At 70.7% G+C, this 225638-nt stretch carries 210 protein-coding genes, 5 tRNA genes and 2 pseudogenes (2 of these 217 only partly in view); 142 read left to right on the top strand and 75 right to left on the bottom strand.

The features are described 5' to 3' along the window. From ACGFZW_RS10955 to ACGFZW_RS10945, 3 genes are all read left to right on the top strand, one after another. Positions 1-693, top strand: partial view of an NADH-quinone oxidoreductase subunit N gene (locus ACGFZW_RS10955; protein ID WP_393892732.1) — the 3' portion only. It extends 858 nt beyond the left edge of the window; the window shows 693 of its 1551 coding nt (coding positions 859-1551); the start codon falls outside the window, past its left edge; the stop codon is at positions 691-693. A 362-nt stretch (positions 694-1055) separates the two neighbouring features. Further along, the gene (gene htpX / locus ACGFZW_RS10950; RefSeq protein ID WP_393892731.1) at positions 1056-1916 is read left to right on the top strand and encodes a zinc metalloprotease HtpX; all 861 of its coding nucleotides are present in this window, start codon (positions 1056-1058) and stop codon (positions 1914-1916) included. A 133-nt stretch (positions 1917-2049) separates the two neighbouring features. Next, positions 2050-2442, top strand: a complete 393-nt coding sequence (locus ACGFZW_RS10945; protein ID WP_393892730.1) for a YccF domain-containing protein — start codon at positions 2050-2052, stop codon at positions 2440-2442. A 19-nt stretch (positions 2443-2461) separates the two neighbouring features. Here the strand turns inward: ACGFZW_RS10945 and ACGFZW_RS10940 are convergent, their stop codons facing one another. Together ACGFZW_RS10940 and ACGFZW_RS10935 are read right to left on the bottom strand one after the other, a co-directional pair. Further along, on the bottom strand, positions 2462-3196 hold the full coding sequence (locus ACGFZW_RS10940; protein ID WP_393892729.1) for an antibiotic biosynthesis monooxygenase: 735 nt from the start codon (positions 3194-3196) through the stop codon (positions 2462-2464). Positions 3197-3343: 147 nt separating this feature from the next. Further along, entirely contained in the window at positions 3344-3832 is a 489-nt protein-coding gene (locus ACGFZW_RS10935) for a YajQ family cyclic di-GMP-binding protein (protein ID WP_393892728.1), read from the bottom strand. Between the two features lie 188 nt (positions 3833-4020). Between ACGFZW_RS10935 and ACGFZW_RS10930 the strand changes: the two genes are divergently transcribed. Next, positions 4021-4102: transfer RNA gene (locus tag ACGFZW_RS10930), tRNA-Tyr, on the top strand. Positions 4103-4189: 87 nt separating this feature from the next. On the opposite strand, the gene ACGFZW_RS10925 is transcribed toward ACGFZW_RS10930, so the two are convergent. Together ACGFZW_RS10925 and ACGFZW_RS10920 are read right to left on the bottom strand one after the other, a co-directional pair. Next, the gene (locus ACGFZW_RS10925) at positions 4190-4852 is read right to left on the bottom strand and encodes an SDR family oxidoreductase (protein ID WP_393892727.1); all 663 of its coding nucleotides are present in this window, start codon (positions 4850-4852) and stop codon (positions 4190-4192) included. Between the two features lie 100 nt (positions 4853-4952). Beyond that, positions 4953-6227 (bottom strand): amidohydrolase family protein, encoded by a 1275-nt coding sequence (locus ACGFZW_RS10920; protein WP_393892726.1) that lies wholly within the window; start codon positions 6225-6227, stop codon positions 4953-4955. 182 nt (positions 6228-6409) lie between these two features. Here ACGFZW_RS10920 and ACGFZW_RS10915 point away from each other — a divergent pair. From ACGFZW_RS10915 to ACGFZW_RS10890, 6 genes are all read left to right on the top strand, one after another. Continuing rightward, positions 6410-6482, top strand: a tRNA-Thr gene (locus tag ACGFZW_RS10915). 44 nt (positions 6483-6526) lie between these two features. Further along, a tRNA-Met gene (locus tag ACGFZW_RS10910) sits at positions 6527-6599 on the top strand. 88 nt (positions 6600-6687) lie between these two features. Continuing rightward, positions 6688-6852, top strand: coding sequence for a 50S ribosomal protein L33 (gene rpmG / locus ACGFZW_RS10905; RefSeq protein WP_006604855.1), 165 nt, complete (start codon positions 6688-6690; stop codon positions 6850-6852). An 87-nt stretch (positions 6853-6939) separates the two neighbouring features. Next, positions 6940-7392 (top strand): MaoC family dehydratase N-terminal domain-containing protein, encoded by a 453-nt coding sequence (locus ACGFZW_RS10900; protein ID WP_393892725.1) that lies wholly within the window; start codon positions 6940-6942, stop codon positions 7390-7392. 1 nt (position 7393) lies between these two features. After that, on the top strand, positions 7394-7828 hold the full coding sequence (locus ACGFZW_RS10895) for a MaoC family dehydratase (RefSeq protein ID WP_393892724.1): 435 nt from the start codon (positions 7394-7396) through the stop codon (positions 7826-7828). Between the two features lie 71 nt (positions 7829-7899). Then, positions 7900-8955 (top strand): UDP-N-acetylmuramate dehydrogenase, encoded by a 1056-nt coding sequence (locus ACGFZW_RS10890; RefSeq protein WP_393892723.1) that lies wholly within the window; start codon positions 7900-7902, stop codon positions 8953-8955. Here the strand turns inward: ACGFZW_RS10890 and ACGFZW_RS10885 are convergent. Together ACGFZW_RS10885 and ACGFZW_RS10880 are read right to left on the bottom strand one after the other, a co-directional pair. Continuing rightward, positions 8945-9985 carry an adenosine deaminase gene (locus ACGFZW_RS10885; protein WP_393892722.1) on the bottom strand — a complete coding sequence of 347 codons (1041 nt, stop codon included), beginning with the start codon at positions 9983-9985 and terminating at the stop codon, positions 8945-8947. The two genes, ACGFZW_RS10890 and ACGFZW_RS10885, sit on opposite strands and share 11 nt — an antisense overlap. 151 nt (positions 9986-10136) lie before the next feature. After that, the gene (locus ACGFZW_RS10880; RefSeq protein ID WP_393892721.1) at positions 10137-11399 is read right to left on the bottom strand and encodes a pyridoxal phosphate-dependent aminotransferase; all 1263 of its coding nucleotides are present in this window, start codon (positions 11397-11399) and stop codon (positions 10137-10139) included. Between the two features lie 183 nt (positions 11400-11582). On the opposite strand from ACGFZW_RS10880, the gene ACGFZW_RS10875 reads away from it, so the two are divergent. The 48 genes from ACGFZW_RS10875 to truA all read left to right on the top strand — a co-directional run bounded on the left by ACGFZW_RS10875 (position 11583) and on the right by truA (position 49610). Then, positions 11583-11655 (top strand) — tRNA-Trp (locus ACGFZW_RS10875). A 110-nt stretch (positions 11656-11765) separates the two neighbouring features. Next, positions 11766-12062: a preprotein translocase subunit SecE gene (gene secE, locus ACGFZW_RS10870; protein ID WP_393892720.1), complete on the top strand. Its 297-nt coding sequence runs from the start codon at positions 11766-11768 to the stop codon at positions 12060-12062. Positions 12063-12134: 72 nt separating this feature from the next. Continuing rightward, positions 12135-13016, top strand: coding sequence for a transcription termination/antitermination protein NusG (gene nusG / locus ACGFZW_RS10865; protein ID WP_393892719.1), 882 nt, complete (start codon positions 12135-12137; stop codon positions 13014-13016). A gap of 169 nt (positions 13017-13185) precedes the next feature. Continuing rightward, on the top strand, positions 13186-13620 hold the full coding sequence (rplK, locus tag ACGFZW_RS10860) for a 50S ribosomal protein L11 (protein WP_393892718.1): 435 nt from the start codon (positions 13186-13188) through the stop codon (positions 13618-13620). 80 nt (positions 13621-13700) lie between these two features. Continuing rightward, the gene (gene rplA, locus ACGFZW_RS10855) at positions 13701-14417 is read left to right on the top strand and encodes a 50S ribosomal protein L1 (protein ID WP_393892717.1); all 717 of its coding nucleotides are present in this window, start codon (positions 13701-13703) and stop codon (positions 14415-14417) included. A gap of 144 nt (positions 14418-14561) precedes the next feature. Further along, on the top strand, positions 14562-15416 hold the full coding sequence (locus ACGFZW_RS10850) for a hypothetical protein (protein WP_393892716.1): 855 nt from the start codon (positions 14562-14564) through the stop codon (positions 15414-15416). A gap of 292 nt (positions 15417-15708) precedes the next feature. After that, positions 15709-16260 carry a 50S ribosomal protein L10 gene (gene rplJ, locus ACGFZW_RS10845; protein WP_393892715.1) on the top strand — a complete coding sequence of 184 codons (552 nt, stop codon included), beginning with the start codon at positions 15709-15711 and terminating at the stop codon, positions 16258-16260. A gap of 81 nt (positions 16261-16341) precedes the next feature. Then, a complete protein-coding gene (gene rplL, locus ACGFZW_RS10840) occupies positions 16342-16725 on the top strand; it encodes a 50S ribosomal protein L7/L12 (RefSeq protein WP_393892714.1) in 384 nt (127 codons plus the stop codon). A 626-nt stretch (positions 16726-17351) separates the two neighbouring features. Continuing rightward, positions 17352-20837, top strand: a complete 3486-nt coding sequence (gene rpoB, locus ACGFZW_RS10835; RefSeq protein ID WP_393892713.1) for a DNA-directed RNA polymerase subunit beta — start codon at positions 17352-17354, stop codon at positions 20835-20837. Positions 20838-20968: 131 nt separating this feature from the next. Further along, entirely contained in the window at positions 20969-24868 is a 3900-nt protein-coding gene (locus ACGFZW_RS10830) for a DNA-directed RNA polymerase subunit beta' (RefSeq protein WP_393892845.1), read from the top strand. A gap of 337 nt (positions 24869-25205) precedes the next feature. Further along, positions 25206-25685, top strand: coding sequence for a DUF1707 and DUF4190 domain-containing protein (locus ACGFZW_RS10825; protein ID WP_393892712.1), 480 nt, complete (start codon positions 25206-25208; stop codon positions 25683-25685). Between the two features lie 393 nt (positions 25686-26078). Then, a complete protein-coding gene (gene rpsL, locus ACGFZW_RS10820; RefSeq protein ID WP_003948652.1) occupies positions 26079-26450 on the top strand; it encodes a 30S ribosomal protein S12 in 372 nt (123 codons plus the stop codon). A 2-nt stretch (positions 26451-26452) separates the two neighbouring features. Continuing rightward, a complete protein-coding gene (rpsG, locus tag ACGFZW_RS10815) occupies positions 26453-26923 on the top strand; it encodes a 30S ribosomal protein S7 (protein WP_085925683.1) in 471 nt (156 codons plus the stop codon). Between the two features lie 39 nt (positions 26924-26962). Further along, complete coding sequence (fusA, locus tag ACGFZW_RS10810; protein WP_393892711.1) at positions 26963-29086, top strand: elongation factor G; 2124 nt, start codon at positions 26963-26965, stop codon at positions 29084-29086. 155 nt (positions 29087-29241) lie between these two features. Beyond that, complete coding sequence (gene tuf, locus ACGFZW_RS10805; RefSeq protein WP_393892710.1) at positions 29242-30435, top strand: elongation factor Tu; 1194 nt, start codon at positions 29242-29244, stop codon at positions 30433-30435. 199 nt (positions 30436-30634) lie between these two features. Next, positions 30635-31057 (top strand): aspartate 1-decarboxylase, encoded by a 423-nt coding sequence (panD, locus tag ACGFZW_RS10800; RefSeq protein ID WP_393892709.1) that lies wholly within the window; start codon positions 30635-30637, stop codon positions 31055-31057. A gap of 528 nt (positions 31058-31585) precedes the next feature. Then, on the top strand, positions 31586-31894 hold the full coding sequence (rpsJ, locus tag ACGFZW_RS10795; RefSeq protein ID WP_014054162.1) for a 30S ribosomal protein S10: 309 nt from the start codon (positions 31586-31588) through the stop codon (positions 31892-31894). Positions 31895-31908: 14 nt separating this feature from the next. Further along, positions 31909-32553 (top strand): 50S ribosomal protein L3, encoded by a 645-nt coding sequence (gene rplC / locus ACGFZW_RS10790; RefSeq protein ID WP_393892708.1) that lies wholly within the window; start codon positions 31909-31911, stop codon positions 32551-32553. Positions 32554-32560: 7 nt separating this feature from the next. Next, positions 32561-33220, top strand: coding sequence for a 50S ribosomal protein L4 (gene rplD, locus ACGFZW_RS10785; protein WP_393892707.1), 660 nt, complete (start codon positions 32561-32563; stop codon positions 33218-33220). After that, positions 33220-33543 carry a 50S ribosomal protein L23 gene (gene rplW / locus ACGFZW_RS10780; protein WP_393892706.1) on the top strand — a complete coding sequence of 108 codons (324 nt, stop codon included), beginning with the start codon at positions 33220-33222 and terminating at the stop codon, positions 33541-33543. The genes rplD and rplW overlap by 1 nt, the downstream gene beginning before the upstream one ends. 39 nt (positions 33544-33582) lie before the next feature. After that, entirely contained in the window at positions 33583-34419 is an 837-nt protein-coding gene (gene rplB, locus ACGFZW_RS10775; protein WP_393892705.1) for a 50S ribosomal protein L2, read from the top strand. 12 nt (positions 34420-34431) lie between these two features. Continuing rightward, positions 34432-34713 carry a 30S ribosomal protein S19 gene (rpsS, locus tag ACGFZW_RS10770; RefSeq protein ID WP_052859621.1) on the top strand — a complete coding sequence of 94 codons (282 nt, stop codon included), beginning with the start codon at positions 34432-34434 and terminating at the stop codon, positions 34711-34713. A gap of 43 nt (positions 34714-34756) precedes the next feature. After that, positions 34757-35104: a 50S ribosomal protein L22 gene (rplV, locus tag ACGFZW_RS10765; protein WP_006604878.1), complete on the top strand. Its 348-nt coding sequence runs from the start codon at positions 34757-34759 to the stop codon at positions 35102-35104. Then, positions 35104-35943, top strand: coding sequence for a 30S ribosomal protein S3 (rpsC, locus tag ACGFZW_RS10760; protein WP_393892704.1), 840 nt, complete (start codon positions 35104-35106; stop codon positions 35941-35943). The genes rplV and rpsC overlap by 1 nt, the downstream gene beginning before the upstream one ends. A 5-nt stretch (positions 35944-35948) precedes the next feature. Continuing rightward, positions 35949-36368, top strand: coding sequence for a 50S ribosomal protein L16 (gene rplP, locus ACGFZW_RS10755; protein WP_006604880.1), 420 nt, complete (start codon positions 35949-35951; stop codon positions 36366-36368). Further along, the gene (gene rpmC / locus ACGFZW_RS10750) at positions 36368-36592 is read left to right on the top strand and encodes a 50S ribosomal protein L29 (protein WP_030074787.1); all 225 of its coding nucleotides are present in this window, start codon (positions 36368-36370) and stop codon (positions 36590-36592) included. The genes rplP and rpmC overlap by 1 nt, the downstream gene beginning before the upstream one ends. Next, positions 36592-36873: a 30S ribosomal protein S17 gene (gene rpsQ / locus ACGFZW_RS10745; RefSeq protein ID WP_393892703.1), complete on the top strand. Its 282-nt coding sequence runs from the start codon at positions 36592-36594 to the stop codon at positions 36871-36873. The genes rpmC and rpsQ overlap by 1 nt, the downstream gene beginning before the upstream one ends. 127 nt (positions 36874-37000) lie before the next feature. Continuing rightward, a complete protein-coding gene (gene rplN, locus ACGFZW_RS10740; RefSeq protein ID WP_003974257.1) occupies positions 37001-37369 on the top strand; it encodes a 50S ribosomal protein L14 in 369 nt (122 codons plus the stop codon). A 3-nt stretch (positions 37370-37372) separates the two neighbouring features. Continuing rightward, positions 37373-37696, top strand: a complete 324-nt coding sequence (rplX, locus tag ACGFZW_RS10735; RefSeq protein WP_393892702.1) for a 50S ribosomal protein L24 — start codon at positions 37373-37375, stop codon at positions 37694-37696. Then, positions 37696-38256 carry a 50S ribosomal protein L5 gene (rplE, locus tag ACGFZW_RS10730; protein WP_393892701.1) on the top strand — a complete coding sequence of 187 codons (561 nt, stop codon included), beginning with the start codon at positions 37696-37698 and terminating at the stop codon, positions 38254-38256. The genes rplX and rplE overlap by 1 nt, the downstream gene beginning before the upstream one ends. 2 nt (positions 38257-38258) lie before the next feature. Next, positions 38259-38444: a type Z 30S ribosomal protein S14 gene (locus ACGFZW_RS10725; protein WP_004571834.1), complete on the top strand. Its 186-nt coding sequence runs from the start codon at positions 38259-38261 to the stop codon at positions 38442-38444. A gap of 236 nt (positions 38445-38680) precedes the next feature. Next, complete coding sequence (gene rpsH, locus ACGFZW_RS10720) at positions 38681-39079, top strand: 30S ribosomal protein S8 (protein WP_393892700.1); 399 nt, start codon at positions 38681-38683, stop codon at positions 39077-39079. Positions 39080-39101: 22 nt separating this feature from the next. Beyond that, positions 39102-39641, top strand: a complete 540-nt coding sequence (rplF, locus tag ACGFZW_RS10715) for a 50S ribosomal protein L6 (protein ID WP_393892699.1) — start codon at positions 39102-39104, stop codon at positions 39639-39641. Between the two features lie 3 nt (positions 39642-39644). Further along, on the top strand, positions 39645-40028 hold the full coding sequence (rplR, locus tag ACGFZW_RS10710; protein ID WP_393892698.1) for a 50S ribosomal protein L18: 384 nt from the start codon (positions 39645-39647) through the stop codon (positions 40026-40028). A gap of 46 nt (positions 40029-40074) precedes the next feature. Continuing rightward, on the top strand, positions 40075-40677 hold the full coding sequence (rpsE, locus tag ACGFZW_RS10705) for a 30S ribosomal protein S5 (RefSeq protein ID WP_381679244.1): 603 nt from the start codon (positions 40075-40077) through the stop codon (positions 40675-40677). After that, entirely contained in the window at positions 40677-40859 is a 183-nt protein-coding gene (rpmD, locus tag ACGFZW_RS10700) for a 50S ribosomal protein L30 (RefSeq protein WP_393683606.1), read from the top strand. The genes rpsE and rpmD overlap by 1 nt, the downstream gene beginning before the upstream one ends. A 1-nt stretch (position 40860) precedes the next feature. Beyond that, on the top strand, positions 40861-41316 hold the full coding sequence (gene rplO, locus ACGFZW_RS10695) for a 50S ribosomal protein L15 (protein WP_393892697.1): 456 nt from the start codon (positions 40861-40863) through the stop codon (positions 41314-41316). Positions 41317-41543: 227 nt separating this feature from the next. Further along, on the top strand, positions 41544-42857 hold the full coding sequence (gene secY / locus ACGFZW_RS10690; protein WP_393892696.1) for a preprotein translocase subunit SecY: 1314 nt from the start codon (positions 41544-41546) through the stop codon (positions 42855-42857). Beyond that, positions 42857-43510, top strand: coding sequence for an adenylate kinase (locus ACGFZW_RS10685; RefSeq protein ID WP_393892695.1), 654 nt, complete (start codon positions 42857-42859; stop codon positions 43508-43510). Before secY ends, ACGFZW_RS10685 begins: the two co-directional genes overlap by 1 nt. Before the next feature lie 152 nt (positions 43511-43662). After that, the gene (gene map / locus ACGFZW_RS10680; protein ID WP_393892694.1) at positions 43663-44505 is read left to right on the top strand and encodes a type I methionyl aminopeptidase; all 843 of its coding nucleotides are present in this window, start codon (positions 43663-43665) and stop codon (positions 44503-44505) included. Between the two features lie 178 nt (positions 44506-44683). After that, a complete protein-coding gene (infA, locus tag ACGFZW_RS10675; protein ID WP_003956442.1) occupies positions 44684-44905 on the top strand; it encodes a translation initiation factor IF-1 in 222 nt (73 codons plus the stop codon). A 60-nt stretch (positions 44906-44965) separates the two neighbouring features. Further along, positions 44966-45079, top strand: coding sequence for a 50S ribosomal protein L36 (gene rpmJ, locus ACGFZW_RS10670; RefSeq protein ID WP_003956441.1), 114 nt, complete (start codon positions 44966-44968; stop codon positions 45077-45079). A gap of 199 nt (positions 45080-45278) precedes the next feature. Further along, positions 45279-45659: a 30S ribosomal protein S13 gene (rpsM, locus tag ACGFZW_RS10665; RefSeq protein WP_393892693.1), complete on the top strand. Its 381-nt coding sequence runs from the start codon at positions 45279-45281 to the stop codon at positions 45657-45659. Positions 45660-45761: 102 nt separating this feature from the next. After that, positions 45762-46166 carry a 30S ribosomal protein S11 gene (rpsK, locus tag ACGFZW_RS10660; RefSeq protein WP_004571845.1) on the top strand — a complete coding sequence of 135 codons (405 nt, stop codon included), beginning with the start codon at positions 45762-45764 and terminating at the stop codon, positions 46164-46166. Between the two features lie 26 nt (positions 46167-46192). Continuing rightward, complete coding sequence (gene rpsD, locus ACGFZW_RS10655; RefSeq protein WP_393892692.1) at positions 46193-46819, top strand: 30S ribosomal protein S4; 627 nt, start codon at positions 46193-46195, stop codon at positions 46817-46819. Positions 46820-46928: 109 nt separating this feature from the next. Then, entirely contained in the window at positions 46929-47951 is a 1023-nt protein-coding gene (locus tag ACGFZW_RS10650) for a DNA-directed RNA polymerase subunit alpha (RefSeq protein ID WP_003956430.1), read from the top strand. Between the two features lie 186 nt (positions 47952-48137). Next, complete coding sequence (gene rplQ / locus ACGFZW_RS10645) at positions 48138-48629, top strand: 50S ribosomal protein L17 (RefSeq protein WP_393892691.1); 492 nt, start codon at positions 48138-48140, stop codon at positions 48627-48629. Between the two features lie 105 nt (positions 48630-48734). Continuing rightward, complete coding sequence (gene truA / locus ACGFZW_RS10640; protein WP_393892690.1) at positions 48735-49610, top strand: tRNA pseudouridine(38-40) synthase TruA; 876 nt, start codon at positions 48735-48737, stop codon at positions 49608-49610. A gap of 88 nt (positions 49611-49698) precedes the next feature. Here the strand turns inward: truA and ACGFZW_RS10635 are convergent, their stop codons facing one another. Continuing rightward, complete coding sequence (locus ACGFZW_RS10635) at positions 49699-50565, bottom strand: hypothetical protein (RefSeq protein WP_393892689.1); 867 nt, start codon at positions 50563-50565, stop codon at positions 49699-49701. 56 nt (positions 50566-50621) lie between these two features. Between ACGFZW_RS10635 and ACGFZW_RS10630 the strand changes: the two genes are divergently transcribed. From ACGFZW_RS10630 to glmM, 5 genes are all read left to right on the top strand, one after another. Next, positions 50622-52250, top strand: coding sequence for an ABC-F family ATP-binding cassette domain-containing protein (locus ACGFZW_RS10630; protein WP_393892688.1), 1629 nt, complete (start codon positions 50622-50624; stop codon positions 52248-52250). A gap of 24 nt (positions 52251-52274) precedes the next feature. Continuing rightward, positions 52275-53546, top strand: coding sequence for a glycosyltransferase family 87 protein (locus ACGFZW_RS10625; protein WP_393892687.1), 1272 nt, complete (start codon positions 52275-52277; stop codon positions 53544-53546). A 241-nt stretch (positions 53547-53787) separates the two neighbouring features. Beyond that, positions 53788-54231 carry a 50S ribosomal protein L13 gene (rplM, locus tag ACGFZW_RS10620; protein ID WP_393892686.1) on the top strand — a complete coding sequence of 148 codons (444 nt, stop codon included), beginning with the start codon at positions 53788-53790 and terminating at the stop codon, positions 54229-54231. A 43-nt stretch (positions 54232-54274) separates the two neighbouring features. Then, a complete protein-coding gene (gene rpsI, locus ACGFZW_RS10615) occupies positions 54275-54793 on the top strand; it encodes a 30S ribosomal protein S9 (protein WP_393892685.1) in 519 nt (172 codons plus the stop codon). A gap of 141 nt (positions 54794-54934) precedes the next feature. Continuing rightward, entirely contained in the window at positions 54935-56341 is a 1407-nt protein-coding gene (gene glmM / locus ACGFZW_RS10610; RefSeq protein WP_393892684.1) for a phosphoglucosamine mutase, read from the top strand. Between the two features lie 388 nt (positions 56342-56729). Here glmM and ACGFZW_RS10605 read toward each other — a convergent pair whose 3' ends face one another. The 3 genes from ACGFZW_RS10605 to coaA form a co-directional block, all read right to left on the bottom strand. Then, on the bottom strand, positions 56730-57455 hold the full coding sequence (locus ACGFZW_RS10605) for a hypothetical protein (RefSeq protein ID WP_393892683.1): 726 nt from the start codon (positions 57453-57455) through the stop codon (positions 56730-56732). A 95-nt stretch (positions 57456-57550) separates the two neighbouring features. Then, positions 57551-58489: a DUF389 domain-containing protein gene (locus ACGFZW_RS10600; protein WP_393892682.1), complete on the bottom strand. Its 939-nt coding sequence runs from the start codon at positions 58487-58489 to the stop codon at positions 57551-57553. A gap of 54 nt (positions 58490-58543) precedes the next feature. Continuing rightward, positions 58544-59533: a type I pantothenate kinase gene (coaA, locus tag ACGFZW_RS10595; protein ID WP_393892681.1), complete on the bottom strand. Its 990-nt coding sequence runs from the start codon at positions 59531-59533 to the stop codon at positions 58544-58546. Between the two features lie 307 nt (positions 59534-59840). Between coaA and ACGFZW_RS10590 the strand changes: the two genes are divergently transcribed. From ACGFZW_RS10590 to ACGFZW_RS10550, 9 genes are all read left to right on the top strand, one after another. Next, the gene (locus ACGFZW_RS10590) at positions 59841-60059 is read left to right on the top strand and encodes a hypothetical protein (protein WP_393892680.1); all 219 of its coding nucleotides are present in this window, start codon (positions 59841-59843) and stop codon (positions 60057-60059) included. 108 nt (positions 60060-60167) lie between these two features. After that, complete coding sequence (gene glmS / locus ACGFZW_RS10585; protein WP_393892679.1) at positions 60168-62015, top strand: glutamine--fructose-6-phosphate transaminase (isomerizing); 1848 nt, start codon at positions 60168-60170, stop codon at positions 62013-62015. A gap of 4 nt (positions 62016-62019) precedes the next feature. Beyond that, on the top strand, positions 62020-62388 hold the full coding sequence (locus ACGFZW_RS10580) for a holo-ACP synthase (RefSeq protein WP_393892678.1): 369 nt from the start codon (positions 62020-62022) through the stop codon (positions 62386-62388). Between the two features lie 134 nt (positions 62389-62522). Next, a complete protein-coding gene (locus tag ACGFZW_RS10575; protein WP_393892677.1) occupies positions 62523-63947 on the top strand; it encodes an NAD(P)H-hydrate dehydratase in 1425 nt (474 codons plus the stop codon). A 221-nt stretch (positions 63948-64168) separates the two neighbouring features. Beyond that, on the top strand, positions 64169-64936 hold the full coding sequence (locus ACGFZW_RS10570) for a L,D-transpeptidase (protein WP_393892676.1): 768 nt from the start codon (positions 64169-64171) through the stop codon (positions 64934-64936). A 94-nt stretch (positions 64937-65030) separates the two neighbouring features. Further along, entirely contained in the window at positions 65031-66206 is a 1176-nt protein-coding gene (gene alr / locus ACGFZW_RS10565; RefSeq protein ID WP_393892675.1) for an alanine racemase, read from the top strand. Then, complete coding sequence (locus ACGFZW_RS10560; RefSeq protein ID WP_393892674.1) at positions 66203-67585, top strand: alpha/beta fold hydrolase; 1383 nt, start codon at positions 66203-66205, stop codon at positions 67583-67585. Before alr ends, ACGFZW_RS10560 begins: the two co-directional genes overlap by 4 nt. A 105-nt stretch (positions 67586-67690) precedes the next feature. Continuing rightward, positions 67691-68227 carry a tRNA (adenosine(37)-N6)-threonylcarbamoyltransferase complex ATPase subunit type 1 TsaE gene (tsaE, locus tag ACGFZW_RS10555; RefSeq protein ID WP_393892673.1) on the top strand — a complete coding sequence of 179 codons (537 nt, stop codon included), beginning with the start codon at positions 67691-67693 and terminating at the stop codon, positions 68225-68227. Between the two features lie 227 nt (positions 68228-68454). Next, positions 68455-68730 carry a hypothetical protein gene (locus tag ACGFZW_RS10550; RefSeq protein WP_393892672.1) on the top strand — a complete coding sequence of 92 codons (276 nt, stop codon included), beginning with the start codon at positions 68455-68457 and terminating at the stop codon, positions 68728-68730. 47 nt (positions 68731-68777) lie between these two features. Here the strand turns inward: ACGFZW_RS10550 and ACGFZW_RS10545 are convergent, their stop codons facing one another. Beyond that, a complete protein-coding gene (locus ACGFZW_RS10545) occupies positions 68778-69350 on the bottom strand; it encodes a hypothetical protein (protein WP_393892671.1) in 573 nt (190 codons plus the stop codon). A gap of 145 nt (positions 69351-69495) precedes the next feature. On the opposite strand from ACGFZW_RS10545, the gene tsaB reads away from it, so the two are divergent. The 4 genes from tsaB (at position 69496) to ACGFZW_RS10525 (ending at position 72408) form a co-directional block, all read left to right on the top strand. Beyond that, the gene (tsaB, locus tag ACGFZW_RS10540; RefSeq protein ID WP_393892670.1) at positions 69496-70194 is read left to right on the top strand and encodes a tRNA (adenosine(37)-N6)-threonylcarbamoyltransferase complex dimerization subunit type 1 TsaB; all 699 of its coding nucleotides are present in this window, start codon (positions 69496-69498) and stop codon (positions 70192-70194) included. A 77-nt stretch (positions 70195-70271) separates the two neighbouring features. Beyond that, entirely contained in the window at positions 70272-70784 is a 513-nt protein-coding gene (gene rimI, locus ACGFZW_RS10535) for a ribosomal protein S18-alanine N-acetyltransferase (protein ID WP_393892844.1), read from the top strand. A 5-nt stretch (positions 70785-70789) separates the two neighbouring features. After that, a complete protein-coding gene (tsaD, locus tag ACGFZW_RS10530) occupies positions 70790-71914 on the top strand; it encodes a tRNA (adenosine(37)-N6)-threonylcarbamoyltransferase complex transferase subunit TsaD (RefSeq protein ID WP_393892669.1) in 1125 nt (374 codons plus the stop codon). A 128-nt stretch (positions 71915-72042) separates the two neighbouring features. Beyond that, on the top strand, positions 72043-72408 hold the full coding sequence (locus ACGFZW_RS10525) for a hypothetical protein (RefSeq protein WP_393892668.1): 366 nt from the start codon (positions 72043-72045) through the stop codon (positions 72406-72408). On the opposite strand, the gene ACGFZW_RS10520 is transcribed toward ACGFZW_RS10525, so the two are convergent. Further along, positions 72378-73616, bottom strand: coding sequence for a methyltransferase domain-containing protein (locus ACGFZW_RS10520; RefSeq protein ID WP_393892843.1), 1239 nt, complete (start codon positions 73614-73616; stop codon positions 72378-72380). The two genes, ACGFZW_RS10525 and ACGFZW_RS10520, sit on opposite strands and share 31 nt — an antisense overlap. An 82-nt stretch (positions 73617-73698) precedes the next feature. Between ACGFZW_RS10520 and ACGFZW_RS10515 the strand changes: the two genes are divergently transcribed. Continuing rightward, positions 73699-74598, top strand: coding sequence for a polysaccharide deacetylase family protein (locus ACGFZW_RS10515; protein WP_393892667.1), 900 nt, complete (start codon positions 73699-73701; stop codon positions 74596-74598). Between the two features lie 11 nt (positions 74599-74609). On the opposite strand, the gene ACGFZW_RS10510 is transcribed toward ACGFZW_RS10515, so the two are convergent. Continuing rightward, on the bottom strand, positions 74610-76004 hold the full coding sequence (locus ACGFZW_RS10510; protein WP_393892842.1) for an FtsW/RodA/SpoVE family cell cycle protein: 1395 nt from the start codon (positions 76002-76004) through the stop codon (positions 74610-74612). 491 nt (positions 76005-76495) lie between these two features. On the opposite strand from ACGFZW_RS10510, the gene groES reads away from it, so the two are divergent. Both groES and groL read left to right on the top strand, forming a co-directional pair. Continuing rightward, positions 76496-76804 (top strand): co-chaperone GroES, encoded by a 309-nt coding sequence (groES, locus tag ACGFZW_RS10505; RefSeq protein ID WP_251419252.1) that lies wholly within the window; start codon positions 76496-76498, stop codon positions 76802-76804. A 134-nt stretch (positions 76805-76938) separates the two neighbouring features. Beyond that, positions 76939-78564, top strand: a complete 1626-nt coding sequence (gene groL / locus ACGFZW_RS10500) for a chaperonin GroEL (protein ID WP_393892666.1) — start codon at positions 76939-76941, stop codon at positions 78562-78564. A 159-nt stretch (positions 78565-78723) separates the two neighbouring features. Here groL and ACGFZW_RS10495 read toward each other — a convergent pair whose 3' ends face one another. The 6 genes from ACGFZW_RS10495 to ACGFZW_RS10470 all read right to left on the bottom strand — a co-directional run bounded on the left by ACGFZW_RS10495 (position 78724) and on the right by ACGFZW_RS10470 (position 85192). After that, positions 78724-79410 (bottom strand): ester cyclase, encoded by a 687-nt coding sequence (locus tag ACGFZW_RS10495; protein ID WP_393892665.1) that lies wholly within the window; start codon positions 79408-79410, stop codon positions 78724-78726. 148 nt (positions 79411-79558) lie between these two features. After that, positions 79559-80617, bottom strand: a complete 1059-nt coding sequence (locus ACGFZW_RS10490; RefSeq protein ID WP_393892664.1) for a hydroxyacid dehydrogenase — start codon at positions 80615-80617, stop codon at positions 79559-79561. Positions 80618-80658: 41 nt separating this feature from the next. After that, positions 80659-81618 carry a carbohydrate ABC transporter permease gene (locus ACGFZW_RS10485; protein ID WP_393892663.1) on the bottom strand — a complete coding sequence of 320 codons (960 nt, stop codon included), beginning with the start codon at positions 81616-81618 and terminating at the stop codon, positions 80659-80661. After that, positions 81615-82523 (bottom strand): carbohydrate ABC transporter permease, encoded by a 909-nt coding sequence (locus ACGFZW_RS10480; RefSeq protein WP_393892662.1) that lies wholly within the window; start codon positions 82521-82523, stop codon positions 81615-81617. The genes ACGFZW_RS10485 and ACGFZW_RS10480 overlap by 4 nt, the downstream gene beginning before the upstream one ends. Next, the gene (locus ACGFZW_RS10475; RefSeq protein ID WP_393892661.1) at positions 82520-83851 is read right to left on the bottom strand and encodes an ABC transporter substrate-binding protein; all 1332 of its coding nucleotides are present in this window, start codon (positions 83849-83851) and stop codon (positions 82520-82522) included. Before ACGFZW_RS10475 ends, ACGFZW_RS10480 begins: the two co-directional genes overlap by 4 nt. A 192-nt stretch (positions 83852-84043) precedes the next feature. After that, entirely contained in the window at positions 84044-85192 is a 1149-nt protein-coding gene (locus ACGFZW_RS10470; protein WP_393892660.1) for a LacI family DNA-binding transcriptional regulator, read from the bottom strand. 175 nt (positions 85193-85367) lie between these two features. On the opposite strand from ACGFZW_RS10470, the gene ACGFZW_RS10465 reads away from it, so the two are divergent. After that, complete coding sequence (locus ACGFZW_RS10465; RefSeq protein ID WP_393892659.1) at positions 85368-87374, top strand: DUF2264 domain-containing protein; 2007 nt, start codon at positions 85368-85370, stop codon at positions 87372-87374. Between the two features lie 93 nt (positions 87375-87467). Here the strand turns inward: ACGFZW_RS10465 and ACGFZW_RS10460 are convergent, their stop codons facing one another. Both ACGFZW_RS10460 and ACGFZW_RS10455 read right to left on the bottom strand, forming a co-directional pair. Further along, the gene (locus tag ACGFZW_RS10460; RefSeq protein ID WP_393892658.1) at positions 87468-88241 is read right to left on the bottom strand and encodes an SDR family NAD(P)-dependent oxidoreductase; all 774 of its coding nucleotides are present in this window, start codon (positions 88239-88241) and stop codon (positions 87468-87470) included. Positions 88242-88562: 321 nt separating this feature from the next. Continuing rightward, a complete protein-coding gene (locus ACGFZW_RS10455; RefSeq protein ID WP_393892657.1) occupies positions 88563-89231 on the bottom strand; it encodes an MOSC domain-containing protein in 669 nt (222 codons plus the stop codon). An 80-nt stretch (positions 89232-89311) separates the two neighbouring features. On the opposite strand from ACGFZW_RS10455, the gene ACGFZW_RS10450 reads away from it, so the two are divergent. Further along, positions 89312-90223, top strand: coding sequence for a LysR family transcriptional regulator (locus ACGFZW_RS10450; RefSeq protein WP_393892656.1), 912 nt, complete (start codon positions 89312-89314; stop codon positions 90221-90223). A gap of 175 nt (positions 90224-90398) precedes the next feature. On the opposite strand, the gene ACGFZW_RS10445 is transcribed toward ACGFZW_RS10450, so the two are convergent. Then, positions 90399-90731, bottom strand: a complete 333-nt coding sequence (locus ACGFZW_RS10445) for a WhiB family transcriptional regulator (RefSeq protein WP_393892655.1) — start codon at positions 90729-90731, stop codon at positions 90399-90401. 380 nt (positions 90732-91111) lie between these two features. On the opposite strand from ACGFZW_RS10445, the gene ACGFZW_RS10440 reads away from it, so the two are divergent. The 4 genes from ACGFZW_RS10440 (at position 91112) to ACGFZW_RS10425 (ending at position 95538) form a co-directional block, all read left to right on the top strand. Continuing rightward, a complete protein-coding gene (locus ACGFZW_RS10440; protein ID WP_003948568.1) occupies positions 91112-91723 on the top strand; it encodes a response regulator transcription factor in 612 nt (203 codons plus the stop codon). Positions 91724-92003: 280 nt separating this feature from the next. Beyond that, positions 92004-92579, top strand: coding sequence for a sigma-70 family RNA polymerase sigma factor (locus tag ACGFZW_RS10435; RefSeq protein WP_393892654.1), 576 nt, complete (start codon positions 92004-92006; stop codon positions 92577-92579). Between the two features lie 204 nt (positions 92580-92783). Beyond that, the gene (guaB, locus tag ACGFZW_RS10430; RefSeq protein WP_393892653.1) at positions 92784-94289 is read left to right on the top strand and encodes an IMP dehydrogenase; all 1506 of its coding nucleotides are present in this window, start codon (positions 92784-92786) and stop codon (positions 94287-94289) included. 121 nt (positions 94290-94410) lie between these two features. Further along, the gene (locus ACGFZW_RS10425) at positions 94411-95538 is read left to right on the top strand and encodes a GuaB3 family IMP dehydrogenase-related protein (RefSeq protein WP_393892652.1); all 1128 of its coding nucleotides are present in this window, start codon (positions 94411-94413) and stop codon (positions 95536-95538) included. A 105-nt stretch (positions 95539-95643) separates the two neighbouring features. On the opposite strand, the gene ACGFZW_RS10420 is transcribed toward ACGFZW_RS10425, so the two are convergent. Next, on the bottom strand, positions 95644-96891 hold the full coding sequence (locus ACGFZW_RS10420; protein ID WP_393892651.1) for a nucleotide sugar dehydrogenase: 1248 nt from the start codon (positions 96889-96891) through the stop codon (positions 95644-95646). 192 nt (positions 96892-97083) lie between these two features. Here ACGFZW_RS10420 and ACGFZW_RS10415 point away from each other — a divergent pair, with 192 nt between their 5' ends. Next, complete coding sequence (locus ACGFZW_RS10415) at positions 97084-98790, top strand: glycerol-3-phosphate dehydrogenase/oxidase (protein WP_393892650.1); 1707 nt, start codon at positions 97084-97086, stop codon at positions 98788-98790. A 126-nt stretch (positions 98791-98916) separates the two neighbouring features. Here ACGFZW_RS10415 and ACGFZW_RS10410 read toward each other — a convergent pair whose 3' ends face one another. Next, the gene (locus ACGFZW_RS10410) at positions 98917-100203 is read right to left on the bottom strand and encodes a serine hydrolase domain-containing protein (RefSeq protein WP_393892649.1); all 1287 of its coding nucleotides are present in this window, start codon (positions 100201-100203) and stop codon (positions 98917-98919) included. 192 nt (positions 100204-100395) lie between these two features. Between ACGFZW_RS10410 and ACGFZW_RS10405 the strand changes: the two genes are divergently transcribed. Together ACGFZW_RS10405 and ACGFZW_RS10400 are read left to right on the top strand one after the other, a co-directional pair. Beyond that, positions 100396-102438 carry a serine/threonine-protein kinase gene (locus ACGFZW_RS10405; protein WP_393892648.1) on the top strand — a complete coding sequence of 681 codons (2043 nt, stop codon included), beginning with the start codon at positions 100396-100398 and terminating at the stop codon, positions 102436-102438. Positions 102439-102621: 183 nt separating this feature from the next. Further along, entirely contained in the window at positions 102622-105927 is a 3306-nt protein-coding gene (locus ACGFZW_RS10400; protein ID WP_393892647.1) for a protein kinase, read from the top strand. A gap of 43 nt (positions 105928-105970) precedes the next feature. On the opposite strand, the gene ACGFZW_RS10395 is transcribed toward ACGFZW_RS10400, so the two are convergent. Continuing rightward, positions 105971-107158: a winged helix DNA-binding domain-containing protein gene (locus ACGFZW_RS10395; protein WP_393892646.1), complete on the bottom strand. Its 1188-nt coding sequence runs from the start codon at positions 107156-107158 to the stop codon at positions 105971-105973. Between the two features lie 41 nt (positions 107159-107199). After that, entirely contained in the window at positions 107200-108738 is a 1539-nt protein-coding gene (locus ACGFZW_RS10390; protein WP_393892645.1) for a class I adenylate-forming enzyme family protein, read from the bottom strand. 230 nt (positions 108739-108968) lie between these two features. On the opposite strand from ACGFZW_RS10390, the gene ACGFZW_RS10385 reads away from it, so the two are divergent. The 3 genes from ACGFZW_RS10385 (at position 108969) to ACGFZW_RS10375 (ending at position 112035) form a co-directional block, all read left to right on the top strand. Beyond that, complete coding sequence (locus tag ACGFZW_RS10385; protein ID WP_393892644.1) at positions 108969-110123, top strand: acyl-CoA dehydrogenase family protein; 1155 nt, start codon at positions 108969-108971, stop codon at positions 110121-110123. 8 nt (positions 110124-110131) lie between these two features. Beyond that, on the top strand, positions 110132-111091 hold the full coding sequence (locus ACGFZW_RS10380; protein ID WP_393892841.1) for an acyl-CoA dehydrogenase family protein: 960 nt from the start codon (positions 110132-110134) through the stop codon (positions 111089-111091). A gap of 470 nt (positions 111092-111561) precedes the next feature. Continuing rightward, the gene (locus ACGFZW_RS10375) at positions 111562-112035 is read left to right on the top strand and encodes an ATP-binding protein (RefSeq protein ID WP_393892643.1); all 474 of its coding nucleotides are present in this window, start codon (positions 111562-111564) and stop codon (positions 112033-112035) included. 48 nt (positions 112036-112083) lie between these two features. On the opposite strand, the gene ACGFZW_RS10370 is transcribed toward ACGFZW_RS10375, so the two are convergent. Next, positions 112084-113010, bottom strand: a complete 927-nt coding sequence (locus ACGFZW_RS10370; RefSeq protein ID WP_393892642.1) for a cyclase family protein — start codon at positions 113008-113010, stop codon at positions 112084-112086. 97 nt (positions 113011-113107) lie between these two features. Between ACGFZW_RS10370 and ACGFZW_RS10365 the strand changes: the two genes are divergently transcribed. The 3 genes from ACGFZW_RS10365 (at position 113108) to ACGFZW_RS10355 (ending at position 116389) form a co-directional block, all read left to right on the top strand. Continuing rightward, positions 113108-114022, top strand: a complete 915-nt coding sequence (locus ACGFZW_RS10365; RefSeq protein ID WP_393892641.1) for an SDR family oxidoreductase — start codon at positions 113108-113110, stop codon at positions 114020-114022. A 109-nt stretch (positions 114023-114131) separates the two neighbouring features. Continuing rightward, positions 114132-115319, top strand: a complete 1188-nt coding sequence (locus ACGFZW_RS10360; protein ID WP_393892640.1) for an acyl-CoA dehydrogenase family protein — start codon at positions 114132-114134, stop codon at positions 115317-115319. Next, positions 115319-116389, top strand: coding sequence for a Zn-dependent alcohol dehydrogenase (locus ACGFZW_RS10355; protein ID WP_393892639.1), 1071 nt, complete (start codon positions 115319-115321; stop codon positions 116387-116389). The genes ACGFZW_RS10360 and ACGFZW_RS10355 overlap by 1 nt, the downstream gene beginning before the upstream one ends. Positions 116390-116447: 58 nt before the next feature. On the opposite strand, the gene tsaA is transcribed toward ACGFZW_RS10355, so the two are convergent. Then, a complete protein-coding gene (gene tsaA / locus ACGFZW_RS10350; protein WP_393892638.1) occupies positions 116448-116864 on the bottom strand; it encodes a tRNA (N6-threonylcarbamoyladenosine(37)-N6)-methyltransferase TrmO in 417 nt (138 codons plus the stop codon). Positions 116865-117136: 272 nt separating this feature from the next. Here tsaA and ACGFZW_RS10345 point away from each other — a divergent pair, with 272 nt between their 5' ends. Beyond that, the gene (locus ACGFZW_RS10345; protein ID WP_393892840.1) at positions 117137-118450 is read left to right on the top strand and encodes an MFS transporter; all 1314 of its coding nucleotides are present in this window, start codon (positions 117137-117139) and stop codon (positions 118448-118450) included. Positions 118451-118509: 59 nt separating this feature from the next. Here the strand turns inward: ACGFZW_RS10345 and ACGFZW_RS10340 are convergent, their stop codons facing one another. Next, a complete protein-coding gene (locus tag ACGFZW_RS10340) occupies positions 118510-119124 on the bottom strand; it encodes a flavin reductase family protein (RefSeq protein WP_393892839.1) in 615 nt (204 codons plus the stop codon). 267 nt (positions 119125-119391) lie between these two features. On the opposite strand from ACGFZW_RS10340, the gene ACGFZW_RS10335 reads away from it, so the two are divergent. The 3 genes from ACGFZW_RS10335 to ACGFZW_RS10325 all read left to right on the top strand — a co-directional run bounded on the left by ACGFZW_RS10335 (position 119392) and on the right by ACGFZW_RS10325 (position 121181). After that, the gene (locus ACGFZW_RS10335) at positions 119392-119976 is read left to right on the top strand and encodes an RNA polymerase sigma factor (protein WP_393892637.1); all 585 of its coding nucleotides are present in this window, start codon (positions 119392-119394) and stop codon (positions 119974-119976) included. Further along, the gene (locus tag ACGFZW_RS10330) at positions 119973-120704 is read left to right on the top strand and encodes a hypothetical protein (RefSeq protein ID WP_393892636.1); all 732 of its coding nucleotides are present in this window, start codon (positions 119973-119975) and stop codon (positions 120702-120704) included. Before ACGFZW_RS10335 ends, ACGFZW_RS10330 begins: the two co-directional genes overlap by 4 nt. 192 nt (positions 120705-120896) lie before the next feature. Then, a complete protein-coding gene (locus ACGFZW_RS10325) occupies positions 120897-121181 on the top strand; it encodes a hypothetical protein (protein ID WP_393892635.1) in 285 nt (94 codons plus the stop codon). Between the two features lie 83 nt (positions 121182-121264). Here ACGFZW_RS10325 and ACGFZW_RS10320 read toward each other — a convergent pair whose 3' ends face one another. Together ACGFZW_RS10320 and ACGFZW_RS10315 are read right to left on the bottom strand one after the other, a co-directional pair. Then, complete coding sequence (locus ACGFZW_RS10320) at positions 121265-122092, bottom strand: enoyl-CoA hydratase/isomerase family protein (RefSeq protein WP_393892634.1); 828 nt, start codon at positions 122090-122092, stop codon at positions 121265-121267. A 168-nt stretch (positions 122093-122260) separates the two neighbouring features. Then, on the bottom strand, positions 122261-124516 hold the full coding sequence (locus tag ACGFZW_RS10315; RefSeq protein ID WP_393892633.1) for an acetate--CoA ligase family protein: 2256 nt from the start codon (positions 124514-124516) through the stop codon (positions 122261-122263). 419 nt (positions 124517-124935) lie between these two features. Between ACGFZW_RS10315 and ACGFZW_RS10310 the strand changes: the two genes are divergently transcribed. From ACGFZW_RS10310 to ACGFZW_RS10300, 3 genes are all read left to right on the top strand, one after another. Continuing rightward, a complete protein-coding gene (locus tag ACGFZW_RS10310) occupies positions 124936-125385 on the top strand; it encodes a DoxX family membrane protein (RefSeq protein ID WP_393892632.1) in 450 nt (149 codons plus the stop codon). Continuing rightward, positions 125382-125861 carry a Zn-ribbon domain-containing OB-fold protein gene (locus ACGFZW_RS10305; protein ID WP_393892631.1) on the top strand — a complete coding sequence of 160 codons (480 nt, stop codon included), beginning with the start codon at positions 125382-125384 and terminating at the stop codon, positions 125859-125861. Before ACGFZW_RS10310 ends, ACGFZW_RS10305 begins: the two co-directional genes overlap by 4 nt. A gap of 143 nt (positions 125862-126004) precedes the next feature. Further along, positions 126005-126493 (top strand): GNAT family N-acetyltransferase, encoded by a 489-nt coding sequence (locus ACGFZW_RS10300; protein WP_393892630.1) that lies wholly within the window; start codon positions 126005-126007, stop codon positions 126491-126493. A gap of 15 nt (positions 126494-126508) precedes the next feature. Here ACGFZW_RS10300 and ACGFZW_RS10295 read toward each other — a convergent pair whose 3' ends face one another. Together ACGFZW_RS10295 and ACGFZW_RS10290 are read right to left on the bottom strand one after the other, a co-directional pair. Next, complete coding sequence (locus ACGFZW_RS10295) at positions 126509-127246, bottom strand: pyridoxal 5'-phosphate synthase (RefSeq protein ID WP_393892629.1); 738 nt, start codon at positions 127244-127246, stop codon at positions 126509-126511. Position 127247: 1 nt separating this feature from the next. Beyond that, positions 127248-128606, bottom strand: a complete 1359-nt coding sequence (locus ACGFZW_RS10290) for an FAD-dependent monooxygenase (protein WP_393892628.1) — start codon at positions 128604-128606, stop codon at positions 127248-127250. A 324-nt stretch (positions 128607-128930) separates the two neighbouring features. Here ACGFZW_RS10290 and ACGFZW_RS10285 point away from each other — a divergent pair, with 324 nt between their 5' ends. Further along, positions 128931-129725 (top strand): VOC family protein, encoded by a 795-nt coding sequence (locus ACGFZW_RS10285; RefSeq protein ID WP_393892627.1) that lies wholly within the window; start codon positions 128931-128933, stop codon positions 129723-129725. 516 nt (positions 129726-130241) lie between these two features. Continuing rightward, positions 130242-131402, top strand: a complete 1161-nt coding sequence (locus ACGFZW_RS10280; RefSeq protein ID WP_393892838.1) for a macrolide family glycosyltransferase — start codon at positions 130242-130244, stop codon at positions 131400-131402. 51 nt (positions 131403-131453) lie between these two features. Here the strand turns inward: ACGFZW_RS10280 and ACGFZW_RS10275 are convergent, their stop codons facing one another. Both ACGFZW_RS10275 and ACGFZW_RS10270 read right to left on the bottom strand, forming a co-directional pair. Beyond that, positions 131454-131753, bottom strand: a complete 300-nt coding sequence (locus ACGFZW_RS10275; RefSeq protein ID WP_393892626.1) for a DUF6506 family protein — start codon at positions 131751-131753, stop codon at positions 131454-131456. A gap of 128 nt (positions 131754-131881) precedes the next feature. Then, complete coding sequence (locus ACGFZW_RS10270) at positions 131882-133066, bottom strand: acetyl-CoA acetyltransferase (protein ID WP_393892625.1); 1185 nt, start codon at positions 133064-133066, stop codon at positions 131882-131884. A 233-nt stretch (positions 133067-133299) separates the two neighbouring features. Between ACGFZW_RS10270 and ACGFZW_RS10265 the strand changes: the two genes are divergently transcribed. Further along, on the top strand, positions 133300-134577 hold the full coding sequence (locus tag ACGFZW_RS10265; protein WP_393892624.1) for an acyl-CoA dehydrogenase family protein: 1278 nt from the start codon (positions 133300-133302) through the stop codon (positions 134575-134577). Beyond that, positions 134577-135047, top strand: a complete 471-nt coding sequence (locus ACGFZW_RS10260; RefSeq protein ID WP_393892623.1) for a nitroreductase family deazaflavin-dependent oxidoreductase — start codon at positions 134577-134579, stop codon at positions 135045-135047. The genes ACGFZW_RS10265 and ACGFZW_RS10260 overlap by 1 nt, the downstream gene beginning before the upstream one ends. Positions 135048-135286: 239 nt before the next feature. On the opposite strand, the gene ACGFZW_RS10255 is transcribed toward ACGFZW_RS10260, so the two are convergent. Next, the gene (locus tag ACGFZW_RS10255) at positions 135287-135934 is read right to left on the bottom strand and encodes a TetR family transcriptional regulator (protein ID WP_393892622.1); all 648 of its coding nucleotides are present in this window, start codon (positions 135932-135934) and stop codon (positions 135287-135289) included. Between the two features lie 1244 nt (positions 135935-137178). Here ACGFZW_RS10255 and ACGFZW_RS10250 point away from each other — a divergent pair. Beyond that, a complete protein-coding gene (locus ACGFZW_RS10250) occupies positions 137179-139797 on the top strand; it encodes a PQQ-binding-like beta-propeller repeat protein (protein ID WP_393892621.1) in 2619 nt (872 codons plus the stop codon). An 81-nt stretch (positions 139798-139878) separates the two neighbouring features. Here the strand turns inward: ACGFZW_RS10250 and ACGFZW_RS10245 are convergent, their stop codons facing one another. Next, positions 139879-140754 (bottom strand): NADH-quinone oxidoreductase subunit J, encoded by an 876-nt coding sequence (locus ACGFZW_RS10245; protein ID WP_393892620.1) that lies wholly within the window; start codon positions 140752-140754, stop codon positions 139879-139881. Between the two features lie 319 nt (positions 140755-141073). Between ACGFZW_RS10245 and ACGFZW_RS10240 the strand changes: the two genes are divergently transcribed. Continuing rightward, positions 141074-141640: a hypothetical protein gene (locus tag ACGFZW_RS10240; protein ID WP_393892619.1), complete on the top strand. Its 567-nt coding sequence runs from the start codon at positions 141074-141076 to the stop codon at positions 141638-141640. 36 nt (positions 141641-141676) lie between these two features. On the opposite strand, the gene ACGFZW_RS10235 is transcribed toward ACGFZW_RS10240, so the two are convergent. Genes ACGFZW_RS10235 through ACGFZW_RS10225 form a run of 3 tightly spaced genes read right to left on the bottom strand, consistent with a single transcriptional unit; the run spans position 141677 to position 144150 of the window. Continuing rightward, on the bottom strand, positions 141677-142459 hold the full coding sequence (locus tag ACGFZW_RS10235) for an enoyl-CoA hydratase/isomerase family protein (RefSeq protein ID WP_393892618.1): 783 nt from the start codon (positions 142457-142459) through the stop codon (positions 141677-141679). Then, positions 142456-142992 carry a Zn-ribbon domain-containing OB-fold protein gene (locus ACGFZW_RS10230; protein WP_393892617.1) on the bottom strand — a complete coding sequence of 179 codons (537 nt, stop codon included), beginning with the start codon at positions 142990-142992 and terminating at the stop codon, positions 142456-142458. The genes ACGFZW_RS10235 and ACGFZW_RS10230 overlap by 4 nt, the downstream gene beginning before the upstream one ends. 6 nt (positions 142993-142998) lie before the next feature. Further along, positions 142999-144150, bottom strand: coding sequence for a lipid-transfer protein (locus ACGFZW_RS10225; RefSeq protein ID WP_393892616.1), 1152 nt, complete (start codon positions 144148-144150; stop codon positions 142999-143001). A 91-nt stretch (positions 144151-144241) separates the two neighbouring features. Between ACGFZW_RS10225 and ACGFZW_RS10220 the strand changes: the two genes are divergently transcribed. Next, on the top strand, positions 144242-145885 hold the full coding sequence (locus tag ACGFZW_RS10220) for a FadD3 family acyl-CoA ligase (RefSeq protein WP_393892615.1): 1644 nt from the start codon (positions 144242-144244) through the stop codon (positions 145883-145885). 21 nt (positions 145886-145906) lie between these two features. Here the strand turns inward: ACGFZW_RS10220 and ACGFZW_RS10215 are convergent, their stop codons facing one another. From ACGFZW_RS10215 to ACGFZW_RS10200, 4 genes are all read right to left on the bottom strand, one after another. Next, positions 145907-146494, bottom strand: a complete 588-nt coding sequence (locus tag ACGFZW_RS10215) for a TIGR03086 family metal-binding protein (RefSeq protein WP_393892614.1) — start codon at positions 146492-146494, stop codon at positions 145907-145909. Between the two features lie 232 nt (positions 146495-146726). After that, positions 146727-148319 carry a class I adenylate-forming enzyme family protein gene (locus ACGFZW_RS10210; protein ID WP_393892613.1) on the bottom strand — a complete coding sequence of 531 codons (1593 nt, stop codon included), beginning with the start codon at positions 148317-148319 and terminating at the stop codon, positions 146727-146729. 290 nt (positions 148320-148609) lie between these two features. Beyond that, entirely contained in the window at positions 148610-148792 is a 183-nt protein-coding gene (locus tag ACGFZW_RS10205; RefSeq protein ID WP_393892612.1) for a hypothetical protein, read from the bottom strand. A 222-nt stretch (positions 148793-149014) separates the two neighbouring features. Continuing rightward, positions 149015-151957, bottom strand: a complete 2943-nt coding sequence (locus tag ACGFZW_RS10200) for a BTAD domain-containing putative transcriptional regulator (protein WP_393892611.1) — start codon at positions 151955-151957, stop codon at positions 149015-149017. 316 nt (positions 151958-152273) lie between these two features. On the opposite strand from ACGFZW_RS10200, the gene ACGFZW_RS10195 reads away from it, so the two are divergent. After that, positions 152274-153503 carry an amidohydrolase family protein gene (locus ACGFZW_RS10195; protein ID WP_393892610.1) on the top strand — a complete coding sequence of 410 codons (1230 nt, stop codon included), beginning with the start codon at positions 152274-152276 and terminating at the stop codon, positions 153501-153503. Positions 153504-153547: 44 nt separating this feature from the next. On the opposite strand, the pseudogene ACGFZW_RS10190 reads toward ACGFZW_RS10195, so the two are convergent. Further along, positions 153548-154316 (bottom strand): annotated as a pseudogene (locus tag ACGFZW_RS10190) (GntR family transcriptional regulator); the annotation flags it as partial. Continuing rightward, positions 154313-154855, bottom strand: a complete 543-nt coding sequence (locus ACGFZW_RS10185) for a GntR family transcriptional regulator (protein WP_393892609.1) — start codon at positions 154853-154855, stop codon at positions 154313-154315. The gene ACGFZW_RS10185 and the pseudogene ACGFZW_RS10190, both read right to left, overlap by 4 nt. 196 nt (positions 154856-155051) lie before the next feature. Here ACGFZW_RS10185 and ACGFZW_RS10180 point away from each other — a divergent pair, with 196 nt between their 5' ends. The 8 genes from ACGFZW_RS10180 to ACGFZW_RS10145 all read left to right on the top strand — a co-directional run bounded on the left by ACGFZW_RS10180 (position 155052) and on the right by ACGFZW_RS10145 (position 165440). Beyond that, complete coding sequence (locus ACGFZW_RS10180; protein ID WP_393892837.1) at positions 155052-156302, top strand: helix-turn-helix domain-containing protein; 1251 nt, start codon at positions 155052-155054, stop codon at positions 156300-156302. 365 nt (positions 156303-156667) lie between these two features. Beyond that, positions 156668-156964 carry a hypothetical protein gene (locus tag ACGFZW_RS10175; protein WP_393892608.1) on the top strand — a complete coding sequence of 99 codons (297 nt, stop codon included), beginning with the start codon at positions 156668-156670 and terminating at the stop codon, positions 156962-156964. Positions 156965-157062: 98 nt separating this feature from the next. Then, positions 157063-158010 (top strand): LLM class F420-dependent oxidoreductase, encoded by a 948-nt coding sequence (locus ACGFZW_RS10170; RefSeq protein WP_393892607.1) that lies wholly within the window; start codon positions 157063-157065, stop codon positions 158008-158010. A 95-nt stretch (positions 158011-158105) separates the two neighbouring features. Next, positions 158106-158903: an SDR family NAD(P)-dependent oxidoreductase gene (locus ACGFZW_RS10165; RefSeq protein WP_393892606.1), complete on the top strand. Its 798-nt coding sequence runs from the start codon at positions 158106-158108 to the stop codon at positions 158901-158903. 255 nt (positions 158904-159158) lie between these two features. Further along, the gene (locus ACGFZW_RS10160) at positions 159159-160286 is read left to right on the top strand and encodes an LLM class flavin-dependent oxidoreductase (RefSeq protein ID WP_393892605.1); all 1128 of its coding nucleotides are present in this window, start codon (positions 159159-159161) and stop codon (positions 160284-160286) included. 88 nt (positions 160287-160374) lie between these two features. After that, entirely contained in the window at positions 160375-162114 is a 1740-nt protein-coding gene (locus ACGFZW_RS10155; RefSeq protein ID WP_393892604.1) for an amidohydrolase family protein, read from the top strand. Next, positions 162111-163589, top strand: coding sequence for an aldehyde dehydrogenase family protein (locus tag ACGFZW_RS10150; RefSeq protein ID WP_393892603.1), 1479 nt, complete (start codon positions 162111-162113; stop codon positions 163587-163589). Before ACGFZW_RS10155 ends, ACGFZW_RS10150 begins: the two co-directional genes overlap by 4 nt. Positions 163590-163877: 288 nt before the next feature. Next, positions 163878-165440 (top strand): APC family permease, encoded by a 1563-nt coding sequence (locus tag ACGFZW_RS10145; protein ID WP_393892602.1) that lies wholly within the window; start codon positions 163878-163880, stop codon positions 165438-165440. Positions 165441-166064: 624 nt separating this feature from the next. Here ACGFZW_RS10145 and ACGFZW_RS10140 read toward each other — a convergent pair. Continuing rightward, the gene (locus tag ACGFZW_RS10140) at positions 166065-167591 is read right to left on the bottom strand and encodes a CehA/McbA family metallohydrolase (RefSeq protein ID WP_393892601.1); all 1527 of its coding nucleotides are present in this window, start codon (positions 167589-167591) and stop codon (positions 166065-166067) included. Between the two features lie 456 nt (positions 167592-168047). Between ACGFZW_RS10140 and ACGFZW_RS10135 the strand changes: the two genes are divergently transcribed. The 4 genes from ACGFZW_RS10135 to ACGFZW_RS10120 all read left to right on the top strand — a co-directional run bounded on the left by ACGFZW_RS10135 (position 168048) and on the right by ACGFZW_RS10120 (position 172755). Beyond that, positions 168048-168872, top strand: a complete 825-nt coding sequence (locus ACGFZW_RS10135) for a TIGR03619 family F420-dependent LLM class oxidoreductase (RefSeq protein ID WP_393892600.1) — start codon at positions 168048-168050, stop codon at positions 168870-168872. Positions 168873-169142: 270 nt separating this feature from the next. After that, entirely contained in the window at positions 169143-169544 is a 402-nt protein-coding gene (locus ACGFZW_RS10130) for a VOC family protein (RefSeq protein WP_393892599.1), read from the top strand. Between the two features lie 131 nt (positions 169545-169675). Next, complete coding sequence (locus ACGFZW_RS10125; protein ID WP_393892598.1) at positions 169676-172324, top strand: bifunctional FO biosynthesis protein CofGH; 2649 nt, start codon at positions 169676-169678, stop codon at positions 172322-172324. Positions 172325-172500: 176 nt separating this feature from the next. Beyond that, a complete protein-coding gene (locus ACGFZW_RS10120) occupies positions 172501-172755 on the top strand; it encodes a hypothetical protein (protein WP_393892597.1) in 255 nt (84 codons plus the stop codon). 77 nt (positions 172756-172832) lie between these two features. Here the strand turns inward: ACGFZW_RS10120 and ACGFZW_RS10115 are convergent, their stop codons facing one another. Together ACGFZW_RS10115 and ACGFZW_RS10110 are read right to left on the bottom strand one after the other, a co-directional pair. Next, a complete protein-coding gene (locus tag ACGFZW_RS10115; protein ID WP_393892596.1) occupies positions 172833-173087 on the bottom strand; it encodes a hypothetical protein in 255 nt (84 codons plus the stop codon). A gap of 81 nt (positions 173088-173168) precedes the next feature. Further along, entirely contained in the window at positions 173169-174128 is a 960-nt protein-coding gene (locus ACGFZW_RS10110) for a D-2-hydroxyacid dehydrogenase family protein (RefSeq protein ID WP_393892595.1), read from the bottom strand. Positions 174129-174370: 242 nt separating this feature from the next. Between ACGFZW_RS10110 and ACGFZW_RS10105 the strand changes: the two genes are divergently transcribed. Further along, entirely contained in the window at positions 174371-175492 is a 1122-nt protein-coding gene (locus ACGFZW_RS10105) for an ADP-ribosylglycohydrolase family protein (protein ID WP_393892594.1), read from the top strand. Between the two features lie 76 nt (positions 175493-175568). On the opposite strand, the gene ACGFZW_RS10100 is transcribed toward ACGFZW_RS10105, so the two are convergent. From ACGFZW_RS10100 to ACGFZW_RS10090, 3 genes are all read right to left on the bottom strand, one after another. Further along, positions 175569-177173 (bottom strand): sodium:solute symporter family protein, encoded by a 1605-nt coding sequence (locus tag ACGFZW_RS10100; protein ID WP_393892593.1) that lies wholly within the window; start codon positions 177171-177173, stop codon positions 175569-175571. Positions 177174-177658: 485 nt separating this feature from the next. Further along, complete coding sequence (locus ACGFZW_RS10095) at positions 177659-178444, bottom strand: SDR family oxidoreductase (protein ID WP_393892592.1); 786 nt, start codon at positions 178442-178444, stop codon at positions 177659-177661. Between the two features lie 258 nt (positions 178445-178702). Continuing rightward, positions 178703-179938: a PLP-dependent aminotransferase family protein gene (locus ACGFZW_RS10090; protein WP_393892591.1), complete on the bottom strand. Its 1236-nt coding sequence runs from the start codon at positions 179936-179938 to the stop codon at positions 178703-178705. A 355-nt stretch (positions 179939-180293) separates the two neighbouring features. Between ACGFZW_RS10090 and ACGFZW_RS10085 the strand changes: the two genes are divergently transcribed. Next, positions 180294-181157, top strand: coding sequence for a hypothetical protein (locus tag ACGFZW_RS10085; protein ID WP_393892836.1), 864 nt, complete (start codon positions 180294-180296; stop codon positions 181155-181157). Between the two features lie 251 nt (positions 181158-181408). Here the strand turns inward: ACGFZW_RS10085 and ACGFZW_RS10080 are convergent, their stop codons facing one another. The 3 genes from ACGFZW_RS10080 to ACGFZW_RS10070 form a co-directional block, all read right to left on the bottom strand. After that, a complete protein-coding gene (locus ACGFZW_RS10080) occupies positions 181409-181618 on the bottom strand; it encodes a DUF397 domain-containing protein (protein WP_393892590.1) in 210 nt (69 codons plus the stop codon). Between the two features lie 280 nt (positions 181619-181898). After that, the gene (locus ACGFZW_RS10075) at positions 181899-182765 is read right to left on the bottom strand and encodes a helix-turn-helix domain-containing protein (protein ID WP_393892589.1); all 867 of its coding nucleotides are present in this window, start codon (positions 182763-182765) and stop codon (positions 181899-181901) included. 405 nt (positions 182766-183170) lie between these two features. Continuing rightward, positions 183171-183950, bottom strand: coding sequence for a GPP34 family phosphoprotein (locus ACGFZW_RS10070; protein ID WP_393892588.1), 780 nt, complete (start codon positions 183948-183950; stop codon positions 183171-183173). 239 nt (positions 183951-184189) lie between these two features. On the opposite strand from ACGFZW_RS10070, the gene ACGFZW_RS10065 reads away from it, so the two are divergent. Beyond that, on the top strand, positions 184190-187279 hold the full coding sequence (locus ACGFZW_RS10065) for a D-alanyl-D-alanine carboxypeptidase (protein ID WP_393892587.1): 3090 nt from the start codon (positions 184190-184192) through the stop codon (positions 187277-187279). A 477-nt stretch (positions 187280-187756) separates the two neighbouring features. After that, positions 187757-189229 (top strand): glycosyltransferase family 39 protein, encoded by a 1473-nt coding sequence (locus tag ACGFZW_RS10060; RefSeq protein ID WP_393892586.1) that lies wholly within the window; start codon positions 187757-187759, stop codon positions 189227-189229. Between the two features lie 7 nt (positions 189230-189236). Here ACGFZW_RS10060 and ACGFZW_RS10055 read toward each other — a convergent pair whose 3' ends face one another. Then, on the bottom strand, positions 189237-189956 hold the full coding sequence (locus ACGFZW_RS10055; RefSeq protein ID WP_393892585.1) for an ArsR/SmtB family transcription factor: 720 nt from the start codon (positions 189954-189956) through the stop codon (positions 189237-189239). Between the two features lie 63 nt (positions 189957-190019). Between ACGFZW_RS10055 and ACGFZW_RS10050 the strand changes: the two genes are divergently transcribed. After that, positions 190020-191093 (top strand): isocitrate lyase/phosphoenolpyruvate mutase family protein, encoded by a 1074-nt coding sequence (locus ACGFZW_RS10050; protein ID WP_393892584.1) that lies wholly within the window; start codon positions 190020-190022, stop codon positions 191091-191093. Here the strand turns inward: ACGFZW_RS10050 and ACGFZW_RS10045 are convergent. Continuing rightward, a complete protein-coding gene (locus ACGFZW_RS10045; protein ID WP_393892583.1) occupies positions 191081-191401 on the bottom strand; it encodes a hypothetical protein in 321 nt (106 codons plus the stop codon). The two genes, ACGFZW_RS10050 and ACGFZW_RS10045, sit on opposite strands and share 13 nt — an antisense overlap. 362 nt (positions 191402-191763) lie before the next feature. Between ACGFZW_RS10045 and ACGFZW_RS10040 the strand changes: the two genes are divergently transcribed. Together ACGFZW_RS10040 and ACGFZW_RS10035 are read left to right on the top strand one after the other, a co-directional pair. Further along, positions 191764-192561, top strand: a complete 798-nt coding sequence (locus ACGFZW_RS10040) for a hypothetical protein (protein ID WP_393892582.1) — start codon at positions 191764-191766, stop codon at positions 192559-192561. Further along, positions 192558-193865 carry a sensor histidine kinase gene (locus ACGFZW_RS10035; protein WP_393892581.1) on the top strand — a complete coding sequence of 436 codons (1308 nt, stop codon included), beginning with the start codon at positions 192558-192560 and terminating at the stop codon, positions 193863-193865. The genes ACGFZW_RS10040 and ACGFZW_RS10035 overlap by 4 nt, the downstream gene beginning before the upstream one ends. Positions 193866-194255: 390 nt before the next feature. Here the strand turns inward: ACGFZW_RS10035 and recQ are convergent, their stop codons facing one another. Next, positions 194256-196307 (bottom strand): DNA helicase RecQ, encoded by a 2052-nt coding sequence (recQ, locus tag ACGFZW_RS10030; RefSeq protein WP_393892580.1) that lies wholly within the window; start codon positions 196305-196307, stop codon positions 194256-194258. A gap of 513 nt (positions 196308-196820) precedes the next feature. Between recQ and ACGFZW_RS10025 the strand changes: the two genes are divergently transcribed. The 3 genes from ACGFZW_RS10025 to ACGFZW_RS10015 are packed head-to-tail and all read left to right on the top strand — an operon-like array spanning position 196821 to position 200628. Then, on the top strand, positions 196821-198452 hold the full coding sequence (locus ACGFZW_RS10025) for a PP2C family protein-serine/threonine phosphatase (RefSeq protein ID WP_393892579.1): 1632 nt from the start codon (positions 196821-196823) through the stop codon (positions 198450-198452). Then, a complete protein-coding gene (locus tag ACGFZW_RS10020; protein WP_393892578.1) occupies positions 198449-199495 on the top strand; it encodes a B12-binding domain-containing protein in 1047 nt (348 codons plus the stop codon). The genes ACGFZW_RS10025 and ACGFZW_RS10020 overlap by 4 nt, the downstream gene beginning before the upstream one ends. Continuing rightward, on the top strand, positions 199474-200628 hold the full coding sequence (locus ACGFZW_RS10015; protein ID WP_393892577.1) for a hypothetical protein: 1155 nt from the start codon (positions 199474-199476) through the stop codon (positions 200626-200628). The genes ACGFZW_RS10020 and ACGFZW_RS10015 overlap by 22 nt, the downstream gene beginning before the upstream one ends. Positions 200629-200652: 24 nt before the next feature. On the opposite strand, the gene ACGFZW_RS10010 is transcribed toward ACGFZW_RS10015, so the two are convergent. Both ACGFZW_RS10010 and ACGFZW_RS10005 read right to left on the bottom strand, forming a co-directional pair. Continuing rightward, positions 200653-200883: a hypothetical protein gene (locus ACGFZW_RS10010; protein WP_393892576.1), complete on the bottom strand. Its 231-nt coding sequence runs from the start codon at positions 200881-200883 to the stop codon at positions 200653-200655. Positions 200884-200939: 56 nt separating this feature from the next. Next, on the bottom strand, positions 200940-201593 hold the full coding sequence (locus ACGFZW_RS10005) for an HNH endonuclease family protein (protein ID WP_393892575.1): 654 nt from the start codon (positions 201591-201593) through the stop codon (positions 200940-200942). 157 nt (positions 201594-201750) lie between these two features. On the opposite strand from ACGFZW_RS10005, the gene ACGFZW_RS10000 reads away from it, so the two are divergent. Beyond that, positions 201751-201954, top strand: a complete 204-nt coding sequence (locus tag ACGFZW_RS10000; protein WP_393892574.1) for a hypothetical protein — start codon at positions 201751-201753, stop codon at positions 201952-201954. Between the two features lie 346 nt (positions 201955-202300). Further along, positions 202301-203461: a ribosome small subunit-dependent GTPase A gene (gene rsgA, locus ACGFZW_RS09995; protein ID WP_393892573.1), complete on the top strand. Its 1161-nt coding sequence runs from the start codon at positions 202301-202303 to the stop codon at positions 203459-203461. Between the two features lie 135 nt (positions 203462-203596). On the opposite strand, the gene ACGFZW_RS09990 is transcribed toward rsgA, so the two are convergent. The 7 genes from ACGFZW_RS09990 to ACGFZW_RS09960 form a co-directional block, all read right to left on the bottom strand. After that, positions 203597-203731: a hypothetical protein gene (locus tag ACGFZW_RS09990; RefSeq protein ID WP_393892859.1), complete on the bottom strand. Its 135-nt coding sequence runs from the start codon at positions 203729-203731 to the stop codon at positions 203597-203599. Positions 203732-204009: 278 nt separating this feature from the next. Beyond that, positions 204010-204082, bottom strand: a tRNA-Arg gene (locus ACGFZW_RS09985). Between the two features lie 448 nt (positions 204083-204530). Beyond that, positions 204531-204944: an Imm50 family immunity protein gene (locus ACGFZW_RS09980; protein ID WP_393892572.1), complete on the bottom strand. Its 414-nt coding sequence runs from the start codon at positions 204942-204944 to the stop codon at positions 204531-204533. Then, positions 204931-205434, bottom strand: a complete 504-nt coding sequence (locus ACGFZW_RS09975) for an Imm50 family immunity protein (RefSeq protein ID WP_393892571.1) — start codon at positions 205432-205434, stop codon at positions 204931-204933. The genes ACGFZW_RS09980 and ACGFZW_RS09975 overlap by 14 nt, the downstream gene beginning before the upstream one ends. Further along, positions 205394-210094 carry an RHS repeat-associated core domain-containing protein gene (locus ACGFZW_RS09970; protein ID WP_393892570.1) on the bottom strand — a complete coding sequence of 1567 codons (4701 nt, stop codon included), beginning with the start codon at positions 210092-210094 and terminating at the stop codon, positions 205394-205396. The genes ACGFZW_RS09975 and ACGFZW_RS09970 overlap by 41 nt, the downstream gene beginning before the upstream one ends. 626 nt (positions 210095-210720) lie before the next feature. Further along, complete coding sequence (locus tag ACGFZW_RS09965) at positions 210721-211179, bottom strand: hypothetical protein (protein ID WP_393892569.1); 459 nt, start codon at positions 211177-211179, stop codon at positions 210721-210723. Continuing rightward, positions 211176-211355, bottom strand: a complete 180-nt coding sequence (locus tag ACGFZW_RS09960; RefSeq protein WP_393892858.1) for a hypothetical protein — start codon at positions 211353-211355, stop codon at positions 211176-211178. The genes ACGFZW_RS09965 and ACGFZW_RS09960 overlap by 4 nt, the downstream gene beginning before the upstream one ends. An 86-nt stretch (positions 211356-211441) precedes the next feature. On the opposite strand from ACGFZW_RS09960, the gene ACGFZW_RS09955 reads away from it, so the two are divergent. Continuing rightward, entirely contained in the window at positions 211442-212221 is a 780-nt protein-coding gene (locus ACGFZW_RS09955; protein ID WP_393892568.1) for a TetR family transcriptional regulator, read from the top strand. A 9-nt stretch (positions 212222-212230) separates the two neighbouring features. On the opposite strand, the gene ACGFZW_RS09950 is transcribed toward ACGFZW_RS09955, so the two are convergent. Next, complete coding sequence (locus ACGFZW_RS09950; protein ID WP_393892567.1) at positions 212231-213478, bottom strand: M6 family metalloprotease domain-containing protein; 1248 nt, start codon at positions 213476-213478, stop codon at positions 212231-212233. A 78-nt stretch (positions 213479-213556) separates the two neighbouring features. Beyond that, complete coding sequence (locus tag ACGFZW_RS09945; protein ID WP_393892566.1) at positions 213557-214354, bottom strand: rhomboid-like protein; 798 nt, start codon at positions 214352-214354, stop codon at positions 213557-213559. Between the two features lie 472 nt (positions 214355-214826). Between ACGFZW_RS09945 and ACGFZW_RS09940 the strand changes: the two genes are divergently transcribed. Then, on the top strand, positions 214827-215477 hold the full coding sequence (locus ACGFZW_RS09940; protein ID WP_393892565.1) for a TetR/AcrR family transcriptional regulator: 651 nt from the start codon (positions 214827-214829) through the stop codon (positions 215475-215477). Between the two features lie 188 nt (positions 215478-215665). Continuing rightward, positions 215666-217189, top strand: a complete 1524-nt coding sequence (locus tag ACGFZW_RS09935; RefSeq protein ID WP_393892564.1) for an MFS transporter — start codon at positions 215666-215668, stop codon at positions 217187-217189. A gap of 122 nt (positions 217190-217311) precedes the next feature. Here the strand turns inward: ACGFZW_RS09935 and ACGFZW_RS09930 are convergent, their stop codons facing one another. After that, positions 217312-217809, bottom strand: coding sequence for a MarR family winged helix-turn-helix transcriptional regulator (locus ACGFZW_RS09930; protein WP_393892563.1), 498 nt, complete (start codon positions 217807-217809; stop codon positions 217312-217314). A 154-nt stretch (positions 217810-217963) separates the two neighbouring features. On the opposite strand from ACGFZW_RS09930, the gene ACGFZW_RS09925 reads away from it, so the two are divergent. Further along, a complete protein-coding gene (locus tag ACGFZW_RS09925; protein ID WP_393892835.1) occupies positions 217964-218731 on the top strand; it encodes a dioxygenase in 768 nt (255 codons plus the stop codon). Positions 218732-218805: 74 nt separating this feature from the next. Here the strand turns inward: ACGFZW_RS09925 and ACGFZW_RS09920 are convergent, their stop codons facing one another. Then, complete coding sequence (locus ACGFZW_RS09920) at positions 218806-219855, bottom strand: questin oxidase family protein (protein WP_393892562.1); 1050 nt, start codon at positions 219853-219855, stop codon at positions 218806-218808. A 248-nt stretch (positions 219856-220103) separates the two neighbouring features. Here ACGFZW_RS09920 and ACGFZW_RS09915 point away from each other — a divergent pair, with 248 nt between their 5' ends. Further along, positions 220104-220529 (top strand): pyridoxamine 5'-phosphate oxidase family protein, encoded by a 426-nt coding sequence (locus ACGFZW_RS09915; RefSeq protein ID WP_393892561.1) that lies wholly within the window; start codon positions 220104-220106, stop codon positions 220527-220529. 52 nt (positions 220530-220581) lie between these two features. After that, positions 220582-220935: pseudogene (locus ACGFZW_RS09910) on the top strand (pyridoxamine 5'-phosphate oxidase family protein); the annotation flags it as partial. A 114-nt stretch (positions 220936-221049) separates the two neighbouring features. On the opposite strand, the gene ACGFZW_RS09905 reads toward ACGFZW_RS09910, so the two are convergent. From ACGFZW_RS09905 to ACGFZW_RS09890, 4 genes are all read right to left on the bottom strand, one after another. Beyond that, positions 221050-221421 (bottom strand): DUF1275 family protein, encoded by a 372-nt coding sequence (locus tag ACGFZW_RS09905; RefSeq protein ID WP_393892834.1) that lies wholly within the window; start codon positions 221419-221421, stop codon positions 221050-221052. Positions 221422-221459: 38 nt separating this feature from the next. Continuing rightward, positions 221460-221900 carry a DUF1275 family protein gene (locus tag ACGFZW_RS09900; protein WP_393892833.1) on the bottom strand — a complete coding sequence of 147 codons (441 nt, stop codon included), beginning with the start codon at positions 221898-221900 and terminating at the stop codon, positions 221460-221462. A 192-nt stretch (positions 221901-222092) separates the two neighbouring features. Continuing rightward, positions 222093-222614 (bottom strand): hypothetical protein, encoded by a 522-nt coding sequence (locus ACGFZW_RS09895; protein WP_393892560.1) that lies wholly within the window; start codon positions 222612-222614, stop codon positions 222093-222095. Positions 222615-222679: 65 nt separating this feature from the next. Continuing rightward, positions 222680-223267 carry a GNAT family N-acetyltransferase gene (locus ACGFZW_RS09890; RefSeq protein WP_393892559.1) on the bottom strand — a complete coding sequence of 196 codons (588 nt, stop codon included), beginning with the start codon at positions 223265-223267 and terminating at the stop codon, positions 222680-222682. Positions 223268-223439: 172 nt separating this feature from the next. On the opposite strand from ACGFZW_RS09890, the gene ACGFZW_RS09885 reads away from it, so the two are divergent. The 3 genes from ACGFZW_RS09885 to pfkB form a co-directional block, all read left to right on the top strand. Continuing rightward, positions 223440-224441 carry an RNA polymerase sigma factor RpoD/SigA gene (locus ACGFZW_RS09885; RefSeq protein WP_393892558.1) on the top strand — a complete coding sequence of 334 codons (1002 nt, stop codon included), beginning with the start codon at positions 223440-223442 and terminating at the stop codon, positions 224439-224441. Positions 224442-224750: 309 nt separating this feature from the next. Next, positions 224751-225593 (top strand): DeoR/GlpR family DNA-binding transcription regulator, encoded by an 843-nt coding sequence (locus ACGFZW_RS09880; RefSeq protein WP_393892557.1) that lies wholly within the window; start codon positions 224751-224753, stop codon positions 225591-225593. Continuing rightward, on the top strand, positions 225590-225638 hold the 5' end (the start) of the coding sequence (gene pfkB, locus ACGFZW_RS09875) for a 1-phosphofructokinase (protein ID WP_393892556.1). 899 nt of this gene lie beyond the right edge of the window; the window shows 49 of its 948 coding nt (coding positions 1-49); its start codon is at positions 225590-225592; its stop codon lies beyond the right edge, outside the window. Before ACGFZW_RS09880 ends, pfkB begins: the two co-directional genes overlap by 4 nt.

Here is a 225638-nt window from a genome sequence, read left to right as displayed (position 1 = left end):
CCGGCGCTGGCCGTCGTCGCCGCGCTCACCATGACCGTGGGCAACGTCGCCGCGCTCCGCCAGAACCCGGACCGGGCGCACAGCGCCGTGCGGCTGCTCGCGTGGTCCTCGGTCGGTCAGGCCGGCTACCTCCTGGTCCCCATCGGGGCCGCCGGGTACGCCGACGACCCGGCGCGGGCCATCGGCTCCACGGTCGCCTACGCGCTGATGTACGCGGCGGTGAACCTCGGCGCCTTCGCGGTCGCCGCGCTGGTGGCCCGTACGAGCCCGGCCAACCGCATCAGCGACTACCGCGGCCTGTACGCCCGGCGCCCGCTGGCCGCCCTCGCCCTCGGCTTCTTCCTGCTCTGCCTCGCCGGACTACCGCCGGGCATCATCGGCCTGTTCGCCAAGGTCACGGTCTTCTCCGTGGCCGTCGACGCCGGCCTGGGCTGGCTCGCGGTGATCATGGCCGTCAACGTCGTGATCGCGCTCTACTACTACCTCCAGTGGACCGCGGTCCTCTTCCGGGGCCCCGCGACCGCCAAGGACGGTACCGCGCAGGCGGCGGACGGAGCACCGGCCCCGCAAGCGGCCCGCCCCCGGATCCCGGCCGCCCTCACCGCTGCCATCGCGCTCGCCACGGTCCTCGGCATCGCGCTCTCCGGCGCCCCGCAGCTCGTCCTGCGATTCGCCTCCGGGGCCCTGCTCTAGCCGACGCGGACGGCTTCAGCTGAAGCCGTCCTGCTCAAACCGGAGCGAACCTGCCGGACCGGGGGGCGCACCCGCCCCTCACCCGCCCCGAGCGACCCCCGCAGCCCGCGGCTCGCGCGGGCCCCGGCCGTACGCTCACGCGTCTCCGCACGCAGGCCAAGGGCCGTGAAGTGCCTGCCGCTCACCCGTACGGCGGTACACCGCCATGCGCCGCGACGCGGCCCCGGTGCCCCACCTGGACCCGTCCCGCGTGCACAAGGGAACCAGCCCTCCTCATCTGGCGTTGACCGGTGAGTAAGGGTCCACTGGAGAGTGGAGTTCGAAGCAAGGGTTCCCCTGCCGCACCGCTTGGAGGGCGTACCGTGCACCGCCGGCACAACGGGCTCAGGACCGCCGTACTCCTCGGGGGACTGTCCGCCCTCATCATCGTCATCGGCAGCCTCTTCGGCCGTACCGGCCTCATCGTCGCCGTCGTCGTCGCCCTCGGCACCAACGCCTACGCGTACTGGAACAGCGACAAACTCGCCCTCAAGGCCATGCGGGCCCGCCCCGTCAGCGAGTTCGAGGCGCCCCGGCTCTACCGCATGGTCCGCGAACTCTCGACGGCCGCCCGCCAGCCCATGCCGCGCCTGTACATCTCCCCGACCCAGGCGCCCAACGCCTTCGCCACCGGCCGCAACCCCCGCAACGCCGCCGTCTGCTGCACCGACGGCATCCTGCAGCTGCTCGACGAACGCGAGTTGCGCGGCGTCATCGGCCATGAGCTGAGCCATGTCTACAACCGCGACATCCTGATCTCGTCCGTCGCCGGAGCTCTGGCCTCCGTCGTGATGTTCCTCGTCAACTTCGCCTGGCTGATCCCGATAGGCCGCTCCGACGACGACGAGGGCCCCGGCCTCCTGGGCATGCTGCTGATCATGATCCTGGGGCCGGTGGCGGCGTCCCTGATCCAGCTCGCCGTCAGCCGCTCCCGCGAGTACGCAGCGGACGCCTCGGGAGCCCAGCTCACCGGCGACCCGCTGGCCCTCGCCTCCGCCCTGCGCAAGCTGGAGGCCGGCACCAAGCAGCTCCCGCTGCCGCCGGAGCCGCGCATCGAGACGGCCAGCCACATGATGATCGCCAACCCGTTCCGCGCGGAGGGCATGTCGAAGCTCTTCGCCACCCACCCCCCGATGCGCGAGCGCATCGCCCGCCTCGAAGAGATGGCGGGCCACCGCCCATGACGCCCGGCAGCCGCCGTCCACCGCGGCCCCGCGCCCGGTGCACCAGGCCCCCGCCGGTGCAACGCCGCAGGGCACTCCGGGCGTCTGTCACCCCAGACACATTCTTCGCCGTGCCCGTGGAAGGCTGACGATCATGAAGTTCCTCCTCAACATCCTCTGGCTGATCCTGAGCGGCCTGTGGCTGGCGATCGGCTACGTCGTCGCGGGTCTCATCTGCTGCATCCTGATCATCACGATCCCCTTCGGCATCGCGTCCTTCCGGATCGCCGGCTACGCCCTGTGGCCGTTCGGCCGGACCACCGTCGAACGCCACGACGCCGGCGCCGGCTCCGCGATCGCCAATGTCATCTGGATCGTCTTCGCGGGCTGGTGGCTCGCCCTGGGCCACATCGTCACGGGCCTGGCCCTGTGCGTGACGATCATCGGCATCCCCTTCGGCATTGCCAACTTCAAGATGATCCCCATCTCCCTGCTGCCGCTGGGCCGCGACATCGTGCCCACCGACCGGCCGTTCACCGTCCGCTGACGGGCGGCCTCCGGCCGGATCAGGCCCGCACGAGCCCCCGGGGCGCCGTATACCGCCGGAAGCCGAGCGGTTCGACGCCCGGGAGGCTCGCGAGCAGTCGCATCACCTGCCCGCCGCTCCCCAGCTCGGCGACGACCATCCGCTCGTGCGCCTCCGCGTCCGTCCACTCGCTGTAGTTGACGACCCGGGTGCCGTCCTCGGAGAGATGGAAGTGCGAGGCGATGCCGCCCGCCCCGCTCTGCCGGCCGTCGAACATGTCCATCAGCCCGTCGACGAGCCGCCGCGCCGCCTCTTCCCCCGCCGTCCGGAAGGCGACGCGCACCACGCACCCCGGTGCGGGCGCCGCGCCCTCCGGCAGCAGGCTGCGGTACAGCCGGAAGCGGCCGGGCCCCGCGTCGCCATCACCCCCGACACCGACCGGTGCCGCCGCGATCCCCTCAAGCGGCCCGGTCTCCTCCCGTGCCACGAACTCCCGGTGAGCCGCGCCGCTCGTCCACTGGGCGTAATCGAGCACGCTGCGCCCGTCGGTCCCGGCGAACAGCACCCGCGACAGGAAACCCGCGGGCAGCGGCGTCTCCTCCCAGGCGTGCGCCACCCCGTTCTGGGCCGCCCGCTGCCCCTCGGGGCTGCCCGCGTCCCACTCGCTGATCAGTACCAGGCCACTGTCCGGCCGCCGGATCTCGGGAAACACGTCCGTGCGAAAGGCGTCACCGGAGCCGGAGTACACCCCATCCGGTGAATGCGTCGATGTCATGGCAGCACCCTCCGGCCTCAACCGGACTTGAGGTCAACCCCCGCCACCGCCCCGTACAACGCCGGTGGGGCGGCGCGCCCCTGGCACGCCGCCCCACCTGATCCGACCCCGGCGGCAGCACTGCGAGCCGCCGCCGGCCGCCGGCACCTACCGGTAGTTCACGAACTGGATCGCGAAATCCAGGTCCTTCCCCTTGAGCAGCTGCTGCACCGACTGCAGGTCGTCCCGGCTCTTGGAGCTGACCCGCAGCTCATCGCCCTGCACCTGCGCCTTCACGCCCTTGGGGCCCTCGTCGCGGATGATCTTGGCGACCTTCTTCGCGTTGTCCTGCGAGATCCCCTCCTCGATCGAGGCGGAGATCCGGTACTCCTTGCCCGAGGCCTGCGGTTCGCCGGCGTCCAGCGCCTTCAGCGAGATCCCGCGCTTGATCAGCTTGGACTGGAAGATGTCGAGAACGGCCTTCACCCGCTCCTCGGCGTTGGCCTTCATCTCGATCTTCTCGCCCGACCACTCGATCGACGCACCCACGCCCTTGAAGTCGTAGCGCTGCGAGATCTCCTTGGCGGCCTGGTTGAGGGCGTTGTCGACCTCCTGCCGCTCGACCTTCGAGACGATGTCGAAACTGGAGTCGGCCATGTTGAGTTGGCTCCTCGTACGTAGATCCGTCAGGGCTACGGCCCGTGCCGGACCGCCCCGCCAGCCTAGCCACCCTCCGGTGATCCGGCGCCGCAGAATCGAGTGGCGAACCACCCCCGGCCATCAGGTATGGTTTACGTCGTTGCCACAGAGCGCCGCCCACAGCGGATCTCCCGGCAGCAAACCCTGGCGGTGTGCCCGAGCGGCCAAAGGGAGCAGACTGTAAATCTGCCGGCTTCGCCTTCCCAGGTTCGAATCCTGGCGCCGCCACAGGTGTGAAGGGGCCCCTGGATCGTAGAAATACGGTCCAGGGGCCCTTTTCGTATGGTCGCGGTGCGGCGGTCGTCCGGTCCGGACTCAGTGCGCGGCCACCGCGCGGACCGCCTCGGCGACCGGGACGTCGCCGTTGATCAGTTCCAGCGTCCGGCCGATCATGCCCGGCTCGGCGAGCAGCTCCGCGAGGGTGGCCGCGACGTCGTCCCGCGTCACCTCCCCGCGCCCGGTCGCGTCGGCCAGCGTCACCAGCCCCGTGCCGGGGGCGTCGGTCAGCCGGCCCGGCCGCAGGATGGTCCAGTCGAGGCCGGCCCGGGCCCGTACGTCCGCGTCCGCCGCGCCCTTCGCCCGCAGGTACGCCGCGAAGACCGGGTCGGTGCCCTCCGGCGGTTCACGGTCCGCGCCCATGGACGAGACCACGAGGAAGCGCCGTACGCCCGCGGCCTCGGCCGCGTCGGCGAAGAGGGAGGCGGCGCCGCGGTCCACGCTGTCCTTCCGCTCGATGCCGCTGCCCGGCCCCGCGCCCGCCGCGAAGACGGCGGCGTCCGCATCCTGGAGGTGCCGTGCGACCTCCTCCACCGACGCTGACTCCAGATCGCAGACCACCGGCTCGGCGCCCGCGGCCAGCAAGTCCCCGGCTTGCTCCGGCCGGCGGATCATGCCCGCGACCTCATCCCCGCGCCCGGCGAGCAACCGCTCCAGCCGAAGCGCGATCTGACCATGTCCACCTGCGATGACAATGCGCATGGTGCCGACCGTACGCCGAAGTGGGCCGCACTTTCGAAGGACCGGGCCGGGCTCACGGGCTGTCAGAGGCCGCGCGCCGCAACGCTGTCGGGGCCACGGCTCAGCGCTGTGACTGCCGGGGCAGATCCAGCGCCACCTCCGCCGCCGAGTCGCAGTACTCACGCACCGCGCTGGTGCGCGCGACAACGCGCCCCCGGTGCACCACGATCCGGCTGTAGGCGAGGGAGAGCACACCGGCGATCCGTTCGCCGCGTACCGCCAGCAGCTCGGCGGGGAAGCCCGCCTCGACGCGCACCTCCGGCAGGCCCAGCGTCGCCCGTGCCGCGCCGCTCACCGCCTCGTAGGCCGCCTCCGGCGTGGCCTCGCCCAAGGAGGCCAGCAGGTATGCCGCCTCGAGCGGGTCGCCGCGGCCCACCGGGTTCGCCACGTCGCGCAGCGCCCCGCTGCCCGCAGCGACCCGCACCCCGGCCGCGCGCAACAGCCGCACCGGGGCCGGGCGGGACACCCGGGAGCCGTAGCGCTCCAGGGCGGTGCAGTCGCCCTGCGGGAGGCAGACGACGGCGACGTCGGCGGCGGCAAGCTGTTCGGCCACCCGGGACGCGACACTGCGCGGCATCCGCGCCATCCCGGCGCACGGCCCCAAGGCCACCCCGGACCGAAGCCCGCCGGCCATCGCGGCGAAACGCGCCAGCCGCGCCGGGTCGTCGCCGTCCGTGTGCAGGTCCACCGGGCAGCCGTGCTCCCCGGCCATCTCCAGGACCGTCTCCATGTACCCGGCCGGGTCGGGGTCGAGATCGGGGCAGCCGCCGATGACCGAGGCTCCCATCTTCACGGCGTCCCGCAGCATCGCCAGTCCGTCCGCGCCGGCCACCCCGGTCAGCACCCGTGGGACCGCGACCGCCGCCAGCTCCGCGAGGCCGCGCAGCGACCTGCGGGCCGCGAGTACCGCCTCCAGCGACCGCAGGCCCTGGACGTCGCCGATCCGTACGTGGCTGCGCGAGGCGGTGGCGCCGTGCCCGAGTTGCAGCAGCGCGGCCTCCGTCGTGCGCCGTTGTACGTCCTCGGGCGAGTCGGAGGCGGGCCCGTCGGAGTCCGCGGTCAGGGCCGTGTCGCAGTGCGCGTGGGGTTCGGCTGGGGCGGGCAGCAGGAGGTAGCCGGCGAGGTCCACGCGGGAACTCTGCGCCGGGAGGCTGCCGGTCGTCCCGACGGCCTCGATGTGCCCGCCACCGAGCCGTACGTCCACCGTGCGGCCGTCGGCGAGGCGGGCGCCGCACAGCAGCAGCGCGCCGGTGTCCGACCTGGCACGCCGACCGGAGCGATCGGGCTCCCCGGGCTGTCCCGGCTGTGGTTGCGGCTGCGGCGAACCGTCGGACATCGCGCTCCTCGAAGGCACGGGCGTGCAAGATCACGCAGCGTTGCGCCGAGCCTAGGGGGCCGCCGGGAGAGCTTCGAGCAGGCGCGAAAAAGTCGTACCGGTGTGGTGCGCGAGGCGGCTGGGGGACGGCCCGGATACGGATTTCACCTTTGGCTGCGGGCCGTGTAATGTCTTCATCGCTCGCCCCAATAGCTCAGTCGGCAGAGCGTCTCCATGGTAAGGAGAAGGTCTACGGTTCGATTCCGTATTGGGGCTCTGGTGTGAGGTTCCTCGCCTTCGGGCGGGGTCTCCCACATCGCAGCGGTGTAGCTCAGTCGGTAGAGCAAGCGGCTCATAATCGCTGTGTCACCGGTTCAAGTCCGGTCACCGCTACTGACAGTAGCCGATTGTGGGCTCGGTCCTCCGATCGGCTACTCTTTTATGCGTTCACCCGTCCATCCGTCCGTCAAGGAGCACTCACGTGGCTGCCACAGACGTCCGCCCGAAGATCACGCTGGCCTGCGTGGAGTGCAAGGAGCGGAACTACATCACCAAGAAGAACCGGCGCAACGACCCGGACCGTCTTGAGATGAAGAAGCACTGCCCCCGTTGCAACTCGCACACTGCGCACCGCGAGACGCGATAACTCAGGCTCGTTCGTGAGGCCGTCCCCATTTTCTGGGGGCGGCCTCACGGCGTTGTCACCACTTCTGTACAGGGAGGTTGCGAGCCCATGGCGCTCGACCCGTCTTTTGTCGGACGCACGTACCCGCCCACCGACCCGTACGAGGTCGGCCGGGAAAAGATCCGCGAATTCGCCGAGGCCATCGGTGACAGCAATCCCGCATACACGGACACCGAGACGGCCAAGGCCCTCGGCTACCCCGATGTGATCGCACCGCCGACCTTTGTGTTCGCGATCAGTTTCAAGGCCGCGGGACAGGTCATCGAGGACCCGCAACTGGGCCTGGACTACAGCCGGGTGGTGCACGGCGACCAGAAGTTCGCCTACAGCCGTCCGGTGCGCAGCGGCGACCGGCTGGCCGTCACCTCCACCATCGAGGCGATCAAGACCATGGCGGGCAACGACATCATCGACATCCGCGGTGAGGTGCACGACGAGGCCGGCGAACACGTCGTGACCGCTTTCACCAAGCTGGTGGCCCGCGCCGCCGAGGGGGCCTGAGATGACCGCGAAGATCTCCTACGACGACGTCGAGGTCGGCACCGAACTCCCGGCGCAGTCCTTCCCCGTGAGCCGCGCCACCCTCGTCCGGTACGCGGGCGCCTCCGGTGACTTCAACCCGATTCACTGGAACGAGAAGTTCGCCAAGGAGGTCGGACTGCCGGACGTCATCGCGCACGGCATGTTCACCATGGCCGAGGCGATCCGTGTGGTCACCGACTGGGTGGGCGATCCGGGCGCCGTCGCCGAGTACGGCGTGCGCTTCACCAAGCCCGTCATAGTCCCCAACGACGAGACCGGCGCGCTGATCGAGGTCAGCGCCAAGGTGGCGGCCAAGCTCGACGACAGCGACCGCACGGTCCGCGTCGACCTCACCGCGACCAGCGCGGGCCAGAAGGTGCTGGGCATGTCCCGCGCCGTGGTCCGGCTCGCCTAGGGCTGATCCCGAAGGACACGCCCGGGGCGGCCGGCCGACGGCTGCCGGACCGCCCCCGTACCCTTGGGCGCGTGCAGGAACTCCACGACGCCCCCCTCGCCCCGCTGACCACCTTCCGGCTCGGTGGCCCCGCGACCCGTCTCGTCACGGCCACCACGGACGACGAGGTGATCGCGGCCGTCCGCGCGGCCGACGACGCCGGCACCCCCCTGCTGCTCATCGGCGGTGGCAGCAACCTCGTCATCGGCGACAAGGGCTTCGAGGGCACGGCGCTGCGCATCGCGACCCGGGGCTTCGCGCTCGACGGCACGACGCTGACGCTGGCCGCGGGCGAGAACTGGTCGGACGCGGTGGCCCGCACGGTCGAGGCCGGACTGGCCGGGATCGAGTGCCTGGCGGGCATCCCGGGGTCCGCGGGCGCCACGCCGATCCAGAACGTCGGCGCGTACGGCCAGGAAGTCTCCGCGACCATCACCGAGGTCGTCGCCTACGACCGCCGTGCCGGTGAGACCGTCACGATCCCCAACGCCGACTGCGGCTTCTCCTACCGACACAGCCGCTTCAAGCAGGACCCCGACCGGTTCGTCGTGCTGCGGGTGCGCTTCGCCCTGGAGGACGCCGGCGGGCTCTCCGCGCCCCTGAAGTACGCCGAGACCGCCCGCGTCCTCGGCGTGGAGCCGGGCGACCGGGTGCCGGCCGCCACCGCCAGGGAAACCGTCCTGGCCCTGCGCGCGGGCAAGGGCATGGTGCTGGACGCCGCGGACCACGACACCTGGTCGGCCGGCTCCTTCTTCACCAACCCGATCCTCACCGAGGACGAGCACGCCGCCTTCGTGCAGCGCGTCCACGACCGCCTCGGACCCGACACCGCACCGCCGGCCTTCCCGGCGGGCGACGGCCGGGTGAAGACCTCCGCCGCCTGGCTCATCGACCGCGCCGGCTTCACCAAGGGCTACGGCAGCGGCCCCGCCCGCATCTCCACCAAGCACACCCTCGCCCTCACCAACCGCGGTGAGGCCACCACCGAGGACCTCCTCGCCCTGGCCCGCGAGGTGCGCGACGGGGTGCACGCGGCGTTCGGCGTCGTGCTCGTCAACGAGCCCGTGACGGTCGGCGTCAGCCTGTAGCCGACGCCGGGCCGTCCGCCAGCCAGGCGTCGATGCCCGCCAGCAGGCGCCGCTGCTCGTCCTCCGGCGCCCGCGAGCCGCGGACCGACTGCCGGGCCAGCTCTGCCAGCTCGGCGTCGGTGAAGTGGTGTGCGGAGCGCGCGATCTCGTACTGAGCGGCCAGCCGCGCGCCGAACAGCAGCGGGTCGTCCGCCCCCAGAGCCATGGGCACCCCGGCCTCGAAGAGCGTCCGCAGCGGCACGTCCTCGGGCTTCTCGTAGACGCCCAGCGCCACATTCGACGCCGGGCACACCTCGCAGGTCACGCCCCGGGAGGCCAGGCGGCGCAGCAGTGCGGGGTCCTCCGCCGCCCGTACGCCGTGGCCCACCCGCCCGGCGTGCAGATCGTCCAGACAGTCCCGCACGCTCGCCGGGCCCGACAGCTCGCCGCCGTGCGGCGCGGCGAGCAGACCGCCCTCCCGGGCGATGGCGAACGCGCGGTCGAAGTCCCGGGCGAAGCCCCGGCGTTCGTCGTTGGACAGGCCGAAGCCGATGACGCCCCGATCGGCGTAGCGCACCGCGAGGCGCGCCAGTGTCCGGGCGTCCAGGGGGTGCTTCATCCGGTTCGCGGCGACCAGCACGCGGATGCCGAGGCCGGTGTCCCGGGAGGCGCTCGCGACAGCGTCCAGGATGATCTCCAGTGCCGGGATCAGACCGCCGAGCCGCGGCGCGTACGACGTCGGGTCGACCTGGATCTCCAGCCACCCCGACCCGTCCCGGACGTCCTCCTCGGCCGCCTCGCGCACCAGCCTCTGGATGTCCTCGGGGGACCGCAGACAGGACCGTGCGATGTCGTAGAGCCGCTGGAAGCGGAACCAGCCGCGCTCGTCGGTGGCGCGCAGCTGGGGCGGCTCTCCGCCGCGGAGGGCCTCGGGCAGATGTACGCCGTACTTGTCGGCGAGCTCCAGCAGCGTCGTGGCCCGCATCGAACCGGTGAAATGCAGGTGCAGATGGGCCTTCGGCAACCGGCGGACCTCACGAAAGCTCTCCATCCGGAGATCTTGCCGCATGCACCCGGCACGCCGGTAGGGCCTTTCCCGAAGGGGTGTCCGGGGGAACGCGCGAGCGGGCGCCCGGAACCCTCCGGACGCCCGCTCGCACGGTCGGCTCCCCGCCCGCCCCAGGGCGGCCGGGAGCCGTACGTCAGTCCTTCGCCTCGGCCAGCAGCTTCTGCAGCCGGGAGACGCCCTCGACGAGGTCCTCGTCGCCGAGCGCGTAGGAAAGCCGCAGGTAGCCGGGGGTGCCGAAGGCCTCGCCCGGAACGACGGCGACCTCCGCCTCCTCCAGGATCAGACCGGCCAGCTCGACGCTGGTCTGCGGGCGCTTGCCGCGGATCTCCTTGCCGAGCAGCTCCTTGACCGACGGGTAGGCGTAGAACGCGCCCTCCGGCTCCGGGCACAGCACGCCGTCGATCTCGTTGAGCATCCGCACGATCGTGCGACGCCGACGGTCGAAGGCGACCTTCATCTCGTCCACGGCGGCGAGGTCACCGGAGACCGCCGCGATCGCCGCGGCCTGCGCGACGTTGGAGACGTTGGAGGTGGCGTGCGACTGGAGGTTCGCGGCGGCCTTGATGACGTCCTTGGGGGCGATCGCCCAGCCCACGCGCCAGCCGGTCATCGCGTACGTCTTCGCCACGCCGTTGACGATGATGCACTTGTCGCGCAGCTCCGGCACGACGACCGGCAGCGAGCTGAACTCGGCGTCGCCGTAGACCAGGTGCTCGTAGATCTCGTCGGTCATGACCCACAGGCCGTGCTCCGCGGCCCAGCGGCCGATGGCCTCGACCTGCTCGCGGCTGTAGACCGCACCGGTCGGGTTCGACGGCGAGACGAACAGCACCACCTTGGTGCGGTCCGTGCGGGCCGACTCCAGCTGCTCGACACTCACGCGGTACCCGGTGGTCTCGTCGGCGATCACGTCGACCGGCACGCCGCCCGCGAGGCGGATCGACTCGGGGTACGTCGTCCAGTACGGCGCCGGGACGATGACCTCGTCGCCCGGGTCGAGGACGGCCGCGAACGCCTCGTAGATGGCCTGCTTGCCGCCGTTGGTCACCAGGACGTTGGCGGCCTCGATCTCGTAGCCGGAGTCACGCAGCGTCTTCGCGACGATCGCGGACTTCAGCTCGGGGAGGCCGCCGGCCGGGGTGTAGCGGTGGAACTTGGGGTTGCGGCAGGCCTCGACGGCCGCCTCGACGATGTAGTCGGGCGTGGGGAAGTCGGGCTCACCGGCGCCGAAGCCGATCACCGGACGCCCGGCGGCCTTGAGGGCCTTCGCCTTGGCGTCGACGGCCAGGGTCGCGGACTCGGAGATCGAGCCGACGCGAGCGGACACCCGGCGGTCGGTGGGCGATCCCTGGGGAGGGGTGGCGGGGGACGATGCAGAAGGAGTAGCAGCGCTCATATATGCATCGTCGCAGACCGCCGACCGGCCGGGCACATGGGTTTGGCGGCACCACCCGGGACGTTTCTGTTCGACGCCCGGCCCGGAAGCACGTACACTCGCTGACCGTTGGCTCCCAACAGGCCGCCGCGACTCACGCACTTAGTGCAGTCGGCCGCATGCGGTAGGTTGGGGGAACCACAAAGGGTCGTAGCTCAATTGGTAGAGCACTGGTCTCCAAAACCAGCGGTTGGGGGTTCAAGTCCCTCCGGCCCTGCTACACGCACTTGATCACTGAAAGTGCGTGCACGCGTACGTACTGAAATGCACCGCCGTGCGGCTCAACCGGGCGCGGCACGGCCACGACCCGGATTCAGGTGAGGACGAGTGACGGACGCCCTGGGCTCCATCGACATGCCTGAGCGCGGTCGTTCCGACGATGCATCCGAAGAATCCGAGAAGAAGCCCCGTCGCGGTGGTAAGCGCGGCAAGAAGGGCCCCTTCGCGAGGCTCGCGCTCTTCTACCGCCAGGTCGTGGCGGAACTCCGCAAGGTCGTCTGGCCGACGCGCAGCCAGCTGTCGACGTACACCAGCGTGGTGATCGTCTTCGTTGTCATCATCATCGGTCTCGTAACCGTGATTGACTTGGGTATCAACCGAGTCGTCGGGTACGTCTTCGGCTGACCCCCGCGGAGGGCGCCTCAGCGGGCGCCTTTTCGCATGTTCAACCCCTTGAAGCAAGGAAGAAGCAGCCACGTGTCTGACCCGAACCTGAACGACGCCGCCGAGCCCGTCGCGGCTGCAGAGGCCGACGTTGACGAGGCCGTCTCGGCCGAGGTCGAGGGCGACGACACCGCTCTGGAGATCGTCGAGAACGCCGACGGCGTCGACGAGCTCGACGCCGAGGACGCTGCTGCCGGCGAGCCCGCCGAAGAGGCCGCGGTGCACGTCGAGAACGACGCGGCCGACGAGGACGAGGACGAGGACGAGTCCGCGGAGCCGGCGGAGGAGCAGGAGCCGGTCGACCCGGTGGCCGCCCTCCGTGACGAGCTGCGCACCCTCCCCGGCGAGTGGTACGTCATCCACACCTACGCGGGTTACGAGAACCGTGTGAAGACCAACCTCGAGCAGCGCGCCGTCTCGCTCAACGTCGAGGACTTCATCTTCCAGGCCGAGGTGCCGCAGGAAGAGGTCGCCCAGATCAAGAACGGCGAGCGCAAGACCGTCCGGCAGAACAAGCTCCCCGGGTACGTCCTGGTGCGCATGGACCTGACGAACGAGTCCTGGGGCGTCGTCCGCAACACCCCGGGTGTCACGGGCTTCGTCGGCAACGCCTACGACCCCTACCCGCTGACGCTGGACGAGATCGTCAAGATGCTCGCCCCGGAGGCCGAGGAGAAGGCCGCCAAGGAGGCCGCCGCGGCCGAGGGCAAGCCGGCGCCGTCCCGCAAGGTCGAGGTCCAGGTGCTGGACTTCGAGGTGGGCGACTCCGTCACCGTCACCGACGGCCCGTTCGCGACGCTGCAGGCGACGATCAACGAGATCAACGCCGACTCGAAGAAGGTCAAGGGCCTCGTGGAGATCTTCGGCCGCGAGACCCCGGTCGAGCTCAGCTTCGACCAGATCCAGAAGAACTAGTTTCTTCCGGACCACCAGCCATACCGAGCAGGTCAGACGGGCTTCGCAGCCCTTCTGACCTGCTCGGTTTTTGGCCGCGCGACTATACCCGTTATCGTTGTGCGGTATGCCTCCATCCGGATGACCGGATTGCGGGGCGAAACAACTCTCACTAGGACCCGGAGAGAGCATGCCTCCCAAGAAGAAGAAGGTCACGGGGCTTATCAAGCTCCAGATCCAGGCCGGTGCCGCGAACCCGGCTCCGCCGGTCGGCCCCGCGCTGGGCCAGCACGGCGTCAACATCATGGAGTTCTGCAAGGCCTACAACGCCGCGACCGAGTCGCAGCGTGGCATGGTCGTGCCGGTGGAGATCACGGTCTACGAAGACCGCTCCTTCACCTTCATCACGAAGACCCCGCCGGCCGCGAAGCTGATCCTCAAGGCCGCGGGTGTGGAGAAGGGCTCCGGCGAGCCGCACACCAAGAAGGTCGCGAAGATCACGGACGCGCAGATCCGCGAGATCGCCACGACCAAGATGCCCGACCTGAACGCGAACGACCTGGACGCCGCGGCGAAGATCATCGCCGGCACCGCGCGTTCCATGGGCATCACGGTCGAGGGCTGACCGCCACCTCGTAGGCACCCCGTGGCAGGGCCAGGCGCTGGCCCGCACCACGACTCCATCTCCATCACTCAGGAGCAGCAGTGAAGCGCAGCAAGACTCTTCGCACCGCGGACGCGAAGATCGACCGGGAGCGTCTGTACGCCCCGCTCGAGGCCGTCCGTCTCGCCAAGGACACCTCGTCCGCCAAGTTCGACGCGACCGTCGAGGTCGCCATGCGTCTGGGCGTTGACCCGCGCAAGGCCGACCAGATGGTCCGTGGCACCGTGAACCTTCCGCACGGCACCGGTAAGACCGCCCGGGTCCTGGTCTTCGCGACCGGTGACCGTGCTGCGGCCGCGGAAGCCGCCGGCGCCGACATCGTCGGCTCCGACGAACTGATCGACGAGGTCTCCAAGGGCCGTCTGGACTTCGACGCCGTCGTCGCCACCCCGGACCTCATGGGCAAGGTCGGCCGCCTCGGCCGCGTGCTCGGTCCGCGTGGTCTGATGCCGAACCCGAAGACCGGCACCGTCACCCCGGATGTCGCCAAGGCTGTCACCGACATCAAGGGCGGCAAGATCGAGTTCCGCGTGGACAAGCACGCGAACCTCCACTTCATCATCGGCAAGGTCTCCTTCGACGAGGCCAAGCTGGTGGAGAACTACGCCGCGGCGCTCGAGGAGATCAACCGCCTCAAGCCGTCCGCCGCCAAGGGCCGCTACATCAAGAAGGCGACCATCACCACCACGATGGGCCCCGGCATCCCGCTGGACTCCAACCGCACCCGCAACCTCCTCGTCGAGGACGAGGCCGTCTGATCTCCTGATCGACGCCTCGTAGCGCGTACGTCCCTCAGGCCCCGTTCTCCCCAGGGAGGACGGGGCCTGAGGCGTTCTGTGTCGGCGCCCTGCACTACAGTCACCCCCGAGGTCCATAAAGGAGATCTAAAGGGGGAGCCTCAAGTGCGTAGCACTCGTATGACCGCCGTTGTGGCGGGAGTTGTCATGATGGCCGGTCTCACCGCCTGTAACGGTGGCAGCGGCGGCAGCGGTGGCGGGAGCGACGCGGCGGGGGAGAAGCAGTCTCCGTTGCAGGCCGCGCTGGCCTCGCTGCGGACGGCCTCGCAGCAGACGGGCGGCGAGAAGTCCGCCAAGGTCGAGGGCACGGTCAAGAACGGACCGTCGAACCAGGCCATGAAGGGCGCTCTGGACTGGTCCCAGGGCATGCGGATGAATGTCGACATCACCCAGTCCGGCGCGCAGTCCCCGCTGGCGGGCAAGCCCATCAAGGCGCTCTACACGCCGCAGGCGATGTTCATGAACATGGGCGCCGCCGGAATGCCGATGGGCGGCAAGTCCTGGGTGAAGTACGACTACGACGCCCTGGCCAAGAAGATGGGTCCGGCCGGCGCGCTGCTCAAGGACCAGATGCAGAACAACAACCCGACCCGTGCGATGGAGCTGCTGATCGCCTCGGGCAAGGTCAAGGAAGTCGGCAAGGAAGACGTCCGCGGCGTCCAGGCGACCCACTTCACCGGCACGCTCTCGGTGGCCGAGCTGACCCGTATGCAGTCCAAGAACATCAGCGAGGCGGACATCAACGCCCTCCAGCAGCAGCTGGAGCAGTCGGGCACGAAGAACGAGACCATCGATCTGTGGATCAACGCGGACAACCTGCTGGTCAAGAAGCGCGAGCTGACCGACAGCAAGACCGCCGTCTTCGACTCGACGGTGTTCTACTCCGACTACGGCACCGAGGTCACGGTCGAGGAGCCGCCGGCGGGCGACACCGTGGACTTCGACAAGATCTCCCAGTAGCCGGACAGAGGGGGCGCCGTTGGCGCCCCCTCTTTGCCGATTTGCCTGAGCGCAGGCCGTCCCGTACCGTATCCGAGAAGCCAAAGACCGCTGGTTGTCTCTGCGCGTCCGATCTCGGGCGTGTGGTGGCCGAAGGATCCGCTAGCTATTGCGGACGGCCTGCGCAGGTATGTGTGGATGAACTCCCGGACGTATGCCCGGTCGAGTCACGCCCCGTGCGCCTGCGCCGGGGCGTTTGTTTTGCCCAGCCCCTTCTGCGCGGTCCTCATCACCCGGAAGGAGGCCGAGGCTCATGGCGAGGCCCGACAAGGTCGCAGCCGTCGAGGAGATTACGAACAAGTTCCGTAACTCCAACGCTGCTGTAGTGACCGCGTACACCGGTCTTACCGTTGCGCAGCTCAAGGAGCTGCGCCGTTCGCTCGGTGAGAACGCTCAGTACCGTGTGGTGAAGAACACGCTGACCAAGATCGCGGCCAATGAGGCCGGGATTCAGCTGGACGAGCACCTCAAGGGCTCGACCGCTGTTGCCTTCGTTACCGGTGACCCGGTCACGGCGGCGAAGGGTCTTCGTGACTTCGCCAAGGAGAACCCCGCTCTCGTCATCCAGGGCGGTGTCCTTGACGGCAAGGCGCTGTCCGCCGACGAGATCAAGAAGCTTGCGGACCTCGAGTCCCGCGAGGTTCTGCTCGCCAAGCTGGCGGGTGGCATGAAGGCGTCCATGGCCAAGGCCGCGGCGACCTTCCAGGCCCCGCTCACGAAGTTCGCCCGCACCGCGGACGCGCTTCGCAGCAAGGTCGAGCAGGGCGGTGCCGGTACGCCGGCTCCCGCCGAGGCTGCCGAGTAACCACTCGTCCGCCCAGCGGGCCCGTACGCCCGCCATTCATGTACATCCGGCACCAGCCGAATTAGTGGAAGGACCGCCACCATGGCGAAGCTCAGCCAGGAAGACCTGCTCGCGCAGTTCGAAGAGATGACCCTCATCGAGCTCTCCGAGTTCGTGAAGCTGTTCGAGGAGAAGTTCGACGTCGAGGCTGCCGCCCCGGTCGCCGTTGCCGCCGCCGGTGCCCCGGGCGCCCCGGCCGAGGCCGCCGAGGAGCAGGACGAGTTCGACGTCATCCTCACCGGCGCCGGCGACAAGAAGATCCAGGTCATCAAGGTCGTGCGTGAGCTGACCTCCCTGGGCCTGAAGGAGGCCAAGGACCTCGTCGACGGCACCCCGAAGCCCGTCCTCGAGAAGGTCGACAAGGCCGCCGCGGACAAGGCCGCCGAGTCCCTCAAGGGCGCCGGCGCCTCCGTCGAGGTCAAGTGACTTCACCGAGTCCTCGGACTCACGTCCTGAGCGCCTGAGGCGCTCAGGGCACAGCGAAGGGCGATCACCCATGCGGGTGGTCGCCCTTCGGCGCTCTCGGCCACGGCTGCGTTGCCCCGCCCCGACGTGCGAGTATGGTGATCTTCGTCGTCCGGACAGGCCCTATGTGACGATCTCCCTGAGGTGGGGGGCCTTGACGAACCGGACGCGGCGCGCAATTCTCGGGACGCGACGCAGAAGCGATCCAGGGTCCGAGGCATGGATCGCGGACGAAGAGGGAAGCATCGGTGTGCGCCACTGGCGCAGGGCTTTCGGCAGGCGCAGGGCATTGGGCGTAGAGAAGAACAACGAGGAGCTCCTCCGGTTCGGAGGGCGAGACCTCCCGGAGGGAGAAGATCGGTATCACGGTGCTGAGCCGGTCTCCGGAACCTCGCTCTGGACATCAGTGTGCCAAGTGGCTACACTGACCCTTTGCGCTGCCTGTTAGCTGCTCCCTGCCCGTCACCAGGGGCATACCTGAATCCGAGTTCAGCTGGATGACCGCCCTGACCAGGGCTTTCCTTCCGACTGCTCGATCCGGGACCGGTACGCGCGTAGTGAGTCCGAGCCCTCGGAAGGACCCCCTCTTGGCCGCCTCGCGCAACGCCTCGACTGCCAATACGAACAACGGCGACAGCACCGCCCCGCTGCGCATCTCTTTTGCGAAGATCAAGGAGCCCCTCGGGGTTCCGAACCTCCTTGCGCTGCAGACCGAAAGCTTCGACTGGCTGCTCGGCAATGCCGCATGGAAGGGTCGCGTCGAGGCTGCGCTGGAGAGTGGGCAGGAAGTTCCCACCAAGTCCGGTCTCGAAGAGATCTTTGAAGAGATCTCCCCGATCGAAGACTTCTCCGGGTCGATGTCGCTGACGTTCCGCGACCACCGCTTCGAGCCCCCGAAGAACTCCATCGACGAGTGCAAGGAGCGCGACTTCACGTACGCGGCTCCGCTCTTCGTCACCGCCGAGTTCACCAACAACGAGACCGGCGAGATCAAGTCCCAGACGGTCTTCATGGGCGACTTCCCGCTCATGACGAACAAGGGCACCTTCTGCATCAACGGCACCGAGCGTGTCGTCGTCTCGCAGCTGGTCCGCTCGCCGGGCGTCTACTTCGACAGCTCCATCGACAAGACGTCCGACAAGGACATCTTCTCGGCCAAGGTCATCCCGTCCCGCGGTGCCTGGCTGGAGCTGGAGATCGACAAGCGCGACATGGTCGGTGTGCGCATCGACCGCAAGCGCAAGCAGTCCGTGACCGTCCTGCTCAAGGCTCTCGGTTGGACGACCGAGCAGATCCTGGAGGAGTTCGGCGAGTACGAGTCCATGCGCGCCACCCTGGAGAAGGACCACACCCAGGGCCAGGACGACGCGCTGCTCGACATCTACCGCAAGCTGCGTCCGGGCGAGCCGCCCACCCGTGAGGCCGCGCAGACGCTGCTCGAGAACCTCTACTTCAACCCCAAGCGCTACGACCTCGCCAAGGTCGGCCGCTACAAGGTCAACAAGAAGCTCGGTGGCGACGAGCCGCTCGACGCGGGTGTGCTGACCACCGACGACGTCATCGCGACGATCAAGTACCTGGTCAAGCTGCACGCCGGCGAGACCGAGACGACCGGCGAGTCCGGCCGGACGATCGTCGTCGAGACCGACGACATCGACCACTTCGGCAACCGTCGTCTGCGCAACGTCGGCGAGCTCATCCAGAACCAGGTCCGCACGGGTCTGGCTCGTATGGAGCGCGTCGTGCGTGAGCGCATGACCACCCAGGACGTCGAGGCGATCACGCCGCAGACCCTGATCAACATCCGGCCGGTCGTCGCCTCCATCAAGGAGTTCTTCGGCACCAGCCAGCTGTCGCAGTTCATGGACCAGACCAACCCGCTGTCGGGTCTGACCCACAAGCGTCGTCTGTCGGCGCTTGGCCCGGGTGGTCTGTCCCGTGAGCGGGCCGGCCTTGACGTCCGTGACGTGCACCCGTCGCACTACGGCCGCATGTGCCCGATTGAGACCCCTGAAGGTCCCAACATCGGTCTGATCGGTTCGCTGGCTTCGTACGGCCGGGTCAACGTCTTCGGCTTCATCGAGACGCCCTACCGCAAGGTCGTCGACGGCCAGGTCACCGAGGAGGTGGACTACCTCACCGCCGATGAGGAGGACCGCTTCCTGATCGCGCAGGCCAACGCGCCGCTGACCGAGGACATGCACTTCGCCGAGCAGCGTGTGCTGGTCCGCCGTCGTGGCGGCGAGGTCGACCTCGTCACCGTCGACGAGGTGGACTTCATGGACGTCTCGCCGCGCCAGATGGTGTCGGCCGCGACCGCCATGATCCCGTTCCTCGAGCACGACGACGCCAACCGCGCGCTCATGGGATCGAACATGATGCGCCAGGCCGTTCCGCTGATCAAGGCGGAGGCCCCGCTGGTCGGCACCGGCATGGAGTACCGCTGTGCGGTCGACGCCGGTGACGTCATCAAGGCGGACAAGGACGGTGTGGTCCAGGAGGTCTCCGCGGACTACGTCACCGTCGCCAACGACGACGGCACGTACACCACGTACCGCGTCGCCAAGTTCACCCGCTCCAACCAGGGCACCTCCTTCAACCAGAAGGTCGTCGTGGACGAGGGCGCGCGGGTCATCGAGGGCCAGGTCCTCGCCGACGGTCCGTCCACGGACGAAGGCGAGATGGCGCTCGGCAAGAACCTGCTCGTGGCGTTCATGCCCTGGGAGGGTCACAACTACGAGGACGCGATCATCCTGTCGCAGCGCCTCGTGCAGGACGACGTCCTCTCCTCGATCCACATCGAGGAGCACGAGGTCGACGCCCGTGACACCAAGCTGGGCCCCGAGGAGATCACCCGGGACATCCCGAACGTCTCCGAAGAGGTCCTCTCCGACCTCGACGAGCGCGGCATCATCCGTATCGGTGCCGAGGTCGTCGCCGGCGACATCCTCGTCGGCAAGGTCACGCCCAAGGGTGAGACCGAGCTGACCCCCGAGGAGCGCCTGCTCCGCGCGATCTTCGGTGAGAAGGCGCGCGAGGTGCGCGACACCTCGCTGAAGGTGCCGCACGGTGAGATCGGCAAGGTCATCGGCGTCCGCGTCTTCGACCGCGAAGAGGGCGACGAGCTGCCCCCGGGCGTGAACCAGCTGGTCCGCGTCTACGTCGCGCAGAAGCGCAAGATCACCGATGGTGACAAGCTCGCCGGCCGTCACGGCAACAAGGGCGTCATCTCGAAGATCCTGCCGGTCGAGGACATGCCGTTCCTGGAGGACGGCACCCCGGTCGACATCATCCTCAACCCGCTGGGTGTCCCGTCCCGAATGAACCCGGGCCAGGTCCTGGAGATCCACCTCGGCTGGCTCGCCAGCCAGGGCTGGAAGGTCGAGGGTGTCGAGGAGGAGTGGAAGAAGCGTCTCCACGCCATCTCCGCCGACGAGGTCGCCCCCGGCTCCAACGTCGCCACCCCGGTGTTCGACGGTGCGCGCGAGGACGAGATCTCCGGTCTCTTCGAGTCCACGATCCCGAACCGCGACGGCGAGCGCATGGTCAAGGGTTCCGGCAAGGCGCGGCTGTTCGACGGCCGCTCCGGTGAGCCGTTCCCCGAGCCGATCTCGATCGGCTACATGTACATCCTCAAGCTCCACCACCTGGTCGACGACAAGCTGCACGCGCGCTCGACCGGTCCGTACTCGATGATCACCCAGCAGCCGCTCGGTGGTAAGGCCCAGTTCGGTGGCCAGCGCTTCGGTGAGATGGAGGTGTGGGCGCTGGAGGCATACGGCGCCGCGTACGCCCTCCAGGAGCTGCTGACGATCAAGTCCGATGACGTGACCGGCCGCGTGAAGGTCTACGAGGCCATCGTCAAGGGCGAGAACATCCCCGAGCCCGGCATCCCCGAGTCCTTCAAGGTGCTCATCAAGGAGATGCAGTCCCTGTGCCTCAACGTGGAGGTGCTGTCCTCGGACGGCATGTCCATCGAGATGCGGGACACCGACGAGGACGTCTTCCGTGCAGCGGAAGAGCTCGGTATCGACCTGTCCCGGCGCGAGCCGAGCAGCGTCGAAGAGGTCTGACGGTCTGGTCGGGGCTCCCACAAGGAGCCCCGGCCTCCCCCAGGGCCTGAAAACGGCCCCGGGGGGACCCCCATCCGGACCCCCAGTCAGACCATGATTGAGACTCGACCCTGAAAGAGGGATTGACGACAGTGCTCGACGTCAACTTCTTCGACGAGCTGCGGATCGGCCTCGCTACCGCTGACGACATCCGTCAGTGGTCGCACGGCGAGGTCAAGAAGCCGGAGACCATCAACTACCGCACCCTCAAGCCCGAAAAGGACGGACTCTTCTGCGAGAAGATCTTCGGTCCGACCCGGGACTGGGAGTGCTACTGCGGTAAGTACAAGCGCGTCCGCTTCAAGGGCATCATCTGCGAGCGCTGCGGCGTCGAGGTCACTCGCGCCAAGGTGCGTCGTGAGCGGATGGGCCACATCGAGCTTGCCGCTCCCGTTACCCACATCTGGTACTTCAAGGGCGTGCCGAGCCGGCTGGGCTACCTGCTGGACCTCGCGCCCAAGGACCTCGAGAAGGTCATCTACTTCGCCGCCTACATGATCACGTGGGTGGACGACGAGCGCCGTACGCGCGACCTGCCCTCGCTGGAGGCGCACGTCTCCGTCGAGCGTCAGCAGATCGAGCAGCGTCGCGACTCCGACCTTGAGGCCCGCGCCAAGAAGCTCGAGACCGACCTGGCCGAGCTGGAGGCCGAGGGCGCCAAGGCAGACGTGCGCCGCAAGGTGCGCGAGGGTGCCGAGCGTGAGATGAAGCAGCTGCGCGACCGTGCGCAGCGCGAGATCGACCGCCTCGACGAGGTCTGGAACCGCTTCAAGAACCTCAAGGTCCAGGACCTGGAGGGCGACGAGCTCCTCTACCGCGAGCTGCGTGACCGCTTCGGCACGTACTTCGACGGCTCCATGGGTGCGGCTGCTCTGCAGAAGCGCCTGGAGACCTTCGACCTGGAGGAGGAGGCCGAGCGCCTCCGCGAGATCATCCGGACCGGCAAAGGCCAGAAGAAGACCCGTGCGCTCAAGCGCCTCAAGGTCGTCTCCGCCTTCCTGCAGACCCGCAACAGCCCCAAGGGCATGGTGCTGGACTGCATCCCGGTGATCCCGCCGGACCTGCGTCCGATGGTGCAGCTGGACGGTGGCCGCTTCGCGACCTCCGACCTGAACGACCTGTACCGCCGTGTGATCAACCGCAACAACCGCCTCAAGCGTCTCCTTGACCTCGGTGCCCCCGAGATCATCGTGAACAACGAGAAGCGGATGCTGCAGGAGGCCGTCGACGCGCTGTTCGACAACGGCCGCCGTGGTCGCCCGGTCACCGGTCCCGGTAACCGCCCGCTGAAGTCCCTGAGCGACATGCTCAAGGGCAAGCAGGGTCGTTTCCGTCAGAACCTGCTCGGTAAGCGAGTCGACTACTCGGCGCGTTCCGTCATCGTCGTCGGCCCACAGCTCAAGCTGCACCAGTGTGGTCTGCCCAAGGCCATGGCGCTGGAGCTCTTCAAGCCGTTCGTGATGAAGCGCCTGGTCGACCTGAACCACGCGCAGAACATCAAGAGCGCGAAGCGCATGGTCGAGCGCGGCCGCACGGTCGTCTACGACGTGCTCGAAGAGGTCATCGCCGAGCACCCGGTGCTGCTGAACCGTGCACCGACCCTGCACCGCCTGGGCATCCAGGCCTTCGAGCCGCAGCTGGTCGAGGGCAAGGCCATTCAGATTCACCCGCTCGTCTGCACCGCGTTCAACGCGGACTTCGACGGTGACCAGATGGCCGTCCACCTCCCGCTGTCCGCGGAGGCCCAGGCCGAGGCCCGCATCCTGATGCTGTCCTCGAACAACATTCTCAAGCCGGCCGACGGCCGTCCGGTCACCATGCCCACCCAGGACATGGTGCTCGGCCTCTTCTTCCTCACCACGGATGAAGAGGAGCGCAAGGTCATCGGCGAGGGCCGGGCATTCGGCTCGACCGCCGAGGCGATCATGGCGTTCGACGCCAAGGAGCTCTCGCTCCAGGCGAAGGTCGACATCCGCTTCCCGATCGGCACCGTCCCGCCCCGTGGCTGGACCCCGCCGGTTCCGGAAGAGGGCGAGCCCGAGTGGCAGCAGGGTGACAGCTTCCGGCTGCGTACGACCCTGGGCCGCGCGCTCTTCAACGAGCTGCTGCCCGAGGACTACCCGTTCGTCGACTACTCGGTGGGCAAGAAGCAGCTCTCCGCGATCGTCAACGACCTGGCCGAGCGCTACCCCAAGGTCATCGTGGCGGCGACGCTCGACAACCTGAAGGCGGCCGGCTTCCACTGGGCCACCCGTTCCGGCGTCACCGTCGCCGTTTCGGACATCGTCGTCCCCGAGGCCAAGAAGGCCATCGTCAAGGGCTACGAGGACCAGGACGAGAAGGTCCAGAAGCAGTACGAGCGCGGTCTGATCACCAAGGACGAGCGCACGCAGGAGCTCATCAACATCTGGACCAAGGCGACCAACGAGGTTGCCGAGGCGATGAATGAGAACTTCCCGAAGACCAACCCCATCTTCATGATGGTGGACTCCGGTGCTCGCGGAAACATGATGCAGATGCGTCAGATCGCGGGTATGCGTGGTCTGGTGTCCAACGCCAAGAACGAGACCATCCCGCGACCCATCAAGGCGTCGTTCCGTGAGGGTCTCTCCGTGCTGGAGTACTTCATCTCCACGCACGGTGCCCGTAAGGGTCTGGCGGACACCGCCCTGCGTACCGCCGACTCCGGCTACCTCACCCGTCGTCTGGTCGACGTCTCCCAGGACGTCATCATTCGCGAGGAGGACTGCGGCACGGAGCGTGGCCTCAAGCTGCGGATCGCCACGAAGGGCGCCGACGGTGTCCTGCGCAAGGCGGACGACGTCGAGTCCAGCGTGTACGCGCGGATGCTGTCCGAGGATGTCGTCATCGACGGCAAGGTCGTCGGCCCGGCCAACGTCGACCTCGGCGACGTGCTCATCGACCAGCTGGTCGCGCACGGCGTCGAGGAGGTCAAGACCCGCTCGGTCCTGACCTGTGAGTCCGCGGTCGGCACCTGTGCCTTCTGCTACGGCCGCTCGCTGGCCACCGGCAAGCTGGTCGACATCGGTGAGGCGGTCGGCATCATCGCCGCCCAGTCCATCGGTGAGCCCGGCACCCAGCTGACGATGCGTACCTTCCACACCGGTGGTGTGGCGGGTGACGACATCACCCTGGGTCTGCCGCGTGTCGTCGAGCTCTTCGAGGCCCGTACGCCCAAGGGCGTCGCCCCGATCTCGGAGGCGGCCGGCCGCGTCCGGATCGAGGAGACCGAGAAGACCAAGAAGGTTGTCGTCACCCCGGACGACGGCAGCGACGAGACCGCCTACGGCGTCTCCAAGCGTGCCCGTCTGCTGGTGGGCGAGGGCGACCACGTCCAGGTCGGCCAGCCGCTGACCGTGGGTGCCATCAACCCGCACGACGTGCTGCGGATCCTCGGCCAGCGTGCCGTCCAGGTCCACCTGGTCGGCGAGGTCCAGAAGGTCTACAACAGCCAGGGCGTGGCGATCCACGACAAGCACATCGAGATCATCATCCGGCAGATGCTGCGCCGTGTGACGATCATCGAGTCCGGCGACGCGGAGCTGCTGCCGGGCGAGCTGGTGGAGCGCACGAAGTTCGAGGGCGAGAACCGTCGCGTCGTGGCGGAAGGCGGCCACCCGGCCTCCGGCCGTCCGCAGCTGATGGGTATCACCAAGGCTTCGCTGGCCACCGAGTCCTGGCTGTCGGCGGCGTCCTTCCAGGAGACGACGAGGGTTCTGACCGACGCGGCGATCAACGCCAAGTCGGACAGCCTCATCGGCCTCAAGGAGAACGTCATCATCGGTAAGCTCATCCCGGCCGGTACGGGCCTGTCCCGCTACCGCAACATCCGGGTCGAGCCCACCGAGGAAGCCAAGGCTGCGATGTACTCGGCCGTCGGTTACGACGACATCGACTACTCGCCCTTCGGCACCGGCTCCGGCCAGGCGGTCCCGCTGGAGGACTACGACTACGGTCCGTACAACCAGTAAGCCCGGACCGGGACACATCCCGGAACGCGCTGTACGCAGGGCGGTCACCCCGATGGGGTGGCCGCCCTGCGGCGTTCGAGGAGGGCAAGGGGCTTCGCGCGTTCCCCGTACGGGTGGTGTGGCGCGAGTGTCCCGCGCGGGCCGCCCACGGGCCGTCACCGCCCGGCGGTGGCGCAGGCTCACCGCGCCGCCCGTCGTCCGCGGGAACTTGTCCTCCCATTGCTGCGTCTCTGATGAGAAGATGGGGAGAACTGTCGAGCGGGGGGAGGTTCGCGAAGTGGCATTCCAGCCGTGGCAGGGTGGGCAGCCCGTCCAGCCGTCGAATCAGGTGCCGGCCATGCGTGCCTCGCATGCCGATCGTGAACGTGCGGTCGATGTGCTGAAGGCGGGCTTCGCCGAGGGCCGGCTCGGGCAGTCGGAGTACGAGCAGCGGATCACCCGCGCCTATCAGGCGCAGACCCACTCCGAGCTGCAGATGCTGGTCGCGGATCTGCCGCAGGGGCCGGTGCCGCAGGCGCAGTTCCAGCCGCGGCCGTTGCCGGCGACGTTCATGCCGATGCCCATGCAGATGCCGATGCCGGTGCAGACGAACGGCTCTGCCACGGGCGCGCTGGTCTGCGGGATCATGACGCCGGTGACCTGGGGCCTGACGTCGATCCCGGCCGTGATCCTGGGGCACAAGGCGCGCGCCGAGATCCGCAGGACCGGGGAGCGCGGGGACGGTCAGGCGATCGCAGGGCTGGTGCTCGGCTGGCTGGGGATCGGCGCCTGGGCGCTGTTCTTCCTGGTGTTCATCCTGCTCGCCGCTGTCAACTGACGGCGGGCGCGGGGCGTGGGGCGCCCGGTGGCCGGGGGATGTTGCGGGAGTGTGGCGCCTTCTTCCGTACCGCCGTTCATCCCACTACGGTGGCCGCAACGCCGTGAGGAGTCCGGCGTGTCCTTCGCGTGTGCATTTGTTTTGACCGCAGCCCATGCGGTAGGTACGCTCTGACCTTGTGCCTGGGGTGTCCCTGGGCTGCCGTGCGCGCATTCTTCCCCAGCTACGGCCGGGAGCGCACTGAGCACGGCAGCCGGGTTTTGACACCGCAATCTGTCGCCTCCCTCGTTCCAGCGGGGGGTTGGTCTGCAGTGTTCGACACACCCGACCGCGTGGGTCGGGAATGTTCCAGGTTAGCTTTACCGAGACTGGCACACAGAAACCGGAGAAACGGTGCCTACGATCCAGCAGCTGGTCCGAAAGGGCCGGCAGGACAAGGTCGAGAAGAACAAGACGCCCGCGCTCGAGGGTTCCCCCCAGCGCCGTGGCGTCTGCACGCGTGTTTTCACGACCACCCCGAAGAAGCCGAACTCGGCCCTGCGTAAGGTCGCGCGTGTGCGTCTGACCAGCGGGATCGAGGTCACCGCTTACATTCCGGGTGAGGGCCACAACCTCCAGGAGCACTCGATCGTGCTCGTGCGTGGCGGCCGTGTGAAGGACCTGCCGGGTGTTCGGTACAAGATCATCCGCGGCTCCCTCGACACGCAGGGCGTCAAGAACCGCAAGCAGGCTCGCAGCCGCTACGGCGCCAAGAAGGAGAAGTAAGAATGCCTCGTAAGGGCCCCGCCCCGAAGCGCCCGGTCATCATCGACCCGGTCTACGGCTCTCCTCTGGTGACCTCCCTCATCAACAAGGTTCTGCTGAACGGCAAGCGCTCCACCGCTGAGCGCATCGTTTACGGCGCCATGGAGGGTCTGCGCGAGAAGACCGGTAACGACCCGGTCATCACGCTCAAGCGCGCGCTCGAGAACATCAAGCCGACCCTTGAGGTCAAGTCCCGCCGTGTCGGTGGCGCGACCTACCAGGTCCCGGTCGAGGTCAAGCCCGGCCGTGCCGGCACGCTCTCGCTCCGCTGGCTCGTGGGCTACTCCCGCGCCCGTCGCGAGAAGACCATGACCGAGCGCCTCATGAACGAGCTCCTCGACGCCTCCAACGGCCTCGGTGCTTCGGTCAAGAAGCGCGAGGACACGCACAAGATGGCCGAGTCCAACAAGGCCTTCGCGCACTACCGCTGGTAGTCGCACCCCACATCGAGACCGAGAGAAGATTGAGCCGATATGGCCACCACTTCGCTTGACCTGGCCACGGTCCGCAACATTGGGATCATGGCCCACATCGACGCGGGCAAGACGACCACCACCGAGCGGATCCTGTTCTACACCGGTGTCTCTTACAAGATCGGTGAAGTCCACGACGGCGCTGCCACGATGGACTGGATGGAGCAGGAGCAGGAGCGCGGCATCACGATCACGTCTGCCGCGACGACCTGCCACTGGCCGCTGAACGACGTCGACAACACCATCAACATCATCGACACCCCGGGCCACGTCGACTTCACGGTCGAGGTGGAGCGCTCGCTGCGCGTCCTGGACGGTGCGGTGACGGTGTTCGACGGTGTTGCCGGTGTCGAGCCCCAGTCCGAGACCGTTTGGCGTCAGGCGGACCGCTACGGCGTGCCGCGCATCTGCTTCGTCAACAAGCTCGACCGTACGGGTGCCGAGTTCCACCGCTGCGTGGACATGATCGTGGACCGCCTCGGTGCGGTGCCGCTGGTCATGCAGATCCCGATCGGCACCGAGATGGACTTCAAGGGTGTCGTCGACCTCGTCCGCATGAAGGCCCTGGTCTGGTCGGCCGAGGCTGCCAAGGGCGAGATGTACGACACCGTCGACATCCCGGCCTCGCACGCCGAGGCGGCCGACGAGTGGCGCGGCAAGCTGCTCGAGGCCGTCGCCGAGAACGACGAGGAGATGATGGAGCTGTACCTGGAGGGCAAGGAGCCCTCCGAGGAGCAGCTGTACGCGGCGATCCGTCGCATCACCATCGCCTCCACCGGCGCCGAGGGTTCCGTCACCGTCACCCCGGTGTTCTGCGGTACGGCCTTCAAGAACAAGGGCGTTCAGCCCCTGCTCGACGCGGTCGTGCGCTACCTCCCGTCGCCGCTGGACATCGGCGCCGTCGAGGGCCACTCCGTGAAGGACTCCGACGAGGTGCTCAAGCGCGAGCCCTCCGACGACGCCCCCTTCTCCGGCCTGGCCTTCAAGATCGCGAGCGACCCGCACCTCGGCAAGCTCACGTTCATCCGTGTGTACTCCGGCCGCATGGAGGCAGGCACCCAGGTGCTGAACTCCGTGAAGGGCAAGAAGGAGCGCATCGGCAAGATCTACCGGATGCACGCGAACAAGCGTGAGGAGATCGAGTCGGTGGGTGCCGGTGACATCGTCGCCGTCATGGGTCTGAAGCAGACCACCACCGGTGAGACCCTGTCCGACTCGGGCAACCCGGTGATCCTTGAGTCGATGGAGTTCCCGGCCCCGGTCATCCAGGTCGCCATTGAGCCCAAGTCCAAGGGCGACCAGGAGAAGCTGGGTGTCGCCATCCAGCGTCTCGCCGAAGAGGACCCGTCGTTCCAGGTCCACACCGACGACGAGACCGGCCAGACCATCATCGCGGGTATGGGCGAGCTGCACCTCGACGTGCTGGTCGACCGTATGCGCCGTGAGTTCCGGGTCGAGGCCAACGTCGGCAAGCCGCAGGTCGCGTACCGCGAGACCCTGCGCAAGCCCGTCGAGCGTCTCGACTACACGCACAAGAAGCAGACTGGTGGTTCCGGCCAGTTCGCCAAGGTGCAGATCGCGATCGCGCCGCTCGAGGGCGACGGGTACGAGTTCGAGAACAAGGTCACCGGTGGCCGTATCCCGCGGGAGTACATCCCGTCCGTGGACGCGGGCTGCCAGGAGGCCATGGAGTTCGGTGTTCTCGCCGGCTACCCGCTGACCGGCGTCAAGGTCACGCTCCTCGACGGTGCGTACCACGAGGTCGACTCCTCCGAGATGGCGTTCAAGATCGCCGGTTCGATGGCCTTCAAGGAGGCCGCGCGCAAGGCCTCCCCGGCCCTGCTCGAGCCGATGATGAAGGTCGAGGTCACCACGCCCGAGGACTACATGGGCGACGTGATCGGCGACATCAACTCCCGCCGTGGACAGATTCAGTCCATGGAGGAGCGCAGCGGCGCCAAGCTCGTCACGGGCCTGGTTCCCCTCTCGGAGATGTTCGGCTACGTCGGCGACCTCCGCAGCAAGACGTCGGGTCGCGCAAGCTACTCGATGCAGTTCGACTCCTACGCCGAGGTTCCCCGGAACGTCGCCGAGGAGATCATCGCGAAGGCCAAGGGCGAATAGCTCCGTCTCCCGATAGTCGGAACACGCTTTAGGCTTGACACCGTCTGCCGGGGTAGCCCCCGCAATCCGTGAGGAATACCCCGGCAGCCGGCATCCCAGCAAAGATCACCTGGCGCCGATGAGTAAGGCGTACAGAACCACTCCAGGAGGAACCAGTGGCGAAGGCGAAGTTCGAGCGGACTAAGCCGCACGTCAACATCGGCACCATCGGTCACATTGACCACGGTAAGACGACCCTCACGGCCGCCATTACCAAGGTGCTGCACGACGCGTACCCGGACCTGAACGAGGCCTCGGCCTTCGACCAGATCGACAAGGCTCCTGAGGAGCGCCAGCGCGGTATCACGATTTCGATCGCGCACGTCGAGTACCAGACGGAGAACCGTCACTACGCCCACGTTGACTGCCCCGGTCACGCGGACTACATCAAGAACATGATCACGGGTGCGGCGCAGATGGACGGCGCCATCCTCGTGGTTGCCGCCACCGACGGCCCGATGCCGCAGACCAAGGAGCACGTGCTCCTGGCCCGCCAGGTCGGCGTTCCGTACATCGTCGTCGCCCTGAACAAGGCCGACATGGTGGACGACGAGGAGATCCTGGAGCTCGTCGAGCTCGAGGTCCGTGAGCTCCTCTCCGAGTACGAGTTCCCCGGCGACGACGTTCCGGTCGTCAAGGTCTCGGCGCTCAAGGCGCTCGAGGGCGACGCCACGTGGGGCCAGTCGGTGCTCGACCTCATGAACGCGGTCGACGAGTCGATCCCGCAGCCCGAGCGCGACGTCGACAAGCCGTTCCTGATGCCGATCGAGGACGTCTTCACGATCACCGGCCGTGGCACCGTTGTCACCGGTCGTATCGAGCGTGGTGTCCTCAAGGTCAACGAGACCGTCGACATCATCGGCATCAAGACCGAGAAGACCACCACCACGGTCACCGGCATCGAGATGTTCCGGAAGCTCCTCGACGAGGGCCAGGCCGGTGAGAACGTCGGTCTGCTGCTTCGCGGTATCAAGCGCGAGGACGTCGAGCGCGGCCAGGTCATCATCAAGCCGGGTTCGGTTACGCCCCACACCTCCTTCGAGGCCCAGGCGTACATCCTGTCGAAGGACGAGGGTGGCCGTCACACCCCCTTCTTCAACAACTACCGCCCGCAGTTCTACTTCCGTACCACGGACGTGACCGGCGTCGTGACCCTCCCCGAGGGCACCGAGATGGTCATGCCGGGCGACAACACCGAGATGAGCGTCGAGCTCATCCAGCCCGTCGCCATGGAAGAGGGCCTGAAGTTCGCCATCCGTGAGGGTGGCCGGACCGTCGGCGCCGGCCAGGTCACCAAGATCAACAAGTAATTGTTGATCGGGGTAACCCGGTAGCTCCCCGGAGCGTATGAGCCTCGGCTCAGGAAAGCGCCCGTACGACTTCTGTCGTGCGGGCGCTTTCCGATGTCCGCGGCCGGGCCTTGTCAGCGGGGCCGGGGTCGCCGATCATGGGCGGGTCGGCGCGTACTCCCTCGCGGAGGCGCGACCCTTTTTCCCCAGGAGTGACGCCGTGCTGCGCACCATGTTCAAGTCCAAGATCCACCGTGCCACCGTGACCCAGGCCGACCTGCACTACGTCGGCTCGGTCACCGTCGACGCCGACCTGCTGGACGCCGCCGATCTGCTGCCCGGCGAGCTGGTCCACATCGTCGACATCACCAATGGCGCGCGCCTGGAGACCTACATCATCGAGGGCGAGCGCGGCTCGGGAGTCCTGGGCATCAACGGTGCCGCGGCCCATCTGGTCCACCCCGGCGACCTCGTCATCCTCATCAGCTACGCGCAGGTGGACGACGCGGAGGCGCGGACATTGCAGCCGCGCGTCGTGCACGTCGACGCAGCGAACCGCATCGTGGGGCTCGGAGCCGACCCCTCGGAGCCCGCGCCGGGGAGCGGGGCGGTACGGGGGCCGGGGGCGGTGGCGCGCGCGTAGCGGGGGAGACGCGGCGCCGGGTTGGTTCGAGAGCGGCTGCCGTGGTAGTAGCGAAAGCAGCGGCCGTGTCGATCTGGTCGAAGCCCCCGACTCCGTCCAGGGGCCGGCATTTCACCGCGCGGATCCGGTGATCTTTCCTGGCTCGGCGTGCGCGCGGGGGTTGACCGCTGTCGGACTCGGGTACTGTGTTCGGCCCGATTGGCGGGTGTGGTAGCCCGTATGGCACACTAGCCAGGTTGCTCGGTTGAGTGCCGATGCTGCGCGCCTCCCGCCGGGAGGACCGGAAGCGAGTCCCAGGTATTCGTCGTCCCTTATCAGGGGCGGAAATACGGGAATCTTCCGGGAAGTGTCAGCGGGGTACCAGCCAGGCGCCCGGTGGGTGTTTCACCCCCTCTTCTCCTTCTCGAAGGATCTCCCTTGTGGAGAAACGCGGGAAGGGATGCGACACGCCCGACCGCGTGGGTCGGAGGTGGAACGGAAACGTACCGGGTCCCAGAGCGTTACGAGAGACAGGACTACTGAGTAGCCATGGCGGGACAGAAGATCCGCATCCGGCTCAAGGCCTACGACCACGAGGTCATCGACTCCTCGGCGAAGAAGATCGTCGAGACGGTGACCCGCACTGGTGCGTCGGTCGCAGGCCCGGTGCCGCTGCCCACTGAAAAGAACGTGTACTGCGTCATCAAGTCGCCGCACAAGTACAAGGACGCGCGCGAGCACTTCGAGATGCGCACGCACAAGCGCTTGATCGACATCCTCGACCCGACGCCCAAGACCGTTGACTCGCTGATGCGCCTGGACCTTCCGGCCGGCGTTGACATCGAGATCAAGCTCTGAGAGGCGCGGAACAGATGGCTAAGCAGATCAAGGGCATCCTGGGCGAGAAGCTCGGCATGACCCAGGTCTGGGACGAGAACAACCGTGTCGTCCCGGTGACCGTGGTGAAGGCCGGCCCCTGCGTCGTTACCCAGGTGCGCACCAATGACCAGGACGGCTACGACTCCGTCCAGATCGCCTTCGGCGAGATCGACCCGCGCAAGGTGAACAAGCCCCTCAAGGGCCACTTCGCCAAGGCCGACGTCACTCCCCGCCGCCACCTCGTCGAGGTCCGTACCACCGATGCCGGTGAGTACACCCTCGGCCAGGAAGTGAACGCCGAGACCTTCGAGTCCGGCGTCAAGGTGGACGTGACCGGCAAGAGCAAGGGCAAGGGCTTCGCCGGTGTCATGAAGCGTCACGGCTTCGCCGGCGGTAAGGCCTCCCACGGTGCCCACCGCGTGCACCGTAAGCCTGGCTCCATCGGTGGCTGTGCCACCCCGGGCCGCGTGTTCAAGGGCATGCGGATGGCCGGCCGTATGGGCAATGAGCGGGTCACCACCCAGAACCTGACCGTCCATGCCGTTGACGCGGAGAAGGGTCTGCTGCTCATCAAGGGCGCAGTTCCTGGTCCGAACGGCGGCCTCGTCCTGGTCCGTACCGCGGCCAAGGGGGCCTGAGGTAACGATGAGCACCATTGACATCCTTTCGCCGGTAGGCGACAAGGCCGGGACCGTCGAGCTCCCCACGGAGATCTTCGACGCCAAGGTCAGCATTCCGCTGATCCACCAGGTCGTTGTCGCCCAGCTGGCCGCTGCCCGTCAGGGCACGCACAAGACCAAGACTCGCGCCGAGGTCCGCGGCGGTGGGCGCAAGCCGTACCGCCAGAAGGGCACCGGCCGTGCGCGCCAGGGCTCGACCCGTGCGCCGCAGTTCGCCGGCGGTGGCGTCGTCCACGGCCCCGTGCCGCGTGACTACTCGCAGCGGACGCCCAAGAAGATGAAGGTTGCCGCCCTGCGCGGTGCCCTCACCGACCGGGCCCGCAACAGCCGCATCCACGTCGTTTCCGGCGTGGTCGAGGGCGCGATCTCCACCAAGTCCGCCAAGGACCTCCTCGGCAAGGTCAGCGAGCGCAAGAACGTGCTCCTGGTCGTCGAGCGCAGCGACGAGGCCGCGTGGCTGTCCGCCCGCAACCTGCCCCAGGTTCACATCCTGGAGCCGGGCCAGCTGAACACGTACGACGTGCTCGTCTCCGACGACGTGGTCTTCACCAAGGCCGCCTTCGAGTCCTTCGTGTCCGGCGCGCCTGCTGGACAGAACGATGAGACCGAAGGGAGCGACGCCTGATGAGTGAGGCCGTCGTCACCAGCAAGACCTTCTCGGACCCGCGCGACATTCTCGTCAAGCCGGTTGTCTCGGAGAAGAGCTACGCCCTGCTGGACGAGAACAAGTACACGTTCATCGTCGCACCGGGCTCGAACAAGACCCAGATCAAGCAGGCCGTCGAGGCGGTCTTCTCGGTCAAGGTCACCGGGGTCAACACGATCAACCGTCAGGGTAAGCGCAAGCGCACCAAGACCGGTTTCGGCAAGCGCGCGGACACCAAGCGCGCCATCGTGACCCTCGCCGAGGGCGACCGTATCGACATCTTCGGCGGCCCGACCTCCTGACGGAGGTCGAGTCGTCCGGAATCGGACGAGGACTGAGAAATGGGTATCCGCAAGTACAAGCCGACGACCCCGGGCCGTCGTGGCTCCAGCGTCGCCGACTTTGTCGAGATCACGCGGTCCACGCCGGAGAAGTCGCTGGTCCGCCCTCTGCACAGCAAGGGCGGCCGTAACAACGCCGGTCGTGTGACCGTTCGCCACCAGGGCGGTGGCCACAAGCGCGCCTACCGCGTGATCGACTTCCGTCGTCACGACAAGGACGGCGTGCCGGCCAAGGTCGCGCACATCGAGTACGACCCGAACCGCACCGCGCGCATCGCGCTGCTGCACTACGCAGACGGCGAGAAGCGCTACATCATCGCGCCCCGTGGCCTGGCCCAGGGTGCCCGGATTGAAAACGGCCCTGGTGCCGACATCAAGCCGGGTAACAACCTGTCGCTGCGCAACATCCCCGTGGGTACGACCATCCACGCCATCGAGCTGCGGCCCGGTGGCGGCGCGAAGTTCGCCCGCTCCGCGGGTGCCTCCGTGCAGCTGCTGGCGAAGGAGGGCACCATGGCCCACCTTCGTATGCCCTCCGGCGAGATCCGTCTGGTCGACGTCCGCTGCCGCGCCACTGTTGGCGAGGTCGGCAACGCCGAGCAGTCGAACATCAACTGGGGCAAGGCCGGCCGTATGCGCTGGAAGGGCGTCCGCCCGACCGTGCGTGGTGTCGTGATGAACCCGGTCGACCACCCGCACGGTGGTGGTGAGGGCAAGACCTCCGGTGGTCGCCACCCGGTCTCGCCCTGGGGCAAGAAGGAGGGTCGTACTCGCTCGCCGAAGAAGGCCAGCAACAAGTACATCGTCCGCCGCCGCAAGACGAACAAGAAGCGCTAGGAGCGGGTTTAGATGCCGCGCAGTCTCAAGAAGGGGCCCTTCGTCGACGGACACCTCACCAAGAAGGTGGATGTCCAGAACGAAGCCGGCACCAAGAACGTCATCAAGACCTGGTCCCGCCGCTCCATGATCGTCCCGGCCATGCTCGGCCACACGATCGCGGTGCACGACGGCCGCAAGCACGTCCCGGTGTTCGTCACCGAGTCGATGGTCGGCCACAAGCTCGGCGAGTTTGCGCCGACCCGCACCTTCCGCGGCCACGAGAAGGACGACCGCAAGTCGCGGCGTCGTTGATCGGCGGAGTGCGAAGACTATGACTGACACCGAAGGGACAACCATGGAAGCCAGGGCCCAGGCGCGGTACATCCGCGTCACGCCCATGAAGGCCCGCCGCGTGGTGGACCTTATCCGTGGCATGGATGCCACGGAGGCTCAGGCGGTCCTGCGTTTCGCCCCGCAGGCCGCGAGCGTGCCCGTTGGCAAGGTGCTGGACAGCGCCATTGCCAACGCTGCGCACAACTACGACCACACCGACGCCGGCAGCCTCGTCATTTCCGAGGCGTACGTCGACGAGGGCCCGACCCTGAAGCGGTTCCGTCCGCGTGCCCAGGGCCGTGCCTACCGGATCCGCAAGCGGACCAGCCACATCACCGTGGTCGTCAGCAGCAAGGAAGGAACCCGGTAATGGGCCAGAAGGTTAACCCGCACGGGTTCCGGCTCGGCATCACCACCGACTTCAAGTCGCGCTGGTACGCCGACAAGCTGTACAAGGACTACGTCAAGGAAGACGTCGCCATTCGTCGCATGATGACGAAGGGCATGGAGCGCGCCGGTATCTCCAAGGTGGAGATCGAGCGCACCCGTGAGCGCGTCCGCGTTGACATCCACACCGCTCGTCCGGGCATCGTCATCGGCCGCCGTGGCGCCGAGGCCGACCGCATCCGCGGCGAACTGGAGAAGCTGACCGGCAAGCAGGTCCAGCTGAACATCCTCGAGGTCAAGAACCCCGAGACCGATGCTCAGCTCGTGGCCCAGGCCGTCGCCGAGCAGCTCTCCTCCCGCGTCTCCTTCCGTCGCGCCATGCGTAAGAGCATGCAGTCGACGATGAAGGCCGGCGCCAAGGGCATCAAGATCCAGTGCGGTGGCCGTCTCGGCGGCGCCGAGATGTCCCGCTCGGAGTTCTACCGCGAGGGCCGCGTGCCCCTGCACACGCTCCGTGCGAACGTCGACTACGGCTTCTTCGAGGCCAAGACGACCTTCGGCCGTATCGGTGTGAAGGTCTGGATCTACAAGGGCGACGTCAAGAACATCGCCGAGGTTCGCGCCGAGAACGCTGCCGCCCGTGCGGGTAACCGCCCGGCCCGCGGTGGCGGTGGCGGCAGCGACCGTCCCCGTCGTGGCGGTGGCGGCGAGCGTGGCGGCCGCGGTGGCCGCAAGCCGCAGCAGCAGAACGCCGCAGCCGAGGCCCCCAAGGCCGAGGCCGCAGCCGCTGCTCCGGCGGAGACCCCCGGAACGGAGGCCTGACCGACATGCTGATCCCTCGCAGGGTCAAGCACCGCAAGCAGCACCACCCGAAGCGCAGTGGCATGGCCAAGGGTGGCACCGAGCTGGCCTTCGGTGAGTACGGCATCCAGGCCGTGACCCCGGCTTACGTGACGAACCGTCAGATCGAGTCCGCTCGTATCGCGATGACCCGTCACATCAAGCGTGGCGGCAAGGTCTGGATCAACATTTACCCGGACCGCCCGCTCACGAAGAAGCCGGCCGAAACCCGCATGGGTTCCGGTAAGGGTTCTCCCGAGTGGTGGGTCGCGAACGTCAAGCCCGGTCGGGTGATGTTCGAGCTGTCCTTCCCGAACGAAAAGGTTGCCAAGGAGGCGCTGACCCGCGCCGCCCACAAGCTTCCGATGAAGTGCCGCATCGTGCGGCGCGAGGCAGGTGAGTCGTGATGGCGGCCGGTATCAAGGCGACCGAGCTGCGCGAGCTGAATGACGAGGACCTCGTCGGCAAGCTTCGTGAGGCCAAGGAGGAGCTGTTCAACCTCCGCTTCCAGGCGGCGACCGGACAGCTCGAGAACCACGGTCGGCTCAAGTCCGTCCGTAAGGACATCGCCCGGATCTACACCCTGATGCGCGAGCGCGAGCTGGGCATCGAGACGGTGGAGAGCGCCTGATGAGCGAGAAGAATGTGACTGAGACCAACGACCGCGGCTTCCGCAAGACCCGTGAGGGTCTCGTCGTCAGCGACAAGATGGACAAGACCGTCGTCGTCGCCGTCGAGGACCGTGTCAAGCACGCGCTGTACGGCAAGGTCATCCGCCGTACGAACAAGCTCAAGGCGCACGACGAGCAGAACGCTGCCGGTGTCGGCGACCGTGTCCTCCTCATGGAGACCCGGCCGCTGTCCTCCACCAAGCGCTGGCGCATCGTCGAGATCCTCGAGAAGGCCAAGTAGGCAGTTCCCGCAAGGGAATTTCCGTTAGTTCAGCCTGAGCGTTTCCGCTCAGGTCAGTTCCGCCAGGCTCGGCAGGGACTTCGTTCGAAGTCCCTGCCGGGAACCGGCAGACGATCAGGAGATAGACGTGATCCAGCAGGAGTCGCGACTTCGGGTCGCCGACAACACGGGTGCGAAGGAAATTCTCACCATCCGTGTTCTCGGTGGCTCGGGTCGCCGCTACGCGGGCATCGGTGACGTCATTGTCGCCACCGTGAAGGACGCGATCCCCGGTGGCAACGTGAAGAAGGGTGACGTCGTCAAGGCCGTCATCGTTCGCACCGTCAAGGAGCGCCGCCGTCCCGACGGCTCGTACATCCGCTTCGACGAGAACGCGGCCGTCATCCTCAAGAACGATGGCGACCCCCGCGGCACCCGTATCTTCGGCCCGGTGGGCCGTGAGCTGCGCGAGAAGAAGTTCATGAAGATCATCTCGCTCGCGCCGGAGGTGCTGTAACCGATGAAGATCAAGAAGGGCGACCTGGTCCAGGTCATCACCGGTAAGGACAAGGGTAAGCAGGGCAAGGTCATTCAGGCCTTCCCCCGCGAGGACCGTGTCCTGGTCGAGGGTGTCAACCGGGTCAAGAAGCACACCAAGGCCGGCCAGACCGCCCGCGGTTCGCAGACCGGCGGCATCGTCACCACCGAGGCCCCGATCCACGTCAGCAACGTTCAGCTGGTTGTGGAGAAGGACGGCAACAAGGTTGTCACCCGCGTCGGGTTCCGGTTCGACGATGACGGCAACAAGATCCGCGTTGCCAAGCGGACCGGTGAGGACATCTGATGACTGCCACCACCAACGCGCCGCGCCTCAAGCAGCGCTACCGCGAAGAAATCGCCGGGAAGCTGAAGGACGAGTTCTCGTACGAGAACGTCATGCAGATCCCCGGCCTGACCAAGATCGTGGTCAACATGGGTGTGGGCGACGCCGCCCGCGACTCCAAGCTGATCGACGGTGCCATCAAGGACCTCACCACGATCACCGGCCAGAAGCCGGCCGTCACCAAGGCCCGTAAGTCCATCGCGCAGTTCAAGCTGCGCGAGGGCCAGCCGATCGGTGCCCACGTCACCCTCCGCGGTGACCGCATGTGGGAGTTCCTGGACCGCCTGCTGTCGCTCGCGCTGCCGCGCATCCGCGACTTCCGTGGTCTGTCCCCGAAGCAGTTCGACGGTCGGGGCAACTACACCTTCGGTCTCACGGAGCAGGTCATGTTCCACGAGATCGACCAGGACAAGATCGACCGGACGCGGGGCATGGACATCACCGTGGTCACCACGGCGTCCAACGACGATGAGGGCCGTGCCCTGCTTCGTCACCTCGGCTTCCCGTTCAAGGAGAACTGACCGTGGCGAAGAAGGCTCTGATCGCTAAGGCGGCTCGTAAGCCGAAGTTTGCTGTCCGCGCGTACACGCGTTGCCAGCGCTGCGGCCGGCCGCACTCCGTCTACCGCAAGTTCGGCCTGTGCCGCGTGTGCCTTCGTGAGATGGCTCACCGTGGCGAGCTGCCGGGCGTGACCAAGAGCTCCTGGTAAACCCTAGTTGGGTTTACCCGGAGGCTCTCGGTAAGCATCGGTCGGCAGGTGCCCCGCCCTTTATCCCGTAGGGTAGAAGGGTTGGGCGCCCCGCCGCCCGAGACCGACCGCGGGCACCGCCCGCATAACGTCGCTTACTACGCCGTAGGTCCCCGCGCCGCACCCGTCCCGACTCTGATCGGGGAGAGGGATGGCGCACATAGGAAACCCCGGCGAGAGAGGCCGAAGGCCAATTCATGACCATGACTGATCCCATCGCAGACATGCTGACCCGTCTGCGTAACGCGAACTCGGCGTACCACGACACCGTCGTGATGCCGCACAGCAAGATCAAGTCGCACATCGCGGAGATCCTCCAGCAGGAGGGTTACATCACCGGCTGGAAGGTCGAGGACGCCGAGGTTGGCAAGAACCTCACCCTCGACCTGAAGTTCGGCCCGAACCGCGAGCGCTCGATCGCCGGCATCAAGCGGATTTCGAAGCCGGGCCTGCGGGTCTACGCAAAGTCCACCAACCTGCCGAAGGTCCTCGGCGGCCTGGGCGTGGCGATCATCTCCACGTCCCACGGTCTCCTGACCGGTCAGCAGGCCAGCAAGAAGGGCGTGGGTGGGGAAGTCCTCGCCTACGTCTGGTAACCAGGGAACGGAGGAATAGCTAATGTCGCGTATTGGCAAGCTGCCCATCCAGGTTCCCGCTGGTGTGGACGTCACCATTGATGGCCGCAAGGTGTCGGTCAAGGGCCCCAAGGGTTCCCTTGAGCACACCGTCGCCGCGCCCATCGAGGTCGCCAAGGGTGAAGACGGCGTCATCGCCGTCACCCGCCCGAACGACGAGCGTCAGAACAAGGCCCTGCACGGCCTGTCCCGCACGCTGGTGGCGAACATGATCACCGGCGTGACCACGGGCTACAGCAAGGCACTTGAGATCAGCGGTGTCGGCTACCGAGTTCAGGCGAAGGGCTCCAACCTGGAGTTCGCGCTGGGCTACAGCCACCCCATCGTCGTCGAGGCACCCGAAGGCATCTCCTTCAAGGTCGAGTCCCCGACCAAGCTCAGCGTCGAGGGCATCGACAAGCAGAAGGTGGGCGAGGTTGCGGCCAACATCCGCAAGCTCCGCAAGCCCGACCCGTACAAGGCCAAGGGCGTCAAGTACGCCGGCGAGGTCATCCGCCGCAAGGTCGGAAAGGCTGGTAAGTAAGCCATGGCATACGGTGTGAAGATCGCCAAGGGCAACGCCCGTAAGGGTGCCGCCCTCAAGCGGCGCCACATCCGCATCCGTAAGCGGATCGCGGGTACCCCGGCGCGTCCGCGCCTCGTCGTGACGCGTTCCAACCGCGGCATCACCGCCCAGGTCATCGACGACATCGCGGGCCACACGCTCGCGTCGGCGTCGCACCTGGACGCGTCGATCCGTGGTGGCGAAGGCAGCAAGGGCGACCAGGCCAAGCAGGTCGGTTCCCTGGTCGCCGAGCGCGCCAAGGCCGCGGGTGTCGAGACCGTCGTGTTCGACCGCGGTGGCAACCAGTACGCCGGGCGCATTGCCGCTCTGGCGGACGCCGCCCGCGAAGCCGGGCTGAAGTTCTAAGCCCCGGTTCCGGAGCTAGCGGACGTAACAGAGAGAGGTAAATCCAATGGCTGGACCCCAGCGCCGCGGGAGCGGTGCCGGTGGCGGCGAGCGGCGGGACCGGAAGGGTCGCGACGGTGGCGCTGCCGCCGAGAAGACCGCATACGTTGAGCGCGTTGTCGCGATCAACCGTGTCGCCAAGGTTGTCAAGGGTGGTCGCCGTTTCAGCTTCACCGCGCTGGTCGTGGTGGGCGACGGTGACGGCACCGTAGGTGTCGGATACGGCAAGGCCAAGGAAGTTCCCGCGGCCATCGCCAAGGGCGTCGAAGAGGCCAAGAAGAGCTTCTTCAAGGTCCCGCGTATCCAGGGCACCATCCCTCACCCGATCCAGGGCGAGAAGGCTGCGGGCGTTGTCCTGCTCAAGCCTGCTTCCCCCGGTACCGGTGTGATCGCCGGTGGTCCCGTGCGCGCCGTTCTGGAGTGCGCGGGCATCCACGACGTCCTGAGCAAGTCGCTCGGCTCGTCGAACCCGATCAACATCGTGCACGCCACGGTGACCGCGCTTCAGGGCCTTCAGCGCCCCGAGGAGATCGCGGCCCGTCGTGGCCTGCCGCTGGAGGACGTCGCTCCCGCCGCTCTGCTGCGGGCGCGTGCAGGGGTGACCGCGTAATGGCGCACCTCAAGATCACGCAGACGAAGTCCTACATCGGTAGCAAGCAGAACCACCGCGACACCCTGCGTTCGCTCGGGCTCAAGCGCCTGAACGACTCGGTTGTCAAGGAGGACCGCCCCGAGTTCCGCGGCATGGTGCACACCGTCCGCCACCTCGTGACGGTTGAGGAGGTCGACTGACATGGCGGAGAACAACCCGCTGAAGGTCCACAACCTCCGTCCTGCCCCGGGCGCCAAGACCGCCAAGACCCGTGTGGGTCGTGGTGAGGCGTCCAAGGGTAAGACCGCTGGTCGTGGTACCAAGGGCACGAAGGCCCGTTACCAGGTTCCGGAGCGCTTCGAGGGTGGGCAGATGCCCCTCCACATGCGTCTCCCGAAGCTCAAGGGCTTCAAGAACCCCGCCCACAAGCAGTTCCAGGTCGTGAACCTGGAGAAGCTGACCGCGCTCTACCCCCAGGGTGGCGAGGTTACGGTGGCCGATCTGGTCGCCAAGGGTGCTGTTCGCAAGAACGAGCTCGTCAAGGTGCTCGGCGCCGGCGAGGTCTCCGTGGCGCTGCAGGTGACGGTTGACGCCGTCTCCGGCTCCGCCAAGGAGAAGATCGCCGCTGCCGGCGGCACCGTCACCGAACTCATCTGAGTTCGTTGGTTCAACTGACCGGGGATGCCCATTGATTGGGGCATCCCCGGTTGGTCGTTCCACGGGGGTACGGACGCCGGTAAGGTGGCGTGCACTGTTGTTTTTTCCGGGCTTGCCCCGGAACACCGCCGCACGGGCCGTGCCTGTGCGGTAATTGGCCGCTAAGTATTCGTCGATCCTCAAGACCGTCACCTCTCGCTCACGAGGCGGGAGGCGCAGGAGGCACCGTGCTCACCGCGTTCGCCCGAGCGTTCAAGACGCCCGACCTGCGCAAGAAGCTGCTGTTCACATTGGGCATCATCGTGCTCTACCGGATCGGAGCGCACGTCCCGGTCCCCGGGGTGAACTACGCGAACGTCGAGACCTGCATGAAGCAGGCCGGCGGCAACAGCGGGTTGTTCGCCCTGGTGAACATGTTCAGCGGTGGTGCGCTGCTTCAGATCACGATCTTCGCGCTGGGGATCATGCCGTACATCACGGCGAGCATCATCCTCCAGCTGCTGACCGTCGTGATCCCCCGTCTGGAGGCCCTCAAGAAGGAGGGGCAGACCGGCCAGGCAAAGATCACCCAGTACACGCGCTATCTGACGGTGGCGCTCGCGATCCTGCAGGGCACCGGTCTGGTGGCCACCGCCCGCAGCGGAGCGCTCTTCCAGAACTGCCCGGTCGCCAGCGAGATCGTTCCCAACGACTCGATCTTCACCACCATCACGATGGTCATCACGATGACCGCCGGTACGGCCCTGATCATGTGGCTCGGCGAGATGGTGACCGACCGCGGCATCGGCAACGGCATGTCGATCCTGATGTTCATCTCGATCGCCGCCGGTTTCCCGGGCGCGCTGTGGCAGATCAAGCTCCAGGGCAAGCTGGCCGACGGTTGGATCGAGTTCTTCGCGGTCATCGCGGTGGGTCTGGCGATGGTCGCCCTGGTGGTCTTCGTCGAGCAGGCCCAGCGGCGGATTCCGGTGCAGTACGCGAAGCGGATGATCGGCCGCCGGTCCTACGGCGGTACGTCCACTTACATCCCGCTCAAGGTGAATCAGGCGGGTGTGATTCCCGTCATCTTCGCGTCATCGCTGCTCTACATTCCAGCCCTCGTTGCACAGTTCAGCGGGTCGAAGGCGGCATGGGCGACCTGGGTCGCCACCAACTTCACCAAGGGAAATCACCCGGTTTACATCGTTACGTACTTCCTGCTGATCGTCTTCTTCGCCTTTTTCTACGTCGCCATCTCCTTCAACCCCGAAGAAGTTGCCGACAACATGAAGAAGTATGGTGGCTTCATCCCGGGCATCCGGGCTGGTCGCCCGACGGCCGAGTACCTCAGCTACGTGCTCAACCGGATCACGTGGCCGGGCTCGCTGTACCTGGGGCTGATCGCGCTCGTACCAACAGTGGCGTTGGTGCTTTTCAACGCGAACCAGAACTTCCCGTTCGGCGGGACGAGCATCCTGATCATCGTGGGTGTGGGTCTGGAGACCGTGAAGCAGATCGAGAGCCAGCTCCAGCAGCGCAACTACGAAGGGTTCCTCCGCTGATGCGAATCGTCCTCGTCGGACCTCCGGGGGCCGGCAAGGGTACGCAGGCTGCGTACCTTGCCAAGAACCTCGAGATCCCGCACATCTCCACGGGCGACCTTTTCCGCGCCAACATCAGCCAGGGCACGCCCCTGGGGCTCAAGGCGAAGTCGTTCATGGACTCCGGAAACCTGGTACCGGACGAGGTCACGATCGGCATGGCCGAGGACCGCCTGGAGCAGCCGGACGCTGCCAAGGGGTTCCTGCTGGACGGGTTCCCGCGCAACCTCAAGCAGGCCGAGGCGCTCGACGTCTACCTCAAGGGCAACGGCATCAAGCTGGATGCCGTGCTCGATCTCGAGGTGCCCGAGGAAGAGGTCGTGAAGCGGATCGCCGGACGGCGCATCTGCCGCAGCAACTCCGCGCACGTCTTCCACGTCGAGTACAAGAAGCCGGCCGCCGAGGGTGTCTGCGACGAGTGCGGTGGCGAGCTGTACCAGCGTGACGACGACCACGAGGACACGGTCCGCAAGCGCCTCGAGGTCTACCACTCGGAGACCGAGCCGATCATCGACTACTACAAGGCCCAGGGCCTCGTGGTCACGATCCCGGCCCTCGGCAAGGTCGAAGAGGTCACCCAGCGCTCGATGAAGGCGCTGGGCCGCGGCGAATAAGCACGCCGCACAGGCTCCGTATACGGCCGCGATGCCCGGCAAGGGCGTCGCGGCCGTATCGTATGGAGGGGGCGGGCGCGCCCGCGTGGTGCCGGTCGGCACGCGCGAGACGCAGTTGTCGTAATCGTCGGTTCAGGAAGGCGTCAGGCGCCATGGTGGAGATCAAGACCCCGGAGCAGATCGCGAAGATGCGTGAGGCGGGGCTGGTGGTCGCCGCCATTCACGCGGCGACGCGGGAGGTCGCGGTGCCCGGCGCCTCGACCAAGGACCTGGACGACGCGGCCCGCAAGGTGCTCGCCGATCACGGCGCGAAGTCGAACTTCCTCGGCTACGGCGGCTTCCCCGCCACGATCTGTACCTCGGTGAACGACGTGGTGGTCCATGGCATCCCCGACGCGGAGACGGTGCTGAAGGACGGCGACATCATCTCCATCGACTGCGGCGCGATCATCGACGGCTGGCACGGCGACGCCGCGTACACCGCGTTCGTGGGATCCGGTCACTCCGCGGAGCTGGTCGAGCTCAGCCGGGTGACCGAGGAGTCGATGTGGGCCGGTATCGCGGCCGTCGCCAAGGGCAACCGGCTGGTGGACATCTCCAAGGCGATCGAGGGCTACATCCGGCGCCAGCCGCGGCCCGCGAGTGGTAAGTACGGCATCGTGGAGGACTACGGCGGCCACGGCATCGGCTCGCAGATGCACATGGACCCGCACCTGCTGAACTACGTCGACCGAAAGCGCGGCCGCGGCCCGAAGCTGGTGCCCGGTTTCTGCATCGCGATCGAGCCGATGGTCAACCTCGGCACGGCCAAGACGCACGTCCTCGAGGACGACTGGACGGTCAAGACGAACGACGGCAGCTGGTCCTCGCACTGGGAGCACTCCGTCGCGCTGACCGAGAACGGCCCGCTGGTGCTGACCGCCGTGGACGGCGGCAAGGCGAAGCTCGCGGAGCTCGGAATCACCGTCGCTCCGGACCCCGCGGCCAAGGCATAAGGGTCCCGAGCAGGGCCGCTGCGCTTAAGGATCACGGCTGGTGGGCAATAATCGTGGATTCGTCTTTTCGAGAGCGCTGACGTAGACTGACGCGTCGGCTCTCGTGCATCCGTGTGTCTGCTTCTCGAAGCGGTCCCGCAGGAGAGTCGATCAAGGTAGCCGATTCGAAAGGCGAAGCGTGGCCAAGAAGCAAGGTGCCATCGAGATCGAGGGCACCGTGATCGAGTCTCTGCCGAACGCGATGTTCAAGGTAGAACTCCAGAACGGTCACAAGGTCCTCGCGCACATCAGCGGCAAGATGCGGATGCACTACATCCGTATTCTTCCTGATGACCGGGTTGTGGTGGAGCTTTCTCCCTACGACCTCACGCGTGGCCGGATCGTCTACCGCTACAAGTAGATCTTGTCGGCGCCCCGCTCCCGTGGGGTGACGGCACTGACCCGGAGAACCTCACATCCCATGAAGGTCAAGCCGAGCGTCAAGAAGATCTGCGACAAGTGCAAGGTGATCCGCCGTCACGGTCGGGTCATGGTCATCTGCGACAACCTGCGCCACAAGCAGCGCCAGGGCTGACGCACGCCGACCAACCTGCATTTCGCAGTACTTCGCGCGACGCAAGCACATACGTACATACGCAGTCACCCGACCCCGCATCTGTTGCGTGGGGACGACACCCCCGGCTCGGAGGCCGGGGACCCGGCTCGTAATTCTTCAGAGTCTTACGGGAACGGTGCTGCGGAAGACCTCCGAATAGCCATCAGGAGCCACATCAATGGCACGCCTCGCAGGCGTTGATCTCCCGCGCGAAAAGCGTGTGGAGGTCGCCCTCACCTACGTCTTCGGTATCGGGCGCACGCTGTCGCAGCAGACCCTCGCCGCCACCGGCGTGAACCCGGACACCCGGGTCCGCGACCTGGCCGAGGAAGACCTGGTCAAGATCCGCGAGTACGTGGACAACAACCTCCAAACCGAGGGTGACCTCCGTCGCGAGATTCAGGCCGACATCCGCCGCAAGGTTGAGATCGGCTGCTACCAGGGTCTGCGTCACCGTCGCGGTCTGCCGGTGCACGGTCAGCGCACCAGCACGAACGCCCGTACCCGCAAGGGTCCGCGTCGCGCGATCGCCGGCAAGAAGAAGCCGGGCAAGAAGTAGTCCTCACCGGACGCACTGCGGTGTTCCGGGGGTCCACCCCCAGGCCGCCGCAGGCCATCGCGGTCCGAGTAGTAGGACCGACCACCTCCACGGGAGTAATGAATGCCTCCGAAGGGCCGTACGGCCGGCGCCAAGAAGGTGCGCCGCAAGGAGAAGAAGAACGTCGCCCACGGGCACGCTCACATCAAGAGCACGTTCAACAACACCATCGTTTCGATCACGGACCCCACGGGCAACGTGATCTCCTGGGCCTCTGCCGGCCACGTCGGCTTCAAGGGCTCGCGCAAGTCCACCCCCTTCGCCGCGCAGATGGCCGCCGAGTCGGCCGCCCGCCGCGCGCAGGAGCACGGCATGCGCAAGGTCGACGTCTTCGTCAAGGGTCCCGGCTCCGGCCGTGAGACCGCGATCCGCTCCCTCCAGGCCACCGGCCTCGAGGTGGGTTCGATCCAGGACGTCACCCCCACTCCGCACAACGGATGCCGCCCGCCCAAGCGTCGCCGCGTCTGACCAGCTGAAGTAGGAGACAAAATAATATGGCGCGTTACACCGGGGCCGACTGCAAGCGTTGCCGTCGGGAGAAGCAGAAGCTGTTCCTCAAGGGCAGCAAGTGTGAGAGCGCAAAGTGCCCGATCGAGATTCGTCCTTACCCCCCGGGTGAGCACGGACGCGGGCGCACCAAGGACAGCGAGTACCTGCTCCAGCTTCGTGAGAAGCAGAAGTGCAGCCGTATCTACGGTGTCCTTGAGAAGCAGTTCGTGAACTACTACAAGGAAGCGAACCAGAAGACCGGCAAGACCGGTGAGAACCTTCTGCGCATCCTTGAGACTCGTCTCGACAACGTGGTCTACCGGGCCGGCTTTGCCAAGTCCCGCGACCACGCGCGTCAGCTGGTCCGTCACGGACACATCAACGTGAACGGCCGCAAGACCGACATTCCGTCGGCTCGTGTGGCGGCGAACGACATCATCGAGGTCCGCGAGGGCTCTCGGAACCTGACCCCGTTCGCGGTGGCGCAGGCCGAGGCCGGCGACAGGACGGTTCCGGCCTGGCTGGAAGCGATCCCGTCGAACCTCCGGGTTCTCGTGCACAGCATGCCCGAGCGCCAGGTGATCGACACCCAGGTGCAGGAGCAGCTGATCGTTGAGCTCTACTCGAAGTAGTAGCGCAATGGTCCGGGCGGTACGGAGCCATTGGCGCCGTACCGCCCGTACCCTTTGAAGTACAGCGGACGTCAAATAGCGGGCGTCCACGACTGAAGGATCGAACACCATGCTGATTGCTCAGCGTCCCTCGTTGACCGAAGAGGTCGTCGACGAATACCGCTCCCGGTTCGTGATCGAGCCGCTGGAGCCGGGCTTCGGCTACACCCTCGGAAACTCCCTGCGTCGTACGCTCCTCTCCTCGATCCCGGGTGCGGCGGTCACGTCCATCCGCATCGACGGTGTCCTGCACGAGTTCACCACCGTGCCGGGCGTCAAGGAGGACGTCACCGACCTCATCCTCAACATCAAGCAGCTGGTCGTCTCCTCGGAGCACGACGAGCCGGTCGTGATGTACCTGCGCAAGCAGGGTCCCGGCCTGGTCACCGCTGCTGACATCGCGCCCCCGGCCGGTGTCGAGGTGCACAACCCGGACCTGGTCCTCGCCACGCTCAACGGCAAGGGCAAGCTGGAGATGGAGCTGACCGTCGAGCGCGGTCGCGGCTACGTCTCCGCCGTCCAGAACAAGCAGGTGGGCCAGGAGATCGGCCGTATCCCGGTCGACTCCATCTACTCGCCGGTGCTCAAGGTCACGTACAAGGTCGAGGCGACCCGTGTCGAGCAGCGCACCGACTTCGACAAGCTGATCGTCGACGTCGAGACCAAGCAGGCCATGCGTCCGCGTGACGCCATGGCGTCGGCCGGTAAGACCCTGGTCGAGCTGTTCGGTCTGGCGCGCGAGCTCAACATCGACGCCGAGGGCATCGACATGGGCCCCTCGCCCACGGACGCCGCCCTGGCCGCCGACCTGGCGCTGCCGATCGAGGAGCTGGAGCTCACGGTCCGCTCGTACAACTGCCTCAAGCGCGAGGGCATCCACTCGGTGGGCGAGCTCGTCGCCCGCTCCGAGGCGGACCTGCTCGACATCCGCAACTTCGGTGCGAAGTCGATCGACGAGGTCAAGGCGAAGCTGGCCGGCATGGGCCTGGCGCTCAAGGACAGCCCGCCCGGATTCGACCCGACCGCCGCTGCCGACGCCTTCGGCGCCGACGACGATGCGGACGCCGGGTTCGTGGAGACCGAGCAGTACTGACCGTGTACGGCTGGGGTCCGGGAGAGTTTCCCGGGCCCCAGCCGTGCTGACCACCGGCCTGGGTTTCCGGCTGGGGGTCCGGGGGTCATTCCCCGGGGAATGCAGCAATCTTCCGCGGGGCGGCCGCCTCGTGGGAACTGACACCGGTACCTGATACGGCCGGTGCAGCAATGAAGGAGAAACACCATGCCGAAGCCCGCCAAGGGTGCCCGTCTGGGCGGCAGCGCCGCGCACGAGCGTCTGATGCTGCGGAACCTGGCCACCGCTCTCTTCGAGCACGGTCGCATCACGACGACCGAGGCCAAGGCCCGTCGTCTGCGCCCGTACGCCGAGCGTCTGGTGACCAAGGCGAAGAAGGGCGACCTTCACAACCGCCGTCAGGTCATGCAGCTGATCTCCGACAAGAGCGTCGTCCACACGCTCTTCACCGAGGTCGGTCCGCGGTTCGAGAACCGCCCGGGTGGCTACACCCGTATCACCAAGATCGGTAACCGTCGTGGCGACAACGCTCCCATGGCCGTCATCGAGCTGGTGGAGGCGCTGACCGTGGCCCAGCAGGCCACCGGTGAGGCCGAGGCCGCCACCAAGCGTGCGGTCAAGGAAGACGCGCTGAAGAAGGACGAGGCCGCCGAGGCCAAGGCCGACGAGGCGCCGGCCGAGGAGTCCAAGGACGCCTGAGGCTGTCTGTGTGCGCGGACGGGTCCGTTCCCTCTGGGGAGCGGGCCCGTTCCGTATGTCCGGGGGCAGGTCTTTCGAGGGTGTGGGTTTTGAGAGGATCGCGGCGTGAGCGATGAGGTGGAGCCCGGGTACGTACGGGTGCGGTTGGACCTTTCCTATGACGGGAAGGACTTCTCGGGCTGGGCGAAACAGCGCGAGCGGCGCACCGTGCAGGGCGAGGTGGAGAGCGCGCTGCGGACGGTGACGCGGTCGGACGAGACGTATGAGCTCACGGTCGCCGGACGGACGGACGCGGGGGTGCACGCGCGCGGGCAAGTGGCGCACGTGGATCTGCCGGAGTCGGTGTGGGCCGAGCACGGGGACCGGCTGCTGCGCCGGCTGGCCGGGCGGCTGCCCAAGGACGTCCGGGTGTGGCGGGCCGTGGAGGCGCCGTACGGCTTCAACGCGCGGTTCTCGGCGATCTGGCGCCGCTATGCCTACCGGGTGACCGATCACCCGGGCGGTGTGGACCCGCTGCTGCGCGGCCACGTGCTCTGGCACGACTGGGAGCTGGACGTCGATGCGATGAACGCGGCGTCGCAGGCGCTGCTGGGGGAGCACGACTTCGCGGCGTACTGCAAGCGCCGGGAGGGCGCGACCACGATCCGGACGCTGCAGACGCTGAGCTGGGAGCGCGGTGCGGACGGGATCGTCACGGCGACGGTGCGGGCCGACGCGTTCTGCCACAACATGGTGCGGTCGCTGGTCGGCGCGCTGCTCTTCGTCGGGGACGGGCACCGGCCGGTGGAGTGGGCGGGCAAGGTGCTGGCCGCGGGGGTGCGGGACTCGGCGGTGCATGTGGTGCGGCCGCACGGGCTGACGCTGGAGGAGGTCGGCTATCCGGCCGACGAGCTGCTGATGGCCCGCAATCTGGAGGCGCGCAACAAGCGGACCCTGCCCGGTGCGGCGGGGAGCGCCCCGGGGACGGGCGGCTGCTGCTGAGGCGGGCGGGGGGCGTCGCGCCCGCGGGCGCCACCGGGAGGGTGGCGCCCGCGTCGGGGGTGGCTCGGACGGCGGCGCCCGGCCCGGTTCAGGACTGCTTCTGAGCCCGTTCCTGGGCTTCCCTCGCCTGCTCCCGGGCGGCCTGGGTCGCCTGGTCCTTGCCGCGCTGGGTGATCTGGTTGAAGGCGTACCCGGCGGCGTCCCCGCCGATCCGGCGGGCCTGGGCCTCCGAGCCGGTGACACTCTTGCCGTTGGTGAAGCCGGAGATGGTGAAGTAGGCGTAGCGACCGGTGGCGTTCGCGGTCATCAGGCACTTCGTGCCCTGGCAGAACGACGCGGGGACGCCGTCACCGGCGAGCGGGGCGAGATTGGGCTTGCTCTGGTTCTTGACCCGCTCCGCCTTCGCCGGGGAGTCGAAGACCGCGATGCCGACGGTGACCGCCATGCCGCCCTTGGAGTAGGTGGCGCGCAGCAGCTGCGAGCAGCCGTTGTGGGACAGCAGGGAGCCGAGGGCGCCCTGGGCGGCGGCGGTGCAGTCCTTGGTGGAGGAGGTCTTCGCGCGCGCGTAGGTGTTCTCGCCCACGACCATCTTCTTCTGCGGGAAGAGAGTGGCGGGAGTGAGGGGGGCCTTGTCCTTCGCCGGGTCGGAGATGTAGTCGCGAGGGTTCGGCGGGGGCGGGACGGAGACATCCGGGAAGGACGGTTTGTCGTCCGGTTCCTCGGTCAGGCCGGACGCCGAGGGCGGCGCCGACGCGCTGCCGCCTTTCGGGTCGCTTCCGCTGGTCATGACGGCGGCGGCCACGATGCCGGCCACCGCGACCGTCGCGAGCGCACCACCGCCGATGTACATCCAGCGCTTGCGGCGGGCGCGTGCTTCGCTCTCTTCGGCGAGTGCGTCCCAGTCCGGGGTCGTGCCCCCGGGGCCGTCGAACGGCCCCCCTTGCCCAAAGCTCATGCCGCGCATCCTAAACCGATTGGTGGAATGCGCGACGGGCCGTGAGAATCCAGCCCATGGGACATCTTGAAGCCGGGCATCTGGAGTACTACCTGCCGGACGGGAGGGTCCTGCTGGGGGACGTGTCCTTCCGGGTGGGGGAGGGCGCCTCGGTGGCGTTGGTGGGGGCCAACGGCGCGGGCAAGACGACGCTGCTGCGGCTGATCGCGGGGGAGCTGCGGCCGCACGGCGGGGCGGTGACGGTCAGCGGTGGCCTGGGGGTGATGCCGCAGTTCGTCGGGTCGGTGCGGGACGAGCGGACGGTGCGCGATCTGCTGGTGTCCGTCGCGCAGCCGCGGATCCGGGAGGCGGCCGCGGCGGTGGACGCCGCCGAGCTGGCAATCATGACCTCGGACGACGAGGACGCGCAGATGGCATACGCGCAGGCGCTCAGCGACTGGGCGGAGGCCCGTGGCTACGAGGCCGAGACGGTCTGGGACATCTGCACCACGGCCGCGCTCGGCATGCCGTACGAGAAGGCGCAGTGGCGGCAGGTCCGGACGCTGTCCGGGGGCGAGCAGAAGCGGCTGGTGCTGGAGTCGCTGCTGCGGGGCACCGACGAGGTGCTGCTGCTGGACGAGCCGGACAACTATCTGGACGTGCCCGGCAAGCGGTGGCTCGAGGAGCAGCTGCGCGAGACCCGTAAGACGGTGCTGTTCGTCTCGCACGACCGGGAGCTGCTGGCCCGCTCCGCGGAGAAGATCGTCAGCGTCGAGCCGGGGCCCGCGGGCTCCGATGTGTGGGTGCACGGCGGCGGCTTCGCGACCTACCACGCGGCACGCAAGGAGCGCTTCGCGCGCTTCGAGGAGCTGCGGCGGCGGTGGGACGAGAAACACGCCCAGCTCAAGAAGCTGGTGCTGTCCCTGCGGCAGGCGGCCTCGGTCAGCCATGAGCTGGCGTCGCGCTACGCGGCGGCCCAGACCCGGCTGCGGAAGTTCGAGGAGGCCGGCCCGCCGCCGGAGCCCCCGCGCGAGCAGGACATCACGATGCGGCTGCACGGCGGCCGTACCGGCGTCCGGGCGATCACCTGCGAGGGGCTGGAGCTGACCGGCCTGATGAAGCCCTTCGACCTGGAGATCTTCTACGGCGAGCGGGTCGCTGTGCTGGGGTCGAACGGCTCGGGCAAGTCGCACTTCCTGCGGCTGCTGGCCGGTGACCAGGAGAACCCAGTGGCGCACTCCGGGAAGTGGAAGCTGGGCGCCCGCGTCGTCCCGGGGCACTTCGCGCAGACGCACGCGCATCCGGAGCTGATGGGCCGCACGCTGCTGGACATCCTCTGGACCGAACACGCCAAGAACAAGGGCCAGGCGATGTCGGCGCTGCGCCGCTACGAGCTGGAGAAGCAGGCGGAGCAGCGCTTCGAGAAGCTCTCGGGGGGCCAGCAGGCCCGCTTCCAGATCCTGTTGCTCGAACTGTCGGGTACGACGGCGCTGCTGCTGGACGAGCCGACCGACAACCTGGACCTGGAGTCGGCGGAGGCGTTGCAGGAGGGGCTGGAGGCGTACGACGGGACGGTGGTCGCGGTGACGCACGACCGGTGGTTCGCACGGTCCTTCGACCGGTTCCTGGTCTTCGGGCAGGACGGCCTGGTGAGGGAGACCCCCGAGCCGGTGTGGGACGAACGCCGTGTCGAGCGGAAGCGCTGAGCGGGCGGCTCATAGCCTGACCACATGACTGCGGACGAAGCGGGCATTTCCGGCGTCAAGGGAATCGCGACACCGGCCACGGAGGGCGGGGCGGGGCGCGTCGCGGGAGACGAGCCGCCGCCGGTCGGGTGGCTGCTCGCCCCGGCTTCGTGGGTGCTGCGCGCGGTGGCGCTCGGCCTGCTTGCGGTGCTGGGCGCGCAGATGTACCGCACCAGCCCGAACGTCGGGATGGACAACGACTTCGTGGTGCGGGCCGCCCGGACGTTTCTGGACGGCGGCGCCCCGTACACCGACAGGCGGTTCCTGTACCTGCCCAGCGCGGTCCTGGCCGCGGTGCCGGAGGCGCTGCTCTCCCGGGGGCAGCTTCGGATGCTGGTCCTCGGCGTGGGGCAGGCGGCGGTGCTTGCGGGGTGGTGGGCGTCGCTGCGGATCTTCAAGGTGGCGGCGGGCAGCCGGCTCGCGGCGCTCGGCGTCGTCGGGCTGGTGTTCTTCGAGCCCTTTCGCAATGTGGTGAACATCGGGAACTGGACGCTGGCGTCCGTGGTCGCGCTGCCGTTCGCCCTGCTGTGTGCCCGGCGCGCGAGGTGGGTGGCGGCCGGGCTGGTGGTCGGGCTGGCGCTGGCGGTCAAGCCGATGCTGGTGCCGCTGTTGCTGCTGTTCGTCTTCGCGCGGCGGTGGCGGGCGCTGGCGACGGCGCTCGTGGTGCCGGTGGTGGCGTCGGTGCTCGCGGCGCTGATGATGCCGCGGCCGGAGATGTTCTTCACCCGGACGCTGCCGTTCCTGCTCGACGGGCAGGACGCCTTCGCCCGGCCCTTCGACGCCTCTCTCGGCATGATCCTCACGCGCTTCGGAGTGCCCGGGACGCTCGCGTACGGGGCGGCCGCGGCGGTGGCAGCGGCGGGCGTGGGCTGCGCCTGGCTGCGGTGGCGGCGGGGGGAGCGCGGGCCGCGGCGGCTGGTGGAGGCCGCGGCCATGCTGATGCTGTCGGCGTTCCTGGTCTCCCGGCCGTCCTTCGACCACTACCTGCTCGTGGTGCTGCTGCCGCTGCTGGCGTCGGTGGCGGTGGCCGGCTCGGTGCCGCGTACGGTGTGGTTCTGGGTGGCGCTGGTGCCGCAGGTCTCCGGCTTCGCCTGGCCGCATCTGGAGGCGATCCAGCGGCGGGCCTTCCGGGACGCCGCGACGCTGTGGCTGCTCGCCGCGGTGACCGCCCGGGGCTGTGTGCGGCGGCCTGTGGTGCGGACGGTGACCCTGGCGGAGACGGGGCAAGATCGCACGCCGGTTCGGGACGCGTTTTGACCCGTACGGGGTCGGGTCGGTATTCTGCGAGTTCGTTATGCGTATTGGCTTGCTCTATCTCACGTGAGGGGGCCTTACGCCGGTCCACCGGGCCGATTCCCAGAGGCGGACGATCGGGTTGCGTCACCCGTAGTGCCGCCAATGCTGGTGTGATCGACCGTGGGGACCAGTACAGGACCCTTTCCCCGAGGTCTTCGGACCGCGGGGAGACCCCACCTCTGAAGAAGCGAAGGCTACGACCGTGCGTACGTTCAGCCCCAAGCCCGGCGATGTTCAGCGCCAGTGGCACATCATTGACGCGCAGGACGTTGTCCTGGGCCGTCTGGCCACCCAGGCCGCGTCCCTCCTGAGGGGCAAGCACAAGCCGGTGTACGCGCCGCACGTTGACACCGGTGACTTCGTCATCATCGTCAACGCCGACAAGGTGCACCTCTCCGGCAACAAGCGGAGCCAGAAGATGGCCTACCGCCACTCCGGCTTCCCGGGTGGTCTGCGCTCCGTCCGCTACGACGAGCTGCTCGAGAAGAACCCCGAGAAGGCCGTCGAGAAGGCCATCAAGGGCATGCTCCCCAAGAACACCCTCGGCCGCCAGATGCTCTCGAAGCTGAAGGTCTACGCGGGCGCCGAGCACCCGCACGCTGCGCAGCAGCCGGTCCCGTTCGAGATCACCCAGGTCGCGCAGTAAGTCCGGCCACACCCCCTAAGACGAAAAGAATCTGAGGAGCATCGTGGCCGAGACCACTCCCGAGACCCCCGTCGTCGAGAACGAAGACGTGGCCGTCGAGGAATACACCACCGAGACCGAGGTCGTGGAGTCGGAGTACACCTCCGAGTCGCTCGCCTCCCGTTTCGGCGACCCGCAGCCGGCTGCCGGCCTGGGCCGTCGCAAGAACGCCATCGCCCGCGTCCGGATCGTTCCGGGCACCGGTCAGTGGAAGATCAACGGTCGCACCCTTGAGGGCTACTTCCCCAACAAGGTGCACCAGCAGGAAGTCAACGAGCCCTTCAAGGTGCTCGAGCTCGACAACCGCTACGACGTCGTCGCCCGCATCTCCGGCGGCGGCATCTCCGGCCAGGCCGGTGCGCTGCGTCTGGGCGTCGCCCGTGCGCTGAACGAGGCGGACGTGGACAACAACCGCGCCCCGCTGAAGAAGGCCGGCTTCCTCAAGCGCGACGACCGTGCGGTCGAGCGCAAGAAGGCCGGTCTCAAGAAGGCCCGCAAGGCGCCGCAGTACAGCAAGCGCTAACCGCGCTCGCTGCAGCTTGCAGCTCTTGGCGAACGCCCCGGTGGCACACTCCGTGCAGCCGGGGCGTTCGGCTTTCCAAGACCAGGGGCGTATACCTGGACTTCAGTCTCTGGTCCAAGCTCATCTACTCGGAGGACACCAGTGGGACGACTCTTCGGCACGGACGGTGTGCGCGGTGTCGCCAATGCCGATCTGACGGCGGAGCTCGCGCTCGGCCTGTCGGTCGCTGCGGCGCATGTACTCGCCGAGGAGGCACCAGGGCGAAGCCCGGTTGGCCAAGGGGGACGGGCGAGCGACGGTTCGGCGCTCGAAAGGCACCGGCCGGTGGCCGTCGTCGGGCGCGATCCCCGCGCGTCCGGGGAGTTCCTGGAGGCCGCAGTCGTCGCGGGCCTGGCCAGCGCCGGTGTCGACGTCCTGCGGGTGGGTGTGCTGCCGACCCCGGCGGTCGCGTATCTGACCGGCGCCCTCGGCGCCGACCTCGGTGTGATGCTCTCCGCAAGCCACAACCCGATGCCCGACAACGGCATCAAGTTCTTCGCCCGCGGCGGCCACAAGCTCGCCGACGAGCTGGAGGACCGCATCGAGGAGACCTACCGCGGCCACAGCACGGGTGAGCCGTGGAACCGGCCGACGGGCGAAGGCGTGGGGCGGGTCACCGTCTACGACGAGGGCTTCGACAACTACGTCGCGCACCTCGTCGGGGTCCTGCCCAACCGCCTGGACGGGCTGAAGATCGTCATCGACGGTGCGCACGGCGCCGCCTCGCGCGTCTCGCCCGAGGCGTTCGCCCGGGCCGGGGCCGACGTCATCACCATCGGTACCGACCCCGACGGCCTCAACATCAACGACGGCTGCGGCTCCACCCACCTCCAGCTGCTGCGCGAGGCCGTCGTCGAGCACGGCGCCGACCTGGGTGTCGCGCACGACGGCGACGCGGACCGCTGCCTTGCCGTCGACCAGGACGGCAACGAGATCGACGGCGACCAGATCCTGGCCGTCCTCGCCCTCGGCATGCGCGAGTCCGGCGCGCTGCGCAAGAACACCGTCGTCGCCACGGTCATGTCCAACCTGGGCTTCAAGCTGGCCATGGAGCGCGAGGGCATCGAGTTCCTCCGGACGGCGGTCGGCGACCGCTACGTCCTGGAGGAGATGAAGGCGGGCGGCTACGCGCTGGGCGGCGAGCAGTCCGGTCACGTCATCGTGCTCGACCACGCCACGACCGGCGACGGCACCCTGACCGGTCTGATGCTGGCGGCCCGGGTCGCCGCGACCGGCCGGTCCCTGGCCGACCTGGCGGGCGTCATGGAGCGGCTGCCGCAGATCCTCATCAACGTCCCCGACGTCGACAAGTCGCGGGTGACCACCTCGCCCGAGCTGACCACCGCGGTCACCGAGGCGGAGCGGGAGCTGGGCGCGACCGGCCGGGTGCTGCTGCGCTCCTCCGGCACCGAGCCGCTGGTCCGGGTCATGGTCGAGGCCGCCGACATCGAGCAGGCACGATCGGTCGCCGAGCGGCTCGCGGATGTCGTGAAGTCGGCGCTGGGATAGCGCCTGCCGGAATGGCCGCAGCGGGCCCGCTCTCCTTGTCCGGGGGAGCGGGCCCGCTGTCGTATCTGCGGGGTCAGGCGTAGGAACGGCGAGATCGTCGACGAGCCTGTTGCTGATGCGGGCATGGTGGGGCATGGGGTTGCACCGCGCATTCACCGTCCTGGTGCGGGCAAGCCGGTTTCACCGGCGGCGTGTTGGAGGCGGGGTGCCAACGTTGTGCCCAGAGGTTCTACGGCCCAGTACGGCTGGTGGGCTGAGGTGCGCGTTGGTGCGAAGCCGACGGATTCGGCCAGGTGGCTTCGTCGCTGTTCCGGAGGCGGAGAAACTGCGGTCGGGGCTTCGGCTCTGACGCGGTGCAAGTCTTGCGGCTCACTGCGAGCGCGGTCCTTCAGGCGGGGTGATGCGCCTGCGCCGGCTGGCGGTCCAGGACGTCGCACAGATAGTTCAGCTTCTGCTCGATCTGTTCCGCCCGGAGCCGCCCCCGATGCCAGGTGATCAGATCGTTTCCCTGGAATCGGAGAGGCTCTTCCTTGGCGCGGGGGTCGGAGGTGAGGAACTGTGCCAAGGGGCCGGTCAGGACGTTGCGCGCGGATTCTTCGTCGTTGGCGATCAGGCGAAATGCCTCGTCGAATTCGGGGTCGCCCAGCTCAATCACCTTGCCGCCGCCGAACAAGGCGTCCGTGCGCGCGTTCACCTTGTCCAGTGCCCGCGGCCGTTTGATGACCAACCGAGGTACGGAGGTCGTCGACGTCACGGCGAATACCGTGGAGTGCTGCACCGTGCTCGGACCGTCCGCGTCCATTCCGCGCGAGTGGTACTCGAAGCAGCAGATGGCGCGACCCCGGAATTCGCCGACAATTTGGTCCACAACGGGGATATTGGTGCCCTTCATGGGCAGTGGGCCCCCGCCGCAGTAGCGGTCTCCTCCGCCGGGGACCCAGGCGGTGTGGATCCAGCCCCGGCTTGCCGCCAACTGGAGTAGTTCTTCGCGCTGTTGGGGGCTTTGGTTGTCCCTTTTGTTCACGTACCGCGCGACCCAGATGAACAGTCCGAAGAAACCGGCGATGAAAAGGAACAAGCCGACAATGATGAGTGTTTCCCATGGCTCGCTCATGCGGCATGAGTATGTCGGACGGCCCTCCGAACGCAGGTGCCGGGGGCGGCCGGTGGGTGGGTCGACCCCGTTTGCCCTGCTCCGCAGATGACCTCTCAGGCCGTGCCGCCGCGTCGCCGCTGTCCGGCCCACAGGGCCTTCTGTGCCAGCAGGGTGGCCACCCCGGCCAGCACGATCCCCCCGAGGTTGAGCAGCAGCTGTTCCGACGAGCCGCGGGCCTGGGCGAACTGCCCGTAGCTGAGGGCGACCGCGGCGTTGGCGGCGGCCGGGACGGTGGTCACCGAGATGGCCACGCCGACCAGGGCGCCGGACTTGGAGGAGGTCAGCGAGAGCACACCGGCGATGCCGGCGAGGACGGCGACGACGAAGGAGAACCAGTCGGGCCGGTAGATGAAGTTGGTGTTGGGCCTGGTCGCCTTCAGGGCCTCGGCCTCGAAGAGCCCCACCGCGTCCATGAAGAACGCGAACCCGACCGTCACCACCATCGCCACCGCGAAGCCGACGACCAGCGCCACCACGGAGCGCCAGGCCAGCCGCGGGGCGCGCTGCACCAGCGCCGTACAGATGCCGGCCACCGGGCCGAACTCCGGGCCGACGGCCATCGCGCCGACGATCAGGATCGCGTTGTCCAGGACCACGCCGCAGGCCGCGATCATCGTGGCGAGCGTCAGGAACGCCAGGTAGGTGACGGAGAGGGTGGACTCCTCGTGGGTGGCGTCGGTGAGCGACTCCCACAGGACGGCGTCGGCGCCCTCGCCCGGTGCGTCGTCCTCGGCACGGTCGGCGCGCCGGGAGAGCGACAGGTCGATGTTCTCGACCGCGATCGAACCGGCCCGGTCCAGGCCCAGCTTGCGCAGCCGGTCCAGCAGCTCGTCGCCGGCCTCCCGGGCCACGTCGCACATCACCACGTCGCCCAGCGGATCGCGGGCGGCGCCGGTCAGGACGACCAGGTGGGCGGTGCCGACAGTGCTCTCCAGCAGCCGCACCACCTCATCCGTAAGGTCCGTCGGGACGATCAGACGCAGATGCAGCACGGGACAGGCTCCCAGGGGTCGAAGTGGGGGAAGGGCTCCGGGCGGCGCCGGGGGTCAGAGCTTGCGCAGGGACAGTCGCTGCACCTTGTGGTCGGGGCCCTTGCGCAGCACGAGGTTCGCGCGGCCGCGGGTGGGAGCGACATTCTGCTGGAGGTTGGGCTTGTTGACGGTGCGCCACATCTTCCGGGCGTAGTCCAGGGCCTCGTCCTCGGAGACCTGGGTGTACTTGCGGAAGTACGAGAACGGGTTCTGGAACGCGGTCTCGCGGAGCTTGCGGAAGCGGCCGAGATACCACTTCTCGATGTCCTCGGTGCGGGCGTCGACGTAGACGGAGAAGTCGAAGAAGTCGGCCAGTCCCAGGCGGGTGCGGCCGTCCTTGCCGGGGAGCGCGGGCTGCAGGACGTTCAGGCCCTCGACGATGAGGATGTCCGGGCGGCGTACGGTCAGCCGCTCGCCGGGCACGATGTCGTAGATCAGGTGGGAGTAGACCGGGGCGCCGACCTCGGCCTTGCCGGACTTCACATCGGCGACGAAGCGGGTCAGCGCCCGGCGGTCGTAGGACTCGGGAAACCCTTTGCGGGACATCAGGCCGCGCCGGTGCAGTTCGGCGTTGGGGAAGAGGAATCCGTCGGTGGTCACCAGCTCGACACGCGGATGCTCGGGCCATCGCGCGAGCAGGGCCTGGAGGAGCCGGGCGGTGGTGGACTTGCCGACCGCCACACTGCCCGCGACCCCGATGACGAACGGGGTGCCGGGCTGGGAGCCGTGGCCGCCGCCGGCGTCGCCGAGGAAGGTGTTCAGCGCCCCGCGCAGATTGCTGCTGGCGCCGACGTAGAGATTGAGCAGGCGGGACAGCGGCAGATAGACGTCGCGTACCTCGTCGAGGTCGATGACATCGCCCAGACCACGCAGCCGTTCGACCTCCTCCGCGGTCAGCGGCAGGGGGGTCTTCTCGCGCAGGGCGCTCCACTGCTCGCGGGTCAGATCGACGTACGGCGAGCTGTCGGCGCGGCGGCGCTGCTGCGGATCGGTCGTCAGGGGCACGCGCCCATTGTGCGCAGCCGCGGCGCACGGTTCATCCCGGGGTGGCCCCCCGGGGGCCGGGGGTGTGGCGACACGCCGCCAGGAGTGGCTTGTACGTGTCGCGGCCGGGTTGTGGACGTGGGGGTGTGGTTGGGGTGTCTCGACCGGCATGTCTGTACCGGGCAGGTATTCGCCGGTACGGTCTGCGGCGGGACACGGCGCCGATCGCGCGCCGGGGCGAAAGATGGGGGTGGGCGTGCGAGCGCGCCTTTTAGGTCTGCTGCGTCTGCGGGCCCGTGAGGAGAGCCGGGGCCGGGGGCGGACGGCCGTGTCGGACGGGTACGCGGAGCGGGTGCACGCCGAGCTGGCCGAGGAGCTGCCGGACGACGATCTGGGTGAGGATCTCGCCGACTTCCTGGACAGCTACGAGCGGGGCAGCAGGCCGGGTCCTGACGAGGAGGAGTTCTTGGCGACGGTGCGGGAGGCGCTGGAGCGGATAGAGCGCGGGCGAGGGGGCCGGCCGGGGATCGGGCCGGGAAGGCGATGACGCGGGGAGCGTGACCGGATCGGTGCGCGGCCACACGTCGGCCGGGGCCGGTGGCGGGCGTGGCACGTGGTGCGGCGCGCTTGAGGGCCCCCGTCGTAGGGTGCCTTCATGTGCGGAATCGTGGGTTACGTGGGCGGGCAGTCCGCTCTTGACGTCGTTCTCGCCGGGTTGAAGCGGCTGGAGTACCGCGGCTACGACTCGGCCGGGGTCGCCGTGCTGGCCGACGGCGGGCTGGCGGCGGCCAAGAAGGCGGGCAAACTCGCCAACCTGGAGAAGGAACTGTCGGCCCGTCCGTTGCCGGCCGGGTCGACGGGGATCGGCCATACCCGGTGGGCCACGCACGGCGGGCCGACCGACGCCAACGCGCATCCGCATCTGGACAACGCCGGCCGGGTGTCCGTCGTGCACAACGGCATCATCGAGAACTTCGCCGGGCTGCGCGCCGAACTCGCCGACCGTGGACATGAGTTGGCGTCCCAGACGGACACCGAGGTCGTCGCGCACCTGCTCGCCGAGTGCTACTCCTCCTGCGGGGACCTTCCGGAGGCGATGCGGCAGGTGTGCCGCCGTCTGGAGGGCGCGTTCACGCTGGTCGCGGTGCACGCCGACGCGCCGGACGTGGTCGTCGGGGCGCGCCGCAACTCCCCGCTGGTGGTGGGGATCGGTGAGGACGAGGCGTTCCTGGCCTCGGACGTGGCGGCGTTCATCGCGCACACGAGGGAAGCCGTCGAGCTGGGGCAGGACCAGGTCGTGGAGCTGCGCCGGGACGGGGTGACGGTCACCGACTTCGACGGGGCGCCGGCGGAGGTCCGTGAGTACCACGTCGACTGGGACGCGTCGGCCGCCGAGAAGGACGGCTACGACTACTTCATGCTCAAGGAGATCGCCGAGCAGCCGAAGGCCGTCGCCGACACGCTGCTGGGCCGGATCGACGCCTCGGGTGTGCTCTCCCTCGACGAGGTGCGGATCCCGCCTGAGGTGCTGCGGGAGGTCGACAAGGTCGTGATCGTGGCCTGTGGGACGGCGTACCACGCGGGCATGATCGCCAAGTACGCGATCGAGCACTGGACGCGGATCCCGTGCGAGACGGAACTGGCCAGCGAGTTCCGCTACCGCGACCCGATCCTGGACCGGCACACGATGGTGATCGCCATCAGCCAGTCCGGCGAGACCATGGACACCCTGATGGCGCTGCGGCACGCCCGTGAGCAGGGCGCGAAGGTGCTGGCCATCTGCAACACCAACGGCTCGACCATCCCGCGGGAGTCGGACGCCGTGCTCTACACGCACGCAGGTCCCGAGGTCGCGGTCGCCTCCACCAAGGCGTTCCTGACGCAGCTGGTGGCCTGCTATCTCGTCGCGCTGTACCTCGCCCAGGTGCGGGGCACCAAGTGGGGTGACGAGATCCGGGCGGTGGTGCGCGAGCTGGCGGCCATCGGCACCCAGGTGACGCAGGTGCTGGCCACGATGGAGCCGGTGCGGGAGCTGGCGCGTGGGCTCGCCGACAAGGAGACCGTGCTGTTCCTCGGGCGGCATGTCGGCTATCCGGTGGCGCTGGAGGGCGCGCTGAAGCTGAAGGAACTCGCGTACATGCACGCGGAGGGCTTCGCGGCCGGTGAGCTCAAGCACGGGCCGATCGCCCTGATCGAGGAGGACCTGCCGGTGGTCGTGGTGGTGCCGTCGCCGCGAGGCCGCTCGGTGCTGCACGACAAGATCGTCTCGAATATCCAGGAGATCCGGGCCCGCGGGGCGCGCACCATCGTCATCGCCGAGGAGGGCGACGAGACGGTCGTGCCGTACGCCGACCACCTGGTGCGGATCCCGCAGACGCCGGTGCTGCTCCAGCCCCTGGTGTCGGCGGTGCCGCTGCAGGTCTTCGCCTGCGAGCTGGCCACCGCCCGCGGCAACGAGGTCGACCAGCCGCGCAACCTCGCCAAGTCCGTGACGGTGGAGTGAGCGCGTGATCATCGGAGTGGGGATCGACGTCGCGGAGATCGAACGCTTCGCCGCGGCGCTGGAGCGGACGCCCGAGCTGGCACAGCGGCTGTTCATCGAGGAGGAACTGCTGCTGGAGAGCGGCGAGCGCCGCGGGGTGGCCTCGCTGGCGGCGCGCTTCGCCGCCAAGGAAGCCGTCGCCAAGGCGCTCGGCGCGCCCGGCGGGCTGCACTGGACCGATGCCGAGGTGTACGTGGAGGACAGCGGGCAGCCGCGGCTGCGGGTCCGCGGCACGGTCGCGGCGCGGGCGGCGGAGCTGGGCGTACGGTCCTGGCATGTATCGCTCAGCCACGATGCCGGGATCGCCTCCGCCGTGGTGATCGCCGAAGGCTGAGGCCGGCGGGCGGGCGTCGCGCCTTCCGGGCCCGCCGGTCCAGGCTCGACGGGCCGGCCCGTCGACACGTCCGGCGCCGCGTGGGCCTCGCGTGTGGCGGAGGCCGTGCGGCGCCGGGGTGTGAGACTGGCCGCATGAGGACTGCCTACAGCGTGGAGACCGTGCGGGCCGCCGAGCGGGAGCTGATGGCCCGGCTGCCGGAGGGGGCCTTGATGGGGCGGGCCGCGGCCGGACTGGCCGTCGCCTGCGGGGAGTTGCTGGGGCGGGTGTACGGCACCCGGGTGACGCTGCTGGTCGGCAGCGGTGACAACGGCGGGGACGCGCTGTACGCGGGCGCCCGGCTGGCGCGCCGCGGCGCGGGAGTCGTCGCAGTGTTGCTGTCCCCCGAGCGGGCGCACCCGGGCGGACTCGCCGCGCTGCGGGCGGCCGGCGGGCGGGTGTCGGCCGACGCGGCGCGGGACATCGCCTGGGCCGATCTGGTCGTGGACGGCATCGTGGGCATCGGCGGCCGTGGCGGGCTGCGCCCGCAGGCGGCCGAACTCCTCGGCGCGGTACGGGAGTCGGCGTTGGTGGTCGCGGTCGACCTGCCGAGCGGGGTGGACGCGGACACCGGCGAGGTGGCGGGGGACGCCGTACGGGCCGACGCGACGGTGACGTTCGGGGCGTACAAGCCGGGGCTGCTGATCGATCCGGCGCGGGGGCGGGCCGGAGCGCTGCGGCTCGTCGACATCGGTCTGACGCTGCCCGAGGACGCCGAGGCGGAGGCGTTGCAACACGCGGACGTGGCGGATCTGCTGCCGCGCCCCGCGGCCGAGAGCGACAAGTACCGGCGTGGCGTGGTGGGCGTGGTGGCCGGATCGGCGCGCTACCCGGGCGCCGCGGTGCTGGCGGTCGCGGGGGCGCTGCGCGGCGGCGCGGGGGCCGTGCGGTACGTCGGCCCGGCCGCCGACGCGGTGCTCGCGAAGTTCCCCGAGACCCTGGTGCACGCCGGGCCGCCGCACAAGGCGGGCCGGGTGCAGTCCTGGGTGATCGGCCCCGGCCTGGGGGACGAGTCGGACGCGCTGGAGGACGTGCTGGCGGCGGAGGTGCCGGTGCTCGTGGACGCCGACGGGCTGCGCTTCCTGACGCCGCAGCGGGTCCGCGACCGGGCCGCGGCCACGCTGCTCACCCCGCACGCCGGCGAGGCAGCGGCGCTGCTCGGCAGCGGCCGGGAGGAGGTCGAGGCGGCCCGCCTGCACGCGGTACGTGAGCTGGCCGGGCGGTTCGGCGCCACGGTGCTGCTCAAGGGCTCGACGACGCTGGTCGCGGACGCCACCGGGCCCGTACGGGTCAATTCCACAGGGACCGGCTGGCTGGCAACGGCCGGCAGCGGCGATGTGCTCTCCGGGCTGACCGGATCGCTGCTCGCCGCCGGACTGCCGGCCCGCGACGCGGCGTCGGTGGGCGCGTATCTGCACGGCCTCGCGGCCCGCCGCGCGGCAGGCCCGCGGGGCGCCCCGATCGTGGCCACGGAGGTCGCCGACCAACTCGGCGCGGCCTGGCGGGACGTCCTGGACTGACGGCGGCCGGGCCGGACCCGGGGCGCGGGCGGCGAAGCTGCGCGCGCGGCTCGGTGTGCCGGGCCACCCCGCCCGGCCGCGCCCCGCTTCCGGGCGCCGAGGACCTTGAGCCCCTTGCTCCGCCCCGCCGTTACGCCCGGTGGGCGAACGCCGCGCGGCACCAGGGCGAAACTGCCGCTGGCCGGGACGTGCGGGCGTCCCGCCACGGCATGAGTGAGTCCATGAAACGCACCCTGCCGGCGCTGTTGGTCGGCGCCCTGCTGCTCACCCTCGACGGTGCGCCCCGGGCCGCCATCGCGGTGCCGCCCGTCCCGGGCGCGGCGGCGGAGACGGCTGCGGCTCCCCGCAGCCCGCAGCGGCCGCACCAGAAGCGGCAGCGCGGGGTCCCCGGCGCGGCGTCGGCGCGGTGCAGCAGGTCCACCGGGCCCTACCAGCAGCAGGCCGAGCGCCACCTGCGCCGCGTGGTGGACGGCCGGCAGTCGGCCGCCGACTGCAAGGCCATCCGCGGCTTCCAGCGGGCACACCACATCACGCCGGCGAACGGTTTCGCGGGCCGGGTCACCGGCGCCGTGGTGCGGCTGCTGCGGGCCCAGCGGAACCCGAACCAGGCCGGTCACTGCCCGGTCCGCGCCCGGCGGGTCGCCTGCATCGACCTGTCGCGGCAGCTCATGTGGGTGCAGCGCGGCCGGAAGGTGATCTTCCGGCCGGTGGCGATCCGCTCCGGCCGGCCGGCCTCCAGGACCCGCACCGGCACGTACCGGGTCTACCTGCGGGTGCGGAACCACACCTCGACGCTCTACAACACGCCGATGCCCTTCTCCCAGTTCTTCGACCGCGGGGAGGCGCTGCACGGCGTCTACGGCGACATCTACGAGTCCCCCGGCTCGCACGGCTGCGTCAACCTGAAATGGATGGACGCGGAGAGGTTGTGGGATGTGCTGAAGAAAGGCGACACGGTCCACGTATGGGGTCGCAGGACCGGAGTGTGATCCCCGCCGGGGTCGGGGCCGGGGCCGGGGGGCGGGGGGCGCGCCACCACCGGTCCCCCGGGGCCCCGCGGCGCCGCCTGAGACACTGAGGGCGATGAACGAGACAGCGAAGCGCGCCCGCGCCACCGTCGACCTCGCCGCCGTGCGGTCGAATGTGCGTGCCCTGCGGGCCCGTGCACCCCGGGCAGAGCTGATGGCCGTGGTCAAGTCCGACGGCTACGGGCACGGCGCGGTGCCCTGCGCCAGCGCCGCCCGTGAGGCCGGAGCGGCCTGGCTGGGCACGGCGCTTCCCGAAGAGGCGTTCGCGCTGCGCGCCGCGGGCGACACCGGCCGGCTGATGTGCTGGCTGTGGACCCCCGGCGGCCCGTGGCGCGAGGCTGTCGAGCAGGACATCGACGTCTCGGCGAGCGGGCTGTGGGCGCTGCGCGAGGTGACCGAGGCCGCCCGCGCGTGCGGCCGTACCGCCCGCGTCCAGCTGAAGATCGACACCGGCCTGGGCCGCAACGGCTGCCCGCCCGCCGACTGGCCGGAGCTGACCGCGGCCGCCCGCGCCGCCGAGATCGAGGGCGTGCTCACCGTCACCGGTGTCTGGTCGCACTTCGCCTGCGCGGACGAGCCGGGCCACCCCTCGATCGCACTGCAGCTGACCGCCTTCGACGAGGCCCTCGCGGTCGCGGCGGCGGCCGGGCTGCGGCCGGAAGTGCGGCACATCGCCAACACCCCGGCGCTGCTGACCCTGCCCGAGGCCCACTTCGACGTGGTACGCGCCGGCATCGGCGTCTACGGCATCTCGCCCAGCCCCGAGGTCGGCACCCCGCAGGACTTCGGGCTGCGGCCCGCGATGACCCTGGAGGCGTCGCTGGCGTCGGTCAAACGCGTCCCCGGCGGCCACGGCGTCTCCTACGGCCACCACTACACGACGCCCGGTGAGACCACCCTCGCGCTGGTCCCGCTCGGCTACGCCGACGGCGTCCCGCGGCACGCCTCCGGCAGCGGTCCGGTGCTGGTCGCAGGCAAGTGGCGGACGGTCGCCGGCCGCATCGCGATGGACCAGTTCGTCGTCGATCTGGGCGGGGACCGGGCGCAGCCGGGCGACCCGGCGCTGCTGTTCGGGCCCGGGGACCGCGGTGAGCCGACCGCGGAGGACTGGGCCGTGGCGGCCGGGACCATCGGCTACGAAATCGTCACGCGGATCGGAACCAGGGTCCCGCGCGTCTATGTGGACAGCGATGTCGAAGGGGACACGACGGTCACGGGGAGTACGGCATGACGGACGGCACGGGCGCGGCCAAGGCGGTCGAGGCAGCGGTGGAGACGGCCGTGGAGACGGCGGCCGACGCGGCCGGCAACTGGGCGCGGGCGGGGCGCAACGCCGGCATCGCCGGTGCCGCGATCGGTGTGGTCGCGGCCGGGGCGGCGGCCGGTGTGGCGATAGAGCGGCTGACCGTCGGTCGGGGGATACGGCGCAAGGCGCGGCTGGCCCTGGACGCGGCCGGCCCGTTCGGCACGCTGCGCGGCACCCCCGGCACGGCGATCGCCGAGGACGGCACCGCGCTGTACTACGAGGTCGACGAGCCGGGGGAGACCGCGTCGGGAGCCGAGGGCGACGGTCCGGGCGGCGCACCGGGCAAGGGCGGCAGCGCCGCCGCGGCGGGGAAAGCGGACAAGAACGCCGGGGCGCCCCGGGGCGGCAGGAACGCCCGCTCCGGCCAGGACGCCCAGGGCGGCGCCCAGGGCGGCTTCCGCAAGCGGCTGCTCTCGGCCCTGGGGCGGCGCTCCGCGGCCCCCACCGTGGTCTTCTGTCACGGCTACTGCCTCAGCCAGGACTCCTGGCACTTCCAGCGTGGCGCGCTGCGCGGCACGGTGCGCACGGTCCACTGGGACCAGCGCAGCCACGGCCGCTCGGCTCGCGGCCATGCCCAGATGGACGGCACCGAGCCGGTCACCATCGACCTGCTCGGCCGTGACCTCAAGGCGGTGCTGGACGCCGCGGTGCCCGAGGGCCCGATCGTGCTGGTCGGGCACTCCATGGGCGGGATGACGGTGATGGCGCTGGCCGATCAGTTTCCCCGGTTCGTGACGGAGCGGGTCGTCGGGGTGGCGCTCATCGGCACGTCGGCGGGCCGGCTCAGCGAGGTCGCCTTCGGGCTGCCGTCGCTGGGGGTCAAGGCATTCCACCGCTTCGCGCCGGGTGTGCTCAAGGCGCTGGGCGCCCAGAGCGAGATCGTCGAGCGCGGCCGGCGGGCCACCGCGGACCTGTTCGCCGGGCTCGTCAAGCGCTACTCCTTCGGCACGCCCAAGGACGTCGACCCGGGGGTCGCGCGGTTCGCCGAGCGGCTGATCGAGGCGACCCCCATCGATGTGGTCGCCGAGTTCTTCCCGGCGTTCGCGGTGCACGACAAGACCGAGGCGCTGGTGGCGTACGACACCCTGCCCGCGCTGGTGCTCGCCGGTGACCGGGACCTGATCACCCCCGCCGACCACAGTCAGACCATCGGCGAGCTGCTGCCCGCCGCCGAGCTGGTGTGCGTCGCCGGGGCCGGGCATCTGGTGATGCTGGAGCGTCCCGAGCTGGTCAACGACCATCTGGTGACGCTGGTGGAGCGGGCGAGCGCCGGGAGCCGCAGTTCGCGGTCGGCCCGGGCCTGAAGCCCCCGGCCATCGGGGCGCCGGATGCCCTGCCGGGACGGGTCGGCCCCGGACGGTCCCGGCAGGCCGGGACCGGCATGCCGGGCGGGCCGTACCATTTGCGGCATGAGCACCACCGACGCGACTGCCCGTGTAACCGTCAAGTCACCCGACCAGATGCAGGAGTTGGGTCGCCGGCTCGCCACCCTGCTGCGCCCCGGCGACCTGGTACTCCTCACCGGCGAGCTGGGTGCGGGCAAGACGACGCTGACCAGGGGGCTCGGCGAGGGGCTGGGCGTGCGCGGCGCGGTCACCTCCCCGACCTTCGTCATCGCCCGAGTGCACCCCTCCCTGACCGGCGGACCCGCGCTGGTGCACGTCGACGCCTACCGGCTCGGCGGTGGTCTGGACGAGATGGAGGACCTGGACCTCGACGTCTCGCTGCCGGAGTCGGTGGTGGTCGTGGAGTGGGGCGACGGCAAGGTCGAGGAGCTGTCCGACGACCGGTTGCACGTCGTCATCGGCCGGGCGGTGGGTGCGGACGCCCCAGGGGGCCCGGAGGGTGCGCCGGAGGACGACGTGGACGACGTCCGCGAGGTGACGGTCACCGGCCTCGGTCCTCGCTGGGCCGGCACCGACCTGCCCGCGCTCGAAACCTGCTGACCGGGCCCTGCGCGCCGTACGCCGCCCCGGCATCGCGGCGGCCGCCCCGGGCGCGGGTGAGCGGCTCTCCCCGGGAGGCTCCCGGTCGGGTGCGAACGTCCGGTAGTTTCCGACAAGCCGTCGGTAAGATGTTGCGCGCGCGGGTCCGGGCGTGGTCACATGGGTGCAGAGCACCGGTTAGGGCAGCCTAACTTCTGCCGCTTGCCCCAGGAGCCCCGGAGGCGTCCATGTCGGCCCACCAGTCCTCCCCCACATCCGAAGGGCGCGGGGGGTCCCCCTTCGCGGCGGCCCGGCGCGCCGCTCACGAGGCGCCCGAGCAGTCGCCCACGATGCATGAGCTGCTCGCGGCCTGCGCCGCGGCCAGCGCCGTCTCCACGCCCCCGGACGTCGCCTCCGAAGCCGCGCAGGACAGGCCCGCGCGGCGCGCGGACGGATCTGCGGACGAGGCCGGAACGGACGGCGAGGCCGCACCCGCGTCCACCTCGGGGCGCGACGCGGCGTAGCCCGAACGGGTCATACCGAGGGCGCGAGCCGGTCGGCGGCGGCGAGGTCAGTTGACGACGACGACCTTGGTGCCGTGCAGCGCGAAGTCCCACATCGCCTTGCCGTCGTCCCGCGACTCACGAATGCCGCCGGTCTTCTTCCTCGGGTCCGCGTCCGGCATCGAGCCGTCCACCGCCGCGCTGAAGCCGATCACGACACCGTCGACGCCGGCGAACCGTACGACGTGCTCGACCGCGGCGCCGTCCGAGCCGGTGACGCTGACCGAGCGCGAGGTGACGCTGTAGCTCCCGACGGACGGGCTGACGCTGCTCGGCGCCACCTCGTAGGTGCGCCGCGCCTTGCCGTCCGCGCCCACCAGCCAGACGCGCTCGGCGCCGAGGGAATACACCACCCGCTCGCCCTCGCCCGACCCCGCGGGGATCGCGACGGCGTCGGGGGACTTGGCCTTCTTCTTGTGCCGGTCGTGCTTCGCGGGACTCTTGGGAGCGTGACTGCCGTCGCTGCGTACCTGGGTGAGCGGACCCGAGGCGGACGCCGAAGCCTGGTAGCCCACCACGCCGACCACGACCAGGGCTGCCGCGGTGAGAGCGGTGACGATCGAGCTGCTCTTAGCGGGCACCGCTGTGCCACCTTTCCCGTTCCCGTACTCTCCCCGCCGCCGGCGGGGAGGCCCGTGCCTTGCCGCCCCACTGCTCGGCCGCGCGATTACGGGGCGACGGTAGCACCGGGACGGGCACCTCCGGCCGAGCCGTAGTCTTAAGGGCGTGCTGCTGCTAGCTCTTGACACCGCCACCCCCGCCGTCACCGTCGCTCTCCATGACGGCTCCCGCGTCCTCGCCGAGTCCCGGCAGGTGGACGCGCGCCGGCACGGCGAGCTGCTGCTGCCCGCCGTCGACAGGGTGCTGGCCGAGGCCGGACTGAAACTCGACGCGGTCAGCGACATCGTGGTCGGCGTCGGCCCGGGCCCGTACACCGGCCTGCGGGTCGGACTGGTCACCGCGGCGACCTTCGGTGCCGCGCTGGACATCCCCGTCCACGGCCTGTGCTCACTGGACGGCATCGCCCACGCCGCCGGCCTTGACGAGCCCTTCGTCGTGGCGACGGACGCCCGCCGCAAGGAGGTCTACTGGGCGCGCTACGCCCCGGCGCCCGGCGACCACCCCCAGGGGGGCCGTTCCGCGACCCGCCCGGTCCGGCTCGGTGAGCCCGCCGTGGACCGGCCCGCGGACATCGCCGACCAGGTTGCCGGCGTCCCCGCGGTCGGCGCGGGCGCGCTGCTCTACGACACGGTCTTCACCGGCGTACGCCGTGAGGGGCCCGAGCATCAGTCCGCAGGCGCACTCGCCGCACTGGCCGCGGAAAAGCTTGCGGCGGGGGAGGAGTTCCTGCCCGCCCGGCCGCTGTACCTGCGCAGGCCGGACGCCCAGGTCCCGGCCAACTACAAGGTGGTCACACCCAAGTGACGCCCGCCGCGACGCACGGACAACCGGTCGGCGGCCCGGCGGCCCCGGCGCCCCCCGGTGGGGCCACCCTGCGCGAGATGCGCTGGTGGGACCTGGACGCGGTGCTCGACCTGGAGCGCGCGCTGTTCCCCGACGACGCCTGGTCGCCGGGCATGTTCTGGTCCGAGCTGGCGCACGCCCGCGGCTCGCACGCCAACCGCCACTACGTCGTCGCCGAGCTGTCCGGCCGGCTGGTCGGCTACGGCGGGCTCGCCGCCGTCGACGGCACCGGCGACATCCAGACCATCGCCACCGCCCGCGACCAGTGGGGCAGCGGCCTCGGCGCGCGCCTGCTGGGCGATCTGCTGTCCGCCGCCACCGCCTTCGAGTGCCGGGAGGTGCTGCTGGAGGTCCGGGTCGACAACCTCCGCGCGCAGCGCCTCTACGAGCGCTTCGGCTTCGAGCCGATCGGCTTCCGGCGCGGCTACTACCAGCCGGGCAATGTCGACGCCCTCGTCATGCGCCGTACCGCGACGGACACCGACACCGAACCGGGCTCCGGGAGCGACGCCCCGTCCGCTCCCTGCGCCCCCTCCGCACAAGGATCGTAGAAACCATGGCTGACTCACGCGGCGGACCGCTCGTCCTCGGCATCGAGACCTCCTGCGACGAGACCGGCGTCGGCATCGTCCAGGGCCACACCCTCCTCGCCGACGCGATCGCCTCCAGCGTCGACGAGCACGCGCGCTTCGGCGGTGTGGTGCCCGAGGTGGCCTCCCGCGCGCACCTGGAGGCGATGGTCCCCACCATCCAGCGCGCCCTGAAGGACGCCGGCGTCTCGGCGAACGACCTGGACGGCATCGCGGTCACCGCCGGGCCCGGCCTGGCGGGCGCCCTGCTGGTCGGCGTCTCGGCGGCCAAGGCGTACGCCTACGCCCTCGGCAAGCCGCTGTACGGCGTCAACCACCTGGCCTCGCACATCTGCGTCGACCAGCTCGAACACGGCCCGCTGCCGGAGCCGACGATGGCGCTGCTGGTGAGTGGCGGCCACTCGTCCCTGCTGCTCGCCCCGGACATCACCACCGACGTCCGCCCGCTCGGCTCGACCATCGACGACGCCGCGGGCGAGGCGTTCGACAAGATCGCCCGGGTGCTGCACCTCGGCTTCCCCGGCGGACCGGTCATCGACCGCTACGCGCGCGAGGGCAACCCCGACGCGATCCGCTTCCCGCGCGGGCTGACCGGGCCCCGCGACCCCGCCTACGACTTCTCCTTCTCCGGCCTCAAGACGGCCGTCGCGCGCTGGATCGAGGCCAAGCGGGCGGCCGGTGAGGACGTCCCGGTCGCGGACGTCTCGGCGTCCTTCCAGGAGGCGGTCGTCGACGTGCTGACCCGCAAGGCCGTACGGGCCTGCAAGGACAACGGGGTTGACCACCTGATGATCGGCGGCGGGGTGGCCGCCAACTCCCGGCTGCGGGCCATGGCCGAACGCCGTTGTGAGGACGCCGGCATCGTCCTGCGGGTGCCGCGGCCCAAGCTGTGCACCGACAACGGGGCGATGGTCGCGGCGCTGGGCGCGGAGATGGTCGCCCGCAACCGGCCGGCCTCCTCCTGGGACCTTCCCGCGGACTCCTCCCTGCCGGTCACCGAGCCGCATGTGCCGGGCGTGGCACCCGCACCGCACCACGGGCACGACCACGACCACGTTCATGAGGTGAGCAAGGAGAACCTCTACTCCTGAGAGGGAGCGGCCGCCGCGGAGACCGTCGGCAGGCGCCGTAGGGCCCGCGTACGCCTGCCGTCTCCCTCCCCCGCACCCGCCGGAAGTCCTACGCTGGTCCCGGCACCGGCGCGGGGAGGCGGCAGGCTGTGGACTGGTTCTGGTGGGTCTTCATCTTCTTCATGGCGGGCGGCTTCGCGAAGGTGGCGGACACCGCCCGTACGGCACTGCGCACCCGCCACGAACGCAAGATGGAGCGGCTGGAGGGCGCCCGCCGGGAGCGGCTGGAGCTCGCGGCGGCCCACAAGCAGCCGGAGCCGGTGTGCGGTTGCACCCACCACCTCGCCAAGCACGACAAGCGCGGCAAGTGCCATGAGCTGGTCGAGAGGGCGGTCGCCTGGGACGCGGACCGCACACCGGTGCAGTACGAGGCCGGGCAGTGCACCTGCCAGCAGTACGTCGGCCCGCAGCCGCTCTCCCAGATCTACGCCGAGGACCTCACCGACCTGGCCTGAGCGGGCTGCCCCAGCAGCATGGTGGGGGCCCCGGCCACCCGGGTGAGGAAGATCGTGCAGGACTTCCCGCCGCCACCGAGCTTCAACTTCTTGCGCAGCTCCTCCGGTTCGACGGCCGAGCCGCGCTTCTTGATCACTGCGATGCCCACCTCGCGCTCCCGCAGCAGCGCCTTGAGCTTCTTGAGGTTGAACGGCAGCACGTCCGTGATCGCGTAAGCGGTCGCGTACGGCGTCCCGGTCAGCCGGTCCGCGGTGATGTACGCGATCGTCGGGTCGATCAGCCGCCCGCCGACCTGACGGGCGACATCGGCGACGAGATGGGCCCGGATGACCGCGCCGTCCGGCTCGTACAGCCAGTCCCCGACCGGGCCCGGCTCGGGGTCGGGCAGATCCGCACCGAGCAGGGAGCCACCGGAGGGCAGCAGGGTGGCGCGGCGCGCGCCGGGGGCGAGCGCGGGCGCGGAGCCGGGCGGCGTCGTCCCGAACCACAGGACGGCCTCCTTCACCTCGCCGGAGTCGGAGATCCACTCCGTCTCGGCGTCGGCCGGCAGCGCGTCGTGCGGCACACCGGGGGCGATCTTCAGCGCTGCGAACGGCGCCGCGCGCGCCGCCTCGACGGCCCACGACAGCGGCGGCGAGTACGCCTCCGGATCGAAGATCCGCCCGCCGCGCACCCGGCTCCTGCGGGCCGGGTCCACGAACACCGCGTCGTATCCGGCGGTGGACACCTCGGTGACGTCGGCGCACCGCACCTCGATCAGCTCCGCCAGGCCCAGCGCCTCGGCGTTCGCCCGGGCCGCGGCGCAGGCCAGGGGGTCGCGGTCGACCGCGAGGACAGAGATCCCGGCCCGCGCCAGGGCGATGGCGTCGCCGCCGATGCCGCAGCAGAGGTCGGCCAGGGTGCGGATGCCCAGCGCGGCGAGCCGGGCGGCGCGGTGTGCGGCGACCGTCGCGCGGGTGGACTGCTCGACGCCGTTGGGCGTGAAGTACATCAGCTGCGCGTCCGCCCCGAACTTCGCCGCCGCCCGCTGCCGCAGCCGTGCCTGCCCGAGGGCGGCGGAGACCAGCGGCGCGGGATGGTCGCGCCGCAGCCGGGTCGCGGCCGCCAGTTCGTGGGCCGGATCGTGGTCACGCAGCGCGGTCAGCAGCGCCTGTCCCTCGGGGGCCAGGAGCGCGGAGAAGGTGTCGAGGTCGGTCACCTTCCCCATTGTGGGCCAGCCGGTGGACCGCGCCGCGTGCCGGTCGGCGGCGCCGTCGCGGCGGCCGGCCGCACTGCCAGAATCCGGCGTCATGCAGCTTGTCGGACTTCTGCGGGGCAGACCGGTCCGGGACGCGGTGGTGTGGTGCGTGCTCGGTGTGGCGGCCGGCTACGGCGCGGTGGCCGGCGGGGGAGGGCAGGACGACGAGCCGGTCCACGGTTCCGGTATCGCCGCCCCGGCCGCCGGTGCGGCTCTCGGCCCGGCCCGCGGGCAGGAGGGCGCACACGCCCGCCGGGCGGCGGTGGCCCGGCGGTGGGGCCTGGCGGCGCCGCCGCTCCGTGCTCCGAAGCCGCCGAGCGAGAAGCCGGACCTGGCCCGCGAGTCGCGAGCCGGCGGCCGCGACCTGCCGGCCGTCGTCTCCCGGGTGCCGACCGATCAGCGGGTGGTCTTCCTGACGATCGACGACGGGGACGACAAGGACCCCGAGTTCGTGCGGATGATGCGCGAACTCGACGTCCCCTACAGCGCGTTCCTCAGCCACTACCTCGCCAAGGAGGACTACGGCTACTTCCGCGGCATGCACAAGCTCGGCGCCGGGCTGCACAACCACACCCTGAACCACCCCTTCCTGCCGGGGCTTGACGCGGCAGGACAGCGCAAGGAGATCTGCGGGCAGCAGCGCAACCTGCGGCGCGAGACGGGCCGGCGGCCGCGGCTGTTCCGTCCGCCGTACGGCGAGTACACCGCGCAGACCCTGCGCATCGCGCGCTCCTGCGGCATCCGGGTCGTACCGCTGTGGACGCAGGAGGCCTTCCCCGACCGGATGGACCACGGCGGGGCGGACGGGCGGCTGCACCCGGGCGACATCATCCTGACCCACTTCCGGGGCCGCGGGGACTGGCCGGGTTCGATGCCCGACGTGGCGCGCAGGGTGCTGCGTACGGCCACCGAGCAGGGGTTCGCCCTCGCCCGGCTGGAGGACTACGTCTGAGCGGGGCCGGGCTACCTGCGCCGCCGCCGCGACCTGCCGGCACCCGGGCCCACCGGCTCACGCCGGCGCTGGGCGGTGTCGCTGATCCGCAGCAGCAGCGCGATCATCATCCAGTTCGCGACCAGTGACGAGCCGCCCTTGGCGAGGAAGGGCAGGGCCTTGCCGGTCAGCGGGATCAGGCCGGTGACGCCGCCGGAGACGACGAAGACCTGGAGCACGAGCGCCCCGGAGAGCCCGACCGCCAACAGCTTGCCGAACGGGTCGCGGGCGGTGAGCGCGACCCGCAGGCCGCGCTGGGCGAGCAGCGCGTACAGCAGCAGCACGGCCATCACCCCGGCCAGGCCGAGCTCCTCACCGACCGTGGTGAGGATGAAGTCGCTGTTACCGGCGAAGCCGACCAGTTCCGGGTGCCCGCGACCCAGGCCGCTGCCGCCGATGCCGCCGCTGCCGAAGCTGAACAGTGCCTGGGCGGCCTGGTCCGAGATCAGACCCGGCGGCCGCTCGGACTCCGGCAGGAAGATGTCCATGGGATGCAGCCAGGCCATGATCCGGCCCTTGACGTGCGGTTCGACGGAGCCGACGACGGCCGCGCCGACCGAGGCCATGGCCAGGCCGCAGAGCACCCAACTGGTGCGCTCGGTGGCCATGTAGAGCATGATCACGAATACGCCGAAGAAGATCAGCGAGGTGCCCAGGTCACGCTCGAAGACCAGCACCAGGAGGCTGATGACCCAGATGGTGAAGATCGGCGCGAGCTGCCGGCCCGGCGGCAGCTGCACCCCCATGACGCGGCGTCCGGCCAGCGCCAGCGCATCGCGGTTGACGGTGAGATAGCCCGCGAAGAACACCGAGATCATGATCTTCACGAACTCGCCGGGCTGCAGGGACAGCGGCCCCAGCAGGATCCAGCGCTTGGCCCCGTACATGTCGGCGCCGAAGAAGGCCGGTGCCATCAGCACGACCATCGCGACCACCATCGTCAGATAGATGTAGCGCTGCAGGATCCGGTGGTCGCGCAGGAGCACCAGGATGCCGATGCAGACCGCCACGCCGATCACAGTCCACACCAGCTGACCGTCCGCCGCCTGGGCGGTCTTCAGGCGGGGGTCCGCGGCGTAGGTGATGTCCAGGCGGTGGAGCAGGACGAGGCCGAGACCGCTCAGCAGGGTGGCCAGCGGCAGGATCAGCGGATCGGCGCGCGGGGCGAAGCGGCGGATCACCAGATGCGGGATCAGCGCCACGAAGAACATGGTGGCGGCGAACGGGGCCAGGCCCTCGGGCGGCCGGCCGGTCATCGCCAGACCGGTGGAGAGGTAGCCGAACACCGCTATCAGCACGACGAAGCCCAGCAGCCACGCCTCGGTCCTGCGGCGGTCCGGCGCCTGGGCGAGCGCGGCGAAGGTCATCGTGCGCTCGGCGTCGCTCTCGGGCTCACCCGCCGCCCGGGGCGCGCTGGTCGGTCCACGCACGGTTTCCTCCGCCATCGGTTGTCGGAGCCGCGGCCCGGACGGAGCCGTCGGGGCTGTTCGGAGCTGTCGGGGTGCAGGGCGCGGACTCAGCAGTCGAGGAGGTAGACGGGGCAGCCGTGGGCGGGGTTGCGGTGGTAGCGGAAGGTGTGGCCGATTCGGTGCGGGACAAGGGCCGGTGAGGGGCGGGCCGGGGCGCGGCCGCCTGCCACAGGGAGGGCCCGCGTCAACCCGTCGTGCGCGACGCGCGCAGCACAACTGGCACTCCGCTTGACCGAGTGCTAACCGCGTCATAGTCTCGGCATTGGCACTCTCCACCGGGGAGTGCCAAACACAGCGACGGGCAGGTCCGGCACCCGCGACGACGGATCCACCTGGTCGCCACCTCAGACAGTTAACCCCGTGAGATCTCCGAAGGGGGAGGTCGGATCGTGACGACCGCCAGCACCAAGGTTGCCATCAAGCCGCTCGAGGACCGCATTGTGGTCCAGCCGCTCGACGCCGAGCAGACCACGGCCTCTGGCCTGGTCATTCCGGACACTGCCAAGGAGAAGCCCCAGGAGGGCGTCGTCCTGGCCGTGGGCCCGGGTCGCTTCGAGGACGGCAACCGTCTTCCGCTCGACGTTTCCGTCGGCGACGTCGTGCTCTACAGCAAGTACGGCGGCACCGAGGTGAAGTACAGCGGCGAGGAGTACCTCGTCCTCTCGGCTCGCGACGTTCTCGCGATCGTCGAGAAGTAATTCACCCAGAATTGCCTAGATCTGCGCCCCTGGTTCCCGCGTCTAAACAACCGGGGCAGGGGCGCAGTTCGTTTGAGCGATAGCGGCCACCGCTGCGTGGCCGAGGATCGCAACGAGAGGACTTGAAGCAACCCATGGCGAAGATCCTGAAGTTCGACGAGGACGCCCGTCGCGCCCTCGAGCGCGGCGTCAACAAGCTTGCCGACACGGTCAAGGTGACGATCGGCCCCAAGGGCCGCAACGTCGTCATCGACAAGAAGTTCGGCGCCCCGACCATCACCAACGACGGTGTCACCATCGCCCGCGAGGTCGAGGTCGACGACCCGTACGAGAACCTCGGTGCCCAGCTCGTGAAGGAGGTGGCGACCAAGACCAACGACATCGCGGGTGACGGCACCACCACCGCCACCGTGCTGGCCCAGGCGCTGGTCCGCGAGGGCCTGCGCAACGTCGCCGCCGGCGCCTCCCCGGCCGCCCTCAAGAAGGGCATCGACGCCGCGGTGAAGGCCGTGTCCGAGGAGCTCCTCGCGACCGCCCGCCCGATCGACGACAAGACCGACATCGCCGCCGTGGCCGGCCTGTCCGCGCAGGACAAGCAGGTCGGCGAGCTCATCGCCGAGGCGATGGACAAGGTCGGCAAGGACGGTGTCATCACCGTCGAGGAGTCCAACACCTTCGGTCTGGAGCTGGACTTCACCGAGGGCATGGCCTTCGACAAGGGCTACCTGTCGCCCTACATGGTCACCGACCAGGAGCGTATGGAGGCCGTCCTCGACGACCCGTACATCCTGATCCACCAGGGCAAGATCGGCTCGATCCAGGACCTGCTGCCGCTGCTGGAGAAGGTCATCCAGGCCGGCTCCTCCAAGCCGCTGCTGATCATCGCCGAGGACGTCGAGGGCGAGGCCCTGTCGACCCTGGTCGTGAACAAGATCCGTGGCACCTTCAACGCCGTGGCCGTCAAGGCCCCCGGCTTCGGTGACCGCCGCAAGGCGATGCTCGGCGACATGGCCACCCTCACCGGTGCGACCGTCATCGCCGAAGAGGTCGGCCTCAAGCTCGACCAGGCCGGTCTCGACGTGCTCGGCACCGCGCGCCGCGTGACCGTCACCAAGGACGACACCACCATCGTCGACGGTGGCGGCAACTCCGAGGACGTCGTCGGTCGCGTCAACCAGATCAAGGCCGAGATCGAGTCCACCGACTCGGACTGGGACCGCGAGAAGCTCCAGGAGCGCCTCGCCAAGCTCGCCGGTGGCGTCTGCGTCATCCGTGTGGGTGCGGCCACCGAGGTCGAGCTCAAGGAGAAGAAGCACCGTCTGGAGGACGCCATCTCCGCGACCCGCGCCGCGGTCGAGGAGGGCATCGTCTCCGGTGGTGGCTCCGCGCTGGTGCACGCCGCCAAGGTGCTCGAGGGCTCCCTCGGCAAGGAGGGCGACGAGGCCACCGGTGTCGCCGTCGTCCGCCGCGCCGTCGTCGAGCCGCTGCGCTGGATCGCGGAGAACGCCGGCCTCGAGGGCTACGTCATCACCGCGAAGGTCGCCGAGCAGGACAAGGGCCAGGGCTTCAACGCCGCCACCGGCGAGTACGGCGACCTGGTGAAGGCCGGCGTCATCGACCCGGTCAAGGTCACCCGCTCCGCCCTGGAGAACGCCGCGTCGATCGCGTCGCTGCTGCTCACGACCGAGACCCTGGTCGTCGAGAAGCCGGCCGACGAGGAGCCCGCCGATGCCGGTCACGGCCACGGTCACTCCCACTGACGTCTGACGCGCTGCCGCCCCTGCGGCACTGAAAGGCCCCTGTTCCCGCTCGTGAGCGACGGGAGCAGGGGCCTTCCGCCTTGTCGGCTCCGTTTCGTCGGCTCTCGCCCGGCCGGCCTCGTCGATCGGTCCGGGCGGCGGTCCTGTCGGCCGGTCCCGTCAGCCTGTGAGCTGCCGCATCAGGCCCATCAGGTCCTCGTGCCACCAGCCTTCCTGGATCTTGCCGTCCTTGAACCGGAAGATCGTGGTGCCGGTCATGATGCACTGCCTGCCGGTGGGCGCGATGCCCATGAAGTCGCCCTTGTGGGTGCCGGTCCAGGTCCACAGCGTCACCACGTCGTCGCCCTGGCAGATCTCCCGCTCCAGGCTGAAGGTGAAGTCGAAGGCGGCGCGCCAACCGCTGACGTCGTTGCGGATGTGCTGCGAGCCCACGGTCTCCGTGGGCTTGGCGACGTCGTGGTCGCGGTAGTCGGACGCGAAGATCTCGTCGACGGCGTCGAGGTTGCCGCCGACGGCGACCTCATGAAAGAACCGGCGGGAAGTTGCCTCGTTCAACTGTTCTTCACGGACCACGTCGAGGTCGGTGAAGGTGGGCACCCCGTCGCAGAGCGCCACCATGTCCTGGAAGATCCGCTCCGTCTCCGGCAGCTGGGAATTCTTCATGGCCTCGTCGTACGACGGGAATTCGACGATCTCGACGATGTGGGCGTCGTCGGAGCGGTCCTTGCCGATGAGGCTGTGGGTGGCGGTCCGCTTGCCCTTGGTCTGGTCGACCCATTCGTCCATGAGCCGGTCCATGTCATCGAACCGGTCGGTCTTGAAGTCGATTATCTGTGCGAATCTCATGGTGTCTCCCGGGGTGGCTGGGACACTGCCATTTTAGTGGTTATGGGGCGATTCGAGGCCGCTGCCTTTCGTTCGGATCAGGCCGGTTCGCTGAGCGGTGCCATGCCCCGGGGGCCAGGCAAGATCCAACCGGCTTCGCGGGCACGGCCTAGGCCGAGTGGTGCAGTGACTCGGGGAGCACCGGATGCGCGAAGGGCAGCCCGGACGCGTAGCGCTCCAGCTCGTCCAGGGCCTGGTCGGTCATGCGGTGCAGCTCGGTGCCCAGCGAACCCGCGATGTGCGGCGTCAGCAGGACGTTCGGCAGCTCGTACAAGGGGGAGGCGGCGGGCGGGACTTCGGGGTCGGTGACGTCGAGTACGGCGTTCAGGCGGCCGGAGACCAGCTCCGGCAGGAGCGCCGACTCGTCGACCAGCGAGCCGCGGGAGGTGTTGATCAGGGTCGCGCCGTCCGGCATCCGGGCCAGTTCGCGGGGGCCGAGCAGATGCCGGGTGGCAGGCAGCTCAGGGGCGTGCACGGAGACGATGTCGCTGTCGGCGCAGAGGGCGTCCAGCGGGACGAGCCCGACGCCCAGGGCGGCGGCCTCGGCGGTGTCGACGTACGGGTCGTGCAGCAGGACGCGCAGGTCGAACGGGCGCAGCAGCTCGATGACGCGGCGGCCGATGCGGGAGGCGCCGATGATGCCGATGGTGCGGCGGTAGTTGCCGGCGCCGGCCAGCTCGCGCTGCCAGTCGTGCGGAGCGCGCAGGGCGCGGTGGCGTCGCGCACTGTGCAGCACCTGCTTATTGGCGAGAAGGATCATCGCCAGGGTGTATTCGGCGACGGGCAGGGCGTTGGCGGCGGCCGCGGAGGTGACGGCGATACCGCGGGCCCAACACGCCTCCGTGACATGGTGTTTGACCGATCCGGCGGCGTGGACGACCGCGCGCAGGCGGGGGGCCGCGGACAGTACGCGCTCGGTGAGCCGGGGCGCGCCCCAGCAGGTGAGGAGGACCTCGGCCTCGGCGAGGGCGGCGGCGACCTCCGGCGCCGGGTCGGCCAACTCGTGGGCGACGAGCCGGTGGTCGGTGCGGGCGAGGGCCGCGAGGCGGGTGCGGTGACGCTCCGCGAGGAGCCGTTCGGCGATGCCGGGGCCCATGGACAGCAGCAGGGTGGGCCGGGCGGGCGGGATACCCGCAGGTCCGGGGGCGTTGTCAGTGGTGGGGTGCATGGTGGTACCGGTGCTCCTTCACGGTCGCCCGACGTTCGTCGTCATTTGACGCTGCCGGCGGCGAGGCCGGCCTTCCAGTGTCGCTGGAGGGCGACGAAGGCGATGATCAGCGGGATGACGGCGAGGAGCGATCCGGTGACGACGAGGGGGTAGTAGGACGGCTCGGCACGGGTGTTGCTGTTCCATGCGTACAGGCCGAGGCTGAGCGGGAAGAGCTGCTGGTCGGAGAGCATCACCAGAGGGAGGAAGAAGTTGTTCCAGATGGCCGTGAACTGAAAGAGGACGATGGTCACGAAGCCCGGCATGATCATGCGCAGGCCGATGGACCAGAAGATCCGCAGTTCGCCCGCGCCGTCCATCCGTGCGGCCTCGATCGCCTCGCGGGGAAGGTATCCCGCGCTGAAGACCCGCGCGAGATAGACCCCGAAGGGGTGCGCGAGGACGGGTATCAGCACCGCCCAGTAGGTGTTGACCAGACCGGTCCTGGCGGCGAGCAGGTACAACGGCAGGGCGAGCGCGGTGGTGGGCACCAGCACCCCCAGCAGGACGACGCCGAACAGCTTCTCCTTGCCGGGGAAGGTGTAGACGTCGAAGGCGTATCCGGCGGCCACCGACACCAGCGCGGAGAGCAGTGCGCCGCCGCCCGCGTAGAGCAGGCTGTTGGCGTACCACCGGAAGTAGAGGCCGTCGTGGAAGGACGCCAGCCGGGAGAGGTTGCCGCCGAGGTCGAAGCCCTCGAAGGAGAAGGCGTCACCGGCCAGCAGCCCGCCGGCGTCCTTGGTGGCGGCGGTGACCAGCCACACCAGCGGCAGGAGTGTGTAGACGACGGCGAGGACGAGCGTGCCGTTGACGGCGGCTTTGGACAGCCTGCGGCCGGGGGCCGGGCGAGCGGCTCCGCGCAGGGCCCCGCGGGGCGGCCGTACGGGAGCCGGCCCGGCGGCGAGCGCGGTGTTCCGCTCCGCGAGGCCGGTGGCCGAGCGGGCGGCCGGGGTGTGGCTCATCTGGTCGTCCTGCCCTTCTTCCGGATCTTGGGGGCTTGCCGTGAGAAGCGCGTGACGGCGAAGGACAGCGCCGCCGCGGTGAGCGCGAGCAGCACGGAGGCGGCCGCGGCCAGGCCGTAGTCGTTACGGGTGAAGGCGGCGGCGTAGGCGTACATGTTCGGGGTCCAGGCGGAGTTCAGCGCGGCCGACGAGGCCTGGTTGATGATGAGCGGCTCGGTGAAGAGCTGGAGGGAACCGATCACCGTGAAGAGGGCGACCATCACCACCGAGGAACGGATCAGCGGGATCTTGATGCCGGTCGCGATCCGCCAGGCGCCCGCGCCGTCCACCGTCGCCGCCTCGATCACCGAGCGGTCGATGGCCTGGAGGGCGGCGTAGAAGATCACCATGTTGTAGCCGAGCCACTCCCAGAGCGCGATGTTGACGACGGCGGGCAGTGCGCCGGAGGGGGAGAGGAAGCTGAAGTCCAGGCCCCCTGACCGCAACACGCCGACGACCGGACTGAGTTGGGGCGTGTAGAGGTAGACCCAGATCAGCGCCGCGATGATGCCGGGCACGGCGTGCGGCAGGAACAGAGCGAGCTGGAAGAAGCGCCGGGCGCGTGCCAGGGCCGAGTCCAGCAGCAGGGCGAGCGCCAGCCCGCCGGCCAGCAGCAGCGGGATGTAGAGGGCGCAGTAGCCGAGCAGGACGAGGAACCCGTCGCGGAAAGCCCGGTCGCCCAGCGCGGTGAGGTAGTTGCCCAGTCCGGTGAAGACCGTCCGGGTCCCGCCGAAGCCGAGCCCGGACTGCTGCTCGGTGAAGAGGCTGAGCCACAGCGCGTAGCCGATCGGCAGCACCATCACGACGGTGAAGAGCGCGAAGAACGGGGTCAGCAGGACGGAGACGGCACGGGCCTTGGCGCTCACCGGCCGGCGACCTTCAGGCCGCGCTTGCGCAGCTCCTTCACGGTCGCCTCCTGTGCGGTGCGTACGGCGCCTGCGAGCGTGCCGTCACCGTCCGCGGCCTTGCCGAAGGCGTCCTTGAGCGCGCTGTTGGTGGTGCCGCCGGTCGGGCCCCACGTCCAGTTCCTGCCGATGGCCGCGGCGGCGCCGTCGAAGACGTCGTAGACGTCCTGGCCGCCGTAGAACCGGGTGTCGAACGCCTTCTCCGCGACCGGGCGGAGGGCCGCGGCCGCCGGGTAGGCGCTGGACTCGCCGGAGGAGAGCCGGGCCTTGACGGCGTCCGGGGAGGTGGACATCCACGTCGCGAACTGCACGGCCGCCTCGGCCTGGTCGCTGTCCTTGGTGACCGCCCAGGTGGAGCCGCCGAGCATGCCGCCGGCCGGCTTCCCGTCCCAGGTGGGCACGGGGGCGGCGGCCCACTTGCCGCTCTGGTCGGGGACGAGGCTCTTCAGCACGCCGGCGCCCCAGGACGCGCCGAGGTAGCCGACGGTGTCGCCCTTCTTGAGCGCGTTGGTCCACCCGGGGCTGAAGGAGGTGGCGCTGTTGACCAGGCCGTCGTCGAGCAGGCTCTGCCAGTAGGCGGTGACCTTCTTGGTGGCCGGGTCGGTGGTGTTCACCTTCCAGGCGTCGCCCTGGGTGGCGAACCACTGCGCGCCCGCCTGCCACACCATCGCCTCGAAGGTGGTCGGGTCGTCCGGGAAGAAGGTGCCGATCCGCGCCGTGGGATCGGCCTTTTTGACCGCCGCTGCGGCGGTCCGGAAGTCGTCCCAGGTACGGGGCACCTTGATCTTGTGCTCGGTGAAGAAGTCCTTGCGGTAGTAGTACGTCTGGGGCGCGGCGTCGAAGGGCACCGCCCAGTTCTTGCCGCCGAGCGTGGTCAGTTCCACGGCCTGCGGGAGCAGCTTCTTCTTGAGGTCGTCGTCGACGTACTGGGTGATGTCCTGCAGCGCGCCCTGGCTGACGAATTCCGGCAGCGAGGGGTATTCGATGCTGACCAGGTCGGGGGCGTTGCCGGCCTTGACCGCGTTGGAGATCTTCGCGTAGCCGCCGGCGCCGCCGGAGGGGATCTCCTCGTACGTCACCTCGATGTCGTCGTGGGTGGCGTTGAACGCGTCGACGGTCTGCTGGGTGCCCTTCGTCCAGCCCCAGTAGGTGATCTTCACGGGCCCACCGTCGCCGCCGGCCGCGTCACCGGTGGCGCCACCACAGGCGGTCAGGGCGGCGAGTGCGGCGAGGGCGCCGGATATCGCGAGGGAGGTTCTGCTCCAACTGCGGATCGTGCTGCGGCTCATGGCGTGGCTCCTGGGCTGGCGGCCTGATGGCCTCACGGCCTGACGACCTGACGGTGGAAGGAAAGCGGGAAGCGATCGCGGCGATCCTTGGACGCGTCATGAGCGAAGTCAAGAGCGAACGATTGAATGATCGAAAAACGAACAAGAAGTGAGTGTTCCGGGCCGCGGCGGCGTGCTCGGCCGCCCGGACCGTCAGCCCTGCGTGCGGCTCCCCTCCAGGGGCTCCGGCGCCCCGGCTCCGCACGAGGCCCGCACGCGCAGCCGGGGGAGCAGCGCGAGATGCCGCCGCGCAGCCGGCTCCGCCCCGTCCGCCGCCCGGTCCGCCGGCCTGCCGTGCACCGACCTGCCCCAACGCTCCAGCAGCAACTCGGCTGCCAGCTGCCCCACTTCACGCTTGGGCGGCGCCACCGCGGTCAGCGGCGTGTCCGCGAGCGCCGCCACCTCGTCGTCGTAGGCGACCACGGCCAGATCGCCCGGCACCCGCACGCCCAGCTCCGTCAGCCGCTGCACCAGCTGGATCGCATCCACGTCGTTGTGCACCAGCGCCGCCGTCGCCCGCCCGGACGTCACCGCCGTCCACAGCGCCTGCACACCCCGCTCGAAGCCCGCCGGATCGCGGTCCGCCGGCGCTTCGATCACCGGATGCGGCCACTCCAGCCCCAGGGCACTCAGCGCCTGGTCGTAACCGGCCCGCACCGCCAGCGCCGTGGGGCTGTCCGCACGCGCCACCAGCAAGGGGGCCGTATGCCCCTGCCCCACCAGGTGCCGGAGGGCCAGCAGCACGCCGTGCGCGTGGTCGGAGCACACCCGGTCCAGCCCGGCCAGTGGGCTGCCCGGATCCACCGAGCGTTCCAGAAGGACGGCAGGGGCCGGGAGTTCGCCGATCCAGTCGCCGTGTTCGGCCTGGTCGCCGCGGCCGCGCCAGCCCGGCGCGATCAGCAACCCCTCGGCGCCTGCCGCCAGCAGTCCCTCGGCACGCGCCCGGTCCTCCTCCGGCCGGTAGTCGGAGATCCGCAGGATCAGCCGGGCACCGGCCCGCGCCGCCGCCTCGTGCGCACCGTGGATGACGTCGGCGAAATAGTAGGTGGCCGACGGGGCGAGGAGCCCGAGCACCGGGGCGGTGCCGACGCCGGCCGCCGCCCCTGCGGTGCGCGGCCGGGGCCAGGAAACCGATCCGTGCGCCCGGTCGACCAGGCCCTTGCGGGTGAGCGTCTCGACGTCCCGCCGCACCGTCACCGGCGACACCCCGAGCCGCGCGGCGAGGTCGGTGACCCGGGCCGTGCCCTGCTCCCGTACCAAGGTCAGCAGGCGGTCGTGGCGTTGCACTGCGCTCTCGCGCACGGCGCATTCCCCCTCGCGTATGGCGGCCCCGGGCGGCCGGATGGCGGACGAGCCTAGTCCAGCCCGATCGATCGCAACAGGAATCGATCGTTCGATCCTTTTCTCTTGACGTTCGATCACCCGGCGCTGAAGGATGCCCGCGTCGCCCGGCCGGACACCGCCCTCAGGGGAGCCCATGACCGCACCCTCCAGCCGCAGCCCTCTCCCACCCGCCACGCGCAGCTCCCTCCCGCCCGCCACGGGCAGCTCCCTCCCGCCCGCCACGGGCAGCTCCCTCCCGCCCGCCACGCCCTGCTCGATCCCGTTCCCGCTCCCGCCCGAGGACCGCGACCTCAGCCCGTACACCGGCTGGACCCGCGCCCACTGGGAGGCGGCAGCCGACGGCCTGCTCCGCGCCACCGCGCCGTACGCGTCACCGGGCCACGGCCTGATCGCCCTCCCCGGCGCGCGCCCCAGCTCCTCAGGAACCCGCTCGGACGGTCTGGAAGGCTTCGCGCGGACCTTCCTCCTCGCCGCCCTCCGCGTCGCAGGCAGCGAAGGACACGACCCCGGCAACCACCTCGAACGCTTCGCGGCCGGACTCGCCGCGGGAACCGAAAAGCCCACCGCAGAACGGGAGTTGACGCCGGAAAATCCCGACTCGTGGCCCACGGTCGACGCCGTACGCCAGGCGTACGTGGAAGCCGCCTCCCTCGCCCTCGCCCTGCGGCTGACCCGCCCCTGGCTGTGGGACACCCTCGACGACGCGGTCCGCGCCCGCGTCGTCGACTGGCTGCTGCCCGCGCTCGCCCCGTCGCCCGTCGACAACAACTGGTGGCTTTTCGGCCTGACCGTCGGCGGTTTCCTGCTCGACGCGGGCATCGAGAACGTCCGCGCCCGCGCCGCCGTCGACCGCGCGCTGAACCGCATCGAGGACTGGTACCGCGGTGACGGCTGGTACTCCGACGGGGACAACCGCGCCTTCGAGCACTACAACGCCTGGGCGCTGCACTTCTACCCCGTCCTGCACGCCCACCTCGGCGGCGACGACGCGCTCCTTGCCACTCACGGCCCACGGCTCGCCACCCACCTCGCCGACCACACCCGCCTCTTCGACGCCAACGGCGCCCCGCTGCCCTTCGGCCGCTCGCTCACCTACCGCTTCGCCGCCGCGGCGGCCCCCTGGCTCGGCGCCCTCACCGGGCACACCCCGCTCACCCCTGGTGCCACCCGCCGACTCGCCTCCGGCGCGCTGCGCCATTTCCTCGACCGCGGCGCCGTCGACACGCGCGGCCTGCTGACGCTCGGCTGGTACGGGCCCTACCCGCCCATGCTCCAGAGCTATTCGGGCCCGGCCTCGCCGTACTGGGCGTCCAAGGGTTTCGTCGGTCTGCTGCTGCCCGCCGACCACCCGGCCTGGACGGCCCGCGAGGAGCCACTGCCCGCCGAGACCCGTGACGCCGCGCTGCCCCTCGGCCGGACCGGTCTGCTGGTGCAGTCCACCGTCTCCGACGGCCTGGCCCGCCTGCACAACCACGGCAGCAACTCCGTCCTCGCCGCCCCCGACCCCTACTACGCCCGCTTCGCGTACTCCACGCGCACCGGCCCGACCGCCCCAGAAGCCCCGGCCGACAACCACTTCGCGCTGCTCGTCGACGGGCGGCCCACCACCCGCGGCGATGCCGTCCCGCAGGGCGCAGGACCCGGCTGGGCCGCCTCCACCCACACGCCGCGCCACGCCGACGGCACCGAACTCCCCGGCGTCCGCGTGCTGTCCGCCACCGCAGTCCACGGCCGGACGGAACTGCGCGCCCATCTGGTCACCGGCGCGCCGCCCGGCACCCGGGTACGCCTGACCGGCTGGGCCACCACCCCGGACGGCCCGACCGCCCAACTCCACCCCGTCCACGGCTTCGACGGCCCGCCCGCGGACACGCCGAGCGGCAGCACCCTCATCGGCCCCGGCACCCGCACCGCCGTGCTGGAGGGCACCGTCACGGCCCCCGAGGGCTCCCTCTTCCTGGCCCTGGCCTCGCTGACCGCCGACCCGTCGCCCGCGCCCGTCCACACCCGGGCTGTCGTCCACGTGGCAGCGGATGCACTGCGCGTCACCTGGCACGACGGCACCGGCACCGAAGTCCCCTTCCCGCACCACCCCGACGCGGCAAGGGCCGGTGCTCAGGCCCCTGCGGAGGGGACCTGAGCACCGGCCCTGGAACGAACATCCCGCGCGCAGCCCGGCCACGAGGCACCGCGGCCGCCTGGCCCCCGCCGGGTCCAGCGGCCGTCCGCCCCGTCAGCGCGGCCCGTACTTCCGTCCCGTGCGGGACGAGAGACCGCCGAGCACCCCGCGGGGCGCCAGCTTCACCGCACCCATCAGGGCCTTGTACCGCGGATCCGGAATGGACAGGGACTTGCCCCGCGTCAGGTCCTTCATGGCCGCGTCCACGAGCTTGTCGGCGTCCAGCCACATCCAGCCGGGGATGTTGTCCGTACCCATTCCCGCCCGCTGGTGGAACTCGGTGCGGACGAAGCCGGGGCACAGTGCCATCAGCCGCACACCGCTGCCCGCCAGGTCCCGGGCGGCGCCCTGGGTGAACTGGACCACCCACGCCTTGCTGGCCCCGTACGTACCGCGCGGCACGAACGCCGCCACCGACGCCACGTTCACCACCGCGCCGCGCCGCCGGTCGCGCATCCCGCGCACCGCCGACGTGGTCAGCCGGAGCACCGCCTCGCAGTGCACCTTCAGCATCGTCAGCTCATCGGCCATCGACACTTCGAGGTACTCGCCCTTGTTGCCGAACCCGGCGTTGTTCACCAGCAGATCCACCGGCTGCCTGGGGTCGGCGAGCCGCGCCTCGACGGCGGCGATGCCGTCCTCCGTCGACAGGTCGGCGCTCAGCACCTCCGCCTCGATGCCGTGCCGGTCGTGCAGCTCGGTTGCCTGCTCGCGCAGCCGCTTCTCATCGCGCGCCACCAGCACCACGCTGTGGCCGTCACTCGCGAGCCGACGGGCGAACGCCGCCCCGATGCCCGCCGTCGCTCCCGTGATCAATGCAGTCGTCATATAGGCACGCTATCCGTCCACGACGCACGGGCGGTGACCTCGGATATCCGCCATCGCGCGGATGGCCCGGCGTCGGCGGTCCAACCCCCGTGGTCCGCGTGCAGGTTGCCGCATGCACCGCGGCGCCGCGGGTGCCCCCTGGGCCCGCCGCGGCCCCGTCACCTACACACCTTCTCCACTCCGCACCCGGAAGCGGCACCGGGCAGGTGACGGGACTTCACCCACTCGTCGTCGTGCGCCCGGCGTGCACCAGCGCCCGCCTCGATGGCGCGCGCCCCCCGCAGCACGCGCCCGCGTCATGCGTCGATGTCCCACACACCGTCAGTGCCCCTGCCGTTCCACGTACGCAAGGGCTTTGTCCCGCGCCAGCGGATGGAGCGCGTCGCCGGCCTCCAGCAGCCGTCTCAGCAGCGCCCGCTCCCGGGTCAGGGCGCGGAACGTCAGCGCGACGGTCACCTCGTGATCGGGGCGGTGCAGCAGCTCGACGCGGTCCCCGGCGCGGATCTCGCCCGGTTCGACCACCCGCAGATACGCACCCGGTACCGCGGTCTCGGTGAACCGCTTGATCCAGCCGCGCTCGCCGATGCGGCCCTGGAACGTGCGGCACGGGACGCGCGGGGAGGTCACCTCCAGCAGCACCCGCGGGCCGATCCGCCAGCGCTCGCCGATCCGGGCGCCGGTGACCTCGACACCCAGGGTGGTGAGGTTCTCGCCGAAGGAGCCGTTGGGCAGCTCGCGGTCCAGCTGCCGCTCCCACTCGTCCAGGTCCTCGCGGGCGTAGGCGTACACCGCCTGCTCGTCGCCGCCGTGGTGGCGGAGGTCGACCACGGTGTCGCCGGCGAGTCCGCTTCCGCCGGTGCCCCCGGGGCCGGGGGCGGTGACCATGACCGGCCCGGCCACCGGCCGCTTGTCGATGCCCGTCTCGCCGCTCTTGGCGCGGGTGTGTTCGGAGGGCGCGGCGCGTCCCACATTCACGGTCAGCAGCTTCATGCTCGGCACGCTAGCCAGCTCCAATCAAAGCGTCGAGCCGGATTCTCTCGATCTCTCCAAGATGCGCTTATACTCCAAATATGATCGAGGCCCGTCATCTCCGCGTGCTGCGCGCCGTCGCCAGGACCGGCTCCTTCTCCGCCGCCGCCCGCGAACTGGGCTGCACCCAGCCGGCCGTCAGCCAGCAGATGAAGGCCCTGGAGCAGTCCGTGGGCACCCCGCTCCTCGTCCGCGCGGGCCGTGGGATGCGACTGACCCAGGCGGGCGAGGCGCTCGTACGCCACGCGGTCGGGATCCTCGCCGGGCTCACCGCCGCCGAGGAAGAGGTCGCCGCGATCACGGGCCTGCGAGCGGGACGGGTACGGCTGGTGTCGTTCCCGTCCGGCAGTTCGACACTGGTACCCACCGCCCTGGCGAAGATGCGCGCCGCGCACCCCGGCACCCGCGTCTCGCTGGTCGAGGCCGAGCCGCCGCGCTCGATCGACATGCTGCGCAACGGCGACTGCGAGATCGCACTGGCATTCCGCTATCCCGAGGTGCGCGGTGCGGACCCGGCGGCCTGCGCCGAATGGGACGACCTGGTGGCCAGGCCGATCCTGGCCGACCGGCTCATCGGCCTGGTCCCCGACGGCCACCGGCTCGCGGCGGGCGGTACGGCGCGCTTCGCCGAACTGGCCGACGACCCGTGGATCGCGGGCTGCCCGCGCTGCCGCACGCATCTGGTCGAGGTCTGTGAGAGCGCCGGCTTCACGCCGCGCATCGACTTCGCCACCGACGACTACCCGGCGGTGATCGGACTGGTCGGCGCGGGACTGGGCGTCGCGGCGCTGCCCGAACTCACCTTGGAGTCGGTACGCCCCAAGGGGGCCACGGCGGTGCGGCTGGAGCCGGCGGTGCACCGCGAGATCGTCGCGCTTACGCTGCCCGACCTGGCGCGCGTCCCCGCTGTGGAGGCGATGCTCGATCAGCTGGTGCAGGCCGCGGGACGCTGACGCCGGGCGGCGGCCGAGGGGCGGGGCCGACAGGCGTGAACAGCGCCGGGAAGTCGGCGCGGGGTGCGTCCGGTCCGGGGAGCCATGGGCGCCCCGCCGGTTGTGGGGTCGGTGGTGGGTTCGGTTCCCCGATCCGGGGAGGATCGTTTCTTCAGCGGTGATCCACTCCGGGTGATCAGGCGCTGGTCACTCCGGCGTGGCCGGTCATGGAGGTCGCGGGGATCAGGCGGTGACGTGCCCGGCCCATGAGCTCCTCGCGTTCGTCCTCCGTCAGTCCGCCCCAGACCCCGTAGGGCTCGCGGACCGCCAGGGCGTGCGCCGCGCACTCCGCCCGTACCGGGCAGCGCATGCACACCTCTTTCGCTGATGTCTCACGCGCGCTGCGGGCTGCTCCGCGTTCCCCTTCGGGGTGGAAGAAGAGCGAGCTGTCCACGCCACGGCAGGCCGCGAGCAGCTGCCAGTCCCAGAGGTCTGCGTTCGGGCCCGGAAGGCGGGAGAAATCTGCCATTGCTTGTCCCCTCGAAGCGATGCTGTTTTCGGGCTCGGTGCTCACGACCGTACATCTACTGTCCAAGTAGATGTAAATATGACTCATTGCGAATCTAGCCGCAGACGCCACGAAAATGGAAGAAAGAGGGCCAAATAGGGCATAGGGTGCACGCGCGGAGGCCGGTCGACCATGAACCGTCTGCGTATCCGGCTCCTCACGGAGCGTGCTGAAGTCGGTCACCGAAGCCGTAACTCTTTCGAGTGACCGTCGTTGAGTGTGCGGAGGCGGTTGACAGAGGTAGTCCTCGGGCAGGTGTCCGAGGGCCGTCAATCGCACAGGTGACGATACGTACCAGCCTGGAGGCTCAAGGTGACGCGCATCAGCTGCGGAGGACGGTCATGACATCCGTTCTCGTCTGCGACGACTCCCCGCTTGCCCGAGAGGCGCTCCGACGGGCGGTTGCGACCGTGCCCGGCGTCGAGCGCGTGACGACCGCGGCCAACGGGGAGGAAGTCCTCCGCCGCTGGGGTGCCGATCGCTCGGACCTGATTTTGATGGACGTACGGATGCCGGGACTCGGCGGTGTCGAGACCGTGCGTCGGCTGCTGTCCGCCGACCCCGGCGCCAGGATCATCATGCTCACGGTGGCCGAGGACCTGGACGGTGTCGCGCTCGCGGTCGCCGCCGGGGCCCGCGGCTATCTGCACAAGGACGCCTCGCGCGCGGAGCTGCGGGCGACGGTGACCCAGGCGCTCGCCGACCCGACGTGGCGGCTCGCCCCGCGCCGGCTGCGGTCCGCCGAGATGGGCGCAGCCCCGACGCTCACCGCGCGGGAGATCCAAGTGCTCGAAGGCATGAGCCACGGCCGCTCCAACGCCGAGATCGGCCGTGAGCTGTTCCTCTCCGAGGACACGGTCAAGACCCACGCCCGGCGCCTTTTCAAGAAACTGGGTGCCTCCGACCGGGCGCACGCGGTGGCGCTGGGGTTCCGCTGGGGACTGGTCCGCTAAGGCATCGTGACGTGCAGCGATGCGGGGGAGTGAGAGTCCCCGCCCGCCCTGCGGCGGGCGGGGCGGCAAAGCGCCCCGCGCGCTGCCTGTGCACCGCGGCGGTCCGTTTCCCCGCGCGGTGCCGCATCCTTGAGGTATGGAGTTCCTCGGGGACGGGTCGGTCGGGCACGAGGGGAGGGCGCAGGACATGAATGCCGGCGCACCTGCCGCTCATAACGCTTCAGTGCACAAGTACGGACCTGGTGCCGCGGATCGTGTCGCGCCAAGGCACCATGGACCGATGCGCGATGACGGCAACCAGGAGATCGGCGATCTCGTCGCACGCGCAGTCGAGGGGGACCAGCGGGCCACGCACGACCTCTTGGCCCATGTGCACCCCCTCGCGTTGCGTTACTGCCGCACCCGGCTCTCCCGGCTGCCGGGTGACGCGCGGCACTTCGTCGAGGACCTCGCACAGGAAGTCTGTGTCGCGGTGCTCTGCGCGCTGCCGCGCTACCGCGACACCGGAAAGCCCTTCGAGGCGTTCGTCTTCGCCATCGCCGGCCACAAGGTCGCCGATCTGCAGCGGGCCGCGATGCGCGGCCCGGGCAGCACGGCCGTGCCGTCCGACGAGATGCCCGAGCAGCCCGACGACTCGCTGGGCCCCGAGGAGCGTGCGCTGCTGAGCAGCGACGCCGAGTGGGCCAAGAAGCTGCTGGCGAACCTGCCGGAGAATCAGCGCGAGCTGGTGCTGCTGCGGGTCGCGGTCGGGCTGACGGCCGAGGAGACGGGGCAGATGCTGGGGATGTCGCCGGGTGCGGTGCGGGTCGCCCAGCACCGCGCGCTGAGCCGACTGCGGGCGCTGGCCGAGCAGTAGGGCGGAGTGTCCCCGGCAGTCGCCGCGGGCACCGGACGGTGGTCCGGCGGGCGCGGGGGAGCCCCGTGACCGCGGACCGACGCGGCCTGCGGTGTCCGTAGAAAGGTACGAGTGATGAGGCCCTCATCGATCGTGGAATGGGACACCTGATTAGGCCGTTAGCATGGGAGTCCGCGCTGAGGCAAGAGCATTGGGGAAGGTGTCATGAGTGACAACGTCGACGGTATGCCCGCCAAATTCGCCATGCTCGGGCTGACATACGACGACGTTCTGCTGCTGCCCGGCGCTTCGGAGGTGCTGCCCAACGCGGTGAGCACCGCCTCCCGGGTCTCGCGGAACGTCACGGTCAACATCCCGCTGCTGTCCGCGGCGATGGACAAGGTCACCGAGGCCCGGATGGCCATCGCCATGGCACGTCAGGGCGGCGCCGGTGTGCTGCACCGCAATCTCTCCATCGAGGACCAGGCCAACCAGGTCGACCTGGTGAAGCGCTCCGAGTCCGGCATGGTCACCGACCCGATCACGGTCCGCCCGGACGCCACGCTCGCCGAGGCCGACGCGCTCTGTGCGAAGTTCCGCATCAGCGGCGTGCCGGTCACCGACGCCTCCGGCAAGCTGCTGGGCATCGTCACCAACCGCGACATGGCCTTCGAGCTGGACCGCAGCCGTCAGGTCCGCGAGGTCATGACGCCGATGCCGCTGGTCACCGGCAAGGTGGGGATCTCCGGTGACGACGCCATCGAGCTGCTGCGCCGCCACAAGATCGAGAAGCTTCCGCTGGTCGATGACGCGGGCGTGCTCAAGGGCCTGATCACGGTCAAGGACTTCGTCAAGGCCGAGAAGTACCCGAACGCCGCCAAGGACGCCGAGGGCCGGCTGGTCGTCGGCGCTGCGGTGGGTGTCGGCGACGCGGCGTACGACAGGGCCCAGGCGCTGGTCGAGGCCGGTGCCGACTTCCTGGTCATCGACAGTGCGCACGGCCACAGCCGCGGCATCCTCGACATGATCGCCAAGGTCAAGTCCAACATCGGTGTCGATGTGGTCGGCGGCAACGTCGCCACCCGCGACGGCGCCCAGGCGATGATCGACGCGGGCGTCGACGGCATCAAGGTCGGCGTCGGCCCCGGTTCCATCTGCACCACCCGCGTGGTCGCCGGTGTCGGCGTGCCGCAGGTCACCGCGATCTACGAGGCCGCGCAGGCCGCCCACGCCGCGGGCGTGCCGCTGATCGGTGACGGCGGGCTCCAGTTCTCCGGCGACATCGCCAAGGCGATCGCGGCCGGCGCGGACACCGTGATGCTCGGCTCGCTGCTGGCCGGCTGCGAGGAGTCGCCGGGCGAGATGGTCTTCATCAACGGCAAGCAGTTCAAGTCCTACCGCGGCATGGGCTCGCTGGGTGCGATGCAGTCCCGCGGCCAGGGCAACAAGTCCTTCTCCAAGGACCGCTACTTCCAGGACAACGTGCTCTCCGAGGACAAGCTGGTCCCCGAGGGCATCGAGGGCCAGGTGCCCTACCGCGGGCCGCTCGCCTCGGTCGCCCACCAGCTCGTCGGCGGTCTGCGGGCCTCCATGGGCTATGTCGGCTCCGCGGACATCGACGAGCTCAAGGAGAAGGGCCGCTTCGTCCGCATCACGTCCGCGGGCCTCAAGGAGAGCCACCCGCACGACATCCAGATGACGACCGAGGCGCCGAACTACTCTCGACGCTAGGCGGGACACCGGGGACGCGCCCTAGCATGTCCCCGCATCCGAGCCCGTGGCCGCACCCCGGCCACGGGCTTCGGTGTGTCGGGGATACTGGAACGGCAGACGTAGAGGAAAGGCCACACACGTGACTGAGATCGAGATCGGACGCGGCAAGCGCGGCCGCCGGGCATACGCCTTCGACGACATCGCCGTCGTCCCGAGTCGCCGCACCCGCGACCCGAAGGAGGTCTCGATCGCCTGGCAGATCGACGCCTACCGTTTCGAGCTGCCGTTCCTGGCCGCTCCGATGGACTCGGTGGTCTCCCCGCAGACCGCCATCCGCATCGGTGAGCTGGGCGGCCTCGGCGTCCTCAACCTGGAGGGTCTGTGGACCCGCTATGAGGACCCGGAGCCGCTGCTCGCGGAGATCGCCGAGCTGGACGGCGCCACCGCCACCAAGCGGCTCCAGGAGATCTACGCCGCGCCGATCAAGGAAGAGCTGATCGGCCAGCGGATCAAGGAGGTGCGCGACTCGGGCGTCGTCACCGCCGCCGCCCTGTCGCCGCAGCGGACCGCGCAGTTCTCCAAGGCCGTCGTGGACGCCGGCGTGGACATCTTCGTGATCCGCGGCACCACGGTCTCCGCCGAGCACGTCTCCTCGGCCGCCGAGCCGCTGAACCTCAAGGAGTTCATCTACGAGCTCGACGTCCCGGTCATCGTGGGCGGCTGCGCCACCTACACCGCGGCCCTGCACCTGATGCGGACCGGCGCGGCGGGCGTGCTGGTCGGTTTCGGCGGCGGCGCCGCGCACACCACCCGCAACGTCCTGGGCATCCAGGTGCCGATGGCGACGGCCGTCGCGGATGTCGCGGCCGCGCGCCGGGACTACATGGACGAGTCCGGCGGCCGGTACGTCCACGTCATCGCCGACGGCGGCGTGGGCTGGTCCGGCGACCTGCCGAAGGCGATCGCCTGCGGTGCGGACGCGGTGATGATGGGCTCCCCGCTGGCCCGTGCCACGGACGCGCCCGGTCGCGGCCACCACTGGGGCATGGAGGCGGTCCACGAGGACGTGCCGCGCGGCAAGCGGATGGACCTCGGCGCGGTCGGCACCACCGAGGAGATCCTGTGCGGCCCCTCGAACACGCCGGACGGGTCGATGAACTTCTTCGGCGCGCTGCGCCGGGCGATGGCGACGACCGGCTACTCCGAGCTCAAGGAGTTCCAGCGCGTCGAGGTGACGGTCTCGCCGTCCCAGCACGACAACGCCTGACGCGGCAGCGGCACCCCGCACACCGCAGCACACCGCACCGCGGCCCGGCGACACGATGTCGCCGGGCCGCGGTGCGTTCTGCGTGGTGCACTCCGCGCCGGCCCGTCAGAGCCGGTGTGCCGCGCCCGTCGGGGTCGCGCCACGGGTGTCGAGGAGCAGCTGCGCCTTGACCGAGAGGCCCTGGAGGTCGTAGGTGCGGTGGGGCTGGAGCAGGATCGTCAGGTCGGCGGCCGCGGCCGCCTCGTAGAGGGAGTCGGCGCGGGGGACGGGGCGGTCCAGGACGTTCCATTGGGGGACGTAGGGGTCGTGGTAGGTGAGGTGTGCGCCGAGCTCCATGAGGCGGGAGGCGATCTCGCGGGCGGGGGAGCCTTCCTGGTCGCCGATGTCCGGCTTGTAGGTGACCCCGAGCAGCAGGACGCGGGCGCCGCGGGCGGACTTGCCGTGTTCGTTGAGCAGGGTCGCGCAGCGCTGGATGACATAGCGCGGCATCCGGCCGTTCACCTCTTGCGCGAGTTCGACCATGCGCAGCGGGTAGCTGAGTGAACGGCCCTTGTACGAGAGGTAGTTGGGGTCCACGGGGGCGGCGTGGCCGCCGATTCCGGGGCCGGGGCGGAAGGCCTGGAATCCGAACGGCTTGGTCTCCGCGCAGCGGATGACGTCCCAGAGGTCGACCCCGATGTCGTGGCAGAAGACCGCCATCTCGTTCATCAGGGCGATGTTGATGTGGCGGTAGTTGGTCTCGAGCACCTTGGCCGTCTCCGCCTCGCGGGGGCCGCGGGCGCGCACGACCTTGTCCGTCAGCCGGTTGTAGAACGCCGCTGCGGCCTCGGTGCAGGCGGGGGTGAGGCCGCCGATGACCTTCGGGGTGTTGGCGTAGCGGTGGGTGCGGTTGCCGGGGTCGTGCCGGCTGGGGGAGCAGGCGAGGTGGAAGTCCCGCCCGGCGATGAGCCCGGAGCCCTCTTCGAGGAGGGGGCGCAGGAATTCCTCGGTGGTGCCGGGGTACGCGGTCGATTCGAGGATGACCGTGGTGTGCGGGCGCAGGTGCGCGGCCAGAGTGCGGGCGGCGTCGGCGATGGCGGTCAGGTCCAGGGCGCGGTCCTCGCCCAGCGGCGTCGGTGCGCAGATCACAGCGGTGCGGACCTTGCCGAGGGCGGCGGGGTCGGTGGTGGTGCGAAGGCCCGCGGCGAGCAGGCGGCGGATCTCGGTCGCGGACAGCGGCCCGTCGGCCCCGGCGGGGGTGGCCGCGCGCGGGTCGGGGTCGTAGCCGAGGGTGCTGATGCCGGCGGCGATGGCGGCCTGGGCGAGGGGGAGGCCGAGGTGGCCGAGTCCGATGACGGCGAGGTCTGCTGGCATGGCTGCTGCCGTCCTTCCCGAGCGATTCCGGATGGCGCATAAGTAGACTAAGCCGACATTTGACCCAGAATGGGGATTGGTGGATCAAGGTGGCGGGGTGTTGCCGTACTGGGCGGAGGGTGGATACCGGCACGTAGCGCGGACAGAATCGACGGACGGGGGGTGTGGCCCCGATCACAGCGGGAGGCAGTGGTGAAGACAGCGACACTGGGACCGGCGCAGCGTGCCGAGGCGCTCGCTCGAATGGCGGAGCGGGAGCTGGACGTTCTGGTGGTCGGCGGCGGAGTCGTCGGCGCCGGCACGGCACTGGACGCGGCGACACGCGGGCTGAGCACCGGGCTGGTCGAGGCGCGGGACTGGGCATCGGGCACGTCGAGCAGGTCGAGCAAGCTCATCCACGGCGGCCTGCGCTATTTGGAGATGTTGGACTTCGCGCTGGTCAGAGAGGCGCTCAAGGAACGCGGGCTGCTGCTGGAGCGCCTGGCGCCGCATCTGGTGAAGCCGGTGCCGTTCCTCTATCCGTTGCAGCACAAGGGGTGGGAGCGCTGGTACGCCGGCTCCGGCGTCGCACTGTACGACGGCATGTCGATCTCCTCGGGACACGGCCGCGGTCTGCCCGTGCACCGGCACCTGTCGCACAAGCGCGCCCTGCGGGTGGCGCCTTGTCTGAAGAAGGACGCCCTGGTCGGTGCATTGCAGTATTACGACGCGCAGATGGATGACGCCCGGTATGTCGCCACGATGGTGCGTACGGCGGCGGCCTACGACGCGCAGGTCGCCAACCACGCCCGCGTGGTGGGCTTCCTGCGCGAGGGCGAGCGGGTCGTCGGCGCGCGGGTGCAGGACGGCGAGGGCGGTGGTGAGTACGAGATCCGCGCCCAGCAGATCGTCAACGCCACCGGTGTGTGGACCGATGACACCCAGGCGATGATCGGTGAGCGCGGGCAGTTCCACGTACGGGCCTCGAAGGGCATCCACCTGGTGGTGCCCAAGGACCGGATCCATTCGACGACCGGGCTGATCCTGCGGACCGAGAAGAGCGTGCTGTTCGTCATTCCGTGGGGACGGCACTGGATCATCGGGACGACGGACACCGACTGGGACCTGGACAAGGCGCACCCGGCGGCCTCAAGCGCCGATATCGACTACCTGCTGGCGCATGTGAACGAGGTGCTCGCGGTGCCGCTGACCCGGGATGACGTCGAGGGGGTGTACGCCGGCCTGCGGCCGCTGCTGGCGGGCGAGTCGGACGCCACCAGCAAGCTCTCGCGCGAGCACACGGTCGCGCATCCGGTTCCCGGCCTGGTGGTCGTCGCGGGCGGCAAGTACACGACGTACCGGGTGATGGCCAAGGACGCCGTGGACGAAGCGGTGCACGCCCTGGACCACCGGGTCGCGGAGTGCGTGACGGAGGACGTTCCGCTGGTCGGCGCCGAGGGGTACAAGGCGCTGTGGAACGCCCGGGCCCGGATCGCGGCCCGCACCGGCCTGCACGTGGTGCGCATCGAGCACCTGCTGAACCGTTACGGCTCGCTCACCGAGGAGCTGTTGGAGCTGGTCGTGGCCGATCCTTCACTGGGCGAACCGCTGACGGGCGCGGACGACTATCTGCGCGCCGAGGCCGTCTACGCCTGCACGCACGAGGGCGCCCGGCATCTGGACGACGTACTGACCCGGCGGACCCGCATCTCGATCGAGACCTTCGACCGGGGCACCCGCTGTGCCCGCGAGGTGGCCGAGCTGATGGCGCCCGCGCTGGGCTGGGACAGCGACCAGGTCGAGAAGGAGATCACGCACTACGAGAAGCGGGTCGAGGCGGAGCGCGAATCGCAGCGGCAGCCGGACGACCTGACGGCGGACGCGGCCCGACTGGGGGCGCCGGACATCGTTCCGCTGTAGCGCTCGCGGCGAGAAACGGCCGCGAGCGCGCCGGGCGCGTACGGAGGGATGGCGGGCGGTTGCCGGGAGATCCGGTGGCCGCCCGCCGTTCGTCCCCCGAGGAACGGGGGATGGGGCGGACACGCCCTAGCTGTGCTGTCCGGGCGGCTTCGTGGCGGACGGCGGGCAGAACTCCGCCGTCAGGACCGCCGTGCCGTGGTCCGGATCGGCCAGGGCATCGGTGTTGACGCGGTAGCTGACGAGGTGCCGGCCGTCGGCGGTACCCGCGGTCTGCGCGTACGAGCCGTTGATGTCGCCGTTGTGGCCCCAGACCCTCACGCCGCAGGGCAGCTCGGTGGCGTACAGGCCGAGGCCGTAGGTGCCGTCGGTGCCCGCTTCGTTGCGCAGCTGCGCCATCTGGCGCGGCGGCAGGAGCTTGCCGCCCAGCAGCGCGGAGAAGAAGCGGTTGAGGTCGTCGAGGGTGGTCACCATCTCGCCCGCGGCGCCCGCCCGGCTGGGGTCCAGGGAGGTGGTGTCCACCTGGTGGGTGCCGATCCGGGAGTAGGCGCGGCCGTGCGGCTCGGGCAGCGCCGGGTCGGTGCCGGGGAAGGAGGTGTCGTGGAGCCGGGCGGGGGCGATGAGGCGGCGGCGGATCTCCTCGGCGTAGGAGCGTCCCGTGACCGCCTCGATGACCAGGCCGAGGACGAGGTAGTTGGTGTTGGAGTAGGCGAAGGGAGCGCCCTGCCCGCTCCGGGAGTCCACGGCCGGTGGGTGGCGCAGGGCGACGCGCAGGAGTTCGGCCGGGGTGTGGCTGTCGTAGCGGTGGGCGCGGAAGCCCTTGCCGTACAGCTCGCGGGCGAGCCGGGCGTCCTCGGTGTAGTTGAACAAACCGCTCGTATGGTCGAGGAGCTGGCGGATCGTCACATTCCGAAGATCGCCGAGGTCGTCCTTTCCGGTGGCGGGCACGGATTTCGGCAGACGGGCGGCCGCGGTGTCCGCCAGGGACAGCTCGCCCTCGGCGACGAGTTGCAGTACGACGGTCGCGACCAGCGTCTTGGTGAGGCTGCCGGCCCTGAAGTGGTCCGCGCGGGCCATGGGGCGGCCGTTGCGGACATCGGCGACGCCGGTCGTGGAGAAACGGGAACCGTGGAAGCGTCCGCCGCGGGTTATCAGAGAAGCGGCGCCGGGCGCCCCGTCGCGTACCAGGCGCTGCAGGGCCCGCACCGTAGTGGCGGGCGGCTGCTCGACGCGCCCCACGGGCGGGACCGGGGTGGTGCGCTCCCCGCCCGTACACGCCGTCAGGGCGAGTACGGTCAGGGTGGTCTGGAGAACGAGCGCACGCGGGCGCACCGCGGCCCTGCGGCGGCGCGCTGCCGACGGCGGCGCCGGACGGTCGGCGCCGGCCGAGGCGGCGCGGGGCGAGCGCTTCGTCATCGGGACTCCCGTTCCTCGGGGGCCATCATGACGGGTGCGCGTGGCGCCGTTCCGCATGGACCCGGGCCTTCCCCACCGCCGCGGATGAGGGAGAATGAAGGCTCTGCCAGGGTGGGTTGTCCGAGTTGGGTCAGTTTGGTGATCGATGAGAAATCGAAGCTGCCAACTCGGCTGGATTGCAGAGGGGATTCAGTGGGCGACGAGGTCGAGATGGACGGCAAGGAGGGCAGGCTGCTCGCCGGCCGGTACCGGCTCGCCGATGTTCTCGGCCGGGGCGGTATGGGCACGGTCTGGCGGGCACGCGACGAGGTGCTGGGCCGTACGGTCGCGGTCAAGGAGCTGCGCTTCCCCGGTGGGGTGGAGGAGGACGAGAAGCGTCGTCTGATCACCCGCACACTGCGCGAGGCGAAGGCCATTGCCCGGATCCGCAACAACGGAGCCGTGACGGTCTACGACGTGGTCGACGAGGACGACCGCCCCTGGATCGTGATGGAGCTGGTCGAGGGCCGCTCGCTCGCCGAGGTCATCCGCGACGACGGCGCGCTCACCCCGCGCCGCGCCGCCGAGGTGGGTCTCGCCGTGCTGGACGTGCTGCGTGCCGCCCACCGAGAAGGCATCCTGCACCGCGATGTGAAGCCGTCCAACGTGCTGATGTCGGACGACGGCCGGGTCGTGCTGACCGACTTCGGCATCGCCCAGGTCGAGGGGGACCCCTCCGTCACCTCCACCGGCATGCTCGTCGGCGCGCCTTCCTACATCTCCCCGGAGCGGGCCCGCGGCCAGAAGCCGGGCCCGCCGGCCGACATGTGGTCGCTCGGCGGACTGCTCTACGCATGCGTCGAGGGCGTGCCGCCGTACGACAAGGGGTCGGCCATCGCGACCCTGACGGCGGTGATGACCGAGCCGGTCGAACCGCCGAAGAACGCCGGCCCGCTGGAAGAGGTCATCTTCGGCCTGCTGGTGAAGGACCCCGCGGGCCGGCTGGACGACGCGGGCGCGCGGTCGATGCTGCTGGCCGTCACGCACGCCCCGGAGCCGAAGCCGGAACCGCCCCTGGACTCGACGCGCGCGATGGTGCTCCCGTCGGCGCCCGCGGAGGAGCCGAAGCCCGCCGCCCGACCTGCGAAGCCGAAGCCCAAGCCCGCACCCAAGCCGCGGACGCAGCGCAAGCCCAAGGCGAAGCCCGAAGTCGGTCCCGGAGCCGCCGCGGCCGCGGCCGGCACCGGGACGGCCGGAAAGGCAGCGGAGGCCGACGCGCAGGAGCGCACGCCGGTGAGCGCCAAGGCCGGTCGCCCGCGCCCCGCCGCCGGCAGGGAGCAGAAGGCGACGGGTGGCGCCGAAGCGAGCCGCGCCGGCTTCGACACGGACGCCGCGAAGGAGCGGATGCGCAGCGCGCTGCAGTCCGTACGCAACGCGGCAGCCTCGGCGACCGCCACGGCCCGGCCGGAATCCAGACCCGGCGACGCCGAACGCCCCGGCTCCTCACGGCCGTCGGTGACGGATGTCGTTCCGCGCCGCACCCTGATCATCGGGGCCGTCGTGGTGGTCCTCGCGGTGCTGGGCGCGATCCTCGCCTTCGCGCTCGGCGGGGGCGACGAGAAGAAGGGCGCCAAGGGGGCCGGCAAGGACGACAAGGCGCCCGCTGCCACGGCGGGGAGCAAGGCGAAGCCCTCCGAGGAAGAGGGCACGCCAAAGCCGAGCGAGGACGCGGCGAAGGAGGAGCCGGCCCCGTCGTCGCCGAAGCAACCGAGTGCCACCCCCGAAGGCGACAAGGGGCTGCCGGAAGGCTTCGCCCCGGTCTCCAACGGCCGGTTCCACTTCTCCATGGCGATGCCCAAGGGCTTCAAGCAGACCGGCACGGCGGGGCAGGGCTCAGGCGCCATATACAGCGCCTCCGGCGGTTTCCCGCGTATCCAGATCGACTACAACGCCAAGCCCGGCACCGACGCGGCGGCCTCCTGGCGCAGCCTGGAGCCCAGCGTCCGCAACTCCAGCGAGAACTACCACCTGATCGACATCAAGTCCGTGAAGTGGCGGGACTATCCGACCGTCGCTGACTGGTCGTTCACCCGCCGGCAGAGCGGCGAGAAGGTACGCGTTCTCAACCGCGGCTTCCGGGCCGACGACCAGCACGGCTACGCCATCATGATCACGTGCAAGGCGGGCGCCTGGGCGGAGAAGGAGTGCAAGGAAGCGCGCGAGACGGCCTTCAGGACGTTCGCCGTGAAGGACTGACGGGGGCTTTCCGGGCGCGGCGCGGGGCGGGGGGACCGGAGCCTCCCGGTTACGGCGCGGGGCGGGCGGCTCCCGGTCGGACCGCCCGCCCGGGCCACGGGGTTGGGCAGAGCAGGGCTCAACCCGGGGGCCGGGCACGTATCGTGAGACATCGAAGTCCATACGCATCCGCAAGAGGCGGTAATGCGACCGGAACCGACCGGCGGCGTGCGTGACACCGGCCGGCTCCGTGAGGACGGTGGCCAGCACGCGCTGTGGGGAGGCGTCGTGGACGAGTACGCGGGAAGAGTGCTCGCCGAGCGCTACCGTCTGCCGCTGCGCGCCCCGGGCGACGACGACTTCACCGAGACCCGGGCGTTCGACACCTACAGCGGGCAGGAGGTCCTGGTCCGCCAGGTGCCGCTGCCCGAGGTGGTGGACGCGGAGGTCGTGGAGGCGGAGCCGGCTGACGGCCGCCACGCGCACCGGCGCACCACCACCGCGGGGGTGCGCGCGGCCCCTGTGACGGGCGCGGCGGGCGTGGCCGACCGCAGTCCCCGCGATCCCGCCGTACGCCGCGCGCTGGAGGCCGCGACGGCTGCCGCGCAGCTGCCCGATCACCCGCGACTCGAACAGGTTTTCGACGTCTTCGCGCAGCACGGCAGTCTGTGGATCGTCGGCGAACTCGTCGCGGCACGCCCGCTGGCCGCGCTGCTCGCCGAGCGGGCCCTGTCCGCGCACCGCGCCGCGGAGATCGCCGCCGATGTGCTCACCGCCTTGCGTGCCCTGCACACGCAGGGCTGGGTCCACCGCAACATCACCGCCCGCACGGTGCTGGTCTGCGTCGACGGCAGGGTGGTGCTGACCGGTCTGGCGGTGGGCGCGGCACAGGAGGCGCTGTGCGGCTACGCGCCGGTCCCCGGCGAGCGGGAGAACGGGCCGGGGACCGCACCGCATGCGGCCGGCGGCGCGGGCGAGGTGCGGGACGACGCGGCCGCCGACGCCGCGGCTCCGGTGCCCTCCGGGCCCCTTGACGCGCCCGGAAGCGGCTCGACGCACCAGCGCGCGGCGTCCTCGGGCGCGGCCTCGGGGCGGGGCGTGCCGCGTCCGGCTCCGGCCCCGGACGCCAACTGGCCACCGCTGTCGGGTGGCAGAGGCGTCCCGGCCGCGAGCGGTACGGCGGACGGTACGAGCGGTACGGACGCCATGGGCGATGCCGATGCCTCGGGTGAGCCCGGCGTCACGGGCGGGGACGCGGCGGCGGGCCGGGGCCCTGAAGGCGACGGGGTGGACCCGCGGCGGGTACGGGCGGGCGCCATCGCCGCCTACCGTGCCGGCGCTCGCGCGGCCGCCGTCCGGGCGCCGCTGCCCAACGACGAGGCAGGGCGCAACGGTTCCGGTGACGACGCGTCGGTCCGGCCCGTGCCGGGTGTCGCGGGCGCCGGGGCGCACGGCGTGCCGGGGGCGCGGCAGCACGACGACACCGACTTCCTGCCGGAGCCCGAAGCAGGCGCCGACGCGGGCCCTGACGCGGGCCGGGTGACGGGCTTCCCGGAGGGCTCGGCTCCCGGCTCCCCGGGGCGTCCGGAGGGCGGAATCGTTCCGTCGGCCCGCCAGGGCACCGCCGAAGGGCCGTGGTTCAGCCCGTACAGCGATCACATCGAGGGGAGCGCGGGGCAGGGCGCCGGCCGACCGGAGGACGCCGGCGTCGCGCACGGCGCGGATGACAGAACGGGCACCACCCCCGGCGGCGGACGGGGCGGCAGCCTGCCGGGGCCGACGGCGGGCGGTGGCCGAGGCGCCGATCCGCTTCCCGCGCCGCGCCGCGAGGCATCCGGGGCGGAGCCCACCGGGCCGGGCACGGGGTCGGGGGACACCGCAGAGACCGGCGAGCTGTCCGCGCCCGCAGCGCCGGCCAGGACCTCGCTGACCAAGACCGCTCCCGCCCCCGTGGCGTCGCCGGGTGCCGCCGCGGCGGAGCAGCGCGGCCCCGCCTCCCTCGCGTACGGCCGCCCCTCGGCCGCGCTCGCCGCGGAACGCGCCCGGCAGGCCCGGTTGCAGGTCATCGGCCCGGTCACCGAACGCTGGGCGCCCGAACAGGCCGGTCCGGTGCACGAGAACTGGCAGTTGGCGCCGCCGGTCGGTCCGGCGACCGACCTGTGGGCCGTGGGCGCGCTGCTGTTCCGCAGTGTGCAGGGGCATCCGCCGTTCCCCGAGGAGAGCGCGGCCGAGCTGGCGCAGCTGGTCTGTTCGCAGCCGCCCGCCCCCGCCGAGGAGTGCGGGGCGCTGCGGCCCGTCGTCGAGTCCCTGCTGCGCGAGGACCCGGGCGACCGGCCGGACGTCGAGGAACTGCGCGGCTGGCTGCGCTCGTTGATCCGTACGGCCCCGGAGCCGGAGCTGGGCAGCCGCGTGGTGACCGTGCCGTCGCGGGACCGGGCCGCCGACCCGGGGCGACTGCCGATCGTGCGGCGCCGCGGTGAACTCGTCCGCAAGGGGCGCCACAAGAAGACCCGGGCCCGCCGCGAGCGGCGTCCGCAGGAAACGCCGGCCGCCGCCGCGCGGGCGACAGCCGCGCCCTCGCCCCGTCCGCAACGGCTCCCCAAGCAGCCGAAACCGCTGCGCGGGCCCGCTCCCGCCAGGCTGCCCGAGCCGCCGCGGTCCGTCGGGGCGACCGGGCGCGCCGGAGCCGCGCGCCAAGGTGGTGGCCCGGCCGCGGAACCCTCGGCTCAGCAGGGCCCGGTGGAGGTCGGATGGGACGGCGCTCCGCCGCGGCGGTCCTCCGGGGCGGCGCGAGGGCCGCGCCGTCTGGGCCTGTTGCTGCTCGGGCTGGTGTTCTTGCTGTTGGTGGCCGCGGTCGTCTACGCCATGGTGTTCCTGCCGAAGTCCGGTGCGGAGGCCGGGCAGGGCGGTGCGGACCGGGTGGACACGCCCGGCCCTTCGAAGCCCGGCAGCAGCGCGGCGTCCGGAGACGGCTCCCACGACGGCCAGGGCGAGGACGGCGACGGGGACGGCGGCGCGAGTGGCACCCGGTCGCCGCAGACCGGCGCGCCCGCCGATCTCGACCAGGGCTTCGAGGCGCGCAGCGATCCGGAGGGCTTCCAGGTCGGTGTCCGCAAGGGCTGGGAGCGGCGCGGCGAGAACGACCGAGGCCAAGTGCGGTATGTCGGCGGTGACTTCGAGCTGGTGGTGGTGCCCGGCCGCGACACCACGGCCCGCTTCGGCGCCGACCCGATGGCGTACCAGCAGGACAAGGAGGCCGAACTGGCGCCGTACCGCGACTCCAGCTGGTCCTCCGCATCCGGGCTCCGGCGGATCGACGTCGGGAAGACGGCAATGGCGGAGGGCACCTTCACCTGGCGGGACAGCAGCGGCCGCGAGGTGTACGTCCGCAACCTCGCGATGATCCACGAGGGGCGCTATCACCTCGTGCTCCTCATCGGACCGGACAACGAGCGGCGCGAGGTCGACCACCTCTACGACCAGGCGACGGACGCCTACCGCCCGGGCTGACCCGCAGCACCCGACGTCGACGAGCGGGCGGTTCGCCGTGCGGTCAGCCGGTCAGCTCCCGCTCCAGGGGCGTCCGGAAGCGCGGGGTGACGCGGACCTCGCCGACCCAGGCCGCGAGCCGGGCCGCCTCGTCCGCCACCGCGCTCGCGGCCGCGCGGCCCCCGTCGTCGGTGAGCAGTCGCCAGACGATCTCGCCGTCCGCCCGCTGGGCCCAGCCGCCGATGATCCGGCCGTTCCACCACACCGTCGGGCCGATGTTGCCGCTGCGGTCGAAAAGTCGCGGTACGTGTCCGGGGTCGAGGTACCAGTCGCGGGCCTTCCAGCCCATCGCGGTGGGGTCGAGAGCGGGCAGTAGCGCGGCCCATGGCTCGGGCTGCGGGACCGGTCCGAGGTCCTCCGGCAGGGCGAGGCCGTCGGCGCCGTCGTCCAGCAGGATCTCGACCGCGCCGGTCGCGGCCAGCGCGCGCCGTGTGTCGGTCAGCGTCCAGCCCGTCCACCATTTGAGGTCCTCGACGGTGGCCGGGCCGTAGGCCGCGAGCCAGCGCCGGGCGAGGTCGGCGCGGGCCTCCGCGGCGGGCGGCGCGGGCCGGTCGGTGAACGCGGTGCCCGGTGTCCAGCGGAAGGAACTGCTGGTCCAGCCGCCGCGCGGACGACCCCGCCGGACCCGGCCCTCGGCGGCCAGCACCCGCAGGATGCGAGTGGAGACGGCGACCGCCGCTTCGTACGGCTTGCCGGGGGAGACCACGATCGTCTCGCGCAGGCCGGGCACGTCGGTGGCGAGTTCGGCGGCGGTGGCGGCACCGCGCGCGGCCAGCGCGGCCAGGGTCCGGTGCTCCACGTCGTCCAGCCGTCGTTCGTCCCAGCCGGGCACACCGTCCAGCACCCAGGTGGTCATACCGCGCCGTTCCCGCGCGGCGATGGCCTGTGCGGTCGAGGACCAGACGGCGGGCACCAGGTCAGCGCCGACGGCGAAGAGGGTGCGACGCATGCACAGCAGTCTGACCAGGGAGACGTCGTCGTAGAGGGCGCGCTCGACGGCACCGGGGCCCGGCGCGGCGAGCCGTGCCCCGGCGGCCAGGTGGACGGTCGCGGCGTCGGTGGCGTGCAGGCCGAGGACGGCGTCGGCGACCTCCTCCGGGGTGGCCGCCCGGTGCGCGGGCGCGAGGAGGTGGCGCCGCCCGAGGCGGGCTCGACGGCCGGCGGTGTCGATGCGGGGGCGGGGGTCGCTCATGCGACGAAGGTACGGGGCATCGCGGACAGCCGATGTCCGCTTTACGGTCGGCCCACCGCGGTGTCGCCGCCGAACCGGTCACGGAGCTCCTGTTTGAGCACCTTGCCGAGCGTCGCTCCGCGTGGCAGCGCGTCGAGCACCTCCAGTTGCTCGGGAAGCTTGTGCGGTGCCAGGCCCTGGGCGCGCAGGTGGGCGGTGACGTCCGCAAGCGTCAACTGCCGTGACCGGCTTGCCCGCACGGTCTGTTCGACGACCGCGCAGACGCGCTCGCCGCGGGCGGGGTCCGGCAGCCCGATGACGGCCGCGTCCGCCACCTCCGGGTGGCGGTGCAGGAGCGCCTCGATCTCCTGCGGCGAGATGTTCTCGCCCTTGCGGATGATGAGGTCCTTGAGGCGGCCGGTGACGACGAGATGGCCGGTGGGGGTGAGGCGGCCGAGATCGCCGGTGGGGAGGTAGCCGTCGGCGTCGAAGGGGTCCGGCTCGTCCAGGTAGCCGCGGCAGACGGCGGGGCCGCGCAGTCGTATCTCACCGGTGCCGGGGGTGATCAGGACGTCCATGCCGGCGGGCGGCCGGCCGGCGGTGGTGGCGAGGTGCTCGGGGAGGTCCGTCGGATCGCCCATGGTCACCATCGGTGCCTCGGTCATGGCGTAGCCGTGGGCCAGCCGGCAGCCCAGCTCGGCGACGACCTCGTGGTGCAGCTCGGGAGGCAGGGGCGCGCCGCCGCCGGCCAGCAGCCGAAGTGACGGCAGCAGCCGGCGACCGGGCGGAAGGGCGCGCTGGGCCGCGAGGAAGAGCTGGTAGAAGGCGGTTGAGCCGCCCGCGACGGTGACGCGGTGGCGGCGGTAGGCGGCGAGTGAGCGGGGCAGTGCGAAATGCTCGAGCAGGACGGCGGGGATGCCGTGCAGGAGCAGCATGACGGTGTAGTCCGGGCCTGCCACGTGGGCGTAGGGGAAGGCCATGGAGCCGACGTCGGACGGGCCGATGCGGAGCGCGCCGGCCAGGCAGCGGCCGGCTGTCAGCAGGCTGCGGTCGGTGTGCAGCACGCCCTTGGGGTCGGCGGTGGTGCCGGAGGTCCAGTAGATCCAGCGGACCTCCTCGCCGTCGTCGGGGGGCGGGGGGAGGGCTGCCGGATCGGCCTCGGGGAGGGCGGCGTGGACGTCGATGACGGTGAGCGGGCCGGGGAGGTTCCAGGCCAGGCGGCGCGCCATGGCGGTGTGGTCGAAGCCGCGCCAGGTGCCGGGGACGGCGAGGAAGGCCGCTCCCGTGCGCCGCAGCACCTGGCCGACCTCGTGGTCGCGGTAGAGCGGGACGACCGGGCTCTGGACGGCGCCGATACGGGCCAGGGCCAGGCTGAGCACCACGGTCTCGATGCGGGTCGGCAGTTGCCAGACGAGCCGGCTGCCGGGGCGTACGCCCCGTGCGTACAGGCCGGCGGCGACACGTTCCGCGCGCCGGCGCAGGGCGCCGAAGGTGAGGCGGCGGTCGTGCCGTGCGGAGTCGGCTCCCTGGATGAGCGCCGGGGCGGACGGGGTGAGCGCCGCGCGCCAGGCGACCAGGTCCCAGAGCGTGTTGCCGGCCATGCGGCCTCCCAAGAACTGACGATCCGTCAGATGTGGGGCAGAGGGTAGCCGCGAGCGTCTTGTCGGTCCAGAGGGTCCGGGGCTAGGCTCTTTCTGACGGTCCATCAGATATGGCGAGGGGAACCGGATGGAGCCACCGCACACCGACTCGACCTTCCCGCCGATGCGCGGCAGTGCCGGGTCCAGACCGGGCCCCGACCGCGACAAGCGCGCCGAGTAGCGGGCCCGGGATGGACCTGACCTGCACCGAGGAAGAGGAAACCTTCCGGGCGCGACTGCGGCGGTGGCTGGCCACGGTGCTGCCCCGGCTGCCCGCCAAGCCCGCCGCGACCGACTGGCCCGCCCGGCGGGCCTACGACGCGGCCTGGCAACGCATGCTCCACGACGCCGGATACGCCGGTCTGCACTGGCCGCGGGACGCCGGCGGCCAGGGCGCCACCCCCACCCAGCACCTGATCTTCCTGGAGGAGACCGAGCGCGCCGGGGCGCCCTACGTCGGCGCCAACTTCGTGGGTCTGCTGCATGCCGGGCCGACCATCGCCGCCGAGGGCACCGCCGCCCAGCGCGCCCGCTGGCTGCCGCCGATCCTGCGCGGCGAGGAGATCTGGTGCCAGGGCTTCAGCGAACCGGACGCGGGTTCCGACCTGGCCGCACTGCGCACCAGGGCGGTGCGCGACGGCGACGGATACGTGGTCAGCGGCTCCAAGACCTGGACCTCGCACGCGGAGGTCGCCGACTGGTGCGAGCTGCTGGTCCGCACCGACCCCGCGGCGCCCCGGCACCACGGCCTGAGCTGGCTCGCCATGCCGATGGACGCGCCGGGTGTGACCGTGCGGCCGTTGCGCACCCTGGCCGGTTCCACCGAGTTCGCCGAGCTGTTCCTCGACGAGGTCAGGGTCCCGGCCGGCAACCGCGTCGGGGCGGAGAACGACGGCTGGCGGGTGACGATGGTGACGCTCTCCTTCGAGCGCGGCACCGCCTTCGTCGGCGAGGTGGTGGCCTGCCGTCGGGTGCTCGGCGCGCTCGCCGGGGCCGCCCGCGCCAACGGCCGCTGGGACGACGCCGTACTGCGCCGCCGGCTCGGCCGGCTGAACGCGGAGTTCACCGCCCTGTGGCGGCTCACCCAGTGGAACGTGAGCGGCGCGCAGCGCACCGGCGGCGTACCGGGAATCGGCGGCTCGGTCTTCAAGCTGCGCTACTCGCACGCCCGCCAGGAGCTGTACGACGCAGCGGCGGAGGTGCTGGGAGCCGGATCGCTGGACGCCGGCCACGCCTGGGTCGCCGACCGGCTCTCCGCGCTCTCGTACACCATCGCGGCCGGCACCTCGCAGATCCAGCAGAACATCATCGCCGAGCGGATCCTCGGCCTGCCGAAGGGGCGGTGACCCACGCCGTGGACTTCCACCTCACCGATGATCAAGAAGCGTTGCGGGCCGGCACCCGCGAGCTGCTGGCGGGCCGGTTCGGCCGGGACCGGCTGCGCGCCGCCGTCGACGACCCCGCACTGGACCGGACGCTCTGGCGCGAGCTGGGCGACGCCGGTTTCTTCGCCCTGCGGCTGCCCGAGGCGGCCGGCGGGGTGGGCCTGGGCCTCCCGGAGGCGGTGCTGGTACTCGAGGAGGCGGGGCGGGCGCTGCTGCCGGGGCCGCTGGCCGCCTGCCAGCTGCTGGCGGGGACGGTGGACGGCGCCGCGACCGGGGAGCGGATCGTGGGGCTGTGCGACGCCGCGGCCGACCCGGCGCTGTGGGAGCACCCGCGCGACTGCGATGAGGTGATCTTGGTGGACGGGCCGCCGGGCCCGGACCGCGACGGCGGGGCGTACCGCAGCAGCGCATCGGCCGTGAGCCGGACCGCGCTGGCGTCCGTCGACCCCCTCACGCCGCTCGCCCGCGTCACGGACCGCCCGCAGGGCACACCGCTGCCGCTGGACGCGGCGCGGCTGCGCCGGGAGGCCGCCCTGCTCGCCGCCGCCCAGCAACTCGGCAGCGCCGCCCGCACGGTCGAGATGGCGGTGGCGTACGCGCGGGAGCGTGAGCAGTTCGGCGCGGCGATCGGGTCGTTCCAGGCGGTCAAACACCTGTGCGCCCAGATGCTGGTACGCGCCGAAGTCGCCAGGAGCGCGGTCTACGCGGCCGCGGTGACGCAAGAGGCGCTGGAGGTCACCGGGGCGAAGCTGCTCGCCGACGACGCCGCCGTGCGCAACGCCCGGGACTGCCTCCAGGTGCACGGCGGGATGGGCTTCACCTGGGAGGCGGACGTTCATCTGCACCTCAAGCGTGCCTGGCTGCGGGCCGAGAGCTGGGGTACGGCGCGCGAGGCGGAGCAGCTGCTCGCCGAGGGCCTCGTGGCATGACGACCGGGCCCTGACCGCGAGCGGTGGTCCCCATGAGCGGCCATGTCAGACTCACGCAACCTGTGTGCGAAATGTCGGACTCGCTACACATAAGTGGTCACGGACAGTCGATATCGGGTTGTGTCCTAGGCGTGACTCGTCACAGGGGGGAGTCGCTCCCTGCCTCGGGTACGCTCCGTCGGGTGCGAGTGGTTCTGTGGCGCAACGACCGCGGTGCCGTCGGTAGGACGGCTCCGGGATGCGGACTGCACACCGCTCGTTTCGGGCCGGGGCCCGGTATTTCCCCGTGTTCGACTCCCCGCGAAGCGCGTCGCACAGTATGCAGCACGCATACTCCCTTGCGTTGGAATATGCCCGAAGCGCTTGTTGGGGTGACTCAACGTCAACCATGCTGTGCTTCGCCGGGGTCACGCACCGTGACTCCGTGGAGGCGCGAGGCGATGTTTCCGCCGGTTCGGATGGTGTGAGCGGTGCAGGTGCTTCAGGTGCAGTTGGAGGTGCGGCCCGACCCCGCGGAGGTGGGGCGGGCCCGACGGTGGGCCCGGTCGCGGCTCGTGGGGTCCGGTATAGGAGCCGACGAGCCACTGGCGGAGACGCTGATCCTGTTGATCTCCGAGCTCGTCACGAACGCCGTGGTGCACACCGGCTGCGCGGCTGAGCTGCGGATGTGCTTCTCCGGCTCGGGCGCCGTGGTCGGGACGGTCCGCGTCGAAGTGGCCGACGCCAGTGCCCGGCCACCACGCCGGCGGCACGCCGACGGTGACGAGACCAACGGTCGCGGCCTCGAACTGGTCGACGGACTCGCGGACCGCTGGGGCTGGCAGCCGGAGGGCGCCGGCAAGCGGATCTGGTGCGAGGTCGACCGGGGGCAGCCGCTGTTGATGGCGGCGGGCGCGGATCTCGGGGCGTACGAGCCTCCGCGCGTCATGACGCGACGCGCCTGACGGCGGGAGTCCGACCGGACGCGAGGAGGGGCCCTCCGGCCCGGCGGGTCACAGCACGGCGACGGGCGCGACGGGTGTGCCGGTGCCTCCCACGAACGGTTCGGCCATCGCGCACAGGAAGAACGCGCCGCTGCCCCGCTCCGCGCAGGCCGTGGACAGCTGCTCCAGATTCCAGTTCTGGCCCTGGAGCATGCCCATCTCGACCAGGTGGAGGGCGTGCACCGGCAGCCACAGGTTCTCGATCTCCGGCGGGAAGATCTCGAAGGTCAGGGTGTCGTTGGCGACCGCCGCGACATCGCGGGCGTGGAACCACTCCGGGGTGCGCAGCGAGAGGCCGGGGGAAGGGAAGGCGTACGCCTCGCGGTCGCCGGCGAGGTAGTGCTGTATCTGTCCGGTGCGGACGAGGACGAGGTCGCCCGCCCGCACCGTGGTGTCCGCCAACTCCTCGGCGGCGTCCAGGTCTTCGGGAGTGACGGCGTACCCGCCCGGAAGCCGGTCGGTGCCGTGGGCGCGCGCCACGTCGAGGAGGACGCCGCGGGAGGCGATCGGGGTGGCCTTCTCCATGCCGAGGCGGGTGGCGCCTGCGTGCGCGGTGACGGAGTCGGCCGGGCGGTGGTTGTAGAGCCGGCCGGCGTACGAGACGTGGGTGAGGCCGTCCCAGTGGGTGGCGGCCTGTAGTCCCATGGTGACCGCGTCGTCCGAGGTGGCGATGGTGCCGGGGCCGAAGATCTCCTGGTTGATGGCGGTCATGGTGTGCAGCGGATTGACCCGCCCCGGGATCATGCCGGTCTGCACGCCGTCCTGTCGCAGCGGCAGGGCGAGCGGGATGCGCCGGCCGGTGCGGACGCAGCCGACGGCGTCCCGTACGGCCTGCTCGGTGATCAGGTTGAGGGTGCCGATCTCGTCCTCCGGCCCCCAACGCCCCCAATTGTTCACGCGCTCGGCGATCTCGTGGAACTCCTGTGGCAGGGGCATGGGCCCTCCTCGGCGGGTTCGGCCCCGGGTCTTGTGTTCGGACCGGGTCTGCTCAAAAATCTAACGGTCCGTCAGAAACTGCGGGAAGGGGCGCGGCATGGGGAACTTCTTGGCCGGCAAGGTGATCGCCGTGACGGGGGCGGGGCGCGGCATCGGCCGGGCGGTCGCCCTCGCCTGCGCGGAGCAGGGCGCGAAGGTCGTCGTCAACGACTACGGGGTCTCGATCGAGGGCGGCGAACCGAGCAGCGAGGTCGCCGAATCCGTGGTGAAGGAGATCGAGGCGGCAGGGCACATCGCGACGGCGGTCGCCGACGACGTGTCCACCATGGCGGGCGGACAACGCATCGTGGACACCGCGCTGGCGCAGTACGGCCGGATCGACGGGGTGGTGTGCGTCGCGGGGATCCTGCGAGAGCGGATGCTGTTCAACATGTCCGAGGAGGAGTGGGACCCCGTCGTCGCCACCCACCTGAAGGGCACCTTCACCGTCTTCAAGGCGGCGAGCGCGGTGATGCGCAGGCAGGGGTCGGGCACGCTGCTGGGCTTCACCAGCGGAAACCACCAGGGCAGCGTGTCCCAGGCCAACTACTCGGCCGCCAAGGGCGGGATCATCTCCCTGGTGCGCAGCGCGGCGCTGGGGCTGCACAAGTACGGCGTCACGGCCAACGCCGTGGCGCCGGTGGCCCGTACGCGGATGTCGGCGAATGTGCCGATGGAGCTGACGGAGATCGGGGAGCCGGAGGACGTGGCGGCCCTCGTCGTCTATCTGCTGAGCGAGCGGGCCCGCGAAGAGGGCATCACCGGGCAGGTCTACACGGTCGCGGGCCCGAAGATCGCGGTCTGGGCACAGCCGAGGGAGCTGCGTTCGGTGTACGCCGGGGACGGCGGCTGGACGCCGGAGCGGATCGGTGAGGTGCTGCCGGGATCGGTCGGTACGGATCCGATGCCGATGCTCGCGCAGGTCGCGGCGATGGCGGCGGCCGCCGCCGAGAAGGCGCGCCCCAACGCCTAGGGCGTGTCCGGGCGCGTGTCGAGCCGGTGGCCCTGGGCCGCCGGACGCGGTGCCGGGCCGCGACAGGAGGGGGCCGCGTGCGGAGCGCGAGCGACGGCGGGAGGCCGAGGTGGACTTCGGGTTCGCAAGTGAGGATGAGGCTTTCCGGGGGGAGGCGAGGCGGTGGCTGTGCGAGCACCTCGTGGGCGCGTACGCCGATGCGGCGGGGCGCGGCGGGCCCGGCAGCGAGCACGAGGCCCCGCGGGCGCGCCGGGAGTGGGAACGCGAGCTGGGCTCCGGCGGCTGGATCGGACTCGGCTGGAGCGAGGCGTACGGCAATCGCACGGCGACGCTGACGCAGCAGGTCGTCTGGGCGGAGGAGTACGCCAGGGCGCGCGCCCCGGGACGGATGGGGCACATCGGGGAGAACCTGCTGGCACCCACCCTCCTCGCGTACGGGGACGACGCGCAGAAGCGACGCTTCCTGCCGCCCGTCGCGCGAGGTGAGGAGCTGTGGTGCCAGGGGTACAGCGAGCCCGACGCGGGCTCCGACCTGGCCGGAGTGCGGACCGTCGCGGTCCGGGACGGCGACGTCTACCGGGTCACCGGGCAGAAGATCTGGACGTCGCTGGCCGCGGAGGCCGACTGGTGCTTCGTCCTGGCGCGGACCGATCCCCGCGAGCGGCGACACCGGGGCCTGTCCTTCCTGCTGGTGGCGATGGACCAGCCGGGGCGGATCGAGGTGCGGCCGATCCGTCAGATGTCGGGGACGGCCGAGTTCAACGAGGTGTTCTTCGACGGGGCCGTGGCGCGGGCCGGTCATGTGGTCGGCGCGGAGGGGAACGGCTGGCGAGTGGCCATGGGGCTGCTGGCACGGGAGCGCGGCGTCTCGACCCTCGTCCAGCAGATCGGATTCGCGGCCGAGTTGGGTGAGGTCGTCGAGACCGCGATCCGCTCCGGGGCGGTCCGTGATCCGGTGCTGCGCGATCAATTGGTGTACCAGTGGGCCGAGTTGAAGGTCATGCGGTGGAACGCGCTACGGACCCTGGGCGCGGCCGGTGACGCCGGAGCGCCCAGTGTGGCGAAACTGCTGTGGGGCGGCTGGCACCAACGCCTCGGGGAACTGGCGATGCGGGTGCGCGGGGCTGCCGCCGCGCTGGGGCCCGCGGACTGGACCGCCGAGGCGCCGTACGCGCTTGACCCGATGCAGCGGCTGTTCCTGTTCACCCGGGCCGACACCCTCTACGGCGGCTCGGACGAGATCCAGCGCAACATCATCGCCGAGCGCGTGCTCGGCCTGCCCAGAGTGGAGCGGTGATGAGAGGCGTCATTTTCGACGGTGAGCAGCCCCGGGTCGTGGACGATCTGGAGGTGCGCGACCCGGGTCCCGGCGAGGTGCTCGTCGGCATCCGGGCGGCCGGGCTCTGCCACAGCGATCTGTCGGTGGTCGACGGCACGATCCCCTTTCCGGTCCCGGTGGTGCTGGGGCACGAGGGCGCGGGGGTTGTCGAGGCCATCGGTCCTGGCGTCGGCCACGTGGTCCCCGGCGACCACGTCGCGCTGTCGACCCTGGCGAACTGCGGGGCCTGCGCGGAGTGCGACCGCGGGCGGCCGACGATGTGCCGGAAGGCGATCGGGATGCCGGGGAAGCTGTTCCGCCGGGGAGAGAAGCAACTGTTCCAGTTCGCCTCGAACTCGGCGTTCGCGGAGCGCACCGTTGTCAAGGCCGTGCAGGCGGTGAAGATCGACCCGGACATACCGCTGACGTCCGCGGCGCTCATCGGCTGCGGCGTACTGACCGGCGTCGGGGCGGTGCTCAACCGGGCGAAGGTGGACCGCGGCGACTCGGTCGTGGTGATCGGCACCGGGGGCATCGGGCTCAATGTGCTCCAGGGCGCACGCCTCGCCGGGGCGTCCACGATCGTCGCGGTCGACGCCAACCCCGCGAAGGAGGCGATGGCGCGGCAGTTCGGGGCGACGCACTTCCTCGACGCGTCCGCGGTGGGGGACAGCGTCAGAGCGGTCCGGGAGATCCTGCCGACCGGAGCCGACCACGCCTTCGAGTGCGTGGGCAGCACGCGGCTGATCCGGCAGGCGATCGATCTGCTCGACCGGCACGGTCAGGCGGTGCTGCTGGGCGTGCCGCCGGCCACCGCGGAGGCGTCGTTCCTGGTCTCGTCGATGTATCTGGACAAGTCGATCCTGGGCTGCCGCTACGGCTCCTCGCGACCGCAGCGTGACATCGCGCTGTACGCCGGGCTGTATCGCGAAGGCCGGTTGCTGCTGGATGAGTTGGTGACCGAGACCTACCCCGTCGAGGACTTCGCGAAGGCGGCGGACGACGCGCACCACGGCCGGGTGGCACGGGGGGTGCTGACCTTCGACTGACGGGAGCACCCGGGGGCCGCATTCCGTCCGGCGCCTCCTGCGGCCGCGCCGGGCACCCTCATCGCTCGGTCCCCGGGTCGAGCACGGGCTTCACATCGATGACGGGAGTGGCGTCCAGCGCTTCCAGATTCCGCACGCGCACCCGCAGGCCGTCGATCGCCGCGACCGTCACCCGGTGCAGCCCGACCGGGTTCGGCCGGTCGGGCGAGCGCGTCAGGAACACCCCCGTCTCCGGCCGCAGTCCCTCCCCGCGCGGGTGCACCGCCAGGACGTCACGATGCGCACGATCGAGCCAGGTCAGCACGATGATCTCCGCGCCCACCCGCAGATCGCGCAAGCCCTCGCGCACGCCGGGCGCGAACACCAGCCAGGCATCGGGCGCGCCCTCGTCGCCCTGCTTCGGTGCGGTGGCGCGGTCCGTCAACGGGGACTCGACCCACCCGATCGGCCGGAGAACGTACTCTCGCTCGTCCATCACGCTCTCCCTTCTCTCGCTCCTCTCCCCCTCTGCCGCTCCGGTACCCCTTCGCACCTGTCGTCCCTGTCGCCCTGCCCGTCCCATCGTCCCCGCCGAGCCCCGTCCGGCCACTGCTGGCCCGATCCTGGCGAACCGTGGCCCTCCGGCCACTCGTTCCGGCCGGGCGGCGCGGCCAAGCTGCTCTGGTGACCCAGACACCCGAACTGCCCCTGCCCGTCGCGAGCTCGACGGAACCGGCGACCTCCGACGTCACGGCTCCCGACGCAACGGTGCCCGACGCCGCTCCGCGCGCCCTCGCGCCGCGCCGCCGGCGTCCCCACCGGGCCTGGGCGGTGGCCGCCGTCACCTTCCTCACGATCGTCGGCGCGGCCGGCTTCGCCTCCCTCCCCGGCCTTCTCATCGACCCGCTGCACGCCGAATTCCACTGGTCGCGCGGCACCATCGGGTTCGCGGTCTCGGTGAACCTCGCCCTGTACGGCCTCACCGCGCCGTTCGCCGCCGCCCTGATGGACCGCTTCGGCATCCGGCGGGTGGTCGCCGCCGCCCTGTCGGTGATCGCGGCGGGCACGGCGCTGACCGTCTTCATGACCAGCAGCTGGCAACTCGTCCTCTACTGGGGCGTCCTGGTCGGCCTGGGCAGCGGTTCGATGGCACTGGCCTTCGCCGCGACGGTCACCGGCCGCTGGTTCACCGAGCGGCGCGGTCTGGTCACCGGGATCCTCACCGCGGGCGGCGCCTCCGGGCAGCTGGTCTTCCTCCCGGCGCTGTCCTGGATCGTCGACCGGCACGACTGGCGCCCGGCCGCCGTGACCGTCTCCCTCGCGGCCGTCGCCGTCGTCCCCCTGGTGTGGCTGCTGCTGCGGGACCACCCCGCGGACGTGGGCCTCGCGCCGTACGGGGCGACGGAGTTCGTGCCGAAGCCGCCCCCGCAGCGTGGCGCCGCCCGGCGCGCGGTCCGGGCCCTCGCCTCGGCGGCCCTCCCTTCCAGGTTCCGTTCGGGGGGCGGGACCTCCGCGGGCCCGTTCTGGCTGCTCGCCGGCACCTTCGCGATCTGCGGGGCCACGACGAACGGCCTGGTCAAGACCCACTTCGTGCCGGCCGCGCACGATCACGGGATGCCGATGACGGCGGCCGCCTCGCTGCTCGCGGTGATCGGTGTCTTCGACATCGCCGGCACCATCGCCTCCGGCTGGTTCACCGACCGCTTCGACACCCGCCGGCTGCTCGCCGTCTACTACGGCCTGCGCGGTGTGTCACTGATGTTCCTGCCGCTCCTGCTCGCGGACTCCGTCCGTCCGCCGATGCTCTTCTTCATCGTCTTCTACGGCCTGGACTGGGTGGCGACGGTCCCGCCGACCATCGCCCTGTGCCGCGAGTACTACGGCGAGGACAGCGCGATCGTCTTCGGCTGGGTACTGGCCGCCCACCAGGTGGGTGCCGCCGCCATCGCCTTCGTCGGCGGTCTGGCGCGCGACGCCTTCGGCACCTATGACCCGGTCTGGTTCGCCTCCGGCGCCCTGTGTGCCGCCGCCGCCCTGATGGCGCTGGTCATCCGGCGGAGGCGGGTGGAGGGCGCGCGGTAGGCGCGCGGAAGCGCCCGGGAAGGCAGGCGGCCGGTCCGCGGGGTGGGCCGGGGGCCCGGTCAGGCGCTGAAGCGGCCGAAGGTGCCCCGGTGGAAGAGGAGTGGACCGGCCTCCGCCGCGGCCGGATCCGAGCCGAGGGCCTCGACGCGGCCGACCACGATGAGATGGTCGCCACCGGTGTGCACCGCCTGGATCGCGCAGTCGACCCAGGCGGGGACGTCCGTGAGCCGGGGTGACCCCGTCACCGGGGCGGCCACGTACGGGACGCCGGCGAACTTGTCACCGCCGCTGACCGCGAACCCGCGGCACAGCTCGCCCTGTTCGGCCCCCAGGACGTTGACGCAGAAGACGCCGGCGCGGGCGATCCGCGGCCAGGTGCTCGACGTACGCGCCACCATGAACGTCACCAGGGGCGGGTCGAGGGAGAGCGAGGCGAAGGACTGGCAGGCGAACCCCGCGGGCCCGTCCTCGCCCGGCGCCGTGATGACCGTGACCCCGCTGGCGAAGTGCCCGAGGACCGCACGGAACTCGCCCGGGTCCACGGGTGCCCGCTCGCCGTCCCGGACCGCACGAAGCGCCGGCCGGGGCAGCGAGGCGGTGGAGGCCGCCGACGTCGCGGCGGCCGTGGTCGGCGCGCCGACCGAACGCAGATACCGCACGGCCGTGGCCGCCATTCCCGCATGTCCCATCATGCTTTCCATTGAATCTGATGCAACGTCAGATGGGAAGGGAAGGGAGCCGGGGGAGGGAGCGAAGAGGGGAGGAGAGGCCCGGGAGGGCTCTCGGACGCGGCCACCCGCAGGGGTGGTTTGAGGGTGCCCAGGGGGTGAGGGGCGGCGATCGGGAGGGGGCGGCCGCCGGGTTCCTGATTGGCTGCCATCCGTACGGGTAGCTACCAACCCGGCCGCGCCCGTAGCCAAGCACGGGGAGAGTTCCGGTTCATGGCCGATGCGACGCCGTCGTCACCCTCGTCCACCGCCTCACCCACCTTCGACGAGGTCTTCTGCGGGCTGTTGCCCCGGCTCTACCGGCGGGCGGTGATGCTGGCAGGTTCGAGACAGTCCGCGGAGGATGTGGTGCATGAGGCGTACCTCAAACTCGCCGCGCGCCCGCAGCGCTTCCTGGCCCACCCGGAGCCGTACGCCTACGCCTTCACCGCCGTGCTCAACGTCGCCCGCGACGCCTACCGCAAGGATCGGCGCCAGGTGCTGTTCGACGCGTGGGAAGGCGTCGAGGAGGCCGGCGTGTCCGGCGGCGCGGGGGCCGGGCTCGGCGGGGCGCAGGGCGGCTGGGACGGTGGCGTGGGCCGGCGGCACGCCGAGCTCGAAGTCGTCCGGTTACTGGGCCGGTTGTCGCACCGCCAGGCCGGAATCGTCATCCTCGTGGACCTCGACGGGTACACCATCGACCAAGCCGCGAAGATCATGAAGGTGCACCGCGGTACGGCCGCCCGGCATCGCGCCCGCGCGTTGGACAGGCTGCGCGCCTACCTCGTTGAATCGGAGCACGGACGGGCGGGGAGGTGAGCGACACGGTGGGCGCGGGGCCGAGGTACGGCGGCGAGGCGAAGGGCGGCGCGAACGGGCCCGAGGGCGACCCGGAGGCGGACAACGGCCTCGGGGGCGCCGGCGGCGTGCACGGCGGGGGTGGCCAGGGCTCCGGCGGGGGCCAGGGGGACGGTTTGGGGGAGGACGCCGAGGCGATGCTGCGCGCGCGGTTGCGCAGCGCCGACGAGCAGATCGAGATGCCGCCGGGGCTGTGGGCCCGCATCAAGGAGCCGGGCGGGCAGGCGACGGCGCCCGTGGTGGTCGCACTGCCCCGCCGTCACCCGTACGTCATCGCGCTCACCGTCGCGGCGACGGTGGCCGCCGTGGCGCTGGGCGTGTGGTGGCTGGTGAGCGCGGGCACCGTCGCACCCCGACCGGCCGCCACCGGCCCGACGGTGCCGCTCACCGTCCACAACAGCGAGTCCGCCTGCCGCGCGACCCGCACCCTGGAGTGCGCGCTGCGTCTGGCCAGGGATCCGTACGCCGAGTACGCGGGGCGGGACAACGCCGCCGGCCGCGTCTGGCACGGCGATGTGCTGGCCGCCCGGTGTGTGATCACCGACGGGCGTCTGGTCCGTGACGAGGCGGGCGTGACGTCCACGCGCTGGTACCGGGTGCGTAGCGCCGAGGGTGTGACGGGCTGGCTGCCAGGGGTGCGGACACGCAACACCCGTGAGGTGCCGGTCTGCGGCGCCGAGGAGAAGTGATCGCGGCGAGCGGTGCGGACGGGCGCGGTGCGGGAGGAGCCGGTGGGGCTTCGTTCGATGGCGCGCCCCGTTCGCCGGCCCGCTGCGGAACGTGACGCAGGTCACCCCGGGTTGTGTCATATGGGGTCGGGGCGTTGTCCGTGTTCCGGGTGAACGGCTCCGGTCCGGGGCCGGCGGACACGGGAGTCGACGATGAAGTCAACTGACAGGCTCGGCGGCGCCGTCCGGGCCGGCATCCTCGCGGCCGGGCTGCTGATGCTCGCGGGCACGGCCACGGGCAGCCCGGTGCCCACGGGCCACGGGGAGGCGCGGGTGGCCGGCACGCACCGGGCCGAACGCCCGCCCACACCACCGTCGGACGCGGACCGGGGCGTGGAGGCAGACCGCGCCCAAGGACGCGAGGCTGCCCGCGGTCGGGGAGGCCAGGTCGTGAGCGAAGGCGGCGGTGGGCGCGGGAGCGAAGGCGTTGGTGGCTGAGAGGGTTGCCGTCGCCCGTCCGGCTTCCCGGCGCGTCGCCCCTCCGCTTCCGGCCGTCCGTCCCGGGCTCGTATGCCCTCCGCCTACCGTCCCCGGTACGTCGGAGTGCGGCGTTCGACGAAGGACGCCACGCCCTCCTGCGCGTCCGCAGTGGTCATGTTGATCTCCTGGGCGGTGGCCTCGGCGGCGAAGGCCGCCTCCCGGTCGGCGTCGAGCGACGCGTTGACCAGCTGTTTGGTGAGGGCCAGCGCCCGGGTCGGGCCGGCCGCGAGCCGCTCCGCCCACTCCCGCGCGGTCTTCGCCAACTCGCCGTCCGGGACGGCCCGGTTGACCAGCCCCAGTCGTTCCGCCTCGGCTGCCGGCAGCGCGTCCCCGAAGAACATCAGCTCCTTGGCGCGCTGCGGGCCGATCAGCCGCGGCAGGAGGTAGGCCCCGCCGCCGTCCGGCACCAGCCCACGCCGTACGAACACCTCGACGAAACGCGCCGATTCCGCGGCGAGCACCAGATCGCAGGCGAACGCGAGATGCGCGCCGAGCCCGGCCGCGGTGCCGTTGACGGCGGCGATGACGGGCTTCTCGCAGTCCTGCACGGCGGCGATGAAGCGCTGGGCGCCGCGGCGGATCATCCGGGCGACATCGCCGGGCACGCGGTCGCCGGTCGAGGGCGATCCGCGCAGGTCCGCCCCGGCACAGAATCCCTTGCCGGTCGCGGTGATGACGACGGCTCGTACGTCCGGGTCGGCCGAGGCGTCGGCGAGCAGGTCGATGATGCGTTCGCGCTGGTCCCGGGTGACGGCGTTCATCGCGGCGGGCCGGTTGAGCGTGATCCACGAGACGCCGTTGTCAGTGGCGTGGAGTACCCATGAGTGGGCGGGATCGGTGCGGCCGGAGTCTTCGGGGGAGGGTGACATGGGGGAGCGGCTCCAGATCGTGCGGTCGGGGAGTGTGCGGTGGGGACGGGCGCTGCGGGGCTGTGCTCGGTCGGCAGTGGGGGCGGCGCGGGCGGTGCGGGCGGTGCTTCTGCGGTCGCCGGTGCGTGTGCGGTGGCCGAGGTCTGGGCTTCCGTGTCGCCCCAGCGCTCAGTGGCAGACGGCGAGCGCGTCGAGTGCCACGGCGCCCTGCCCGCGCGGCAGGACGACCAGCGGGTTGATGTCCAGCTCCGCCAGGTCGTCGCTCAGTTCGAGTGCCATGCGCTGCACGCGCAGCACGACTTCGACGAGCGCGTCGACATCCGCGGGCGGGGCTCCGCGTACGCCTTCCAGGAGGGCGTGGCCGCGCAGTTCGCCGAGCATCGCGCGGGCGTGGTCCTCCCCGAAGGGTGGCACCCCCACCGCGACATCGCGCAGGACTTCCACGAGCACCCCGCCGAGGCCGACCGTCACCGTCGGACCGAAGAGGCTGTCGTGGGTGACGCCCACGACCATCTCGACACCGGGTTCGACCATCTGGCAGACCAGGACGCCGTCCAGCGGGATGTCCTCGTAGCGGGCGATGTCGGTGAGTTCGCGATAGGCGTCGCGGACCTGGCTGGCGGAGGTCAGCGCGATCTTCACGAGCCCGAGTTCGCTCTTGTGCCCCAGCTGCGGGCCCGATGCCTTCATGACCACCGGATAGCCGACCAGGCTCGCCGCCCGTACGGCTGCGGCGGCGCTGGTCACCAGCTGTTCGCGGGGGACGCGGATGCCGTAGGCGCGCAACAGCTGCTTGCCCGCGTGCTCACTGAGCTGCCGGCCGGGACGGATCAGCGCCTGCGCCTTGCGGGCGGAGGGCGACGGCACGCGCGGGGCGTCGTCGAAGGGGGAGCGGTAGCCGGCGGTGAAGCGGTGGTGGTCGAGATAGGCGCGGACGGCGGTGATGCAGTTGCCGAAGGTGCGGAAGGTCGCCACCCGCGAGGAGCCGAGGAGGGTGGTGCGGTAGGCGTCCTCGGTGCCGACCGGCGAGCCCCACACCACACACACCAGCTTGTCGGTCTGCTCCGCCGCCTCCACCAGGTCCCTCGCGAGCTTGTCGCTCATGGGCGGGAAGGGCCCGGTGATCGGGCAGATCAGTACACCGATGGACGGGTCGGCGAGGATCGCGTCGATGATCTTGCGCCCTCGCCAGTCGCCGACCGGGTGCCCGCCGTTGTCGATGGGATTGGCGACGTGCAGATAGTCCGGTATCCACTGGTGCAGCTCGCTCTGCTTGGCGTCCGCGAGGGTCGGCAGCCGCAGGCCCGCGGCGGTGGCCAGGTCGGCGAAGTGCGCACCGGTGCCGCCCGAGATCGAATAGACCGCGACGCCCTCGGCGGTGGGCTTCTTGGCGCGGGCCAGCAGCGCCGCGGTGTCCTGGAGTTCATCGAGGCCGTCCACCCGGATCACGCCGAACTGCCGCATCGCGGCGTCCACCACCCCGTCCGCGCCGGTGAGCTTTCCGGTGTGTGAGGCGGCGGTGCGCGCGCCGGTCTCGGTACGGCCGACCTTCACGGCGACGACCGGCACCTTGTTGCGGGCCGCGCGGTCGGCGGCGAGCAGAAAGCTGCGGCCGTCCTTGAGTCCTTCCACATACGCGGCGATGGCGCCGACCTCGGGGCGGGAGGCGAAGTAGGAGAGGAAGTCGGCGGTCTCCAGATCGGCCTCGTTGCCGGTCGGGGCCCAGTGGGAGAGGCGGATGCCGAGTTCCTGGAGGGTGAAGACCGGGCGGCCCTGGTGCCCGGACTGGGTGATCAGCGCGATGGCCGGCCCGTCCAGGTCGTCGCGGAACTTCTCGAAGGCGTTGAGGTTGGTGTTCGGGCCGAGCAGCCGCAGCCCGGAGCGCTCGACGGCCTCGGTCAGCCGGGCCTGGGCCGCCGCGCCGTCCGCACCCGTCTCGGCGAAGCCGGAGGCGAAGGCGACCGCGAACTTCACCTTGGCCTCGGCGAGTTGCTCGATGACCGGCACGGGGTCGGCGACCAGCACCACGCCCAGATCGACCGGTTCGGGCAAATCGCCGACGGCGGCGTGGCAGGGCAGGCCGAAGACGTGGGAACGGCCCGGGTTGACGGGGTGGAGCCGGGCGCCGACGCGCTCGGCCCAGTCGATCAGCTGCCGGGTGATGCCGGCGTTGGGGCGGCCTTCGCTGTCGGAGGCGCCGATCACCGCCACCGAACCGGGCCGGAAGAAGCGGTCCAGGTCGGGCACCGCGGCGTGCAGCGGGCGGCCGCTGACGTCGAGGTCGACCGCTTCGTCGGCCTGCCCGCCGCTGGCGCCGATCGGATCCCGCACGCCATGGACGGTGTGTGGTGGTTGCTCCCCACAGGCCACGACGCGGGCCGGCCGGGAGTGCGTGGTGAGGGTGCCGTGAGTCGATCCAAGCATCGCAGACGCCCGCTCCTGTGTGACGGCTCTCATTACTGACCTGACGCATAGTCAGATTACTGAACTGACGGCACGTCAGGAATGGGGCTGCACGGTAAAGCTTCCCGCGATGGGCGGGTGCTCGAACCCCCGGGCCGGGGCCGATCGGGTTTCTTTCGGCGGAGTGGCGCCTCCGGACGGGGGTGTCGGCGCCCTGGGTGGAGCGGTTGGGCTCGGGCGGCGACGCGGCCGCGCGGCGGGCGTGCGGGTTGTCGCGCTCGCCCCCTTGCGCGGTGCGGCGACCTTCGGTTCAACTGACGGACCGTCAGAAATGCGCACCGCGAACGCGAGCCCGCATCGGCTGGGCGGCGGGCGTCGTGGTCAAGGGGCGTGACATGCGGTGCACGGACTCGGGTGAGGCAGCGGGAAGGGCGTGCGGGATGCAAACGATCTGGCTCGACGGAGCCGAATGGCAGGCCGTGCTCCGTATCGGTCTCGGCCTGTGGTGGCTGGAGAGCTGGCGGCACAAGGACAAGAAGGACTGGTTCCAGGGCAAGGGCATCGCCTGGGCTGCGGACGTGGCGGGCAAGCACCGCTGGAGTGTCGTCCGGGGCGGCTTCGACAAGGTCGTACGTCCGCGTCCCCAAGTGATGGCGTATGTCGTCGCCTACGCGGAACTCGCCCTGGGGCTCGGCCTCGTGCTGGGCTTCCTCACGCCGGTCGCGCTGATCGCCGGTCTGCTGCTCAATCTGACCTACCTGGTGCTGATGATCCACGACTGGGCGGAGCAGGGGCAGAACGCGATGATGGCGCTGATCTCCCTGGTTGCCCTCTTCGCGATGAGCTGGCAGGTCTGGTCGCTCGATGCCGCGGTGGGGACCTTCCTGTGAGCGGGGCGGGAAGTGCGGCACGGTTCGATCTGCCGGAGGCGGATGCCTTCACCCGGCTGTACTGGGACGCCGCGGCTGAAGGGCGGTTGCTGTTGCGCCGGTGCCGCGCCCGAGGGTGCGGGGCCGCACACCACTACCCGCGCGAGTTCTGTCCGTTCTGCTGGAGCGAGGACGTCACCTGGGAAGCGGCCGGGGGGCGCGCCACCCTCTACACCTGGTCCGTGGTGCACCGTAACGACCTGCCGCCCTTCGGCGACCGGGTCCCCTACGTGGCTGCCGTGGTCGACCTCGCGGAGGGCCCCCGGATGATGACGGAGATCATCGACTGTCCGGAGGCGGACCTGCGGATCGGCATGCCGCTCGTGGTGGCGTTCCGTGCGGAGGGGGCGGTGCCGGACGGCGGCGGCGATGCGGCGGACAAAGGCGGGACCGCGGGCCGGGGCGGGCCGGTGATTCCCGTCTTCCGGCCCGCGTAGGGCCCGTTCCCCGAGGGAGCCGAGCGAGTCCGAGCGACGCGAACGACGAGCCGGCCCAGCTCTGGCCTCCGGGCCCGAGCCCCGGGACCGGACGGGGCGAAATGGCGTTGGCGTGCCGTTCGTGCGCGCGGCATGCTGGGGTGGTGCTGATCCGTGAAGCGACCGCGGCCGACTGGCCCGCCATCTGGCCCTTCCTCCACACCATCGTGGCCGCCGGGGAGACCTACACGTACCCGCAGGACCTCGATGAGCCGACCGCCCGCGACATGTGGATGCTCCAGCCGCCGGGTCGTACGGTCGTCGCCGTGGGCGAGTCGGGCACGGTCTTGGGTACGGCCAAGATGAACCCCAATCACATGGGCCGCGCCTCGCACATCGCCAGCGCCAGCTTCATGGTCGATCCGCAGTACGGCGGGCGCGGCGTCGGGCGGGCGCTGGGGGAACACACACTGGCCTGGGCGCGCGCCGAGGGCTACCGCGCCATGCAGTTCAACGCGGTCGTGGAGACCAACGCCGGCGCCGTCGCCCTGTGGAAGTCCCTCGGTTTCGAGATCGTGGGCACCCTCTCGGAAGGCTTCCGGCACCCCACCAAGGGTTACGTGGGGCTGCACATCATGTACCAGCAACTCTGAGGCGCGCGCCGCCGCTCACGGCCACAGCAAGTCCTGCCGCCAACCACCCTGCTCGCGGGCGTAGTTGAGGCGGATGTGGCGCCGTTGTGCGTCTCCCTGGAAGAACTCGACCTCTTCGGGGTGCAGGACGTAGAGCGTCCAGCTCGGGACGGGTGCGTCCGGCTCCCTCCGGGCGCGGTCCCAGGCGGCGGCCGAGGCCCGCTCCAGCTCCTCGGTGGAGGGGAGCACCTCACTCTGGTGTCCGACGAGCGCCGCGGCCAGCGCCCCCGTCGACCGACGGTGCAGATCGGCCGCGCTCTCCTCCGGGCCCGCCGCGGTGACCGTGCCCCGTACGCGTACCTGGCGTCCCACCGCCGGCCAGTAGAAGCCGAGGGCGGCACGCGGCCGGGCGGCGAGTTCACGGCCCTTGCGGCTGCCGCGGTGGGAGGCGAAGTGCCAGCCCTGCTCGTCGGCGTCGTGCAGCATGAGGGTCCGCACGGACGGGTCGCCGGCCGCGTCGGCCGTCGCCAGCGTCATCGTGTGCGGCTCGGGAACCCCCGCCTCCGCGGCCTCCCGCAGCCACTGGCGAAAGAGCGCCAGGGGTTCGGCGGGGGCACGGGCCGGGTCGAACGCCGGCAACTCGTTCTCCCAGACCCGCAGCCCGCGCAGCAGGTCGCGGAACGCGCGGGAGGCGGCATCGTCGGTGTGGCGGTCGGCGGCGCCTGCGGGGGCGCCGTCGTCCGGCGTGTCCTGGTGCGCGGGAAGATCGGCCATGTCAGGCAGCGTACGGCGGGCCGCCCGGCGCCGAAGCGGAGGCCGGCGCGGTAGCCGGTGCCGGCGTCGCCGCGGAGGGCGACACAGCCGGCCGTGCCGGATGGTCCTTGAGCGTGATGGCGTGCGCGGCCCGCTGCACCTCTCCGGCGATCTTCTTCGCGATCAGCTTCTTCCACGGCATGTGCGGCAGCATCCGCAGCATCAGATGCCGAAGCCGGATCTGCCACCGGGACTCCACGGTCATCTCCTTCGCGTACTTCCGCGCCAGCGCGTGATTGACCGCGACATAGCCGCGCATAGCCGTCTCGTACCGCTCGAAGGCCACCGCAGGATCGCCGCCGGACGCCGCCAGCTCCCCGGCCAGGACGTACGCGCCGACCAGCGCGATCCCCGTCCCCTGGCCCGAGGCCGGTGACGCGCAGTGCGCGGCGTCGCCGAGCAGCACCACCCGCCCGCGCGACCAGCTGTCCATCTCGATCAGGCTCATGGCGTCGAAGTAGAGGTCGGGCGCCTCGCGCGCCGCTTCCAGCATCCGCGGCACCTGCCAGCCGTCCCCGGCGAACGCGGCCTCCAGCAAAGCGACGTGCTCTGCGCGGTCCCGGTGGTCGTACGACAGGCGCGGTGAGCGGAAGGCGAGCAGGCCCTTGGCCTCCGGGTCCCCGGCCGAGCTGTAGGCGCACACCATCCTGCCGGGGATCAGGTGGTACAACTCCTCGCGGTCCAGGCCGAGTTCGTTGGGCATGGAGAAGGCCGAAATGTACGCCCCCAAGTGGCGTACGAACGACTCCTCCGGCCCGAAGGCCAGCCGCCGCACCGTCGAGTGCATGCCGTCCGCTCCCACGACGAGATCGAAGCGGCGAGGCGCGTGGCGTTCGAAGGTGACCTCCACGCAGCCCTGCCCGCCTGCCCGGCCTTCGGCGCCGGCGCCGCCGTCGGGCTGCTCGGTCAGTGAGGTGATCGAGTCGCCGAAGAGGTACTCGACGTCCCCCTTCGTGCGGTCGTGCAGGAGGCGCGCCAGCTCGCCGCGCATGATTTCGTCGTCGCGGCCGACCCGGGCGCCGAAGATGTCGGCGGGGAGGGTCGCGATGCGCTCGCCGTCGTCGTTCACGTAGGCGCCGGTCCGCATGTCCGTCCCGGCGCGCCGGATGTCGGGCAAGAGGCCCATCCGCTCGACGACGTCGATGGCCACGCCGCGGATGTCCACCTTGTATCCGCCGGTCCGCAGCTCGGGGGCGCGTTCGACGACGGTCACGGCGAAGCCGTGGTGGTGCAGCCAGTGGGCGAGAGCGGGCCCGGCGATGCCGGCGCCGGAAATCAGCACGGTCTGAGGGGTGCGCAGGGGTGAACCGGTTCCGGACATGGCGGTGTTCCCTTCGGTCGTGGCCCGCCTGGGTGGGATGGGGCGTCTGTGGTGGCGCCCGTCGGGGGCTCGCGCCGCGGACGGACGCGCGCGATGCGGGGCGGTCGGCCGCTTCCCGGCCGGAGCGCTCGCGCTGACCGGCCGATGCCTGACTGTACAACCGTCTCACACAGTTGTCTATGACGCTTGTATAGATTGCTTGTATGGATCGCTTGTGTGGATCGGGCGGCACCGGAATCGAGGCGATCGAGGACTGGCGCTGTCCTCGATGCTCTCTAGCGTGGCCTGTGCCTGCGCGGAACCCATCACACCGAGGAGCGTCCGATGAGTGAGGTCACCACCAACCAGCCGTACGGCACGCCCACCTGGATCGATCTCGGGGTGGCCGACCTCGAACGGGCGAAGGCGTTCTACGGCGCACTGTTCGGCTGGACGTACGAGGAGCGCTCCTCGGCGACCGGGCCGTTCACCATGTGTCTGCTGCGCGGACGGCGGGTGGCGGCGTTCCGGCCCCGGTCGGCCGCGGACCCCGACGGCGAGTCGTGGTGGCACATGTACGTCGCGGCGGAGGACTGCGACGCCGCGGCCGAACGCATCACGGCCCGCGGCGGCTCGGTGCTCCAACAGCCGCAGGACGTCGGCGCGTTGTGCCGCACGGCCGTCGTCGAGGACCCGGTGGGCGCCCGCTTCGGCCTGTGGCAGGGACGTGCCCTCGCGGGCTGCGAATTCGTCAACGAGCCCGGCACGCTGGTCCGCAACGACCTGGCCACGCCTGACCCCGAGCCCGCCCGTCGCTTCTACGCGGACACCTTCGACTTCACCCTGGACGGCAACAAGGACCTCCCGGACTTCGATTTCACCTTCCTGCGACGGCCGGACGGTCACGAGATCGGCGGTGTCTTCGGCGACCCGGGGGCTGCGGCGTCCCGATGGCGGACGACGTTCGAGGTCGACGGAACGGACGAGGCGGCCGAGCGCGCGGTCGCCGCCGGCGGCACGGCGTCGGAGCCGACGGACGCACCGTACGGGCGGATGGCCGATATCACCGACCCCTTCGGCACGGCTTTCGGTGTCATCACCCGTCCGCCCGCCGTACGGGCGGTGGGGGAAGGCGAGTAACAGGGGCGCGCACGGCGACTGTCGGGCAGGTTGGCGTCGGCAGTGGCACACGGCGGCGGGCCGGCGGGACGGCCGAAGAGGCAGCCCAAGAGGCGGTCGGGGAGCAGCCGGGGAGAGGGCGGGGCGCCGGCGGAGAGCGCCCGGGCAGGGCGAGCGACGGCGGGCGGAGGGCGGCAGCCCGGCCGGAAAAAATCCCTTCGCCCGAGCCGCGGCCCGCGTCTACTCTTCCCGTATGAAGTTTCTCCAGATCTACGGCTGAGACGCCCGAGGGCGCTCTTGCCGCCCCGCCGCCCGTACCCACCTGCGCCCTGCGCGCGACCGGCTGAGCCGTCGTCGTCGCCATGGTGCCGCTCGGTCCGGGCCTGTCGTCCTCATCCGCCGTAGCTCTGTACCGAAGGACATCCCATGATGCGTCGTATTCGCCCTGCCCACGACGTCCACCAGGCGCACAGCGCCGCCACCCGCCAGGCCCGCCAGGGCATCGGCGACTCCCACCGGCCGGCGGCCCATATCGCCATGATCGGCGCGCCGATGGTCAGCCATGTGCTGCCCGGCCTCGGCATCATCCGGGAGCTGGTGGCCCGCGGTCATCGCGTGACGTACGCCAACAGCGACCACGCGGCCGAGCTGATCGCTTCCACCGGCGCCGAGTTCGTCCCTCTCACCACCACGCTCCCGGTGGCCGACAACAACTGGCCGCAGGACCCGATCGCCGCGTCATCGCTCTTCCTCGACGACGCGATGGCGATGCTGCCGCAACTGCGCGCCGTGTACGACGACGACCCCGCCGACGTGTACCTCTACGACATCGGGGCCTACGCCGCCCGTGCCCTGGCCGAGGCCCAGGGCAGGGACGTCGTCCAGCTGTCGCCGACCTTTGTGGGCTGGGAAGGCGCCCAGGAAGAGATCGCCGCGGCCTTCGCCGGGCTGCCGGGGGCCGACGTCTACCGCGCGCGGTTCGCGGCGTGGCTGGCGGAGTGCGGTGCGCTCACCACGGACGTGGACGCGTTCTCCGGCCGACCGCGGAGGGCGCTGGCGATGATCCCGCGGGCCATGCAGCCGCATGCGGACCGGGTGAATGACGAAGCCGTGACGTTCGTCGGGCCGTGCTTCGGTGACCGGGCGCGGGAGCAACAGGGTGCCTGGACGCGGCCCGCCGGGGCCGAGAAGGTGCTGCTGGTGTCCCTGGGGTCGGCGTACACGCGGCAGCCGGAGTTCTACCGCAGTTGCGTGGCCGCCTTCGGGGAGCTCCCCGGCTGGCATGTGGTGCTGCAGATCGGCAAGCACACCGATCCGGCGGAGCTGGGGGAGGTGCCGGCGAACATCGAAGTGCACTCCTGGGTACCGCAGTTGGCGATCCTGGAGCAGGCCGACGCGTTCGTGACGCATGCGGGCATGGGAGGCAGCAGCGAGGGACTGTACGCCGGGGTGCCGATGATCGCCGTGCCGCAGGGTGCCGAACAGTTCCTCAATGCCGACCGGCTGGTCGAGGTGGGTGTCGCCCGGCGTATCGACACGGCGGATGCCACGGCGGAGGCCCTGCGTACGGCCCTGACGGAACTCACCACGGACGAACGCGTCGCCGCGCGCTCGGCCGAACTCCGCGCCGAGGCCCGCGCCGAGGGCGGTGCGAGCCGGGCCGCGGACCTCATCGAGGAGCGGATCGGGAGGCTCTAGCCCGGCGGGCAGTGGCCGGGTGGGCCGGGGCGACGCGCGGGCGGTATGCGGTCAGGAGAAGATCGCGTGCACCTGATCGACCGCTTCCGGCCCGTAGCCCACCGTCCCCACGGGGACCGCGCCGTCGATCGCCTCGATGATGCGCCCTGCCCACACCGGCCCGAACCCGCCGCACAGCTCGATCAGTTGCGCGCCCTCGGCCACCAGCCGGCGGGCGACCTCGACGGCCTCCTCGGGCTTCGCCACCCCGACGAGCACGGTGCGGCACTCGCCCGTGTCCACGGTGCTGACATCGCCGCCCGCGGCGCTGCCGGCCGCTGTGTAGATGAATCCCCAGTGCGTGAGTGCCATGTGCCAACCCCCTGTGCTCGTCGAAGCCACCAGCCAAGCAGAACGGTGCGTGGGCCGTACCGGATCGACGACGACCCGCGAGTGATCCACGCCTCATGGCCGGGGGACCTGGGGCGTGTCCGCACGCCCTAGTCCCGCCCCAGCACCACCGTTCCCGACGAGCAGAACCAGCCGCCGGTGCCGGAGGCGACGGCCAGTTGGGGCAGGCGGCCGTCGGGCCGGTGGACCTGTCGGCCGTCGCCCGCCTCGCCCCGGAGTTGGCGCACCGCCTCGACCAGGAGGAACAGGCCGCGCATGCCGGGGTGGCAGGCGGCCAGGCCGCCGCCGTCGGTGTTGACGGGCAGCGCGCCGTCCCGTAGCAGCCGGCCCTTCTCCACGAACGCCCCGCCCTCGCCCTTGGCGCAGAAGCCGAGGTCTTCCAGCGTCACCAGGGTCATGTAGGTGAAGGCGTCGTAGAGCTCGGCGAGGTCGATCTCCGTAGGGCGGACACCGGCGCGCTGGAAGGCGAGGCGGCCGGATACCGCCGCGGGCGAGACCGTGAAGTCCGCCCACTGGGACATGGTGGTGTGGGAGACCGCCGTGCCGGTGCCGAGTACCCATACCGGAGGTTTGGCGAGGTCGGCGACGAGGTCCTCCGCGACGAGCAGGACCGCGCAGCCGCCGTCGGAGCGGATGCAGCAGTGCAGCTTGGTGAACGGGTCGGCGATCATCGGGCCGGACAGGACGTCGTCGACGGTGATCGGCGTGCGGTACATGGCGTCCGGGTTGGCTGCCGCGTTGGTCCGTGCCTGAACGGCGATCTGCGCCAACTGTTCCAGCGTGGTGCCGTATTGGTGCATGTGGCGGCGGGCGGCCATGGCGTATTTGGCGATCAGGGTGTGCCCATGGGGGACCTCGAACTGGAGGGGGCCGCGGGCCCCGAACGAGAGGTTCGAGGTACGTCGCCCGGCTTTGATGTCGGCGCGGGCCGTGGAGCCGTAGACGAGGAGGACGGCCTTCGTGTGGCCGGCGGCGATCGCGTCGGCGGCGTGCGCGGCCATGACTTCCCAGGTGGAGCCGCCGACCGATGTCGAGTCGACCCAGGTGGGGGCGAGGCCCAGGTATTCGGCGACTTCGACGGGCGCCAGGGTCCCGAGACCGGCCGAGGCGAATCCGTCGATCACCGACCGGTCCAGGCCGGAGTCGGCGAGCGCGCGGCGGGCGGCCTGGGCGTGCAGGGCGTAGGGGGTGGCGTCGTCCACGCGTCCGCAGTCGGACAGGGCGACTCCGGCGACGGCGACCTTGCGATTCCCGGCAGGGCTCCCTGAAGGCATTATCTGACGGTACATCAGATCAGATGGGCCGGGCAGAGGTCGCACTCCCGGGCTCGGGGCCTCCGTGATCTGCTTCCGCCGGGCCGCGCGCCTAGGAAAGTGCACAGCGGATCCTTACTATGACGGCCCGTCAGTTATGGCGAACGTGTGTCGCGGTGTCGTGCTACCGGATGCCACGCACCGAGCCCGTTCGCGCTGGCGGGCCTTGTCGCACGGCCGGGAGGAGCCCGCCGATGGATGCCGCGTTCACCGAGGAGCAGGACGAGATCCGCCGCACGCTGCGCGAGCTGCTGCACAAGCACTGCGGTCCTGACGAGACCAAGGCCGCGGTGCGCACCCCACCGGGCCACGACGAGGCGCTGTGGCGCCGGCTCGCCCACGACCTCGGGCTGCCCGGCCTTGCGCTGCCCGCCGCATACGGAGGCGTGGGGTGCGGTCCCACCGAACTCGCCCTGGCCGGCGAGGAGACCGGCCGCGCGCTGCTGCCGTCGCCGCTGGTCGCGACCGCGGCGCTGGCCGCTCCGCTGATCCTGTCGCTGGGCACCGCCAGGCAGCGCACCGAACTGCTGCCCGCCATCGCCGCCGGGCAGCTGACCGGGACGCTGGTCGTGCCGGGCGGGCAGCTGACGACCGCGCTCGCGCTGATCGGGGCCAACGACGGTGACTGGGCGGGCGGCGGCCGGTCCGGCGGAATACAGGCGCGGGTCGACGACGGAGTCTGGCGGCTGTACGGGGAGGCCGGACAGGTCCTGGACGGCCATACCGCCGGCGTACTTGTGGTGGCCGCGCACACGGGCGGATTCGCGCGGGGCCGCACGCTGCTCTTCCTCGTACGGACGGAAGGCGGGGCTTCGGGTCAGGACGCCGCCGTAGCTCCGCCCGCCGAGGTGTCCGGCCTGCTGCGGACCCGGCAGACCGTGATGGACGAGACACGGAGCCAGGCCAGGGTGGAACTCCGTGACGTACCGGCCGAGTTGCTGGGGGAGATCGGAGGCGACGGGGCTGCGGTGGCCTCCGCGCTCGCGGCGACGGGCGCGGTGGCTGCCGCCGTGCTGGCCGCCGAGGCGGTCGGTGCGGCCGACGCCGCGCTGGCCCGCACCGTCGCCCACGTCCAGGCGCGCGAGCAGTTCGGCCGGCCCATCGGGTCCTTCCAGGCGATTCAGCACCGGCTCGCCGACCTGTACGTCACGGTGCAGGCGGCACGCTCCGCGGCGTACTACGCGGCCTGGACGGTGGGTGGCGACCCACACGCCGGGGCCCGCCGCGCCGCCGAGCCGGGCGTGTGCGGTCTGGCGCTCGCGCAGGCGCTGGAGGCGCTGCGGACGGTGGCGGCGGAGGCGGTGCAACTGCACGGCGGCATCGGCTTCACCTGGGAGCACGACGCGCATCTCACCTTCAAGCGGGCGGCCTGCGACGAACTGCTGCTGGGCCCCGTACACCGGCTCCGGGCGCACGCCGCGGAGCAGGCCGGGCTGTTCACACCCGGGGCGCGAGAGGCGGTCGGTGCCTGATGCCGCCCGGACTGAGGATGGTGCAGAAGGTCTCTTCCACGCGTACGTTCGCGCGGATCGCGCCACATGTCATTCCCGCGCTGGACCGTGCGGTGCACCGGTTGACCCGGGGCAAGGTCCTGCTCAGCGCGCGACTGCTGCCCGGGGTGATTCTGACCGCGACCGGCGCCAGGAGTGGGCAGCCGCGGCGTACGCCACTCGCGTGCATGCCCGAGGAAGGCGGCAGCTGGCTGCTCATCGGCAGCAATTTCGGGCGGCCCGGACACCCCGCCTGGACGGGCAATCTCCTCAAGCACCCTGACGCAGAGGTGAGTTGGCGCGGCGCGGACATCGCGGTACGGGCGCGGCTGCTCACCGGGGAGGAGCGGGAGCGGGCCTGGCGCGCGGCGCTGGCGTTCTGGCCGCCGTACGCGGCCTATCAGGCGCGGGTCGAGCGGGAGATCCGGCTGTTCCGGCTGGAGCGGTGCTGAGCTTGCGCGGTGATGCCGCGTCGCGCCGGTCGTGCCTGGCGGTCAGCTCGCTGCCGGGGGCGCCACAGCGGCGCGGGCGCACGCGCAGCGGGTGCCGTTCGAACCCCTGAGGGGCCTGACGGCACCCGCTGTGTGTGCAGCTGTGCGGCTATGGCAGGACGGATACAGGACGGATCGCGAACTGTCCCGGTCGGGCCGGGATGTCGGGGCACGCCGGGTGAACACGATGGCGTGGCTCGTTACTTCGTCGGCTTCTTGCCGGTGACGCCGAGGTGCACCAGCAGCGCCAGGTTCGGCTTGAGCTCCGCCTGCTTGACGCCCCAGCTCTGGAAGCCCTTCTGGTGTCCGGCAACCGCCGCGAGCATCGCGACGATCGAGCCGGCCATGGCCGCCGGGCTCACGTCCTTGTCGACCTTGTTCCTGCTCTGGAGCTCCCGGATGGACTCCGCAAGGGAGTTGTTGACGGCGTTGAGGATCTTCAGGCGGATCTTGTAGAACCGCTTGTCGCCCTCGGCAGCGCCCAGGTCCACGACGCGCAAAATCGCGTCGTGCTTGCGCCAGAAGGAGAGGAAGCCGTCGACGAGCTCCTCCGCCGTCTGCCAACCGGACTTGCCCACCCAGGAGCGGCCGGCGACGAGATCGGTCAGAGTTGCGCCTTCTTTGGCCATCTCCTCGGCGATTTCGAGGACGGCGCCCTCCACGTCCGGGAAGTACTGATAGAACGTAGCGGGTGAAGTGCCCGCCTTTCGGGCCACATCGATGACCTTGACGTCCCGATACGGCGATGAACTGAGCATTTCGCTGAGGCAGTCGAGCAGCTTTTGCCGCGTTGCCTGCCCGCGGCGGCCGGCAACTCTGCCGTCGACGGTTCGCACTTGTCCTGTCATGCCGTCAGCTTACCGAGGGGTGATCGGAGCGCGATTTGGCTGCCTGCAAATGGGGATGCGGCAGTTCACGACGCTCCGTTTTCGTTGCCGCGCCGATGGCGGGCCCGAGGGCCGCCGTACCGGCGAGGGGCGGCCTCTCGGCGGGTTGCGCCGTGCGTGCGTGACGGGCCGCCGAAGAGCGGTGGGCGGCGATTGACCCGAACCGGTGAATGATCTTATCAACAGGCTGTGGAAAACCTCTGTGCGTAAGGCGCGGTTCCTCGCGCCGCCCGCGCGGCAAGTGTGTGCCGCATGGGGCTCGTTGGGCGTCGCACCATCCCTTTATCGATCGTATGTGCGAACAATTCGCCAGGCAGGGCGCCTGGGCCGCCGCTAGCGTGGTGGCGTGGCCGCATTCGCGGACGGCGCACCGCGCCGGTCGGATGCGGTGCGGCCCGGTGCCTGTGAGGGCGAGCGGTTCCACGGCGAGCCCGTCGGCCGGACCGTCTCCGCGCGGTTCCGCGACCGTCCTCGGTGGGGTGCCCGGCGCGCTCGCGACCCACTTCGGGCGGCTCGTTCGCGGTCCTCGGTGACAATCAGGGGTCACCTTCGGCGTCATGGCCACGAAATGGCGTCCGGGACCCCAGAATTGAAGAAGCGTTCGCGCGCGGACGCGGAGATGTACGGGCAGGCGACGGCAGGGATGGCATGACCGGTAGGGGATGGGCGCGCGGCCGGAGGGTCGCGGCGGTGACGGGGCGGGCCGCGTCGGCGGTGGCGTGCGGCGGGAGAGCGGCCGGCCGGCCGCCGCGCTACGGAATACCGGCGGCGGGTGCCCGGCCGGTGTGACACCGCGGCGTCCAGGGCCGGTGCGTGCGCCTGTTTTCGGCCACGCCCGTCGGCTTCACCGCCGTGGCGAGCGTGCGGTGAGGGTGTACGTATCGGACACGGCGACATCTGCGGACGATCCGCAACCGACCGGTAACCCCCTGGCAACCCCACCTCGGCGGACGTATCGGCGCACGTCAGGCGGGGGTGCGTTACGCCAGGTAACGACCCCGGTGCGTACCACTGGGGGTGAGTGGTGACACGACGCACGGGCCCCGGGTTCGCAACCGTCGGCCCGGCCAGGAAGAATCAGTTCGCGTACGGCCGTTTCGGCAGTCCTTGCCGCAGGCGGGGAGACGCTGCACGGGGCGGTGGCTCTCGGCGGCTCGTGGCTATGGAGAGTCTCTTTTTTCGCCCCACGGGGAGGTGGCAGGCAAGTGGTGGAGCAGCTGACGCAGCTGACGCAGCACGATCCCCGACGGATCGGCCCGTTCGAGGTGCTCGGCCGTCTCGGGGCCGGCGGCATGGGTCTGGTCTATCTGGCGCGTTCGGCGTCCGGCCGGCGTGTGGCGATCAAGACGGTGCGCACCGAGCTCGCGGAGGACCAGCTGTTCCGGGTCCGCTTCACCCGTGAGGTCGAGGCGGCGCGCGCGGTCAGCGGCTTCTACACCGCCGCGGTGGTGGACGCCGATCCCCGGGCGGCGGTGCCGTGGCTGGCGACCGCCTACGTCCCCGCGCCCTCCCTCGAGGAAATAGTCAATGAGTGCGGGCCGTTGCCGGCTCAGGCGGTGCGCTGGCTGGCGGCCGGGATCGCCGAGGCGCTGCAGTCCATCCACGGCGCCGGACTGGTCCACCGCGACCTCAAGCCGTCCAACGTCCTGGTCGTCGAGGACGGCCCCCGGGTAATCGACTTCGGCATCGCCTCCGGGGTGTCCAACACCCGTCTGACGATGACCAATGTGGCCGTGGGAACGCCGGCGTACATGTCTCCCGAGCAGGCCCGCGACTCGCGCAGTGTGACGGGCGCCAGCGATGTCTTCTCCCTGGGCTCGACCCTGGTCTTCGCCGCCACCGGGCATGCGCCGTTCCACGGCGCGAACCCCGTCGAGACCGTCTTCATGCTGCTGCGCGAGGGCCCGGACCTGGCGGGGCTGCCCGAGGAGCTGCGTCCGCTGATGGAGTCCTGCATGCAGATGGAGGCGCCGCACCGACCGTCTCCGGCGGACCTGCAGTCCCAGCTCGCCCCCCATCTCTTCGGGTCCGGCAGCGACGACAGCGGCACGGCCTCCGCCTGGCTGCCGGCCGGCGCGGTGGCGCTCATAGAGGGGCGGCGCGGCGGCCGGTCGTCCGTTCCCAAGGCCGCGCCCCAGCGCGCCAACTCCGGCCAGGGGCGCGGCGCCGGCCGGCCCGCCCCCGCCGCGGCGGCCCCGGTGCCGCCGCAGCCCGTGCAGCCCCCGCCGCGGCCCGACGGCCCGCCGCCCACCGGCTGGCCCGGCCAGATCGGCGCGGGTCCCGGTGCGCACCGCGGCGGCGACCCCCGTGGCGCCGGCCCCGGCCCGATGCCGCCGCAGGTCGCGGCGCTCGGCCCGGACGCCTCGACGGCCCGGGTGACCCCGGTCTCCGCGGCCCCGCCCGCCTCCGCCCAGGCGCCCGCCGCCGCGCTCTCCTCCGCCCCGCCTGAGGGCTCCGGCGGTCCCGTACGGCTCGGGGGCTCGCCGGCCCCGATCGGGCCCGGCCCGCGCGCCGCGGACGCCCGTGAGCCGCAGCCGCACGCCCACGCCGGCCCCGCGACGAACTGGGTGCGACCGCCCGGAGGCGGCCCGACGACCGGTGTCCCGCCGCAGGGCCCCGCGGCGGGCGGAGCCCCGACGGGCGAGGCGGTACGCCCCGAAGCGGCGCCCCCCGAGGCGCCCGCGGCGGAGGCCGGCCGCTGGCGTCCCTGGCGGTTCCGGATGTCGAACGACGTGTGGGGGACCCCCGCCGTCGCCGACGACCTGCTGTACGTCACCTCGTTCGAGGTGCACGCCCTCGATGTGGCCAGCGGGCGGCGGAAGTTCAAGACCCGCGATGTCGCCTGGGCGATGGCCGTCGCCGACGGCCGGATCCACGCCTCCGACGGCCCGAGCCTGTACGCCCTCGACGCCGATGACGGTGCCGAACGCTGGCGGCTCAACACCGAAGGCTGGGTCTACGCCCTCAAGGTCGATCGCGGGACCGTCGTCACCGCCACCCGCGGCGGCGGTGTCCAGGCGTGGGAGGCCGGCAACGGCGAGCTGCTGTGGGAGATCGGCGGCGTACAGACCGACTTCGAGACGGCCGAGGCCGCGCCCGTGGTGCACGACGGCACGGTGTTCGTCTGGGCTGACGCGCGGCTGAAGGCGCTGGAGGCGCGCACCGGCGCGGAACGCTGGTCGTACCCGGTGGGGGACGCGGCATCCTGCGGCGGGGTGCCGATGCGGCTGCTGCCCGCCTCGGACGGCGTGGTCTACGTGGTCGCCGGCACCCGGGTGCTGGCGATCGACATCGCGCGCGGCGATGTCCGCTGGCACTTCGAGGCGCCCGCGGCGTTCCTGTGCCCGCCGGCCTTCGCCCCCGGCCCGGCGGTCACCGGCGGCGGGGTCTATCTGGCGGACTACCTCGGCACGGTCTACGCCCTGGACGCCGCTGACGGCCGCGACCGCTGGCGCATCGCGACGGAGGCACGGCAGTCCACCGAGCCGGTCCTGGTCGCGCACGGCGCGGTCCACCTGGGCAGCGGCAAGGCGCTCTACACGCTGGACGCGGTGACCGGCACCCCCCGCTGGCGGTTCCAGGCGGGCGCCGAGGTCGTGGGCGCCCCGGTCGTCGCGGAGGGCCGGGTGCACTTCGGGTCCGCCGACCACTGCCTGTACACGCTGGACGCGATGGGCGGTCAGCTGCGCTGGAAGCTGGCCACCGGCGGCGAGATCACCGGCTCCCCCGTGGCCGTCGGCGGCGTGGTCTACGCGTGCAGCAAGGACCGCTGCGTCTACGCGCTGGACGCGGCCAAGGGGACGGGGCTGGCCCGGCGGTCGTAGTCGCCGGGCGGTCGGGACGGCTCGGCCGCGGGGCTCCACCGGCCTTCGCCGCGCCCGCGTCGGCGGTGGCGGATCCGCCGTTCACCGCTGTTCGTCGTACGGGCCTTGGGGCGGCTCGTCCGGTTGCGGGCGACGGGGCTGCCGATGTTCCTGACCCCACTTCACCGGGGGCGTGGGCGGTTGCGGATGAGTCGGCCGGGTCGGCTGCTGCCAGGTGTGCTGCGGCGGCGGCTCCGGCCACGGTGCGGTGGGCACGTCCTGCGGCGGCGCCCCGCCGGGCGGGGGCTCGGCGGCGGGTCCGGCACCCGTGGGATACGGCCGCTGGTCCCGCTCGTCGGTCGCCGGAGGGTCCTGGACCACGGGTTGGGGGGCGGTCGACCGCTCGTCGTCGTAGCCGTCCCGGTCGTACCGCGTGTACTGGGTGTATTGATCGTCCCGGGCGTACGGGCTGTACTGACCGTCCCCGGCGTACTGATCGTCCCGGCCGTAGGCGTCCCGCTGGGGCTGCCCGTGGTACCCGTCGTCATAGCGGCCGTCGTCGACGCGGTGGCGTCGCCCGCGCATGATCAGCGCGCCGAGCAGGAGCAGCACCCCGCCCCCCAGGGCCGCGGCCGCGCCGACGCCCAGACCGCCGTCGGTGCCCGCGGTGAGTTCGCCCTCGGCCTGGCCCTGGCGGATCATCCACAGGATGGTGAAGCCGAGCACCACCACACCGGCGAGGGCCACCATGAGGCGTGCCCGCAGCATCACGCCGATCAGGGTCAGCACGGCGGCGAACAGCATGGGAAGCAGCAGCGAGCCGAAGAGTTCGGCGCCGCTGTCGGTGATCCCGCCGAAGAGGTCGTCGATGCGGATGTCGCTGCCGTGACGGCCGTCGTACCAGGGACGGAAGGGGCTCCAGACGGCGGCCGCCGCTCCGACGAGGGCGATCAGGCCGCCGAGTACGTTGCGCACCACTGGCGTCGCCTCGTTTCGCGTCGTCCGGTCGTCCTCCGTGACCGACGCTACGCCTGACCGCACCCTCTCGCTAGACATATGCCCCTTTACTCGGCATGTCCTGCACTTTCGGGGTAAACGGGATGTTTGGCCTTCCCTTCGACTGCTCGCGCCATACCCGCGCCACGCGCCGCACGGCCTCCTCCACCGCCCGGGAGCGGTTACTCCTCAGTCGCCCATGGGCCCGTACGGGCGGCACCTCGCCCTTGCTATCGTGCCGTGCACGCGTCAAGTCGAGCGCCGACGCGGCACACACGGATTCACGGGGGATCGGCACGCAATGAACGAGCGCACGCACATACGCACGGGCTTCCGCAGAGGCACCCGGGCGGCCGTCGCGGCCGGTCTGGTCCTGGCCACCGTCGCCGTGGTCGGCGGCTGCGCACGCGGCCACGGCAGGGGCGGGTTCATCGGCGGCATCGGCGGGGGCTCGGACCACACCGTTTCCGCGCCCTCCTACTCCTACTCGCCGACGCCCGACCCGTACGAGACCCCGACGTACGAGCCGTCCTACTCGCCGTCGCCGACGCCGGAGACCTTCGACCCGGACGGCCGGTCCGACGTCGACGGCAGCGGCTGCGACTACTCCGAGTCGCTGCGGCAGTTCTCCTACACCGTCTCGGTGACCAACCCGTCGACCTCCGACACCTTCTCCTACGACATGGCCGTCAACTGGATGAAGGCGAAGCCGGCGGACGGCAAGGCGTACGGGCTGCACCAGCGCAGCATCGTCGTGGGCCCGGGGGACACCGAGACCTACACCGCCCGCTACACCGTCAACCAGGCGTCCGTCGGGCAGTTCTGGTTCACCTGCCAGATCACGCGGGCGCAGAAGACCCGCATGTGACGCGGCCGGAGTCCGGGGCGTCCCGGAGCCCGCGGGTCACCGCACCCTGATGTCCCCAGCCGCTGCGCCGTCCCTTCGACGGGCTGCGAACAGCGCGGCCTGGCGCTCCGGTGGCAGATTGCCCAGCGCGATCAGCTGCGGCGCCTGGGCGAGGGCCTGGGATCTGGCTGCCTCCTTGGCCGCCCACAGGGCGCGTACGGTGCCCTGGACCGCCTCGGTCGGCTGTGCGGCGAGCACGGCGGCGCAGCGCAGGGCCGCCTCGGTGGCCGCGCCCGGCTCGGTCAGCTCGGAGACCAGCCCGATCTCGTACGCGCGCCGTGCGCCGAGCCGCTCCGCCGTCCCCATCAGGGAAAGCCGGGCGATCTCCCCCAGGGGCATCCGCTGGGCCATGGCGATGGTCTCGTAGGCGCTGACCATCCCGTAGGTGGTGTGCGGGTCGAAGAAGGTGGAGGATGTCGAGGCGATGATGAACTCGGCCTCGCCCAGAAGGTAGAAGGCGCCGCCGCAGGCCATGCCGTCCACCGCGGCGATGACGGGTTTCCACAGGTCGTTGGCCTTCGGGCCGATGCGCAGCAGCGGGTCGTCGAGGGAGTAGGGCGAGGTGGGCTGGGGCACCTCGACCGAGCGGTCCACGCCGGTGCAGAAGGCCCGGCCGCCGGCGCCGATGATCACCGCCGCCCGCACCGTGTCGTCGAAGCGCAACTCCCGCCAGACGGACTCCAGTTCAGCGGCCGTCCGCAGGTCGACGGCGTTGTGCCGGTCGGGCCGGTCGAGGGTGACCAGCGCGACCCCGGCCGCGATCTCGGTGTGGAGCGTCATGGCCGCTCCAGGAGCCAGCGCGGCACGGTGATGCCTCCGGGCATGGTGTGGAACGCGACCTTCACCGGGGCGCCGATGCGCAGTCGCGCCGGGTCGACGGAGTCGAGGGCGGCGTCGGTGGAGCTGACGAGGTTGCCGACGAGGCGGATGCGTGGGGCGTCGGCCAGCTCCACGATGATCGCGTTGTAGGGCGCCTGCGCTGCGTAGGCGGGGAGCAGCGGCGGGTGGGGCACGACGTAGGACCAGATGCGGCCGCGGCCGCTCATGCGCTGCCAGTGGGCGTCGAAGGACTGGCAGTGCGGGCAGCAGGGGCGGGGCGGGAAGCGCGGCGTGTGGCAGTCGGAGCAGGTCTGGACGCGCAGCTCGCCCCGCGCCGCGTATGCCCAGAAGGGGGCGCCGTCGTCGTCGGGGACGGGAAGCAGCAGGCCGTCGCCGCTGTCGGACCGGCTGTGGGTGACGGGTGCCACGATCGTGCCGACGGGTTCACGAACGGGCTCCCGCACGGATTCGCCGTTGGGTTCACGAGCGCTCATCGCGTATCAACTCCTCAGCAGCAGGGCCGAGGTGGGCACACCCTCGCCCGCGGTGACCAGACAGGTGGTGGCGTCCGGTATCTGTGCGGTGCTGGTGCCGCGCAGCTGTTTGACGCCTTCGGTGATGAGGTTGAAGCCGTGGACGTACGCCTCCGAGAGGCCGCCGCCACCGGTGTTGAGGGGCAGCCGCCCGCCGATCTCCAAGGCGCCGCCCTCGGTGAAGGCCGCGCCCTCGCCGCGTCCGCAGAAGCCGTAGCCCTCCAGGGAGAGCGGGATCAGAGGGGTGAACGCGTCATAGATCTGGGCCACGTCGACGTCCTGCGGCCCGAGGTCGGCGCCTTTCCAGAGGTGCCGGGCGGCGGTCCAGGCGGGGCCGGTGAGCGGGTCGTCGTTCCAGTAGTTGACCATGCCGTGGTGCTGGGCGGGCAGGCCCTGGGCCGCGGCGTGGATGTAGGCGGGCCGGTGGCGGCAGTCCCGGGCGCGTTCGGCGGAGACGACGACGCATGCCAGCGCCCCGTCCGTCTCCAGGCAGTTGTCGAAGAGGCAGAGGGGTTCGCTGATCCAGCGGGCGGTCATGTACATCTCGCGGGTCAGCGGGCGTTCGTACATGATCGCGGCCGGGTTCTGGTTGGCGCGGTTGCGGCAGGCGAGCGCGACGTTGAAGAGGTGGTCGCGGGTCGCGCCGTATTCGTGCATGTAGCGGCGGGCCAGCATGCCGATCTCGTCGGCCGGGCGCAGCAGTCCGAAGGGCCGGGTCCACTGTCCCGGGGTCGGCAGCTGGACCTGGGTGTTCTTCCAGGGGCGCGGTCCCGATCCGCGCTTGCGCGACCGCCAGGCGACGCCGACGCTCGCCTGTCCGGTGGCGATGGCGGCCGCGAGATGTGCCACCGTCGCGCAGGAACCGCCGCCGCCGTAGCCGACCTTGGAGAAGTGGGTGACGTCCCCGGCGCCGATGGCCTTGGCGATCTCGACCTCGTCGGTCTCCTCCATCGTGTACGACGCGAAGGCGTCCACCTCGGAGGGGGCGATGCCGGCGTCGTCGAGCGCCGCGAGGATCGCCCGGCAGGCCAACGTCTTCTCGGACTCGGGGAGTTGTCTGGCGAAGGGCGTCTGTCCGATGCCGGCTATCGCCGTAGCGTCCTTGAGGGTCGCCCCCATCGCCACCTCCGTGGTCGGTCGTCCGTGCTGACAGCCGAGGAGGCTACCGCTAATCTGACGGGCAGTCAGCTCTTTCGCGGGAGGTAGTGCGATGTGCGGTGACCTGGAATCGCGGGCGGACCTGGAGTACGGCACCCTCCCGGGGCTCATACGCGCGGCGGCCGAGCGCCACGGACCCCGCGAGGCCGTGGCCGACGGCCGCACCCGACTGTCGTACGCCGAGCTGGGGGAGCGGGTGGAGCGGGCCGCCGCGGCCTGTATCGCCTCCGGCGTCGCGCCCGGCGACCGCGTCGCGGTCTGGGCGCCCAACACCGTCGACTGGATCGTCTCCGCCCTCGGCGCGGTGACGGCCGGCGCCACCCTCGTCCCGGTCAACACCCGCTTCAAGGGCGTCGAGGCCGCCTATGTCCTGCGCCGTACCCGCGCCAAGCTGCTCTTCGTCACCGGCACCTTCCTCGGCACCTCCTACGTCGCCTCGCTGCGCCGCGCCGCCCAGGAGGGCGAGGGGTCCGGCCCGCTGCCGGGACTGCCGCACCTGGACAAGGTGGTGGTGCTCTCCGACGACGCCCCCGCCGACTTCGTGCCCTGGCGGGACTTCCTCGCCACCGGGGAGGCGGTGCCTCCCGCGACGGTCCGCGCCCGCGCCGAGGCGCTACGCCCCGACTCCCCGTCGGACATCGTCTTCACCTCGGGCACCACCGGTCACCCCAAGGGTGCGGTGATCACCCACGCGCAGACCCTGCGCGCGTACGACGTCTGGAGCGAACTGGCCGGTCTCCAGGAGGGCGACCGCTATCTCATCGTCAACCCGTTCTTCCACACCTTCGGCTACAAGGCCGGCGTCATCGCCTGCCTGCTGCGCGGGGCGACGATGATCCCCCAGCCGGTCTTCAGCGTGCCCGCCGCGCTCGCCAACATCGCCGCCGAACGGGTCTCCGTCCTCCCCGGGCCGCCCACCCTCCACCAGCAGATCCTCGACCACCCCGACCGTGAACGGCACGATCTCTCGGCGCTGCGCCTGGTGGTCACCGGCGCCGCCGTGGTCCCGCTGCAACTGGTCGAGCGGCTGCGCGACGAACTGAAGGTCGCGACCGTCCTGACGGCGTACGGCCTCTCGGAGAGCTCCGGCATCGTCACGATGTGCCGCCGCGGCGACCCCCCGGAGGTCATCGCCTCGACCTCCGGCCGCGCCATTCCCGGCACGGAGGTACGCGTCGTCGACGCCGCGGGCCGGGCGACGGCGCCGGGCGACCCCGGCGAGGTGCTGGTACGCGGATACCACGTGATGTCCGGCTACTTCGAGGACCCGGCCGGCACGGCCCGCGCGATCACCCCCGACGGCTGGCTGCGCACCGGCGACGTCGGCGTCCTCGACGCGGACGGCAACCTGCGGATCACCGACCGCATCAAGGACATGTTCATCGTCGGCGGCTTCAACGCCTATCCGGCGGAGATAGAGCAACTCCTGGGCCGCCACCCGGATCTCGCCGAGGTCGCCGTGATCGGGATACCCGACGCCCGGCTCGGCGAGGTCGGCAAGGTGTTCGCGGTCCGCCGCGCAGGCTCCTGCCTCACCGCCGACGACCTGATCGCCTGGTCCCGCCGGGAAATGGCCAACTACAAGGTCCCGCGGGAGGTCGCCTTCGTCCCGGCCCTGCCGCGCAACGCGAGCGGCAAGATCGTCAAGACCCGCCTGCGCGACGGGCTCCCCGGACCGGCGGGCGCCACGGCCTGACCGTCCCCCCCCCGGGGCACGCTAAGCCCCCTTGGACGTCCAGCCGGGCCGGCGGCCGCTGAGCGCCACCACCCGGTCGAGGAGCGGCGCGTCGTCCGGGACCGGGACGGGCGGGCCGAACATCTCGTTGCCCTCGCCCTCCGCCGAGGGGGCGAGCAGCGCGTGGGAGACCTCCAGGCTCGCCCGGTCGGGCGCGTACGCCTGGCCGGTGGCCCGGGCGAGGTCCCAACCGTGCAGCACCAGCTCGTTGAGGGCGACCTGGCCGGCGACGGGCGCGGGCATGGCGATACCGCCCGCCTGGGTGTCGCCCTCCCAGGCGTCCGGGGCGCGCCACGCCTCCGTCAGCGCGGCGAGGTTGCGCTCCAGCGCGTCGCGCCAGCCGGCCTCCACGTCCGGCACCGTCTCGCCGGGGCTGGTGTCCGTCGACGGGCCGAGGTCCTTGCGCGCCGCGTCGCGGAAGGCGGCGGTCAGGCCCACGAGGTGGCCCAGCACATGGCGCACCGCGTACTTCTCGCACGGCGTGGGCGCGTCGAGCTGGTCGTCGGTGGTGTGCTCCGCCAGCCGTGCCACCAGCCGGGTCTGTGCGTCGAAGTCGATGGTCTCGCTCATGTCCGGGTCCTTCCGTCCTGCCGGAGCCGTCCCGGGTGGGGACAGGCCGCACGGGCTTCCCGGCCCGTACTCAGTGAAGACTTCCGCGGCGGCCCGAACTCATCGCCTTCCGCCGGGCCGGTCACCCCGGTGGGCGACGCACGACCCCCGGTCGATCCGGCCGCCCGCATCCGGCCCGGTCCGCGCGCCCGCTCGCGCCGCGCCGGCCACCCGCGCCTCGGACGCCGCCGCGTCAGTCGGTGTACGTCTCGCGCAGGGCCGCCTTCAGCACCTTGTTCAGCGGGCCGCCGCGGGGCAGCTCCGCGACGGTCTCCAGCTGCTCGGGCAGTTTCTGCGTCATCAGCCCGGCGGCCCGGAGGTGAGCGGTCAGGCTCTCCAGGGCGGGCGGCGGGGCGGCCGGGTCGGCGAGCGTGATCACCGCGCAGACCCGCTCGCCCCGGACCGGGTCGGGCAGCCCGATGACCGCCGCGTCCGCCACGGCGGGATGGGTGCGCACCAGGTCCTCGACCTCCTGCGCCGAGATGTTCTCGCCCTTGCGGATAATGATGTCCTTGAGGCGTCCGGTGAGGACCAGATGCCCGTCGGGGCGCAGCCTGCCCAGGTCGCCGGTGCGGAAGTAGCCCTCCGAGTCGAAGGCGTCCGCGGTCAGCGCAGGGTCGGTGTAGCGGCGGAAGAGCATGGTGCCCTTGAGCGTCACCTCACCGGTCTCCCCGGGCCCGGCCTCCGTACCGTCCGTCCGGACGATCCGCACCCGCGCGCCCGTGACCGGCTTGCCCACGGTCCGTGACAACTGCTCGTCGCTGTCGTACGGCGTGCCCATCGCGATCATCGGGCACTCCGTCATGCCGTACCCGTGCAGGATCGCGCACTCCAGCTCGCGGCCTGCTGTCGCGTACAGCTCCTGCGGCATCGGCGCCCCGCCGCCGGAGAGCAGCCGCAGCGAGGGGATCAGCCGTCCCGCGTGCGGCGCTTCCTGCCGGTAGCGGCGTGACGCGTCGAGGAACGCCTGGTAGAAGGCGGTGCTCCCGCCGGCCATGGTCACCCCGTGCCGCCGGTAGACCTCCGCAGCGCGGCTCGGCTCGAAGGTGTCGAGGAGGACCGCGGGGAAGCCGCTGACCAGCATGGCGATGACGTAGTCCGGGCCGGCGATGTGCGCGTAGGGGAAGGCGATCGAGCCGATGTCGTCCGGCGACATCCCCAGCGCGGTGGCCAGGCCGACGCCGCCGGCGATGAGCGTGGCGTCGGTGTGCTCCACGCCCTTGGGGGAGGCGGTGGTGCCGGAGGTGTAGTAGATCCAGGTGGTGGCGTCGTTCCCGTCCCGGTCGCTGCCCGGCCCGCCCGGTCGTGCGCCGGCCGGCTCGGCGGTCCCTGTGCCGTCGCCGTCCGGTCCGGCCTTCGGCAGGCCGTCCTCGACGGAGATCACCCGCACTCCGTCCCCGGCCAGCTTCCGCACCATCGCGGTGTGGTCGAACCCGCGCCACTCGCCCGGTACGAGGACGTACTCCGCGGCCGACTCGGCGAGGATGAAGCCGACTTCGCGCTCGCGGTGCAGGGGGATGATCGGTGTCTGCACGGCGCCGAGCCGGGCGAGGGCGAGCGAGGCGATGACGGTCTCGATCCTGGTCGGCAGCTGCCAGGCCACCCGCGACCCGGGAGCGATCCCCAGCTCCCGGAAGCCGGCCGCCACCCGCAGTGCCTCGTCGCGCACCGCGTCGAAGGTCACGGTCCGCCCGTCCCCGTCGAAGAACATCGGCTTACCGCGCGAGGCCCGCGCGCGGTACTCGACCAGCTCCCAGAGTGTCTGTATGCGAGCGGACTCGAACACGGCGGCGCCTCCTGGCTGCGAGCGGGGCGGAGCGGGGCCAACCTGCCCCGGGTGCCTGCCTGCACGGCAGGGCCGGGCGGCGCGACTCTAGCAGCGAAACTGACTACCCGTCAGGAGGTGTGCGGGCAGGGAATCCGCGGGCCCGGCGCCTGCGCGGCCCCCGCAAGGGCGGGCGGCCCCGGACATGCCGCAGGGGCCGGCTTCGATGGCTCCCCTCCTGCCATCAAAGCCGGCCCCTGCGATCCCCCGGATCTCACCCGGTGAAACTGGTGACCTCGTGGTGCCGGTCGTCAGTTCCTCGGGTCGCCGAACGGCTGGTGATTGTCCTTGGGCTTCACCGCGCCGTCGACCGCCACCGGCTGCGTGCTGTCCGCCGCGGTGGCTTCGATGCCGATGACCGGACGGTGGCTGTCCAGCGGCTTGAGGATGTCCTTGTCGTCGCCTGCCTGCTGAGCGAGGTTCTCGCTGCTCAACGCAATCAACTCCTGTATGTGGGCACTGAACGGTCCTCCCGGCCGGCAACTCCCCCGAGTATCGCCGGACGGGCGGACCTTGGCCGGGCACCATACGGTGGGGCCTCGTCACCGAGCCGCTTGCCCCCCGAGGCGGCGGATCGGTATGAGGAAGAGAATGGCCGGTGGCGATGAACGATCGATAAACGCCGTTGATTATGCCCCTGAGCTGCGGTGATACGACTATGCCGCGGCGGCGACGGTCAGCAGCCGTTGCACCCTGGCACTCTCCGCCGAGCCGAGCCGCTCGTAGACGGCGAGGGCCTCCTGCCAGCACACCCGGGCCCGGCCGCTGTGCCCGACACCGTTCAGCGCACGCCCGAGGGCCGTCAGCGCGTTGGCGCGCCACAGCTCACCGCCGGTCACCCGAAGGGTGGCCAGGGCCTGTTCGGCGTGGTTGGCGGCCTGCGTTGGCCGCCCCGCCGCCAGATCGACCTCGGCCAGCCGGAAGTACGTCATGCCTTCCCAGAATCTCTGCCGGCTGTCGCGGAAGATGTGCAGCGCTTCGAGGAGCTGCTGCGTGGCGTCATCGAGGCGCTGGGCGAGGGTGAAGGCCACGCCCAGCGCGTACATCCCGTTGGCGAGCCGCCGGGTGGCGCCGATCTGGCGGTATATGGCGACGCCCTGCTCGGCGAGCTGGATGGCACTCGCCACCCGCCCGGTGTCGAGGTGGACCCGGGAGAGGTTGCACAGCGCGCTCGCCTCGGACTGCTTGTTGTCGTCGTCCCGGAACGCGTCGAGCGCCTGGCTCAGATACTCCTCGGCGTCCGCGTGCCGGCCCTGCTCGCCCGCGATGATGCCGCGGTCGTTGGGCGCGTAGGAGGAGGAGAAGGGGTCGTTGGTGGCAAGGCCGAGCAGCATCGCGTACTTGGCGTTCTCGTCCGCCTCGTCGAGCCGGCCCGCCAGGGTGCGGGCGTAGGTGAGGGCGGTGTGGATGCGCGCCTCTGCGTGCTTGTCCCCCAGCTCGCGGGCGGCGGCGAGCAGGGCCGTGTTCACCTGCTCGTACTGCAGGGCGTACGCGCCGGACTCGGCGAGGTCCTTGGTGAGCAGGAGCAGGTCCGCGGCGCGGCGCAGGGTGTCGCCGCCCCTGGACTGCTTGGCGCAGGCGAGCAGGCAGCCGGCCTCGCTGAACAGCCACTCCAGGGCCGGGGTGCGGTCGGTGAAGTCCAGCCCGGGGTAGTGGGTGGGCTCCATGTGGTCGACGAGCCGGTCACCGGGCCGTTCGAGGAGGTACATGCGGGCCGCGGTCGCGGAGTAGAAGTCCAGCAGCCGTGACAGCGCCGCGTCCCGCTCGGTCGGGGGATGCTCGTCACGCTCGGCGCAGGAGCGTGCGTAGAGCCGGACCAGGTCGTGGAAGCGGTAGCGGCCGGGGGCCGCGGACTCCAGGAGGCTGGCGTCGACCAGGGATTCGACGAGGTCCTCCGCGTCGTCGAGGTCCATGTCGAGGATCGCGGCCGCTGCGGCGAGGGAGATGTCCGGGCCGTCGGCGAGACCCAACAGGCGGAAGGCGCGGGCCTGATGGGGCTCCAGCTGGCCGTAGCCCAGCTCGAAGGTGGCCTTGACGGCGAGGTCGCCGGCGCGCAGCTCGTCCAGCCTGCGGCGCTCGTCGGCCAGCTTGCGGGCCAGGATGGAGACCGTCCATGTCCGGCGGGCGGCCAGCCGGGACGCGGCGATGCGGATGGCCAGGGGCAGGAAGCCGCAGGCGCCGACGACGGCCATGGCGGCCTGCCGTTCGGAGGTGACGCGCTCCTCGCCCACGATGCGGGTGAAGAGGGTCAGCGCCTCCTCGGGGCTCATCACATCGAGGTCGATGAGGTGCGCCCCGGCGAGGTCGATCATGCGGGCGCGGCTGGTGATCAGCGCGGCGCAGCCCTCAGCGCCGGGGAGCAGCGGGCGGATCTGCGCGGCGTCGCGCGCGTTGTCCAGTAAGGCCAGTACGCGGCGTCCGGCGAGGGTGGAGCGGTAGAGGGCGGCGCGCTCCTCCAGGCCGTCGGGAATGGAGGAGTCGGGTGTGCCCAGGGCGCGCAGGAACGCGCCGAGGACGGCCACCGGCTCGGAGGGGGTGTGGCCCGCGCCCTGGAGGTCGGCGTAGAGCTGGCCGTCGGGGAAGTGTTCGCGGGCGGCGTGCGCGACGTGGACGGCGAGGGTGGTCTTGCCGACGCCGCCGATACCGGTGAGCGCGGATACCGCCATCACGCTGCCCTCGGCGGTGGCGAGCTGTTCGCCGAGTTCGGCGACGAAGGCCGTCCGGCCGGTGAAGTCGGCGACGGTCGCCGGGAGTTGCTGCGGCCGCACGACGACCTTGTCGTCGGCGTCCGGGCCGTCGTCGACGACGGGCGGCGCGTCCAGTTCGGTGTCGGCGCGCAGGATGCGCTGCTGGAGCTCGGAGAGCGAGGCGCAGGGGTCGACGCCCAGCTCGTCGGCGAGCAACCGGCGGGTGTCGGCGTAGACGGCGAGTGCCTCGGCCTGCCGGCCGCTGCGGTACAGCGCCAGCATGAGCAGTTCGCGCAGGCGTTCGCGCAGCGGGTGGGCGGCGGTCAGCGCCGTCAGCTCGGAGACCACCTCGGTGTGGTGGCCGACCTCCAGGTCGAGTTCGATGCGGGTCTCGACGAGGGAGAGCCGCCACTCGTGCAGGCGGGTGCGCTGGGTGTCGGCGTACGGGCCGGCGAGGCCGGCGAGCGGTTCGCCGTCCCACAGGGCCAGCGTGGTGTCGAGGAGTTCGCGGGCCCGGCCGCGGTCGCCGGCGGCCTTGGCCTTCTCCGCCTCGGCGGCGAACTGCTCGGCGTGGTCGTGGTCGAGGTCGAGCGGGCGGTTGTCCGCCGACCGGATCGCGTAGCCGCCGGACTCGCTGACCAGCACGTCGGCGTCCTCCCCGAGCGCCTTGCGCAGCCGGGAGGCGTAGGTGCGCAGGGCGGCGAGCGCGGCGTGTGGCGGTTCGTCACCCCACAGTGCGTCGACCAGCTCCGCGGCGGTGGCGGTGCGTCCGCCGCGCAGCAGTAGGGCCGCGAGCAGCGCGCGCTGCTGCGGTGAGCCCGCTGCCAGCGGGGTGTCGCCGCGCCAGGCCCGTACGGGACCGAGCACGGTGAAGCGGAGCCGCCCCCGCCCCTGCCCCGGACCGACGTCCATGGTGTCTCCCTGCCCTGTGCTGTCCGTTCGCGCTGATCGCACCGTTCGCATCGGCCAGTCTGCCTTGTCGCGGGTGCTTACGTCAGTAGGGGTCCGGAGCGTGCACAAAGCCTCCTCGGCCGATGGCGCCGGGGTGGGCGGCGCGCGGCGGGGCGCGGTGTACCCGCATTCGTGCGCCCCTCGCGCGCTTGTGCTACCGGAGTGCGCCCCCCTTCTTCCGCCGTCCCGCCGGCCCGTGACGGTCTTCGACGGACCGTCCCGGGCAGGCCCGGCACCGTTACTGACGGATCGTCAGATCAGCGCTACCGTGGTGAGCATGGAGAGCTTTCCGAAGATCATCTCGGTGGACGACCACACGGTGGAGCCCCCGAACGTCTGGCGGGACCGGCTCCCGTCGAAGTACCACGACGTGGGCCCGCGCATCGTCCGGGCACCCGTGCGGGAAATGACCTTCGTGGGCGGGAAGTTCGCCCCGAAGATGGGAGAGGCCGGTGAGGAGGGGCCGATAGCCGACTGGTGGATCTACGAAGACCTGCACCGGCCGCTGACCCGGCTCGACACCGCCGTGGGCTGCTCCCGCGACGACATCAAGCTCGAAGGCATCACCTACGAGCAGATGCGGCCCGGCTCCTTCAGCGTGCCGGAGCGGTTGGCCGATATGGACGTCAACCATGTCCAGTCGGCGCTGTGCTTCCCCACCTTCCCCCGGTTCTGCGGCCAGACCTTCACCGAGGCCAAGGACCGCGAACTGGGGCTGCTCGGGGTGCGCGCCTACAACGACTGGATGGTGGAGGAGTGGTGCGGGCCGGAGGCCGGAGGCCGGCTGATCCCGCTGGCACTCATCCCGCTGTGGGACGCCGAGCTCGCCGCCGCCGAGGTGCGGCGCAACGCGGCCCGCGGGGTACGCGCGGTCTGCTTCAGCGAGATCCCGCCGCACCTGGGGCTGCCCAGCGTCCACACCGACTACTGGGACCCGTTCCTGCGGGCCTGCGACGAGACCGGCACCGTCATCGCGATGCACATCGGATCCTCCAGCAGGATGCCGTCCACCTCCGCGGACGCGCCGCCCGCGGTCGGTTCCACGATCACCTTCGCCAACTGCTGCTTCTCGATGGTCGACTGGCTGATGAGCGGCGCCTTCGACCGCTTCCCGCACCTGAAGATCATGTATGCCGAGGGCCAGATCGGCTGGATCCCGTACATCCTGGAGCGCGCGGACGTGGTCTGGGAGGAGAACCGCGGCTGGGGCGGCATCGGCGACAAGGTGCTCCGCCCGCCGTCCGAACTCTTCACCGAGCACGTCTACGGCTGCTTCTTCGACGACGCGTTCGGCTTGCAGAACCTCGACGCGATCGGCGTCGGCAACGTCCTCTACGAGACGGACTACCCGCACTCCGACTCGACCTGGCCCCGGTCCAAGGAGGTCGGCGAGTCCCAAATGGCCCACCTGCCCCCGGACGTCGTCGAACGCATCGTCCGCAGCAACGCCATCGAACTGCTGGGACTCACGGCCGACGGGCTGTGGGGGCCGGGAGCGGCGGGGTGAGGGGGGTGTCTGCGCGTTCCGTGCGGGTGGGCTATTCCGGAGTGAAACTCGTATTGAAGTTCGTACAGGTGGCCGGCCTTGACCATCACTGTGGCCTCGATGGGCCTGTTATCGCGGCTGTGAACGACCCGGAGAGTCCGCAGGACGGGGAGGCTACTGGGGAGCCGTAGGGCTTGGTACTGCTCCTGGGTGGGGGTCGCGGGCGGAGACCCGGTCGACGCTGAGCCCCGGCGGGTGTCCCAGTTCAGCGAGCAGGGTCGGCGTACCGCCCTTGATCTTCCGGCGTTCCGCTATGGCGGTGCCGCGAGCGAGGTCCAGTGGGTAGTAGCACTTGACCAATTCGACCGGGTCGTTATCGATCAGGAGGAGTTGGCAGCGCAGCAAGGCCGTGTCGCCGCTCGCGAGGTTCAGGGCTCCCGCGACGTCGGCGGGCGGCACCGCTTCGGCGACCTCCAGCAACCTGCTGCGTGCCTGTGCCCCGGCCTTCTCTGCCTCGGTGAGCCAGCGGTAAGGCTCTCCGGGGCCGGCCGGAGCGGTGAAGAGAGAGGGCCGCACCGTCTGCTGTCGGTGCGCGCGGACGGTCACCGCCGCTCCGGCCCGGCCGACGACCAGGCGTTCGTCCTTGAGGAGTTGCAGCGCCTTCTGGACCGTGGCGTTGGAGGCTTCGAACCGGGATTTCAGCTGAGCGGTGGAAGGCAGCTTGGCCTCCGGCGGCAAGTCGCCACTCATGATCTCGTCGCGCAGGTCGGCGGCGATCCGTTCATGCAGGGAACGCCGGTCGAACGCTTCGTCTTCGGTTCTGGGCACGGTCATCCGATCCTGATCTCGTAGCGAAGCCGCTGAAGGTGTCCGGGCATCGCCATCCTGTCGACCTGGATCGGTCGTTCGCTGCCGTCCAGCGTGACCCGGGTCAGCTGGAGGACGGGTTCGTCCGTGCTGGTCCGCAGTGCGGCGCACTCCTCGGCGCTGGGCAGCCGGGCGATGACGTCCTCCTGGACCCGGGCGCCGATGTGGCCGAGCGAGGCGAGCAGGGAGACCGCCCCGCCCGGAATCTTGGCGGTCCCGGCCAGGCGGGTTCCTCGTGCGATCCGGGCGGGGTAATAGGTGTCGGTCAACTCGCAGGGCATGTCGTCGAGGAACATCACGCGGCGGCGTACGACGACGTCCTCACCCTCGGCGACACCCAGGAGTTCCGCGATGTCGGGCGGCGCTGCGGCCTCCCTGGCGTGGACGATGCGTTGAGTGCCCCGGCGCCCTCGCGCGGCAGCCTCCGCGCCCCAGGCGTCGGGCTCCCCCTTCGCCGTCGGGGTGAGGTACGGAATCGAGCTGCTGACCCAATCGCCAGCGCCCACGGTGTCCTCCTGCGCGGTTGGTGACTCAACCTGTCGCGAACACGATAGGAGCCGTCCGACCCACCACGTCGCACCTGGTTGGCTTCTGAGTGGTGGCGTGTACCGGCCCCGTGGCATTGGTCCCGCAAGGGATCACCAACTGAGGCCCCGCGCCGTACTCTGAACGATGACGTGCTGTCCAGAGAGGGGCAAGGCCGTGTCTTCAGATGCTACGCCGGACCCGTTCGCCGAGCCGGTGGCCTTCGGTCAGCGGATGCAGATCCTGCGGAACCGTCGAGGTATGAGCCGCAGTGTGCTGGCCGGCTTGGTGGGAAAGTCGCCGAGCTGGATCAAGCAGGTCGAGGGCGGACGCCTGCAGATGCCCAAGCTGCCGATGGTCCTGCGCATCGCGGAGGCGCTCAGGGTTCAGGACCTTTCCGACCTCGCGGGTGATCAGTCGAGGCCGGTTGCCCTGTTCACGGGCCCCGGACATGCGCGCCTGCCGCAAGTGCGAGATGCCGTCAATGCGTTCCCCTTGACCACGCAGCGGGAGGCGCCTGCTCCCCGGCACCTCCGGGAACGGCTGGCCCGCGCATGGGGCGCCCGGCATTCTGCGCCACATCACCGGGATGTCATCGGGGCTCTCTTGCCGGACCTCATCCGGGACGCGCAGCTCGCGGTGCTTCAGGCCGACTCGGCGAGCGAGCGGCGCGAAGCCCAAGCATTGCTGTCCGAGGCGTACAGCCTGAGTCAGTTCTTCCTCGCGTACCAGCCGGACCCGTCGCTGCTGTGGCGGGTCGTGGAGCGCGGGATGATCTCTGCTCAGGAATCCGAGGACCCGCACACCATCGGAGTCTCTGCCTGGTTGGCGACTCAGGCGCATCGCGACAGTGGGCACGCACACTTCGAAGCTGCCGACGCGGTGAACCTGGCGACGATCCGCTACCTGGAAGCGTTCTTGCCGAACGCGGGTAACGATGTGCTCGCCATCGTCGGAGCGCTCCAATTCGAGGCCGGGTACACCGCAGCTCGGCGGGGGGACACCGGAGCCGCTTGGCGGTACTGGGACGCGGCGAGCAGCGTGGCGGACCGTCTGCCCGCAGACTACTTCCACCCGGTGACCTCATTCTCCCGGGCCGTCATGGGAGCGCACGCGGTGACTGTCGCGGTCGAACTGCATGCCGGGGGCGAGAGCGTCCGCCAGGCGGCCGCTGCGGATGTATCGACGATTCCTTCCCGACCCCGGCGGGCACGGCACCGGATCGAGGAAGCCCGTGGCTATCAACTCGACGGACAGGCTGAGGCAGCACTGGCTGCGCTCGACAAGGCGTACCAGGCGGCACCGGAGACCGTTCGCTACAACGGTTACGCCCGGCGCATCGTCCTGGAAGAGGTGGAGTCGAAGAGGCCGTCTCAGCGGCGCCGGGCGAGTGAACTAGCGATGAAAATCGGCGCATTGTCGGCATGAACGAGGGGGCACAAAGTGTGCCCCCTCTTCCTGTTCAGGGGTTCTACGGTCAGTCGTCGAGTGACTACCGATGACCCCCGCGGCCGCGCGAACGGCCCGGGGGCATGGCCAACCTGAAGAAAGCAGGTCGACGTGCCGGACCTTATCGCCCGAACTTTGGAGCCGCTGCTGTGGTTCCTGCTGTCGCCGCTGCACCGCCGTCGGTCAGCAGTCACGGACCCCGTCATGGCCCGTCCCTGCCTCGTGGCGCACGATCGTCTGCAGGCCCTGCGGTATCGGCTCGCCCCACCGCGTGCCTTTCGGGTCGTTGCGCACGGCGTAGCGGTCGGCCCTTGGGTGAGCCTCGACGTGCAGGCGGTTACGCGATGAGTGCACCGCAGGGAACGCGGCTGCTGCCGTGGTCGACGCCAGAGGGTAAGACCTGCCTCCTGGTGGGCGACGGCTCGGGGTTCGTCTCCCGTGTCGCGGACAGCGTCGAGTCCGTCCAGCTCGGCATGGCGGGCGAACTTCTGGGTCATGCGGCCGACATGCTCGGCGATCGCAAAGCCACTGCTGAAGAGCTGCGTTTCCTTGCGCGTCGCCTGACCGAGGCGCTGCGGGACGCATGCCGCGTGGCCGAGAGCAGGGGGGCGCGGTTGCCCGTACCGAACCGGGAGCAGTAGGCGGGGCAATGCATCCCCTGCCCCTTGCCTCATTGACCGGCAGGCAGCACGATTGCCGGACTCGTTATTTGACGGTACGTCAGATCAAGGGGTTCGGCATGTCACAGGTCCTACCGCAGAGGCGACTGGCATACGGCATGCAGTTGCCCGTGCAGTCGCAGAGCACCCTGTACGCGGAGAGCTGGGAGGCCGCGGCCGGGCCCGCCGATCTGGTGGAGGTGGCGCGGGTGGCGGACCGGTGCGGGTTCGCGTACATCGCCTGCTGCGAGCACATCGCGATACCGCGGCGGCTGGCCGATGCCATGAGCACGGTCTGGTACGACCCGGTCGCCACTCTCGCGCATCTGGCGGCCGTCACCGAGCGGGTCCGGCTGCTCAGCCATGTCGCCGTGGTCGGCCTCAAGCATCCGCTGGTCAGCGCGAAGCAATACGCGACGCTGGACCGGCTGTCCGGTGGGCGGCTGATCCTCGGTGTCGGCGCGGGGCATGTGCGCGAGGAGTTCGAGGCGCTGGGCGTGCCGTTCGCGCAGCGCGGCGCGGTGCTCGACGAGACCGTCGACGCGCTGCGGGCGGCGCTCGGCCCGGCGGAGTTCCCCGAGTTCAAAGGGGCACGGTTCGAGTTCTCCGACCTGGGGCAGGCGCCGCGGCCGGTGCAGGCGCCACCGCCGGTATGGGTGGGCGGCTCCTCGCCGGCCGCCGTGCGCCGGGCCGCGGTGCGCGGAGACGGCTGGCTGCCGCAGGGCGACCGGCGGGAGCAGCTGCCGGCGCAGATCGGCACGCTGCGGCGCCTGCGGGAGGAGGCGGGCGTCGAGCGGCCGGTGGAGATCGGCGCCATCGCCGAGCCGCTGTACGTGGGCGATCCGTCCTGGCACGTCGGACGGCGGACCCTCTCGGGTGCTCCGGAGCGGATCGCGGCGTCGCTGCGGGAGTACCGCGCGATGGGCGTGACGCAGCTCCAGGTGCGGTTCCGCAGCCGCAGCAGAACCGAACTGACCGACCAGATGGCCGCGTTCGCCGAGGACGTCGCGGTGCATCTCGGCGACTGAGCCCGTCTCCCGGCGCCGCGAGAGCCGGGCCGGCGGGGCGGAAGGCACGGGCCGGGCGCGCGCGGTCGCGCCGCAGGAGAGCGTGGGAGGCGGACATGGGCAAGCTGGACGGGCGGGTCGTCATCATCACGGGTGCGGCGCGCGGGCAGGGCGAACAGGAGGCGCGGCTCTTCGTCGCGGAGGGTGCGCGGGTGGTGCTCGGCGACGTGCTGGACGGGCCCGGCGAGGCGTTGGCCGAGGAGCTGGGGGAGGAGCGGGCCCGGTACGTCCCGCTGGACGTGAGCCGGGAGGCGGACTGGGAGGCGGCTGTCCGCACCGCCAAGGCGGCGTTCGGCAAGGTCGACGGGCTGGTCAACAACGCCGGGATCCTGCGCTTCAACGAGCTGGTGTCCACCCCGCTGGAGGAGTTCCAGCAGGTCGTCCAGGTCAATCAGGTCGGTGCGTTCCTGGGGATGAAGGCCGTCGCGGCGGAGCTGGCCGCGGCCGGCGGCGGGACGATCGTGAACACCGCGTCGTACACCGCGCTGACCGGCATGGCCTTTCTGACCTCCTACGCCGCGACGAAGGCGGCGATCGTCGGGATGACACGGGTCGCGGCGATGGAGCTGGCGGGCCGGGGGGTCCGCGTGAACGCGATGTGCCCGGGTGCCGTCGACACCCCGATGACGAACCCGGACCGGGTCGCAGCGGACGGCGGGCCGAAGGCGCCCGACGAGGCCGGCAGCGCGGCGCTGGACGAGTTCTACGGCAAGGTCGTGCCGATGGGGCGGATCGGGCAGCCGGAGGAGGTCGCCCGCCTGGCGCTCTTCCTGTCGTGCGAGGACTCCTCCTACATCACCGGGCAGCCGTTCGTCATCGACGGCGGGTGGCTGGCAGGAGTGTCGGTCCTCTGACACGGCGGGGACGGCGCAGCCCTCCGCGACGACAGCTGACGCATCATCAGGTATTGACGATGCGTGCGGCCGGTGCGAGAGTCACGATCTGACGATACGTCAGGTAACCGGGAAGGTAGCCCTACGCCCGGCCCGCCGTGCGCAGCGGGCTCAACGGCCGAATCGGCTCGGCCGGGCACTTCGTCACATCGCGGCGGTGACACGGACACCCATCTTCCGGGGGGCGACCCCCGCACCCCGAAGGAGTGAACACCCATGGAATTCGGGCTCTTTGTGCAGGGCTACGTGCCGGCGGCGCGGGCGGAGGTCGACCCGGAGGCCGAGCACCACGCGCTGATGGAGGAAACCGAGTACGTCATCCAGGCCGACAAATCCGGCTTCAAGTACGCCTGGGCCTCCGAGCACCACTTCCTGGAGGAGTACTCCCACCTCTCCGCCAACGACGTCTACCTCGGCTACCTCGCGCACGCCACCGAACGCATCCACCTCGGCTCCGGCATCTTCAACCCGCTGGCCCCCGTCAACCACCCGGTCAAGGTCGCCGAGAAGGTCGCCATGCTCGACCACCTCTCCGAAGGGCGCTTCGAATTCGGATCGGGGCGCGGCGCGGGCAGCCACGAGATCCTCGGATTCATGCCGGGCGTCACCGACATGAACCACACCAAGGAACTCTGGGAGGAGACCATCGCCGAGTTCCCCAAGATGTGGCTCCAGGACGAATACGCCGGCTTCAAGGGCAAGCACTGGGAGCTGCCGCCGCGCAAGGTCCTGCCCAAGCCGTACGGGAAGTCGCACCCGGCCATGTGGTACGCAGCCGGCTCCCCCTCGTCCTACGCCATGGCCGGCAAGAAGGGCCTGGGAGTCCTCGGATTCAGCGTGCAGAAGGTCTCCGACATGGAGTGGGTCGTCGAGTCGTACAAGACCGCCGTGAAGGAAGCCGAGGCGATCGGCGACTTCGTCAACGACAACGTCATGGTCACCTCCACCGCCATCTGCGCCGAGACCCACCGCAAGGCCGTCGAGATCGCCGTCGGAGGCGGCCTCAACTACCTCCAGTCCCTGCTCTTCCGCTACCACGACACCTTCCCCCGGCCGGACGGCATACCGGAGTGGCCCGAGCTGCTGCCCGAGTACACCGAGGAGATCATCGAGCTGCTGATCGCCGAGGAGTTGATGATCTGCGGCGACCCGGACGAGGTGCTCCAGCAGTGCAAGCGCTGGGAACAGGCAGGCGCGGACCAGCTCTCCTTCGGCCTGCCCATCGGCGTCAGCCGCGAGGACACCCTCAACTCGATCAAGCTGATCGGCGAGCACGTCATCCCGAAGATCGACACCGACCCGGTGCACCGCACCACGCGCTTCCGCCAGGCAGCGGGCAACTGAACCGCAGCAACGGGACGGGCAGGGAGCGGCACCTCGGCCGGGCCGGGCGCGCCCCCCTTCCCGCACCCAGCGAGAAGGGATCCACGTCATGCTCGACCACCTGATCAAGGGCGCAACCGTCGTGGACGGGACGGGCGCCCCCGCCCACGCCGCCGACCTCGGCATCCGCGACGGGCGAATCGCCGTCGTCGCCGCCCCCGGCACGGTCACCGAGCCCGCCCGCACCACCGAGGACGCCACCGGCCTGATCCTCGCCCCCGGCTTCGTCGACCCGCACACCCACTACGACGCGCAACTGTTCTGGGACCCCTACGCCACCCCCTCCCTGAACCACGGCGTCACCACCGTCGCGGGCGGCAACTGCGGATTCACCCTCGCCCCGCTGCACCCCGACCGCCCCGACGACGCCGACTACACCCGGCGCATGATGAGCAAGGTCGAAGGCATGTCGCTGGTCGCGCTGGAAGAAGGCGCCCCCTGGAACTGGCACAGCTTCGGCGAATACCTCGACGCCCTGGAAGGCCGTATCGCCGTCAACGCCGGCTTCATGGTGGGCCACTGCGCCCTGCGGCGGTACGTCATGGGCGCCGACGCGATCGGCGGGCAGCCGACCGACGAGCAACTGGCCGCCATGCTGGAGCTGTTCCACGACGCGATGAACGCCGGCGCCTGGGGACTGTCCACCACCCAGTCCGCCACCCACTCCGACGGCGACGGCAGCCCCGTCGCCTCACGGCACGCCCGCCCCGCCGAACTCCTCGCCCTCTCCCGGGCCGTCGCCGACCACGAGGGCACCCAGCTCGAAGCCATCGTCGCGGGCTGCCTCGACCAGTTCGACGACGAGGAGATCGACCTGCTCGTCGAGATGACAGCGGCCGCCGGACGGCCACTGAACTGGAACGTCCTGACCATCGACGCGGCCGTACCGGAGCGGGTGCCCCGCCAGCTCATCCCCAGCGAACGCGCCCGCAAGGCCAGCGGCCGGATCGTGGCCCTCACCATGCCGATCCTCACGCCCATGAACATGTCCCTCGGCACCTTCTGCGCCCTGAACCTCATACCGGGGTGGGGCGACATCCTCGGCCTGCCGGTACCCGAGCGCATCGCCGCACTCCGCGACCCGGACGTCCGCGCGGGCATGCTGCGTCGCGCCGAGAGCAAGGAAGCAGGCGTCTTCCGTCGGCTCACCCACTTCGACCGCTACGTCATCGGCGACACCTACTCCCCGGCGAACGACGGCCTCAGCGGCCGGGTGGTCGGCGACATCGCCGCCGAACGCGGTCAGGAAGCCTTCCAATGTCTCGTCGAGATCTGCGCCCAGGACGAGCTGCGCACGGTGCTGTGGCCCATGCCGACCGACAACGACCCGGCCAGCTGGGCGCTGCGCCGCGAGACCTGGGAGCACGAGGACGTCCTGCTGGGCGGCTCGGACGCCGGCGCGCACCTGGACCGCATGTGCGGCGCCCCCTACACCACCCGCTTCCTCGGCGACTGCCTGCGCGGCCGCAAGCTCGTCGGCCTTGAGCGGGCCGTACAGATGCTGACCGACGACCCGGCCCGGCTGCTCGGGCTGCGTGAGCGCGGCAGGATCGCCGAGGGCCACCACGCCGACCTGGTGCTCTTCGACCCCGAGCGGATCGACGCCGGGCCCGCGACGCTGGTGCACGACCTGCCCGGCGACAGCCCGCGGCTGGACTCCCGGGCACTGGGCATCGTGAGCGTACGGGTCAACGGGGTGGAGACCATCCGCGAGGACGTCGTGACCGGCGCGGTGCCGGGGACGGTGCTGCGGTCCGGACGGGACACCGAGACCGTGAGCACCCGGTGAGCGGACGAGAGGCGGCGGCCGAGCGGCTGTTCATCGGCGGGGAGTGGATCGAGCCGGAACTCGGTCACTACGCCGTGCGCAACCCGGCGACCGAGGAGATCGTGGGGAGGGCCCCGGAAGCGAGCCCCGCGCAGGTGGCGGCGGCGGTGGCGGCGGCCCGCGACGCCTTCGAAAGCTGGTCGCGCACCGCACCCGAGGAACGGGCGAGGATCCTGGACCGCGCCGCGGAGGTGATGCGCCGCGAGTTCACCGGCTACGCCGCGCTGGCGCAGGCCGAGAGCGGCGCGACGACGGGCACCGCGCGCGCCATGCAGGTGGGCGTGGCCGTGGCACGCTTCAGGCGCTACGCGCGCGGCGCCCTGGAACCGGTCGAGACGGGGCTGCCGCCGCAGATCAACGAGGCGGGGCCGTTCGGGAAGGCGGGCGTCCTCGGGGCACTCGCGGTGCGGCGACCGGTCGGTGTGGTCACCTGCATCACCTCGTACAACAACCCCTGGGCGAATCCGGCGGGCAAGGTCGCGCCGGCGCTGGCGATGGGCAACACCGTGGTGGTGAAGCCGGCCCCGCAGGACCCGCTGTCGGTCTTCCGCATGGCGGAGGCGCTGGCCGAGGCCGGGGTGCCGCCGGGAGTGGTCAACGTCGTCACCGGCACGCGGCCGGAGGTGGGCGAGGCCGCGGTCGCGGCGGACGGCGTGGACATGGTCAGCTTCACCGGATCCACCGCCGTCGGACAGCGCATCGCCCAGGAATGCGGCCGGGGGATGAAACGCCAGCTGATGGAGCTGGGCGGCAAGGGCGCGGCGCTGGTCTTCGACGACCTGGACGACCAGGGGCTCGCGGCGGCGGTGGCGGGCATCGGCACCACCTTCTCCTTCTACAGCGGCCAGATCTGCACCGCGCCGACCCGGGTCCTGGCGCAGCGCGGTGTCTACGAGCGGCTGGTGGACGGGCTCGCGCGGTATGCGTCCGCCCTGGAGGTCGGGGATCCGACGCGGCCGGACACGGTCGTGGGACCGGTGATCTCCGCCGCGCACCGGGACCGCGTCGAGTCCTATGTGGAGCTGGCAGGCAAGGAGGGCGCGCGGCTGGTCACCGGGGGCGAGCGGCCGGCGTGCGAGCGGGGCTTCTATGTGGCGCCGACACTCTTCGCGGACTGCACGCACACGATGCGGGTGGTCCGCGAGGAGATCTTCGGCCCGGTGGTGGTGGTCGTGCCCTTCGACGACGAGGAGGAGGGCATCGCACTGGCCAACGACAGCGACTACGGGCTGCTGGACTACGTCTGGTCCGGCGACGTGGCCCGTGCCTTCCGGGTGGCCGGGCGGTTGCGGGCCGGCGGGGTCGGGATCAACACGGTCGGCCGGAACATGGAGGCGCCCTTCGGCGGCTTCAAGCGCAGCGGGGTCGGGCGGGACGTCGGGTCGTACGCGCTGCACGCCTACAGCGAGCTGCAGTCGCTGGTGTGGCCGGGGTGAGGCGGCGCGGCGAGGCGGGGCGACGACGCGGGGGAGGAGGGTCGGGGACGAAGCCGCGGGAGACGGCTCGAAATCGGGATGGGAAAATTTTGAACCAGGGCAAAACGGACAGGGCTGCGGTTCTCGCAATGCGGAAAGATTGCGTCAGGGCGGGTGACTTGAAGGCGGGATGCGTGGTTGACCTAGTCATTGATAGATCAACTTTGTCGGATTGCCTTCATGTTGAAGGTTGTTCTGGCGGAGGATGATCTTCCGGATACGGAAACAGCAGCGCTTAACGTCCTGTTCATGGTTCAGGTAGACCCCCGGCCCCAGACCGGAGACACGGTAACGAGCGTCGACGACAGTGGCGGCACCCGCAACAAGGGCCTCAGCGGCAACTCTGTCGGCTTGCTCGGCAGCGCGGTCATCGGCGTATCGACCGTCGCCCCCGTCTACTGCCTCACCTCCACCCTCGGCCCCACCGTCGGGGAGGTCGGGCTGCAGATGCCCGCCGTCTTCCTCGCCGGCTTCCTGCCGATGCTGCTCGTCGCCTTCGCCTACCGCGAGCTCAACAAGGCGGTGCCCGACTGCGGCACCTCCTTCACCTGGTCGGTCAAGGCGTTCGGCCCGCGCGTCGGCTGGATGTGCGGCTGGGGGCTGGTGATCGCCACGATCATCGTGCTCTCCAACCTCGCCGGCGTCGCCACCTCGTTCTTCTACCTCCTGCTCGGCGAGCTGACCGGCAGTTCCTCCGTCGCGGCCCTCGACGGCAACAAGCCCGTCCACGTGCTGACCTGCCTGGCCTTCATCGCCGTCGCCACCGCCATCAGCTACCGCGGCATGACCGCCACCAAGGGCGTCCAGTACGCGCTGGTCGGCCTCCAGCTGGCAGTGCTCGCGATCTTCATCGTGATGGCCGTGATCAAGGCGCGCTCCGGCGACTTCGCCGGCTCCCTCGACTTCTCCTGGACCTGGCTCGACCCCTTCGCCGTCCAGTCCTTCTCCGCCTTCACCGCGGGACTGTCGCTCTCGATCTTCATGTTCTGGGGCTGGGACGCCTGCCTGACCGTCAACGAGGAGACCGCAGGCAGCGCGAAAACGCCCGGCCGGGCCGCCCTGCTGGCCATGCTCGTGCTGATCGGCTCCTACCTGCTGACCGCCGTCGCCTCGCAGATGTTCTCCGGCGTCGGCGACAAGGGCCCCGGACTCGGCAACCCGAACACCTCGGACAACGTCTTCGCCGCCCTCGCCGACCCCGTGATGGGCACCGTCCTCGGCGTCCTGCTGTTCGTCGCGGTCCTGGCCTCGGCCGCGGCCAGCCTGCAGACCACCTTCATCCCGGTGGCCCGCACGGTCCTGGCGATGAGCGCGTACGAGGCCCTGCCCCGGTCCTTCGCCGACATCCACCCGCGGTTCCGCTCGCCGGGCCGGGCGACCATCGCCGCGGGCGTGGCCACCGGCGTCTTCTACGCCGTCATGAGCTTCCTCAGCGAGAACGTCCTCATCGACACCATCTACGCGCTGGGCCTCATGATCTGCTTCTACTACGCGATCACCGCCTTCGCCTGCGCGTGGTTCTTCCGCCACTCGCTGCGCGACTCGGCCCGTGACCTGCTGTTCAAGGGCGTCTTCCCGGTCCTCGGCGGCATCCTGCTCGCGGCCGTCTTCGCCAAGACACTGATCGACATGTGGGACCCCGCCTACGGCTCCGGCAGCGAGGTCTTCGGCGTCGGCTCCGTCTTCGTCATCGGCGTCGGCCTCCTGCTCGTCGGCTTCGTGATCATGCTGGTGATGCAGCGCCGCAGCCCGGCCTTCTTCCGCGGCCAGGTCCTGACCCGCTCGACTCCGGCACTGGTGGTCGAGGAGTAGAGGACGGGGTGGGGGGTGTGGGTGGGGGTGTGGGGGATGGGCGGGCCTTGGGGCCCCGGCCCCGCCCCCCCCCCCCCCCCCCCCCCCCCCCCCCCCCCCGCGCCCCCCGCCCCCCCCCCCCCCCGGCCCCCCCCCCCCCCCGCCGGGCGCCCCCCCCCCCCCCCCGGCCCGGGGGGGGGGGGGGGTTGGGGGGGGGGGGGGGGGGGGGGGGGGGGGGGGGGGGGTGGGGCGGGCCTTGGGGCCCCTCCCCTCCCCCTCCCGCCCCACCCCACCGCCTCGGCCTCTGCCCACCGCATCCCACGCCGCGCCACCGCAGGCACGGGCCACCTGCCTCACCTCTGACCACCTCGGCCCGCCGCGCGGCGGGACAGACGCGAGCCGACCACCTCGGCCTCTGCCCACAGCCGGCACGCAGCACCTGTCGCCCCGCCGCCCCAGGCACGCGCCGCCTGTCGCCCCGCCACCGCAGGCACGCGCCGCCTGTCGCCCCGCCGCCCCAGGCACGCAGCACCTGTCGCCCCGCCGCCCCAGGCACGCGCCGCCTGTCGCCCCGCCGCCCCAGGCACGCAGCGCCTGTCGCCCCCAGGCCGCCCCCTCAGACCTCACCCCAGGCCGTGTCCCGGATCATGTCCCGTCGAGGAAGATCGGGTTGGTCAGTGCCGCCATCGGGCCGGGGAGGCCGGGGAGGCCGGGTGTCGTCGGTGGGTGGCGGACCTCGGCGCGGACGTATGCGGCGTTGTCGGGGGTGGTCTGCCAGCTGACGGTGCCCGTGCCGGAGTCCGGCAGAGGTGCGGTGAACAGGCGGCCCTGGTCCGTGACGAAGGAGGCCGTGCAGCCGGGGGCGCCCCGGACCCGCAGCCGGGCGGTGACCTTCGACGAAGGGGAGGCCGCCAGCCGCTCACCGATACCGGCGACCTGGCCGCGCTCACCGATGACGGTGAACTCCACCTCGACCTCGGACGACTCGGCGATCCACACCCGGCCCGCCCGTATGCCTTCCAGCAGCGCGCGCCGGGACAGGTCGTCGGCCAGTACGACGGTCTGGGGGAGGCCGATGACGTCCGGGTCGCGGTGGGCGTCGCTGTGGCCCACCGCCGGCAGCCAGGCCCCGCGCCCGCGGGTGTGCGCGACGAGGGTGTTGTCCCACTCGGCGAGCGTGACCTCGTCGTCGGGGGTGTACGGGCCGTTCCACACCTCCACCGCATCGGCGTCGTTGAGGCCGAACTTCCAGTTGCAGCCGATGCAGGTGGCGTGCGGGTGCGCCGGGATGACCAGGCCACCGGCCCGCCGGATGGCGCGGGCGTACTTACCGAAGGCGTTGTCGCGGGCCCGGTAGCGCCAGTCGATGAAGATGCCAGGGGCGGTGCCCATCGCCACGACGTGACCATTGCGGGTGGTGACCTCCTCTCCGGTCAGGATCAGCAGGTCATCGCCCCAGAGCCCCTCCCAGGCGCGGTGTGCGGACGTGGTGTTGTGCTCGGTGGTGGTGAGGAAATCCAGGCCGGCGGCGCGGGCCAGCGCGGCGATCTGTGCAGGGGTGCGCCTGCCGTCGGAGTGGACGGAGTGCACATGGTTGTCGCCGCGGTACCAGGCCCGGCCCCGGCCCCGGGCGCGCTCGGGCGGATAGTGGGGAGTCGCGGTGTGCCCCGGCGGGCCGTGCCGCAGCGTGACGGTCACGTCGTAGGACAGTCCCTGCGGGGCGACGGTGTACGGGCCGAGGGCGATATGCCAGGTGCCGGCGTTGACGGGGCCGGGGAGGTAGCCCGGGGTGGCGTCGTCGGCACGCAGGAAGAACTCCGTACGCGCCCCGCCCGACCAGCCGCGGAAGCCCGCCCCGCCGAGCTCCGTGCCGCGTTCGTCGAAGATGCCGATGTCGCATGCGTTGCCCGCCGTGCCCTCCGGGACGGTGGGCCTGTCGTACGTGTAGGAGACGGCGATCTCGCGGACGCCGCGCGGTACTTCGACCGGGAGGTAGACGAAGTCGGGTGCGCCCGTGGGCAGATGGCCGGTGATCCGGCGGGTCTGCTCGCCCCGGTCGTCTCCGGGGTGGCCGTCTGCGGGTGCCGCGTCGGCGAAGCTCACAGGTCCGAGCGTAAGCGCGCCGCCGGCGCCCGCAACCGCCGAAAGTCTCAGAACGTCCCGTCGTTCCATTGCCGCCCCCTTGCCGTGATTTCCCCTGATGCCGCTGCTGGTGTCGCTGTCGCCACCACTGCTGCCGGTGCGTGTCGGACGGCGGTGGCGCCCGTGCCCTGCTCGGTTCCTCGGGACCGCTGCGGCGCCGTGGTGGGCCGGTGGTGGCCGACCCGGGCCCGCTGCCGGTCTCTCGTCCGTGTGGTGTGGCCCTGCGGCCCGGTTGCGCAGCGCCGGTGCGCCCTCGCGCCGACCCCTCCCGTCGCCGCGTCCCGATTTCTCCGTCTCGTCGTGCGTCAGCTCGGTCCGGCCGGTCCGGCCGTTTCGCCCGGCCCGCCGTGTGACGCTTCGTTTCGCTTCTTTTCCCCGTGTGAAAACTGTTGTACGCGGCTGTGACACGGAGGGAAAGGCCTGTGGATAACCACCGGTCGGTACGGCAACATTCGGTCCCCATACGCCTGACGCGGAGGTGCGCCCATGCGGATCGCGACCACGATCTTCCTGACCGACGAGACGATCCGGCCCGACCGGCTCGCCCGCGAGCTGGAGCAGCGCGGCTTCGCCGGCCTCTACCTGCCCGAGCACACCCACATCCCGACGAGCCGCGACACCCCCGCGCCGATGGGCGAGCCGCTGCCCCGCGAATACGGCCGCACGCTCGACCCGTTCATCGCACTCGGCCAGGCGGCGGCCGTCACCGAGCGGCTCGGCCTGGGCACCGGCATCACCCTGGTCACCCAGCACGACCCGGTCGATCTCGCCAAGCAGGTCGCCACCCTCGACTTCCTCTCCGACGGCCGCTTCACCCTCGGTGTCGGCTACGGCTGGAACGTCGAGGAGGCCGCCGACCACGGTGTGCAGTGGTCGACGCGGCGGGAGCTGACCCGGGACAGGATGGCGGTGATGCGGGCACTGTGGGCGGCGGAACCCACCGCCTACAAGGGTGAATTCGCGTCCGTGCAGGCCTCCCTCGCCCACCCCAAGCCCGCACACGGCGCGCCGCGCACGCTGCTGGGCGGTGGGGCCGGGCCCAAGCTCTTCGCGCAGATCGCCGAGTACGCGGACGGCTGGCTGCCGATCGGCGGGCGGGGGCTGGCCGAGACCGTGCCGGTGCTGCGGCAGGCGTGGCAGGAGGCGGGGCGCAGCGGCGAGCCGGTGGTCGTGCCGTACGCGGTGCGTCCGTCGGCCGGGAAGCTGGCGCACTACCGCGACCTGGGTGTGTCGGAGGTGGTGCTGCAACTGCCGCCGGCCGGGGAGGCGGAGGTGCTGCGCACGCTGGACGACTTCGCGCAGTACCTGTGACCTGCCGAGAGACGGGTGGGCCGTCGACCGGCGGGGCAGGTGGGCAGGCGGGGCGCCGGTGACCGGCCGGGGAGGTGGGGCGCTGTCGCCCGGCGGCGGCAGGCCGGCTGTTTCGGCCAGGTGGCCGGGGCGGCGTAGGACGGCCGCCTAGGACCATCGGCGTACGGGCAGTGGGGCGGGTCGGTACGGAAGACCGATCCACCCCGGTGCCTTGCCGCCCTAGCGTCGAAGGGGACAGCACCCGCAGACCGACGGTCCCAGGAGATCTCCATGCCCAGTCTCGACCACACGATCGTGCACAGCACCGACCGCTTCGCCTCCGCCCGGTTCATGGCCGGGCTGCTGGGCGCCCCCGAGCCCAAGGCGTTCGGCCCGTTCGCCGTGCTGAAGCTGGACAACGGCGTGGCGCTCGACTACGCGGAACACGTCACCGAAGGGCGGCGATTCCTCCCCACGCACTACGCCTTCCTGGTCACGGAGGACGAGTTCGACGCGATTCTGGGCCGCATACAGGCCCAGGGCCTGCCCTACTGGGGCGGCCCCCGCCACGACCAGCCGCAGACCGTCAACCGCCTGGACGGCGGCCGAGGCGTCTACATCGACGACCCCGACGGCCACAGCATGGAGTTCTTGACCCGCACCTACTCCGACGAACTCCTGGCCGGCTTCTAGCGTGTGCGCCGCCGCTGCCGGGAAGTGCCCGGCCGCTGCGCGGAGGGAACCTCCGGATGACGTGACCAGTGGCACACCACACCGCGGGATTTCACGGCGGCGCTGTCGGCGGGCGCTCGTATGCTCGGAGGATGACTTCCAGCGCGCAGGGACCTGACCAGGGATCCGACCGAGGCATCAACCGGCAGGCCACCCCGGCCGCCGACCGTCCGGTGCCGCCGACGGCGAACGCGATGCGCCGTGCGCTCAAGCGCGCCCGCGACGGTGTGGCGCTGGACGTCGGCGAAGCCGCGGTGCTGCTCCAGGCCCGCGGCGACGACCTCACGGACTTGTGCACCTCCGCGGCCCGGGTGCGGGACGCCGGCCTGGAGGCCGCGGGCCGCCCCGGCGTCATCACCTACTCCCGGGGGGTCTTCATCCCCCTCACCCGCCTGTGCCGCGACAAATGCCACTACTGCACCTTCGTCACCGTCCCCGGCAAGCTGCGGCGCGACGGACACGGCATGTTCCTCTCACCCGACGAGGTCCTCGACATCGCGCGGCGCGGTGCCGAAATGGGCTGCAAGGAAGCCCTCTTCACCCTGGGCGACAAGCCGGAGGACCGCTGGCCCGAGGCTCGCGAATGGTTGGAGGCCCACGGCTACGACGACACCCTCTCCTACGTCCGTGCCATGGCCATCCGCGTCCTGGAGGAGACCGGGCTGCTGCCCCACCTCAACCCCGGGGTGCTGTCCTGGACGGACTTCCAGCGCCTCAAGCCCGTCGCGCCGTCCCTGGGCATGATGCTGGAGACGACCGCCGAACGGCTGTGGAGCGAGCCCGGCGGCCCGCACCACGGCTCGCCCGACAAGGAACCCGCCGTCCGCCTGCGCGTCCTGGAGGACGCCGGACGTTCCAACGTCCCCTTCACCACCGGCCTCCTTATCGGCATCGGGGAGAACTACGAGGAGCGCGCCGAGTCCCTCTTCGCCCTGCGCCGCGTCCAGCGGGCGTACCACGGCATCCAGGAACTCATCATGCAGAACTTCCGCGCCAAACCGGACACGGCCATGCGCGGAATGCCGGACGCCGAGCTGGAGGAACTCGCCGCGACGATCGCCGTGGCGCGGCATGTCATGGGCCCCTCGACCCGTATCCAGGCGCCGCCCAACCTGGTCGACGGGGAGTACGCGATGCTCATCGCCGCCGGGATCGACGACTGGGGCGGCGTCTCCCCGCTGACCCGGGACCACGTCAACCCCGAGCGCCCCTGGCCGCAGATCGACGACCTGGCCGCGCACACCGCTGCGGTCGGATTCGAACTGCGCGAACGGCTGCCCATCTACCCCGAGTTCATCAAGCGCGGCGAGCCCTGGCTCGACCCCCGGCTGCTGCCGCACGTCCGCGCCCTGGTCGACCCGGAGACCGGGCTGGCCCGCGAGGACGCCGTCGTCGAGGGCCATCCCTGGCAGGAGCCCGACGAAGGCTTCTCGATGAGCGGCTCGGGTCGCACGGACCTGCACCACACCATCGACACCGAGGGCCGCACCGCCGACCGCCGCGACGACTTCGACGAGGTCTACGGCGACTGGGACGCGCTGCGCGAGGCCGCCGCCCCCGGGATGGTGCCCTCCCGCCTCGACGCCGACGTCCGGCAGGCGCTGACGCAGGCCGCCGACGACCCCACCAAGCTCACCGACGCCGAAGCCCTGGCACTGCTGCACGCCGACGGCCCCGCCCTGGACGCCCTCTGCAAGATCGCCGACGATCTGCGGCGCGCGACCGTCGGCGACGACGTCACCTACATCGTCACCAGGAACATCAACTTCACCAACGTCTGCTACACCGGCTGCCGTTTCTGCGCCTTCGCCCAGCGCCGCACCGACGCCGACGCCTACACCCTCTCCCTCTCCCAGGTCGCCGACCGCGCCCAGCAGGCGTGGGACGTGGGCGCGGTGGAGGTCTGCATGCAGGGTGGCATCCACCCCGACCTGCCCGGCACGGCCTATTTCGACATCGCCCGCGCCGTCAAGGAACGCGTCCCCGGCATGCATGTGCACGCCTTCTCGCCGATGGAGGTCGTCAACGGCGCGACCCGTACGGGAATGTCCATCCGGGAGTGGCTGACCGCCGCCAAGGAGGCCGGACTCGACACCATCCCCGGCACGGCCGCCGAGATCCTCGACGACGAGGTCCGCTGGATCCTCACCAAGGGCAAGCTGCCGACCGCCACCTGGGTCGAGGTCGTCAAGACCGCCCACGAGCTGGGCATCCGTTCGTCCTCGACGATGATGTACGGCCACGTCGACCAACCACGCCACTGGCTCGGCCACCTCAGGCTGCTGGCGCGGATGCAACAGGAGACCGGCGGCTTCACGGAGTTCGTCACCCTCCCCTTCATCCACACCAACGCCCCCGTCTACCTCGCGGGCATCGCCCGTCCCGGCCCCACCACCCGCGACAACCGGGCGGTGACGGCGATGGCCCGGGTGCTGCTGCATCCGCACATCACCAACATCCAGACCAGCTGGGTCAAGCTCGGTACGGAGGGCGCCGCGGAGATGCTCCGCTCGGGCGCCAACGACCTCGGCGGCACCCTGATGGAGGAGACCATCTCCCGGATGGCCGGGTCGAGTTACGGCTCCTACCGCTCCATCCAGGACCTCGTCGCCATCGCCGACGCCGCGGGCCGCCCGGCCCGTGCCCGTACGACGACCTACGGCCCGGTCACCGACGAGCGGCAGTCCGCCGCGCTCGCCTCGGACGGCCACCTGCCCGAGCTGCTGCCCGTCCTGGACTAGCCGGCCCGCCGACCGACCCGTCCCCGCCCTGCCCGCTGCGTACGCCTGCCGTACGAGAGGGCAGGGCTGTCGAGTTGGGCGCCGCGATGAGCCGGTCCAGGACTCAACGACTTCCCTTTCGGCCATGTCCGCCGCTCGCTGGTTTTGTTCACCGAGCGGCTGCCTCCATTTCCGCTATGACTGACCGGCCACGCGCGTCCCTTGCGTCCGTACGGGCACCCGGTGTCCTGTCCCGCTCCACCGGAGCGGCCTCCCAACTCGCCCCCACCGCGCTGCTCACCGACCCGCGCTCACCCCGGGACCTCGTCGACACCCTGCACCGCGCCCCGGGGCGGCGCCGCACCCATATGACCCGGCTCGCCGGGCTCCTCGACGATCCGAGCCCCGCCGCGTGGGCGCACCGCATCATCACCGCCATTCGGCAGGCGTGAGCCGCCGCCGGTGACGGGAGTGCGCCACGCCCCGGCCCGCGGGGCCGGCGGCGGTGGCCCTCTCCCGAGGAGAGGCGTCATTCACCCTCGTACTCCGCCTCGTGCTGCAGGATGCACTGCTGCCATTGCGACAGTGCCTCCTCGCGGTCGCCTCCACTGTCCTGTGCGGCGGCGATCAGCGCGTCGGCGGCCATGGCGGCCAGCCGTACGGCGATATGGCAGACGTCGCGCTGCGGGAGCGGCCGGAGGAGTTCCACCGCGCCGTCGCTGTCGCCGGAGAGCGCGGAGGCGACGACGGCCATGGTGGTGCGGTCCCACTCGTACTCGGACATGGAGGGAGCATGCCCATCCGGCGCCCCCGCCAGTATCGAACTTGCGAGCGGCGCGAGCGGCGGCCGCGGGCCCCCGGGCCGCTATCCCAGGCGTCGCACCGGCGCGCCCGCGAGGTAGGCGGTGATGTTCTCTACGGCCTCGGAGAAGTACCCCTCGTAGTTGCGGCGGGTGACGTAACCCAGGTGCGGGAGGGCGAGGACGTTGGGGAGGGTGCGCAGCGGGTCGTCCTCGGGCAGCGGCTCGTGGTCGAAGACGTCCAGGCCGGCGCCGGCGAGCCAGCGCTCGCGCAGCGCGCGGAGCAGCGCGTCGCGGTCGACGATGCCGGCGCGGGAGGTGTTGACGAGGTAGCTCGTGGGTTGCATCCGACGCAGTTCGTCGGCGCCGAGCAGGCCCCGGGTACGGTCGCTCAGGACGAGGTGCACGGAGACGAAGTCGCTGGTTTCGAGGAGTTCTTCCTTGTCGGCCGTGGCGCGTACACCCGACTCCGCGGCGCGCTCCGCGGTCAGGTTCCGGCTCCAGGCGGCGACGTCCATGCCGAAGGCCTGGCCGATCCGGGCGACGCGGGTGCCGATCTTGCCCAGGCCGAGCAGCCCGAGCCGGCGGCCGTGCAGATCGGCGCCGAGGGTGCTCTGCCAGGGGCCGTTCGCGCGCATCGCGGCGCTCTCGGTGGCGACGTTGCGCGCGAGGCCGAGGAGCAGCGCCCAGGTCAGTTCGACGGGCGGTTCGATGTTGCTGGCCGTGCCGCAGACGGTGACGCCGAGCCGGGCGGCGGCTTCCAGGTCGATGGAGGCGTTGCGCATGCCGGAGGTGATCAGGAGCCGGAGGCGGGGCAGCCGGTCGAGGAGCGTGGCCGGGAAGGGGGTCCGCTCGCGCATCGCGACGACGATCTCGCAGTCACCGATCGCGTCGACCACCTCGTCCTCGGAGCGGAACGGCTGCCGCAGCGTACGGACGTCCACGACACCGGCGAGGGGGGACCAGTCGGCCATGGAGAGGGCGACGTCCTGATAGTCGTCGAGCACGGCGCAGCGCGGAGTCATGCGGGTTTCTCCAAGGGCGGTAGGGAGCTACGGCAGGGGCTGGTGGTTCGGTCGGGGCGGCAGGGGCGTTACCGGCCGTGGCCTGGGACGTTCGATTGGGGCCGTACCGGTCATAAGCCTCCTCGCGGGTGACTGTTCGCAATACGATCCTGGTCTCAAATTGATCATTCTTGGTCGATTACAGTGCTGCGCCAGGGGGTCCGCAAGGCCCCGGGACGTTGTGAGCCTTCAGGAGGGGCGCAGTGAGCGCAGCGGCAGGCAACACCGCTATCTGGGGCCGCGCCGAACAGCAGGACTTCCGCAGCCGGGTCCGCGGCTGTCTGCTCGGCGGTGCCATCGGCGACGCGCTCGGTGCCGGCATCGAATTCGACTCGCTCGACGCGATCCGCAAGGCGCACGGCCAGGAAGGCGTGACCGACTTCGTGCCCGCCTACGGGCGACGTGGAGCGGTCACCGACGACACCCAGATGACCCTCTTCACGGTGGACGGGCTGATCCGCGCCCAGGTGCGCCGGGACACCGGAGCCTGGCACCCGCCCACCGACGTGCACCGCGCCTATCTGCGGTGGGCCGTCACCCAGCGCGACTGGGGGCCCGACGAGCGCAAGACGGACGACGGCTGGCTCGCCCGCGAGGAGTGGCTGTACTCCCGTCGGGCGCCCGGCAGGGCCTGCCTGAGCGGTCTGGGCGACGAGGTGATGGGCACTCTGGACAAGCCCAAGAACCCGGACTCCAAGGGCTGCGGCGCCGTGATGCGCTCCGCGCCGTTCGGGCTGCTGGTCGGCTGGGAGCCGCAGCTGGTCTTCCAGCTCGCCGTCGAGTGCGCGGCCCAGACCCACGGCCACCCCACCGGCTATCTCGCGGCGGGCGCCTTTGCCGTCATCAGCCATTCGCTGGCACGGGGCGAGGACCTCGACGGCGCCGTGCAGAAGGCGTTGGTGCATCTGGGCACCCGCCCGGGCCACGAGGAGACCACCGACGCACTCAAGCGCGCGCTCGGCGCCGTACGGCAGGGCATGCCGACGCCGGCCCGGGTGGAGTCGCTGGGACAGGGCTGGACGGCGGAAGAGGCGCTGAGCATCGGCGTGTACTGCGCGCTGGTGGCTGAGGACGTCCGGCACGGGCTGCTGCTCGCCGTCAACCACGGCGGCGACAGCGACTCGACCGGCGCCATCTGCGGCAACCTCCTCGGCACACTGCACGGTGAGACGGCGCTGCCGCCCGTGTGGCTGGTCGAGCTGGAAGGCCGGGACACGATGCTCCAGCTCGCCGACGACTTCGCGATGGAGATGACACAGGGCCCCGCACTCCACGGCCCCGCCGGCTCGGCGCCGGGCTGGCTCGCCCGCTACCCACGGGCATGACGTCCCCGGGCCGGGCGCGTCGCCGCACGCCCGGCCCGACGTCGGAACCCGCCGAGTCGCGGGCACCGTACGAAGCTCAGAGGGGCTTCGACGCCTCGCCCGTCGCGTCTCCCGCGGCGCCGCCGGGGACGGCCTCCCGCTCCGCCCCGTCCTCCTGCTCCGGGATCCGCAGCGCGGCCGCGCTGCCGTCGTCGTCCTCCCCGGAGTTGATCCGTGCCAGCAGCGCGTCCCGCTCCGGCGTCGCCTCGGGCCTGAGGAGGCCGATGAGGATGAACAGCACCAACGAGGTCGCGACCGGCGAGACGATCTGGATCTGGAGCTGCACATCGCTCAGGCCGTAGTTGGTCAGCCAGAAGGCGAACAGCCCGGCCGCCCAGGACGTCAGGGCCGCCGTGGGACCGCACTTGCGGAACGCCGGCAGCATGCCGAGCAGGAACGGGATGGAGATCGGCCCGACGAGCCCGGCCACCCACTTGATGACGACGGTGATGATGTCCTTGAAGGTGGGGGAGTTGACCTGCGTCGCGATCGCCATCGACAGCGCCAGGAAGGACACCGTCGACAACCGTGCGGCCAGCAGCCCCGCCCGGTGGGACCAGTTACGCGCCTTCTCGCCCAGCTTCGGCAGCGCGGGGGCGATATCGCGGGTGAAGACCGCGGAGATGGCGTTGGCGTCCGAGGAGCACATGGCCATCGTGTGCGAGAAGAAGCCGACGATGACCAGCCCGAGCAGGCCGTGCGGCAACAGGTGCTCGGTCAGCAGCGCGTAGGAGTCGGAGGCGTCCGGCTTCTGCGCCTTGACCAGCAGCGGCGCCACCCACATCGGGAAGAAGAGGACCAGCGGCCAGATGAACCACAGCGCCGCCGACAGCCACGCCGAACGCCTGGCCTGCCGGGCGTTGCGCGTGGCCATGTACCGCTGGGCCTGGTTCCACATGCCGCCGCTGTACTCGAACGTCTTGATGAACAGATAGGCGAGCAGGAACGTCAGGGTGTACGGACCGACGGTCGGCTGGGTGTGGGTGTCCGGCAGCCTGTCCCACACGGTCCACAGCGAGCTGAAGCCGCCGAGTTCGCCCATGACCGTGACCAGCATGGCGACACCGGCCAGCAACTGGATGACGAACTGCCCGAGTTCGGTGAGCGCGTCCGCCCAGAGCCCGCCGACCGTGCAGTAGATGCCGGTGATCACGCCGGTGATGAGGATGCCCTGGTTGAGGGACATGCCGGTGAAGACGGACAACAGGGTCGCGATGGCGGCCCACTTGGCCCCCACGTCCACGATCTTCAGCAGCACGCCCGACCAGGCGAGGGCCTGCTGCGTCGGGAGGTTGTAGCGGTTCTTGAGGTACTCGAGCGGCGAGGCGACACCGAGCCGCGAGCGCAGCCGGTTCAGCCGCCCCGCGAACAGCTGGGCGCCGATGGCGATGCCGACGGCGATGGGAAAGGACCAGGTGACGTAGGAGGTGACACCGTATTGATAGGCGATGCCGGCGTAACCGGTGAACATCACCGCGCTGTAGCCGGACATGTGGTGCGAGATGCCGGACAGCCACCACGGCATCTTCCCGCCCGCGGTGAAGAAGTCGCTGACATCGTCCACGCGCTTGTGCGACCACACACCGATCGCGATCATCACGCCGAAGTAGCCGATGAGTACGGCCCAGTCGAGACTGTTCATGCCCCCTCCAGGGGTCCGCCTTGTGAACGAGGAATCACTTCGCCGTGACGTCCTGCGGGGCGGTTCCCCGTGCGGGAGCGGGGACTTCGGGGATTGAACCGTCGAACGAGCGGTCCGGTCAAGGGGAGAGGTGGTCAAGTATGTGAACCAGGATCAGCAAAGCGAACGATTTTGCCTTCTCTTGACCTACCCGGCCGTTGTCCCGCGCGGGACGCCGAACACACGATGAGCGGACACTTCGCCGGGCGCCATTGCCCGACCGCATGCAACCCACCGACCGAACGGAACCCACCGACCGCACGAAATGCACCCACGCACGGGACCCACTCGCATCGACAGCACCAGGCGAGGCGCCGGACGGCGTCTGCGCGCGGGAGCGGGATCCCGGGCGGACGGCAGGACGGCAGCTCGCCACCACGGAGGAGCGTCGTGGCACGAACCGGAAGCGCCGGAACGGCCGGCAGCGCCGGAAAAGGGGGCGCCGGCTAGCGCATCAGCTCGCCCGCGTTGACCAGCAGTGACTGGCCCGTGATCGCGCGCGCCCGGTCGGACGCCAGGAAGACGGCGCTCTCGGCGACATCGGCGTCCGTCGCCAGTTCCGGCAGGGCCATGCGTTCGGTGAGCCGGCCCAGCACCTCGGACTCGGGAACGCCTTCGTTGTGTGCCGCGAACCGCACGTAGGACTCGACCGGCGGGCCCCACATCCACCCCGGCTGCACGGTGTTGACGCGTATCCGGCTCGGCCCCAGCTCCTGTGCCAGGGAGTACATCGCCGAAACCAGCCCGCCCTTGGACGCCGCGTACGCGGCCTGCTGCACCTGGGAGGGTGCGGCGAGCGACGACTGGGTGCCGATCATGACCACCGAGCCGCCGCCGCGTGCCGTGAGCGCGGGCAGGCAGGCGCGGGTCATCCGCAGGGTGCCGAAGAGGTTGACGTCCGTGACCTCGTGCCAGGTGTCGAAGTCGGCGTCGCGCAGGCCGCCGAAGAGGGAGTCGAGCGCGGCGACATGGATCACCGCGTCGATCCCGCCGAAACGCTCCACGGCCAGCGAGGCGAGCGCCTCGCACTGGGCCTCGTCGCGGATATCGGTCACCTGCCAGGCGGTGTGTTCGCCCGAAGGGTCGATCCGCGACGCCGACTTGGCGAGGTTGTCCGCGGTGCGGGCGCCCAGGACCACGGCCGCCCCGTCCCGCACGCATGCCGCCGCGACCTGATGCCCGAGCCCCGCTCCGACGCCTGAGACGACGACCGTCTTGTTCCGCAGCAGCATGTGAGCCTCCGGGTCCCGCTCGCACTGGACTGCGTCGCGACCCGGTGGCGATGACGCCCACGCGCTCATGGCGGGGTGGTGCGGGGTCGCGACGCAGGGCATTACCTGACGAGGCGTCAGGTTACGGCGCGGGTGCGGGAATGACCAGAGGGGTGCGGTACGGGACGGCCGGGCGGACACCCGCACGCCGGAACCGGTCCGGGCTGACCGGGCTCCCTCCGCGCCCGATCGGCCCTTCCCGTCCCTCTGCGCGCTCCTTCACCCCTCCTGGTGCGCGCCCTTGCGGGCGCTTCCCAGCGCCGTCGCCAGCCGGACGAGGCCCTCGCGGATCTCGTCCGGGGAGTGCGTCACGAACGACAGGCGGACGGCCGTCGCGTCCGGCGGCCCGGCGAAGAACGGCGCGCCGGGGACGTAGGCGACGTCATGGCGCACGACCTCGGGCAGCAGTGCCGTCGCGTCGTAGCCCTCCGGCAGGGTCGCCCAGACGAACATGCCGCCCGCCGGACGGTTCCACCGCGAGCCCTCGGGCAGCGTGACGGCCAAGCCGTTCACCAGCGCATCGCGCCGGTCGCGATAGGCGCCGCGCACCCGCTCCAGATGCGCGTCCAGGTCCGAGACCGACAGGTACCGGGCCGCTGCTGCCTGGTCGACGGTCGAGGTGTGCAGGTCGGCGGCCTGCTTGGCGATGACGCAGGCGCGCCGCAGGGCGGCCGGCGCGCGCAGCCAGCCCAGGCGAAGGCCGGGCGCCATCACCTTGGAGAACGACCCGAGCAGCGCCGTACGGTCCTCCGCGCCGGGGAAGGCGGCGACCCACGGCACCGGCTCGCCCTCGAAGCGCAGTTCGCCGTACGGGTCGTCCTCGGCGATCCACAGTCCGCGGCGGGCGGCGACCGCAGCGACCGCGGCCCGGCGCTCGGCGGACAGCGTCCGTCCCGTCGGGTTCTGGAAGGTCGGCACGACATAGAGCAGCTTGGGCCGCTCCCGCGCGGCGATCTCGTCCAGCGCCTCGGGGAGCAGACCCTCGTCATCGGTCGGCACCGGCACCACCCGGGCGCCGGCGAAGGAGAATATCTGCAGTGCCGCGAGGTAGCAGGGGTCTTCGACCAGGACCACGTCGCCCGGCTCCAGCAGGGCGGTGGCCAGCAGCGAGAGGCCCTGCTGGGAGCCGGTGGTGACGATCAGGTCGTCGGCGTCCGTCGCCAGCCCCCGTGCGGTGGTGCGCGCGGCGACGGTCGCACGGAGCTCCGGGCTGCCCTCGCTGGTGGAGTACTGAAGAGCCCGCCGCGGCTCCTCGGTCAGCACATGCTGGAACGCGGCCGCGATGCCCGTCGCGTCGAACAGCTCGGGCGCGGGCAGCCCGCCCGCGAAGGAGATGACCTCGGGGCGCGCGGTGAGCGCCAGGATCTCGCGTACGGGCGAGCTGCCGGTCTGGACCGCGCGCGCGGCGAGATCGGGCGTGGGGGTGACGGCATCGGCGAGGGTCGCGTCCGGCATGGCTGCTCCAATCGGTCATCGTCTGCGTTAACCGGCGTTAGCTGCAGATGTCGCGCAGCTTAGGCGGCGGGTGACCCGGAGCGCAGCCCTGCCCGCATGATGAGCCGGACGGCGAGCGGCGGGCCGCGAGCGGTGAATGCCCCCGGGGTCGCGGGCGGCATGGGGCTGGACGTGCGAGGTCCGGCCCGGTTTGCGGCGACAGACGAACGGTGGCCGGCCGGTCGGCGCGCACCCCTCCCTTTCTGACGCTCCGTCAACTACACCTGTCCTCATGACCGAGGACATCGCACACCCGCCGGAAGGGCCGGGCGCCGCGCAGAGCGCACCGGCCACACAGCGCCCGGGGACCGGTGGCATGGCGGCCCCGGCGGCCGCCGCGCCCCCCGCTGAAACCGACAATGCCGCCTACACCGCCCTGGCCGCCGTCGGCCCCTACGGCGTGCACCCCGGGCACGCGCTGATCACCATGGTCGAACCGCATCCGGGCCATGAACACGCCTACAACCGCTGGTACGAGGACGACCACTACATCGCCGGCGCCATGGCGATGCCCTGGATGTTCGCCGGCCGCCGCTGGGTCGCCACCCGCGATCTGCAACTGCTGCGCCGCCCGGAGAAGTCCGCCGCCGCCCGGCCGGTCACGGCCGGCTGCTACCTCTCCACCTACTGGATCACCGAGGGGCGCTACGACGAGCACATGAAGTGGACCGTCGGCATCAACAAGCGCCTCAACCGGGACGGCCGGGTGCACCAGGACCGCACGCACGTCTTCACGGCATTCCAGGACCACGTCACGACGGTCTACCGGGACGGCGCGGCCGGACCCCGGGACTTCCACGCGCTGGACCACCCGTACGCCGGACTGGTCCTGGAGGTGATCGACACGGACGGGCCCGAGCAGCGCGCTGCCCTGGCGGAGTGGCTGCGGGACCGGCACCTGCCGCGACGGCTGGCGGGTTCACCGGCGGCCATGGTCACCGTCTTCCGGCCGACGCCGCTTCCGGGCGACCGCATGGCGTATGTGAAGCAGGTCGAGGGCGTGGACACCCGGCTGACGCTGCTGTGGTTCCTCCAGGAGGACCCGCGCGACGGCTGGTCCACCCACTTCGCCGACCGGGTCGCCGCGGTCGCGGAGTCCGGCCTGGGGCGGGTGGAGCTGATCGCGCCTTTCCTTCCGACGGTTCCCGGCACGGACCGGTACGTCGCCGAACTGCGCTGACCCGCGGCGGGGAGGTCAGCGGGCGGGGCGCCCGCGGGAAGGGGCCGCCCCGCCGCATGGCCGAGCCCCCTCGGCCGGGACGGCGATCCAGTCGAGAGGGCTCGTTCTGCGGTGGTGCGGGTGGTGCGGATGCTGCTGCATCGACGGCAGCCGGGGCGTGGACGGCGGCGGTGCCGGTCCTGTCGGGCCCGCCGCCCCGTGGCCCTGCGGTCGGCCGGAAGCCGGTGACCTGAGGCCGTTGGCCGGTCAGTTCACGCCAGGTCGTACGCACCGTCGGCGAGGTCCGAAACGAAGCTGCTCCAGGCGGAGTTGTCGAACGTCAGTCGCGGGCCGTCCGGGTCCTTGGAGTCGCGTACCGCGATGGCTGCGGTGGTCGGCACGGCGATTTCCACGCATGCGCCGTTGCCACCTGAGTACGAGGACTTCGTCCAGGAGAACGCGGAATTGGGTTGAATAGCCATGTTCACTCCGACTCACTCTGAGTTGCCGTGGATTTCGGTAGTGCAGACGCTACGCGCCAACATCACTTGCCACAGCGGCCGTTCACCCGTCCGAATGGCATATTCCTTGATCTCTTTTCAAGGAAGATGGCCCAGGTGTACCGTGCGAACCCAGTAACCGGAATGTCTGATTCCGCAGCTGAAGACCTGCTTTTCCCCTCCCCGCGTCCTGCCCCCGCCTCCTCCTCTTCGACCGCTTCGCCTCGCATCGGGCGAGCCGTTCATCGCCCCACCGGAGTCTTCACCCCACGGCGTCCGCATGCGATTTGGCCGCAGCGGCGATGAACTCCCGACTTTGGTCCGCATTCAACGCTTGGGCGCGCAGATGCTCGTACATGATCGTGTACTTGTGGACATCGTTGGTCTTCTCCAGATACAGATCGCTGGTGACCCCCTCGATGTACACCACACTGGAATCGGCGGCGTCGTCGAATTCCAGGATCGAGAACGTCCCCGACATTCCGGCATGCGCACCGGTGTCGTACGGAAGCACCTGCACCGTGACATGCGGCAGATGACTCACCTCGACGAGATGGTCGAGCTGCTCGCGCATGACCAGGTGGCTGCCGACCACCCGCCGCAGGGCGCTCTCGTCCAGCACCACCCACAGGCGCAGCTGCCGCTCAGGGTCGTTGACCCGCTCCTGGCGGCGCATGCGGACCTGGATGCGCTTTTCCAGCTGATCGGGCGCGAGCTCGGGGACCGTGCCGGGAATGACGGCTTCGGCATATCCGGGTGTTTGCAGAAGTCCGGGCACCAGCAGGGACTCGTAGACGCGTAGCGAGGCCGCCTCGGTCTCCAGGCCGATGTAAACGCTGTACGGGATGTCGCCGAAGGCGTGCCACCAGCCCTGCTGCCGCGAATCCTTGGCCATCTGCATCAGCGAATCGACTATGCGGTGATCATCGACTTCGTAGACGCCGCACAGGTCGCGGACATCGCGCTGGCTGATGCTGCGGCGGCCGTTCTCCAGCCTGCTGATCTTCGACTGGGAGACGAGCAGACGCTCGGCCACCTCTTCCGCCGTCATGCCCTTGAGCTCCCGGAGCCTTCGCAGCTCCTGGCCCAACCGGCGTCGCCTGACGGTGGGGTTGACATTGGACGCCACGGGACGTGCACCTCCGGCTCCGTACTGCTGTCGTTTCCTGCTCAGCAGAGTGCCACCCCAGGTAGACGCCGCGCAGTGAAACGCACACAGAAGGCGATCGCGCATGCGCGCGGGGTGGCGGGTCGGCCGTTGTCCGAAGCGGCCGGCCCGCCACCCCGCGCGTTCTTGCTGCGGCTCCCGAACGGGACGGTGGGGACGGTGGTGCGGTGGTGCGAACGCGCTCGCGCGGCCATGCCCGCACCCGCCTCGCGCCCCTCTTGCGAGGCGCGCGAGGCGGGTGGAGCGAGGCGTGCGGCCGCGCTCGGTGGTGCGTGTGCCCTGATCGATGGTGCGACCGTGCCCGGTGGTGCACCGCGCGGCCTCTGTGGCGCCCGGCGTCGTGCGGGTGGTGCGGCCCGGCGTACGTCAGCGGGCGCCGACGCGCGCCATGCTGCCGTGGCCGTGCCGTGACGGGCCCGGCATGCCTGCCGGTTCCGCCGTGGCCCGCGCCGTCGGCTGCCGGACGGGTCCCGGAGCTGCGCCCGGTACCGCGGCGGCGGCCTGCGCTCGCCGTGGCTGCGCGCCCGCTCCGTTCTGCACGTCCATGACGGCGTGCGCGACCAGCCCGCCCATCGGGTCGTGCCGGATCAGGTCCCGGAGCCGGGAGCGCGATGAACGCCCTTCGTTCCCCGGGTAGAGGTGCTTACCGAGTCCGACCGCATGGGCCAGCGCGGCGAGCGCCGCGGTCCGCGGGTCCGGTGGTACGCCGGTGCGGATCGCGTTGTCCAGCCGGGCCCTGATTTCCCGGCTGATTGCCGTCTCCGTCGCTTGGTAGCGCGTCGTCGGCAGCACCCCGCACATCTGTCCCGCCACGGCATGCACCATGCCGCACCGCTCCAGGTGCGTGAGATACGTCTGGCGCAGCCCCAGCCGGGGCCCGCCGATCCAGTGGACCGCGCGTACCGGACTGCCGCGTCGGCGCAGCAGTTCGAGTGCGGAGTCCAGAGTCGGATCTCCTGTCGGCCGTGGCATCACCACGGCGATACGATCCCCGTCTGGGGCTATCCGTCCTGCCAGAGCCAGCTCTACTAGCTGGGCCCCGGCGAGGCCGAGGTCGAGCGACTGCGGCTGCGCTGTGGTGCCCGTTGCCGGGTCCAAAGCGAGCAGCAGAAGCTCCTCCGGAATTGTTCTGCGGCTCCTGCCCATCCATGCCTCCCCGCGTGGATGAATGACAGGGTGACCCCTCTCACATTCATCTGTCGAGGGTGCGTGGGGGGTTCGATAGGGAACCGGTAGGTATGTCGTTCTCGTCTAGCACGTCGGCGACAACTTCCGTGGGGTGCGGCAGGGACCGGTTTCGCGTGGCGGCGAGGCGCCGCCACGCGTACACAGGACACTTGGGAACACTGGGCCAGGCAGCAGTGCGACGTACGAAGGAGACATCGGTGGCGGGCGAGTCCCCCGACAAGTCGGACAAGAAGCAGTCGTCGGGGGAGACGGTGCGGAGCGCACGCGATCCGCGCCTGACCGTCTTCCGCGGGGAGCCGGACGAACCGGCGGGGCAGGCGGAGGACGAACCGGCGGCCGGGGAGCCCACCGAGCGCTCGAAGGGCGCCGAGGACGCGCAGGGCGCGGACGCGGGCGGACCCTCCACGGACGGTGCGTCCACGGACGGTGCGTCCGCGGACGGGGCCGAGAAGGCGTCCGAGCCGCCTCAGACGGCCGAGGGCGGCGAGAGCGACCCCGCGGGCGGCGGGGACCGCCTGCGGGACGCAGTGGCCGCCTGGGTCGCACACAAGGGCGACGAGGGCGACGGCGACGAGGGCGCTGAGCCGGCCGGAGGGGCCGGTGACGCCGACGTCGCGGATGCCGACGGTGATGCCGAGGGCACGGCGCAGGCTGCGGCCTCGGCGTCGGGCGCGAACTCGGAGGCGACCGACGCGACGGATGCGAATGCGCGTGCGGGTGCGAAGTCGACTGCAAAGTCCGATGCCAAGGGCCAGGCGGGCGGCGAGGCCGCGGCCGAGTCCGTGGTCGAGGCCGGGTCCGGGACGGGAAAGCCGAAGCCTGGCGGGAAGGCGAAGGCCGGCGGCAAGGCGAAGGCCGGCGGTGCGGCGAAGCCTGCCCGTGCGGGGAAGGGCAAGGGTGAGCCCAAGGCTGAGCCCAAGGCTGCGGCGAAGACTGAGCCCAAGGCTGCGGCGAAGGCCGAGTCCAAGCCCGAGCCCACGGTTGAGCCCGAGGTCGTGTCGGAGGGCGGAGGCGGTTCGCGGGCTGGAGCCGTGGATCAGCCGACGGCCGTGTTCAAGACCGTCGGGCCCCAGAAGAGCAAGAGCAGCAGCGCCGAGAACACCTCCAAGGGCAGCGCCGAGGGTGGCGGCGCCAAGGGCGACGCCAAGGCCGGCTCCAAGGGGGGCGGCACCGGTGGTGCCGAGGACGGCGACGGGGGCGGCGACGAGGCCGAGGTCGAGGGGTCGGCGGTCGATGACGTGACGCGTGTGTTCGCGATCGCGAAGTCCAAGGTGGCCTCCGCGGGGAACGCCGTCGATCAGCCCACCACCGCCTTCAAGATCGCCCCGCCCGCTGACGGCGGCACGAGCAGCAAGACCAAGAGCAAGGCCGAGGCTGAGTCCGACTCCCGGTCCGAGTCCGAGTCCGAGGCGTCGGACGAGGCTCGGAGCCAGGACAAGGACACGGGGAACGGCAGGGGCACGGCTGCTGCGAAGGGCGGCAAGCCCGGCACCGGCGACAAGAGCGGCGCCGAGGCCGCGGGCGAGGCGGGCGCCGAGAGCGGGGAAAAGACCGGCGACAAGACCGGGGAAAAGACCAAGGACAAGTCCGGGGACAAGACTGGGGGCAAGCCCGGGGAAAAGCCCGGCGAGGACGGGAAGGCCGCCGAGGCGAAAGGCTCTCGGCCTGCGGAGCGGGAAGTCGAGCGCACCAGCCAGTTCGTGGCGCTGAAGTCGACGGACGCCGGCGCGGCCGAGAAGTCGCTGGGCAAGACGGCGGACCGGACGCCCCTGCGCGCCCCGGGCCAGAGCCCCGACAAAGCTCCGGACAAGGCTCCCGGCAAGACCGCGGGGGCAGGGGTTCCGCTCCCCGCCGAGACCGAGCCCGCCGAGCCCGCCCGCCCCGGCTCCCCGCCGACCGCGGGCGCCGCCGCGAGCACCGGAGCCACCGCTTCCGCCCCGCCCCGGGCCGAGCCGGGCGCTCTGCCGGAGTCGGAGAAGACCCGGCAGGAGCCGCTGCCGCCGCTCGATCTGCTGGCGCGGCTCACCAACACCCCGCCGCCGCCGGAGACCCCGCTGCGGACGGTCGTACGCCGGTTCAAGATCTGGACCCCGTTGGTGATCCTGCTGGGCATCATCTTCGTGGTCGCCCAGTCGGCGCGCCCGCTGCCCGCGCCGGAGCTCGCCGTCGGCTCGTCGACGGCGTTCACCTTCGAGGGCGGCAAGCTGTCCGTGCCGTGGCCCGACCAGGGGCAGACCGCGGCGGAGGTCGTCGGCGTCGGCAGCCTGGGTACGTCGGGCAAGGCGAAGCCGGTACCGACCGCGAGCGTCGCCAAGGTGATGACCGCCTACGTCATCCTGCGCGATCACCCGCTGAAGAAGGACGAGAAGGGCGAGACGATCCGCATCGACCCCGAGGCCGAGGCCGACTCGAAGAAGAAGGACGAGTCGCGGGTGCCGCTCAGGGCGGGGCAGCAGTTCAACCAGTACCAGATGCTGCAGATGCTCATGATCCCGTCGGGCAACAACGTCGCCCGGCAGCTCGCGCGTTGGGACTCCACGACCGAGGAGGCGTTCGTGAAGAAGATGAACGCCGCCGCCAAGGAACTGGGGATGACCAACACGCACTACACCGACCCCAGCGGCCTGGACAAGGCGACCGTGAGCACCGCCGTCGACCAGCTCAAGCTCGCCGAAGTGGTGATGAAGAACGACGCGTTCCGCGCGGTCGTCGCCACCGAGAACGTCAAGATCGACGGTCTGCCGACGACGCTCTACAACAACAACAGCCTGCTGACGACGATGCCGGGCGTGGTGCGCGGCATCAAGACCGGGTCGAGTTCGCCGGCCGGCGGCGCGTTCATGTGGGCCGCGTACCGGACCGTCGGCGGCAAGGACCAGCTGCTGCTCGGCGTGATGATGGATCAGCGCACCAACAGCCCCGACTCCAACGCCCACCTCGCGCTGGTGCTGCAGAACAGCGCGAAGGTGATCACCGCGACGCGGGACGCGCTGGTGTCGGACAAGGTGGTGAAGAAGGGGCAGGTCGTCGGATACGTCGATGACGGCCTCGGCGGCCGGACCCCGGTCGTCGCCACCAAGGACCTGTCGGCGGTCGGCTGGCCCGGGATGAAGGCGACGTTCTCCATGAGCGACGGCGGCAAGGCCGTTCCGCACACGGCGAAGGCCGGGACGCGGGTCGGCGTGCTCACGGTGGGCAACGGCGCGAGCGAGCAGAAGGTGCCGGTGGCGCTCCAGAAGGACCTGACCGAGCCGACGTTCGGGTCGAAGCTGACGCGGATCGGGTGACCGTATGGCTCCGGGCCGGACCAGCAGGCTCCTCCGGCCCGGAGCCGACCGATCGCCGCGGCGATCCGTATCCATGAGGCGTGTCGGTCGCGACGGCTGTACCAGTGGTGGCAGACGTACCAGCGGTGGCAGTCGTATCAGCGGTGTCCGCCGTGCCGTTGGGATCAGCAGAACCAGCAGAACCAGAACCAGTGGTACCGGTGGTACCAGCAGGACCAGCGGTTCCGTCGTGACAGCGCGGGCCGCTATCTCTCCAGCCTCAGTAGGCGCAGTAGCCCCAATCCGCCCGGCAGTGCCGACCGCCGGGGCTCCCCGACGCAGCAGCACTTCAGGCAGTATCTGTGGTTCCCGGCGGTCCTGCCGCACCTGGCAGTCACGCCGGCCCCACCGTCCCCGCCGCTCCCCAGCAGTGCGTCCCGTACGTGACCGGAGACCGTCATCGACGTAGCGCAAGCGCAGAAGACGTTCGCGTCCTCCGTGACCGCCCCTGGCACTTGGGCGGCGCGGGGCGCGGTGGTGCTGATGCCCTCGGGTCTGATGCTTCTCCTGGGAGCCTGGGGTGTGCGCCGTCAGGACGCCATATGGCGGGACGAGGCGGTCACCTACGACATGGCGCACCGCAGCCTGGCCGACCTGTGGCCGACGTTGCAGCACGTCGATGTCGTCCACGGCCTGTACTACGCGCTGATGCACCTCTGGTTCCTCGGTTACGACGCCACGCTCGGCGGCGCCCTGGGCGGGGTCATCGGCCTGCGGCTGCCGTCCGTGGTCGCCATGACCCTGGCCGCAGGGGGCCTCGCGCTGCTGGGGGAGCGGCTGGTCGGGCGCCGCGCGGGGCTCTGTGCCGGGCTGGCCTTCGCACTGATCCCGGTCGTCCAGCAGTACGCGCAGGAGGGGCGTTCGTACGCGACGGTCTGCGCGCTGGTCGTCTGGTCCACCTACCTGCTCGTCCTGGCCGCCGCACGCCCGCGCCCGAGGCTGTGGATCGGCTATACGGCGCTGATGCTGTTCGCCTGCCTGCTGCACGAGTTCGCCTCGCTGGCCCTGCCCGCCCACGGAGCCGCCCTGGTCCTCGCGAGGATGCCGCGCCGGATCCTGCGCGCCTGGGCCCTCGCCTCCGTCACCGTCCTCGCCGGGCTGGCCCCGCTCGTGGTCTTCAGCGCCCGGCAGTCGGCGCAGATCAGCTGGCTCATGTGGCCTGACCCCATTCAGCTGCTGACCTTCGCCGTGCTCGCGGTCCTCGGCGTCGCCTGCGCACGCGTCCCGGTGCGCTCCCGCGGGCCGGTCGGGCTGCGCGCCATCGGCATTCCGCTGCTGCTGCTCCCCACCCTTCTCCTGCTGCTCCTCTCCCACGTCGAGCCGGCCTACGTCGACCGCTATGTCCTCTACTACGTCGCGGGCTTCGCCCTGCTCGCCGGAGCCGCGCTGGCCCGGCTGCTGCGCCCGGTCGGCGAACGCGGCCAGACCCGCAGGCGGCAGGTGCGGTGGGCGGCGGTGCTCGTCCTCGTCCTGGCCGCGCTGCTGCCCGTCAATGTCCACCTGCGCAGTCCGGACAGCCGGGTCGACGACGTCACCGCCATCGCGCGGACCGTGGGGGAGGTGGCGCGGCCCGGCGACGGTCTGCTGTTCATGCCCGCCCGGCGGCGGATCTGGGTCGCGGCGCACCCGGACGGTTTCCGCGGGCTGCACGATCTCGCCGTGGCCAAGAGCCCCTTGGCCTCACACACCCTCTACGGCACCGAACGCTCCGGTGACGCGATCCGCGACCGGATGCTGGCGGCCCGCCGCATCGTCGTCGCGGGCGACCCGGACGGCCAGCCAACCGATGCCAACGATCAGGAAATCGCCAAACGTGCCACCCTGCGGGACGCGTTCGCGGTGTGCAGCAGCCGCGAGGTCCACGGCGCCCGCATCACGGTGTACGCGCGGCCGGGGAAGTGCGGGGAGTAGCCCCCGCTCACACCAGGCCCGCGGCTTCGCCGTCGATGCCGAGGAGGTTGTGCAGGGCGGCCGCACCGTCCGGGGTGAGGCGTACGGCCCGGCCGCTGCCGATGCGCCGGACCCATTGCCGGTCGAGCAACTGGTCGCAGAGCCGGGCGCCCGCGGTTCCTGCGAGGTGCCGGCGTCGCTCGGTCCAGTCGACACACCCACGGGCCTGCGGGCGGCGGCCGCTGCGCAGTCCCGCCGGTGGGATGCCGAGGCTGTCGGAGAACCAGTCCCGACCGGCGTCCGTGAGGGCGAAGCCGCCGTCCTGATCGAGCAGCCCGCGCCCGGTCATCGCGTCGGTGATCGTGACGCCGAGCCGCCCGGCCAGATGGTCGTAACAGGTCCGGCCACGGGCCAGCGCCGCGGAGACGTTCGTGGCGCGCAGGCCACGCGGCCGGGGTGCCGGCGGATCGAGGTGGGCGGTCAGCGACTCCAGCAGCTCCGCTACGCGGGGGCCCGCGAGCTGCACATAGCGGTGACGGCCCTGGCGCCGCTCGACGAGCAGTCCGCCCTCGGTCAGCCGGGTCAGGTGTTCGCTCGCCGTCGAGGGCGCGACCTGCGCGTACGCCGCCAGCTCACCCGCGGTCCAGGCCCGGCCGTCCAGCAGCGCGAGGCAGAACGCGGCCCGGGTGCGGTCCGCGAGCAGTGCCGCCAGCCGGGAGAGTTCGAGACTGTAGGGCGGGGTCGTCATGGGTCCATTGTCCGCCTCGATGCTTCGGCGTTCACCGAAACGACCGGGCTCTACGGTGCCCGCATGATCCCTTCGGAACCCGCTGCCTTTCCCGGCCCCGGCACCGACGATGCAGGCCCCGGCACCGGCACCGGTTCCTGCACCGCGGCCGCGTCTCACGTGCCCGCCTTCCACGCCCTGCACCACGCTGATGAGCCGCTGCTGCTGCCCAACGCCTGGGACGTCGCCTCGGCCGCTGTGCTCGCCGACGCCGGCTACGCGGCCGTCGGCACGACGAGCCTGGGAATCGCGTCGTCACACGGGTACCTCGACGGCCAGGGTCTGGCAGAGGTGCGGGCAGCGACACTGTCGCTGGCACGACGCCTCGGGCGCCTGCTGCCGTGCCCGTACACGGTCGATATCGAGGGCGGATTCGTCGGGGAGGCGCTGCGGGGTACGCCGGCCGGCGGGCCCGATCCGAGCGAACAGGTCGCCTCGCTGGCCGAGGAGTTGGCGAATGCCGGGGCCTCGGGGGTCAACCTGGAGGACGGCTTGCCGGGAGGCGCCGGATTGCAGGACACGTTTTTGCAGGCCGGGTTGATCGAAGCGGTGAAAGAGCGGGCCCCGCGGCTCTTCCTCAACGCCCGTATCGATACGCACTGGTTGACGGACGATCCACCGCCCCTTTCGGTGACGCTCGCACGCGCTGAGCGCTATCTGGCCGCGGGCGCGGACGGCGTCTTCGTGCCGGGAGTGGTCGCGGACGAGGGCGTGTCCGCGTTGGTGGCGGAGATTCCGGTTCCGGTGAACATCCTCTTCGCTCCGGGGCGACACACCATCAGGCGTCTGGCGGACCTCGGGGTACGCCGCGTCAGCACCGGCTCGCTGCTCTTCCGTACGGCGCTACGGGCCACACTCGCCGCGGCGGATTCCGTCCGCGCGAGCGGGACGCCCTACGGCGGGGCGCGCGGGGCGGCGGAGGCCCGCACGGCTGACGGGCGGGCCGACGCGGAGTGGCCGGGCGAAGGGGAGGGCCGCGGCGTTCCCGGTTATGAGGAGGTGCAGCGGCTGGCGGAGGAGCGGCATTGCGGGCGGACGCGCCAGGGAGGCGTCGGGCCGGGCCGCGCGTCGATCGAGGGCCGGCCTCAGGCGCGCTGAGCGCGGCCGCTCTGCCGTGCCCCAGGGGTCGCGGTCGTGCGGCCTCCCTGGTTGCGGCGGTGCAGGACGATGCCCGCGCCCACGGCGCCCAGTGCGCCCGCGCCACCGAGCAGACCGGCCTTGGGCAGTTGCCCGGCCTTCTCGGCCAGTCCGGCCAGGCCGTTGTCGGGCAGCATGATCGACGTCCGGCTGCCGGCGGGCGCGGTGGAGTCGGCTGCGAAGGCGGCGCTCGCGGGGAGCAGCAGGACGGCCAGCGCGCCGGTCGCGACGGCGGTGGTACGGATGACGGAGCGGCGCTGGGCCCGCATGGGTACTCCTCGTCGTGGGCGGCCCGGGCCGCCGATGGGTGCTGCGCGCACGGGCAGCCGAGCCCGAATGAGGCCACGGCCGTCGGCACGCTGAGGGAGGAACGCTACGGAGCGTCCTTAACGGCGATCCATCCGTTGTGTAACAGTCAGCGAGATCTCGTGGGTCATTCGTGTGACGGTGGGCCAGCCGAAGGCCCGTCGAACGGCTGATAACGAGCGCCGGAAAGGCCGCCTCGCGGATTCCTTCCGCCGGTAAGCGGACACTGCGCGCAATATGTGTAGTCAGTTCTCGTCGAGCTTCGAGCTTCGGGCTTCGGGCGTCGGGCCAAGGGGCCGGGGCCATCGATGAAAGCGGTGGCAGCATGCGGAGGTGGTGGACGCGGGCGGCGCTGTCCGCCGTCCTCGCGCTGATCCCGCTCGCTCTCGTCGCGGGGTGCGCGGGCGTTGAAGGGCTCCAGAGCGATGGGCGGGCGAGGGATGTGAAGGCGCCGCTCGCCCTGTGGCCCGAGTACTCGCCCGCACCGCTCGCACGGGAGGACAACCCGGCAGCCCTCGAACGCGTACCCGGCCTCGCCCCCGTACCCAGCGGCGACATGACAGGCGTGAACCAACTCACGGTGCTGGACGCCGATCTGACGGCGGAAGGGCGCCCGCCGCCGACCCCGAGTTCCGTACGCCGCCCCGTCTTCCACGACCTCACCGACGACCGCGAACCGGACCTCATCACCGTCGTCGACATCGACCCCCGCACCAGCGAACTGCGCGTGTACAGCGTCCAGGGCAAGGCCATCACCCGGGTGCTTTCGCTGCGTGGGGTGCTGGCCGGCGTCGAGCTCGCGGCGGGGCACCTCGCGATCCGTGAACCCACCAAGGACCCGCGCTACGTCAGTGTCACCGACTACGTCTGGGACGGTGACTCGATGGGCCTGTGGGACCTCACCCTCGACGATGCGCGGAAACCGCAGACTCCCTCGCCCAGTGGCCGGCAGAGTCCCTCACCGGTTGCCGGGGCCGAGCCGGTTGCGGAGGGCAGGCGGGTCGCGGAGGACGGCCCGGTCGCGGAGGACGGCCCGGTCGCCGTGGGCCGGAAGGTCGTGGGGGAGGCGGTCGCGGGAGAGGCGCCGGACTCCGTGCCGTCGGCTGTCGGGGGCGGGGCGTGAGGATTCCCGCGGTCTCGCTCCGATGGAAGATCGCACTGACCGTGACGGCGGTGTGCTGCGCGGTCGCCGCCGTCCTCGGTGTCCTCGTCCACAACGCGGTGGCCCGCCAGACCGTCGGCCAGGTCCGCAAGGAAACCCGCGCGGACCTCGACACCGCCCTGGACCTCTTCGAGTACGGCACCTCCCGCGAGGGCATCAACTCCGTCCTCGATCCACCCGAACTCCCCGGTCCGCTGGAGAAGTTGGCACGCGACGGAGAGCGCGGCAGCATGGTCGGCACCTACCACGGCCGGCCCGTGATGTGGGCGGCGGCGCCGGCCGACGATCAGGTCATGGCCGTCTGGTCGCCGTACGGCAATACCCGGCGCTCCCTGGAGATGCTGGACACGGCCATCCTCGGCTCGGCCGTCCTCGCCGCCACCGCCGTAGCCCTCGCCGGGCTGTTCCTCGCCCACCGCATCAGCCGCCGGCTGAGCGCCACCGCGGCCGTCGCCCGCCGCATCACGGCCGGTGATCTCGACGCGCGGGTCGGCGACACCGCGGGTCCCGGAGCACGTGGTGGCCCCGCCGGACAGGACGAGGTGGGGGCGGTCGCCGCGGCGCTGGATTCCGTGGCCGGCTCCTTGCAGAGCCGCCTCCAGGCCGAACAGCGCTTCACCGCCGATGTCGCCCATGAGCTGCGCACCCCGCTCACCGGAATCCTCGCCTCGGCCGATCTGCTCCCGGAGGGTCGGCCCAAGGAAATGATCAACGACCGGCTGCGGGCGTTGCACCGGCTCACCGAGGACCTGCTGGAGATCTCCCGGCTGGACTCGGGCGCCGAACACGCCGACCTCGCCGCGTACGAACTCGGTGCGCTTGTCGAACGCTCCGTACGTGCCACCGGGCTGGACACCGAGGTACGGGTCGCCGCGGAGACGGTCGTCGACACCGACCGGCGCCGCCTCGACCGGATCCTCGCCAACCTCGTCATCAACGCGCACCGGCACGGCCGGCCCCCGGTGGTGGTCACCGTGGACGTGCCGGCCGACGGGCTGCCGACCATCGAGGTCCGCGACCACGGGCCCGGTTACCCGGACGATCTGCTGCGCCACGGGCCGCAGCGCTTCCGCACCGACGCCCCCGGCCGCGGCAAGGGGCACGGCCTCGGTCTGACGATCGCCGTCGGCCAGGCCGCGGTGCTGGGCGTCGACCTCCACTTCACCAACGACCCCGGCGACGGGGCACGCGCAGTCCTCCGCCTGCCGACGCACCCTCCGCCCGACGCCTCGAACTTCGAGCGGGTCTCTGAGCCCGAGTCGTGAGACTTCCGGCGGTGTCTCGTGCCGCGACGCCGCGAAACCGTGACGGGGCACGACACCGCGCCACCGCGACGGGGCACGACACGGAACGGCACGACACGGAACGCTGTCCGGCCTCGGGGCCGTGTCGTCGTGGACGGACAGCCCGCGGAGCAGGGGGCTCGGCTCTGCCCGGGATGCGTGTGCCCCTGGAAGCCTGTCCTCAGGAGACCCCTGTTCCTGGAGGGGCGCAATGCCTGCTGCCAGGGCGTCCAAAGCTCACCGCGCGCCGCGCACCGCGCGCACCCGCTGACCGCGCGAACCGCCGACCGCGCCGGGCCGCCTCCCGATCCGGCCGAGCCCGCCGCACCGGTGCGCCTTCTACCGCTCCTGCCGCCTCTCGCCTCTCGCTGCTCACCAGTCGATGGCTTCGTCCTCCGGGCCTGGCTCGTACTGGTCGTCCTCGGGCGGCTCTTCCAGGATCGGCGCCCCGGCAGCTCCGCCGCGCGCTGGCCGGCCGCCTGTCGTCCGGCTGCCCGCGCCCGTCGAAGGGGTGCGCGCAGGGGTGGGCGCGTCGCCGGCGCCCGCGGCCGGCTCCGCCTCGCGGCCCGCCAGTACGTCGAGGATCTGCTGCCCGTACTTCGCGAGCTTGTTTTCTCCGACCCCGTTGACCGTGCCCAGTTCGGCAGTGGACGTGGGCCCGGCGGTGGCGATCTCCCGCAGCGTCGCGTCATGGAAGATCACATATGCGGGCACGCCCTGCTCCTTGGCCGTACGGCCCCGCCAGGCGCGCAGAGCCTCGAAGACGGGCAGGGCCTCCTCCGGGAGATCCACCGGCGCCGCACGCTTCGTCTTGGCCTTCGCCGCCCGCGCGGCCTTCTCCGGCTCGCGTCGCATCGGGACCTCACGCCCGCCGCGCAGCACCTCGCCGCTGGCCTCGGTGAGCACCAGCGTGCCGTAGTCGCCCTCGACGGCGAGCAGCCCCTGCGCGAGCAACTGCCGTACCACGCCCCGCCATTCGGCTTCCCGGAGGTCTTCCCCGATCCCGAAGACGCTCAGCCCGTCGTGGTCGAACTGAATGACCTTCGCCGTCTTGCGGCCCATCAGGATGTCGATGATCTGACCCGCGCCGAACTTCTGCCCGCGTTCGCGCTGCAGCCGCACGACCGTTGAGAGCAGCTTCTGCGCCGGCACCGTGCCGTCCCAGGTCTGCGGCGGCGCGAGGCAGGTGTCGCAGTTGCCGCACGGCGTGCTCTTCTGCCCGAAGTACTCCAGCAGCCGCACCCGCCGGCACTGCACCGTCTCGCAGAGCGCCAGCATCGCGTCGAGGTGCGCCGAGAGCCGCCGCCGATGGGCGTCGTCCCCCTCGGAGCCGTCGATCATCTTCCGCTGCTGCACGACATCCTGCAGCCCGTACGCCAGCCAGGCGGTCGAGGGCTGGCCGTCCCGCCCGGCGCGGCCCGTCTCCTGGTAGTAGCCCTCCACCGACTTCGGCAGATCCAGGTGCGCCACGAAGCGGACGTCCGGCTTGTCGATGCCCATGCCGAACGCGATCGTGGCGACGACGACCATGCCGTCCTCGCGCAGGAACCGGGACTGGTTCTCGGCGCGCGTACGGGCGTCCAGCCCGGCGTGGTACGGCAGGGCGTCGACGCCGTTCTGCACCAGGAACTGCGCGGTCTTCTCCACGGACGCGCGGGAGAGGCAGTAGACGATGCCCGCCTCCCCGGGATGCTCGTTGCGCAGCAGTTCCAGCAGCTGGCGCTTCGGCTCGTTCTTCGGCGCGATGCGGTACTGGATGTTGGGCCGGTCGAAGCTCGCCACGAAATGCCGGGCGTCCTGCATACGCAGCCGGGAGGAGATCTCGCCGTGCGTCGCCTCGGTGGCGGTGGCGGTCAGCGCGATCCGGGGCACCTCGGGCCAACGCTCGTGCAGCATCGACAGGGCCAGGTAGTCCGGCCGGAAGTCGTGCCCCCACTGGGCGACGCAGTGCGCCTCGTCGATCGCGAAGAGCGAGACCTTGCCCCGGTCCAGGAGCTGGAGCGTCTGCTCCACGCGCAGTCGCTCCGGAGCGAGATACAGCAGGTCCAGCTCCCCGGAGAGAAACTCGGCCTCCACCAGGCGCCGCTCGTCCATGTCCTGTGTGGAGTTCAGGAAGCCCGCCCGCACGCCGAGCGCACGCAGGGCGTCGACCTGGTCCTGCATCAACGCGATGAGCGGCGACACGACCACTCCCACGCCGCTCCGCACCAGTGAGGGGATCTGATAGCAGAGCGACTTGCCGCCGCCGGTCGGCATGAGGACGACCGCGTCACCGCCCCCTATGACGTGCTCGATGATCTCCTGCTGACTGCCGCGGAACGCGTCATAGCCGAAGACCCGGCGCAGCACCTGCACCGCCTCGTTCGTCCCCGCCGCGCCTTCCAGATCCATGTCCTCGACCACTTCCACGTCCGCCAGAGCCATTCCCGAAGCCTACGAGCTTTGCGGCGGCCCGTGCCGACCCTGTGGACAACTCCGACGGCACCCCGCCCCGAACGACACCCCGGGTCACCACGTGGCACGCCGCCCGTGACCCGCCCGGCTGCCGATATCGCGATCGGACGGGCGGGCGTAGCGTGGAATCGAGGGCCGTGCCGGGTCCGGAGCGGCCGTGGCCGGCGCCGGGCCGGGAAAATCGGCGAGCACCGGGGGCCGGAGAAGCGGCGGTCAGCAGCGGGGCGGGAGAAGCGGCGGTCGGTAAATGGGACTCTCTGCGAGGCGCTCACCTCCACGGTGCCCGCGCGGCGCCCGTCGACCGGAGCCCGACGACGCGCCGAGCCGCCACCGATGACGCCCGGAGGCCGTGAGGAGACCTCGGTCCCGGGGGGTGCGGCGGTTCCGGCAGGCCCCGGGCCACGGAACGCGCCGGGATCCGCGCCTGCGCATCTGCTCGACCTTCTGGACCAGGCCCTGGTGTGGTGCGAGGCGTCCGGGGCGGTGAGCGGTTTCAACCGTCCCGCGGCCCGGCTCTTCCCGCGCCTACGGGTGGGCGAGGTGCTGGGAGCGGCCGCCGGGCCCCTGGCAACGGCCTTCGCCCGGGGCGAGGCGCATTTCGACGCCTCCTTCGGGGGCCGCAGGCTCGTAGGGCGCCGGGAGACCTGCGAGGGCCACATGGTGTGGCTGGTGAGCGACCTCGGGGCCCGGGGGGATCGCGAGGACGCGTCGTGCGAGAGCCCGCCGAACGATGCCGACACCGCACGCGGCGATGCGGGCACGAAACGCGGAGATGCGGGCACCTCACGAACCGACGCGGACGCCCCGCGCGAGCGCGCCGTCACCCTGCGGGAGTGCCAGGTCACCCTGAAGGCCGAGCGCGAGCACTCGGCCTTCCTGGAGCGCGCGGGAGCGCAGCTGGGCGGCTCCCTGCACCACGGCCGGACGGTCCGCACCCTGGCCCGGAGCGTGCTGCCCCTCCCGGTGGACGCGGCGGTCGTCGTGCTGCCCGTACACGGCCGGCGCAGCTCCTGGCACCGAGCCGGGCCGGGCGAGGCCGAGGCTTCCGGACAGCTGCCGACGGAGGTCCTGGACCGTGTGCCGCCGATCGACGACGCCCTGTCCGGCCTGAGCCCCGGGGCTGGCCCCTTCCCCGCGGACGAGCTGCGCGACCTCACCGATGTCCTGCCGCCCCACCTGACACACGGTGGCCAGGCACTCGTGCTGCCGCTCTCCGGGAGCGGCGTCTCGGCCGGGGCGCTGCTCCTGATCCGCGTTCCGGAGCGGCAGGGCTTCGCCGGTCCTGACATCGACCTGGCGCGGCAGTACGCCGCCCGAGCCGGACTCGCGCTCGCCACCGCCGACCTCTACTCCCAGCAGGCGCAGACCACCGCCGTCCTCCGGGCGAACCTGGAGCCCCGTCCGCTGCCCGCCGTCGACGGCGTCGGCCTGGGTGCCGCCTACCGGCCCTCCGCCCAGGCCCTCCGCATCAGCGGCGACTTCTACGACGTGGCGCCGCGCCCCGACGGAGGAGTGTCGTTCTTCTTCGGAGACGTGTGCGGCAAGGGCGCGGAGGCCGCGGTGCTCGCCGGCCTGGTCCAGCAGAGCCTGCGCACTCTCGCACTGACGGACACCGCCCCCGTACGGGACCTCCACCTGCTCAACGACGTGCTCCTCGGCGACGAGAGCCGCTTCACGACGCTCGTCACTGGCACCGCCCGCCCCGCCCCGGATCACGGCCTGACGGTGGTGACCGCGGGCGGCGGGCACCTCCCCCCACTGATCCTGCGCCGCGACGGCCGCGTCGAAGAGGTCACGATCGACGGCACGGTGGTCGGCATCCTGCCCGACCCGTCCTTCGACCTGACCACCTCCCGGCTCGCCCCGGGTGAGCTGATGCTGCTCTACAGCGACGGCGTCACCGAGGCCCGCGGCGGACCGAGCGGCTACGCGCTGTACGGCGACGAACGGCTGGCCCGCGCCCTGGCCGAGTGCCAGGGCATGCCGGCCGGTGCGGTCGCCGAGCGGGTCGAGCTCCTCAGCGCCCAGTGGCTGGGCGGCCGCCCCCACGACGACATCGCCGTACTGGCCCTCCAGGCCCCGCCACGGCCCCACCCGGCACAGGACGTCCCGTGAGCCCCGCGATCACCGACGACGACCGAGCCGCCTTCGAGCGCCACGTGACGCGCGGCGACGAGTCCGCCGCCGCCGGTCTGGCCGTGCGCCTGGTGGAGGAGGGCGTGAGCGCCGAGGACGTGCTGCTCGACCTGGTGGGGCCCGCGCAGGTGGCGGTCGGCGCCCGGTGGGCGGCCGGCGAATGGACGGTGGCCCAGGAGCACGCCGCCACCCACGTCAGCGAGCAGGCGGTCGCGGCCGTGAGCGCCGTCACCGCGGCCGTCGCCGACAGCCCTCGCGCCCATGGAACGGCGGGCGGCGTTCTGGTCGCCTGCAGCGACGGTGAATGGCACGTCCTACCGGCTCGGATCCTGTCCGAGGTCCTCCGGCTGCGCGGCCATGACGTCCGGTTCCTCGGCGGTCACGTCCCCGAGGCCCGGCTGGTCTCCGAACTCCACCAGACCGGACCCGACCTGGTGGCCCTGTCGTGCACCCTCCCCATGCGCCTCCCGCTCGCGCACCGCCTGATCCAGGCTTGTCGACCGGTGGGCGTCCCCGTCCTCGCAGGCGGAGCCGGATTCGGTCCCGACGGCGCCTGGGCCCGCGCCCTGGGAGCGGACCTCTACGCCGCCGACGCCCCCACGGCCGACGAGTTGCTCCGCCGCCGGTGGCCCCCGCCGCTGACCGGCCGGCCCTCGATCGCCCCCGCCTGCGCCGAGGCGTACGCCCAGTTCGTCCGCCGCCGCTCCGAGCTCTTGCACCGCGTCGTCGCCCGCCTGCACGCGCGCCACCCCGTGCTCCGCGACCCCACCGACCAGGAGTACGACGCCACCACCGCCAACCTGAGCCATCTGCTGGACTCCCTCGCCGCGGCCGTCTTCGTCGACGACACCCGGCTGTTCACCGACTTCCTCTCCTTCGCCCTGGCCTTTCTCACCGCCCGCTCCCTCCCGTCCGACCGCCTCGTCACGGTCCTGGAGACTCTCGCCGAACTGCTGCGTGACGCACCGCTGTTCATGCGGCAACTCGATACGGGGCGGCGATGGCTGACGGAGAATGCCTGACGGCACATCAACCCGACCTCGACGTCCGACGACGACCCATCCCGGAGGGCGGGCCGCCGACCCTGGATCTCGCGCCTTTCTTCAAAAGCGCTGACACGCTCACGGCCGCCGGCATTAGAATCCCGGCCAGGGGATCCAATGGCCGGGGGGTCGGGATCCGGGGTCGTAAATGGGGGAATGGGCCACGCATGATGCGGGACAGGTCGTACCACCGATACGAAAGAATTCGCATCATCGAGGAGTGGAGCCGCACCGGCGTATTGACGGAACGCAGGCTGCTGCCCATCGAGGAGCAGTTCCGGGAGCGTCTGGACGGAACGGGAGCCCGGCTCTTCATGCCGGTGAGCCTCAGCTACTCCGACGATTCCTGGTACAACACCCAGATCTCCTACCTGTTGGAAGCCTACGATGCGCTGCCCAACCGTCCCGACATCGCCTTCGACTCGACCTGGAAAGTATTCGAATCGACGGCCACCAGGACGGCCCGGAATCTTTCGGGAAAGCCGCTCAACATCACCGAGGCCCTGAAGTACCTGAGTGAGCATGTCGCGCTGGACGGAGCGGCCCTGGACAGCCTCCTCGGTGAGCTCCCCGTTCAGACCTGCGAGTACCTCTTCAAGAAGATCGTCACCCATGTGTCAGGTGAGAACGGGAGAAAGACCAGAGGAAGGCTGACGGGAGGCAACGACCGCAATGATGCGACCGGCGAGAGGATCAAGGATTTCCTCACGCTCGTCGAAGGGAAGTACCTTCCGGCAGCCGACCTGGATGCCAATCGAAAAGGCGCCATGCTGCTCCGCCGGGCGCTCGCCGGTGAAACGCTGAGCATCGACGGAACCGAGGTGGCGCTTCCCGAGAAGGCTCGTCTGCGCATTCTCATGAGCGGTCTTCTCTACACCGCGAGGAACGAGCGCACGCACGGCGAAGCGTTTTCGCCCTTCTACAGCAGCGCGGCGACCCTCAGGACGTACACGCACCCGCACTACCTGTTCCTGTCGACCTATGCGTTGGTCCACCTCATGTGGTCCCGTAGCGGCGAGCCGTTCAGCCCACCGGAAAAGACCGTGGAGCAAAACGTCATCGACAACTTCAGCGAGGCAAGGGAACTGTACGGCCGGCACTGGACACGTTGACATCCCGCGCCCGCCGCCCCGCTCTCACCGTCGACCGGATTCGGGAACGACGGCCTCGCCCCCCTGGTTTACGGCGTGCAGGACGGCGGCATGCAGCGTTTCCAGCCTGCCCGGCTCCAGGGGAGCCGGGCTGCCGGTGAGCGTGTACCACTCCTCGGCGCCGGTGTACTGGATGCGCACCGCCGCTAGGCCGTCGGGCTGGAGGATGGTGGCGACGGTGAGGTCGCCCGTGATGACGCCGACCTCGTCGGTCATCGCTCCGCCCGGCCCGGCGGTCGCCGTGCCGACGCATCGCCGAGGTGCTTCGGGCATCAGGCGCAGGTGTCGAGCATCGTGACGAGCTTGTCCGCCTCCGGCCGCGTCACCGACAGGGCGTAGAGGTGTTTGACGTCGGTCCATGCACGCGCGTAGGTGCACCAGTAGTCGCGGTTCGGCGGACTCCACTGGTCGGGCGACTGATCGCCCTTGCTCCTGTTGGAGCCGGCGGACACGGCGATGAGCTGCGCATGCTGCAGATCGTTGGCGAACTCCGTGCGCCGGGCCGTCGTCCAGCTGTCCGCCCCCGACCGCCACGCGTTGGCCAAGGGCACCATGTGGTCGATGTCCACCTGCGACGCCGAGGTCAGGGTCCGGTTGTCGTAATGGCTGTGCCAGGTGCCGGATACGGCCCGGCACTGGGCGTCCCGCGTGACGTTCTGACCGTCCCGCTTCAGCACGGTCTCCCGGGTGTCGCAGTAGTTGCCCTGCTGGATCCAGTGGGGGAACTTCGCCCGCGAGTAGCCGTCCATCGAGTGCGGTGGCTCGACGGTCAGGTCCGCGAGCTCGGAGCGGGCGACATCCGCCGACGGCGGTTCGGGCATCTCGACGGGCGCCGAGGCCGCCGGAGTGGAGGTGACCGGGCCGAGAACTGAGGCCAGAGCGAGAGCGACGACAGCACACAGCCGCCGGGCGCGAGTGGGGATCATGCGTCAGGAATATCCGACATTCTGCCCGGAACGGGGCACCGTGCTCCAGGTGGCGGCGTGTCACCCAGGGCGGCGCCGGGGCCCGAGCGCGATGTCTTGCGGCGCTCGGCCGGAAAATGCCGGGCGGACGGATCGTGGCGGGCGGCACTCTGGAGCCATGACGCGCTGGAAGCTCTACGGCAACTGGAAGGCCGATCTCGCCGGTCTCACCGTCGAGCAGCTACGCGAGCGCAGAGCCATCGCGGCCCGGCGCGCCCAGGACGCCGTGGCGCGGCGCGCGGGCCGCAACCCCAAGGCTGCAACCCCAAGGCCGCCCGCGATTGGCGCGAGAAGCTGCGCGCAGTCGAGGACGAACTCCTGAAACGCGGAGTCGAAGGCACGTAGTCACGAGCAAGGTCGTCCAGGCGGCCCACAGCCCGCTCTCGCCAACTGGTCGACATTGGAGCCTTCATGATCGTCAGTCAACTCGTGAATTCAATGGCACCCGCCCTCGGGTGTCGTTAAGGTGAGGGCGCTTGCTGCGGTGGCTGTCTGCTGCCGCTGAAGCCCTATGGAGAACAGGAGGTGTGACCAATGGCTGTCTCTGTGAAGGGCGTTGCCCGCAACCAGACGTTCGTTCGCTCCACCTCCGCGGTGTCCGGCTGACCACTGCAGTCTCTGCGCGCCCGTGAGCGCGCCGCCGGATCCGCCCTTGTGAAGGGCTTCTCTTGATCCTCTCTTCTCCCTCGTCTTCCTCCGTCTCGCCGCACCCGCTCGCCTCCTATGGCTGGGACGAGAGCCGGGAAGCCGAGTTTTCCCCCCACGCCGAGCAGGGCCTTCTGCCCGGCCGCGTCCTACGCGTCGACCGCGGACTCTGTGACGTCGTCACGCCGTACGGCACCGTGCGCGCCGACACCGAGTACGTCGCTCCCCGGGATCCGATGATGGCCGTGTGCACAGGGGACTGGGTCGCGGTCGATGCCGAGGGCAGCGGCCGGCGGTATGTACGGACGCTGCTGCCGCGGCGCACCGCGTTCGTGCGGTCGGCGTCGTCCAAGCACTCCAAGGGCCAGGTGCTGGCCACGAACATCGATCACGTCATCATCTGCGTCTCGCTCGCTGCCGAACTCGACCTCGCACGCATCGAGCGGTTCCTGGCGCTCGCCATGTCCTGCTCGAACGGCGAGGCACTGCTCAACGGCACGACCGACTCCCAGGAGTCAGGGGTGCAGCCCCTCGTCGTGCTGACCAAGGCGGATCTCGTACCGGATGCGGTGACGCTGTCGCATCTCCTCCAGGACGTGGAGACCGCGGCGCCCGGGGTGCCGGCGCTGCCGGTCAGCGCGCAGACCGGGAACGGACTCGACGTCCTTGCCGCGGTCGCCTCCGGGGGGACCTCGGTGTTGCTCGGGCAGTCCGGCGCCGGCAAGTCGACGCTCGCGAACGCGATGGTCGGGGAGGACGTCATGGATGTGCAGGCCACCCGTGACGTGGACGGCAAGGGGCGTCATACGACGACCACGCGCAACCTGCTCGTCCTTCCGGGCGGGGGCGTCCTGATCGACACCCCCGGGCTCCGGGGCGTCGGCCTCTACGACGCCGAAAGCGGGGTCGGCCAGGTGTTCTCGGAGATCGAGGAGCTGGCAGGGCGCTGCCGCTTCCACGACTGCGGGCACGAAAGCGAGCCGGGTTGCGCGGTGCTCGCCGCGATCGACTCCGGGGAGCTGGCCGAGCGGCGTCTGGAGAGCTACCGCAAGCTCAAGCGTGAGAACCAGTGGATCGTCGCCAAGACCGATGTGCGGGTGCAGGCGGAGCTCCGGCAGGACTGGAAGCGCAAGAAGGCGCAGGGTCAGGCCGTCATGGAGGCGAAGCGGGGGCGTTGGCGTTAGCGACGCGCCGGCCTCGCAATGACCGCTCCGGGGAGCTGCCCAAGCTCCCCGGACGGACCGGGATCCGTCGTCCGACGCCGCCACGGCGGTGGCCGGGGCGGCGGTGGCCGGGGCGGTAGAGGTCGGCGCGGGACGTCAACTCACATCGATGCCGTACTCCTGGACCAGTTCCTCCAAGCCTCCTTGGTAGCCCTTGCCTCCGGTGACGAACTCCCAGCCAAGCCCCAGAACTCTCCGCGGGCTGAGGCCAGGAGGGGGCCGGTTGCTCAAGCCTTGGCATTACGGAGGCAGCGGAACATGCCGCACCGGAGCCATCGGGGGGGGAGGGTTGGAACGGTGCCGAAGGCTCGTCGACTCCCGTACCCGGGCCCGACCGGTAGCCGGCGATTCGCGAGTGGGGCGGGCGGAATGCGGGCCGCTGCACTGTGTGCTGCGACGTCGCCAAGGACCGGACAGGCCCCGCCCCCCTACGTGCCGTATGCGCGCCCGCGAAGGCGGAAGCCCTGCCGCGCGCTGGGGCGGCAGGCTTCCGGCCTGCTGTTTTGCTGTGCCCCCGGCAGGATTCGAACCTGCGACACCCGCTTTAGGAGAGCGGTGCTCTATCCCCTGAGCTACGGAGGCGGGGATCTGTCGGAAAACGTGTCGGAAAATCGGTCGAGGTAGACACGATGATCCAGAGCGGCTTGCCAACAGCGAGCGGAGGCCTGGCTGTGAAGCCGGGCCACCGCGGCCAGTGTAGCGGGTGGTGCTTGATCCGCATTCGGCTCTATGGCACCTGGCGCTCCCAGGCGTGGGCGGCAGGGGGCAGAACACGGCGGTATGAAGCCGATCAAGACACAGGGCCGGAGTTGCTGAGCAAGGTGCCTCGCTCGTGGGCCCTGGATGGCCTGCCGTTCGACGTCGTTGGACGGTATCTCGACGAGTCCGGGGATGAGCTTCGCGCTCGTGCTGCTACCGCACCGGAGCAACCGTCGCATGGGTGCAGCCTCGGGCCTCCGAGGGGACGGTAGGCGTCGAGGCGGCAAGAGAATGCTCTCGCCCTCGGGGCCATGCTTCACACCTCGTCGATCTAGGGCATCGACGAAGCGCGGTAGGCCGTACCACCCGCCATCCTGGCCGAGCCGGCGGTAAACCGTATGCTCGTACCTTCTCCGCAGATTTCAACGCGAATTTTGGAGTCACGAGTGCGCTCCATTTCGACGTTGTGCGTGGGCGCGTACAGCCAGCCGACGATATCGAGATCCTGCAGGTCGACGAATGTTAGGTAAAAGCCAAAGTTGTCAAACTTTTTCTCTCCCCATTCTGGAATCTGCTTGTCCGGGAGGCGCTGGAGGTTGACCCCAAGTGTGAGCTGCGTTCCCCGTTCATCGATCTGCATGGAGGGAAGATCGCAGTAACTCAGGTCGGGTGATGATTCAAAGAATCGGGTGGCGAGTTCAGAATTCTCCAGAAATCCGATCCAATTATTCTTAGAATCTTTCATAATATACCTCTGCTTCGGCGCCGGGGACGGAGTCGTACTTCAGTCTGTCCATTCTCCCGACGTAGTAATGCTTTTCTCGATCAGGCCCTTCAGCGGGAGCCCGAAAGGCGCTGATTCTTCCCACCGTCAGGGAGTCGCTGCTGGTGAACGACAGGTTGGTTTGACCGCTCAGGACATCCACTTTGATGCGCCGCTTCTCAAGGGGATCCATTTGTACATCTGCCACCACTGGTGGTTCCCACCGACGCATTGAGAAGTCTTCGACGGCCAGGAATCGTACATGGCACTGAAGGCGGTCACATCCTTGATCCGTCCACTCAGGCAGTGGACGGTCAGGGAATGCGGGCAGGTCCAATCGAAGGATGATTGTGGGCCCGTGCTGACTGAGGTGAATGGACCTCAATGTGACTTGGGCAAGCGGAGGGATTTTTGAATAATGCTCGCGCAGCTTATCCGTAGAGCTGAGGAGGTCTTCCCAGTTTTGGATCATATGGATAGTGTTCCTCGCATCCGTCGTAGACGCCGTTCCGGCGCGATTCAGGAGTATCTGCAGGCCTGATGTGCACATGCGGGGGCTGATAACCCTCTTCGCCTGGATTCCGATGCCCCGTATAATGATCCTGGAATACTACCTCGTCGCCCCGATCAGTGAGATGTAGCTCCGCTGGGAACATGATCGGATTGTAGTCGTCATCAAGAATCTGCTTATTTCCCTGCCAGGGCGGGGTAGTATATGGGTCCAGCCACGCGTCGTAGGGCTCTGCCCCTTCAGGGATACCGGCATCACGGAATGCCTTTCGCCTGGCCTCCTCAAAGCTGCGCTCCTCGTCCGGACACTCAAGACCCAGAGGGTCGGCCCACGAAAGCGGGTTGATTACGTATGCGTAATGATTGGGCGCAGGAGCAAGACCGAGCGGATCCGGACTCAGGTATGAAGCGGTTTCGGGTGAGTAATAGCGGAAATAATTGTATCTCAGTCCGGACTCGTCGTCATGGTACTGGCCTGGAAAGCGCAGCGGGCAATCCACCTCGCCGCCAGCCGGAGAGAGCGTTGCTCCCCAAACGGTCGTGCGGTGGTGCCAGGCTGTTCGTCCATCGCGAGTGACCAATTCGCTGGGTGTGCCAACCAGGTCGGTGACAACTGCGTAGAAGCGGGTGTCGTAATCCGCCTGGGTGACGGTCTGCGCGATGGGCTTCCTGGCGCGGGCAAGGTAGTCCCACGTAGTCACCTGGCCGGTTGTATCGACCTGTTCCACCAGGGTTGTGCCATCCCAGGTGAAGGAGGTCTGCTCGACCACCGTCAACCCATCGGGCGAGAGACGCTGCTTTCTGGTGCGTCGGCCCAAGGGGTCGTACTGATAGCGCCAACGACTGCCGTCCGGAGTCGTCAGACCGGTCAATTGGTCGTCAGCGCTCCACGTGTACGTCCAAATCCGTGTTTGCCCGTTGAGCAACCGACGGGTGTGCCTGACGACGCGCCCCTCCGCGTCATGTTCATAGGTGTTGCGGCCGGCACGTTGGACGAGCGTCCCCGTGTACTGGCGGTCGCCATTTGCTTCGCTACCAGTGGGGGTGGTCGAGTGGATGAGGTTTCCTGCAGCGTCGTACGCGTAGGTTTCCTTCCACCCGTCGGCATGTACGCCGGTTATTCGACCGGTGTCGTCAAGCTCGTATGCGCGGTGGACGCCTCCGTCGTTGACGGAGGTCACATGGCCGTCTGCACGGTGGGTGTAGGTGCGGTGCAGCAGTTCTTCGCCGTCGGCGGCAGTGATCACCTGGGCGCTGAGATGGCCCGTCGCGTCCCAGTCATGGGCCAGTTCGAGTCCCGGCCCGAGGGATCGCTTGATCTCACGGCCTGCTGGGTCGTAGGTGAAGGAGATACTGCCCGCCGCTGAAGTCAGCTTCGTGGGACGGGCGCGGGCGTCATACGTCCACTCGGACACCGCCCCACCAGGTGTCCGACGCGCGACGCGGTGGCCGAGCAGGTTGTATGCGTATGTGGTGGTGCGGCCGTCGGAGGTGCCCGCGAGAGTGCGGCCAAGGGCATCCCGCTCGAAGCTTATGCGCGCATCCGGGTTCTCGGCGTGGGTGAGTCGACCCGCTGCGTCGTAGGAGAAGGTAGTGCGCGCTCCGGAGTCCAGAAGCCTTTCGCGAACACGGCCGAGCGAATCACGGTGGTATTCCACGGACTGGCCCATGCCGTTGACGCGTGACGTGAGTTGTCCAGCTGCGTCATGACGGTACCCAAGAGACCGGCCATTGAAGTCGGTCTCGGCGATGAGGCGACCCGCCGGATCGTACTCGTAACTCCACGTGCCCCCGTGCGGAGTAGTGACTCCGATGAGCCGTAGCTCCGTGTCATAGGTGAACTCATGGCGAACACCATCCGGCCCGGTGCGGGCCGCGGTGAGATTGAGCTGTGTGGATTCGAATCTGGTCTCACCGCCCAACGCATTCCGGTGGGTAAGGAGATTTCCTTCAGCATCCCAGGTCCAGTATTCACTGGTGCCGTCAGGCGAGGTGCGAGACTTGAGTTTTCCTTCCTCAGTCCACTCCATGCGTGTGGTGTTGCCGAGGTGATCGGTGACGGCGGATACTCGGCCAAAGGAGTCACGAGTGCAACGGGTGGTGCCTCCGAGCGGATCGGTGCTGCTGAGGAGGAGACCGGCTGCATTAGTGGTGACCGTTGTTCTGTTGCCAAGCGCGTCACTTACGGCAGTAAGGTGACCGTACTCATCATAAGAATAAGTAGTCGTCGCGCCGACTGGGTCAATGATTTGCGTTCGATTCCCTCGATGGTCATATGCGTATTTCCAAGTGGCTCCATCGGGAGCGACGCTGACCAGTATTTTTCGGAAATCGTTGAATGTGGCGGTTGCGCGTGTTCCGTCTGCGCGCGTGACGGCAGCAACGTTGCCGTCAACGTCATGCTCGTAGCGGAGGGTGCGGCCCAGCGGGTCGGTGCGGCAAACCAGCCGGTCATACCGGTCCCACTCGGATATGGTGGAATTTCCGAGTGGGTCGGTCTCCCGGATTACTTGACCGAATTCATTGTACTCGTACGTCGTGCTGCACCCGAGAGAATCAGTATAGATCGTTGTCCGCTGCGCGTCATTGTAGGTGAGCGAGCAGGACAAGAATCCGTCCGGACCGATACCACGACTTACGCGCCCACGGCGATCATGGACGAAGCGGTACCCGAAGTCCTTACGGTCGGTCCAGGAAGTGACTCTTCCCTCGTCGTCGTAGGTGAACCGAAATGGCCGCTCAGAAGACCTGTATACCTCGGTGAGATTTCCCGATGGATCGTAGGCGAAGCGCATCAGCGGGGTGCCGGCGCTCGGATCGTCAGCATCCACTAGGTGAAGGGCTGTGATGCGATCATTTCGAGTGGTTACTCCGACTCGGTATCCGCCACTGTGCCTGATCTCGTGCGGCTCGCCGTTATCGCGCCTCAGTAGATCTACGCGTTGGCCGTTGCAGTTCTCCAGTGACCTCAGAGGTAGTTGGTAGGCCGGTCCGACAGCAGACCAACTCTGTTCAGGAGCCACGAAGAGGCGACATATACCGGTCACCGGATCAGTGATCTTAAAGCGGTTCTTCTGGACGATGTCCCACTCAAGAGGCCAGCGCGGCCCTTCCAACGGGAAGACTTCGCCGCCGGGTTCGGGAACGGGGTAGACGAGGAGCATCCCGTCCTCGGACGCGAACACCGCACCGTCCTCATCAATCTCCAGACGCTCGTCAAGAGTTGAGGCCCAAGACCGGCCGAACCAATGGCCTGATCGGTATGAAGACAGATGCGTCCGACGCAGTATGAGAGACAACTGGCCGAGAAGGGCTACGTCCAGCTGGCTCATCACCATCTCACCGGTGACCATGTCGATCGGATCGCCATTTACGCAACGACCATGGGTCGGGGTGGCGTGGTCGCGGGGCTCTCCCGCGCCCTTGCGCAGCGAAACGGGGCGAGAATGTTCACGGCCTTTGGCGGGCTCCTTGCTGCCCACCGCCTGCCTGAGCCCGCCGCCAGGGCTTTTGGGGTCGTTCTTGCCGTCCTTGCCGATGCCTTTGAAGTGGTCGGCCAGGCCCTTGTCGTTGTCGTGGTGGTTCTTGGCCATCTGTTTGACGCCGCGGGTCATGTTGTCGTCGAGGTGTTTGGCGGTCTTCTTGACACCGTCCTCGATGCCTTCGATGACCTTGTCGAGCATCGTGTTCGCCGCGTCAGCGATGGCGTCCTTGCCGCGGGTGCGGCCGTGGTGGCTCTTGGCCCGGCCGATTTTGTTGCCGGCCTTGTTGCGGAACGTGCCGCCCGCGCTCTGCAAGCCGGTGACGGCCTTGTCGTGCTCCTCCTTGTCGAAGCTGAACCCGCCACCGCCATCGGCACTGCTGCTGCCGCCCCCGCCGCTGCTGCTCGAGCCGCCACCGCCACCACGGCGGCCTCCTGCGCTGAGCAGCTCCATCGGGTTCTCGGCCGCCGACTTCGCGGAGTCCTTCGCGTCCTGGACCCCCTGGCCGAAGCCCTCCCTACCCGCCTTCGCGGTCTGCCCCAGGTCCACGCCGTCCTGGACACCCAGAGCATTGGCGCCGAGCTGGACGACCAGATCGCCGACCATCGCGCCGAGGGCCTCCTCGACGGGAGTGAGCGCCATGCTGATGACCTGTTCGGCAACTGCCTGACAAGCTTCCTTGAACAGGCGCTTGACGATTACGCGGGTGGCCTGGGTCGCGGCCAGCGCGCCGACTTCGGACAGGCCGAGGGTGAAGGGAGCAGCGGCCTGCGCAGCGATCACTTCTGCTGCGAGGATGCCGAGTTGGACGAGAGCGCCGATTTTGGCGCCCTCGATCAGGACCGCGACCCCGTCCATGGCGGTGGCCGCCATCCGCCCGCAGTCGGCAAGCCCCTGGAGGTGCTTGCCGTTGATCTTGCCCCAGTGCGCGTTCAGCGCCTCGATCGCCAGCGAGCCGCCCGCCGAACCCACCAGGCCCTGGACGGCGGTGTGCGCTTCGTTCCTGCCTTCGTCGATGTCGGCGGCGAACTCCCGCATGGCCGTTGCCATCTCGCGGTAGTCGTCCTCATCCACATTCGGCCACGACACACCAATGATGTCGAGTACCTCATCCGCCCACCCGGGCAGCACAACACCCACGAGAAAAACGCCCCCGTCAACAACATGTAGAAGTCTCTGGTGGGACGCTCTCACCTGGAGAAACGAATCATCAAGTTGCATTCGAGCCGTGTCACGCGCGAAACCGCTTCGCAGGTCGCGCTCGCGAGCCGAGGGGCGGTGTTCCGATATCAATTGCGCTGTATGCGGCCCTCGTTCAGTTGGCAAGGTGCGCCCAGCGCCGTGAGCGCCATGGAGTGCTCGAAGCCCTTCGGCTCAGGGGCTGAGGGGTCGCCCGTCTGCCGCACTCCTCTTCCCGCTCAAGCTGTAAACCTGCCTATAGCGGAAGTGCGAGGCCAAGCTTCCCGGCTTCCTGAGTCGCTGAGCGATCCATTCGGAAGGCGGCTCCGGCGCCTCGGGCGAGACCTCACTGCCAGGCAAGGGGAAGCCACTACGCCACCGGTGTGCCCACCACGTGCAACCCCAACGGGCCCAAGGGTGCCGCTGGGGTTTGGTGGGCAACGCATCCCGGCAGTCGCGTGCCGGTAGGCACTTGGCCGTGCGGTTGGCGCGGGCCCGGGCGCGTCCTGCGAGCAGGGCGTGCGGGTGTCGGGTGCCGGCTCGCGGAGCTGACGAACAGCGTTCCGGCTGACAGGGTGGGCGGAGTGTCAGCCGCCGATGTGCCAGCTGATGGTGCCGTCGGTGGTGACGAGGGTGAGGAGGATGGCCAGGTCGATGGCGCCGAGGGTCATGCCCAGGATGGCGCGGCCGCGGCGGTTGGTGTGGTGGGCAAGGGCGAGGCCGCCGAAGATCAGGGCGCAGGGGCCCAGGACGATGTTGCCCACCAGGGTGCCGAGGAGGCCGAAGATGAAGGAGGCCACGGCCATGCCGTCGGCGCGTGAGCGGGACGGCTGCGCGGCGGTGGTCTGCTGCGCGGCCCGGTCCTGTGCGGCGTCGGTCGTGGGGTCCTCGGCCGGAGCCTGCGCGAGGTCCTGAGCCGGGTCCTGTGCGCGGTCCTTCGCCGGGGCCTTCGGGGTGGCCGGTGTGGTTGTCGGCTCTTGGGTGCCCGTGGTGCCCGTGGTGCCCGTGGCGTCGCGCTCGGCGTGGGGCTTGGTGAGGGTGTTCATCGGGTGGTCCCTCCAACCTTGTGGCGGTGTTCGCGGATGGCGAAGATCAGCAGCCAGCCGGCGATGGCGGCGGCCGCGGCGAGGGCTACGGGGACCGGGAGGTGTGCCGCGGTGCCCAGCAGTACCCCCAGTAGGAGCAGGGCTGCGACGAGGAAGAGCATGATCTGCCTTTCCAATTCAGAGGACAGTTGTTCACTCAGTTATCGAGTCTACGGCCGCCCACGAGTGGATGTGGTCGGAGAACGGTTGTTTACTGGATGACATGAGTCACACCCTTGGGGTCCGGCAGGCCCAGAAGCAGAAAACCCGTCAGGCGCTGCTCGACGCGGCGCTCGGCCTGTTGGAGGAACAGAGCCTGAGCAGCCTGGGGTTGCGGGAGGTCACGCGCATGGTGGGCATCGCCCCGACGGCGTTCTACCGGCACTTCCGGGATCTCGGTGAGCTGGGAGTCGCGCTGGTCGAGGAGGCGTTGGGCAGTCTGCATGTGATGGTGCGCGCGATCCTCGCCGAGCAGGCGGCGGCCGAGGAGCGGATAGACCGTACGGTCGCGGTCGTGGAGCGGCATGTGCGTGAACACCCTGCTCATGTGCGGTTCGTGGCGCGCGAGCGGCACGGCGGGGTGCGGGCGGTCCGGCTGGCCATCGCGGACGAACTGGAGCGGTTCGCGGCCGAGGTGGCGGCCGCGCTCAAGACGCAGCCGGTGTCGGAAGGGTGGACCGATGAGGACATCCGGATGCTGGCCGAGCTGTATGTGGACCGGCTGGTGACGACGGCAGCGGAGCTGCTCGACGCCGAGGACGCCGCGGCACTCGCCGCCGCCGCTGAAGGGGCGGAAGCGAAGGAAGGGGCCGCCGAGCCCGATGGGACCGAGAGGGAGGAGGGCGGTGCGGAGGCTCGTGTGGGCCGCGACGGCGCGCCTGTGACGGTCGAGGGGCAGCGCGAGCGTGTCGTACGGGTCGCGCGTCAACAGCTGCGGTTGATCAGTATCGGTCGCCGCCACTGGCGGGAGCAGGGGCGGGAGCGGCACGACGAGGGGGAGTGAGCTGCCGGCCTATGTGCGGGCCGGGGTTACGCGTATGCGGTAGGTGCCGTCGGGGTTTTCGGTGAGGACGGAGACGGCTGCGCCGCTCTTGGGGTCGCTGTAGGTGGTGCCGGGGCGGAACGTGGCATCGGTCAGCTCGGCGTTGACGTACTTGTCCTTGGCGAAGCAGCCGCCGCTGTGCGGTGTGGCGTCCACGACGCGCAGGGGGCCCCGGCCGGAGGCGACGTGGGCGGCGACGCGGTAGACGAGGACGCCGGGTCGGCAGACCGACGGGTCGAGGGGGCCGCGGGTGCGGGCCTCGACGACGAGGGCGGTGCGCGGGGAGGTCGGTATCACGACGATCTTGGTGCCACCGCGGGCGGGCGTCGGCGTCAGGACGTGCTCGGTGGGCGTGCCGTGCCGCGGGGCGCAGCGCACCTGGCCGGCGGAGAGCCAGCCGAGCTTCCACTTGTGCCAGCCGAGGAAGTCGTTGGTCGGTCCCCAGTCCTCGTCCATCGGATCCCAGTGGCCGACCGCAGGCGAGGAGCTGCGGCCCTCGGTGTAGTAGAGGTCGGGGAGCCCGAAGGAGTGCGCGTTCTCGTGGTTGAGGACGCGGAAGGCGCTGTCACCGGTCTGCCGGCTCCAGATGAAGGACGCGTTCCGGAACGGCACGCCGTCGGCCGTCCGCAGGCCCATGTCGCCGCCGCTGAAGGTGACCGAGAGGACCGTACGGGTCGCGGGCGGGCCCGCGTCGGGCGCGGCGAGGACGTTGATGATGTCGTAGTCGCGGAAGTCGACGGAGCGGTCGACGGCGCGCACGATCTCCCGGGAAAGGGCGTGATAGCCGGTGTCGGACGCCGGGTCGAAGGTGCCGCCGCGGGTGATGCGGTAGGCCGCGAGGGGCCGTGCCATCCGGATCCACTTCAGCAGCGGCTTGGGCCGGTAGTCGAGCTTCCCGTAGGAGCTGGCGCGGAAGTAGTCCGTCGCGGCCGGGAAGAACTCGGCGAAGCGGGCGGCGGGGGATATCTCGGCGCGGGCGTCCGGGAAGTCGATGAAGAGGGTGAGCGCCTTCACCGTGCCGTGCGAGCGGGCGTAGCCGGTGGGGGTGGAGGAGGCTTCGGCGACGTTGTTCTGGATGCCGCGTAGTGCGCACGGCCGGGTGGGCTGCGTACCGACCTCCGGGGGTTTGGCCGCGGCGTTGGGTGGCGAGCCCAGCGCTATGGCGGCGGCCGCGGTGGCCGCGCCGGCGGCCAAGGCCGCGGATATCTTCTGCATCATGCTGATCACCCTGTGTCGCCGGGTGACTGCTCGCGCGCGGGGTTACGTCATCTGGAGTCACGAGGCCGTGCCCGGAGGTCATGGGGAAGGCGGCGGCGCGGGGGGAGAGGCGGCCCGGGCAGGCGGGGCCGAGGGGGCGGCGGCGCTCCAGGTGTCGGGCCGGCGGCGGACGAGGGGGTAGCAGGCCAGGCCGATCACCACGGACGCGAAGTGGCCGACGTCGGTGAAGGAGGGGTGTCCGGTGGCCAGCGGGGCGGTGTAGAGGGCGAGGATCCCGGCGGCGTAGAGGTGGCTCCAAGGGCGGGGGAGACGGTAGGTGAGGACGGCGATGATCCCTGCGAGGGCGTAACTGACCCCTACGTCCAGGGTGTTGACGGCGGAGCGCGGGGCCAGGCCGGCGTCGATGGCGAGTGCCAGCACGCCCTCGCTGAGGTAGGTCGCGCCGATGTGGGCGGTGCCCAGGACGGCCAGCCAGCGTTTGGTGCCGAGCCAGCGCTCGGCGGGGACGTGGAAGACCTGGTAAAGGACGAAGTAGCGCGGCCAGTCGCCGCCGTCGAGCCAGAGCGCGCTGGTGAGCAGCACCCGGCCGGGCGAGAGCAGCAGATTGTGGATGTTGGTCGAGCGGTGCTGCAGGAAGCCTTCGGCGAAGCCCGGGGCCTGCTGGTTCATGACCGCAGAGGTCGCGAGCAGGATCACGAGCCAGGCGTGGGCGCCGGGCGCCCGGCGGACGTATGCCACGGGGCCGGACAACAGGGCCGAGGGCCAGGAGTGTGGCGCCTCGGCGGGGCTGCGGGAGGTCCGGGTGCGTGCTCGGAAAGCGGTCCTGAGGGTGGTCCAGGCGGTGCGAGGGGTGGCGAGCCGGGGCCTTCGGCGCATACGGGATAAATTAGCAACGTCCGCGCGGGAGGGGTGTGGGGGGTACGGCTCGACGGGTGAGGGGCCTCGGGCGCGGCCGCCGGGTGCGTTCAGGTGTGGCCGTCGGGTGCGGTCGGCCGTGGGTGATACCTACGGGTGACGGCTGGAGGCGACGCTTGCCGGCGGCCCCTGGCAGGCATCGCGTACGGGCGGCGGTTGCGAGCACTGTGGACGTGCAGTGCCGTACAGGTGCCGTGCACGCGGTGCGTTCAGGTTCAGCTCGCGGGCACATATATGTGACGCAGGTCACATATGCTCGCGAAATATCCGGGGAGGGTCTCCCCGTTTAACGAGACGTCGGTGCGAAACGGGGAACAGGTCCCCGGTTCGTTCCGGTGTCGTGGCGGCCGTCCCGCCGACCGCGACCGACCGTCTTGACCCGCGCGGTCCGCCGTAAGGCCCAAGACGCCCGAGAAGTGAGAGGAGTGCCGCCGTGACCGCCACCGACAGTCGCACGAAGTCCCCGCAGCCGCGTCTGCGGGCCGATGCCCTGCGCAACCGGGAGCGGATCATCGCGGCCGCCCGCCAGACGATGGTCGAGTTCGGGGCCGAGGTGTCGCTCGATGAAATCGCTCGACGGGCCGGGGTCGGCAATGCGACCCTCTACCGTCACTTCCCGGATCGCCTGGAGCTGATCCATCACGTCACGCTCTCCGTCATGTCCCGCACCGCGGACTGCGCGGAGACCGCCCTTGCCGAGGAGCCCGATGCCTTTCAAGCGCTGAGGCGCTTCGTCCATGCCGCGGTGGAGGAGCGCATCGGTGCCCTGTGCCCGCTGCTCTCCGACGGTGTGGATCTCGACCATCCCGAACTCCGCGCGGCCCGCGGGCGCCTGGAGACGGCCATCGAGGCCGTCATGGGTGCCGCGCGCGACAGCGGCCAACTGCGTACCGACATCGCCGTCGGTGACCTGATGGTCGCGCTCACCCAGCTCACCCGCCCGCTGCCGGGCAGTGGCTGTATCGACTTCGACAAGTTCGTGCACCGGCATCTGCAGCTGTTCCTGGACGGCCTGCTGGCGCCCGCGCGCTCCGAACTCCCCGGCGCCGCGGCCACCCTGGAAGACCTCAGGCACCGGTCATGAGCTGAACCCCGGCTCTTCCGCCCGCCTGCCCAACAGGCCGTCGCTCGCGCTGCTTCGGCCGCCCGGCCGTCCCCGGCCCCCGGCCGTCGGCTCATCCGGTCGTACCGGCCTCACCAGACCCGAACGTCCCAACTCTCCGTCGCTCACGTCCCGTTATTCGCTCACCGCACCACTAGGTGGACCCAGCCATGCCTGAAACAGCCCCGTACGTCGATCCCCGGCGCTGGAAAGCGCTCATATTCATCGCCCTCGCGCAGCTCATGGTCGTCCTCGACGCGACCATCGTGAACATCGCGCTGCCCTCCGCCCAGGCCGACCTGGGCATCACCGACGCCAACCGGCAGTGGGTCATCACCGCCTACGCCCTCGCCTTCGGCGGTCTGCTGCTCTTCGGTGGGCGCATCGCCGACCTGTGGGGGCGCAAGCGCACCTTCATCATCGGACTGGTCGGGTTCGCCCTCGCCTCGGCGATCGGCGGCGCCGCGGCGAACCAGGGGATGCTGCTGGGCGCGCGTGCGCTGCAGGGCGTCTTCGGCGCGCTGCTGGCGCCGGCCGCGCTCTCGCTGCTCGCGGTGACCTTCACCGAGGCCAGGGAGCGCGCCAAGGCGTTCGGCATCTTCGGTGCGATCGCCGGTGGCGGCGGCGCCGTGGGGCTGATCCTCGGTGGTGTGCTGACCGAGTACATGAACTGGCGCTGGACGTTCTTCGTCAACATCCCGTTCGCCGTGGTCGCCGCGACCGGCGCGGTCCTGGTCATCCGCGAGCCCTCGGAGAGCCGTAACCCCTCCCGCCTGGACGTCCCCGGCGTCATCCTGGCCACGCTCGGTCTGGTCTCGCTGGTGTACGGGTTCACCCGCGCCGAGTCCGACGGCTGGCTGGCCGTCCCGACCCTGGGCCTGTTCGTCGCGGCCGCCGTGCTGCTGCTGGCGTTCGTGCTCGTCGAGTCCAAGGTGAAGGCGCCGCTGCTGCCGCTGCGGGTGGTCGCCGAGCGGAACCGCGCCGGCGTCTACGCCTCGCTGGGCCTGGCCATCATCGGCATGTTCGGTCTGTTCCTCTTCCTGACCTACTACCTGCAGATCGTGAAGGGCTACACCCCGGTCGTCACCGGCCTGGCCTTCCTCCCGATGATCGTGGGCATGATCGTCGGCTCGACGCAGATCGGCGCCCGGCTGATGACCCGGGTCCGGCCGCGACTGCTGATGGCGCCCGGCTTCCTGACCGCCGCCCTCGGCATGCTGGTGCTGACCCGGATCGACCTGGACACGTCCTACCCGGCGCTGATCCTGCCCGGCTTCCTGCTGCTGGGGCTCGGCATGGGTACGGCCTTCATGCCGGCCATGTCGCTGGCCACGCACGGCGTCCAGCCGCGTGACGCCGGTGTCGCGTCCGCGATGGTCAACACCTCGCAGCAGGTCGGCGGGGCCATCGGTACGGCGCTGCTGAACACCATCGCGGCGAGTGCCACCACTGCGTACGCCACGTCGCACGCCGCTGGTGCGCGCTCCCTGGATCTGCTCAAGCTCCAGTCGATGGTGCACGGCTACGCCACCGCCATCTGGTGGGCCGTCGGCATTCTCGTCCTGGCGGCGGTCATCGCCTTCACCTTCATCAACACCGGCCACCAGGGCGGCAGTTCGGCCGTCGGATCCTCGGGTGACGGCGAGGCCGCGGCCGAGGGCGACGAGGTCCGGATGCCGGTCATGGCGCACTGAGTTCTTCCGCGGGACGGCGGCGCCGTGGGTGTTCCCGTACCGTCCGTCGGCCCGTGGAAACCCGGGACGCGAAAGGCGTCGGCCTCCCCGGCTCCCCTGGTACCTCCGATACGTCGGAGGCGTCAGCGGAGCCAGGGCAGGTCGGCGCCTTTCGGCTGCAGGCCGTCGGCCATCACCCGGCAGATCTCGGCGAGTTGGCCGACCTGCTCGGGGGAGAGGCGGTCGAACATGGCGGCCCGGACGGCGGCGACGTGACCGGGGGCGGCCTTTTCCAGGACCCGCAGTCCCTCGTCCGTGAGGTGGGCGTTCTGGCCCCGCTTGTCGGATGGGCAGTCCTCGCGGCGCACCCAGCCGTTCTTCTCCAGGCGGGCGATGGCGTGCGAGAGCCGGGAGCGGGTGATCTTGGCGTTCTGGGCCAGCTCGGTCATCCGCAGGCGGCGCCGCGGGGCGCGGGAGAGCTGGACGAGCAGGCCGTAATAGACGTGCGGCATCCCGGCGTCGCGTTGCAGCTGGCGGTCGAGGTGGTCCTCCAGGAGCGTGGAGGCGTGGAGGTAGGACTGCCAGGCGTACTGCTCCTCGTCGCTGAGCCAGCGGGGCTCGGCTGCGGGTTCGTTGCTCATAGCATCCATTCTCTCACCGTCCGCCCAGTTATTGAAGATTTAACAAAGGGTGGGCTATGGTGGAGGTGTTGCTTGAAGTTTCAAGCAAGCTGCCCAGCGGGGTTTCCCGCAGACACCTCGCCGAATGCGACGTTGTGGAGTTGCCATGTCCGTGATGCCGGCCCTCTACCTCAGCCACGGCGCACCGCCGCTCGCCGACGACCCGCTGTGGCCCGGGCAGCTCGCGGCCTGGGCCGCCGAGCTGCCCCGCCCCCAAGCCGTGCTCATCGTGTCCGCGCACTGGGAGGAGGCCCCGCTCGCGCTCGGCGCCACGGAGACGGTGCCGCTCGTGTACGACTTCTGGGGCTTTCCCGAGCACTACTACACCGTCCGCTACGCCGCCCCCGGCGCTCCCCGCCTCGCCGACCGCATCCGAAGGACACTGCGCACCGCCGGTACACCCGTGCAGGACATCCCCGACCGCGGGCTCGACCACGGCGCGTACGTCCCGCTGGTCGAGATGTTCCCGGCCGCCGACATCCCCGTGCTCCAGATCTCGATGCCCACCCTCGACCCGCGCCGGCTGTACGAGATCGGCCGCAAGCTGGCGCCACTGCGCGAGGAGGGGGTACTGATCGTCGGCAGCGGCTTCTTCACCCACAATCTGGCGGCGCTGCGGCACCGCGGTGACGGCCCGCCCGCCTGGTCGGCGGAGTTCGACGAGTGGGGACAGCGGGCGCTGGCGGCCCAGGACCTCGACGTGCTGTTCGACTTCGCCCACAAGGCCCCGGCCGGGCAGCTCGCCCATCCGCGCACCGAACACTTCGCGCCGCTCTTCGTGACGCTGGGAGCCGCCGACGCCCAGGGGCAGCTGGACAGCGGGCGCAGCGTGATCGACGGCTTCTGGATGGGGCTGGCCAAGCGCTCCATGCAGTTCGGGTAGGTGGTGCGGCCGGGCTGTGCGGTTCGGGTGAGGCGGTGGGTCGGCGGGGGCGTGGCCCCGCGGCCGCCTCCGTCTCACACGTCCCGGCGGATCAACTCCAGGGAGCGCAGAGCGGCCGCCAGGGCGCGGTCGTCGCCTTCCGGCGTCCATGAGGCCACGTCCAGCGCGGTGTCGGTGAACTTGATCGCGTGCTCGTCGCCGTGTGCGGTGGCCCGTGTGAAGACCTCTTCGGGATCGAGCGTCCCGGTACGCAGCGGCGGCATCGGCTCGTCGGGGGTGTAGACGGCCGTGAGCGCGGCACTCGCCGCCCAGGCCGCGCCCAGAGAGGGCGCCCACAGCTCGCGGGGGAGCGCGGGCAGGGTGCGCAGTACGGCGTTGGGGGCGGTGGCGGCGTGTACGAGCAGCACCTCGTCACCGTGTCCGTAGTCGAGATAGCGATGGGTGGCGGCCCGTACCAGCGCGGCCAGTTGGGTGCGGGCGGCGTCCGGCTCCCGCGGGGCGTCGACGGCCTCGGCGGCGGCCTGCCAGCCGTCGGTCCCGGGCAGCTGGGCCAGGCCCTTGAGGACGCCGACCTGCTGGTCGGCGACGTGCGGGAGGGCGGCCAGCGCGTCGGCGGGGGAGGCGGGGCCGGATGGCCGCAGGGTCACCGGCAGCGGCGTGTGGCGCGCGGCCCAATAGCCCAGGGCATGCGCCAACTCGGCGATCCGCGGCGCCTCCTCGCCCTCCTCCAGCAGCGTGCGGACGACGTGCCCGACGCGGATGACGGGGTGTGTCGCGGCGCCCGCGATGCCGGGCAGCAGCCGCGGCCACCACTCGGCCAGCACCTCGCGCCAGGGGTGTTCGGCGACCTGCCGCGCCATGTAGAGGGTCCAGTCGGTGACCCTGCTCGGATCTCCCATCGCCTGCTGCCAGTTGGCGTCGGTGAGGGGGGACTGCGGGCTCGGGACCGTCTCCAGCTTGGTGGTGTAGTGATCGACCCAACGGTGGACGGAGCCGGCCTGGCCGTGCCGTACCAGGGCCTCGACGGCCATCGGACCGTGATTGCTCAGGAAGCCGCGGAACTCGGGACCTGTGGTGTGCAGGCGCTCCAGGGCTTCGTCGAGGGTGCCGCTCGTCGTATCCATGATTCGAGGCTAGGGCGGCGGTCCGTCGCGGCGGAACGGTCGGCAGCCCTACGCCGGAGGTCGCATACGGTGCCACACCCGGAGCGGGTCCGGAGGGCGGTCCCAGGTGCCTTGTGTGAGCGTGGGAGGACGGTTCGGGACGCGGTTCCGAGGTAGGACGGGTTCGACCGCGGACCGCGGACTGCGGTGCGGCCGTGGGCTGCGGTCCGGTGGTCGGGCGGGCCCATTGACCTCATGAGGAGTGTGCGATGTCGCTGACTGTGGAGGAACGCGAGCGGTTCTTCGCCGAGCCGCTGGTCGCCGTGCTGTCGGTCGCGGCGGGGAGCGAGCGCGGGCCCGTGACGGCGCCGGTCTGGTACGCCTACCGGCCGGGTGACGACATCATGCTGTTCACCGGCCGAACGTCCCGTAAGGCACGTCTGATCGAGCAGGCCGGCCGCTTCACCCTGACGGTGCAGCGCACGTCGCCGTCCTACCGCTACGCCGCCGTCGAGGGGCCCGCGGCCTTCGTCGCCGTCACACCCGAGCTGGTCGAGAAGGTGGCGGGCCGCTATCTGCCGGCCGACGAGGTCCCGCGGTACGCGCGCGACGTGCTCACCCGTGGCGAGGAGCTGATCGCCATCCGCCTGCGGCCCGAGCGGTGGAACGCGGCGGACCTGGGGCCTTCCCACTGAGGGAGCCCGCGCGGGACCTGCGAGGACGCTGCCGGGTCTTCTGTGCGACCTCCTGGAGGCCGACTTCCGCTTCGGTGAGCTGTGGCTCGGGATGATGCCGGGCTCACGCAAGGCGCTCGACCTGCGCCGCGACCCCCGCTTCTCGCTGCACGCCAACCCCGGACCGGGCACGGACATGGCCGGCGGCGACGTACGGGTCTCCGGGCGGGCGGTCGAGGCGACCGACGCCGAGGTGGTCGCGCGTTACGCCGCCGCGGTGCGGCCCCCGGAACCGTTCCACCTGTTCCGGGCGGAGCTGACGGAGATGGTGCGTACGACGATCGACGATCCGTATGTGGTGCTGGAGACCTGGCGGCCCGGCACGCCATTGCGCACCGTGCGGCGGAAGAGCGATGACTCGCCGCCAGAGGTGATGTGCGCGGCGGACGGAACCGTACAGGCACCGGACCGGCGCGGGCTGTGCGCTTCTCAGGAACCGTCGGCGGTGGCCGGTGACGTACTGAAGATCAGCCTGGAGCCGCTATTTGTGGGGGCGTTGCCAATCGGCTTCCTTCCTCGAAAGGACGGCGACCCCCGCCGCAGCGATCAAGAGCAAGGCGATGGCGAGGAGCAGCGGTGCTCGCACGTCGCCGACCCGAAGGAGAAGGCCACCGCAGAACGCGCCGAATACCACCGTCAATACCGAAACCACTCCGCTGGTCACCCCCCGGCCTCTGCCACCTGCCAGTTTCGAGTCGGCGGCGACAGCGGTGAAGGTGAGCGTCGCCACGATCGTCCTCATTTCCTTGAGGTTGACCTGCCGGGTGAGAGCCGCTTGGAAGCTCATCCCGCACGCCAGGGCGGCGATCGCGGCCCAGCGTCGGGCCGACGGCACAGGCGCCCCCTCCTCCACTCCCCACAGCAGGGCGACCGCGACAACGACCAATACCACTACGACCGTTGCGCTTCCGCACAACAACCCCCTCGATGGTGCGCCAACGATTGCACGGCCCTTCCACCGGCGACACAACCGACGAGAAATGCCCCGATCGCAACAGCGGACGGGGCCACCGCCGTCCCCACTGCCGACAGGCCGAAGCCGACGAAAATGAGATTGCCGGCCATGTTGGCGACGAAGACTTTGCCCAGCACGAGGTAGCTGACTGAATCCACCAGTCCGGTGACCGTTGTCAACAGCAACAAGAGGGCGGGAAGGGGGCCGTCGGAGCCGCGAAAGAGAATCCGCAGGGGATCGACTCCCCCAGGAGGGCCGTCATCGCTGTGAACCGCTGCTACAGCCTGTCTCCCACCTGCTACTTTCGCATATGGGGACACAGCGTAACGTCGCTGCCGACGTACTCCTGATGACACGCTACCCACCGGCGGCGCCATATTCCGTGACAGTCGCTCACGCAGCATGAGACGTATGCGGGAACTCGCCAACTCGCCGAATGCAATCACTTTCTCGTGTGCAGCCGCCCGAATTCGCATCCGCTCCGCGGAGAGCTCATTCCCGCCTGAGGGAAAGAAGCATGGCTCCGCATCACCGAGCGCGTTTCTCGCTCTCCCGGGGGCCGGCCGCCGTCAGTGGGCGCCGTGCGGAGGGTGGACCCTGCGCGGACGGTGCAGACCGTGCGGTTCGCGCACCCGGTGGGCGCGGAAGAGGTACAGCGAGACGACGAACATGCAGCCGCCCATGATCAGACCCCATCCCACCGACTTCAGTACCGAGGGCCCGCTGATGCTGTAGAGCCAGCCCATCGCGCAGCCGAAGAGCGCGGCATACGCCAGCGCCCGGGTCTCCGTGAGCATCGAGGACTGGAAGTGCACCAGCACCAGCCCCAGCGCGCCGGAGACCACTGCCGCGATCAGTCCGAGCAGCGCCGCCTGGGCGCCCTTGGCGCCGCTGGTGTGGTCGATCCAGATCGTGTAGCAGCCGAAGCCGAGGGCCGCGAGGACGGGCAGCACCACCGTGGCCGGCAGGTGGCGCCCGGTGGGGGGCCGCGAAGACGTCCCGGAAGCGTTGGCCGTCGCGCCGTGTTCGGCGTCGATGGTGCCGTGGGAGCGGGCCGCACCCCTGTCGTGACGGCGAGCGTGCATTTCCATGGCGGGCTCCTCTCGATTGCCCTCCTGTCCAGGCGACACCCGGTCGTCGTCCGCGGCAACCGGAGTCAGCCCAGATCCTTCTGGTACCAGGCGACGTCCCAGTAGCGGCCGAATTTGCGGCCCACCTCCGTGTAGGTACCGATGTGCCGGAAGCCGAAGCGGGTGTGCAGGCGGACGGACGCGTCGTTCGGCAGGGCGATGCCGGCGTACGCGCGGTGGATGTCCTCGTCGGCCAGGGCTTCGAAGAGGGCCTCGTAGAGCAGGGTGCCGACGCCGCGGCCGGCGGCGCGCGGCGCGCAGTAGACGGTGACCTCCACGGAGGTCGCATAGGCCGCCTTCGGCCGGAACGCGCTGCTGGTCGCGTAACCGAGCAGGGCGCCGTTGCCCTCGGCGGCGCCACCGGTGTCGTCGCCGTTCGGCGGCCCGGGGCGTGGGCCTGTGGGTTTGCCGTCCGTCTCCTGGGCAACCAGAAGTCGATGAGGGCCGTCTTGTGGGTGGGAGGCCAGCCACGTGCGGCGCTGCTCGCAGGTGAAGGGCTCGGTGTCGAACGTGATGGGCGTCTGGCGGATGTAGTGGTTGTAGAGCTCCGTGAGGCTGCCGAGGTCCGCCGCGGTGCCCGCCCTGACCTGCACGTCCCTGCGCTCCGGCAGCATGTGACCTCCCTCGGTGAGGGGGCAGGGTACTGCATGATCACAAAAAAGGACGGCGGCAGGGGAATTCTGTCCGGATTCCAGCCGTTGTTTCCTTCGGACGGGTCACTCGGTCACCCATCGGGTTTCCCGCGCCACCGTCCCGCGACCGACTCATCGCAAAGGGAGCACACGCATGGCAACCCGTGCCGTCGCCCGTCGTCAGGCCACCAGCAGCGGTTCTGAGGGGGCCAGCAGCGTTCGCGCCGTAGGCGGGGAGATCGCCGACCGCGACCTGGTCGGCATGTATCTCGACGAGATCGCGCGCACCCCCCTGCTGGATGCCGCGAAGGAGGTCGAGCTTTCCCAGACCATCGAGGCGGGCGTCTACGCCCAGCAGATCCTGGACGGCGAGGTCACCGACGGCAATGCCGCAGGTGCCGGCCGTGAGGAGCTCGAGGCGCTGGTCGCCGAGAGCGCCAAGGCCAAGGACGTTTTCATCCGTTCCAACCTGCGGCTCGTCGTCGCGGTCGCCCGCCGCTACCCGCGCGCCGGTCTGCCCCTGCTGGATCTGATCCAGGAGGGCAACGCCGGTCTGGTGCGCGCGGTGGAGAAGTTCGACTACGCCAAGGGCTTCAAGTTCTCGACGTACGCGACGTGGTGGATCCGCCAGGCCATCACCCGCTCCATCGCCGACCAGTCCCGCACGATCCGGCTGCCCGTGCACCTCGTCGAGGAGCTGGGCCGGATCCGCCGGGTGCAGCGCGAGTTCAACCGGGAGAACGGCCGCGACCCGGAGCCCGCTGAGGTCGCCGGCGAGCTGGGCTCCACGCCCGCCCGTGTCACCGACGTCCTGGACTGGGCCCGTGACCCGGTCAGTCTCAACATGTCGGTGGACGACGACGGTGACACCCAGTTCGGCGATCTGCTGGAGGACACCTCCGCGGCCTCGCCCGAGCAGTCCGTGCTCTCGCTGCTGCGCAGTGAGGAGCTGGAGGGCCTGATCGACCGCCTCGACCACCGCACCGCCTCGATCATCAAGGCGCGCTACGGCATCGAGGACGGTCGCGAGCGCACGCTGACCGAGGTCGGCAAGCAGCACGGCCTCACCCGTGAGCGGATCCGCCAGATAGAGAAGCACGCGCTCCTCGACCTGAAGCGGATGGCCAGTGACACGGGGTTCGACGCCGCCGCGTAAGGCGGCGCGCCCGTTCGCGCCCCCGCGCGACCGAGAGCGCGAGATTCTCCGTGAGTGAGCCCCGGTGCCGGTTCAGGCGTCGGGGCTCCTTCGCGTGGGTGGTGCCTGCCCGGCGGGTGCCGCAGGTCGGCGGATCGCCCTTCGCCGGCTGCGGTCCGCGCTCCGCCGCATGCGCCTGCGGCTGACCCGAAGGCGCTACCGATGTCTGTTTGAGTCCGCGAGATGCCCGACTCTGTTTACTTCGCAGAAATGTGTGCGTAGCATCGCGCTGAAACCACAGTTTCGGGCATCGAACGGACGCAAACGCTGATGTATGCACCTGAGCGCCAGCAGGAGATTCTGCGGCTCGCCCGCGAGGGCGGGCGGGTGGACGTACTGTCCCTCGCCGAGGAGTTCCAGGTCACCGCCGAGACCGTACGGCGCGACCTGAAAGCCCTCGACCGCGCGGGGCTGGTGCGCCGTGTGCACGGCGGCGCCATCCCGGCAGGCCGACTGGACTTCGAGCCGGACCTGGCCCAGCGGGACGTCGTCGCCGCCGACGAGAAGCTGCGCATCGCACGCGCCGCGCTCGCCGAACTCCCCTGGAGTGCCAACGGTGGCTCCGGCGACGGCGCGGCGGACCCGGCGTCCGCGGCCGCTTCCGCTTCCTCCCGCTCCGGCGGCCTCTCCGGCACCGTGATCATGGACGCGGGGACCACCGCGGCCCGGCTCGCCGCCGAGATTCCGCTGGACGCCGAGCTGACCGTCGTCACCCACGGTCTGCCGGTCGCCGCCCGGCTGGCCGACCACCCGGGGCTGACCCTGCACCTGGTGGGCGGCCGTATCCGGCACCGCACGCGGGCCGCGGTCGACGACTGGGCGCTGCGCGCCTACCGCGAGATCAACGCCGACGTGCTGTTCCTCGCCACCAACGGTTTCTCCCTCGACGGCGGCCTGACCACCCCCGACCTCGCCGAGGCCGCGGTCAAGCGGGCGCTGATCGCCGCCGCCCGCAGGGTCGTCCTGCTCGCCGACTCCGCCAAGTTCGGGCAGCAGCACTTCGCCCGCTTCGGCGAGCTGTCGGACGTGGACCTGCTCATCACCGACACCGGGCTGAGCCCCGACGACGCCCTCGCCATCGAGCGCGCGGGTACGGAAGTAGTGCGCGCATGATCCTCACCGTCACCCCCAACCCCAGCCTGGACCGTACGTACGAGA

The sequence above is a fragment of the Streptomyces sp. NPDC048248 genome (genome assembly GCF_043201875.1).
In the GTDB taxonomy this organism is placed as follows: domain Bacteria; phylum Actinomycetota; class Actinomycetes; order Streptomycetales; family Streptomycetaceae; genus Streptomyces.
This window is presented reverse-complemented; position numbering and strand designations above follow the sequence as displayed.

Excerpts from the sequence above, each read along its gene's own strand:
- ACGFZW_RS09920 (WP_393892562.1), bottom strand. The coding sequence starts at position 219,855 with ATGGATACGACGAGCGGCACCCTCGACGAAGCCCTGGAGCGCCTGCAC.
- ACGFZW_RS09965 (WP_393892569.1), bottom strand. The coding sequence starts at position 211,179 with ATGAACACCCTCACCAAGCCCCACGCCGAGCGCGACGCCACGGGCACC.
- guaB (WP_393892653.1), top strand. The coding sequence starts at position 92,784 with ATGAGTGACAACGTCGACGGTATGCCCGCCAAATTCGCCATGCTCGGG.
- ACGFZW_RS10335 (WP_393892637.1), top strand. The coding sequence starts at position 119,392 with ATGGCCGATGCGACGCCGTCGTCACCCTCGTCCACCGCCTCACCCACC.
- rpsC (WP_393892704.1), top strand. The coding sequence starts at position 35,104 with ATGGGCCAGAAGGTTAACCCGCACGGGTTCCGGCTCGGCATCACCACC.
- ACGFZW_RS10925 (WP_393892727.1), bottom strand. The coding sequence starts at position 4,852 with ATGCGCATTGTCATCGCAGGTGGACATGGTCAGATCGCGCTTCGGCTG.
- rplX (WP_393892702.1), top strand. The coding sequence starts at position 37,373 with ATGAAGATCAAGAAGGGCGACCTGGTCCAGGTCATCACCGGTAAGGAC.
- ACGFZW_RS10935 (WP_393892728.1), bottom strand. The coding sequence starts at position 3,832 with ATGGCCGACTCCAGTTTCGACATCGTCTCGAAGGTCGAGCGGCAGGAG.
- ACGFZW_RS09930 (WP_393892563.1), bottom strand. The coding sequence starts at position 217,809 with ATGAGCAACGAACCCGCAGCCGAGCCCCGCTGGCTCAGCGACGAGGAG.
- ACGFZW_RS10605 (WP_393892683.1), bottom strand. The coding sequence starts at position 57,455 with ATGAGCGAGCCATGGGAAACACTCATCATTGTCGGCTTGTTCCTTTTC.
- rplK (WP_393892718.1), top strand. The coding sequence starts at position 13,186 with ATGCCTCCCAAGAAGAAGAAGGTCACGGGGCTTATCAAGCTCCAGATC.
- ACGFZW_RS09935 (WP_393892564.1), top strand. The coding sequence starts at position 215,666 with ATGCCTGAAACAGCCCCGTACGTCGATCCCCGGCGCTGGAAAGCGCTC.
- ACGFZW_RS10560 (WP_393892674.1), top strand. The coding sequence starts at position 66,203 with ATGACGGACGGCACGGGCGCGGCCAAGGCGGTCGAGGCAGCGGTGGAG.
- ACGFZW_RS10115 (WP_393892596.1), bottom strand. The coding sequence starts at position 173,087 with ATGTCCGAGTACGAGTGGGACCGCACCACCATGGCCGTCGTCGCCTCC.
- ACGFZW_RS10410 (WP_393892649.1), bottom strand. The coding sequence starts at position 100,203 with ATGACGAAGCGCTCGCCCCGCGCCGCCTCGGCCGGCGCCGACCGTCCG.
- ACGFZW_RS10355 (WP_393892639.1), top strand. The coding sequence starts at position 115,319 with ATGAGAGGCGTCATTTTCGACGGTGAGCAGCCCCGGGTCGTGGACGAT.
- ACGFZW_RS10395 (WP_393892646.1), bottom strand. The coding sequence starts at position 107,158 with ATGAGCGACCCCCGCCCCCGCATCGACACCGCCGGCCGTCGAGCCCGC.
- recQ (WP_393892580.1), bottom strand. The coding sequence starts at position 196,307 with ATGGCTCTGGCGGACGTGGAAGTGGTCGAGGACATGGATCTGGAAGGC.
- ACGFZW_RS09950 (WP_393892567.1), bottom strand. The coding sequence starts at position 213,478 with ATGATGCAGAAGATATCCGCGGCCTTGGCCGCCGGCGCGGCCACCGCG.
- ACGFZW_RS09890 (WP_393892559.1), bottom strand. The coding sequence starts at position 223,267 with ATGCTGCCGGAGCGCAGGGACGTGCAGGTCAGGGCGGGCACCGCGGCG.
- ACGFZW_RS09975 (WP_393892571.1), bottom strand. The coding sequence starts at position 205,434 with ATGATCCAAAACTGGGAAGACCTCCTCAGCTCTACGGATAAGCTGCGC.
- ACGFZW_RS10365 (WP_393892641.1), top strand. The coding sequence starts at position 113,108 with ATGGGGAACTTCTTGGCCGGCAAGGTGATCGCCGTGACGGGGGCGGGG.
- ACGFZW_RS10235 (WP_393892618.1), bottom strand. The coding sequence starts at position 142,459 with ATGACGCTCCACACCGAGATCGCGGCCGGGGTCGCGCTGGTCACCCTC.
- ACGFZW_RS10015 (WP_393892577.1), top strand. The coding sequence starts at position 199,474 with ATGGCTGACGGAGAATGCCTGACGGCACATCAACCCGACCTCGACGTC.
- ACGFZW_RS10005 (WP_393892575.1), bottom strand. The coding sequence starts at position 201,593 with ATGATCCCCACTCGCGCCCGGCGGCTGTGTGCTGTCGTCGCTCTCGCT.
- rplJ (WP_393892715.1), top strand. The coding sequence starts at position 15,709 with ATGGCGAGGCCCGACAAGGTCGCAGCCGTCGAGGAGATTACGAACAAG.
- rplO (WP_393892697.1), top strand. The coding sequence starts at position 40,861 with ATGGCGGAGAACAACCCGCTGAAGGTCCACAACCTCCGTCCTGCCCCG.
- ACGFZW_RS10895 (WP_393892724.1), top strand. The coding sequence starts at position 7,394 with ATGACCGCGAAGATCTCCTACGACGACGTCGAGGTCGGCACCGAACTC.
- ACGFZW_RS10575 (WP_393892677.1), top strand. The coding sequence starts at position 62,523 with ATGAGGACTGCCTACAGCGTGGAGACCGTGCGGGCCGCCGAGCGGGAG.
- rimI (WP_393892844.1), top strand. The coding sequence starts at position 70,272 with ATGCGCTGGTGGGACCTGGACGCGGTGCTCGACCTGGAGCGCGCGCTG.
- ACGFZW_RS10340 (WP_393892839.1), bottom strand. The coding sequence starts at position 119,124 with ATGGCGGCCACGGCCGTGCGGTATCTGCGTTCGGTCGGCGCGCCGACC.
- ACGFZW_RS10445 (WP_393892655.1), bottom strand. The coding sequence starts at position 90,731 with ATGGCAGATTTCTCCCGCCTTCCGGGCCCGAACGCAGACCTCTGGGAC.
- ACGFZW_RS10625 (WP_393892687.1), top strand. The coding sequence starts at position 52,275 with ATGACTGCGGACGAAGCGGGCATTTCCGGCGTCAAGGGAATCGCGACA.
- ACGFZW_RS10685 (WP_393892695.1), top strand. The coding sequence starts at position 42,857 with ATGCGAATCGTCCTCGTCGGACCTCCGGGGGCCGGCAAGGGTACGCAG.
- ACGFZW_RS10390 (WP_393892645.1), bottom strand. The coding sequence starts at position 108,738 with ATGGCCGGCAACACGCTCTGGGACCTGGTCGCCTGGCGCGCGGCGCTC.
- ACGFZW_RS10135 (WP_393892600.1), top strand. The coding sequence starts at position 168,048 with ATGCGGATCGCGACCACGATCTTCCTGACCGACGAGACGATCCGGCCC.
- ACGFZW_RS10095 (WP_393892592.1), bottom strand. The coding sequence starts at position 178,444 with ATGCTGCTGCGGAACAAGACGGTCGTCGTCTCAGGCGTCGGAGCGGGG.
- ACGFZW_RS10010 (WP_393892576.1), bottom strand. The coding sequence starts at position 200,883 with ATGACCGACGAGGTCGGCGTCATCACGGGCGACCTCACCGTCGCCACC.
- ACGFZW_RS10125 (WP_393892598.1), top strand. The coding sequence starts at position 169,676 with ATGACTTCCAGCGCGCAGGGACCTGACCAGGGATCCGACCGAGGCATC.
- ACGFZW_RS10170 (WP_393892607.1), top strand. The coding sequence starts at position 157,063 with ATGTCACAGGTCCTACCGCAGAGGCGACTGGCATACGGCATGCAGTTG.
- ACGFZW_RS10940 (WP_393892729.1), bottom strand. The coding sequence starts at position 3,196 with ATGACATCGACGCATTCACCGGATGGGGTGTACTCCGGCTCCGGTGAC.
- ACGFZW_RS10225 (WP_393892616.1), bottom strand. The coding sequence starts at position 144,150 with ATGGGGGCGACCCTCAAGGACGCTACGGCGATAGCCGGCATCGGACAG.
- ACGFZW_RS10495 (WP_393892665.1), bottom strand. The coding sequence starts at position 79,410 with ATGAGATTCGCACAGATAATCGACTTCAAGACCGACCGGTTCGATGAC.
- glmS (WP_393892679.1), top strand. The coding sequence starts at position 60,168 with ATGTGCGGAATCGTGGGTTACGTGGGCGGGCAGTCCGCTCTTGACGTC.
- ACGFZW_RS10515 (WP_393892667.1), top strand. The coding sequence starts at position 73,699 with ATGCAGCTTGTCGGACTTCTGCGGGGCAGACCGGTCCGGGACGCGGTG.
- ACGFZW_RS10285 (WP_393892627.1), top strand. The coding sequence starts at position 128,931 with ATGAGTGAGGTCACCACCAACCAGCCGTACGGCACGCCCACCTGGATC.
- rpsD (WP_393892692.1), top strand. The coding sequence starts at position 46,193 with ATGGCGCGTTACACCGGGGCCGACTGCAAGCGTTGCCGTCGGGAGAAG.
- ACGFZW_RS10220 (WP_393892615.1), top strand. The coding sequence starts at position 144,242 with ATGTGCGGTGACCTGGAATCGCGGGCGGACCTGGAGTACGGCACCCTC.
- rpsS (WP_052859621.1), top strand. The coding sequence starts at position 34,432 with ATGCCGCGCAGTCTCAAGAAGGGGCCCTTCGTCGACGGACACCTCACC.
- rpsE (WP_381679244.1), top strand. The coding sequence starts at position 40,075 with ATGGCTGGACCCCAGCGCCGCGGGAGCGGTGCCGGTGGCGGCGAGCGG.
- rpsQ (WP_393892703.1), top strand. The coding sequence starts at position 36,592 with ATGAGCGAGAAGAATGTGACTGAGACCAACGACCGCGGCTTCCGCAAG.
- ACGFZW_RS10310 (WP_393892632.1), top strand. The coding sequence starts at position 124,936 with ATGCAAACGATCTGGCTCGACGGAGCCGAATGGCAGGCCGTGCTCCGT.
- ACGFZW_RS10440 (WP_003948568.1), top strand. The coding sequence starts at position 91,112 with ATGACATCCGTTCTCGTCTGCGACGACTCCCCGCTTGCCCGAGAGGCG.
- ACGFZW_RS09880 (WP_393892557.1), top strand. The coding sequence starts at position 224,751 with ATGTATGCACCTGAGCGCCAGCAGGAGATTCTGCGGCTCGCCCGCGAG.
- ACGFZW_RS10045 (WP_393892583.1), bottom strand. The coding sequence starts at position 191,401 with ATGCGGGCCCAGCGCCGCTCCGTCATCCGTACCACCGCCGTCGCGACC.
- alr (WP_393892675.1), top strand. The coding sequence starts at position 65,031 with ATGAACGAGACAGCGAAGCGCGCCCGCGCCACCGTCGACCTCGCCGCC.
- ACGFZW_RS10100 (WP_393892593.1), bottom strand. The coding sequence starts at position 177,173 with ATGAACAGTCTCGACTGGGCCGTACTCATCGGCTACTTCGGCGTGATG.
- ACGFZW_RS10145 (WP_393892602.1), top strand. The coding sequence starts at position 163,878 with ATGGTTCAGGTAGACCCCCGGCCCCAGACCGGAGACACGGTAACGAGC.
- ACGFZW_RS10325 (WP_393892635.1), top strand. The coding sequence starts at position 120,897 with ATGAAGTCAACTGACAGGCTCGGCGGCGCCGTCCGGGCCGGCATCCTC.
- ACGFZW_RS10280 (WP_393892838.1), top strand. The coding sequence starts at position 130,242 with ATGATCGGCGCGCCGATGGTCAGCCATGTGCTGCCCGGCCTCGGCATC.
- rplW (WP_393892706.1), top strand. The coding sequence starts at position 33,220 with ATGAGTGAGGCCGTCGTCACCAGCAAGACCTTCTCGGACCCGCGCGAC.
- ACGFZW_RS10090 (WP_393892591.1), bottom strand. The coding sequence starts at position 179,938 with ATGCCGGACGCGACCCTCGCCGATGCCGTCACCCCCACGCCCGATCTC.
- rpmC (WP_030074787.1), top strand. The coding sequence starts at position 36,368 with ATGGCGGCCGGTATCAAGGCGACCGAGCTGCGCGAGCTGAATGACGAG.
- fusA (WP_393892711.1), top strand. The coding sequence starts at position 26,963 with ATGGCCACCACTTCGCTTGACCTGGCCACGGTCCGCAACATTGGGATC.
- ACGFZW_RS10050 (WP_393892584.1), top strand. The coding sequence starts at position 190,020 with ATGATCCCTTCGGAACCCGCTGCCTTTCCCGGCCCCGGCACCGACGAT.
- groL (WP_393892666.1), top strand. The coding sequence starts at position 76,939 with ATGGCGAAGATCCTGAAGTTCGACGAGGACGCCCGTCGCGCCCTCGAG.
- ACGFZW_RS10085 (WP_393892836.1), top strand. The coding sequence starts at position 180,294 with ATGGCGGCCCCGGCGGCCGCCGCGCCCCCCGCTGAAACCGACAATGCC.
- ACGFZW_RS10570 (WP_393892676.1), top strand. The coding sequence starts at position 64,169 with ATGAAACGCACCCTGCCGGCGCTGTTGGTCGGCGCCCTGCTGCTCACC.
- rpsM (WP_393892693.1), top strand. The coding sequence starts at position 45,279 with ATGGCACGCCTCGCAGGCGTTGATCTCCCGCGCGAAAAGCGTGTGGAG.
- ACGFZW_RS10215 (WP_393892614.1), bottom strand. The coding sequence starts at position 146,494 with ATGAGCGAGACCATCGACTTCGACGCACAGACCCGGCTGGTGGCACGG.
- rpsH (WP_393892700.1), top strand. The coding sequence starts at position 38,681 with ATGACCATGACTGATCCCATCGCAGACATGCTGACCCGTCTGCGTAAC.
- ACGFZW_RS10130 (WP_393892599.1), top strand. The coding sequence starts at position 169,143 with ATGCCCAGTCTCGACCACACGATCGTGCACAGCACCGACCGCTTCGCC.
- rplE (WP_393892701.1), top strand. The coding sequence starts at position 37,696 with ATGACTGCCACCACCAACGCGCCGCGCCTCAAGCAGCGCTACCGCGAA.
- ACGFZW_RS10385 (WP_393892644.1), top strand. The coding sequence starts at position 108,969 with ATGGACCTGACCTGCACCGAGGAAGAGGAAACCTTCCGGGCGCGACTG.
- ACGFZW_RS10230 (WP_393892617.1), bottom strand. The coding sequence starts at position 142,992 with ATGAGCGCTCGTGAACCCAACGGCGAATCCGTGCGGGAGCCCGTTCGT.
- ACGFZW_RS10175 (WP_393892608.1), top strand. The coding sequence starts at position 156,668 with ATGAGTGCACCGCAGGGAACGCGGCTGCTGCCGTGGTCGACGCCAGAG.
- rplD (WP_393892707.1), top strand. The coding sequence starts at position 32,561 with ATGAGCACCATTGACATCCTTTCGCCGGTAGGCGACAAGGCCGGGACC.
- rpsJ (WP_014054162.1), top strand. The coding sequence starts at position 31,586 with ATGGCGGGACAGAAGATCCGCATCCGGCTCAAGGCCTACGACCACGAG.
- ACGFZW_RS10275 (WP_393892626.1), bottom strand. The coding sequence starts at position 131,753 with ATGGCACTCACGCACTGGGGATTCATCTACACAGCGGCCGGCAGCGCC.
- ACGFZW_RS10295 (WP_393892629.1), bottom strand. The coding sequence starts at position 127,246 with ATGGCCGATCTTCCCGCGCACCAGGACACGCCGGACGACGGCGCCCCC.
- ACGFZW_RS10550 (WP_393892672.1), top strand. The coding sequence starts at position 68,455 with ATGTCGGCCCACCAGTCCTCCCCCACATCCGAAGGGCGCGGGGGGTCC.
- ACGFZW_RS09955 (WP_393892568.1), top strand. The coding sequence starts at position 211,442 with ATGAGTCACACCCTTGGGGTCCGGCAGGCCCAGAAGCAGAAAACCCGT.
- rplB (WP_393892705.1), top strand. The coding sequence starts at position 33,583 with ATGGGTATCCGCAAGTACAAGCCGACGACCCCGGGCCGTCGTGGCTCC.
- ACGFZW_RS10240 (WP_393892619.1), top strand. The coding sequence starts at position 141,074 with ATGAACGAGCGCACGCACATACGCACGGGCTTCCGCAGAGGCACCCGG.
- rpmJ (WP_003956441.1), top strand. The coding sequence starts at position 44,966 with ATGAAGGTCAAGCCGAGCGTCAAGAAGATCTGCGACAAGTGCAAGGTG.
- ACGFZW_RS10110 (WP_393892595.1), bottom strand. The coding sequence starts at position 174,128 with ATGACTCCGCGCTGCGCCGTGCTCGACGACTATCAGGACGTCGCCCTC.
- ACGFZW_RS10475 (WP_393892661.1), bottom strand. The coding sequence starts at position 83,851 with ATGAGCCGCAGCACGATCCGCAGTTGGAGCAGAACCTCCCTCGCGATA.
- ACGFZW_RS09900 (WP_393892833.1), bottom strand. The coding sequence starts at position 221,900 with ATGGCGCCGCCGGTGGGTAGCGTGTCATCAGGAGTACGTCGGCAGCGA.
- tsaA (WP_393892638.1), bottom strand. The coding sequence starts at position 116,864 with ATGGACGAGCGAGAGTACGTTCTCCGGCCGATCGGGTGGGTCGAGTCC.
- ACGFZW_RS10195 (WP_393892610.1), top strand. The coding sequence starts at position 152,274 with ATGGAGAGCTTTCCGAAGATCATCTCGGTGGACGACCACACGGTGGAG.
- ACGFZW_RS09925 (WP_393892835.1), top strand. The coding sequence starts at position 217,964 with ATGCCGGCCCTCTACCTCAGCCACGGCGCACCGCCGCTCGCCGACGAC.
- rplV (WP_006604878.1), top strand. The coding sequence starts at position 34,757 with ATGGAAGCCAGGGCCCAGGCGCGGTACATCCGCGTCACGCCCATGAAG.
- ACGFZW_RS10435 (WP_393892654.1), top strand. The coding sequence starts at position 92,004 with ATGCGCGATGACGGCAACCAGGAGATCGGCGATCTCGTCGCACGCGCA.
- ACGFZW_RS10400 (WP_393892647.1), top strand. The coding sequence starts at position 102,622 with ATGCGACCGGAACCGACCGGCGGCGTGCGTGACACCGGCCGGCTCCGT.
- ACGFZW_RS10255 (WP_393892622.1), bottom strand. The coding sequence starts at position 135,934 with ATGACAGGACAAGTGCGAACCGTCGACGGCAGAGTTGCCGGCCGCCGC.
- rpmD (WP_393683606.1), top strand. The coding sequence starts at position 40,677 with ATGGCGCACCTCAAGATCACGCAGACGAAGTCCTACATCGGTAGCAAG.
- ACGFZW_RS10510 (WP_393892842.1), bottom strand. The coding sequence starts at position 76,004 with ATGACCTTCGCCGCGCTCGCCCAGGCGCCGGACCGCCGCAGGACCGAG.
- ACGFZW_RS10945 (WP_393892730.1), top strand. The coding sequence starts at position 2,050 with ATGAAGTTCCTCCTCAACATCCTCTGGCTGATCCTGAGCGGCCTGTGG.
- ACGFZW_RS10650 (WP_003956430.1), top strand. The coding sequence starts at position 46,929 with ATGCTGATTGCTCAGCGTCCCTCGTTGACCGAAGAGGTCGTCGACGAA.
- ACGFZW_RS10460 (WP_393892658.1), bottom strand. The coding sequence starts at position 88,241 with ATGACGACTGCATTGATCACGGGAGCGACGGCGGGCATCGGGGCGGCG.
- ACGFZW_RS10485 (WP_393892663.1), bottom strand. The coding sequence starts at position 81,618 with ATGAGCCACACCCCGGCCGCCCGCTCGGCCACCGGCCTCGCGGAGCGG.
- rplP (WP_006604880.1), top strand. The coding sequence starts at position 35,949 with ATGCTGATCCCTCGCAGGGTCAAGCACCGCAAGCAGCACCACCCGAAG.
- ACGFZW_RS10880 (WP_393892721.1), bottom strand. The coding sequence starts at position 11,399 with ATGAGCGCTGCTACTCCTTCTGCATCGTCCCCCGCCACCCCTCCCCAG.
- ACGFZW_RS10320 (WP_393892634.1), bottom strand. The coding sequence starts at position 122,092 with ATGTCACCCTCCCCCGAAGACTCCGGCCGCACCGATCCCGCCCACTCA.
- ACGFZW_RS10055 (WP_393892585.1), bottom strand. The coding sequence starts at position 189,956 with ATGACGACCCCGCCCTACAGTCTCGAACTCTCCCGGCTGGCGGCACTG.
- ACGFZW_RS10635 (WP_393892689.1), bottom strand. The coding sequence starts at position 50,565 with ATGAGCTTTGGGCAAGGGGGGCCGTTCGACGGCCCCGGGGGCACGACC.
- ACGFZW_RS09885 (WP_393892558.1), top strand. The coding sequence starts at position 223,440 with ATGGCAACCCGTGCCGTCGCCCGTCGTCAGGCCACCAGCAGCGGTTCT.
- ACGFZW_RS09980 (WP_393892572.1), bottom strand. The coding sequence starts at position 204,944 with ATGAAAGATTCTAAGAATAATTGGATCGGATTTCTGGAGAATTCTGAA.
- ACGFZW_RS10070 (WP_393892588.1), bottom strand. The coding sequence starts at position 183,950 with ATGGGCAGGAGCCGCAGAACAATTCCGGAGGAGCTTCTGCTGCTCGCT.
- ACGFZW_RS10260 (WP_393892623.1), top strand. The coding sequence starts at position 134,577 with ATGCCGCCCGGACTGAGGATGGTGCAGAAGGTCTCTTCCACGCGTACG.
- ACGFZW_RS10270 (WP_393892625.1), bottom strand. The coding sequence starts at position 133,066 with ATGCCTTCAGGGAGCCCTGCCGGGAATCGCAAGGTCGCCGTCGCCGGA.
- ACGFZW_RS10490 (WP_393892664.1), bottom strand. The coding sequence starts at position 80,617 with ATGCACCCCACCACTGACAACGCCCCCGGACCTGCGGGTATCCCGCCC.
- ACGFZW_RS10040 (WP_393892582.1), top strand. The coding sequence starts at position 191,764 with ATGCGGAGGTGGTGGACGCGGGCGGCGCTGTCCGCCGTCCTCGCGCTG.
- ACGFZW_RS10160 (WP_393892605.1), top strand. The coding sequence starts at position 159,159 with ATGGAATTCGGGCTCTTTGTGCAGGGCTACGTGCCGGCGGCGCGGGCG.
- tsaE (WP_393892673.1), top strand. The coding sequence starts at position 67,691 with ATGAGCACCACCGACGCGACTGCCCGTGTAACCGTCAAGTCACCCGAC.
- ACGFZW_RS10315 (WP_393892633.1), bottom strand. The coding sequence starts at position 124,516 with ATGCTTGGATCGACTCACGGCACCCTCACCACGCACTCCCGGCCGGCC.
- ACGFZW_RS10000 (WP_393892574.1), top strand. The coding sequence starts at position 201,751 with ATGACGCGCTGGAAGCTCTACGGCAACTGGAAGGCCGATCTCGCCGGT.
- ACGFZW_RS10420 (WP_393892651.1), bottom strand. The coding sequence starts at position 96,891 with ATGCCAGCAGACCTCGCCGTCATCGGACTCGGCCACCTCGGCCTCCCC.
- rplL (WP_393892714.1), top strand. The coding sequence starts at position 16,342 with ATGGCGAAGCTCAGCCAGGAAGACCTGCTCGCGCAGTTCGAAGAGATG.
- tsaD (WP_393892669.1), top strand. The coding sequence starts at position 70,790 with ATGGCTGACTCACGCGGCGGACCGCTCGTCCTCGGCATCGAGACCTCC.
- ACGFZW_RS10455 (WP_393892657.1), bottom strand. The coding sequence starts at position 89,231 with ATGAAGCTGCTGACCGTGAATGTGGGACGCGCCGCGCCCTCCGAACAC.
- ACGFZW_RS10885 (WP_393892722.1), bottom strand. The coding sequence starts at position 9,985 with ATGGAGAGCTTTCGTGAGGTCCGCCGGTTGCCGAAGGCCCATCTGCAC.
- ACGFZW_RS10450 (WP_393892656.1), top strand. The coding sequence starts at position 89,312 with ATGATCGAGGCCCGTCATCTCCGCGTGCTGCGCGCCGTCGCCAGGACC.
- ACGFZW_RS10920 (WP_393892726.1), bottom strand. The coding sequence starts at position 6,227 with ATGTCCGACGGTTCGCCGCAGCCGCAACCACAGCCGGGACAGCCCGGG.
- ACGFZW_RS09945 (WP_393892566.1), bottom strand. The coding sequence starts at position 214,354 with ATGCGCCGAAGGCCCCGGCTCGCCACCCCTCGCACCGCCTGGACCACC.
- ACGFZW_RS10630 (WP_393892688.1), top strand. The coding sequence starts at position 50,622 with ATGGGACATCTTGAAGCCGGGCATCTGGAGTACTACCTGCCGGACGGG.
- ACGFZW_RS10465 (WP_393892659.1), top strand. The coding sequence starts at position 85,368 with ATGACCGCACCCTCCAGCCGCAGCCCTCTCCCACCCGCCACGCGCAGC.
- ACGFZW_RS10120 (WP_393892597.1), top strand. The coding sequence starts at position 172,501 with ATGACTGACCGGCCACGCGCGTCCCTTGCGTCCGTACGGGCACCCGGT.
- ACGFZW_RS10370 (WP_393892642.1), bottom strand. The coding sequence starts at position 113,010 with ATGCCCCTGCCACAGGAGTTCCACGAGATCGCCGAGCGCGTGAACAAT.
- map (WP_393892694.1), top strand. The coding sequence starts at position 43,663 with ATGGTGGAGATCAAGACCCCGGAGCAGATCGCGAAGATGCGTGAGGCG.
- rplC (WP_393892708.1), top strand. The coding sequence starts at position 31,909 with ATGGCTAAGCAGATCAAGGGCATCCTGGGCGAGAAGCTCGGCATGACC.
- ACGFZW_RS10140 (WP_393892601.1), bottom strand. The coding sequence starts at position 167,591 with ATGGAACGACGGGACGTTCTGAGACTTTCGGCGGTTGCGGGCGCCGGC.
- rpsK (WP_004571845.1), top strand. The coding sequence starts at position 45,762 with ATGCCTCCGAAGGGCCGTACGGCCGGCGCCAAGAAGGTGCGCCGCAAG.
- ACGFZW_RS10165 (WP_393892606.1), top strand. The coding sequence starts at position 158,106 with ATGGGCAAGCTGGACGGGCGGGTCGTCATCATCACGGGTGCGGCGCGC.
- rplQ (WP_393892691.1), top strand. The coding sequence starts at position 48,138 with ATGCCGAAGCCCGCCAAGGGTGCCCGTCTGGGCGGCAGCGCCGCGCAC.
- ACGFZW_RS10155 (WP_393892604.1), top strand. The coding sequence starts at position 160,375 with ATGCTCGACCACCTGATCAAGGGCGCAACCGTCGTGGACGGGACGGGC.
- ACGFZW_RS10200 (WP_393892611.1), bottom strand. The coding sequence starts at position 151,957 with ATGGACGTCGGTCCGGGGCAGGGGCGGGGGCGGCTCCGCTTCACCGTG.
- rpsG (WP_085925683.1), top strand. The coding sequence starts at position 26,453 with ATGCCTCGTAAGGGCCCCGCCCCGAAGCGCCCGGTCATCATCGACCCG.
- ACGFZW_RS09915 (WP_393892561.1), top strand. The coding sequence starts at position 220,104 with ATGTCGCTGACTGTGGAGGAACGCGAGCGGTTCTTCGCCGAGCCGCTG.
- ACGFZW_RS10290 (WP_393892628.1), bottom strand. The coding sequence starts at position 128,606 with ATGTCCGGAACCGGTTCACCCCTGCGCACCCCTCAGACCGTGCTGATT.
- ACGFZW_RS10080 (WP_393892590.1), bottom strand. The coding sequence starts at position 181,618 with ATGGCTATTCAACCCAATTCCGCGTTCTCCTGGACGAAGTCCTCGTAC.
- ACGFZW_RS10825 (WP_393892712.1), top strand. The coding sequence starts at position 25,206 with ATGCGTGCCTCGCATGCCGATCGTGAACGTGCGGTCGATGTGCTGAAG.
- rplF (WP_393892699.1), top strand. The coding sequence starts at position 39,102 with ATGTCGCGTATTGGCAAGCTGCCCATCCAGGTTCCCGCTGGTGTGGAC.
- ACGFZW_RS10900 (WP_393892725.1), top strand. The coding sequence starts at position 6,940 with ATGGCGCTCGACCCGTCTTTTGTCGGACGCACGTACCCGCCCACCGAC.
- ACGFZW_RS10265 (WP_393892624.1), top strand. The coding sequence starts at position 133,300 with ATGGATGCCGCGTTCACCGAGGAGCAGGACGAGATCCGCCGCACGCTG.
- ACGFZW_RS09895 (WP_393892560.1), bottom strand. The coding sequence starts at position 222,614 with ATGGAAATGCACGCTCGCCGTCACGACAGGGGTGCGGCCCGCTCCCAC.
- ACGFZW_RS10520 (WP_393892843.1), bottom strand. The coding sequence starts at position 73,616 with ATGGGGAAGGTGACCGACCTCGACACCTTCTCCGCGCTCCTGGCCCCC.
- rplR (WP_393892698.1), top strand. The coding sequence starts at position 39,645 with ATGGCATACGGTGTGAAGATCGCCAAGGGCAACGCCCGTAAGGGTGCC.